This window comes from Pseudomonas sp. 910_21 (genome assembly GCF_052850735.1).
Map to the genome: position 1 here is coordinate 55,222 of NZ_VXCY01000010.1, position 229,150 is coordinate 284,371.

General features: G+C 61.1%; 210 protein-coding genes and 1 pseudogene (2 of these 211 running past the window's edge). 118 read left to right on the forward strand and 93 right to left on the reverse strand.

Annotated elements, in window-relative coordinates; genetic code table 11:
- The 3 genes from FW796_RS27085 to FW796_RS27095 form a co-directional block, all read right to left on the reverse strand.
- Positions 1–47, reverse strand: partial view of a UbiA family prenyltransferase gene (locus tag FW796_RS27085; protein ID WP_346635601.1) — the start only. It extends 838 nt beyond the left edge of the window; the window shows 47 of its 885 coding nt (coding positions 1–47); the start codon lies at positions 45–47; its stop codon lies beyond the left edge, outside the window.
- Positions 44–1,927 carry a 3-dehydroquinate synthase gene (locus FW796_RS27090; protein ID WP_404937770.1) on the reverse strand — a complete coding sequence of 628 codons (1,884 nt, stop codon included), beginning with the start codon at positions 1,925–1,927 and terminating at the stop codon, positions 44–46. The genes FW796_RS27085 and FW796_RS27090 overlap by 4 nt, the downstream gene beginning before the upstream one ends.
- A gap of 766 nt (positions 1,928–2,693) precedes the next feature.
- Complete coding sequence (locus FW796_RS27095) at positions 2,694–3,242, reverse strand: cysteine hydrolase family protein (protein ID WP_346635603.1); 549 nt, start codon at positions 3,240–3,242, stop codon at positions 2,694–2,696.
- Between the two features lie 159 nt (positions 3,243–3,401).
- Between FW796_RS27095 and FW796_RS27100 the strand changes: the two genes are divergently transcribed.
- Both FW796_RS27100 and FW796_RS27105 read left to right on the forward strand, forming a co-directional pair.
- Positions 3,402–4,343 (forward strand): GlxA family transcriptional regulator, encoded by a 942-nt coding sequence (locus tag FW796_RS27100; protein WP_430962748.1) that lies wholly within the window; start codon positions 3,402–3,404, stop codon positions 4,341–4,343.
- Positions 4,344–4,504: 161 nt separating this feature from the next.
- Entirely contained in the window at positions 4,505–6,607 is a 2,103-nt protein-coding gene (locus FW796_RS27105; protein ID WP_446440378.1) for a mechanosensitive ion channel family protein, read from the forward strand.
- A 218-nt stretch (positions 6,608–6,825) separates the two neighbouring features.
- Here FW796_RS27105 and FW796_RS27110 read toward each other — a convergent pair whose 3' ends face one another.
- Entirely contained in the window at positions 6,826–11,112 is a 4,287-nt protein-coding gene (locus FW796_RS27110; protein WP_446440379.1) for a DEAD/DEAH box helicase, read from the reverse strand.
- Between the two features lie 190 nt (positions 11,113–11,302).
- Between FW796_RS27110 and FW796_RS27115 the strand changes: the two genes are divergently transcribed.
- Both FW796_RS27115 and FW796_RS27120 read left to right on the forward strand, forming a co-directional pair.
- On the forward strand, positions 11,303–12,187 hold the full coding sequence (locus FW796_RS27115; protein WP_346635608.1) for a sugar nucleotide-binding protein: 885 nt from the start codon (positions 11,303–11,305) through the stop codon (positions 12,185–12,187).
- Positions 12,180–13,109 (forward strand): NAD-dependent epimerase/dehydratase family protein, encoded by a 930-nt coding sequence (locus FW796_RS27120; RefSeq protein ID WP_404937766.1) that lies wholly within the window; start codon positions 12,180–12,182, stop codon positions 13,107–13,109. Before FW796_RS27115 ends, FW796_RS27120 begins: the two co-directional genes overlap by 8 nt.
- A 58-nt stretch (positions 13,110–13,167) precedes the next feature.
- Here the strand turns inward: FW796_RS27120 and FW796_RS27125 are convergent, their stop codons facing one another.
- The 5 genes from FW796_RS27125 to FW796_RS27145 form a co-directional block, all read right to left on the reverse strand.
- The gene (locus FW796_RS27125) at positions 13,168–13,866 is read right to left on the reverse strand and encodes an OmpW/AlkL family protein (RefSeq protein WP_346635610.1); all 699 of its coding nucleotides are present in this window, start codon (positions 13,864–13,866) and stop codon (positions 13,168–13,170) included.
- 197 nt (positions 13,867–14,063) lie between these two features.
- Positions 14,064–14,600 carry a DUF3299 domain-containing protein gene (locus tag FW796_RS27130; RefSeq protein ID WP_346635611.1) on the reverse strand — a complete coding sequence of 179 codons (537 nt, stop codon included), beginning with the start codon at positions 14,598–14,600 and terminating at the stop codon, positions 14,064–14,066.
- Between the two features lie 10 nt (positions 14,601–14,610).
- The gene (locus FW796_RS27135) at positions 14,611–15,876 is read right to left on the reverse strand and encodes an ABC transporter permease (RefSeq protein ID WP_346635612.1); all 1,266 of its coding nucleotides are present in this window, start codon (positions 15,874–15,876) and stop codon (positions 14,611–14,613) included.
- A gap of 1 nt (position 15,877) precedes the next feature.
- Positions 15,878–16,588: an ABC transporter ATP-binding protein gene (locus FW796_RS27140; protein WP_110596268.1), complete on the reverse strand. Its 711-nt coding sequence runs from the start codon at positions 16,586–16,588 to the stop codon at positions 15,878–15,880.
- Between the two features lie 64 nt (positions 16,589–16,652).
- Positions 16,653–17,246, reverse strand: coding sequence for a DUF2796 domain-containing protein (locus FW796_RS27145; protein ID WP_346635613.1), 594 nt, complete (start codon positions 17,244–17,246; stop codon positions 16,653–16,655).
- A gap of 134 nt (positions 17,247–17,380) precedes the next feature.
- On the opposite strand from FW796_RS27145, the gene FW796_RS27150 reads away from it, so the two are divergent.
- A complete protein-coding gene (locus tag FW796_RS27150) occupies positions 17,381–17,722 on the forward strand; it encodes a hypothetical protein (RefSeq protein WP_346635614.1) in 342 nt (113 codons plus the stop codon).
- Positions 17,723–17,814: 92 nt separating this feature from the next.
- Here FW796_RS27150 and trxA read toward each other — a convergent pair whose 3' ends face one another.
- From trxA to FW796_RS27165, 3 genes are read right to left on the reverse strand one after another with little or no spacing between them, the layout of a single operon-like run.
- Positions 17,815–18,687 carry a thioredoxin gene (gene trxA / locus FW796_RS27155; RefSeq protein WP_346635615.1) on the reverse strand — a complete coding sequence of 291 codons (873 nt, stop codon included), beginning with the start codon at positions 18,685–18,687 and terminating at the stop codon, positions 17,815–17,817.
- Between the two features lie 31 nt (positions 18,688–18,718).
- Positions 18,719–19,429 (reverse strand): class I SAM-dependent methyltransferase, encoded by a 711-nt coding sequence (locus FW796_RS27160; RefSeq protein WP_446440380.1) that lies wholly within the window; start codon positions 19,427–19,429, stop codon positions 18,719–18,721.
- Complete coding sequence (locus FW796_RS27165; protein ID WP_346635617.1) at positions 19,426–19,884, reverse strand: hypothetical protein; 459 nt, start codon at positions 19,882–19,884, stop codon at positions 19,426–19,428. The genes FW796_RS27160 and FW796_RS27165 overlap by 4 nt, the downstream gene beginning before the upstream one ends.
- Before the next feature lie 129 nt (positions 19,885–20,013).
- Between FW796_RS27165 and nrdR the strand changes: the two genes are divergently transcribed.
- The 12 genes from nrdR to FW796_RS27225 all read left to right on the forward strand — a co-directional run bounded on the left by nrdR (position 20,014) and on the right by FW796_RS27225 (position 28,691).
- Entirely contained in the window at positions 20,014–20,478 is a 465-nt protein-coding gene (gene nrdR, locus FW796_RS27170; protein ID WP_019095943.1) for a transcriptional regulator NrdR, read from the forward strand.
- Positions 20,475–21,608 (forward strand): bifunctional diaminohydroxyphosphoribosylaminopyrimidine deaminase/5-amino-6-(5-phosphoribosylamino)uracil reductase RibD, encoded by a 1,134-nt coding sequence (ribD, locus tag FW796_RS27175; RefSeq protein ID WP_041120022.1) that lies wholly within the window; start codon positions 20,475–20,477, stop codon positions 21,606–21,608. The genes nrdR and ribD overlap by 4 nt, the downstream gene beginning before the upstream one ends.
- A gap of 47 nt (positions 21,609–21,655) precedes the next feature.
- Positions 21,656–22,321, forward strand: coding sequence for a riboflavin synthase (locus tag FW796_RS27180; protein WP_041120021.1), 666 nt, complete (start codon positions 21,656–21,658; stop codon positions 22,319–22,321).
- A 16-nt stretch (positions 22,322–22,337) separates the two neighbouring features.
- On the forward strand, positions 22,338–23,429 hold the full coding sequence (gene ribBA, locus FW796_RS27185) for a bifunctional 3,4-dihydroxy-2-butanone-4-phosphate synthase/GTP cyclohydrolase II (RefSeq protein WP_123724330.1): 1,092 nt from the start codon (positions 22,338–22,340) through the stop codon (positions 23,427–23,429).
- 91 nt (positions 23,430–23,520) lie between these two features.
- Positions 23,521–23,997, forward strand: a complete 477-nt coding sequence (gene ribH / locus FW796_RS27190) for a 6,7-dimethyl-8-ribityllumazine synthase (protein WP_003228649.1) — start codon at positions 23,521–23,523, stop codon at positions 23,995–23,997.
- A complete protein-coding gene (gene nusB, locus FW796_RS27195) occupies positions 23,994–24,494 on the forward strand; it encodes a transcription antitermination factor NusB (protein ID WP_011063734.1) in 501 nt (166 codons plus the stop codon). Before ribH ends, nusB begins: the two co-directional genes overlap by 4 nt.
- Before the next feature lie 18 nt (positions 24,495–24,512).
- A complete protein-coding gene (thiL, locus tag FW796_RS27200) occupies positions 24,513–25,478 on the forward strand; it encodes a thiamine-phosphate kinase (protein ID WP_346635619.1) in 966 nt (321 codons plus the stop codon).
- Positions 25,475–25,978 (forward strand): phosphatidylglycerophosphatase A family protein, encoded by a 504-nt coding sequence (locus FW796_RS27205; RefSeq protein WP_123724332.1) that lies wholly within the window; start codon positions 25,475–25,477, stop codon positions 25,976–25,978. The genes thiL and FW796_RS27205 overlap by 4 nt, the downstream gene beginning before the upstream one ends.
- 10 nt (positions 25,979–25,988) lie before the next feature.
- The gene (locus FW796_RS27210; RefSeq protein ID WP_346635620.1) at positions 25,989–26,747 is read left to right on the forward strand and encodes an ABC transporter substrate-binding protein; all 759 of its coding nucleotides are present in this window, start codon (positions 25,989–25,991) and stop codon (positions 26,745–26,747) included.
- Positions 26,748–26,860: 113 nt separating this feature from the next.
- Positions 26,861–27,478 (forward strand): GTP cyclohydrolase II, encoded by a 618-nt coding sequence (gene ribA, locus FW796_RS27215; RefSeq protein ID WP_060841299.1) that lies wholly within the window; start codon positions 26,861–26,863, stop codon positions 27,476–27,478.
- Positions 27,475–27,894, forward strand: a complete 420-nt coding sequence (locus FW796_RS27220; RefSeq protein ID WP_123724334.1) for an MFS transporter — start codon at positions 27,475–27,477, stop codon at positions 27,892–27,894. Before ribA ends, FW796_RS27220 begins: the two co-directional genes overlap by 4 nt.
- Positions 27,894–28,691 carry a cobalamin-binding protein gene (locus tag FW796_RS27225; RefSeq protein WP_446440381.1) on the forward strand — a complete coding sequence of 266 codons (798 nt, stop codon included), beginning with the start codon at positions 27,894–27,896 and terminating at the stop codon, positions 28,689–28,691. The genes FW796_RS27220 and FW796_RS27225 overlap by 1 nt, the downstream gene beginning before the upstream one ends.
- 71 nt (positions 28,692–28,762) lie before the next feature.
- Here the strand turns inward: FW796_RS27225 and FW796_RS27230 are convergent, their stop codons facing one another.
- The 4 genes from FW796_RS27230 to FW796_RS27245 all read right to left on the reverse strand — a co-directional run bounded on the left by FW796_RS27230 (position 28,763) and on the right by FW796_RS27245 (position 33,915).
- Complete coding sequence (locus FW796_RS27230) at positions 28,763–30,655, reverse strand: TonB-dependent receptor plug domain-containing protein (protein WP_446440382.1); 1,893 nt, start codon at positions 30,653–30,655, stop codon at positions 28,763–28,765.
- Between the two features lie 119 nt (positions 30,656–30,774).
- Complete coding sequence (dxs, locus tag FW796_RS27235) at positions 30,775–32,676, reverse strand: 1-deoxy-D-xylulose-5-phosphate synthase (RefSeq protein WP_346635623.1); 1,902 nt, start codon at positions 32,674–32,676, stop codon at positions 30,775–30,777.
- A 112-nt stretch (positions 32,677–32,788) separates the two neighbouring features.
- A complete protein-coding gene (gene ispA, locus FW796_RS27240) occupies positions 32,789–33,676 on the reverse strand; it encodes a (2E,6E)-farnesyl diphosphate synthase (protein WP_346635624.1) in 888 nt (295 codons plus the stop codon).
- Positions 33,673–33,915 carry an exodeoxyribonuclease VII small subunit gene (locus tag FW796_RS27245; RefSeq protein WP_025129353.1) on the reverse strand — a complete coding sequence of 81 codons (243 nt, stop codon included), beginning with the start codon at positions 33,913–33,915 and terminating at the stop codon, positions 33,673–33,675. The genes ispA and FW796_RS27245 overlap by 4 nt, the downstream gene beginning before the upstream one ends.
- Positions 33,916–34,282: 367 nt before the next feature.
- Here FW796_RS27245 and FW796_RS27250 point away from each other — a divergent pair, with 367 nt between their 5' ends.
- From FW796_RS27250 to nirK, 7 genes are all read left to right on the forward strand, one after another.
- The gene (locus tag FW796_RS27250; protein ID WP_346635625.1) at positions 34,283–35,074 is read left to right on the forward strand and encodes a YfaP family protein; all 792 of its coding nucleotides are present in this window, start codon (positions 34,283–34,285) and stop codon (positions 35,072–35,074) included.
- Positions 35,075–35,111: 37 nt separating this feature from the next.
- Positions 35,112–36,824: a DUF2138 domain-containing protein gene (locus tag FW796_RS27255; RefSeq protein WP_346635626.1), complete on the forward strand. Its 1,713-nt coding sequence runs from the start codon at positions 35,112–35,114 to the stop codon at positions 36,822–36,824.
- Entirely contained in the window at positions 36,809–37,468 is a 660-nt protein-coding gene (locus FW796_RS27260) for a DUF1175 domain-containing protein (RefSeq protein ID WP_446440383.1), read from the forward strand. Before FW796_RS27255 ends, FW796_RS27260 begins: the two co-directional genes overlap by 16 nt.
- Positions 37,465–42,042 carry an alpha-2-macroglobulin family protein gene (locus FW796_RS27265; RefSeq protein WP_446440384.1) on the forward strand — a complete coding sequence of 1,526 codons (4,578 nt, stop codon included), beginning with the start codon at positions 37,465–37,467 and terminating at the stop codon, positions 42,040–42,042. The genes FW796_RS27260 and FW796_RS27265 overlap by 4 nt, the downstream gene beginning before the upstream one ends.
- 1 nt (position 42,043) lies before the next feature.
- On the forward strand, positions 42,044–43,687 hold the full coding sequence (locus FW796_RS27270; protein WP_446440385.1) for a DUF2300 domain-containing protein: 1,644 nt from the start codon (positions 42,044–42,046) through the stop codon (positions 43,685–43,687).
- Positions 43,688–43,690: 3 nt separating this feature from the next.
- Positions 43,691–44,509, forward strand: a complete 819-nt coding sequence (locus FW796_RS27275; protein ID WP_446440386.1) for a YfaP family protein — start codon at positions 43,691–43,693, stop codon at positions 44,507–44,509.
- Between the two features lie 113 nt (positions 44,510–44,622).
- On the forward strand, positions 44,623–45,711 hold the full coding sequence (gene nirK, locus FW796_RS27280; protein WP_346635632.1) for a copper-containing nitrite reductase: 1,089 nt from the start codon (positions 44,623–44,625) through the stop codon (positions 45,709–45,711).
- A 39-nt stretch (positions 45,712–45,750) separates the two neighbouring features.
- Here the strand turns inward: nirK and FW796_RS27285 are convergent, their stop codons facing one another.
- A complete protein-coding gene (locus FW796_RS27285; RefSeq protein WP_404937755.1) occupies positions 45,751–46,833 on the reverse strand; it encodes a dienelactone hydrolase family protein in 1,083 nt (360 codons plus the stop codon).
- A 1,074-nt stretch (positions 46,834–47,907) separates the two neighbouring features.
- Between FW796_RS27285 and FW796_RS27290 the strand changes: the two genes are divergently transcribed.
- From FW796_RS27290 to FW796_RS27345, 12 genes are all read left to right on the forward strand, one after another.
- Positions 47,908–48,819 carry a glycosyltransferase family 2 protein gene (locus FW796_RS27290; protein WP_346635634.1) on the forward strand — a complete coding sequence of 304 codons (912 nt, stop codon included), beginning with the start codon at positions 47,908–47,910 and terminating at the stop codon, positions 48,817–48,819.
- A 141-nt stretch (positions 48,820–48,960) separates the two neighbouring features.
- On the forward strand, positions 48,961–50,130 hold the full coding sequence (locus FW796_RS27295; RefSeq protein ID WP_346635635.1) for a nucleotide sugar dehydrogenase: 1,170 nt from the start codon (positions 48,961–48,963) through the stop codon (positions 50,128–50,130).
- Positions 50,127–51,122 (forward strand): NAD-dependent epimerase, encoded by a 996-nt coding sequence (locus FW796_RS27300; protein WP_346635636.1) that lies wholly within the window; start codon positions 50,127–50,129, stop codon positions 51,120–51,122. Before FW796_RS27295 ends, FW796_RS27300 begins: the two co-directional genes overlap by 4 nt.
- 1 nt (position 51,123) lies before the next feature.
- Positions 51,124–53,052, forward strand: a complete 1,929-nt coding sequence (asnB, locus tag FW796_RS27305) for an asparagine synthase (glutamine-hydrolyzing) (protein ID WP_346635637.1) — start codon at positions 51,124–51,126, stop codon at positions 53,050–53,052.
- Between the two features lie 16 nt (positions 53,053–53,068).
- Positions 53,069–54,001: a methyltransferase domain-containing protein gene (locus tag FW796_RS27310; protein ID WP_446440387.1), complete on the forward strand. Its 933-nt coding sequence runs from the start codon at positions 53,069–53,071 to the stop codon at positions 53,999–54,001.
- A complete protein-coding gene (locus tag FW796_RS27315) occupies positions 53,998–55,881 on the forward strand; it encodes a glycosyltransferase (RefSeq protein WP_446440388.1) in 1,884 nt (627 codons plus the stop codon). The genes FW796_RS27310 and FW796_RS27315 overlap by 4 nt, the downstream gene beginning before the upstream one ends.
- A gap of 4 nt (positions 55,882–55,885) precedes the next feature.
- Positions 55,886–56,695: an ABC transporter permease gene (locus FW796_RS27320; RefSeq protein ID WP_346635640.1), complete on the forward strand. Its 810-nt coding sequence runs from the start codon at positions 55,886–55,888 to the stop codon at positions 56,693–56,695.
- 13 nt (positions 56,696–56,708) lie between these two features.
- Complete coding sequence (locus FW796_RS27325; RefSeq protein ID WP_446440389.1) at positions 56,709–58,064, forward strand: ABC transporter ATP-binding protein; 1,356 nt, start codon at positions 56,709–56,711, stop codon at positions 58,062–58,064.
- On the forward strand, positions 58,057–58,803 hold the full coding sequence (locus FW796_RS27330; protein WP_346635642.1) for a TylF/MycF/NovP-related O-methyltransferase: 747 nt from the start codon (positions 58,057–58,059) through the stop codon (positions 58,801–58,803). Before FW796_RS27325 ends, FW796_RS27330 begins: the two co-directional genes overlap by 8 nt.
- Positions 58,804–58,813: 10 nt before the next feature.
- On the forward strand, positions 58,814–59,815 hold the full coding sequence (locus FW796_RS27335; protein ID WP_346635643.1) for a class I SAM-dependent methyltransferase: 1,002 nt from the start codon (positions 58,814–58,816) through the stop codon (positions 59,813–59,815).
- Positions 59,816–59,928: 113 nt separating this feature from the next.
- Positions 59,929–60,687 (forward strand): class I SAM-dependent methyltransferase, encoded by a 759-nt coding sequence (locus tag FW796_RS27340; protein ID WP_346635644.1) that lies wholly within the window; start codon positions 59,929–59,931, stop codon positions 60,685–60,687.
- Between the two features lie 46 nt (positions 60,688–60,733).
- A complete protein-coding gene (locus tag FW796_RS27345) occupies positions 60,734–62,038 on the forward strand; it encodes a glycosyltransferase family 4 protein (RefSeq protein ID WP_446440390.1) in 1,305 nt (434 codons plus the stop codon).
- A 189-nt stretch (positions 62,039–62,227) separates the two neighbouring features.
- On the opposite strand, the gene FW796_RS27350 is transcribed toward FW796_RS27345, so the two are convergent.
- From FW796_RS27350 to exaC, 14 genes are all read right to left on the reverse strand, one after another.
- Entirely contained in the window at positions 62,228–62,677 is a 450-nt protein-coding gene (locus FW796_RS27350; protein WP_346635647.1) for a DUF3828 domain-containing protein, read from the reverse strand.
- A gap of 10 nt (positions 62,678–62,687) precedes the next feature.
- Positions 62,688–63,059 (reverse strand): CHAP domain-containing protein, encoded by a 372-nt coding sequence (locus tag FW796_RS27355; RefSeq protein WP_346635648.1) that lies wholly within the window; start codon positions 63,057–63,059, stop codon positions 62,688–62,690.
- 167 nt (positions 63,060–63,226) lie between these two features.
- A complete protein-coding gene (locus FW796_RS27360) occupies positions 63,227–64,402 on the reverse strand; it encodes a diguanylate cyclase (protein ID WP_446440391.1) in 1,176 nt (391 codons plus the stop codon).
- 138 nt (positions 64,403–64,540) lie between these two features.
- The gene (locus FW796_RS27365; RefSeq protein ID WP_346635650.1) at positions 64,541–65,044 is read right to left on the reverse strand and encodes a hypothetical protein; all 504 of its coding nucleotides are present in this window, start codon (positions 65,042–65,044) and stop codon (positions 64,541–64,543) included.
- Between the two features lie 456 nt (positions 65,045–65,500).
- Complete coding sequence (ppa, locus tag FW796_RS27370) at positions 65,501–66,028, reverse strand: inorganic diphosphatase (RefSeq protein WP_011063696.1); 528 nt, start codon at positions 66,026–66,028, stop codon at positions 65,501–65,503.
- A 239-nt stretch (positions 66,029–66,267) separates the two neighbouring features.
- Positions 66,268–67,080 carry a M90 family metallopeptidase gene (locus tag FW796_RS27375; protein ID WP_346635652.1) on the reverse strand — a complete coding sequence of 271 codons (813 nt, stop codon included), beginning with the start codon at positions 67,078–67,080 and terminating at the stop codon, positions 66,268–66,270.
- Positions 67,081–67,085: 5 nt separating this feature from the next.
- A complete protein-coding gene (locus tag FW796_RS27380) occupies positions 67,086–67,742 on the reverse strand; it encodes a DedA family protein (RefSeq protein ID WP_346635654.1) in 657 nt (218 codons plus the stop codon).
- A 236-nt stretch (positions 67,743–67,978) separates the two neighbouring features.
- The gene (locus FW796_RS27385; RefSeq protein ID WP_346635655.1) at positions 67,979–68,437 is read right to left on the reverse strand and encodes a GNAT family N-acetyltransferase; all 459 of its coding nucleotides are present in this window, start codon (positions 68,435–68,437) and stop codon (positions 67,979–67,981) included.
- Positions 68,438–68,543: 106 nt separating this feature from the next.
- Positions 68,544–69,368: an ethanolamine ammonia-lyase subunit EutC gene (gene eutC / locus FW796_RS27390; RefSeq protein WP_123724370.1), complete on the reverse strand. Its 825-nt coding sequence runs from the start codon at positions 69,366–69,368 to the stop codon at positions 68,544–68,546.
- Positions 69,369–69,379: 11 nt separating this feature from the next.
- The gene (locus tag FW796_RS27395) at positions 69,380–70,774 is read right to left on the reverse strand and encodes an ethanolamine ammonia-lyase subunit EutB (RefSeq protein ID WP_102882345.1); all 1,395 of its coding nucleotides are present in this window, start codon (positions 70,772–70,774) and stop codon (positions 69,380–69,382) included.
- Between the two features lie 51 nt (positions 70,775–70,825).
- Positions 70,826–73,021, reverse strand: coding sequence for an ethanolamine ammonia-lyase (locus tag FW796_RS27400; RefSeq protein ID WP_404937746.1), 2,196 nt, complete (start codon positions 73,019–73,021; stop codon positions 70,826–70,828).
- 28 nt (positions 73,022–73,049) lie between these two features.
- Positions 73,050–74,486 (reverse strand): ethanolamine ammonia-lyase reactivating factor EutA, encoded by a 1,437-nt coding sequence (locus tag FW796_RS27405; protein ID WP_446440392.1) that lies wholly within the window; start codon positions 74,484–74,486, stop codon positions 73,050–73,052.
- Between the two features lie 25 nt (positions 74,487–74,511).
- On the reverse strand, positions 74,512–75,792 hold the full coding sequence (gene eutH / locus FW796_RS27410) for an ethanolamine utilization protein EutH (protein ID WP_103741402.1): 1,281 nt from the start codon (positions 75,790–75,792) through the stop codon (positions 74,512–74,514).
- 177 nt (positions 75,793–75,969) lie between these two features.
- Positions 75,970–77,490, reverse strand: a complete 1,521-nt coding sequence (gene exaC / locus FW796_RS27415) for an acetaldehyde dehydrogenase ExaC (RefSeq protein WP_011063687.1) — start codon at positions 77,488–77,490, stop codon at positions 75,970–75,972.
- Between the two features lie 385 nt (positions 77,491–77,875).
- Here exaC and FW796_RS27420 point away from each other — a divergent pair, with 385 nt between their 5' ends.
- From FW796_RS27420 to FW796_RS27435, 4 genes are all read left to right on the forward strand, one after another.
- Positions 77,876–79,795, forward strand: a complete 1,920-nt coding sequence (locus FW796_RS27420) for a sigma-54-dependent Fis family transcriptional regulator (protein ID WP_446440393.1) — start codon at positions 77,876–77,878, stop codon at positions 79,793–79,795.
- 136 nt (positions 79,796–79,931) lie between these two features.
- Positions 79,932–81,281, forward strand: coding sequence for a UDP-N-acetylmuramate:L-alanyl-gamma-D-glutamyl-meso-diaminopimelate ligase (mpl, locus tag FW796_RS27425; protein ID WP_123724375.1), 1,350 nt, complete (start codon positions 79,932–79,934; stop codon positions 81,279–81,281).
- Positions 81,278–81,910: a flavin prenyltransferase UbiX gene (gene ubiX, locus FW796_RS27430; protein WP_102865334.1), complete on the forward strand. Its 633-nt coding sequence runs from the start codon at positions 81,278–81,280 to the stop codon at positions 81,908–81,910. The genes mpl and ubiX overlap by 4 nt, the downstream gene beginning before the upstream one ends.
- A complete protein-coding gene (locus tag FW796_RS27435) occupies positions 81,903–82,190 on the forward strand; it encodes a YceK/YidQ family lipoprotein (RefSeq protein WP_404937741.1) in 288 nt (95 codons plus the stop codon). The genes ubiX and FW796_RS27435 overlap by 8 nt, the downstream gene beginning before the upstream one ends.
- 61 nt (positions 82,191–82,251) lie before the next feature.
- Here the strand turns inward: FW796_RS27435 and FW796_RS27440 are convergent, their stop codons facing one another.
- The 3 genes from FW796_RS27440 to FW796_RS27450 form a co-directional block, all read right to left on the reverse strand.
- Positions 82,252–82,893, reverse strand: a complete 642-nt coding sequence (locus tag FW796_RS27440) for an oxidoreductase (RefSeq protein WP_346635660.1) — start codon at positions 82,891–82,893, stop codon at positions 82,252–82,254.
- A gap of 28 nt (positions 82,894–82,921) precedes the next feature.
- Positions 82,922–84,640 (reverse strand): C13 family peptidase, encoded by a 1,719-nt coding sequence (locus FW796_RS27445; RefSeq protein ID WP_346635661.1) that lies wholly within the window; start codon positions 84,638–84,640, stop codon positions 82,922–82,924.
- A gap of 103 nt (positions 84,641–84,743) precedes the next feature.
- On the reverse strand, positions 84,744–85,199 hold the full coding sequence (locus FW796_RS27450; protein WP_346635662.1) for a MaoC family dehydratase: 456 nt from the start codon (positions 85,197–85,199) through the stop codon (positions 84,744–84,746).
- 179 nt (positions 85,200–85,378) lie between these two features.
- Between FW796_RS27450 and FW796_RS27455 the strand changes: the two genes are divergently transcribed.
- From FW796_RS27455 to FW796_RS27465, 3 genes are read left to right on the forward strand one after another with little or no spacing between them, the layout of a single operon-like run.
- Positions 85,379–85,741, forward strand: coding sequence for a CidA/LrgA family protein (locus tag FW796_RS27455; RefSeq protein WP_446440394.1), 363 nt, complete (start codon positions 85,379–85,381; stop codon positions 85,739–85,741).
- Entirely contained in the window at positions 85,738–86,454 is a 717-nt protein-coding gene (locus FW796_RS27460) for an LrgB family protein (protein WP_346635664.1), read from the forward strand. Before FW796_RS27455 ends, FW796_RS27460 begins: the two co-directional genes overlap by 4 nt.
- Before the next feature lie 10 nt (positions 86,455–86,464).
- Positions 86,465–87,055, forward strand: coding sequence for an LON peptidase substrate-binding domain-containing protein (locus FW796_RS27465; RefSeq protein WP_346635665.1), 591 nt, complete (start codon positions 86,465–86,467; stop codon positions 87,053–87,055).
- A 43-nt stretch (positions 87,056–87,098) separates the two neighbouring features.
- Here the strand turns inward: FW796_RS27465 and FW796_RS27470 are convergent, their stop codons facing one another.
- Positions 87,099–88,415, reverse strand: a complete 1,317-nt coding sequence (locus tag FW796_RS27470; RefSeq protein ID WP_446440395.1) for a bifunctional DedA family/phosphatase PAP2 family protein — start codon at positions 88,413–88,415, stop codon at positions 87,099–87,101.
- Positions 88,416–88,461: 46 nt separating this feature from the next.
- The gene (locus tag FW796_RS27475) at positions 88,462–89,148 is read right to left on the reverse strand and encodes a DNA-3-methyladenine glycosylase (protein ID WP_346635667.1); all 687 of its coding nucleotides are present in this window, start codon (positions 89,146–89,148) and stop codon (positions 88,462–88,464) included.
- 175 nt (positions 89,149–89,323) lie between these two features.
- Here FW796_RS27475 and FW796_RS27480 point away from each other — a divergent pair, with 175 nt between their 5' ends.
- The 13 genes from FW796_RS27480 (at position 89,324) to FW796_RS27540 (ending at position 101,738) form a co-directional block, all read left to right on the forward strand.
- Entirely contained in the window at positions 89,324–90,589 is a 1,266-nt protein-coding gene (locus tag FW796_RS27480; RefSeq protein WP_446440396.1) for a glutamate-5-semialdehyde dehydrogenase, read from the forward strand.
- Complete coding sequence (nadD, locus tag FW796_RS27485) at positions 90,589–91,233, forward strand: nicotinate-nucleotide adenylyltransferase (RefSeq protein WP_092309649.1); 645 nt, start codon at positions 90,589–90,591, stop codon at positions 91,231–91,233. Before FW796_RS27480 ends, nadD begins: the two co-directional genes overlap by 1 nt.
- Before the next feature lie 60 nt (positions 91,234–91,293).
- Positions 91,294–91,716: a ribosome silencing factor gene (gene rsfS, locus FW796_RS27490; protein ID WP_404937739.1), complete on the forward strand. Its 423-nt coding sequence runs from the start codon at positions 91,294–91,296 to the stop codon at positions 91,714–91,716.
- 9 nt (positions 91,717–91,725) lie between these two features.
- The gene (rlmH, locus tag FW796_RS27495; RefSeq protein WP_011063671.1) at positions 91,726–92,193 is read left to right on the forward strand and encodes a 23S rRNA (pseudouridine(1915)-N(3))-methyltransferase RlmH; all 468 of its coding nucleotides are present in this window, start codon (positions 91,726–91,728) and stop codon (positions 92,191–92,193) included.
- Positions 92,194–92,205: 12 nt separating this feature from the next.
- The gene (gene mrdA / locus FW796_RS27500) at positions 92,206–94,101 is read left to right on the forward strand and encodes a penicillin-binding protein 2 (RefSeq protein WP_346635669.1); all 1,896 of its coding nucleotides are present in this window, start codon (positions 92,206–92,208) and stop codon (positions 94,099–94,101) included.
- A gap of 31 nt (positions 94,102–94,132) precedes the next feature.
- A complete protein-coding gene (gene rodA, locus FW796_RS27505; RefSeq protein ID WP_015637169.1) occupies positions 94,133–95,236 on the forward strand; it encodes a rod shape-determining protein RodA in 1,104 nt (367 codons plus the stop codon).
- A gap of 5 nt (positions 95,237–95,241) precedes the next feature.
- Complete coding sequence (gene mltB / locus FW796_RS27510) at positions 95,242–96,264, forward strand: lytic murein transglycosylase B (RefSeq protein WP_185073441.1); 1,023 nt, start codon at positions 95,242–95,244, stop codon at positions 96,262–96,264.
- Positions 96,264–97,265 (forward strand): septal ring lytic transglycosylase RlpA family protein, encoded by a 1,002-nt coding sequence (locus FW796_RS27515; protein WP_346635670.1) that lies wholly within the window; start codon positions 96,264–96,266, stop codon positions 97,263–97,265. The genes mltB and FW796_RS27515 overlap by 1 nt, the downstream gene beginning before the upstream one ends.
- A 177-nt stretch (positions 97,266–97,442) precedes the next feature.
- Positions 97,443–98,600 carry a D-alanyl-D-alanine carboxypeptidase family protein gene (locus FW796_RS27520; protein WP_025129298.1) on the forward strand — a complete coding sequence of 386 codons (1,158 nt, stop codon included), beginning with the start codon at positions 97,443–97,445 and terminating at the stop codon, positions 98,598–98,600.
- A gap of 81 nt (positions 98,601–98,681) precedes the next feature.
- The gene (locus FW796_RS27525) at positions 98,682–98,957 is read left to right on the forward strand and encodes a DUF493 domain-containing protein (protein ID WP_025129297.1); all 276 of its coding nucleotides are present in this window, start codon (positions 98,682–98,684) and stop codon (positions 98,955–98,957) included.
- Positions 98,957–99,604, forward strand: coding sequence for a lipoyl(octanoyl) transferase LipB (gene lipB, locus FW796_RS27530; RefSeq protein WP_123724387.1), 648 nt, complete (start codon positions 98,957–98,959; stop codon positions 99,602–99,604). The genes FW796_RS27525 and lipB overlap by 1 nt, the downstream gene beginning before the upstream one ends.
- Before the next feature lies 1 nt (position 99,605).
- Positions 99,606–100,628: a lipoyl synthase gene (gene lipA, locus FW796_RS27535; protein WP_102865352.1), complete on the forward strand. Its 1,023-nt coding sequence runs from the start codon at positions 99,606–99,608 to the stop codon at positions 100,626–100,628.
- A gap of 162 nt (positions 100,629–100,790) precedes the next feature.
- Positions 100,791–101,738, forward strand: a complete 948-nt coding sequence (locus FW796_RS27540) for a S66 peptidase family protein (protein ID WP_346635671.1) — start codon at positions 100,791–100,793, stop codon at positions 101,736–101,738.
- A gap of 43 nt (positions 101,739–101,781) precedes the next feature.
- Here the strand turns inward: FW796_RS27540 and FW796_RS27545 are convergent, their stop codons facing one another.
- The 5 genes from FW796_RS27545 to leuS form a co-directional block, all read right to left on the reverse strand.
- On the reverse strand, positions 101,782–103,104 hold the full coding sequence (locus tag FW796_RS27545) for a lytic murein transglycosylase (RefSeq protein WP_446440397.1): 1,323 nt from the start codon (positions 103,102–103,104) through the stop codon (positions 101,782–101,784).
- Between the two features lie 63 nt (positions 103,105–103,167).
- On the reverse strand, positions 103,168–103,329 hold the full coding sequence (gene arfA / locus FW796_RS27550) for an alternative ribosome rescue factor ArfA (protein WP_007927093.1): 162 nt from the start codon (positions 103,327–103,329) through the stop codon (positions 103,168–103,170).
- 98 nt (positions 103,330–103,427) lie between these two features.
- Positions 103,428–104,465, reverse strand: coding sequence for a DNA polymerase III subunit delta (gene holA / locus FW796_RS27555; protein ID WP_115581007.1), 1,038 nt, complete (start codon positions 104,463–104,465; stop codon positions 103,428–103,430).
- 39 nt (positions 104,466–104,504) lie between these two features.
- Positions 104,505–105,110, reverse strand: coding sequence for an LPS-assembly lipoprotein LptE (locus FW796_RS27560; protein ID WP_346635673.1), 606 nt, complete (start codon positions 105,108–105,110; stop codon positions 104,505–104,507).
- Between the two features lie 89 nt (positions 105,111–105,199).
- Complete coding sequence (gene leuS, locus FW796_RS27565; RefSeq protein ID WP_446440398.1) at positions 105,200–107,806, reverse strand: leucine--tRNA ligase; 2,607 nt, start codon at positions 107,804–107,806, stop codon at positions 105,200–105,202.
- A 260-nt stretch (positions 107,807–108,066) separates the two neighbouring features.
- Between leuS and FW796_RS27570 the strand changes: the two genes are divergently transcribed.
- Positions 108,067–108,387: a hypothetical protein gene (locus FW796_RS27570; protein ID WP_346635675.1), complete on the forward strand. Its 321-nt coding sequence runs from the start codon at positions 108,067–108,069 to the stop codon at positions 108,385–108,387.
- Between the two features lie 125 nt (positions 108,388–108,512).
- Positions 108,513–109,274: a YdcF family protein gene (locus tag FW796_RS27575; RefSeq protein WP_346635676.1), complete on the forward strand. Its 762-nt coding sequence runs from the start codon at positions 108,513–108,515 to the stop codon at positions 109,272–109,274.
- 45 nt (positions 109,275–109,319) lie between these two features.
- Here the strand turns inward: FW796_RS27575 and lnt are convergent, their stop codons facing one another.
- The 5 genes from lnt to miaB all read right to left on the reverse strand — a co-directional run bounded on the left by lnt (position 109,320) and on the right by miaB (position 114,918).
- The gene (gene lnt, locus FW796_RS27580; protein WP_446440442.1) at positions 109,320–110,843 is read right to left on the reverse strand and encodes an apolipoprotein N-acyltransferase; all 1,524 of its coding nucleotides are present in this window, start codon (positions 110,841–110,843) and stop codon (positions 109,320–109,322) included.
- 190 nt (positions 110,844–111,033) lie between these two features.
- Positions 111,034–111,873: an HlyC/CorC family transporter gene (locus FW796_RS27585; protein WP_011063653.1), complete on the reverse strand. Its 840-nt coding sequence runs from the start codon at positions 111,871–111,873 to the stop codon at positions 111,034–111,036.
- A gap of 45 nt (positions 111,874–111,918) precedes the next feature.
- Positions 111,919–112,377 (reverse strand): rRNA maturation RNase YbeY, encoded by a 459-nt coding sequence (ybeY, locus tag FW796_RS27590; protein WP_446440399.1) that lies wholly within the window; start codon positions 112,375–112,377, stop codon positions 111,919–111,921.
- Positions 112,370–113,389 (reverse strand): PhoH family protein, encoded by a 1,020-nt coding sequence (locus FW796_RS27595; protein ID WP_346635677.1) that lies wholly within the window; start codon positions 113,387–113,389, stop codon positions 112,370–112,372. Before FW796_RS27595 ends, ybeY begins: the two co-directional genes overlap by 8 nt.
- A gap of 200 nt (positions 113,390–113,589) precedes the next feature.
- Positions 113,590–114,918 carry a tRNA (N6-isopentenyl adenosine(37)-C2)-methylthiotransferase MiaB gene (gene miaB, locus FW796_RS27600; RefSeq protein ID WP_221810687.1) on the reverse strand — a complete coding sequence of 443 codons (1,329 nt, stop codon included), beginning with the start codon at positions 114,916–114,918 and terminating at the stop codon, positions 113,590–113,592.
- A gap of 134 nt (positions 114,919–115,052) precedes the next feature.
- Between miaB and FW796_RS27605 the strand changes: the two genes are divergently transcribed.
- Positions 115,053–115,379: a DUF1820 family protein gene (locus FW796_RS27605; RefSeq protein ID WP_007927079.1), complete on the forward strand. Its 327-nt coding sequence runs from the start codon at positions 115,053–115,055 to the stop codon at positions 115,377–115,379.
- A gap of 47 nt (positions 115,380–115,426) precedes the next feature.
- Here the strand turns inward: FW796_RS27605 and FW796_RS27610 are convergent, their stop codons facing one another.
- The 4 genes from FW796_RS27610 to FW796_RS27625 form a co-directional block, all read right to left on the reverse strand.
- The gene (locus tag FW796_RS27610; RefSeq protein ID WP_253127814.1) at positions 115,427–115,981 is read right to left on the reverse strand and encodes a tetratricopeptide repeat protein; all 555 of its coding nucleotides are present in this window, start codon (positions 115,979–115,981) and stop codon (positions 115,427–115,429) included.
- Positions 115,982–116,201: 220 nt separating this feature from the next.
- Positions 116,202–117,485 carry a glutamate-1-semialdehyde 2,1-aminomutase gene (gene hemL, locus FW796_RS27615; RefSeq protein ID WP_446440400.1) on the reverse strand — a complete coding sequence of 428 codons (1,284 nt, stop codon included), beginning with the start codon at positions 117,483–117,485 and terminating at the stop codon, positions 116,202–116,204.
- 32 nt (positions 117,486–117,517) lie between these two features.
- Positions 117,518–118,141 carry a thiamine phosphate synthase gene (thiE, locus tag FW796_RS27620; protein ID WP_346635679.1) on the reverse strand — a complete coding sequence of 208 codons (624 nt, stop codon included), beginning with the start codon at positions 118,139–118,141 and terminating at the stop codon, positions 117,518–117,520.
- Positions 118,142–118,159: 18 nt separating this feature from the next.
- A complete protein-coding gene (locus FW796_RS27625) occupies positions 118,160–118,957 on the reverse strand; it encodes a hydroxymethylpyrimidine/phosphomethylpyrimidine kinase (protein ID WP_042941299.1) in 798 nt (265 codons plus the stop codon).
- Between the two features lie 290 nt (positions 118,958–119,247).
- Between FW796_RS27625 and FW796_RS27630 the strand changes: the two genes are divergently transcribed.
- The 4 genes from FW796_RS27630 (at position 119,248) to FW796_RS27645 (ending at position 125,661) form a co-directional block, all read left to right on the forward strand.
- Positions 119,248–121,614: a hybrid sensor histidine kinase/response regulator gene (locus FW796_RS27630; RefSeq protein WP_346635695.1), complete on the forward strand. Its 2,367-nt coding sequence runs from the start codon at positions 119,248–119,250 to the stop codon at positions 121,612–121,614.
- 74 nt (positions 121,615–121,688) lie between these two features.
- On the forward strand, positions 121,689–123,341 hold the full coding sequence (locus FW796_RS27635; RefSeq protein ID WP_446440401.1) for an acyl-CoA dehydrogenase family protein: 1,653 nt from the start codon (positions 121,689–121,691) through the stop codon (positions 123,339–123,341).
- Positions 123,342–123,475: 134 nt separating this feature from the next.
- A complete protein-coding gene (gene amn, locus FW796_RS27640; protein WP_346635681.1) occupies positions 123,476–124,948 on the forward strand; it encodes an AMP nucleosidase in 1,473 nt (490 codons plus the stop codon).
- 146 nt (positions 124,949–125,094) lie between these two features.
- Complete coding sequence (locus FW796_RS27645; RefSeq protein ID WP_346635696.1) at positions 125,095–125,661, forward strand: pseudouridine synthase; 567 nt, start codon at positions 125,095–125,097, stop codon at positions 125,659–125,661.
- Here FW796_RS27645 and FW796_RS27650 read toward each other — a convergent pair.
- Together FW796_RS27650 and FW796_RS27655 are read right to left on the reverse strand one after the other, a co-directional pair.
- A complete protein-coding gene (locus FW796_RS27650; RefSeq protein ID WP_003228500.1) occupies positions 125,656–125,865 on the reverse strand; it encodes a DUF2788 domain-containing protein in 210 nt (69 codons plus the stop codon). The two genes, FW796_RS27645 and FW796_RS27650, sit on opposite strands and share 6 nt — an antisense overlap.
- Before the next feature lie 104 nt (positions 125,866–125,969).
- Positions 125,970–126,449, reverse strand: a complete 480-nt coding sequence (locus FW796_RS27655; protein ID WP_102865370.1) for an Lrp/AsnC family transcriptional regulator — start codon at positions 126,447–126,449, stop codon at positions 125,970–125,972.
- A 413-nt stretch (positions 126,450–126,862) separates the two neighbouring features.
- On the opposite strand from FW796_RS27655, the gene FW796_RS27660 reads away from it, so the two are divergent.
- On the forward strand, positions 126,863–127,939 hold the full coding sequence (locus FW796_RS27660; protein WP_446440402.1) for a DUF6515 family protein: 1,077 nt from the start codon (positions 126,863–126,865) through the stop codon (positions 127,937–127,939).
- On the opposite strand, the gene FW796_RS27665 is transcribed toward FW796_RS27660, so the two are convergent.
- Together FW796_RS27665 and FW796_RS27670 are read right to left on the reverse strand one after the other, a co-directional pair.
- A complete protein-coding gene (locus tag FW796_RS27665; RefSeq protein ID WP_446440403.1) occupies positions 127,933–128,829 on the reverse strand; it encodes a cation diffusion facilitator family transporter in 897 nt (298 codons plus the stop codon). The genes FW796_RS27660 and FW796_RS27665 overlap by 7 nt on opposite strands.
- Positions 128,830–128,856: 27 nt before the next feature.
- Entirely contained in the window at positions 128,857–129,276 is a 420-nt protein-coding gene (locus tag FW796_RS27670) for a polyribonucleotide nucleotidyltransferase (RefSeq protein WP_102865373.1), read from the reverse strand.
- 130 nt (positions 129,277–129,406) lie between these two features.
- Between FW796_RS27670 and hrpB the strand changes: the two genes are divergently transcribed.
- Positions 129,407–131,926 (forward strand): ATP-dependent helicase HrpB, encoded by a 2,520-nt coding sequence (gene hrpB, locus FW796_RS27675; protein ID WP_446440404.1) that lies wholly within the window; start codon positions 129,407–129,409, stop codon positions 131,924–131,926.
- Positions 131,927–131,933: 7 nt separating this feature from the next.
- Here hrpB and FW796_RS27680 read toward each other — a convergent pair whose 3' ends face one another.
- Entirely contained in the window at positions 131,934–133,010 is a 1,077-nt protein-coding gene (locus FW796_RS27680) for an endonuclease/exonuclease/phosphatase family protein (RefSeq protein WP_404937732.1), read from the reverse strand.
- Between the two features lie 87 nt (positions 133,011–133,097).
- A complete protein-coding gene (locus tag FW796_RS27685) occupies positions 133,098–133,760 on the reverse strand; it encodes a YciC family protein (RefSeq protein WP_446440405.1) in 663 nt (220 codons plus the stop codon).
- A gap of 180 nt (positions 133,761–133,940) precedes the next feature.
- On the opposite strand from FW796_RS27685, the gene FW796_RS27690 reads away from it, so the two are divergent.
- From FW796_RS27690 to FW796_RS27700, 3 genes are all read left to right on the forward strand, one after another.
- Positions 133,941–134,714, forward strand: a complete 774-nt coding sequence (locus FW796_RS27690) for a DUF2076 domain-containing protein (RefSeq protein ID WP_446440406.1) — start codon at positions 133,941–133,943, stop codon at positions 134,712–134,714.
- Positions 134,715–134,851: 137 nt separating this feature from the next.
- The gene (locus FW796_RS27695) at positions 134,852–135,331 is read left to right on the forward strand and encodes a LabA-like NYN domain-containing protein (protein ID WP_102882313.1); all 480 of its coding nucleotides are present in this window, start codon (positions 134,852–134,854) and stop codon (positions 135,329–135,331) included.
- 27 nt (positions 135,332–135,358) lie between these two features.
- Positions 135,359–135,970: a 3'-5' exonuclease gene (locus FW796_RS27700; RefSeq protein WP_110596235.1), complete on the forward strand. Its 612-nt coding sequence runs from the start codon at positions 135,359–135,361 to the stop codon at positions 135,968–135,970.
- A gap of 14 nt (positions 135,971–135,984) precedes the next feature.
- Here FW796_RS27700 and FW796_RS27705 read toward each other — a convergent pair whose 3' ends face one another.
- Positions 135,985–136,437: an Lrp/AsnC family transcriptional regulator gene (locus FW796_RS27705; RefSeq protein ID WP_346635688.1), complete on the reverse strand. Its 453-nt coding sequence runs from the start codon at positions 136,435–136,437 to the stop codon at positions 135,985–135,987.
- 161 nt (positions 136,438–136,598) lie between these two features.
- Between FW796_RS27705 and yedA the strand changes: the two genes are divergently transcribed.
- Positions 136,599–137,507: a drug/metabolite exporter YedA gene (gene yedA / locus FW796_RS27710; RefSeq protein WP_346635689.1), complete on the forward strand. Its 909-nt coding sequence runs from the start codon at positions 136,599–136,601 to the stop codon at positions 137,505–137,507.
- Here the strand turns inward: yedA and FW796_RS27715 are convergent, their stop codons facing one another.
- The 3 genes from FW796_RS27715 to FW796_RS27725 all read right to left on the reverse strand — a co-directional run bounded on the left by FW796_RS27715 (position 137,508) and on the right by FW796_RS27725 (position 142,757).
- On the reverse strand, positions 137,508–138,563 hold the full coding sequence (locus FW796_RS27715) for an alpha/beta hydrolase family protein (protein WP_346635690.1): 1,056 nt from the start codon (positions 138,561–138,563) through the stop codon (positions 137,508–137,510). It lies immediately after the preceding gene.
- 177 nt (positions 138,564–138,740) lie between these two features.
- The gene (locus tag FW796_RS27720; protein WP_446440407.1) at positions 138,741–141,887 is read right to left on the reverse strand and encodes a discoidin domain-containing protein; all 3,147 of its coding nucleotides are present in this window, start codon (positions 141,885–141,887) and stop codon (positions 138,741–138,743) included.
- A gap of 411 nt (positions 141,888–142,298) precedes the next feature.
- A complete protein-coding gene (locus FW796_RS27725) occupies positions 142,299–142,757 on the reverse strand; it encodes a hypothetical protein (protein ID WP_404937727.1) in 459 nt (152 codons plus the stop codon).
- A gap of 218 nt (positions 142,758–142,975) precedes the next feature.
- Between FW796_RS27725 and FW796_RS27730 the strand changes: the two genes are divergently transcribed.
- On the forward strand, positions 142,976–144,310 hold the full coding sequence (locus FW796_RS27730; protein WP_346635693.1) for a DEAD/DEAH box helicase: 1,335 nt from the start codon (positions 142,976–142,978) through the stop codon (positions 144,308–144,310).
- Between the two features lie 78 nt (positions 144,311–144,388).
- Here the strand turns inward: FW796_RS27730 and FW796_RS27735 are convergent, their stop codons facing one another.
- The 4 genes and pseudogenes from FW796_RS27735 to FW796_RS27750 form a co-directional block, all read right to left on the reverse strand.
- Complete coding sequence (locus FW796_RS27735) at positions 144,389–145,621, reverse strand: TIGR03862 family flavoprotein (RefSeq protein WP_446440408.1); 1,233 nt, start codon at positions 145,619–145,621, stop codon at positions 144,389–144,391.
- 98 nt (positions 145,622–145,719) lie between these two features.
- Positions 145,720–146,733 carry a UDP-glucose 4-epimerase GalE gene (gene galE, locus FW796_RS27740; protein ID WP_346635933.1) on the reverse strand — a complete coding sequence of 338 codons (1,014 nt, stop codon included), beginning with the start codon at positions 146,731–146,733 and terminating at the stop codon, positions 145,720–145,722.
- Positions 146,734–146,809: 76 nt separating this feature from the next.
- A pseudogene (locus FW796_RS27745) lies at positions 146,810–147,114 on the reverse strand (hypothetical protein); the annotation flags it as partial.
- Between the two features lie 305 nt (positions 147,115–147,419).
- Positions 147,420–148,340, reverse strand: a complete 921-nt coding sequence (locus FW796_RS27750) for a histone deacetylase family protein (protein WP_446440409.1) — start codon at positions 148,338–148,340, stop codon at positions 147,420–147,422.
- A gap of 75 nt (positions 148,341–148,415) precedes the next feature.
- Between FW796_RS27750 and FW796_RS27755 the strand changes: the two genes are divergently transcribed.
- The 3 genes from FW796_RS27755 to FW796_RS27765 all read left to right on the forward strand — a co-directional run bounded on the left by FW796_RS27755 (position 148,416) and on the right by FW796_RS27765 (position 150,548).
- Positions 148,416–148,985, forward strand: coding sequence for a GNAT family N-acetyltransferase (locus tag FW796_RS27755; RefSeq protein WP_346635935.1), 570 nt, complete (start codon positions 148,416–148,418; stop codon positions 148,983–148,985).
- 103 nt (positions 148,986–149,088) lie between these two features.
- Positions 149,089–149,958 carry an acyl-CoA thioesterase II gene (tesB, locus tag FW796_RS27760; RefSeq protein WP_015637141.1) on the forward strand — a complete coding sequence of 290 codons (870 nt, stop codon included), beginning with the start codon at positions 149,089–149,091 and terminating at the stop codon, positions 149,956–149,958.
- Positions 149,955–150,548 carry an HAD family hydrolase gene (locus tag FW796_RS27765; protein ID WP_446440410.1) on the forward strand — a complete coding sequence of 198 codons (594 nt, stop codon included), beginning with the start codon at positions 149,955–149,957 and terminating at the stop codon, positions 150,546–150,548. Before tesB ends, FW796_RS27765 begins: the two co-directional genes overlap by 4 nt.
- A 24-nt stretch (positions 150,549–150,572) precedes the next feature.
- On the opposite strand, the gene FW796_RS27770 is transcribed toward FW796_RS27765, so the two are convergent.
- Together FW796_RS27770 and ypfJ are read right to left on the reverse strand one after the other, a co-directional pair.
- A complete protein-coding gene (locus FW796_RS27770) occupies positions 150,573–151,544 on the reverse strand; it encodes an alpha/beta hydrolase (protein WP_446440411.1) in 972 nt (323 codons plus the stop codon).
- On the reverse strand, positions 151,545–152,438 hold the full coding sequence (ypfJ, locus tag FW796_RS27775) for a KPN_02809 family neutral zinc metallopeptidase (RefSeq protein ID WP_346635938.1): 894 nt from the start codon (positions 152,436–152,438) through the stop codon (positions 151,545–151,547).
- 139 nt (positions 152,439–152,577) lie between these two features.
- Here ypfJ and pcaQ point away from each other — a divergent pair, with 139 nt between their 5' ends.
- The 3 genes from pcaQ to pcaG all read left to right on the forward strand — a co-directional run bounded on the left by pcaQ (position 152,578) and on the right by pcaG (position 154,946).
- Positions 152,578–153,507, forward strand: a complete 930-nt coding sequence (gene pcaQ, locus FW796_RS27780) for a pca operon transcription factor PcaQ (RefSeq protein ID WP_346635939.1) — start codon at positions 152,578–152,580, stop codon at positions 153,505–153,507.
- Between the two features lie 103 nt (positions 153,508–153,610).
- Positions 153,611–154,330 carry a protocatechuate 3,4-dioxygenase subunit beta gene (pcaH, locus tag FW796_RS27785; RefSeq protein ID WP_404937725.1) on the forward strand — a complete coding sequence of 240 codons (720 nt, stop codon included), beginning with the start codon at positions 153,611–153,613 and terminating at the stop codon, positions 154,328–154,330.
- Positions 154,331–154,340: 10 nt separating this feature from the next.
- Positions 154,341–154,946 (forward strand): protocatechuate 3,4-dioxygenase subunit alpha, encoded by a 606-nt coding sequence (pcaG, locus tag FW796_RS27790; RefSeq protein WP_446440412.1) that lies wholly within the window; start codon positions 154,341–154,343, stop codon positions 154,944–154,946.
- A 56-nt stretch (positions 154,947–155,002) separates the two neighbouring features.
- Here the strand turns inward: pcaG and FW796_RS27795 are convergent, their stop codons facing one another.
- Positions 155,003–155,851, reverse strand: a complete 849-nt coding sequence (locus tag FW796_RS27795) for an aldo/keto reductase (RefSeq protein ID WP_446440413.1) — start codon at positions 155,849–155,851, stop codon at positions 155,003–155,005.
- A gap of 306 nt (positions 155,852–156,157) precedes the next feature.
- Here FW796_RS27795 and FW796_RS27800 point away from each other — a divergent pair, with 306 nt between their 5' ends.
- The 4 genes from FW796_RS27800 (at position 156,158) to FW796_RS27815 (ending at position 159,987) form a co-directional block, all read left to right on the forward strand.
- Positions 156,158–156,934 (forward strand): IclR family transcriptional regulator, encoded by a 777-nt coding sequence (locus FW796_RS27800; protein WP_446440414.1) that lies wholly within the window; start codon positions 156,158–156,160, stop codon positions 156,932–156,934.
- Between the two features lie 196 nt (positions 156,935–157,130).
- Positions 157,131–158,183, forward strand: coding sequence for a Gfo/Idh/MocA family protein (locus FW796_RS27805; protein ID WP_346635944.1), 1,053 nt, complete (start codon positions 157,131–157,133; stop codon positions 158,181–158,183).
- 7 nt (positions 158,184–158,190) lie between these two features.
- Positions 158,191–159,006 carry a sugar phosphate isomerase/epimerase family protein gene (locus FW796_RS27810; protein WP_446440415.1) on the forward strand — a complete coding sequence of 272 codons (816 nt, stop codon included), beginning with the start codon at positions 158,191–158,193 and terminating at the stop codon, positions 159,004–159,006.
- Positions 159,007–159,108: 102 nt separating this feature from the next.
- Entirely contained in the window at positions 159,109–159,987 is an 879-nt protein-coding gene (locus FW796_RS27815; protein WP_346635946.1) for a DMT family transporter, read from the forward strand.
- Positions 159,988–159,993: 6 nt separating this feature from the next.
- Here FW796_RS27815 and FW796_RS27820 read toward each other — a convergent pair whose 3' ends face one another.
- Positions 159,994–161,616, reverse strand: a complete 1,623-nt coding sequence (locus tag FW796_RS27820) for a methyl-accepting chemotaxis protein (RefSeq protein ID WP_446440416.1) — start codon at positions 161,614–161,616, stop codon at positions 159,994–159,996.
- A gap of 90 nt (positions 161,617–161,706) precedes the next feature.
- On the reverse strand, positions 161,707–163,041 hold the full coding sequence (locus tag FW796_RS27825; RefSeq protein ID WP_102882294.1) for an MFS transporter: 1,335 nt from the start codon (positions 163,039–163,041) through the stop codon (positions 161,707–161,709).
- 527 nt (positions 163,042–163,568) lie between these two features.
- Between FW796_RS27825 and quiC the strand changes: the two genes are divergently transcribed.
- The 3 genes from quiC (at position 163,569) to FW796_RS27840 (ending at position 166,582) form a co-directional block, all read left to right on the forward strand.
- Entirely contained in the window at positions 163,569–165,479 is a 1,911-nt protein-coding gene (gene quiC / locus FW796_RS27830) for a 3-dehydroshikimate dehydratase QuiC (RefSeq protein ID WP_446440417.1), read from the forward strand.
- Between the two features lie 104 nt (positions 165,480–165,583).
- Positions 165,584–166,261 (forward strand): TetR/AcrR family transcriptional regulator, encoded by a 678-nt coding sequence (locus FW796_RS27835; RefSeq protein ID WP_346635949.1) that lies wholly within the window; start codon positions 165,584–165,586, stop codon positions 166,259–166,261.
- A 96-nt stretch (positions 166,262–166,357) separates the two neighbouring features.
- A complete protein-coding gene (locus FW796_RS27840) occupies positions 166,358–166,582 on the forward strand; it encodes a hypothetical protein (RefSeq protein WP_123724434.1) in 225 nt (74 codons plus the stop codon).
- A gap of 51 nt (positions 166,583–166,633) precedes the next feature.
- On the opposite strand, the gene FW796_RS27845 is transcribed toward FW796_RS27840, so the two are convergent.
- Positions 166,634–167,488, reverse strand: coding sequence for a shikimate dehydrogenase (locus FW796_RS27845; RefSeq protein WP_404937721.1), 855 nt, complete (start codon positions 167,486–167,488; stop codon positions 166,634–166,636).
- On the reverse strand, positions 167,485–167,934 hold the full coding sequence (aroQ, locus tag FW796_RS27850) for a type II 3-dehydroquinate dehydratase (RefSeq protein ID WP_446440418.1): 450 nt from the start codon (positions 167,932–167,934) through the stop codon (positions 167,485–167,487). Before aroQ ends, FW796_RS27845 begins: the two co-directional genes overlap by 4 nt.
- A gap of 341 nt (positions 167,935–168,275) precedes the next feature.
- On the opposite strand from aroQ, the gene FW796_RS27855 reads away from it, so the two are divergent.
- The 9 genes from FW796_RS27855 to FW796_RS27895 all read left to right on the forward strand — a co-directional run bounded on the left by FW796_RS27855 (position 168,276) and on the right by FW796_RS27895 (position 179,083).
- A complete protein-coding gene (locus tag FW796_RS27855; protein WP_404937720.1) occupies positions 168,276–168,698 on the forward strand; it encodes a DUF4160 domain-containing protein in 423 nt (140 codons plus the stop codon).
- Positions 168,695–169,141, forward strand: a complete 447-nt coding sequence (locus FW796_RS27860; protein ID WP_346635953.1) for a DUF2442 domain-containing protein — start codon at positions 168,695–168,697, stop codon at positions 169,139–169,141. The genes FW796_RS27855 and FW796_RS27860 overlap by 4 nt, the downstream gene beginning before the upstream one ends.
- A gap of 122 nt (positions 169,142–169,263) precedes the next feature.
- A complete protein-coding gene (locus FW796_RS27865) occupies positions 169,264–169,785 on the forward strand; it encodes an RNA polymerase sigma factor (protein WP_346635954.1) in 522 nt (173 codons plus the stop codon).
- Positions 169,786–169,848: 63 nt separating this feature from the next.
- Entirely contained in the window at positions 169,849–170,862 is a 1,014-nt protein-coding gene (locus FW796_RS27870) for a FecR family protein (protein WP_446440419.1), read from the forward strand.
- 131 nt (positions 170,863–170,993) lie between these two features.
- On the forward strand, positions 170,994–173,699 hold the full coding sequence (locus FW796_RS27875; protein WP_446440420.1) for a TonB-dependent hemoglobin/transferrin/lactoferrin family receptor: 2,706 nt from the start codon (positions 170,994–170,996) through the stop codon (positions 173,697–173,699).
- A gap of 83 nt (positions 173,700–173,782) precedes the next feature.
- Positions 173,783–174,400 carry a heme acquisition protein HasA gene (locus FW796_RS27880; RefSeq protein ID WP_346635957.1) on the forward strand — a complete coding sequence of 206 codons (618 nt, stop codon included), beginning with the start codon at positions 173,783–173,785 and terminating at the stop codon, positions 174,398–174,400.
- Positions 174,401–174,618: 218 nt separating this feature from the next.
- On the forward strand, positions 174,619–176,403 hold the full coding sequence (locus tag FW796_RS27885) for a type I secretion system permease/ATPase (protein WP_446440421.1): 1,785 nt from the start codon (positions 174,619–174,621) through the stop codon (positions 176,401–176,403).
- Complete coding sequence (locus FW796_RS27890) at positions 176,400–177,749, forward strand: HlyD family type I secretion periplasmic adaptor subunit (RefSeq protein ID WP_446440422.1); 1,350 nt, start codon at positions 176,400–176,402, stop codon at positions 177,747–177,749. Before FW796_RS27885 ends, FW796_RS27890 begins: the two co-directional genes overlap by 4 nt.
- On the forward strand, positions 177,746–179,083 hold the full coding sequence (locus tag FW796_RS27895; RefSeq protein ID WP_346635960.1) for a TolC family outer membrane protein: 1,338 nt from the start codon (positions 177,746–177,748) through the stop codon (positions 179,081–179,083). Before FW796_RS27890 ends, FW796_RS27895 begins: the two co-directional genes overlap by 4 nt.
- A gap of 284 nt (positions 179,084–179,367) precedes the next feature.
- Here FW796_RS27895 and trmA read toward each other — a convergent pair whose 3' ends face one another.
- Positions 179,368–180,447: a tRNA (uridine(54)-C5)-methyltransferase TrmA gene (gene trmA / locus FW796_RS27900; RefSeq protein ID WP_346635961.1), complete on the reverse strand. Its 1,080-nt coding sequence runs from the start codon at positions 180,445–180,447 to the stop codon at positions 179,368–179,370.
- Positions 180,444–181,739, reverse strand: a complete 1,296-nt coding sequence (locus tag FW796_RS27905) for an NCS2 family permease (RefSeq protein ID WP_346635962.1) — start codon at positions 181,737–181,739, stop codon at positions 180,444–180,446. The genes trmA and FW796_RS27905 overlap by 4 nt, the downstream gene beginning before the upstream one ends.
- 207 nt (positions 181,740–181,946) lie before the next feature.
- Here FW796_RS27905 and FW796_RS27910 point away from each other — a divergent pair, with 207 nt between their 5' ends.
- Together FW796_RS27910 and FW796_RS27915 are read left to right on the forward strand one after the other, a co-directional pair.
- Positions 181,947–182,396, forward strand: coding sequence for a DUF4879 domain-containing protein (locus FW796_RS27910; protein ID WP_346635963.1), 450 nt, complete (start codon positions 181,947–181,949; stop codon positions 182,394–182,396).
- A gap of 62 nt (positions 182,397–182,458) precedes the next feature.
- Positions 182,459–183,010 carry a DJ-1 family glyoxalase III gene (locus FW796_RS27915; protein ID WP_346635964.1) on the forward strand — a complete coding sequence of 184 codons (552 nt, stop codon included), beginning with the start codon at positions 182,459–182,461 and terminating at the stop codon, positions 183,008–183,010.
- A gap of 3 nt (positions 183,011–183,013) precedes the next feature.
- Here the strand turns inward: FW796_RS27915 and FW796_RS27920 are convergent, their stop codons facing one another.
- The 3 genes from FW796_RS27920 to FW796_RS27930 all read right to left on the reverse strand — a co-directional run bounded on the left by FW796_RS27920 (position 183,014) and on the right by FW796_RS27930 (position 184,934).
- Positions 183,014–183,304, reverse strand: a complete 291-nt coding sequence (locus FW796_RS27920) for a HigA family addiction module antitoxin (protein ID WP_016966170.1) — start codon at positions 183,302–183,304, stop codon at positions 183,014–183,016.
- A gap of 15 nt (positions 183,305–183,319) precedes the next feature.
- Positions 183,320–183,598, reverse strand: coding sequence for a type II toxin-antitoxin system RelE/ParE family toxin (locus FW796_RS27925; protein WP_404937712.1), 279 nt, complete (start codon positions 183,596–183,598; stop codon positions 183,320–183,322).
- A 97-nt stretch (positions 183,599–183,695) separates the two neighbouring features.
- A complete protein-coding gene (locus tag FW796_RS27930; RefSeq protein ID WP_346635966.1) occupies positions 183,696–184,934 on the reverse strand; it encodes an MFS transporter in 1,239 nt (412 codons plus the stop codon).
- 474 nt (positions 184,935–185,408) lie between these two features.
- Between FW796_RS27930 and FW796_RS27935 the strand changes: the two genes are divergently transcribed.
- The 3 genes from FW796_RS27935 to FW796_RS27945 all read left to right on the forward strand — a co-directional run bounded on the left by FW796_RS27935 (position 185,409) and on the right by FW796_RS27945 (position 188,139).
- Positions 185,409–186,848 carry a cytochrome ubiquinol oxidase subunit I gene (locus FW796_RS27935; protein ID WP_346635967.1) on the forward strand — a complete coding sequence of 480 codons (1,440 nt, stop codon included), beginning with the start codon at positions 185,409–185,411 and terminating at the stop codon, positions 186,846–186,848.
- 3 nt (positions 186,849–186,851) lie between these two features.
- Positions 186,852–187,859, forward strand: a complete 1,008-nt coding sequence (gene cydB / locus FW796_RS27940; protein WP_346635968.1) for a cytochrome d ubiquinol oxidase subunit II — start codon at positions 186,852–186,854, stop codon at positions 187,857–187,859.
- 112 nt (positions 187,860–187,971) lie between these two features.
- Complete coding sequence (locus FW796_RS27945) at positions 187,972–188,139, forward strand: DUF2474 domain-containing protein (RefSeq protein WP_011063586.1); 168 nt, start codon at positions 187,972–187,974, stop codon at positions 188,137–188,139.
- A 65-nt stretch (positions 188,140–188,204) separates the two neighbouring features.
- Here the strand turns inward: FW796_RS27945 and FW796_RS27950 are convergent, their stop codons facing one another.
- A complete protein-coding gene (locus FW796_RS27950; protein ID WP_446440423.1) occupies positions 188,205–189,329 on the reverse strand; it encodes a methyltransferase in 1,125 nt (374 codons plus the stop codon).
- 224 nt (positions 189,330–189,553) lie between these two features.
- Here FW796_RS27950 and FW796_RS27955 point away from each other — a divergent pair, with 224 nt between their 5' ends.
- Positions 189,554–190,330, forward strand: coding sequence for a ferredoxin--NADP reductase (locus FW796_RS27955; RefSeq protein WP_346635970.1), 777 nt, complete (start codon positions 189,554–189,556; stop codon positions 190,328–190,330).
- Positions 190,331–190,378: 48 nt separating this feature from the next.
- On the opposite strand, the gene mscL is transcribed toward FW796_RS27955, so the two are convergent.
- On the reverse strand, positions 190,379–190,792 hold the full coding sequence (gene mscL / locus FW796_RS27960; protein WP_253127875.1) for a large-conductance mechanosensitive channel protein MscL: 414 nt from the start codon (positions 190,790–190,792) through the stop codon (positions 190,379–190,381).
- A gap of 287 nt (positions 190,793–191,079) precedes the next feature.
- On the opposite strand from mscL, the gene katB reads away from it, so the two are divergent.
- The 4 genes from katB (at position 191,080) to FW796_RS27980 (ending at position 195,451) form a co-directional block, all read left to right on the forward strand.
- Positions 191,080–192,621: a catalase KatB gene (gene katB / locus FW796_RS27965; protein WP_446440424.1), complete on the forward strand. Its 1,542-nt coding sequence runs from the start codon at positions 191,080–191,082 to the stop codon at positions 192,619–192,621.
- 115 nt (positions 192,622–192,736) lie between these two features.
- Entirely contained in the window at positions 192,737–193,276 is a 540-nt protein-coding gene (locus tag FW796_RS27970; RefSeq protein ID WP_346635972.1) for an ankyrin repeat domain-containing protein, read from the forward strand.
- 45 nt (positions 193,277–193,321) lie between these two features.
- Positions 193,322–194,689, forward strand: coding sequence for a DNA repair protein RadA (gene radA / locus FW796_RS27975; protein WP_346635973.1), 1,368 nt, complete (start codon positions 193,322–193,324; stop codon positions 194,687–194,689).
- A 33-nt stretch (positions 194,690–194,722) separates the two neighbouring features.
- Entirely contained in the window at positions 194,723–195,451 is a 729-nt protein-coding gene (locus tag FW796_RS27980; RefSeq protein ID WP_404937706.1) for a hypothetical protein, read from the forward strand.
- Between the two features lie 16 nt (positions 195,452–195,467).
- Here the strand turns inward: FW796_RS27980 and FW796_RS27985 are convergent, their stop codons facing one another.
- Positions 195,468–195,836 (reverse strand): PilZ domain-containing protein, encoded by a 369-nt coding sequence (locus FW796_RS27985; RefSeq protein WP_346635975.1) that lies wholly within the window; start codon positions 195,834–195,836, stop codon positions 195,468–195,470.
- A gap of 289 nt (positions 195,837–196,125) precedes the next feature.
- Between FW796_RS27985 and FW796_RS27990 the strand changes: the two genes are divergently transcribed.
- From FW796_RS27990 to yjiA, 3 genes are all read left to right on the forward strand, one after another.
- Positions 196,126–198,192, forward strand: a complete 2,067-nt coding sequence (locus FW796_RS27990) for a carbon starvation CstA family protein (protein ID WP_446440425.1) — start codon at positions 196,126–196,128, stop codon at positions 198,190–198,192.
- 16 nt (positions 198,193–198,208) lie between these two features.
- The gene (locus tag FW796_RS27995) at positions 198,209–198,406 is read left to right on the forward strand and encodes a YbdD/YjiX family protein (RefSeq protein ID WP_007937254.1); all 198 of its coding nucleotides are present in this window, start codon (positions 198,209–198,211) and stop codon (positions 198,404–198,406) included.
- 114 nt (positions 198,407–198,520) lie between these two features.
- The gene (gene yjiA / locus FW796_RS28000) at positions 198,521–199,492 is read left to right on the forward strand and encodes a GTPase (protein WP_346635977.1); all 972 of its coding nucleotides are present in this window, start codon (positions 198,521–198,523) and stop codon (positions 199,490–199,492) included.
- A 23-nt stretch (positions 199,493–199,515) separates the two neighbouring features.
- On the opposite strand, the gene FW796_RS28005 is transcribed toward yjiA, so the two are convergent.
- The 5 genes from FW796_RS28005 to FW796_RS28025 form a co-directional block, all read right to left on the reverse strand.
- Positions 199,516–200,223: a GntR family transcriptional regulator gene (locus tag FW796_RS28005; RefSeq protein WP_446440426.1), complete on the reverse strand. Its 708-nt coding sequence runs from the start codon at positions 200,221–200,223 to the stop codon at positions 199,516–199,518.
- A 37-nt stretch (positions 200,224–200,260) separates the two neighbouring features.
- Positions 200,261–200,974 carry a FadR/GntR family transcriptional regulator gene (locus FW796_RS28010; protein ID WP_402893575.1) on the reverse strand — a complete coding sequence of 238 codons (714 nt, stop codon included), beginning with the start codon at positions 200,972–200,974 and terminating at the stop codon, positions 200,261–200,263.
- Between the two features lie 79 nt (positions 200,975–201,053).
- Positions 201,054–202,367: a C4-dicarboxylate transporter DctA gene (locus FW796_RS28015; RefSeq protein ID WP_092309874.1), complete on the reverse strand. Its 1,314-nt coding sequence runs from the start codon at positions 202,365–202,367 to the stop codon at positions 201,054–201,056.
- A gap of 323 nt (positions 202,368–202,690) precedes the next feature.
- On the reverse strand, positions 202,691–203,944 hold the full coding sequence (glyA, locus tag FW796_RS28020) for a serine hydroxymethyltransferase (RefSeq protein WP_123724460.1): 1,254 nt from the start codon (positions 203,942–203,944) through the stop codon (positions 202,691–202,693).
- Between the two features lie 195 nt (positions 203,945–204,139).
- Positions 204,140–207,988 carry a sensor domain-containing protein gene (locus FW796_RS28025; RefSeq protein ID WP_404937702.1) on the reverse strand — a complete coding sequence of 1,283 codons (3,849 nt, stop codon included), beginning with the start codon at positions 207,986–207,988 and terminating at the stop codon, positions 204,140–204,142.
- A 282-nt stretch (positions 207,989–208,270) separates the two neighbouring features.
- Here FW796_RS28025 and ettA point away from each other — a divergent pair, with 282 nt between their 5' ends.
- Entirely contained in the window at positions 208,271–209,935 is a 1,665-nt protein-coding gene (gene ettA, locus FW796_RS28030) for an energy-dependent translational throttle protein EttA (RefSeq protein ID WP_011063569.1), read from the forward strand.
- A gap of 324 nt (positions 209,936–210,259) precedes the next feature.
- On the forward strand, positions 210,260–211,597 hold the full coding sequence (gene gdhA, locus FW796_RS28035) for an NADP-specific glutamate dehydrogenase (RefSeq protein WP_346635980.1): 1,338 nt from the start codon (positions 210,260–210,262) through the stop codon (positions 211,595–211,597).
- A gap of 6 nt (positions 211,598–211,603) precedes the next feature.
- Here the strand turns inward: gdhA and FW796_RS28040 are convergent, their stop codons facing one another.
- The 4 genes from FW796_RS28040 to FW796_RS28055 all read right to left on the reverse strand — a co-directional run bounded on the left by FW796_RS28040 (position 211,604) and on the right by FW796_RS28055 (position 215,059).
- A complete protein-coding gene (locus FW796_RS28040; protein WP_346635981.1) occupies positions 211,604–212,095 on the reverse strand; it encodes a GreA/GreB family elongation factor in 492 nt (163 codons plus the stop codon).
- Between the two features lie 72 nt (positions 212,096–212,167).
- A complete protein-coding gene (locus tag FW796_RS28045; protein WP_446440427.1) occupies positions 212,168–212,524 on the reverse strand; it encodes a hypothetical protein in 357 nt (118 codons plus the stop codon).
- Positions 212,525–212,623: 99 nt separating this feature from the next.
- Positions 212,624–214,477: an Lnb N-terminal periplasmic domain-containing protein gene (locus FW796_RS28050; protein ID WP_346635983.1), complete on the reverse strand. Its 1,854-nt coding sequence runs from the start codon at positions 214,475–214,477 to the stop codon at positions 212,624–212,626.
- Between the two features lie 93 nt (positions 214,478–214,570).
- Positions 214,571–215,059, reverse strand: a complete 489-nt coding sequence (locus FW796_RS28055; RefSeq protein WP_011063564.1) for a DUF3015 domain-containing protein — start codon at positions 215,057–215,059, stop codon at positions 214,571–214,573.
- A gap of 277 nt (positions 215,060–215,336) precedes the next feature.
- Here FW796_RS28055 and FW796_RS28060 point away from each other — a divergent pair, with 277 nt between their 5' ends.
- The gene (locus FW796_RS28060; RefSeq protein ID WP_346635984.1) at positions 215,337–217,775 is read left to right on the forward strand and encodes a Lon protease family protein; all 2,439 of its coding nucleotides are present in this window, start codon (positions 215,337–215,339) and stop codon (positions 217,773–217,775) included.
- A 213-nt stretch (positions 217,776–217,988) separates the two neighbouring features.
- Complete coding sequence (locus FW796_RS28065; RefSeq protein ID WP_123724465.1) at positions 217,989–218,330, forward strand: PA4575 family protein; 342 nt, start codon at positions 217,989–217,991, stop codon at positions 218,328–218,330.
- 3 nt (positions 218,331–218,333) lie between these two features.
- Here FW796_RS28065 and FW796_RS28070 read toward each other — a convergent pair whose 3' ends face one another.
- Positions 218,334–220,163 (reverse strand): hypothetical protein, encoded by a 1,830-nt coding sequence (locus FW796_RS28070; protein WP_446440428.1) that lies wholly within the window; start codon positions 220,161–220,163, stop codon positions 218,334–218,336.
- A 161-nt stretch (positions 220,164–220,324) separates the two neighbouring features.
- On the opposite strand from FW796_RS28070, the gene FW796_RS28075 reads away from it, so the two are divergent.
- The 3 genes from FW796_RS28075 to FW796_RS28085 all read left to right on the forward strand — a co-directional run bounded on the left by FW796_RS28075 (position 220,325) and on the right by FW796_RS28085 (position 221,998).
- Positions 220,325–220,813 (forward strand): TIGR00645 family protein, encoded by a 489-nt coding sequence (locus tag FW796_RS28075; RefSeq protein WP_015637095.1) that lies wholly within the window; start codon positions 220,325–220,327, stop codon positions 220,811–220,813.
- A 133-nt stretch (positions 220,814–220,946) separates the two neighbouring features.
- On the forward strand, positions 220,947–221,252 hold the full coding sequence (locus FW796_RS28080) for a DUF6482 family protein (protein ID WP_446440429.1): 306 nt from the start codon (positions 220,947–220,949) through the stop codon (positions 221,250–221,252).
- A gap of 128 nt (positions 221,253–221,380) precedes the next feature.
- Complete coding sequence (locus tag FW796_RS28085; RefSeq protein WP_346635987.1) at positions 221,381–221,998, forward strand: FKBP-type peptidyl-prolyl cis-trans isomerase; 618 nt, start codon at positions 221,381–221,383, stop codon at positions 221,996–221,998.
- 89 nt (positions 221,999–222,087) lie between these two features.
- Here FW796_RS28085 and FW796_RS28090 read toward each other — a convergent pair whose 3' ends face one another.
- The 3 genes from FW796_RS28090 to FW796_RS28100 form a co-directional block, all read right to left on the reverse strand.
- Entirely contained in the window at positions 222,088–222,357 is a 270-nt protein-coding gene (locus FW796_RS28090) for a PA4570 family protein (protein ID WP_123724468.1), read from the reverse strand.
- 203 nt (positions 222,358–222,560) lie between these two features.
- Complete coding sequence (locus FW796_RS28095) at positions 222,561–222,902, reverse strand: zinc ribbon domain-containing protein YjdM (protein WP_016967028.1); 342 nt, start codon at positions 222,900–222,902, stop codon at positions 222,561–222,563.
- A gap of 122 nt (positions 222,903–223,024) precedes the next feature.
- Positions 223,025–223,993: a polyprenyl synthetase family protein gene (locus tag FW796_RS28100; protein WP_123724469.1), complete on the reverse strand. Its 969-nt coding sequence runs from the start codon at positions 223,991–223,993 to the stop codon at positions 223,025–223,027.
- A gap of 263 nt (positions 223,994–224,256) precedes the next feature.
- On the opposite strand from FW796_RS28100, the gene rplU reads away from it, so the two are divergent.
- The 5 genes from rplU to FW796_RS28125 all read left to right on the forward strand — a co-directional run bounded on the left by rplU (position 224,257) and on the right by FW796_RS28125 (position 228,063).
- A complete protein-coding gene (gene rplU / locus FW796_RS28105; protein WP_007924746.1) occupies positions 224,257–224,568 on the forward strand; it encodes a 50S ribosomal protein L21 in 312 nt (103 codons plus the stop codon).
- Between the two features lie 35 nt (positions 224,569–224,603).
- On the forward strand, positions 224,604–224,861 hold the full coding sequence (gene rpmA / locus FW796_RS28110; protein ID WP_003228360.1) for a 50S ribosomal protein L27: 258 nt from the start codon (positions 224,604–224,606) through the stop codon (positions 224,859–224,861).
- 194 nt (positions 224,862–225,055) lie between these two features.
- Positions 225,056–226,279: an Obg family GTPase CgtA gene (cgtA, locus tag FW796_RS28115; RefSeq protein ID WP_123724470.1), complete on the forward strand. Its 1,224-nt coding sequence runs from the start codon at positions 225,056–225,058 to the stop codon at positions 226,277–226,279.
- 184 nt (positions 226,280–226,463) lie between these two features.
- Positions 226,464–227,582 carry a glutamate 5-kinase gene (gene proB / locus FW796_RS28120; protein WP_446440430.1) on the forward strand — a complete coding sequence of 373 codons (1,119 nt, stop codon included), beginning with the start codon at positions 226,464–226,466 and terminating at the stop codon, positions 227,580–227,582.
- A gap of 19 nt (positions 227,583–227,601) precedes the next feature.
- A complete protein-coding gene (locus FW796_RS28125; RefSeq protein ID WP_346635988.1) occupies positions 227,602–228,063 on the forward strand; it encodes a CreA family protein in 462 nt (153 codons plus the stop codon).
- A gap of 112 nt (positions 228,064–228,175) precedes the next feature.
- Here FW796_RS28125 and rpsT read toward each other — a convergent pair whose 3' ends face one another.
- The gene (gene rpsT, locus FW796_RS28130) at positions 228,176–228,454 is read right to left on the reverse strand and encodes a 30S ribosomal protein S20 (RefSeq protein ID WP_016967023.1); all 279 of its coding nucleotides are present in this window, start codon (positions 228,452–228,454) and stop codon (positions 228,176–228,178) included.
- Positions 228,455–228,705: 251 nt separating this feature from the next.
- On the opposite strand from rpsT, the gene murJ reads away from it, so the two are divergent.
- On the forward strand, positions 228,706–229,150 hold the start of the coding sequence (gene murJ / locus FW796_RS28135) for a murein biosynthesis integral membrane protein MurJ (RefSeq protein ID WP_346635989.1). It continues 1,094 nt past the right edge of the window; 445 of the gene's 1,539 nt are visible here — the first part of the coding sequence; the start codon lies at positions 228,706–228,708; its stop codon lies off the right edge, out of view.

Genomic DNA, 229,150 nt, shown 5'->3' on the forward strand with positions numbered 1-229,150 from the left:
GATACCCGGCCCAGGGTCAGCCAGGTGGTCAGGGAGGAGTGGCTCATTGGGCGCAGCCCTCGGTCCAGGCGAAGTCCGGCCCACCGAAGCTGCTCAGGCGCAGCAGGGCCTGCTCCATCACCGGCAGTTCGATGTGGTGCACATCGGTGGACTGGCCGAGGCGGTTGAGCATCGGGATCGACAACTGGCCCCCCAGGTGCTGGCGAAACTCCTCCAGCCCCAGCAGCACCAGGGAGCGGCCCTGGGCATCCTGCAACCGCAACTCCGGCGGGCACAGGTTGAAGCCGAGCTTGTCCAGCAGTTGCAACAGGCGCTGGGTTTCAGCATTGCTCAGCAAGCCGGTGGCATTGGCATAGAGCGCGTCCAGGGCCATGCCCACCGCCACCGCCTCACCATGGCGCAAACGATGCTGGCTGAGGTTCTCCAGCTTGTGGGCGGCCCAGTGTCCATAGTCCAGGGGGCGGCCATTGCCCCGTTCGAAGGGGTCGCCGGCCCCGGTGATATGGCCCAGATGCAATTGCGCGCAGCGGAAGATGGCGTAGCGGCTGGCGCTGTGTTCAAAGCTCGCCAGGGCCTCGGCCTGCTGCTCCATCCACTGGAAGAATGCAGCGTCCTTGATCACTGCCACTTTCACCGCTTCGGCCAGCCCGGCGATCTGGTCCCTGGGCGACAGGCTGAGCAGCAGCTGGAAGTCGTTAATCACCGCCGTGGCCGGGTAGAAGGCTCCCAACAGGTTCTTCTGGGCGAAAGCGTTGATGCCGTTCTTGACCCCGATGCCGGCGTCGTTCTGGGCCAGCACCGTGCTCGGGATGCGGATCAGCCGCATGCCCCGGTGGAAGGTGGCGCAGGCATAGCCGACGGCGTCCAGTACCGCGCCACCGCCCAAGGCCAGCACATAGCAGTGGCGGTCCAGGCCGTGCTCAAGCATGTGGGCATACAACTGCTGGAGGACGTCCGGGGTCTTGCTCAGTTCGCCCGCCGGTACCGGAATCGGTGCTGCCTGCAGATGCAGGTCGGCGGCGTGGGCGCTGAAATAGGCGTCGATCTGTTGCGGCAGTTGTGGGGAGCACTGCAGCAATTGTTCATCGATGAACACCAGCACGGTGGTCCGTCCCTGTTGCGCTTGGGCCAGTTGTCGGTGCAGGCAGGGATTGTCGGCCTGGAAAATGTGATCGGTGAACAGCACCGGGTAGTGGTAGCTCACCTCGAAGCGCCCTTCCAGAGGCTGGCTTTGCTCCATCGGCGATTGCGTAACACGAGGCTTGAGCAGGCTGCGGGCCCCTAGGACCAATCCCGGCAGCACCATGCTGGCGAGAATGGTCGCCAACAGCGCGTTCTGCTCCACCAGCAAACTGCCGATGGCGGCATAGGCCAGGGCCAGCCCGGCATTGGCCAGGGTGGTGACCAGCAGGAACTGGCGCAACGGATAGCGCTGCATGCCGGCGGCCAGTACCGAGGTCTCTGCCAGCACCGGGACGCCACGCAGGCAGATCAGCGACAGGGTGCTGAGGCGATAGGCCAGTTGTCCCGGCTGCCAGCTCCTGAGCCCCAGCCAGTTGGATAGCAGGCGAAAGTAGCCGGCCCCCAGCCAATAGCCCAGGCAGGCTCCCAGGCACAGGCCGATAAAGATCACTAAGTAGCCGCCGACGGCGCCCAGGACCGCGACGGCCAACAGCGCCACCAGGCTGGAAGGCACTGGCAAGAGCACATCGAGGGCCAGCAGGGTTACCAGCAGCAGAGCGAGGCTGGTGCGTTGCACGGGATCGGAAGGGAGGAAGCTGCCCAGGTGATTCAGCAACTGTTGGATCTGTTGTTCAAACAGCAGGAAGCTGGCGACCACCAGGATCGAGAACAGCACTAACGAGAGCCAGTAATTTTCGGCCGCACCCTTGAATGAAAAAACTCGAGGCAATGAACTGCGCTTCATCAAGCATCCCTCTTGATTAATATGACTAATTCCGTGTCAGTGTCAGCTGGGGCAGGCGGGGGCGTCCGGTTATTGAGTTCCTCGACAGTTTTTATTGGTTTTCTGGCGGCTGAAGAGCACTTCAGTGGCGAGTAGCTATCAACTTAGCCAAGGCCGCTGGATTTGCAAGTAAGGTGAGTGAAGTGGCTTGCAAGGCTCTTTTTTGGCCTGTTGGGAAAGTATCGAATTCGGCTATTGATACTGTTGAAAACAGCTTTCCGAGGGGCGTGTTGCAATCTCGTTGCTTGGCTTTCAGGGCAATGAAATCGGGGGCGTAATCCTGCGGGAGGGAGTTTTTAAGATTTTGCTATATGGGTTATTTTCTTTGGTTATATTGAATTAAAGGTAACCGTAAGAAGTAAGCGCTGGCCTTTATAAGTGTTGATGTTATTAGGCCGAATCGGCTCTTGGTAAAACTCAAGGCAGGATTTGAAATAATGGGGGGGTTAAATAATTTCCATTAGTCAGCTATTGAATGTCGTTTTTGTTAGTGGCGCCATTTATTTGACCGCGGCGAGTTGTTGGGTCGCGAGTTTGGTCGCAACTAACAGTTAGTTTGAATAACAAGAATCATTCGTATGTAACCCGGAAAGTTGTCTTGCTTGCGACAACACGCGGTGTGGCGTCCTTGCCCTGTGGATATCTGTCCGAGGGCATGGGGGCCAGCCCCGACACAAACGGCGGTGAGGCTGAGCTCACCGCGGTCATCGACGCAGAGTACGGGCTGTCAGGCCGCGAGGAACTCTTCGGTGGATAGGACATTGGCGTAGGCGAATGCCAGGGCCGACATCACCGTGCTTTGGACCTGCGCCGCCGGCACTCGCTGGCCATTGAACTCCAGGTCGAGGGTGGCGCAGGCGTCGTGTATCACCTGTACCGGATAGCCCAGGTCGGCAGCGGCTCGTGCGGTGCCCTCTACGCACATGTGGCTCATGTTGCCCACTATCACCAGTTCATTGATGCCTTGTTGCTGGAGGATCGCCTGTAGCTCGGTTTCCCGGAACGAGTTGACGAAGTGCTTGAGCACCACGGGTTCGTCGGCGCGGTTCAGCACCTTGGGGTGCAAGTGCGCACCCTCGGAGCCTGGGGTGAAGAAGGGTGCGCTGTCGGAGGTGAATTCGTGGCGGATGTGCACCACCGGTTGCGCCTTTTGGCGAAAGGCCTGGATCAGCCTTGCCGCGTTGTCCGCCGCCGCGTCGACTCCGACCAGGGGCCATTTGCCGTGGGCGAAGTAGTCGTTCTGGATATCGATTACGATGAGCGCCTGTTTGGCCATGGGTGTTGCCTCCAAGTGAGTGGATAACCTGGGGCCCAGTATCGGCGGCTCTTGTTCCCTGGAGGATTGGCCGCATCGACATTAACAGGGGGAAAACTGACAGTGGGCATTCAAGGCTCGGTCGCCGAACTGGGCGTACTGCTTTATCCCGGGGTGCAGATGGCGGCGGTGCATGGTCTGACCGATCTGTTCGAAGTGGCCAATCGAATTGCCAGTGAACAGTCACAGGCGCAACTGCCGCGGTTGCGGGTCAGCCATTGGCAAGCGCTTGAGGCGCAAGGCCCGAGGCGGGTCTACGACAGCCTGGAGGGAGAGAGCGCCCGCCTGCTGGCAGTGGTGATACCGCCTTCGCTGGCAGGTTTTTCCGCGAGCCAGTCGTCCTCGGCTCTGGTGAGCTGGTTGCGCCAGCAGCATGCGGCCGGCGCCACGCTTGGCGGTGTCTGTGTGGGCTCGATCCTGCTGGCCGAGAGTGGCCTGCTCGATGGCCGCAGCGCCACCACTCACTGGACGTCGGCCAAGACGTTCGCCGCCCGTTATCCACAGGTGCGCCTGGAGGCCGACCAACCCATAGTCGACGATGGCGACCTGATCACCACGGCTGGGTTGATGGCCTGGGCCGAACTGGGACTGCGCCTGGTGGACCGCCTGCTGGGCCCGAGCATTGCCAGTGCCACTGCGCGTTTTCTGGTGATGGAGCACAGCGACAGCGCCAGCCAGTGCGGTAGCAATTTCGCGCCGATCCTCAACCATGGCGATGGGGCGATCCTCAAGTTGCAGCACTGGCTGCAGGCCAATGGCGCGGTGGATGTGTCGCTGCCGACGATGGCGCAACAGGCGGGTCTTGAAGAGCGCACCTTGCTGCGACGTTTCCGTGCCGCCACCGGCCTCAAACCGACCCAGTACTGCCAGCATCTGCGGGTGGGCAAGGCGCGGGAAATGCTCGAGTTCACCAACGGCACCATCGATCACATCGCCTGGACCGTGGGTTACCAGGATCCGGCGACCTTTCGCAGCCTGTTCAAGAAAATCACCGGCCTGGCCCCCAGCGAATACCGCAACCGCTTCGGTGTTTCTCCCAGTGCCACCCATCGGGGGCAATAGGCCCGGCGCCGGTTAAGTCTGGTCCCCTAGCTGTTGCGCAGGCCGGGCAATGGGCAGGGATTGACGGGGCCGCCTTCGCCGGCAAGGGCGGAAGTTGCAGCGAACTTGCCGGGCATTTGCTGATCAGTTCCTTACAGACCCTGCTGAAGGAGCCCCGCGTTGTGTTGAATTTCAAGACCGCGATTTTGCTCGGGGTGCTGCTCGTCCTGGGCAGCCGCGAGCTGGATGCCGCCACTTTGTCCGTCCCCGCTGCGGCACCGGCGAAACCGGAACTGCTGGTGGAGGGGGGCCTGCTTGGGGCTATCAGTTCGAGCATCGATGAGGTTCAGGAAAAACTCGACCTCAATGAAAGCCTGATCGATGCCTGGCGCTTGCGGGCCGACCGTGCAGCGGACGAAGTGGGGCGTCTGGTCAATCAGCCCTCGGACCGCTCGGGCTGGAGCATCGCCGGGGATTTCCTCACCCTGTCCGGCACCTGGCTCGCCAGCTTTGCCTTGTTCACTCTGCTGGGCGGATGGCTGGCGCGGCGCCTGAGCCGGCAACCCTGGCTGCAGGCTCGGCCCCGTGGCCAGGGGCTGCTGGAGTACTTGCTGCCCTACACCGTGCCCGCGCTGATCTGCCTGCCGCTGACCCTGTATGTCAGCCATTCGCTGCCTGGCTCGGTGGGGCGGGCGCTGGCCCTGTGCCTGGCCTATGCCACCAGCAGCGGCATCGTCTCCACCTCGGTGCTGCTGTGCCTGATCGTGATGTTCAACCTCGGGCACAAGCGCCCGGCGGTACGCATCATCCGTGACTACTGCCCCAAACCGCTGTTCCTGATCGGCTTTCTCGCTGCCCTCAGCGATGCTCTGACCAGCCCGCAGATCGCCCGTCAACTGGGAGGCAACATCACCAGCAGTGTGGCGGTGCTTACCGGTCTGCTGGCCTCGGTGGTCTTCGCCGTGCTGGTAATCCGCCTGCGCCGGCCAGTGGCGCATCTGATCCGCAACCGTCCCCTGGCCCAGCGCCTCAAACAACCGGCGTTGCAGGAGTCGCTGCGGATCTTTTCCGGGCTTTGGAACTGGCCGATCCTGCTGATGGTGCTGGTCTCGGCGGTCAACCTGATCGGTGCCGGCGAGGACAGCCAGAAAGCCTTGCGCTGCGCCTTGCTGACCACCGTGCTGCTGATCGCCACGGTGTTCCTCAGCACGGTGCTGCAGCACCTGTTCAAGTCCCGTAGCCCCCAGTCGATCCAGCGCAGCAGTGCCTATAAGGAGCGTTTTCTCAGTCTGCTGCACGCCTTGCTGCGGATCGTCATGGCCATTGCCTTCATCGAGATCCTTGGCCGCATCTGGGGACTCTCGTTGCTGGAGTTCGCCCAGCGCAATACCGTGGGCCGGGCCATTAGCGACTCCCTGAGCAGCATCGGCCTGATCTTCCTGGTGACCTGGCTGCTCTGGGTAGTACTGGATACGGCGATCCAGGAGGCACTGAAACCGTCTCTCAGCAAACGCTCGGCGCGTCAGCCCAGCACCCGGGTCAAGACCATCCTGCCGCTGCTGCGCAACGCGATCAAAATCATCCTGGTGGTGATCTGCGCAATCACCACCATGGCCAACCTGGGGATCAACGTTGCGCCGCTGCTGGCCGGTGCCGGCGTGGTGGGACTGGCCATCGGCTTCGGCTCCCAGCAACTGGTGCAGGACGTGATCACCGGCCTGTTCATCATCATCGAAGACACGCTGTCCATTGGCGATTGGGTGGTGCTCGACTCCGGCCACGCTGGCACTGTCGAAGGCCTGACCATCCGCACCCTGCGCCTGCGGGACGGCAAGGGCTTCGTGCACTCGGTGCCGTTCGGCCAGATCAAGGCCGTCACCAACCAGTCGCGACAGTTCGCCTATGCCTTCTTCTCGGTGCAGTTCACCTACGACACAGACGTCGATCGAGCCATCGAGCTGATCCGCGAGACCGGGCGCTCCATCAGTGAAGACAGCTTCCTCAAGTACAACCTGCAAGGTGGCCTGGACGTCTTCGGGGTGGACAAGATGGACCTCAACGGCGTGGTCCTGACAGCGCAGTTCCGCACCGTTTCCGGTGGCCAGTACGCGGTGAGCCGAGCCTTCAACCAGCGTCTGAAGAAGCTTGTGGATAACTGCCCCTGGGTGCACTTCGCCCAGACTTATCCACAGCCGGTGGTGCTGCCGGAGCGACGTATGCACGAAGACGAGCCCGAGCAAGATGCTTCGGCCCTGCTGCTCCCCGAGTCCCCGCGCCCGCAGTGATTCTACTGAGCTGTAGGAGCTGGCTTGCCAGCGAAGGGGCCGATGGATCTGGTGCAATGGTCACCCCCTTCGCCGGCAAGCCGGCTCCTACGGGATTTGGTTGGTTTGCCAGGAAGGGGGGCCTGCTGCCTGTGTAGGAGCGGGCTTTCCAGCGAAGAGGCCGCCGGATCTGGTGCAGGGCTTTCGGGCCCTTTCGCCGGCAGGCCGGTTCCTACGGGTCAGTGCTGGATGAGTTTGTTGCGCAGGGCCTGGGCGGCCTGGGGCTCCAGTTCCAGCCACAGGTGCTGGGTGCCGGCGATGGCGGCAGCGGCTGGCAGGCCGTCGCGATACACCAGGCGGTTGCCGCTCAGGGCCGCCACCTTGGGCCCGGGCAGCAGGGTGCCGGCAAGGTTCAGCGGGTCCACGCCGCAGACGGCGATCAGGCTGCCGTCATGGGGCCGGCGGCGTACTTCCCGCAGCAGTGGGATGGCCTCCGGCAAGGCGAATTGCTCGCCGGCCAGGCCGCTGACAAAACGTCCGCCACGGATTTCTCCGCGGGCTTCCAGCCGATGGAAGGTGCGCAGCAGTTCGCGCCAGCTGGGCAGCCAGTCCGCCTCGCGTTCCAGCAGTCGCCAGAACACCACGCCGTAACGGCGTAACAAGGTCATGGCCACCTGTTCCAGGGTGGCCGTCGAGTCCTGAGTCGCTGAACGACGCAGCAAGGCCCAGCGTCCGGCATCGTCCATGCCGCCGACAAAGGCCCCGCGACCTCGTCGGCTGCTGCGGTTCTGGCGTTTGCTCGCTGGTGTGATCAGGGCGCGCAGCCCGGCGAAACTGTCGGCGTTCACCAGGCCGGCGCCCACCAGTTCCTGGAGCACGCTTTCCAGTTCGCTGCGCAGCAGGTGGGCTTCATGCAGCAGTTCATCGAAAAACAGTGCGCCTTGCTGGCTCAGTACGCTGTGGACTTTCTGTGCCCTGGGCGACAGTTCCTGGCTGTCGGCCGGGCTGGTCAATGCGCTCCAGAGTGCGGCCTGGGAGCGTGGCAGCAGTACGATCGGTGTGCTGCGCAGAGCGCTGCTGGCGGTCTTGCCCGTGCTGTTGATCCGGCTCCAGACCACCTTGCCGCTGCGGCACAGCTCATCCAGCCAACTGGGGGAGTAATCCTTGATCCGCGCCGGCAGCAGGTCGCTGTCCCAGGCTGAGGCCGCCGCCGGATAGCCTGCGAACTGACTGACTACCTCGGCGAGCATGGCGCTGCCCTGACCCTGAGTGCCTGGGGACAGGTGCTGCCAGTCGAACAGGAAACGCATGAAGTCCTGCAGGGCCACCGGTTCGATCTCCCTGCGCAGGCGCTTCACCGTGTAGCGATGAATCCGTGCCAGCAGGTGGCGTTCGCACCACTGTTCTTCGTGGCTGCCGGGGCTGAAGCGACCCCGCAGTACATAGCCTTCGCTTTCCAGCTGGACCAGGGCCTGGTTGATTTGCCTGGGAGGCAACCCCAGGGGGGCGGCGATCTGGGCCAGGGTCTGTGGGGCAAAACCGCTGAGGCGCGCGCGAATCAGCTCCACCCGCGCAAGCTCCGGGTCCCAGGCCTGATCGAAGCCGGGAATGGGGTTCAGGGTCGGCTGCAAGGGGGTGTGGGGATACAGGGCTTGCAGGCAGGTGATGCGCTCCAGTGCCAGCCACAGATGTTCACTGGGGCCCGCCGGCAAGCGGCAGGCGCGACCCTGGGCAGCCAGGGTTGCCAGCCATTGCGGCCATTGGGGGTTGGCTTGGGCTTCCGTCTCGCTGATGGCGGCGAGGCTCATCAGGGCTTCGTGCATTTCATCGGCCGTGGCCGGGTTTGGCCACGCCTCTTGAGCTACGGCGGTTATGGCGTCCGCATCCAGTGCGCCGAGGTCGTCGGTGGCTTGCGGGTCACTCCAGCGTCGCGCCAATACCGCCTGGGTGCGGCGTTCTTCAAGGGGCGCGTCATCGAGAAAGGTGTAGGGCTTGGCGCTGAGAATTTCCGCCGCCAGGGGGGAGGGCGCGGGCAGCTCGCGGCTCAGCAGGCGCACCTGGCCCTGTTCCATGCGCCGCAACAGCTGCAGCCAGCCTTCGCTGTCCATGGCGTCGTGCAGGCAGTCGTCGAGGGTTTGTTCCACCAGCGGGTGATCGGGAATTTCCCGTTCGCCGGCAAGGTTTTCCAGGCAGGCGATCTGATCGGGAAACACACTGGCGATCAAGTCTTCGCTTTTCATTCGCTGGATCTGCGGCGCCACTTTGCGTCCGCCGCTGTAGCGCGGCAGCGCCAGGGCCACCCCGGCGTTCCAGCGCCAGCGCACGCCGAACAGCGGGGCGTCCAGCAGCGCCTGGACCAGGATGTGTTCGGCGCTGTTGCTGTGCAGGTACCGCCAGACTTCATCCAGGGCGAAGCTGTGGCTGGTGGACAGCGAGAGGACAATGGCGTCCTCGCTGGCAGCAGCCTGCAGTTCGAAGTTGAAGGTGCGACAGAAGCGCTTGCGCAGGGCCAGGCCCCAGGCGCGGTTGATGCGGCTGCCGAAGGGGCTGTGGATCACCAGTTGGGTGCCGCCGGATTCGTCGAAGAAACGCTCCATGATCAGTGTGTCCTGGGACGGCAGGGCGCCCAGGGCCAGGCGCGCGGGTGCCAGGTAATCCACCAGTTGCTCGGCGCTGGCCAGGTTCAGGCCCAGTTCGCGGTGCAGCCAGTGGATGGCCGGTTGCAGTTGCCCGGGCGTGGCGCCGAGCAATTCGTCCAGCTGGGCCAACAGGCGCGCCACGGCGCTGGACAGCTCGGCGCTACGTCCTGGGGCTTCGCCAAGCCAGAAGGGAATGTTCGGCGGCTGGCCCTGGGCATCCTCGACCCGCACCTTGCCGGTTTCCACCCGCAGGATGCGATAGGACGTGTTGCCCAGCTGGAACACGTCGCCGGCAATGCTTTCCACGGCGAAGTCTTCGTTGACGCTGCCGATGTTCAGGCCCTGGGGTTCCAGCAGCACGCTGTAGTCGGCGTTGTCGGGAATGGTGCCGCCGCTGGTGACTGCCGTCAGCTTGGCCCCACGACGGCCGCGCAGGGTGCGGGTCAGGGCGTCGCGATGCAGATAGGCGCTGCGCAGGCCCTGGCGCCCGTTGAAGCCTTCGGCAAGCATCTGTAGCAGGGCCTGGTAGTGGGCCTGATCCAGGTCGGCGTAAGGCGTGGCCCGGCGCAGCAGGACCAGCAAGGCCTCTTCCGACCATTCTTGGCAGCTGACTTCGGCAACGATCTGCTGGGCCAGCACGTCGAGCGGTGCATGGGGGATCAGCAAGCTGTCCAGCTCGCCCCGGCGCACGCAGTCCAGCAGGGCGGTGCATTCGATCAGGTCGTCCCGGGTCAGGGCAAACAACCGGCCCTTCGGGGTGCCGCCTATTTGGTGGCCGGAGCGCCCGACTCGTTGCAGGAAGGCCGAGATAGAACGGGGTGAGCCGATCTGGCACACCAGGTCGACATCGCCGATATCGATGCCCAGCTCCAGGGAGGCGGTGGCGATCAACACTTGCAGGTCCCCGGCCTTGAGCCGCTGCTCGGCCTCCAGGCGCTGCTCCTTGGCCAGGCTGCCGTGGTGCGCAGCCACCGCCTGTTTGCCCAGGCGTTCGCTCAGGTGCCGGGCCAGCCGCTCGGCCAGACGTCGGGTGTTGACGAAAATCAGCGTGGTGCGGTGTTCCCGGGCCAGGGCGGCGAGGCGTTCGTACACCAGCTCCCAGACGTCATTGGCCATGACCGCCGACAGCGGCACCGGCGGCACTTCGATGTCCAGGTCCCGGGGGCGGGCATGGCCGATGTCGACGATTTCGCAGGGGCGCTCATGCCCCACCAGAAAACGCGAAACGGCCTCGATGGGTTTCTGCGTGGCGGACAGACCGATGCGCAGCAGGGGCTCGCTGCACAGGGCTTGCAAGCGCTCCAGGCTCAGGCTCAGGTGGCTGCCGCGCTTGCTGCCGGCCAGGGCGTGGATCTCGTCGACGATCACGCTGCGGGTACTGGCCAGCATCTTGCGTCCGGAGTTCGAACCCAGCAGCACGTAGAGGGATTCCGGAGTGGTGACGAGGATCTGCGGCGCGCTCTTGCGCATGGCGTTGCGTTCTTTTTGCGGGGTGTCGCCGGTGCGCACCGCGGTGCTGATCGACAGTTCCGGCAAGCCCATCCGGCGTAACTGCTCGGTGATGCCGGCCAGCGGCTCCTGCAGATTGATCTGGATATCGTTGCTCAGGGCCTTGAGCGGCGAGATATACACCACCAGGGTGGCGTCCGGCAGTTGGCCGCCGGCCGCAAGCCCCTGGCGCACCAGGTCATCGATCACCGCGAGAAAAGCGGTCAAGGTCTTGCCTGAACCGGTGGGCGCGGCGATCAGGGTCGAGCGGCGCTGGGCGATCAACGGCCAGGCGCAGGCCTGGGCCGTGGTCACGGCGGCGAAGGTACGCTTGAACCAGGCGCTGACGGCGGGATGGAAGTCGTCCAGCACCGAGTTCACGGATTGGGCAAGGTTCATGGATGGATTTATGCGGCCGCCTCCGGCAACTTGCAAGCACCGTTGATTCCACTGCCGCTTCGACACTTTCTCAGTGACGCTTGCGCCACAAACCCGCAAAATGCAACGATTCCGGCAATTCTCGACGGTCGAACCCACGGGATTGGCCGATCCAAACCATCGTTCTGAACAGACTGGGCCTGCTGACTCTATGCGAATGCGCCTTATGTTACTGGGCGGCGGAAATGCCCTTGGGCAGGCGCTGATTCGCCTGGGTGCGGAGGAGGACATCGGTTTCCTCGCCCCCCGTCCGCCGCAAGAGGGCTGGGATGCCGCGAGCCTTACGCAACTGCTCGACGACACCCGCCCGGATGCCTTGATCAACCTGGCTTACTACTTCGACTGGTTTCAGGCGGAGACGGTGAGCGAGGCGCGCCTGAGCGGTCAGGAACGCTCGGTCGAACGGCTGGCGGAGCTTTGCCAGCATCACAACATCATTCTTGTGCAGCCTTCGAGCTATCGAGTGTTCGACGGTTCCCGGGCCACTGCCTACAGCGAGAAAGACGAGCCGGTGCCCCTGGGGCTGCGCGGTCAGGCGCTGTGGCGGATCGAGCAGAGCGTTCGCGCCACCTGTCCGCAGCACGTGTTGCTGCGTTTCGGCTGGTTGCTGGATGACAGCGCCGACGGCATTCTCGGGCGTTTCCTGGCCCGGGCCGAGTCCCCGGAAGAGCTGTTGATGGCGGACGACCGTCGGGGCAATCCGACCCCGGTGGACGACGCCGCACGGGTGATCATCTCGGTGCTCAAACAACTCGATTGTGCCGCGCCGCTGTGGGGCACCTATCACTATGCCGGTCAGGAAGCGACCACGCCCCTGGCCCTGGGCCAGGCGGTGCTGACGGAAGCACGGCAACTGCACCCACTGGCCATCGAGGCGCCCACTGCCCAGGCCCATGCCGCCTGTGCCGATGCTGCCGAAGAACCGCAGCACGCGGTGCTGGCCTGCAAGAAGATTCTTCATACCTTCGGGATCAAGCCGCGTGCCTGGCGTGCGGCGCTCCCAGCTTTACTGGATAGGTTTTATCGTCATGGCTGATGGCCCTGTATTGATCACCGGCGGTGCCGGTTTCATTGGTTCGCACTTGACCGATGCCTTGCTCGCCAAGGGCTACTCGGTGCGGGTGCTGGACGATTTGTCCACCGGCAAACCGAGCAACCTGCCGCTGGACAACCCGCGGGTGGAGCTGATCGAGGGCGACGTTGCCGACGCGGGTCTGGTGAGCCGTGCCATGCAAGGCTGCTGCGCCGTGGCGCATCTGGCAGCGGTGGCCTCGGTGCAGGCCTCGGTGGACGATCCAGTGCAGACTCACCAGAGCAATTTCATCGGCACCCTGAATGTTTGCGAGGCCATGCGCCAGTGCGGCGTCAAGCGGGTGTTGTTCGCCTCTAGCGCGGCGGTTTATGGCAACAACGGCGAAGGCCAGTCCATCGACGAGGACACGGCCAAGGCGCCGTTGACCCCTTATGCGTCCGACAAGCTGGCCAGCGAGCATTATTTTGATTTCTATCGGCGCCAGCATGGCCTGGAACCGGCGATCTTTCGTTTCTTCAATATCTTCGGCCCGCGCCAGGATCCGTCCTCGCCCTATTCCGGGGTCATCAGCATATTCAGCGAGCGGGCCCAACAGGGGCTGCCCATTACCGTGTTCGGCGATGGCGAGCAGACTCGGGACTTTGTTTACGTCGGTGATCTAGTGGAGGTGCTGGTGCAGGCCATCGAGGCGCCGCAGCTGGAAGTGGGGGCGGTCAACGTTGGCTTGAATCAGGCCACGACCCTCAAGCAGATGCTTGCGGCCCTGGCCGAGGTGGTCGGTGAGTTGCCTGCCATCAGCTACGGTCCTGCCCGTGCCGGGGACATCCGTCACTCCCGGGCCGGCAATCAGCGACTGCTGCAGCGCTTTAGCTTCCCCAAGCCTACGCCGATGAGTGTCGGTCTGGCCCGCTTGATGGGCCGCTGAACGAAATTGCAGACATGAAAAAGGCGCCTTGCAGGCGCCTTTTTCATGTCTGGCGGGCTTAGAACTTGTAGCCCAGGCCAACCATGTAGACCATCGGGTCGACGTCGACATTGACCTTGGCACGGGTGCCTGGAGCCACGCCGTTGTTGTCCACATAGGCGCGGGTGTCGATATCGATGTAACGCACTTGGGCGTTGATCATGATGTTGTCGGTCAGCATGTAGTCAGCACCGACCTGCCAAGCCAGACCCCAGGAGTTCTTGGCGCGGAAGTTGTCGAAACCGGCGGCTTGGGCGCGGCTGCCGACGTGCTCGTCGTAGATCCAGGTGTAGTTGATACCGGCACCGACATAGGGCTGGAACGCCGATTTGTTGTCCAGCGGGTAGTACACCACGCTCAGGGTTGGCGGCAGGTGCTTGAGGGTACCCAGCTTGCCGTTGGCCGGAGCCAGGGCGGTGTTCTTGATCTTCACATCGTGTTCGAACGGGGTTGCGGCCAGCAGTTCGATACCGATGTTGTTGGTCAGCATGTAGGCGAAGTTCAAGCCCAGCTGAGTGTCGCTGCTCATGGTCGCCTTGCCGCCGAGGTTGGTGCCGGCCAGAGGGCCGCGATCGACTTTGACGTCGGAGCTGTTGGCTTTTGGATTGACGGTAATCGCACCGGCACGAACGATGATGTCACCGGCTTCGTGGGCGTTGGCAATCGGGGCGGCGAGTGCGAGCGCGATCAGGGAGGCGCTAAGCAGAGACTTGTGCATGGGAGCTCCAAAGGACGATTCAAATTGGCTATGTCCAATGGTAAGGATCGTCAAGTTGACTGCCTTGACTCAGCTCAATGAAATGACGAACCCCGGTGGCAGGGCTGAACTATTCTTTTGTTCTGCACTCTTTTGGCCCTCGCCCCCATGGCTCTGTAGGAGCCGGCTTGCCGGTGAAGCAGGCACCACGACCTGCCTTACTCCTGCAATTCGTAGACGTAGATCTTCTGCGCTGCCATCTGATATCCGGCATCCGCCAGCTCACTGGTGGACGCCTTGACCTGCATGGCGCCCTCGATCCAGTAGGGCTGGTACAGCTCATCGAGTTTCACCCCGACTTCGCTGGTGACGTGGACGATCTGGTTCGACGGCGGTGGCGGCACGTGGATACAGGCGCCGAAGTAGGGCACCAGGAGAAACTCCGTAGTGCGTCCTTCCTCGCTCACTTCCAGGGGCACGATGTAGCCGGGCAGGCGCACCGACTGGCCATCGAGGCTCTTGACCACCGGCGCATTGGGCAGATCCTGCTTGGCGGCGGGCGCCGATTCGGCGGACAGTGCATCGCTCATCTGCGACAGGTCGTGCAAGGGCTTCATGTTCGGCACTTCCGGCGGTGCATCCGCCGGGATCATTTCCGACCAGGTCAGGTCCCGCGGTGCTCCAGCCGCCCACAACGGCGAGGCGATCAGAAGCGACAGGGCAAGCAGGGGGCGCAGCAGGCGTTGGGCTTTCATAAACCGGTGCTCATAAACGAATCGACAGGCCATCGGCCAGGGATTGCCGGTAGGCGCGCCAGGCCGGCACGCTGCCCATCAGCAGCGCGGCGATCAGGATACCGCCCAGCAACGTCCACTCATACTGGCTGGGCCAGGACAGTGGCAGGTACAGGCCGTAGTTCGATTGCACGTAGCCCTGGGCCAGGGCGATGCCCAGGTACAGCAGGCCTAGCCCGGCCAGGACCCCGAACAGTGCCAGGGCAAAGGCTTCCAGCACCAGCAGGGTTGCGATGTGCCAGGGACGGGCGCCTACCGAGCGCAGGATAGCCATCTCCCGGCGACGTTCATTGAGGCTGGTGAGGATTGCCGTGAGCATGCCGATCAGGCCGGTGAGGACCACGAACAAGGACACCACGAACAAGGCTTTCTCGGCGGTGCCCATCAGGCTCCAGAGCTCCTGCAAGGCCACGCCGGGGAGGATCGCCAGCATCGGCTCGCCACGGAACTCGTTGATCTCCCGTTGCAGGGCGAAGGTCGAAATCTTGCTGTTGAGGCCCAGCATGAAGGCGGTGATCGCCTGGGGTGTCAGGTCCATGTTGCGCGCCTGCTCGGCACTGATGCGCCCCTCGCCTCGGGCCGGAACGCCGTTGTGCCAATCGATGTGGATCGCCTCCATACCGCCCAGGCTGATGTGCAGCGTGCGGTCTACCGGCGTGCCGGTGCGCTTGAGGACGCCCACCACGGTGAAGGGCTTGTCGTCATGTTTGACCAGACTGATGGCTGCCACGCCATGGGCCAGCACCAGCTTGTCGCCAAGTTTGTAGTGCAGGGCATCGGCGACTTCGGCCCCCAGTACCACCTCAAAAGGATCACTGGCGAAGGCCCGGCCCACCGCCAGTTGCAGGTTCTGTTGATGACCGTACTGGTAATGCTGGAAGTAGGCGTCGGTGGTGCCCATGACCCGGTAGCCGCGATGGGAGTCACCGAGGGAAATCGGGATCGCCCATTTCACCTTAGGGTTGTTGGCGAAGTGCTCGAAGCTGTCCCAGCGGATGTTGTTGGTGGCATTGCCAATGCGGAACACCGAGTACAGCAGCAGGTTCACCGAGCCGGAGCGGGCGCCGACGATCAGGTCGGTGCCGCTGATGGTGCTGGCGAAACTGGCCCGGGCTTCGGTACGTACCCGTTCCACCGCCAGTAGCAGGCAGACCGAAAGGGCAATGGCGAAGGCGGTGAGGATCGCGGTGAAGCGGCGGTTAGCCAAGCTGGCCATGGCTAGACGGAACAGATACATCTCAGACCTCTGCGGGCGTGGCGGCGCGATTGAGTTCGGCCAACGACAGGTTGCGATCGAACAGCGGCGCCAGGCTCTGGTCATGGCTGACGAACAGCAGGCTGGCTCCAGCCTCGCGGCACTCGGCGAAGAGCAGTTGGATGAAGGCTTCCCGGGCGTCGTAGTCCAGCGCCGAGGTGGGTTCGTCGGCGATCACCAGCTCCGGCTGGCCGATCAATGCCCTGGCGGCGGCGACCCGTTGCTGCTGGCCGATGGACAGCGAGTCGGCCCGACGGCCGAGCAGGTCGGGGTCTTTCAGACCCAGATGGGCCAGCAAGGTGGCGGCCGCTTGATCGACGCTGCCGTGGCGCTGGATGGCGCGGCTGGCCCGCAGTTTGGAGAAGTGGCAGGGCAGCTCGACGTTTTCGCGCACCGAGAGAAACGGCAGCAGGTTGAACTGCTGGAAGATGTAACCGGTGTGATCGACGCGAAAGCGATCACGGGCCCCGGCGGCCAGCTCGGTCAGCTCCTGGCCCAGCAGGCGGATGCTGCCCTGGTTGGGTTTCTGCACCCCGCCCAGCAAGCCCAGCAGCGTGGTCTTGCCGCTGCCGCTGGGGCCCTTGAGGAACAGTGTTTCACCGGCTTCCAGGCGGAAGCTCGGGATATCCAGCAACTGTGGGTGACCGGGCCAGCTGAAGCCCAGGTCGGACAGTTCGATAAGTGCTTGGGTCATGTTGGGCCGATCATGCAGAGAGTGGTGTAGCCGCTGCCTGAGGCCGCGGCTACAGGCGCAGCGCTTAGAACTTCAGGGTGGCAGCCTTGGCTGTGGCCTCGACACCTTGCTGGCCACTTGGCGAAATGAGTTGTACCTGAATTTTCTGGGTGGCGGGGAAGGTCTTGAAGATTTGCCCCAGGTCGAGGTTCTTCAGGGCGTCCGGCTTGGCGCAGGTGAACTGGTAGTGAGCGTGGATCTCGCTGTGTTCGTGGTGATGTTCATGACCCGCGGCGTCCTTGTCGTCGTCATCGTGGTCATCGGCATCGGGCTTGTCGCCGAACAGCGGGCTTTCCAGTTCCTGCTTGGCCACCGTGCAAGCGGCGGCCTTGGGCAGGCTGAACAGCACCAGTGGTTGTTCCAGTTGGGTACGGGCAGCTGCGACCTTGGCCTTGTCGGCGTCGGTGCTGGGCACGTGTTCGAAACCCACCAGATTCATGGCCGGGCTTTCCAGTTCCAGCTCCAGGGCCTGGCCGTCGAGCACCGCATTCAAGCGGGCGACGCCATGTTCGTGGGCGCCGAGGCTGCCGTGTTCATGCTCGTGATCATGGGCTTGCGCGGCCTGGGCAACGGCCAGCGGCAACAGGGCGAAGGGCAGGGCGAGTAGCAGACGGCGCATAGCAAGTCTCCAGGGCGAAGATGAAATAAATGTTATGTGATCTTATAACAATTGACTGCAGAGTTTGACCGCCCGCTTGGCGTTGCGCAAGACGCGTGGGAGCATGCTCGTCAGAAATATTCGGGAGCACAGCGATGTTGCGGATTCGTGGAAGCATCGGCGATTGGCCGGTGGATTTGACCCTGGAGCTGGACGAGGGCGACTGGGCGCAACTGGGCGCGCAGTTGCAGGCGGCCAAGCCGGAAAGTGGTGCGGTAACAGCCCGGCCGGTGAACCAGGACGATGCCTTGTGGCAGACCGCCAAGGATCTGTTGCGTAAGGCGGGCCAGATTAGCGGGCCCGAGTTGCTGGAACAGTTGGAGGGGCTGACCGGCAGCGCCGCAGCGGGCAAGCGTTTGCTGGTGCGCTTGCGCCACTGCACCGAGGTCAAGGTGATCAGCGGCGCCGATACGCCGATCTACAGCTGGGTGCAATGATCCTGTAGGAGCCAGCTTGCTGGCCAAAGGGTTCTGTCTGTCAGAACCCTTTCGCTGGCAAGCCAGCTCCTACACAAGACGGCAGATCAGTCTCAGTACAGCGCGGCGAACAGTTTGCGGCGATACGCGGTCACCAATGGGTGATCGTTGCCCAACAGGTCGAAGACTTGCAGCAGGGTCTTGTGGGCAATGCCTTCGTTGTAGCTGCGGTTGCGCATGAAGAGTTTGAGCAAGGCCTCCAGCGCCGCTTCGTATTGCTGACGGGCCAGTTGCTGGATCGACAGCTGGTACGCCGCCTCATCATCCAGCGGGTCCTTGGCCAGGCGCGCTTTGAGGTCGGCGGCATCCGGCAGGTCCGCCGCCTGCTTGAGGAAGGTGATCTGCGCCTTGGCTCCGGCCAGGGCGGCTTTGTGCTCATCGCTCTTGACCGCGTCGAGCACGGTCTGGGCTTCGCCCAGTTCGCCGCGCTCGGCCAGGCAGCGGGCATAAAGGATGAGCGCCTTGGCGTTGCTGTTGTCTTCCCCCAGCAACACTTTGAGGATGGCCTCGGCGTCGCCGATACGACCGTCGTTGAACAAGGCTTCGGCCTGCTCCAGCGGGTCGGCGGCAGGGGGAGGCGGCATCTGCACATGGGGTTCGAGCATGGCTCGTACTGCGGATTCCGGTTGTGCGCCGGCAAAGCCGTCTACCGGCTGGCCGTCCTTGAACAGCACCACGGTCGGCAGGCTGCGGATGCCGAAGCGGGCGACGATGTCCTGCTCGACATCGCAGTTGACCTTGGCCAGCAGCAGCTCGCCCTGATAGCTCTCGGCAATCTGTTGCAGCATCGGCATCAGCGCTTTGCAGGGCGCACACCATTCTGCCCAGAAGTCCACCAGGACCGGTTTGTGGAAGGAGTTCTCGATTACCGACTGGTCGAAATCAGCGGTGCGGGCGTCGAAGATATACGGCGTGTCCTGACTCATGGGGTATCTCGAATAAGCGGGAATGGAACCACTATAAAGTTGCGCGGGGTAGATCGCTATCGCCCGTGGCAGCCGGCTCGCCGGCAAATGGCCGCTGCGCGTGATACAGGCTCACGTTGCGAAACTCCCAAGGTTCGGCCAGGTCCGGCATGGTCAGGGCGTTGAGCATTTCCAAGCGCTGATACAGCGGGTGCTGGAAGTCCCTGACCCGGGAATCCGCCACCAAGGCTTCACGGCCGCGGCTGAGGAATTCATCCAGCAGCGGCAGGTTGGCTCGGTCATAGAGTACGTCTGCCACCAGGATCAGGTCGAAGCGATCGGCCTCGGCGAAAAAATCCGTGGAATAGTTCAGCGCGACGTCGTTGAGTTCGGCGTTGGCCCGGCAGGCGGCAATGGCCAACGGGTCGAGGTCGCAGGCCACCACTTCCAGGGCGCCGGCCTTGGCCGCGGCAATCGCCGCCACACCGGAACCGGCGCCGAAATCCAGCACCCGCTTGCCTTGTACCCAGTGCGGGTGTTCGGCCAGGTAACGGGCCAGGGCCAGGCCGCTGGCCCAGCAGAAACTCCAGTAAGGCGGCTCGTGGAGAATGCGCCGGGTTTCTTCCGGGGTGAAGGCGCGGTCCATGTTCTGGGCGTCGATGAGCCAGAGTTTCAGGCGAGTGTCGGGCAGCTCGCAGGCCACCAATTGCGCGTCTCCCAGCAGCTCGCTGAGGGCGTCTTGCAGGTCGAGCGGTACATTCATGGGGCTTTGACGAACTGCAGTTGTCCCAGGGCCTGGGTGGTGGGTTGGTCGATACGTTGTGCCGGCAGGTGCAGGATCAACTGGCCGGACTGGCTGGCGCGGCCGCGCAGTTCGACCCGGGCGCCAGCGGGGAAGGCCTCGGGAGCGAAACGCAGGCGAAATGGCAGGGCCTGGTTGGTACCGGTCAGGTTGTTGCTGGCCAGCAAGCGTTGCGGACGGCCGCGCTCATCGATCACCAGCAGCGCCAGCTCGACGTCGGCGCCGGCCGGCACCCCGTCGAGGGTGCCGCTCAGTTCGCGCTGGTAGGCCGGCAAGGGCCCAAGATCGGCAGGCTGCTGATTTTTTTTCGTGGTCTGTTGCTGTGAAGAAGAGGGTGCCGCAGGTTTCGGGGCATCGCTGCTGCAAGCGACCAGCAGGCTGACAAGACTGAGCAAAACGAGCGGTCTGAGCGGCATCTGAAGCTCCAACAAGGCGAATGTCCATGTGCGAAACATAATAGTCGGTCTGTATACCGTAAAGGCTATGGCTTGTCTTGCCAGTGGGATGCGCTACCATGGCCCTCCCTTTTTTTGTTGCCTGCCACCATGCACTGTCCCTTCTGCGGTGCCAACGACACCAAGGTCATCGACTCGCGTCTGGTCGCCGAGGGCGAACAGGTGCGCCGCCGGCGTGAATGCCTGGCCTGTGGTGAACGTTTCACCACCTTCGAAACTGCCGAACTGGTGATGCCGCGCCTGATCAAGACTGACGGCAGCCGTCAGCCCTTCGACGAAGAAAAACTGCGCGCCGGTATGCAGCGCGCCCTGGAAAAGCGCCCGGTGAGTGTCGAGCGTCTGGAGGCGGCGCTGGTGCATATCAAGCACAAGCTGCGGGCCACCGGCGAGCGCGAAGTCAAATCCCTGGTCGTGGGTGAACTGGTGATGACCGAGCTGCAGAAGCTCGATGAAGTCGCCTATATCCGTTTCGCTTCGGTCTATCGACGTTTCCAGGACCTCAACGAATTCCGCGAAGAGATCGACCGTCTCGCCCGCGAGCCGGCCAAGCAATGAGCCTGTCCCCGGAGCAAGCGGTACTTGACGCCCACTACATGGCCCGTGCCCTGGAACTGGCGCGCAAGGGCCGGTATTCCACTCATCCCAACCCCCGCGTCGGCTGCGTCGTCGTTCGCGATGGCCAGGTGGTCGGCGAAGGCTGGCATGTGCGGGCCGGTGAACCCCACGCCGAAGTCCATGCCCTGCGTGCCGCCGGGGAGCTGGCCCGTGGCGCCACTGCCTATGTGACGCTTGAGCCTTGCAGCCATCACGGCCGCACACCGCCTTGCGCCGATGCCCTGGTCAATGCCGGGGTGGCGCGGGTGGTCGCGGCGATGCAGGACCCGAATCCGGAAGTGGCCGGTCGCGGCTTGCAGCGTCTGGCCCAGGCCGGCATCGACACCTACAGCGGTGTGCTGGAAGCCGAGGCCCGGTCGATCAACAAGGGCTTCCTGAAGCGCATGGAGCACGGCCTGCCTTATGTGCGGGTCAAGCTGGCCATGAGTCTCGATGGCCGCACCGCCATGGCCAGTGGCGAGAGCCAATGGATTACCGGGCCTGCCGCCCGCTCCGCGGTGCAGCGCTTGCGGGCCGAATCTTCGGTGGTGCTGACCGGTGCCGACACGGTACTGGCCGATGACGCCCGGCTGACCGTACGCGCCGCCGAACTGGGCCTGGACCCCGAGCAGACTGCCCTGGCCATGAGCCGTCCACCGCTGCGGGTGTTGATCGATGGGCGCCTGCGAGTGCCTCTGGATGCGCCGTTCTTCAAGGCCGGCCCGGCGTTGGTTGCCACTTGCGCAGCGGTTGAAGAACAGTACGCCAACGGTCCGGAGTGCCTGATCGTTCCCGGCCCCGATGGCCAGGTCGACCTGCGCCGCCTGCTGTTGGAACTGGCCGCCCGTGGCGTCAACGAGGTGCTGGTGGAAGCCGGCCCGCGGCTGGCGGGAGCCTTTGCCCAACAGGGCTTGGTGGACGAGTACCAGATATTCGTCGCCGGCAAGTTCCTCGGCTCCTCCGCCCGGCCGTTGCTGGACTGGCCGCTGGCGCACATGCACGAGGCGCCATTGCTCAAGATCATTGAAATGCGTGCGGTGGGCGATGACTGGCGAGTCACTGCCATCCCGGCCCCGCCAGCGAGCGTATAATTCCCGACTTTCGCCTACCCGGCGGCCCTGTTCTCGAGGAGGACTCCATGTTCACCGGCATCATCGAATCCATCGGCAGCATTCGCGCATTGACCCCAAAAGGCGGAGATGTGCGGGTCTATGTAGAAACCGGCAAGCTTGATCTGGCCGACGTCAAACTGGGCGACAGCATTGCGGTGAACGGCGTCTGCCTGACCGCAGTCGAGTTGCCGGGCGATGGTTTCTGGGCCGATGTCAGCCGCGAGACCCTCGATTGCACCGCTTTTCACCAATTGAAAGCCGGTAGCCGGGTCAACCTGGAGAAAGCCCTGACCCCGACCACCCGCCTGGGTGGTCATCTGGTCAGCGGCCATGTCGACGGTGTCGGCGAAGTGGTGGCGCGGGAGGAAAATGCTCGGGCCATCCAGTTCCGTATCCGCGCACCGAAAGAACTGGCCAAGTACATCGCCCATAAAGGCTCGATCACCGTCGATGGCACCAGCCTGACGGTCAACGCGGTGAATGGCGCCGAGTTCGAGCTGACCATCGTGCCCCACACCTTGGCGGAAACCATCATGGCCGACTACCGGCCGGGTCGGCAGGTCAATCTCGAGGTCGACCTGCTGGCGCGCTACCTGGAGCGCCTGCTGTTGGGTGACAAGGCGGCGCAAGCCACCACCGGCGGCACCATTACCGAAAGTTTTCTGGCCGCTAACGGCTATCTCAAATCCTGACTCAAGGGGGTGCCGCGTGGCGCTCAACAGCATCGAAGAACTGGTTGAAGACATCCGCCAAGGCAAGATGGTCATCCTCATGGATGACGAAGACCGCGAGAACGAAGGCGACCTGATCATGGCCGCCGAGTGCTGCAAGGCCGAACACATCAACTTCATGGCCAAGCACGCCCGTGGCCTGATCTGCATGCCCATGAGCCGCGAGCGCTGCGAGCTGCTCAAGCTGCCGCTGATGGCACCGCGCAACGGTTCTGGCTTCGGCACCAAGTTCACCGTCTCCATCGAGGCCACCGAAGGCGTGACCACCGGCATCTCTGCCGCTGACCGTGCGCGTACCGTACAAGCGGCAGCGGCCAAGGATGCCAAGGCCGAGGACATCGTCAGCCCGGGTCACATCTTCCCGCTGATGGCCCAGCCCGGCGGTACCCTGGCCCGTGCCGGCCACACCGAAGCCGCCTGCGACCTGGCGCGCATGGCCGGGTTCGAGCCAAGCGGGGTGATCTGCGAAGTGATGAACGACGACGGCACCATGTCCCGTCGCACCGAACTGGAAGCTTTCGCCGCCGAACACAACATCAAGATCGGCACCATTGCCGACCTGATTCACTATCGGATGATCCACGAACGTACCGTTCAGCGGATTGCCGAGCAGCCCCTGGACAGCGAACTGGGCCAGTTCAACCTGGTGACCTATCGTGATTCGGTTGAAGGCGATGTGCACATGGCCCTGACTCTGGGCGAGATCTGCGCTGAAGAGCCGACCCTGGTGCGAGTGCACAACATGGACCCACTGCGGGACCTGCTGATGGTCAAGCAACCGGGTCGCTGGAGCCTGCGGGCGGCCATGGCCACCGTGGCCGAGGCCGGCAGCGGCGTGGTGCTGTTGCTCGGTCACCCGCTGGATGGCGACGTGCTGCTGGCACACATTCGTGAAACGGCCGATCACCAGCCGGTGAAGAAACCGACCACCTACAGCATCGTCGGTGCCGGTTCGCAGATCCTCCGGGACCTGGGCGTACGCAAAATGCGTCTGATGAGTGCGCCGATGAAGTTTAATGCGATATCCGGTTTCGACCTGGAAGTTGTAGAATACGTGCCCTCCGAATAAAAGCCGGTCGTTTCTGGCTTGAAATTCGCGGTTCAAATATCACTGAAGAGCGTGTGCTAGACACGCTCTGGCTCTTTAAGAGATTTGTCGAATGACCCTGAAGACCATCGAAGGTACCTTCATCGCCCCTAAAGGCCGCTATGCCCTGGTGGTCGGCCGTTTCAACAGCTTCGTCGTCGAAAGCCTGGTCAGCGGCGCGGTTGACGCGCTGGTTCGCCATGGCGTGAGCGAAAGCGACATCACCATCATCCGTGCTCCTGGCGCCTTCGAAATTCCGTTGGTTGCACAGAAAGTCGCACAGAAAGGTGAGTTCGCGGCGATCATCGCCCTGGGCGCGGTCATTCGTGGCGGTACTCCGCACTTCGAATACGTGGCCGGCGAGTGCACCAAGGGCCTGGCCCAGGTGTCCATGGAGTTCGGCGTGCCAGTGGCCTTCGGCGTACTGACCGTTGACTCGATCGAGCAAGCCATCGAACGTTCCGGCACCAAGGCCGGTAACAAAGGGGCCGAAGCTGCCTTGTCCGCCCTGGAAATGGTCAGCCTGCTGGCGCAGTTGGAGGCCAAGTGATTAGCGACGATAGCGATCGTTTCAACCCGCGCGATCCCAAGCCTGCAAACGCCGGCAAGCCATCCAAGAGCGCCAAGCGTCGCGAAGCCCGTCAGCTCGCGACCCAGGCGCTGTACCAGTGGCACATGGCCAAGCATTCGCTGAACGAGATCGAAGCGCAGTTTCGGGTCGACAACGATTTCACTGACATCGACGGCGCCTACTTCCGTGAAATCCTGCACGGGGTTCCGGCCAACAAGAACGAGATCGACACCGCGCTCGTGCCTTGCCTGGACCTGGCCATCGATGAGCTGGACCCGGTTGAACTGGCGGTCCTGCGGCTGTCCACCTGGGAGCTGCTCAAGCGCGTCGACGTGCCGTACCGCGTTGTGATCAACGAGGGTATCGAACTGGCCAAGGTCTTCGGTTCCACCGACGGCCACAAGTTCGTCAACGGTGTTCTCGACAAGCTGGCCCCGCGCCTGCGTGAAGCTGAAGTGAAGGCGTTCAAGCGCTGAACCGCGCTTGCAGCTGCCATGGGCGAGTTTGAGCTGATCCGTAACTTCTTCGCTGCCGCGCCTTGTGCGCAAGGCGGCGAAGGTGTTGCCCTGGGGATCGGCGACGACTGCGCCTTGCTGGCGGTTGCTCCTGGCGAGCAGTTGGCGATTTCCACCGACACCCTGGTGGCCGGTGTGCATTTCGCCGATCCCTGCGACCCCTATCTTTTAGGCCAACGCTCACTGGCGGTGGCTGTCAGCGATCTGGCTGCCATGGGCGCCACCCCGCTGGCCTTTACCCTTGCCCTGACCCTGCCGACGGTAAGCACCGATTGGCTGCAGGCCTATGCCTGCGGTCTGAACGCCATGGCCCAGAATTGCGGCGTGCGCCTGATTGGTGGTGACACCACTCGCGGCCCGCTGACCTTGACCCTGACGGTATTCGGGCGGGTGCCTGCCGGTCTTGCCCTGACCCGCAGTGGTGCCCGAGCCGGCGATTTGCTGTGTGTCGGCGGTGAGTTGGGCAATGCCGCCGGGGCCTTGCCACTGGTACTGGGCCAGCGCAGTGCTGATGCGACCATCGCCACCCCCTTGTTGGCCCACTACTGGTCACCGCAGCCGCAATTGGCTCTGGGCCAGGCACTGCGGGGCAAGGCCACTTCGGCCCTGGATATCTCCGATGGCCTGCTGGCCGATTGCGGGCATATCGCGACCGCTTCGAAGGTCGCCTTGCAGGTGGAGGTGGAGAAACTGCCACTGTCCCCGGCATTGTTGAGCTTTCTTGGCGAACAGGGTGCCCGCGCGGCGGCCTTGAGTGGCGGCGACGACTATGTACTGGCCTTTACCTTGCCGCCTGCCGAACTAGCGCCGCTGTTGGCGGCCGGTTGGTCGGTGCAGGTGGTGGGGCGAGTGGTGGCCGGGCAGGGTGTGACCCTGCTGGACGCCGGCGGCCAGGACATCACCCCCGGCACCCGGGGTTATCAACACTTTCCGGAGACACCGTGACAGATCATCCCAAGCAGGTCCCGGCGGAGTTCGTGCCGCCGTCGGTCTGGCGTAATCCCTGGCATTTCCTGGCCTTCGGTTTTGGCTCCGGCACTTTGCCCAAGGCGCCGGGCACCTGGGGCTCGCTGGTTGCGCTACCCTTTATCCCGCTGTGGCAGATGTTGCCGGACTGGGGCTACTGGCTGATGCTCGGCGTCACCATGCTGTTTGGCTTCTGGCTGTGCGGCAAGGTCGCCGACGATCTGCGGGTCCATGACCACGAAGGCATCGTCTGGGACGAGATGGTCGGCATGTGGATCACCCTGTGGCTGGTGCCCGAGGGTTGGTACTGGCTGTTGGCGGGGTTCCTGGTATTTCGCTTCTTCGACATTCTCAAACCGTGGCCGATTCGCTGGGTCGACCGGCATGTCCATGGCGGTGTCGGCATCATGCTCGATGATGTGCTGGCCGGGGTGTTTGCCTGGTTGGCGATGCAAGGGCTGGTGTGGTGTTTCAGCTGAGGGGTTAGGCATGGGGTTCTGCCGCGCGCTGCTGGTGTTGCTGGTGGTCTGGAGCTGCTCTGGCGTTCGGGCCGGCGAGTTGCAGGCGCAGCCCCAACAAGTGCGCATCGCCAGCGAGGAATGGAACGACTACACCGAAGCCGATGGCAAGGGCTTGGCCTGGGACATCCTGCGGGAGGTATTCGAACCCCAGGGCATCCTCGTCGAACGCAGCAGCGTGCCCTACACCCGTTCAGTGGGGCTGGTGCAGCGCGGTGAAGTGGATGCGCAGGTAGGAGCCTATCGTGGTGAATCCGCGGGTGTGCTGTATCCGCGCTGGAACTACGACACCGACCATATCTACGCCTTGGGCCTGGCCAGCAATCCCGAGCTGACCCTGGCGAACCTGGGCAGCTATCGGTTGGTCTGGGTTCGTGGTTACAAGTACCAGGACTACCTGCCCAATGTTCGCCGCTACAACGAAATTCGTCGCCGCATCGGCATCCTGCCGATGTTGCTGTACAGCCGTGCCGACTATTACATCGATGCCCAGACCGAGATCGACTACGTACTCGGACAAGCTGCGGAGCCGAGCCGGTTCAAGCGTACCCACCTCGCCGAGCTGCCGCTGTACCTGGGTTTTGCCGACAATCCTCGTGGCCGGGCCCTGCTTTCCTTGTACGACCGGCGCATGGAGCAATTGGTGAAAGACGGTGTCCTGCGGCCGATCTTCCTGCGCTGGAAGCAGCCTTATCCCTTTGATAGTGGGCTGCAACCGGCGGTCCGTTGATCAAACTTATCGATCTTTATCTCCGATAATTCAGCCTAAGCGTGCAGTGGAGGCTGCTGTTACAATGCCGCCTCTGCGAATCTCCAGTCCTCATACAGATCAGGAGCACAACAGTGCCCGTCGTTTTTGTTGCCGCTTCCAAGCTGCCTACGCCTTTTGCGCAATTCACCATGCATGGTTTTCTCGATGAAGCCACCGGTCGCGAGCACGTCGTGCTCAGCCTGGGGGACATCGCCGATGGCGCGCCGGTTCTCGGTCGCCTGCACTCCGAATGCCTGACCGGCGACGCCCTGTTCAGCCAGCGTTGCGACTGCGGTTCGCAACTGGAAGCTGCCCTGCGGGCCATCGCCCGGGAAGGTCGCGGGGTGCTGCTGTACCTGCGCCAGGAAGGTCGCGGTATTGGCTTGCTGAACAAGATCCGTGCCTATGAGCTGCAAGATGGTGGCGCCGATACTGTGGAAGCCAATGAGCGCCTGGGGTTCGCTGCGGATCAGCGTGACTACGCCATGTGCCTGCCGATGCTCGAGCATCTGGGGGTCAAGTCCCTGCGGCTGATGACCAACAACCCGCGCAAGGTCAAGGCACTGACCGACATGGGGATCCAGGTCGCCGAGCGGGTTCCGCTGCACACGGGCCACAACCCCCATAACAAACTGTACCTGGCGACCAAGGCCAGCAAGCTTGACCACATGATGGGCAATGAGCATCAGGGCGAGGTCGACCGCGCGTGACTCGGGGTCAAGTCAAGCGGCGTCTGACCGTAAGCTGGTGGCAGTACCTGGCCCTGGGCCTGGTGCCGTTGTTTGTGATCAACGCGCTGTTCGGCCAGGGCGAACCCATCCTGCCGGTGCTGGCGATGCCGTTCTTCATTGCCGGGGTGGCGTCGATGTTCGTCAGCCTGCGTTTCTTCGGCGGCTACAAGCACGCGCTGATTGCTACTCAGAAAGCCCTGGATACGCCTGAGGAACCGGCAGCCTGGATTCACTTGGCGGCCAGCCGGCGGGTGGCCTTTCTGGCGGCTTCGCTGCCGGCCTGGGTCGGTGCCCTGGCGGTATTCGTCGGCCTTGAAGCGGTGCCCTTGATGCTCCTGGCTTTGTCCACTGCGGTGCTGTTCTACCTCTACCGTATTCCGCGTCAACTGGGCTGATGCTGCGCTGGCTGGCGGTCTTCTGCCTGTTGGCCAGCGCTCCGGTGCAGGCTGCGCAGCGAGTGGTCAGCCTGGCGCCGTCGCTCTCGGAAATCGTCGTGGAGCTGGGGGCTGCCGAGTTGCTGGTGGGCGTACTGGACGCTGGTGAACGGCCAGCGTCGCTCAAGGACCTGCCTTCGGTGGGGCGTTACGGCCAACTGGATATCGAGCGCTTACTGAGCCTCAAACCTGACCTGCTGTTGCTCTGGCCGGGCAGTGTTGGTCCGGCTCAGCGCGACCAACTGGCGCGCCTGGGAATCCCTACCTTTGTCGCCGAACCTCATGACTTTCAGCAGCTGACCGCGCAGATCGCCGAGATCGGCGAGCGTCTGGGTCGCCCGGTGGCTGGCCGCGAACTGGCCGCCGAGTTGAACCGGCAACTGGCCGGATTACGCGCCCGCTATCACCGTGAACCGCCGTTGCCGGTGTTCCATCAGGTCTGGGACTCGCCGCTGTACACCGTGGGCGGTGGGCAGATCATCAGCGAAGCCTTGAGCGTCTGCGGGGCGCGCAATGTGTTTGCCGACCAGCCGCTGCCGGCGCCCCAGGTCAGTATCGAGTCGGTGTTGCAGCGCAATCCGCAGGCGATCCTGGCCACCGTCCAGGGGCAGCTGGATGCCTGGATGGCCTGGCCGCAGATCACGGCGGTGCAGCAGGGGCGGTTGTTGCTGGTGCGGGACAAGGGCCTGGAGCGGCCCAGTGGGCAGATGATTGCAGCGACTGCCAAGCTCTGTGCCTTGATCGCGCCCGAGCGCTGAGCCCCTTCGCCGGCGAGCCGGCTCCTACGGGGTCGGTGTAGGAGCTGGCTTGCCAGCGAAGGCGGCGGACCTTACAGCTCAGGCGTCCAGGTCACGCCGAGCATCCAGGTGCGGCCTTCTTCGCGGTAGCCGTAACCGTTGCCGTTGTATTCGTAGAGCTCGCGGGTATAGGACTTGTTGAAGACATTGTCGAGTTTCAGGTCCAGCTTTAGCTCCCGTTTGAGTGCCCAGCTGCTGCGCAGACCGAACAGGCCGTAGCCGCCCACAGGCACCTGCTTTTTTACGCTCAGGTCTTCATAACTCTTGCTTACCAGTTGCCAGCTGGCACCGAACGCCAATGGGTCGAACTGTCGGTCCAGGTCCAGGCTCAAGGTGCGGCGGGCACGGCGCGGCAGTTGATGGCCATTCTTGCGGTTGCGTGGATCGATGATTGCGGTACCGATGCTGGTTTGCCAGCCGAGCAGCTCCTGTTTCAGGGCCGCCTCGAAACCATTGATCCTTGCTGCGCCAACGTTTTCCGGGCGCTGCGCAACACGGTCATAAATAATCGCGTCTTTGATATCGGTTCGGTAGATCGAGGCTTCCAGGCGGCTGCTTTGCGTCAGCTGGCTACGCCATTGCAGTTCATAGCTCTTGGAGTGCTCAGGCTTGAGATCGGGATTGCTGAAACCGGGGTAATACAGGTCGCTGAAATTGGGCGCCCGGAAGCCTTCGCTGTAGGACAGCAGCAGGTCATTGTCCGGGTTAAGCGGCAGGGTGAAGGTGCCGCTCCAAGTGTTCTGGCTGCCATATTGCTGGTTTTGGTCACGGCGCAAACCCAGTTCGGTGGAGAAGCTTTCACTGTGAAAACGATGCTGGATGAAGGCTGCCCGGTTCCAGCGGCTGTCTTCGGCAAATTGTGCCGGGCTGGTATTGAGCCGGTCTTCGTACCAGTCTGCGCCGAGGATCAGACTGTTGTCCTCGTCCAGGCGCATATCGTTCTGCCAGTTCAGCGAGTCCCGGTAGGTATTGAATACGCTACGTTCGTCGCTGAGCTTGTCGCGTTTGAGGTCGCGGTTTTCGCTATGTCCGAGCTCTAGCCGCGATTTCCAGTAGTCATTGAGGTTCGCGTCGAGATAGCCGCTGACGCTGCTGACACTGAAGTCGGTGTAAGGATCCTGGGCGAAGACGTTGTAGCTTGAGTCGTAGCGTCCGAAAGGGTTGTCGTAGCGAGCGCGGCCGCGGTTATCCAGCAGGTTGAAGCCTACCTCCAAATCATCGTTCAGCGCGTGGCTGAGGGTGAAGCTCAACGACTTGTTGCGGTAGCCGTCATGGTCGGTATCGCTGGGGAACGACTCATGGGTCCAGTCGATCCCCGCCGTTTCATCCAGGCTGGCGCCGAGGCTGAAGCGGGTACGCTCATCGCCGCCGGAAAGGCCGAGGCTGCGTTCCCAGGTCTGGTTGCTGCCGAATCCCACATGCATGCGTCCTTGCAGACCTTGCTGGGCGCCACGCCGGGTGAAGATCTGGATCACTCCACCAATCGCGTCGCTGCCATAGATCACTGAGCGTGAGCCGCGCAGCACTTCCACTCGTTCGATCTGCTGGACATTCAGGTACTGCAGATTGCTGTCGCCGGAAGATGAGCTGCTGATGCGCTGGCCATCCACCAGCACCAGGCTCTGGGCCGATCCGGTGCCGCGCAGATAGATGCCCGGCAGGCTGCCGCGACCACCGCTGCGCGCGACCTGCACACCGGGCACCCGTTGCAGCAGGTCGGTCAGGCTACTGGGCTGCAGGCGGTCGATGTCTTCCCGGGTGAACACGGTGTTGGCGGCGCTGCTGTCGTTGCGCGCCTCCACCTGGCGGTTGGCGCTGATCAGCATCTCGGGCAGTTTCAGCGCTTGATCGCGGTCGGGGGTGTCGGCAAAGAGTTCGGCACAGGGCAGCAGGAAAAGCGGCAGGGCCAGGCGAGAAAGTTTCATGGCTATTCCGTTAGCGCGGCTCGGCCTTCGCCGCAGTGTGTGAAGCCGGATAAGGAAGGGAGCAAAAGCGCCGCCCGCATGGCGGGCGTGCAGCAGCGGCTACAGGTAGCCGCTGTGGATCAAGCCAGGCCCAGCAGTTCCAGGCGCTGGCGTACCGAAGCTTCGATGCCGGCTTCGTCGAGGCCGCATTCGGCGAGCATCTGCGCCGGTTTGGCGTGCTCGACGTAGGCATCCGGCAGGCCCAGGTGCAGGATCGGCTTGAGGATGTTCTCACGAGCCAGGAACTCGCTGACTGCACCACCGGCGCCGCCCATGATGGCGTTCTCTTCGATGGTCACCAGCAGTTCGTGACTGCCGGAAATTTCGCGGACCAGGGCTTCGTCCAAGGGTTTGACGAAGCGCATGTCGATCACGCTGGCATCGAGCTTCTCGGCCACTTGCAGGGCTTCGGCCAGTTGTACGCCAAACACCAGCAGCGCAACCTGTTTGCCTTGGCGACGGATTACACCCTTGCCGATCTCGATCGGTTCCAGGTCCTTGTCGATCGGCGCATTGGGGCCGCTGCCCCGTGGATAACGCACCGCTGCCGGGCCGTTGTACAGGTGGCCGGTGCTGAGCATCTTGCGCAGCTCGTTCTCGTCGCTTGGGGTCATCACCAACATGCCGGGGATGCAGCGCAGGTAGGACAGGTCGAAGCTGCCGGCGTGAGTCGGGCCGTCTTCGCCCACCAGGCCGGCGCGGTCGATGGCGAACAGCACATCGAGGTTCTGTACCGCCACGTCATGGATCAGTTGGTCATAACCGCGCTGGAGGAAGGTCGAATAGATCGCCACCACCGGCTTGGCGCCTTCGCAGGCCATGCCGGCCGCCAGGGTCACCGCGTGCTGCTCGGCAATCGCCACGTCGAAGTAGCGCAGTGGGAATCGCTCGCTGAAGGCTACCAGGTCGGAACCTTCCTTCATCGCCGGGGTGATGCCCACCAGGCGTGGGTCGGCAGCGGCCATGTCGCACAGCCATTCGCCGAATACAGCGGAATACTTGGGCCCGCCGGTCTTCTTCGGCGCAGCGGCCGGAGCGTCCAGCGGCTCCAGCTTGGTGATGGCGTGGTAGCCGATGGGATCGACTTCCGCCGGGGCGAAGCCCTTGCCCTTCTTGGTCACCACATGCAGGAACTGCGGACCCTTGAGGTCACGCATGTTGCGCAGGGTGGCGATCAGGGTCGGCAGGTCGTGGCCATCGATAGGGCCGATGTAGTTCCAGCCCAGCTCTTCGAACAGGGTGCCGGGAACCAGCATGCCCTTGGCATATTCTTCGGTGCGGCGAGCGATTTCCCAGGCACCGGGCAGGCGCGACAGCACTTTCTTGCTGCCTTCGCGCATGCTGGCGTAGGTGCGGCTGGAGAGGATCTTGGCCAGGTAGTTGGACAGCCCGCCGACATTGCGCGAGATCGACATGTCGTTGTCGTTGAGGATCACCAGCATATTGGCGTCCACTTCCGGCGCGTGGTTCAGGGCCTCGAAGGCCATGCCCGCAGTCAGGGCGCCGTCGCCGATCACCGCAATGGCCTTGCGCTCGCTGTTCTGCAGGCGGGCGGCGATGGCCATGCCCAGGGCAGCGCTGATGGAGGTGCTGGAGTGGCCGACGCCGAAGGTGTCGTACTCGCTCTCGGAGCGCCGGGGGAAAGCGGCCAGGCCGTCTTTCTGGCGCAGGCTGGCCATCTGCTCGCGGCGCCCGGTGAGGATCTTGTGCGGATACGCCTGGTGACCCACGTCCCACACCAGCCGGTCGTCCGGGGTGTCGAACACGTAATGCAACGCGATGGTCAGCTCGATGACCCCAAGACCGGCACCGAAATGCCCGCCGGTCTGGCCGACCGTGTAGAGCAATTCCAGGCGCAACTCATCGGCCAGGGTTTCCAGCTCGGCTTCACCTAACCGGCGCAGGCCGTCCGGCGTCTGGGCACGGTCGAGCAGCGGCGTGGTCGGGCGTTTGCGGGGAATCTCATGAAACGTCGTGGGCATCAGGCGAATCGTTATAGGTATAGAAAGAGGCGGCAGTTTACCTTATGCATCGCAAGCTGCCCACGCAGAGCGCCGAACTTGGCCGATATGCGGTCCGGCTATCGGGGGCCGATCAGCTGCGGCGCTCGACGATATACCGCGCCAGCTCGCGCAAAGGCTCGGCCGCTGCGTCAAACGGACGCAGCGCGTGTAGCGCCTGGTCCCGCAATTCCAGGGCGTACTCCTTGGCTGCGGCCAGGCCCAGCAGTGCCGGGTAGGTCGGTTTGTCCCGAGCGATGTCGGCGCCCTGGCGTTTGCCCAGGGTCGCGGTATCACTTTCGACGTCGAGGATGTCGTCCTGCACCTGGAATGCCAGGCCGATGGCCTGGGCGTAGGTCTGCAAGGATTTCAGTTCGTCTTTCTCGGCCCGGCCACTGGCCAGTGCGCCGAGGATGACACTGGCCTCGATCAGCGCGCCGGTCTTGTGCCGGTGCATGTATTCCAGGGCTTGCTGGTCGAGCTTGAGTCCTACCGAGCCCAGGTCGATGGCCTGGCCGCCCACCATGCCCGCCGGGCCCGCCGCCTGGGCCAGGGTGGTGACCATGCGCAGGCGGATCTCGGCGCTGGCGTCGCTCAGGCCCGGGTCCAGCAGGGCGCTGAAGGCCAGACTTTGCAGGCCGTCACCGGCGAGGATCGCGCAGGCTTCATCGAAGGCCTTGTGGGTGGTGGGCTGGCCGCGACGCAGATCGTCATCGTCCATGGCCGGCAGGTCGTCGTGGACCAGGGAGTAGGCATGAATCAGTTCCACCGCGCAGGCGGCGCCGTTGGCTTGCTCGGGCTGGCCGCCCAGGGCCTCGCAGGCGGCATAGGCCAGCAGCGGGCGCACACGCTTGCCGCCATTCATCACGCTGTAGCGCATGGCTTCATAAAGGCGGGCAAGTTCGGGGCTTGGGGCGGTGAACAGGGTATGCATTGCAGCGTCGACGCGGGCCTGACTGCTGGCCTGATAGGCGGTAATCATTCTGCTTGTTCCGCATCGAAGGGTTGTTCCGCCAGTTCGCCGTCGCGCTCGAGGAGGATCTGTACCTTCTGCTCGGCCTGGGCCAGGGCAGCCTGGCAGTCACGGGTCAGGCCAATGCCTTGTTCAAAGGCGGTCAACGAGTCTTCCAGCGACAGCTCGCCGTTCTCCAGACGCTCGACCAGGGTTTGCAGGTCGGCGAGGGATTGTTCGAAATCTAAGGCAGCTTTTTTGCGGGCCATGGCGGCTATCCCGGTTGACGTTAAACCGGCGCGACACTAGCAGACACCGGGGTTTCGGGCAAATGAGAAGCGCTCGCTGGCGTGCTGTTGACGGGGGCTGCGCAAGGATGGATTGAGGGGCGCCGGCAAGACTTGCAGCTCACAGGACTGAGCACGGTGATGTCGCCGTAATGGCACTTGTGGCGCGGGTTTCAGGGCATTGCCAATTCCCTCGCAAAATCCCTTTTCGCCAATTGTGCAACAGGCGCCAAGTCGCTAATCTGCGGCCTTTCCAACGCCCTTTGTCGCCGGGCATTCTTTCTGAATATTTGCAGCCGCGCCGAGGATCTGGCGCCAGGGTTTTCCCATGCATGGCAGGACGCACTACATGCGCGTTTTATCCTCCCTTCTGCTGACCTTGCTGGTGGCCGGGGCGGCGTTCGCCGGACCTTCCGCCGAACTTCAGGAACCCCTGGGCGGCTGGCGCTATTCCGGACTGCTGGACCGTACCGAGCAGGACCGAGTGGCCTATCCGACTCCGCCCATCGACCGCGGCATTCAACGCAATCGCACCCTGATCGAGGGCCAGCTCAAGGCCATAGGTCATCTGCGCCAGCCCCACAGTCTGTCGGTCAACGGCAATCCGCTGAACCTCTACACCGACGAACAGGGCCGCTTCGCTCGCCCTTATGCCTTTGGCGCCGGCTCCAACAGCGTCGAAGTGCGCAGCTCCGAGGGCAAGTCCCTCAAGCGCGTGCAGTTCTATGAGGCCAATCAGAACAAGACGCCCCCGCGCATTCGCGTGGTGTTGGGCTGGGACGATCCCAAGGCCGAGCTGGACATGCACATCATCACCCCGGACGGTCAGCACGCGTTCTTCGGTCATCCCGGCCTGACCAACGGCGGCGGCCTGGACCCGGATGGGGTCGACGGGCCGGGCCCGGAAATGTTCACCATGACCGCGCCGCTGCGGGGCACCTATCTGATCTACGTCAACTACTGGGGCAACTTCGGCAGTGGCGGGTACAACTTCGACGAAGGCAGCAATCAGAACGAGGTGATCACCTCGCAGATCAACCTGATCCTTAACGAAAACACCGTCGATGAGAAACGCGAGACCTTTATCGTGCCCATGCGGGCCATCGGCGACCTGTTGCTGGTCAAGTCTTTCAACTATTGAACATCCCGCACCACGGATGAATTGGGCTTTGTGAATCATGAGCGAAAACACAGCATCCCCGGCGGCCGGCGTCCCCGGTACTGAACAACCCGGCAGCAAGCGGCGCTGGCCGGCCCTGGTCGTGGGCCTGTGCCTGGTGGCGGCCGCCATCACGGGGGTGGGCTGCAAGCCCAAGACTCCGGTGGCTGAGCTGGCCGGCGACAAGCTGGGCCTGAGCCGCCCCGACGGGCTGCTGGAGACCCACTCCCTGACCCAATTGCCCAAGGACCTGCTGGCGGTGCCTTTCCTCAAGGAAACACTGACCGAGGACTTCGTCTTCTATTACCAGGCCCACGTCGATCGCCTGGGCCTGATCGGCAGCCTGCGCCGGATCATCTACGAGCATGACCTGAAATTGCAGGACAACCTGATCGAGCAACTCTTCGATCAGCCGGCGGATGTGGCGCTGTGGCGTGGCGCCGACGGGCGCCTCAAGGACTTTTTGCTGGTGATGGACCGTGGCGGCCTGGCCAAGCTGCTGGAGCCTTTGGCCAAGGTCGCCCTGGATGACACCCAACTGAGCAAGCTGGCGGACCTCAAGGTCGGCGGCGATGCGGTGGCCCTCTATCAGTTGAATTACAACGCCGGCAAATCTCTGGCGTTCGCTTCCCATGGCGACAAGCTGGTGGTGCTGTCCAACGCGGCCAAGCTGTATGACCTCGGCACCGGTGCCAATGATGAACACGGCGCGGTCTCCACCGCGGCCCTGGAGGCTCTGCTCAACGGTGACAAGCTGTTCCCCGAGGCTTTTGGTCTGGAGGCGCGCAAGCCTGAAGTGCAGCAGCGGCTGGCGGTCAACGCCAGTGTCCTGGCCATGGGGTATCAGCGTTTCATCCCCAACTTCGCCGGCTTGCGCTTCGATATGGACGCCAAGGGCTGGCACAGTTACCTGGCCATGGAGGAGCAGGACAACCAGCCGGACTTCGACTTCAAACCGATCTGGCAGGCCATGCCCATGGGCGCCAGCGCCTGTGTGGCGCTGCCTTTGGCGGCGGAGCAGCAGAAGCCGCTACTGGTCAAGCTGGGCGCCGAAGAGTCGGTGGCCCAGGCCCTGACCGAGCACATGGCCGGCACCGCAGGCCTGTGCTGGTACGCCGATTCGCGGCTGTATACGCCGCTGCTGGTGGCCAGACTCAAGGATCAGGACAGCGCCAAACTCGATGCCGACCTGGGCAAGCTGTTCGGCTCCATGGTCGGTTCCCGGGAGAGCAAGGTGGCCGAGCGGATCTTCCCGGTGGAGGAGCAACAGAGCGGTGACATGCACCTGTGGCAGCGCCAGGTCAGCTCCAACTTCGGCCAGTACCCGGCCAAGGACGCCAAGGCCCCGCAAACCATCACCGGCCGCGCCTTCATGCAGGTCAGCCTGGCCCGCCATGGCTCGACCCTGGTGTTCTCGCTGGATGACAAACTGGTGAACAAGGCCCTCGGCACCCTGGACAAGCGCTTCCCGCCCTTGGCCGACGTGGTGCCTGCGGACGCGCTGATGCCGGTCTACCTGGGCCCGCAATCCCTGGCACAGCTGATCCAGCAGGAAACCTTCGACAGCCTGCCCCAGGACATGGAACCAGTGTTCAACAACGCCGCGCAAACCTACCTGGTGCCCAAGCTTCGCACCCTGGGCGGTTATGGCAAATACGCCCTGACCCTGCCCGAAGGCAGCGAGCCCAACGGTCACTGGCAATGGCTGCCCCTGCAATGGCGCGCGCTGTGAGTGCATGGCGCAAAAGCCTGGGCAGCCTCGGCCTGTTGGCCCTGTTGCTGAGCAATGCCGTGGGCGCGACCCAGGCTCCGCCGCTGGACGTGCAGCAGTCCCAGGTGTTTCGCGCCTGGTTCGTGCGCATCGCCCAGGAGCAACTGAGTCAGGGGCCGAGTCCGCGCTGGTACCAGCAGGATTGCGCCGGACTGGTGCGCTTTGCCGCCAACGAAGCGCTCAAGGCCCACGACAACAAATGGCTGCGGGCCAACGGCATGTCCAATCGCTATCTGCCACCGGAGCTGCAACTGAGCGAAGGCCAGCGCGGTCTGGCCCAGCAGTGGCAGCAGGGCGGTGGTCAGACTGGGCCATACGTCAACGCCATCAAGCTGATCCAGTTCAACAGTCACCTGGTCAGCCGTGACCTGGGTCAGGCGCGTCCCGGCGACCTGCTGTTCTTCGATCAGGGCGACGACCAGCATCTGATGATCTGGATGGGCCGCAACATCGCCTATCACACCGGCACCACCACTCCCACCGACAACGGCATGCGCTCGGCTAGCGTGCAGCAACTGATGACATGGAAGGACACCCGATGGATACCCGACCCCGCCAACCCCAACTTCATCGGCATCTATCGACTGAACTTCCTCACCCAATGAGCGAATCGCGTATGTCCCGTTTTCTGTTTCGCCTGACCCTGGCCTTGACCCTGCTGGCCCCCGTGGCCCTGGTCAACGCCGAAGATTCGGTGCCGTCCAGCGATTACGCGGCGGTCTCCGGCGAGAGTTTCTTCCTTCTGGCCGACAGCAGCTTCGCCAGCGATGAACAGGCCATGGTGCGCCTCGAAGCCCCAGGGCGTGACTACCGGCGCTTCCGCATGGAGCCCTACGGCGGCGCGGACATCCGGGTGTACCGGATCGACCAGCCGCTGGACTTTCTCAAGCGCCAGAAAAACCTGCACCGGGTCGTCAGTGACGGTCAGTTCAAGGGCGAGGGGCTGTCCAACACCCTGGCCTACCTGTGGGACAACTGGTATCGCAAATCCCGTCGAGTCATGCAGCGCGCGTTCTCCTACGAGTCGCGCAAGCAGGTCATCGAAGAGGTGCCGGAACTGAGGATGGGCAACTCGATGCTGGCGCCGACGCCGTACGAGGCCCAGCCGCAGTTCGCCCTGATCCCGGGGCTGCCGCTGGTGACCCAGTTCCGCTATCCGCTGTGGCAGGCCAAGCCGATCCAGCCGCCGGCAGGGGTTGATCTGTCCGGTTCCTCCAGCCAGTTCATCAACGTTGCTCCGGGCAACGTCTATATCCCGTTGGGGCAGCTCAAACCGGGCCTGTACCTGGTGGAAGCCCTGGTGGGCAAGTACCGCGCCACCACCATGGTCTTCGTCTCCAACACTGTGGCGGTGAGCAAGATTGCCGGCGACGAGCTGCTGGTCTGGGCTGCGGGCAAACACGAAGGCAACTCTGTGCCCAAGGTCAACGTGCTGTGGACCGATGGCCTCGGTGTGATGAACAGCGGCGCCACCGACGAGCAGGGCCTGGTGCGCCTGAAACACGTCAGTCCCGAGCGTTCTTACGTGATTGGCGAGGACCAGGAGGGCGGGGTATTCGTCTCCGAGAACTTCTATTACGACAGTGAGATCTACGACACCAAACTCTATGCGTTCACCGACCGGCCGCTGTATCGCCCGGGGGACTGGGTGTCGCTGAAAATCGTCGGCCGCGAGTTCAAGAATGCCCGGGATTCGGTGCAGCCAGGAGCCGGCACGGTGAATGTCAGCGTGCTGGATGCCGCAGGCACCGCGCTGCAGAACCTGACCCTGAACCTGGATTCCAAGTCCGGTACCCAGGGGCGCTTCCAACTGCCGGAAAACGCCGTGGCCGGTGGTTATGAGCTGCGTTTTGGCTACAAGGACCAGGTCTACAGCAGCGCCTTCCGCGTGGCTGAATACATCAAGCCGCACTTCGAGATTGCCCTGAGCCTGGCCAAGCCGGACTTCAAGACTGGCGAGCCGGTGAAGGGCAACCTGGTGCTGCTGTATCCGGACGGCAAGCCGGTGGCCAATGCGCGCCTGCAACTGAGCCTGCGGGCCCAGCAGCTGTCCATGGTGGACAACGAGCTGCAATACATGGGGCAGTTCCCGGTGGAACTGACCAGTGCCGAGCTGACCACTGACTCCAAGGGCAGTGCCACCCTCGATCTGCCGGCGGCCAGCAAGCCGAGCCGCTACATGCTCACCGTGTTCGCCAGCGACGGTGCGGCGTACCGGGTCAAGACCACCAAGGAAATCCTCATCGAGCGTGGCGCCGCGAGCTTCAGTCTCAGCGCCCCGCAGCGTTTCAGTGCGGCCGGCGACAAGGTGCAGTTCAGCTACGCCAACCAGAACACCAGCGAGCAAAGCAAGAACCTCAAGCCCAGCGGCTACAGCTGGGTGCGTCTGGAGGACCAGTCCACCGGCAATGGCAAGCTGGCCGCCGCCGACAACGGCTTCGCCCTGGCCTTCGAGCGTCCCGGCACTTACAACCTGACGCTGAAGGACGAGCACGACCGAGTGTTGGGCGGCACCAGCCATGCGGTCACCGGTGAAGGCGTGAAGGCCGTGCCGGGTACGGTGGAAATCGTCCTCGACAAGCCCGAATACAAGACCGGTGACGAAGCTCTGGCACTGATTACCTTCCCTGAGCCGGTCAACGACGCGCTGCTGTCCCTGGAGCGCGACAAGGTTGAGGCCACCGCGCTGCTGTCCAAGGGCGGCGACTGGTTGAAAGTGGAAAAACTCAGCCCGACCCAATACCGCGCCCGGGTGCCGGTCAAGGACAACTTCGCGCCGAACCTGACCTTCTCGGTGCTCTACACCAAGGGCGGCGAGTACAGCTTCCAGAATGCCGGGATCAAGGTGCTGACGCCGCAGATCGATGTGGCCATCCACACCGACAAGGAAAAGTACCAGCCGGGCGACATGGTCACCGTGGACCTGTCCACGCAGTTCGCTGGCAAGCCGGTACCGGCGCACCTGACCGTCAGCGTGGTGGACGAGATGGTCTATGCGCTGCAGCCGGAAGTGGCGCCGAGCATCGATCAGTTCTTCTACCACCCACGGCGCAATAACGTGCGTACCAGCGCCAGCCTGTCGTTCATCAGCTACGACGTGGCGCTGCCGGGTAGCCCGACGGCCCCGGGCAAGGCCAATCGCAGCGAGCGTGGGGTCAAGGTGCTGGAGCGACCACGTCGTGAAGACGTCGACACCGCCGCCTGGCAGCCGGAGCTGGTGACCGATGGCAGCGGCAAGGCGCGTTTCACCTTCCGCATGCCGGATTCCCTGACCCGCTGGCGCATTACCGCTCGGGCCATCGCCGATGACGGCCAAGTGGGGCAGAAGAAACAGTTCGTCCGTTCCGACAAGGCCCTGTACCTGAAGTGGAGTGGCCCGACCCGCTTCCGCAGTGGCGACAAGCCGGATCTTGGGGTGTTTGCCTTCAGCCAGTCCGAGCAACCGGCCAAGGCCGAGCTGGTTATCCATTACGCCGGTGAGTCCCTGCGCTTGCCGCTGACCCTCAACAGCGGCATCAACTATGTGGCGCTGCCGGCCATTGCCCCGGGCAACGGCGAGTGGAGTGCCGAGCTGGTGCAGGGCGGCAAGACCGTGGATGCCCTGGCCGTGCGCCTGGTGAGCAGTGCGGCCGGCTGGCAGACGGTGCAAACCCAGAGCCTGGACGTGGTCAGCACCAGCACGCCGTTGGGTCTGCCGGCCGATGCCGCAGAGATCCGCCTGCACCTGGACGACAGCCCGCAAGCGCTGTTCCGTTCGGCCCTGGATAGCTTGCTGGAGTACCCCTATGGCGGCGTCGAGCAGACTGCCAGCCAGTTGCTGCCGTTGAGCGTTGCCTACCCGGCGCTGGCCAGCAACCCGCAGATCCGTGATCGGTTGCGCCTGATCATGCAGAACAGCCGCCTGCGCCTAGTGCACATGGCCGGGCCGGAAGCGGCATTCACCTGGTGGGGCGAAGAGGCCGATGCAGACGCCTTCCTCACCGCCTACGCCTACTACGCCGATTGGCATGCCAGCAAGGTCATGGACCTGAACCTGCCACCGGAGCACTGGCAGCGGGTGCTGGAGGTCTACGCCAAACAGGCCGGCAACACGCCTTTGCTGCAACGGGCGCTGATCCTGTCCTTCGCCCGTGAGATGAACCTGCCGATCAACACCTTGGTCCGGGGGCTGATGGACGACCTGGCCAAGGTGGGCACCGGCCCGGCCGCCAGCATGGATGACGACAGCAGCGACAGCCTGGTGATGGTGGACCCGGATTCGGCCCTCGGCCTGGCCAGCGCCCGGGTGCTGACAGCCGCCCTGGCGCGGGACGCCAAGGTCACGCCGCCACCCGCTTTCGTGGCGCAGCTGGAGGCTGCACAGCAGCAGGTCGACATCAGTTCGCAGCCTTTCGCTCAGGCAATCAATCTGTCCTTGAAGCCTTTCGATCAAGCGACGGCGCGCGCATTGCTGCAACGTCTGCTGCCATCGCAACCGACCCTGGACCGTGCCCTGGCCCTGACCTGGCTGCAACGCAGCGTGGCCCAGGCGGCACCGGCCGTGGCCCTGAATCCGGGGCAGGGCTGGCAACAGCAGCAGGGCGCCAGCGGCGAAAACTACTGGCAGTGGCAAGGGCCGCAGGTGCCTGCCGTGCTGACCCTGGACAAGGTGCCGGAGCGTCCGCTGCGGGCCTCGGTCAGCTACCTGAGCAAGCTGGACATGGGCGCGCCGTCGCCGGTGAACATTACCCGTCGCCTGTTGCGCCTGGTTCCGGGCGACGAGGCCTTCACCTTCAAGCTGGAGCCGGTGGGCAACAAGCCGATCGCCAGTGACGGCCTGTACCTGGACGAAGTGATCATCGCCAACGAGGGCAACCGGCCGCTGCTGTACGGCATGCTGGAAGTACCGTTGCCGCCGGGCGCCGATGTCGAGCGCACCACCTGGGGTATCAAGCTGGCCGGTCCTGCGGGCACTGAAGCGGCGTCTCTGGAAAAAGCTCGTTTCGAACCCGGGCAGATGAGTTACGCGGTGCCGCTGGATGCGTTGAACGACAGCAGCGAAGTGCGTCTGCGGCATTTGATCCGCTTCTCCCAGAAGGGCCAGTTCAACTTGCCTGCGGCACGTTTCTACCAGGTGTATGCGCCAGAGCATCAGGCTCAGGAACGTACGCCGGCACTGGGTCAGGTCACGGTCAAATAACATGACGCGGTGTTGGGCCTGGTTGTGCCTGTGTCTACTCCCTGGGTTGGTGACAGCCCAGGATGAGCCTCTGCGTCTGGCCTGGAAAACCGCCCCGGACAGCGAGCTGGTGAGCTTGAGCAAGACTCAGGTGCTGGCTCGCGAGCCGTTGCCGCAGGATCTGCAAGCGCCCCTGGGCAGTGTCTGGAAACTCTTTGTCTACGCCTGGCTGGTGGATACCGGTGCGCAAGAACCGGCCTATGCCTGCCAGGGCAAATCCAGGGACGAGGTCTATTGCTGCACGGCAGGCGGCAGCATTGCCCGGGATCAGGCCCTGATTCGCTCCTGTGGTCTGTACTTCGAACCTCAGCGCTTGCAACTGTCCAGCGCTGACTGGCGCGCCTATTGGCAAGAGCGCAATGCTCCGAGCTGGCTGCAGGACCTGGACCAGTTGCAACCCCAGACCCGGGTGCCGGTGGCGCAGCTGTTGCAGGTGCTGGCGCTGCTGCCGGCCCAGGATACGGCGCGACGCGTGCTGCTGGATGTGGTGCTCAATGCCGGTGACGGTACTGTGGTGGGGGATGTCGGTGGGCGCCTGCGGGTCAAGACCTGGAGCTGGCTCGCGGATCAGGACCCGCAGTCGCGCCAGGGCGGCTTTGCCGGTTGGCTGGTGGATGGCACGCCGCTGTGGGTGGGCGGGCGCGGAACCAGCCAGCGGGTGTTGAAGGACTATGCCCAGGCCCTGAATCAGGTGCTGCCGGACAATCTGCCTGTGGATAAAGGCCGCTGTGTCGAAGTCAGTCTGTTTTCCCGCTACCCGCTGAAAAGCGTCAGCCAGAAGGGTCAGCTAGCCAGGCCGGGCGCTCTGCAAGGGGATTACCGGGTGGAATTTGCCAACGGCAACCGGCTGGACATCCACAGCGCCGGCGAATTGTTCCTGCAGCAAGACCCGGCGGCCCAGCGACTGGTAGCGCGCCTGGACCGTGAAGAATATGTGGCCCGTGTGCTGCAGCGCGAAGCCAGCAGTGAGCCGGTGGAAGCCGCCAAGGCCCTGGCCGTGGCAATCCGCACCTACCTGTTGCAGAACGCCGGGCGCAGCGGCGAATGCCTGAGTATCGATGACAGCAGCAATCGCCAGCGGGTCGCGCCGCGCCCGGCGACAGCCGAGGCCCGGGCCATTGCCGCCTGGACCAGCGATCTGGTGCTGGCCGGCACGCAAGTCACCTACCACTCGGACCTGATTGCGCCGGACAAACTGTCTTGGCAGCAGGCCGTGGAGCAGGCGCGCTCCGGCCAGCGCTATGACGCCATTCTGCTGCATGCCTACCCCAGGGCCAGCCTCAGCCGCTGGGACAACCCGGTAGCGTCCTGCGAGCCCTTGCCGGCAGCTCAGGAGTGGCTGTTGAACCAGCGTCGACGCTGGCGCCAGCCGCTGGAGCAAGAGATCGGCTACAACGAAATCAGTCAGTTCGCCGTGTGCCGTCTGAGTTTCGGCCGGCCCTACGTTGACCGCGAACGGCAACGCATCTACGTCCGTGGCGTGCTCTCGCTGCAAGACCGCCTCGACCTGACTCACGAATACCTGCACCTGGCCTTTGAAGCTCATCCCAACGGCCAGGATGAAACCTACATCGAAGGGCTCGCCCGTCATCTTTTATTGGAATAGGCCATGAAACTTCCTGCTCCCCCGGTCCTCCTGTTCCTTTGTGGAATGTTCAGCCTGCCCATGGCCCTGGCCGACAGCGGCATCCAGCTCGACACCCCCAAAGGCGGCTGGCGTACCCGCGCCGTCGATGGCGAGCAATACATTCAGGAGGTCAACTACCCGGCCTCCTCGGTGAACACGCCCCAGGGCCAGGCCAATACCGCGCGTATCAGCGGGCAGATCAAAGGCGCGCCCAAGGCGAACAAAGAGCCCGGCAAGCTGATCGTCAATGGCGTCAGCATGCCGCTCAAGCTCGATGAACAAGGCGGTTTCGATCGGCCGTATTCCTTCCCCAATGGCAGCAACAGCGTCGAAGTGCGCAGCCCGGACGGCCAGCAGCGCAAGCGCGTGCAGTTCCTCAATACTGGTGGTGGCGTGACTCCGCCCAAGTTGCGGGTGCTGCTGTCCTGGGACAGCGACAACACCGACCTTGATCTGCATCTGGTGACCCCCGACGGCGCGCACATCTGGTACGGCGACCGCGTGGCTCCCAACGGCGCCGCCCTGGATGTGGACGTGACCACCGGCTACGGTCCGGAGATCTTCTCCATGCCGGCGCCGCTCAAGGGCCAGTACCTGGTTTATGTGAACTACTACGGCGGCGGTTATCGCAGTGATGACGATGAAGACGGCGGCCAGGAAAACGCCGTGCAGCCGCTGACCACGGCCCAGGTCACGGTGATCACCGAGGAAGGCACGCCGGATGAGAAGAGCGAGTCCTTCATCGTGCCGATGCGGGCCCCCGGGGAGCTGACCCTGGTACGTAGTTTCAGCTATCCATGATCGAGCTCAATCTATCCGCTTGCCCGGGCATTCGTTCATTGCGCTGAGACAATACGATTGCCCGGCGTTTGCCTTGCAATGAATCACCATTCATTGGCAGGGAAATGCAGAGCATGGGTAGGTTTCAATCGTGGTTGAAGTGCTGTGTAGTGGCCGGAAGCTGTGCCTCCGGCCTGGTGTTGGCCGCCGGTGCCGACGGGTTGCAGCGGGTCAAGGTTGACTTGGTGGCTCCGCCCCAGGTGCATGCCCATGAGCAGGCCGTCAACGGGCCGCCGAAGGTCGTGCAGTTCCGCATGAATGTGGAAGAGAAAAAGATGCAGGTGGATGACCAGGGCACCACCTTGCAGGCCATGACCTTCAACGGCTCCATGCCTGGCCCGACTCTGGTGGTGCATGAGGGCGACTACGTCGAGTTGACCTTGAGCAATCCGGCCAGCAACAGCATGCCCCACAACATCGACTTCCATGCAGCCACCGGCGCCTTGGGCGGCGCGGCCCTGACCCAGGTACTGCCGGGGCAGGAAGTGGTGCTGCGCTTCAAGGCTGACCGCAGCGGCACCTTTGTCTACCACTGTGCGCCGCCGGGCATGGTGCCCTGGCACGTGGTCTCGGGCATGAGCGGGACCCTGATGGTGCTGCCTCGAGAGGGTTTGAAAGACCCCGCCGGCAACCCCCTGCGCTATGACCGTGCCTACACCATCGGCGAGTTCGACCTGTATATCCCCAAGGACAAGGACGGGCATTACAAGAGCTACCCGGACCTGGCCTCCAGCTATCAGGACACCCGTGAAGTGATGCGTACGCTGACGCCGAGCCATGTGGTGTTCAACGGTCGGGTTGGCGCTCTGACCGGGGCCAACGCGCTGACTGCCAAGGTTGGCGAAAGCGTGCTGTTCATCCATTCCCAGGCCAACCGCGACAGCCGTCCGCACCTGATCGGCGGTCATGGCGATTGGGTCTGGACCACCGGCAAGTTCGCCAACGCTGCGCAACGCAACCTGGAGACCTGGTTCATTCCTGGCGGTTCGGCGCTGGCGGCGCTCTACACCTTCAAGCAGCCGGGCACCTACGTGTACCTCAATCACAACCTGATCGAGGCTATGGAGCTGGGGGCCCTGGCTCAGGTCAAGGTCGAGGGCCAGTGGGATGACGACCTGATGACCCAGGTAAAGGCCCCCGGGCCCATTACTCCGGCCAAGTGATAGCGGCCGGGGCTCAGGCCCCGGCGCCATTGCCTGGCATCAGAGGTTCAGGGCGAACTTCAGGTAGCCCGGATACACCTGGCGCCAGTCGTCCTGGAAGGTATGGCCTTCGGCATGTTCATGGCTCTGGACCTGGTTGCCGGGCTCCAGGGCCTGTTGCGTGGTGGTGGTGAGCTTCTGGTTGCTCTCGTGTTCCTTGGCGCCATGAACGATGACGATGCGCTTGTCCCGGGCCTTGGTTTCGCCGAACGGAATCCGGTAGCCGCCGGGGGACAGCAGCAACGCACCGCTGTATTGCTGCGGGTACTCGGCGATCAGGTGCGAGGCGTGCTCGGCACCCTGGGAGAAGCCCATCAGGGCAATGCGCGAGCGATCGATGCGAGTCTGTTTTTCCAGCTTCTTCAGGGCGGCGTTGACCGCCTCCTGGGTGGTGTCCACCGAATGCTGCTGCCACATGAACTGATGCTCGTCGCGCTTGAGGGTGCCGTTGATGCCCACCAGCACGGCCTGCTCGCCCACAAGGTCGGTGCGCATATCGACGCCGTCGCTGCCCTCGGTGCCGAATCCCGATAGCCAGACCACCACCGGCCAGCCGTCGGCCGGGGCCTTGCCCTGGGGAATACTGAAGGCCGCAAGGCCGGCATCCTTGGCCTTGGCCGGGTAGTTCTTTTCCGCGGCTTGCAGCAGCTTCTTGTAGGCCGGGGTCTGCTGCAGGGATTGCAGTTCGTTGTCCTCCTTGAGGATCACCAACTGCCAGAAGCCACGCTCGCGGGCCTGATCGAGGAACTCGGCGGCGCGCTTGTTCTTGTCCATGGCGGCCAGGCTACCGGCGGCCTGGTAAGAGGCGTAGGCATTCTTCGGGTCGAGACGGGCGGCGGTCAGGTAGTAGGCGAGAGCACCAGCGTAGTTGTCATGCTGGCTCTTTTCGTTGTCCCCAGCCTCGATGAAATCTGCTGGCGTGGCCTCGTCCAGGTACAGGTTGGCCATACCGGCCAGGCCTTGCCAGCGCCCTTTGGCGACGTCCTGTTGCGCATCGGCATGGACCCAGGAACTGCTGAGGCTCAGAGCGCTGAACAAAGAGAGGGATAACAGGGACAGGCGTACTGCAGCCGGCAACGACATGACTGAACGTCCTTTTTCAGTGAAGAAAGTCCCGGGCTGCTGCCCGAAACGGCGCCGCAGCTTAGCATGGCGGGGCATTTGATCTGGCTGCCGTTGCACTTGCTGTGAGGAAGATCGTTCTGCCGAACGCTAGTCTTGTGGAGATGGATTGGTCTGATCGTTTCTATTCGAATTGTGGCGTCGGTTTTTACAAGCTCTTTGCAAGTGACATGGCGCTTTTAATGCATGATTTTTATTTTCCGGTTGTAATTCGGTTGCCATGTTAAGACGTTATCCCCTTGGGAGGAGGACCTATCCTTGTTTGAGTACGGATCTGTCTTGTGGTGCGTTTTATGGATGGATGCTAGATTTCTTTATTCGCTTGGCCTTCGGTTGGCCGGGAGAATAATAGGTACGGCATTTGGCTTGGTTTCTGGATGTCGCATTTTTATAGGTTGATTTGTTGATGGATTGAATTGGTCGTTAAGTAGTGTGTATTAATAATGGTTAACTATCTTTTGCGAGTAGGGCGTTTTATTTCAGCTCAGAGGGGAATCGTACATTGGGTCTTATCAAACTGGCGGAGTTCTATCTGATTCGAAGTTTTTCGTGGTAGTTGGCTTGTGATGTGCCTCGTGGTTTGCAGGGGTGCGAGCTTCTCTTTCGATATCGTTGGCTGGGCTGACTGGGATTTACCGAGCAAGAGCGGGTTCACTGAGTCTGATCAGCTACGAATGGGGTTTAACCTTGCTGTGTTGCTGTTCTTCATATGTTTGGGGCCATGGGGGCTGCGTTTCGGGAGGGGGAAGATGTTTTGTTGTGCGATCGTAAGAGGGGGTGATATGGTTGCGAGGGCACTCGATTTTGATAGATGTTGAAAATTGGGTTGCAGCCTGCAGGGTTAAGACTTTTATTTGATGTTTTTGTATATGGCTTTCGTGCTTTTTTGAGAAGTACTGTCTAAGGTTGTATTGGTTTTTGCAGTTTCAAGAATGGCGTCTTTGAATTTTACTTGAGGTTTTTGAATTGGATGGATGTGTAGAGAAGCTGGTAGCTCCTACATCCGATACGGAGGTAGTCAAGAAGCTTCAGCACGTGGCTATTTTGATGGCTACCTATAATGGCGCTTGTTTCTTAGGTGAGCAACTGAATTCTATTGCGCGACAACAGTATGGGCAATGGACTTTATTTGTTTCTGATGATGGTTCGCAAGATGATACTCTGGCTATAGTGAGCGAAGCACAGAATAGTTGGGGAGGGGGGCGCGTTAAATGGGTGCATGGTCCGGGGCGAGGGTTCGTTGCGAACTTCTTGTCGCTGGCGTGTAATTCTGAAATTAATGCAAATTTCTATGCCTGGTCTGATCAAGATGACATATGGTGTGTCGATAAGCTTGAGGTCGCAATAGCTTGGTTGAATACAATACCTGAACATATACCAGCGCTTTATTGTGGCCGGACTGAGTTGATCTGTGAATCTGGCTCGTATGCTGGAAACTCCCCCCTCTTCTCCCGTGCACCACACTTCGCTAATGCCTTGGTACAAAATATTGGCGGTGGAAACACCATGGTTTTTAACCAGGCTGCAAGGGCGCTACTCAAGGAGGCGGGCGGTGATGTAGATGTCCCTTCGCATGATTGGTGGGCCTATCAATTAATTTCCGGCGCAGGTGGAGTTGTTTACTATGATCCTTGCCCAAAGGTTCTGTATCGCCAGCATGGAGGTAATTTGGTCGGAACTAACACAGGTTGGGCCGCCCGATGGAGTCGTATGCGCATGGTCTTCCGTGGGCGATTTGCTGAATGGAATCAGCGTACAATTATTGCGCTTGAGTCGATGCACCACAGGCTGAGTCCAGAGCATAAAATTACGTTAGAGCGTTTTAAAGGTGCTCGAAATCAGACGTTGCTTTTTCGGGCGATAAACATATTGCGTGCTGGTATATATAGGCAGACCTTGCTTGGGAATCTTGGGCTGGTTGTTGCAGTTGTCCTGAAAAAGATCTGAGTATCTGGGTTTTTAGTGGTCGATTATACTGTTTTCGATGTGTTATGTAGTCGGTCAGCTTTACGTTGAATGGGGGGTCGATTTCAATGATTCGTCCATTAGGAAGTTGGTGATCAAAATACATATTATTGGGACTTTTTTATGAAAATTGCCGTTGTAGGTACTGGCTATGTTGGTCTTGCCAATGCCATTCTTCTGGCACAGCATAACGAAGTCGTTGCGCTCGACATCGTTCCGGAAAAAGTGGCGATGCTTCGCCGTAAGGAATCCCCAATTGAAGATAGCGAAATTGAAGACTATCTAAAAAATAGGTCTCTCAATTTTTGCGCTACTCTTGACAAGAATGAGGCTTATTTAGGAGCTGATTTTGTCATTATTGCAACACCTACCGATTATGATCCGGAAACCAATCACTTCAATACCGAGTCAATTGAAGCGGTGGTGCGTGAGGTTATAGCAATTCAGCCTGATGCTGTGATGGTAATAAAATCCACGGTGCCAGTAGGTTATACATCAAGGATTAAGGCGGAGATCGGTACAGAAAATCTTATTTTTTCTCCTGAGTTCCTTAGGGAGGGGAGAGCTCTTCACGATAGTCTCTATCCCTCGCGTATCGTTATTGGTGAGCGCTCAGCGCGGGCAGATGTCTTCGCCAATCTGCTGAAGCAGGGGGCATTAAAGCAAGACGTTTCCATTCTGTTTACTGACTCTACCGAAGCAGAGGCCATCAAGCTTTTCGCTAATACGTATTTGGCAATGCGTGTCGCTTTTTTTAATGAACTGGATACCTATGGAGCCACACATGGGCTCGATTCGCGTCAAGTAATTGATGGTGTCTGTCTAGATCCACGCATTGGAACGCACTACAACAATCCCAGTTTTGGATACGGAGGATACTGCCTGCCTAAGGATACTAAGCAGCTTCTCGCTAATTATCGTGATGTGCCACAGAATCTAATCCATGCCATTGTTGAGTCGAATACGACGAGAAAGGACTTCATTGCGGACAGTATCGTTCGTCAAGCACCCAAGGTAGTGGGAATCTATCGACTCATCATGAAGGCAGGATCAGATAATTTTCGAGCATCCAGTATTCAAGGCATCATGAAGCGCATCAAGGCCAAAGGTATTCAGGTGATTGTGTACGAGCCAACCTTTAAGGGGGATGAGTTCTATAACTCACGCGTGGTGACGGATTTAGCTGCTTTTAAGCGGGAATCGGACATCATTATCGCCAATCGTCGCACTGAAGCTTTGGTCGACGTTGATGCTAAAGTTTTCAGTCGGGATCTGTTTGGGGATGATTTATGACGGTTCTGGTGACCGGTGCGGCGGGATTTATAGGGATGAGTGTGTGTCAGCGACTGCTCGCTCGCGGTGAAGATGTCTTGGGCGTCGATAACCTCAACAATTATTACGACGTGTCTTTGAAGGAGGCTCGGCTGGCTCAGCTCAGGTCTCATGCACGCTTTCGTTTTGCTCGCATTGATATTGCTGATCGAGTTGCAGTGGCAGATTTGTTTGAGGAAGAACGCTTTGAGCGCGTTGTACACCTTGCTGCTCAAGCAGGTGTTCGATATTCGCTGACGAACCCCCATGCGTATGCGGACAGTAACCTGATTGGATTTGTGAATATCCTTGAGGGCTGTCGTAGTTCAAAGATTAAACACCTAGTTTACGCTTCGAGTTCCAGTGTTTATGGCAGCCTTACTAAGGCACCGTTCTCTGAAAATGATAATGTCGATCAGCCGGTCAGTCTTTATGCAGCAACTAAAAAAGCCAACGAGTTGATGGCGCACGCCTATAGTCATCTCTATGACTTCCCTGCAACAGGCCTTCGTTTTTTCACGGTTTATGGCCCTTGGGGAAGGCCGGACATGGCTTATTTTAGCTTTACTAAAGCTATTCTCGAGGGGCGCCCGATTGATGTGTTCAATCACGGTCGACTGCAGCGTGACTTTACGTATATTGACGATATTGTTGAAGGTGTTATTCGTATTTTAGATAAGCCTGTTGCACGAGGGGATAAACCCCCGCATTGTATATTCAATATTGGTAATCATGAGCCAATAGAACTTTTGCAATTTATTGAAACCCTGGAAAAGGCGCTGGGGCGTGAAGCAATAAAAAACTTTATTCCTATGCAGCCGGGTGATGTTCACTCCACTCATGCTGACACGACGAAACTTAAAGAGTGGGTGGGTTTTACACCAAGTACGCCATTGCAAGAGGGTATCGAAAAGTTTGTGGCTTGGTATCGCTCCAGGTACGAACCTACCATTTTGAATAAGCGAGTCGGTTAATATGTGTGGAATAGCGGGCATATTTTCTACTAGAGCATCGACGTCGACGAATGTTGCGGTCACGATTGGCAAGATGGTACGGGCCATAGAGCATCGTGGGCCGGATGATCAAGGTACTTGGGTAGGTTCAGGTGTTGCGTTGGGGCATGCGCGACTGTCAATCATCGACCTAAGCGCTGCAGGACATCAACCCATGTCCAGTGAAGATGGTTGTATTCAAATAGCCTTCAATGGAGAGGTTTACAATTTTTTAGAGTTGCGCTCTGAGCTCGAAGAATTGGGTTACAGATTTAAAAGTAACACTGATACTGAAGTTGTATTGAATGGGTATCATTGCTGGGGTGAAAAAATATTCCAACGATTGCGAGGAATGTTTGCCATTGCATTGTGGGACCAGCGCAGTGAAAGTTTGATCATTGCTCGAGATCGAGTTGGGAAGAAGCCTTTATATTATGCCTGGCACAATGATGTGTTTTTATTTGGATCAGAAATTAAAGCCATTCTTGCTTGGCCTGGATTCAAACGAGAGCCCAATTATGAGGCTATTCATCACTATTTGACATTGCAATACATCCCGGCGCCGTGGTCAGCTTTTAAAGGTGTGAAGAAACTCCCGCAAGCCTGTTATATGATCATTAGCCGCGATGGAAAGGCTGATATCCAAAAATATTGGGCCCTCCCCGAGCCGTCACAAACACGCAGTCGTCCGCTGATAGAGTTGAAGGAAGAGCTTATCAGTTTGCTTGACGAAACTGTACGAATACGAATGATTTCCGATGTTCCGCTCGGCGCATTTCTTTCGGGAGGCGTCGATTCATCAGCCATAGTAGCCATGATGGCGCGACACTCCAGTGGGCGGGTCAAAACGTTTTGCATTGGTTTTGATGAAGCTAACTACGATGAGCGTGCATATGCGCGTATGGTCGCAGAGCGTTACGATACGGATCATCATGAGTTGGTTATCCGTCCCAACGCTACAGCAATTCTACCGCTACTTGCATGGCATTATAACGAGCCATTTGCTGACCCATCAGCTATCCCGACTTATTATGTTGCACAGATTGCACGGCAACATGTCACTGTTGCGCTAAATGGTGATGGGGGAGACGAAAGTTTTCTGGGATACAGTCGCTATTCACAATGTTTGCAGACCGAGTGGATTGGCAGTTTGCCACGGTCATTGCGGCAATTGGCCTCACGTATAGTTCAATCTATTCCGCCACATGTAGATCGTTATCGGGCCTTACGGGTGGCGCGTCGATGGTTATCTTACGTCAGTGAAAAAGACTCTCGCCGTTATGCTCCATCCATGGCGTATTTTTACGAGCATGACAAGATCGCCAGTTATGACGATCAGCTTCGACCATTTCTCGGGGGGTCGACGCTCGATTTGCTCGAGCCGTATTTTCAGCAATCCAAGTCTTATGTCGGCGGCGCAGCTTGGGCTGATATTCACACTTATCTACCGGACGACCTTCTGGTAAAGGTCGATGTTGCCAGCATGGCGCATGGTCTAGAGGCTAGGTCACCGTTGTTAGATCATAAACTCATGGAGTGGGCTGCGCGTATCCCTCCTGCACAAAAGATGAAAGGGGGGGTGACTAAATCCATTCTTAAGTCAGCATTGGAACCCTTTCTACCTAACGAGATACTCTATCGTCCCAAAATGGGTTTTGGCGTACCGATTGATGAGTGGCTTAAAGGCGAACTGAAGGAGTTCGCTTATGACACATTACTGAGTACGCGAGCCCGCCAGAGAGGTCTGATCTCAACAGCGTATGTCGAAACTATGCTAAATGAGCACTGTACTGGCAAGCGTCTGCATCACACTCGTCTATGGGCACTACTAATGTTAGAACTTTGGTTTCAGATGTGGATTGACCCTGCCATAGTTCCGTTATCGCCGCCCACTACACCAACATTAATGTGAACGCAAATATATCAATATGACAACTTCTGTCTGGCGCCACATTCTGCGCGGAATTAAATCATCAATTATTGCTCCGCCTGTCGGTACAGGAGGGACTGTTTCAGCCGAGTATTGCTACTCAGTCTATCTGCGCCACATGGTAATTGCAGATCAGCATGGTCTAGCAACGAGCCCTAAGACCATTGTTGAGCTTGGCCCAGGCGACTCCCTCGGGATTGGTCTTATGGGTATGCTCACGGGAGCGGAACAATATTACGCCCTTGATGCAGTTCGTCATGCAAAAAGAGAGGAAAATATTCGAGTTTTTGATGAGCTAGTGAAGCTGCTTAAAAGTCGATCGCCGATTCCATCGGGTGGTGAGTTTGCAGAAGTGTTACCGACTCTGGACGACTATAGTTTCCCAAATAAAATACTCAACGAATTCAAACTTGCACAAACACTTGCTCCCGAGCGTTTGAGCAGACTTCGCCTGGCCCTGGAAAGCGAGCTAACCGAAGGACCTATTCGCTACCTGGCACCAATGGGGCGAACAAATGAACTTCGGGATAACAGTGTGGATATGATCATCTCGCAAGCTGTAATGGAGCATGTTGATCAACTCCAAGATACTTATTCCGAATGCTTTCGTTGCTTGAAACACAGTGGGTTCATGTCGCACCAGATAGACCTCCGTTGTCACGATACTGCACCTGAATGGAATGGCCATTGGAAGTATTCCGATCTTACGTGGCGTTTGATGCGTGGCGGTCGGCCTTGGTTCATTAACCGGCAACCGTGCTCGGCTCACCTTGGTCTGGTTAAGCAGACAGGATTTAGCCTGCGTGCAGAAATAAAACAACCCGGAAATTTTGGTATTGCCCGTGAGCAGTTAGCAAGTCGTTTTCGGCTTATTTCCGAGAGTGACTTTCAAACAGCCGGCATTTTTGTCTTGGCGAGTAAGCCTGCATGAATAAGAAAGTAGTAGAGGCTCTTGAGTATATTAAGGAGCTTGAGCCGAACGGTGCAATATTTGCGATACCATTTACTATCGAGAGTAAAGATGTACTTGCGTTGTGCGATCATCCACTGTGTAAAGGGGTGGTCCTACGCACACCTTTGCCGGAAATAACAGCAGGCGTTACTAGCGAAAAGTTGGGTTTTTTTGAAAATAACAGTTGGCAGTTACCTACTGTGCGGGCGCCAGTTATTTTTATCGGTTCTCAGCTTATGCTGACTCGGCAGATGGCAATGCAAATTGTTAAGAGTCACAGAGTAAGCATTATATGCAAAAATAGTGGTGTGTATCATAGGCTATCTATTTGCCGATTTTTTATATGGCGCGCTGGAGAAAAACTTATTCTGAGTATTAATAAGAGCTCAGAAAATAATATATTGAGAAAGATTGTAGCCGTCGCGAAAAAAATTCCCGGGCTTCGAACGGTTTGGCGAAGAACGTTCAAGCGTGAAGACTTACTGTTGACAAAGTCGGGTAATGAGCAATCGAATAATAGTGGCCTTACTTCAGATGTGCTTTATCAGGAGTTGCTACAACGCGCTGTTGAGTCCGTTTCTCGTATGGATTACACCGCCATTCCACGGCGGGTAATTCTCGTTAATGCCGGGCTGGCTGCTGGAGGAGCCGAGCGTCAGATTGTAAATACGCTAATTGGTCTAAAGGCTTCAGGGCAATGTGAATCGATTGCGTTGCTCGCCGAATATATTGAATATGCACCAAACCTTGATTTCTTCTTGCATGAGTTACAAATAGCGAAAATTGAAGTGAGTCAGGTACGACATGCCATATCATTAAGTGACGATGGCCTCTCCTCAGTAACCCCAGAGGTGGCCGAGCTACTAGCAGATATTGCACCTGCATTGATCGAAGAAATACTGAATCTCGTCGAAGAGTTTCGCTCTAGACGACCAGAAGTTGTCCATGCTTGGCAAGACTCGAGCAGTATCAAGGCAGGTATTGCCGCAGTCATTGCTGGTGTACCGCGTATTATTTTGGCCAGTCGAAATATAACGCCAGTAAATTTTAGTTACTATCAAGATTACATGCATCCAGCATATCGGGCTCTGGCCTCACTGGAGTGTGTAACGTTTCTAAATAATAGTGAGGCCGGTGCAGTCGACTATACGAAATGGCTTGAGCTTCCTAAAGATCGATTTGTAGTTGTTCGTAACGGCGTGGATCTTGGTTACTTAAAGAAATCGGAAGCAGAAGCAGTTCAGGAGTATCGACAATCTCTTGGTATTCCTGAAAGTGCTCTAGTAGTGGGTTCTATTTTTCGGTTTTGGGCGGAAAAGCGACCGATGCTCTGGTTGCAAGCGGCAGCGTTACTAGCAGGACGTTATCCCGATGTGCATTTCTTAGTTATCGGAGAAGGTCCGATGCGTCAAGAAATGGAGTCATACATCAATAGCAATGGATTACGTGGCCGTGTACACCTTCCGGGAGCTCGTCCGGAGGTCTCGACCCCGCTGTCCGCCATGAACTTTTTTGTCTTGGCATCGGAGTTCGAAGGAACCCCTAATGTAGTTCTTGAGGCTCAGTGGTTGGGACTTCCGATTGTTTCAACTGATGCAGGTGGCGCTCGTGAATCATTTGAACATGGTGTGACTGGATTATTAGCTACTAACGCAACAGCAGAGGATATTGCAGCATTGGTCGCAAAGTATCTAACAAGCCCGATTATGCGAGCCGACTCAAAAAAACAAGGACCGATCTTTGTTGAGCGAAAGTTTGGTGTCGCGCGGATGATTGAAGAAACTATCAAGCTCTATGGCTTTCTACCAAGCGAGCTGGTATTGAACTCGGTGACAGGGTCACCTGCAGAAAAAAGGTGATTACTTGAGTAGGTACAGCATTACTTCAGCTATTAAAGGCCTCTATACAAACCGTAGCTTGCTTCACTCACTCGTTACTCGCGATGTCGCATCGCGATATCGCGGTACGATGCTTGGTTTCCTGTGGGCTGTGGTTTATCCACTGATGATGCTTGCTGTCTACACCTTTGTTTTTGGTGGAGTATTTAATGCACGATGGGCAAGCGGTGGGGGCATGAAGGATTTTGTGCTGATGTTGTACTGCGGCTTAATCATACATGCTGTGTTTTCCGAAACCCTAACGCGGTCGCCTTCAGCAATTGTCGCCAATCCTAGTTATGTTAAGAAGGTGGTTTTCCCTCTTGAATTATTACCTGTCTGCCATCTAGCATCGGCGGCGTTCAATGCGTTGATTGGTATTGGATTGCTAGGCGTGTTCTTGCTTATCGAGCATAAAACGATTTCGCTAACGGCTTTATATGTGCCGTTGGTGTTTCTTCCTTTGTTGTTACTCACGGCGGGTCTCGCCTGGTTTCTCGCCGCGATAGGTGTCTTTTTTCGTGATGTTGGGCAAATGATTGGAGTGATGATGTCGGTACTTTTATTTCTAAGTCCGGTGTTTTATGCATCCTCTGCCGCACCACCGTTGGCACAAAAAATAATCTATCTTAATCCACTGACTTTTCCGATCGAGCAATTTCGAGCAGTGTTGATTTTGGGAGAGCAACCAGACTGGATTTCTTGGGTGGCGTATTCTTCTGTTTCTGTTTTAGTGGCTATAGCCGGTCTTTGGGTGTTTCAGAAAGTTCGCCCTGTATTTGCGGATGTAATTTGATATGAGCACATCAATGGAACGGCCGATTCAACTTGACTCTATCAGTAAATGTTATCGAATTTATAAGAATCCGAAAGACAGACTTAAACAAGCTTTGCTCGATCGATTTCAGAGGGGGCTAGGTAGAAAGAACCCATCTTATCTTTATCGTGAGCACTGGGCATTACGCGATGTTAGTTTTGAGCTTCAAGCGGGAGAGGCTGTTGGTATTCTTGGTCGTAATGGTGCAGGTAAGAGCACTCTGTTACAGATCATAGCAGGGACCTTGGAGCCTACCTCGGGTGTGGTGCAGTCGAGGGGACGGATAACTGCTTTGTTGGAATTGGGTAGTGGCTTCAATCCTGAGTTTACGGGGCGAGAGAATGTCTTTCTTAATGCGCAAATCTTGGGTATGTCGAATGAAGACGTTGTTACTCGCTTTGATGATATAGCCAGCTTCGCAGACATAGGCAGTTTTATTGAGCAGCCGGTAAAGACGTATAGTTCCGGAATGATGATGCGGCTTGCTTTTGCTGTCCAGACAGTTTTGGATCCAGATGTTTTAATTGTCGATGAGGCCTTATCTGTTGGCGACGTAAAGTTTCAGGAAAAGTGTTTTCGTAAGCTCAGAAGCCTTAGAGATGATGGTACGAGTATTCTTTTTGTTTCCCATGACATTAACGCGGTAACCAGTTTTTGTGACCGTGCTCTACTATTCGAGTCTGGACGATTGATTAGTTCTGGCAAGCCTGTCGACGTTTCAAAGGCTTTTATCGAAACCTTATACAGCGACTCTCCAGCCAACCGTGTAGATGAGGTGAGTGAAAACCTATCCGTCGAGAATACTCTGGATTTCGAATCATCTGATCAAACTGCTATTGAAGATGAGGATGGGAAAATAAAGCAACCGGATGATTACCGTTTCGGGAATCGTAAGGTTGAAATACTAAAAATTGCTATTTTTGATCAGGATGGCAATCAGACTGAAGTCCTTGTTTCTGGTGCTCGTTATACAATTACTCAAACAATCATAGCTCATGCTCCCATTGTTGATCTGTCTTCCGGTTTTATAATCAGAAACAAAAGAGGGATTGATATTTTTGGAGTGACCAATAAAACAGCGGGTGTGGATTTTTCCCCAATAGAAACCGGTCAGACTTTACTGGTCAGCATTGAGATTGATACATGGTTGGCTGCGGGTGATTATTTCTTGCAGGCGGCAAATGCTGGCGATGACGGAGTTCAATATGACTGTAGGATCGACGCTCTGCATTTTGTAGTCATTAATACACCTGTATTGTTTACCACATCAATTGTTAACCTGAACCCGAAGTTTCGGTTTGATCTGGTCCGCACGATACCAAATATAGCGAGCTCTAAAAATGGATAATCTTATAACTTTTCAGCAGCTTGGCATAGCTGATGAGATGACTAATCCGGCTGTAAAGAAAATTCTCGATGCTGTTTCTCCCTATAGCATGGTTCATGAGACAGGTATCGTATTTAGTATGGGTGCTGTCGTCTATGCAATAAAGAATAAGCTCCCAGGAGCGATTCTAGAATGCGGAACTTGGAGGGGAGGATGTTCGGTTGCTATGTTGTTGATTCAGCGTGAACTGTTCGGGAAAGTAGTAAAGCCTGTCTACATGTTGGACAGTTTCGAAGGTTTGCCTAGTGTTGATCATAGAGATGGTCCTCTCGCGGCGGAATGGCAAGCAGGTGCAGATAAGGAAAAATTCTTCGATAATTGTAAAGCAGCACAGAATGATCTTGAAAGCTTATTGCAATTGCATAATTTTTCTTCTGCTGATTATAAGGTGGTTAGAGGCTGGTTTGATAATACTATTCCAGTTGTTGCATCGGAGCTTTCAGCTCAAGGTCTTGCTGTTCTTAGGCTTGATGGAGATTGGTATTCCTCCACAGATGTTGCATTGAGATATCTTTGCCCTATTACAGTTGAGCAGGGTGTTGTCGTTGTTGATGATTATTATGCTTGGGATGGATGCGCGCGGGCCACACACGACTATCTATCAAGTAATGATCTACCTTATCGAATAAAATCGCTACCCTACAATTTTGGAGCCTATTTCATCAAGCGAGCATGCAGAACCAGTTTCAACGAATTTTGAGGAGGTGGGTATGGTTAAAAGAATTCACTGGACTCCCCAATTAGTCAGCACATTTTGGGATGGGGTGGCGCAAACAGAACTTGATAACCTGTCTTTCGGTAAAGTTGCAGGACCAGACTTTATTGAGCTCATTAGTAAGTTTCTTGTTCCAGGCGGTCGTCACCTGGATTTTGGGGCAGGTAGTGGTCATGTACTTCAAATTCTTTTGGATCGTGGGCTAAATGCCGCTGGATTTGATCCATCACCAGATCGTCAAGCACTGTTGTTAGATAAAATAGGTGGGCACCAGAACTTTTTGGGTGTTCAAGGTGCCGACTCTAACGAGCAATATGATGTCGTTCTCTTGATGGAAGTTATTGAGCATATATTGGACGATGACTTTCAACAGGTGCTAGAGCGAGTTGCAATGTTTGTCAAGCCAGGAGGGAGTTTAATTGTATCAACTCCTAATAATGAAAATTTAGAGACTGCAAGTGTCTATTGCCCTGTCTCAGATACTTTTTTTCATCCTTGGCAACATGTTCGTAGTTTTACTCCGGATAAACTTTCTGGATGCCTCGCTGGTTTTGGGTTTACCTCGGAGTTTATTGCTTTGGCAGATTTTTCAGCTGACGCAGAAGCTTTAAAATTACAAAAGGCTGGCGTGGTATCCAAGGCGCAATTAGCGCAATTGAATGAGGCTGTTAAATTAGCTGTTAAAGAGTGCGACCTACAACGGCAAGAGCTTGATAAGATTGATGATTTCTTGGGCAGTCGTGTCAATCTAAGTGTTTGGCAGAAAATAAAAATTCGTATAAAGCTATTGTTTCAGTTTCGAAAAAAAGTTTCCGAATTACATTCAATCGCACACGCCATGTCCTATCGTCTTAATGAAGTATCTACAGATACACTTAGAGTGCTCGGGACGGTACTGGAGAACAATGACGAATCTCCATTGGTTGATGCGCCAGACGGTATCAATTTGCGTATTGGGCGAGAGACGACCATTGTTTATGTAGGTCGAAAAATATGAGAATCGGGCTTTTCAGTGTTTTCAAGTCGTCGCCTTGGTTGGGCTCTGGTATTGGTGTATATGCTGAGGTAGCAGTACATACTGCTGAACTATAACTTAAAGGCTGTTAGCTAATGTTTAGCATTGAATTTTTACATGTAATACGCGAATACGAGTATAACAAGATTGTCGCCCGACTCCCTCCGGGGAGTCGAGTGCTCGAGATTGGCGGGGGTACGGGATATCAGGCAAAACGTTTGGCTGAGGATGGCTTTATCGTTGACTCAATTGATATACCTGACTCGAACTATGCGGGCCAAGGTGAGTTTCCGGTTCAGCCTTACGATGGTCGGAATATTCCTTTTCCAGAGAATAACTTTGATGTGGTGTTCTCTTCAAATGTTCTAGAGCATGTTCTTGATTTGCCATATCTCCAAGCAGAGATTAAGAGGGTTTTGAAGCCTAATGGTATTTGTGTGCATCTCATGCCAACGGGCGCATGGCGTTTTTGGACTAATATTGCACACTACATAGAGCTTTTTCAGCGGCTATGCTGTTTGGCTCCTCGTTTGTTTCCCAGAGGCCTTTCAAAGCGTGCACTTTCTGATGCAATGAGTGTGGCACGATTGATGGCCGGGACAGTGAAACACTATGCAATCGTTCCGCGTCACGGTGAGACCGGTAATGCTGTTAGCGAAATAGTAACTTTTAGTTCAAGTCACTGGGTTAAGCATTTCCTGAGCCAAGGTTTCTCAATTCAAGAGGCTACTTCTGCGGGACTTTTCTATACTGGGCATATGGTGTTAGGGACAAAGCTATCATTAAGCCTGCGGCAAGTGCTTTCCAAATTTCTTGGTAGCGCCTGTGTGATTTATGTAGTTCACCCTAAATAGGCGTTTTGAGGTATTGCGCTTGAGCGAGTCACGGATAGTTCGGTTAATGCTGCGTTTGATTTCCGCTGATGTAACTTGGTTGATTCATCGTTTAAAGTTGTCGCTAGGGTGGCGTGGAGTAGTCCCTCGCCCCAGTATGTTAGTGACGAAGGTTCGGCCAGTTAGCCAGCGATATAGTAGGTTTTCGGGTCAAAACGTACCAATAAAAGTCATAGTGTTTTCTCATAATCTTTGCTATGAGGGAGCGTCAATAAGTTTAAAGGAACTTGTTATTGGTTTGTTTCATTGCCAAGAAATCATTCCAGAGGTTTTTGCCTTCGAGGACGGCCCGCTGCGTGCTGAATATATTTCGCACGGGATTAAGGTAACAGTGCTTCCAGGAATACTGCATAAAATTTCAACGTTTAAAAAGTTGAACGTTGAAGTCGAGCGCCTAGCTTTACTTATCAGTGAGCGCGAGACTGACTTGGTTTTTGTAAATACTCTTTTAAACTTTCCGGCGATTCTGGCCGCAGAACATGCTGGCGTACCTTCAGTATGGAACCCTCGCGAGAGTGAACCTTGGAACAGTTATTTCCGCTTTTTGCCTGACCCGGTTGCGCAGCGTGCGATTGCTGCGATCGGACTGCCTAGACGCGTCGTATTTGTTGCGCATGCCACGCGAAAGGTCTGGTCGGATTTTGATGAGCAGAATAGTTTTACAGTCATTCATAATGGAATAAATCCCAATCGTTTTGATCGTTGCAGGGATCTTGCTGAGAAAGCGCGTTGCCGTGATGCTTTAGGTTTGAGTGCCAACTCTATAGTGATTTTGTGTGTGGGCACATTGTGCGAAAGGAAGGGCCAGATGGATTTGGTCGAGGCTCTTTCCCAGTTATCAGATACAGTTTCTAACCGGGTTAAGATAGTGTTAGTCGGAGATGATCGTGGTGGCTATGCCGATGCTATTAAAAGCGCTTGCAATGCACTTCCCAGCGGACTTCGTAGTTGTATTCTGACTATTCCTGCGACTGAGTCGATAGACTCTTTCTACGCGGCGGCTGATATTTTTGTTCTTAGTTCAAGGGTTGAAAGTTTTCCTCGTGTGGTGCTTGAAGCCATGCTTTTTGGGTTGCCAATTATCACTACCCCCGTATTCGGGGTGTTGGAACAAGTAGTTGAGGGCCTAAATGCGCTGTTCTATTCACCGGGCGATACGAGTTTGTTGGCAAAGCAAATCGAACTGTTAGTAGATGATGACAAGCAACGTTTGCGAATGGCCGAAAACTCCTTGCAGATCATATCGCAGATGACAACTTTTAATGAGATGGTGGCTGCTTATGCCAGTGTTTTCAGGGACGCTACACACTGAGATGCTATGAGCTGGCCAAGGGGGTTGGTGTTCTGAGCATTTATTTTGTAAGTGATACTGAGTAGCCCATTAACCCTGATAATTGAGTTGCTCGGTGGAGTGATAGATGGATGATGACTAGCTGCCTGAAGCACTCGCCCGTTTAGGATACCAGGCCGTGAAATTCCACGGCCTGTACGTTCACCAGAATCAGTCGCTCTGGTCAGTCGTGGAAATCACTTCATCAATCTTCCAGCAACCCTTGTCCTTGATCATCCGTACATCGACGATCTGGGTGGTATCCGGGGTACTGCCCAGCGTTACCTGCTCCTTGGCGCTGGAGCCCTGGATCTGCGGTTCGCTGACCTTGATCTGGGTCAGCCACTCGTCCATGTAGTCCTGGGCCTTGAGGAAGTAGTCCTCTTCCAGGCCGTCGGGGCTGGCCATCTGTTTCTTGATCTTGGCGATCAGCGAGTCAGAGACGTACTTCTTCATTTCTGGGACGTTGTCGGTCAGAGGGTCCTTGTCTTCGCTGAAGGTTTGCAGGTACCAGCTGTAGAACGCCTGAGTGGCGGGTTTTGGCGAGCTGGCGCAGTCGGCCAGGGCGACCGACTGATGCATGGCGACCGCTGCCAGCAGCGAGCAGAACAGCATTCTCATGGGGAACCCCTTACGGATGGCGATAGATTTTGTAGGCAGGCTTGTGCACCCGATAGGAATGTCCCGGGTAAAAACCGTGCAGTTGCTTGAAGTCTGACACCCAGAGCTTGCCGTTGAACATCGCCATGTGGCCGTGGGGATGCCCGGCAATGGGCTGGATGATGACCACGTCGCCTGCTGCAGGCGTCTGGCCGGCCGGTTGCTCGATAAACCCGGCGGAGGTCAATGATGAGCCGAAATCCTTGGCCGAGTGCTTCCTGTGCAAAATCACCCCACCGCCACCGGCTTCGATCGCCTGGCGGGTGTAGGCCGCGCAGCGTCCGGTACTGCCGGCGTGAGCGTGCGCGTTCAAGTGACTGATAGCGGCTTGTTTATTCCACATTCCTTGTCATCCGAGAGTCCTGGAGAGCGGCGAGTTTATGCTTGCGCAGGGATGCCGGGAATACTGGCTAAGTGCCTTATTTTCGGGCTTTGGGGGGCGCATCACAGTTATCGTTCTGACCGGTAAAACCGCGCTGAGTCAAAGCCGGCAAAGGAGGCCTCAACCCTTCAGCCGGGCTGTAACTCAAGGGCGCTGCGCGATGCCGTTTGCACCCGGTTGCGCCCTCGGTCTTTGGCGCCATACAGCGCTTCATCGGCCAGGGATAGCAAGCGCGGCAGGTCGTAGCCCTGGGTTTCGCTGGTCACCACGCCGATGCTGACACTGAGCAGCCCTGGCTTCAGCAGAGGCAATCGTGCAAATGCTTGGCGAATCCGTTCGGCCACCAGCACGGCGGACTGCTCATCGGTCGACTCCAGGAGGCAAGCGAACTCTTCACCGCCGATGCGGGCAAACACGTCTTTCTCGCGCAGGGTTTCTGAGAGCACCCGGCTGAAGGCGATCAGCGCCTGGTCCCCGGTCTGATGGCCGAAGGCGTCGTTCAGGCGCTTGAAATGATCAAGGTCGCACAGCAACAGGGCCATTGGCGCGCCTCGGCGCTGGCATTCGAGCAGCATCTGCTCGCCATGGACCATGAACGCCCGGCGGTTACCAATGCCCGTCAGGGCGTCGCTGAAGGCCGCCGCCTTGAAGCGCAACTCCACCCGCTCCTTGACCATGCACAGGGTGACGTAGGCAATGCCGATCACATACAGCATCGACTCGAACAACATGAACGAGAACAGTGGCACTCCGGCGCCGTAGCCTTTCAGCGCCTGATCCATCGCCAGGCCCTGGTCAATGACGGCACGCACGCTGTAGAACGTGGTGTGCAGCAGGGTCAGGGCCAGGGCAGGCATATAGGCGACTTCCAACTGCCGGCGGCTGCGCCAGAACTCCAGCATGGTCAGCAGGCCATAACCGGCCGTCAGCAGCGAATACACCGACACCCGAACCGTCATCGACTGATAGAACGCAGGCACCATGCACAGGACCAGCCAGATGCCGGCCCCGGCGAGCATGCCCGGAGCATGGGGCGAACGCCCGGCGAACACTCGCATCGCCGTCCAGTTGAGACCGGCGCTCAGCAGCAGGACCACGTTGCCGAGCACTTTCGGTACGCAGTCCATGCCCATGTCGCGCAGGCTCACCAGCACCATCCCCGCCGCGGCCAGCAGCATCATGCCGCCGAGGTAGGCCAGCGGGCGCTCGCGGGGTTCCTGCCGCCAGGCGTGGAAGGTCAGCAGGCTCATGAGGAAGAAAATGAACACCGAGACGACCAGCAGGGTGGGGATATGCAGGGCCATGTCCGGGGTTCTCGTGATGTCGCGTTCAAGGGCGGGGAAGCAAAGCCGCGGCCGGAAGCGGGCGAATTGCCATCAGTGGGCGCGATTGTAGCGAGAACTTCCGGGCCTTGGTGGATGTTGCTGCAGGAAGTGCCCGGTCTAGCGAAATACGCCGCAGACCGCGTTGCCCTGGTAGCCGTGCGCGATCGGTCCGAGAAACATGAACGGACCACAAGCGTAGAAATCCGAACTGATTTTCCGATTTGTGTACAGCAGCGGCACTTCGACGCCATTGATATCGTCGCCATAGGCGGTGGCGCTGTAGGACTCGCAGACTGGCAGCTTGAGTGGAATTGGCAGGATCACGACCAAGAGGGTGGTGCCACACCACTGGCGTTCGGGCGTGCTCTTTTCCGTGTGGGTGACAACCGGCTTCATGGAGTTGCCGATGAGCCTTTGGTGAGCCTCGGTTTTCGAAACTTGCATGTAGGGCATATCCACCCAGGCGCCCACGCAGCCGCTGAGGCCAAGGGCTGCAAACGTGGCAACCATTGCGCTTTTCATGGTCCGCCGCACGGGCTGCTGGAGGACCAGGCTGGGGTTCATGGCCGGTGCTTCGGGCTTGGATTCCAGGGGGGCGGCAAAGCTGCGTAGGTCGTGCATCCTGCACCTGTTGTCGAAGTGGCCGAGCCTTCCCGTCCCCGGGTTTCAGGCATTAAAAAGCCGGCTTGTGGCCGGCTTCTCGGGGACTGGCTTGGTTCATTTTTGGTAAACCGCACCAGCCTTCAAAACGTACACCCAGCTCTTGCGGCTGGCTGTGGGACTGGGCAGGAAAGTCATCCGCTTCGTCGGGCGATCTGACCGCCTGAGGGGTCGATGCGCAAATGTGGGGCGCAGCATACGCATATTCGTCGGCAATTCCCAGTGCGAAGCGCTATCCAGAGGCCTTGAGGCGGTAAAAAGTGTGGGGAATGTGTTGCTGGATGCGTGGTTGCCGGAAGAGGCTTTTCACCGGCAAGCCGGCTCCTGCAGGCGATGCTGCGGTGTGCGGGCATAAAAAAACCCCGGATAACCGGGGTTCTTTCTTGAGGCGTGTTGCTCGAAGCTTGCAGCGGCTTCTTAGCCCTTATAGGCGGCAACCGACTTCAGGATCTCGGCGCGGGCTGCATCGGCATTGCCCCAACCGTCGATCTTCACCCACTTGCCTTTTTCGAGGTCTTTGTAGTTCTCGAAGAAGTGCTTGATCTGTTCCAGCAGCAGGGCTGGCAGGTCGGTGTATTCCTTCACGTCGACGTACAGCTGGGACAGCTTGTCGTGTGGTACTGCGATGACCTTGGCGTCGCCGCCGCCGTCGTCGGTCATGTTCAGGATGCCCACTGGACGGGCACGGATCACCGAGCCTGGCGCTACTGGGTACGGGGTCACGACCAGCACGTCGAGGGGGTCGCCGTCGTCAGCCAGGGTGTTGGGGATGAAGCCGTAGTTGGCCGGGTAGAACATTGGGGTGGCCATGAAACGGTCAACGAACAGGCAGTCGCTGTCTTTGTCGATTTCGTACTTGATCGGCGCATGGTTGGCCGGGATTTCGATCGCGACGTAGATGTCGTTCGGCAGGTCTTTGCCCGCCGGAATCTTGCTGTAGCTCATTGGGCGTTGCCCCCGTTAGTTGACCAAATGACTTGGCCGGATTGACCAAAAAGTGGCGGCGATTATAGACACACTCCGCAACCGTTGCTACGTGCCAAGGGTCGTAGAACCTTGGTTGTACTGTCTCGCAGACGTGTTCGGACGGGCCGTGCGACCGGCGGTTTTGCCATCGGTCGGCAGGCATGGCAGTGGTCTTTCAACTGGCCTTCAGATGAACAACGTATCAGCGCGACAGGACATTAGTGGTGCGTTTGATAGACCGGATCTTCAGCTTGAAGTTGCTGCAGCCGGGCCAATGGATTCTGCCGATAAAACAACTGCAACTGTTCATAGACTTTCGGATAGGCCGCCACGAGCAAATCCGGGGCGCTGAAGAAGTATTCGCTGGTGACGGCGAAGAACTCCGCAGGGTTTTCCGCCGCGTAGGGATCGATGGCGGTTTCTGTGTCTGGGTCATGGTCGAGCTGACGGTTGAGATCGTCGTAGGCACTTTGCATCACCTGCGCCCAGTCGCTGACTCGCATGTCGCTGTGCAGCGGCGGCAGGCCATTGGCGTCGCCGTTGAGCATGTCCAGCTTGTGGGCGAGTTCGTGGATCACCAGGTTGTAGGCTTCCCAACCGCCACTGGCCAGCACCCCGGGCCAGGCGAGGATGATCGGGCCCTGCTGCCAGGCTTCGCCGCTGTGCTCGCCGTCCCATTCATGTTCGATACCGCTGGCATCGCGGTGGCGCTGGGGGCTGAGGAAATCGTCGGGATAAAGAATGATTTCATGGAAGCCCTGGTACCAGTTCAGGTCGCCCAGGTGCAGCAGCGGCAGTTGCGCCTGGGCCGCCAGCAGCAGGCGTTGCTCCTGATGCAGCTCCACGCCGGGCAGGGCGGTAAGGTGCTTGTCGTCGAGAAACAGCACACTGGCTTCCCGTAGCCACTGGTCCTCGGCGACGCTGATGCCGTCGAGGAAGGGCAGGTGCTGGCGCACCCGCTGCCAGGTTTCATCGCTGACCGGGTGCTTGGCCAGCCGGCGCTTGCGGCGCCAGGCGCTGAGGGACCACATGCTGGTTAGCGGGTTTCGGCTTTTTCAGCGCTGCGGCTGAAGCGGCTGCGCAGCAGGCCAATGATCATCGGCACCAGGGACAGGAGGATGATGGCCACCACCAGCAACGACAGGTTCTTCTTGATGAACGGCACGTTGCCGAAGAAGTAGCCCAGGGTCACCAGGCCGCCGACCCAGAGGATGGTGCCGGCCACGCTGAAGGCGAAAAAGCGCGGGTAGGGCATGCGGGCCACGCCGGCGACGAAAGGCGCGAAGGTGCGGATGATCGGCAGGAAGCGCGCCAGGGTTACGGTCTTGCCACCGTGCTTTTCATAGAAATCGTGGGTTTTTTGCAGGTAGTCGCGGCGGAAGATCTTCGAATTGGGGTTGCTGAACAGCCGTTCTCCCGCTGTTCGCCCGATCACGTAGTTGGTGCTGTCACCGAGGATCGCCGCCAGCATCAGCAGGCCGCCCAGCAGCACCGGGTCCATGCCGCCGCCTGCGGCCACTGCGCCGGCGATGAACAGCAGGGAGTCACCGGGCAGGAACGGGGTCACCACCAGGCCGGTTTCACAGAAAATCACCAGAAACAGGATGGCGTAGATCCAGGGCCCGTAGTTGGTCACCAGCATGTCGAGATAAACGTCGAGATGAAGGATTAGGTCGATCGGGTTGAAATCCATTGGGGCACCTGTGGTGACAGCCTGGCTCGGCAGGCCTGTGCGATGACTCGGAGAAAGGGACTACAAGGATGTGTAGATTTTCTTACGACTCGAAAAGGTCGGCATTATAAAGGCTGATAGGTGAAATGCGTGTTCAGATTGTAGCGGGGCGTTTCGGTGTGCTCAGCGTGGCAGGCTGCCTGGGATATTCCCTGGCCTGAGGGGATAAGGCGGCCCTTGGGCCGCCGTCAGTGAGATCAGCTATCGCTGAGGGGCAGGATGTAGTTCTTGAACTCGCTGTCTTCGCGAAAGCCCATGGACTCGTAGGTTTTCTGCGCCACGGCGTTGTTGCTACTGGTGGACACTCGCAGGCGAACAGCGTTGGTTTCCTTGGCCATCTTCTTCGCGGTACGCATCAGGTTGTCGGCCACCAGCTGACGCCGAGCATCTTCAGCGACGTAGATGTCGTTGAGAATCCATACACGCTTCAGAGACAGGGAAGAAAAGCTCGGGTACAGCTGGCAAAAACCCAGCAATTTGCTGCTGTCATCATCGGCCAGGGCCAGGTAGATCACCGATTCCTTGCGTCGCAGGCGCTTTTCCAGAAAGGCCCGGGACGAGTCCGGGTAAGGCAGGGCGCCATAGAATTCGCGGTACTTGACGAATAACGGGGTCAACAGATCCAGGTGCTCGAGGGTTGCTTGAGTAATCCGCATGGTGGCTCTCAACTTCAAGTGGATGTGACGGCACAGGTTGGATGACTCGGGCAGCCGTGTTCCGATGCTGCCCAAAGCGGCGAAAAAGCGCAATCGTCTTGCAAAATCACGCTTGGGGTGGTCCCAGAAGGAAGTTGCCCTTCATGTCTGCCGTTGAGTCGCTGTCCAGGGTCTGCACTTGCGCTTCGTCTTTGAGGTTCACCCCCGACAATTGCCGGCGGCAGGCTTCACGCATCAAGTACAGCAGGCGGTGGGCGGCCATGCCATAACTCAGGCCTTCCAGGCGCACGTTGGAGATGCAGTTGCGATAGGCGTCGGTGAGCCCGACTTTCGGCTGGTAGGTGAAGTACAGCCCCAGGCTGTCGGGAGAACTGAGCCCAGGACGCTCACCGATCAGGATCACGGTCATTTTCGCCCCCAGCAGCTCGCCAATCTCGTCGGCTACCGCTACGCGACCCTGTTCCACCAGGATTACCGGCGACAGCGACCAGCCTTCGGCTGCGGTCTGTTCTTCCATGCGCGCCAGAAAGGGCAGGGTGTGGCGATGCACCGCCAGGGCCGACAGGCCATCGGCCACCACCACCGCCAGGTCGACTCCGCCGGGATGAGCGCTGGCATAGTCCCGCAGGGCCTGGGCCGAGTCATCGCTGAGCCGACGTCCCAGGTCGGGCCGTTGCAGGTAGCTGTGGCGATCGGTGGCGGCGCTGTGGACCAGCAGGCTGTCACGTCCACGCTCGGCCAACTGGGTGCTCAGGCCGGCGTGGTCGAAGGGCAGGTGCACGGCATCCCGGGCCTGAGCGTGGGCGAACTGGAAGTCCAGCTGGGCGCCGGTCGGCAGGCTGGTGCCGGTGCGGCCCAGGGCAATGCGCGCGGGGGTCAGGCGACGCAATTCCAGCCAGGGGTTTTGCGAGTCGGTCGGATGTTTTTGCATGAGCCTGTTCCTTATCCCAACTGGGCCAGTGCCTGGCGGAAAGCCGGTGGCAGGTTGTTGCCGAAATGCACCTTGCCGTCGGCCTGGGTGAAGATGCCGGTCCTGGCCAGCCATTGCTCGAACTCGGGTGCAGGTTTCAGGCCCAGGGTCTGGCGAGCATAGAGCGCGTCGTGGAAGGACGTGGTCTGGTAGTTGAGCATGATGTCGTCGGAGCCGGGGATGCCCATGATGAAGTTGATTCCGGCCACGCCCAGCAGGGTCAGCAGGTTATCCATGTCGTCCTGATCGGCTTCGGCGTGGTTGGTGTAGCAGATGTCGCAACCCATGGGCACGCCCAGCAACTTGCCGCAGAAGTGGTCCTCAAGGCCGGCGCGGATGATCTGCTTGCCGTTGTACAGGTACTCGGGACCGATGAACCCCACCACGGTATTCACCAGGAACGGCTTGAAGTGCCGGGCCACGGCATAGGCGCGGGTTTCACAGGTCTGCTGGTCGATGCCGAAGTGGGCGTTGGCCGACAAGGCGCTGCCCTGGCCGGTCTCGAAGTACATCAGGTTCTGCCCGAGGGTGCCGCGGTTCAGGCTCAGGCCTGCCTCATAGCCCTCCTGGAGCACGTTGAGGTTGATACCGAAGCTGGCGTTGGCGGCTTCGGTGCCGGCAATCGACTGGAACACCAGATCCAGGGGGACACCGCGATTGATCGCTTCGATGGAGGTGGTGACGTGGGTCAGCACGCAGGCCTGGGTTGGGATCTCGTAGCGCTGGATGATGGCGTCGAGCATTTCCAGCATGGCGCAGATCGAGGCGATGCTGTCGGTGGCCGGGTTGATGCCGATCATCGCATCGCCGTTGCCGTACAGCAGGCCGTCGAGAATGCTCGCGGCGATGCCGGCCGGCTCGTCGGTGGGGTGGTTGGGTTGCAGGCGGGTGGACAGTCGCCCGCGCAGGCCCAGGGTGCCGCGAAACTTTGTCACCACGCGAATCTTCTGCGCCACCAGGATCAGGTCCTGCACGCGCATGATCTTCGACACCGCGGCGGCCATTTCCGGGGTCAGGCCCGGCGCCAGTGCCCGCAGGCTCTGCTCGTCGGCGGCGTCACTGAGCAGCCAGTCGCGAAAACCGCCAACGGTGAGGTGGCTGACGGTGGCGAAAGCCTGCTTGTCATGGCTGTCGATGATCAGTCGGGTGACTTCGTCGGACTCATAGGGAATCAGCACTTCTTCGAGAAAGTGCTTGAGGGGGATATCCGCCAGGGTCATCTGGGCAGCGACCCGTTCGCCGTCGTTGAGGGCGGCGACCCCGGCCAGAAAATCTCCGGAACGGGCCGGGCTGGCCTTGGCCATGACTTCCTTGAGGCTGTCGAAGCGATAGGTCTGAGAACCTACGCTGTGGGAAAATTGGGCCATCTCAGTCTCCGTTTCAACGATGTAGGGGCGTTGCCGAGTGCTGGCGGATCATCAGGATGCCACCTTCTTCAGCAGGTTTTCCAGACGGTTTCCGGCAGCCCGGTGGTGGAGGATGGCAAAGGCCTTTTCCGCCACCAGACTGCCGCCTTCCAGCGGTGGCAGGCCACCGCTGTAGATGTTCGAGATCACGGTGTATTCATAGCGAATGTCCGGGTTGCCGCTGAACTGGGCGGCGGCGCGGCGGGCCTGGTCGTCCGGCAGGCGGTAGCCCAGGTAGGCGGACATGCTGCGCGAGGCCAGGGCATCGCCGCCGGGACGCTCGCCGATCAGCACGATGATCAGTTGCGGTTGCAGGGCTTCGCCCACCGACTCCGCCAGCTTGACCCGGCCATAGGGCGCGAGGATCGGCTGGCCGATGCGCAGTTCGCGACTCTGCAGGCCGTCCATCAGCACCGGCAGCAACTCGGGAATGTTGTGGTGGATGGCCTCGGCACTGAGGCCGTCGGAAATCACGATCTGCACGTCGTTGTATTCCGGTTTAAGGCGCCGCAGCACTTCCTCGGTCAGTCGCGCGCCCAGCTCCGGGTCTTGCAGGTGAGCCAGCTTGTCCGGGGCAGCGGTACGCAGCTCGCGCAGGGCAATGGCGCCGATTTCGCTGGGGCGCAGGTCGACGTAGATCGCCTCTCGGGCCACCGCGAGGTTGGCGCGCACGGTCCGCGACACCGTGTTGGCCGGGCGTGGGCCGGCATTGTCGAAGCCGTAGGTGGCCGGGGTGGATTCCAGCAGGCGCTGGAAGTCGATGTCCGATGCGCAGAAGATCCGCGGATTGCCCCAGTTCGGCCCGCGCTCCACGTTGCCGTGGGCGTCCTCCTGGAAAATCCCCTTGCCCAGGGCCCAGCGCAAGTATTCCGGGGCCGGCGCCAGGTCGTGGACTTCTCGCAGGGTCTGGTTGTCGTGGGCGCTGGTGTCGAAGTAGGCGAGCATGCGGTCGGTGCTCAGGTACACGTCCATGAAGAAGTTGGCGCCTGCGGCAGTCAGCAATTCAGTGGCCATCTGCTGGCCTTCCAGGGTCACCTGGGAATGCAGGGTGTAGCAGGGCGCCATGCCCATGGGCAGGCCCAGCAGCTTGCCCATGAACTGGTCCTGCAGGCAGGAATAGGTCATCTCGAAGTTGTCGAGGTGGGTTTCCGGGCCGATGAAACCGGTGACGTTATTCACCATGTATGGCCGATAGCGCCGGGCCAGCCCGTAGCACAGGGCTTCGCACGTGGTCATGTCGATGCCTTCGTGCTTGCCGTAGGTCAGCTCGCTGCCCTGGCCGGTCTCGAAGTACATGAAGTTTTCCGCAACATCGCGCAGCGGGCCACGTTCGGTCATGGTCTGCCAGGCCTGATCCAGCAGCTGCACGGTGACGTCGAACTCGTCGGTCAGGGTGCGCTCGGTCCCGGCCAGGCTCTGGAACATGATTTCCACCGGGGCGCCCTGGTCGAGGCAGGCCAACTGGGTCTTGATGTGGGAGAGCACGCAGATCTGCGTCGGTGCTCCGGTTTCCCGGCGTAACTTGTCCAGGTGGTGCAGGGTGGCGCTGATGTTGTCCACGGTGTCGATGGCCGGGTTGAGGCCGATCAACGCGTCCCCCGAGCCCATGCTCAGGCCGGTGTAGACCAGTAGGGTGATGCCGCTGAGGTTGTCGGTGGGATGGTTGGGCTGCAGCCGCGACGACAGAGTACCGGGCAGGCCCACCAGGGTCCTGGCCTTGGCCGCCGCGCCGCTCTTGAGCTTTTTCGACAGCAGGATCAGTTCGTGGACATCCAGCAGCTTGGCCAGGGCAGCCACCATGACCCCGGTCAGGGCCGTGCCGATGCGGCGTATTTCGGTGCCATGGCTGCGCAACAGGCGATCTTTCAGGGCGCCCAGGGTCAGGTCGGCGATCTCGCCAAAGACGCTGGGGTCGATGTCGTAGTTGACCTGCATGACACTGTCGATGCGGCCGTGGCGGTCTGTCAGCGGATGCTGGAAATAGTGATCCAGGGTCAGCTCGGAGAGCACCTTGCGCGCCGCCTCGCGGGTGATTTCATCTGCAGCCGCGAGCCCCGCCACCCGGTCCCCGGCCTTGCTGATGTCGGCGGCGCCGAGCACCGCCTTGAGGCTGGCGAAGCCTATTTCGCGGTCCAGCACCCGGGTGCTGTAGGCCTGTTCGGCAAGCACTTCGGGAAGGCGGATGTGCTGCAGTGCGGTGAGTGACATGGCAAGACTCTCCTTGGCCGGCATCGGCTCAGTGCACGCCGTAGAAGGCGACGGGCACGATGTGCTGGTGGGGTTTTCCCAGGTTGATGAAGTGTGCCGAACGCTCGCGTACTTCATCGATGACGATCAGGTTGCAAGAACTGCGCCCCCAATCCGTGGCGTAGTTGCCCAGGACCTTGCCGACGTTGCTTTCCAGCAGCAGCACCAGCGGCCACTGCGGGGCGGGGCGCGCCTGGTCCAGGGCCCGGGCCAGGCGTGCGCCCAGCTGGCGGAGGTCTTCCAGTCGTGGCGCCTGGCCGTTGTCGAGCAATTGCAGGCAAGCGCCGTCGCAGCTGCTCAGTGCCAGGGCCAGGGCGTCGTCCAGTTGCTGCTGGGTGGCACCCATGGGCAACCGGGCGACGATGGGCAGGTCCTTGAGGGGCAGCACCTCGGGCTGGGGCAGAAACAGGGTGCTGCCGGAAATCTCGGTGTTGTGCAGGGTCAGGCCGTAGACCGTGGCTCGGCCGCGGTTTTCCGGCACCAGCCGGGTGGCCGCCCGCACCAGTCGCGGGTGGCGGGCAATGGCCAGGGCCAGATCGATGCCCAGATCGCCGTAGTAGGTGGTGCCGGGCATGGGTTCGCCTTGCAGGTGGCGATAGAGCAGTTCGCCCACGCCACCGGAAAAAGTCAGGGCCGGGTCGGCATTGTGGTGAGGGAGGATCAGCGGCAGTTGCTCGGTCAGTTGGCCCAGCCGGCTGGCAAAGAAGTTGCGATCACCTTCGGCAATGGCGACCAGGGCATCGATGTACCAATTGACCACCGCGTCCAGCTCGGAACGGTCGAGGACCTGTCCGGAACTCTTGCGGATTGCCAGGTGATCGAACAGTGCCTGGCCGAACTCCGATACGCCGCTGAGACGATAACTGCCCGGTTCGAACTGAACGTGCCGGGCACCGATGAAATGGCAGCCGCTGGCCAGGACATTGCCATCCAGGCCCCAGGCGGCGTTGGTGGTGCCCCCGCCGATATCCAGGTTGAGTATCGGTTGCCGAGCGTGGAAGCGGCTCAGCGCCGAACAACTGCCCATGAACGCCAGCCAGGACTCCAGTCCACCGTCGTCGGCGCGAGTGATCAGGGCGTTACCGATCAATTGGCCGACCAGTTGCGCCAGGGCCTGGGCGTTGTGCCGCCGCGCCGCCAGGCCGGTGATGATCACGCCACCGGAGAACAGCTGTTCCGGGTTCACCCCGGCCTGTTCGAGCCAGGTTTGGATCAGGGTCCGGATCGCGGCTTCATCGATGACCTGGTCCTTGAACGGGGTGAACACCGGTTCGCCACGAAACAGCACCCGGGGCTCGTTGAGGGCCATGCGCCCAGTGATGCAGTGGCTGCTCAGGCTGGCCTGGGCGATCAGCGCGCTGCTGGTGGTGGACCCGAAGTCCAGCCCCAGCAACAGTACCGATGCGCCGCCCGTGATGGCTTGCATGCAGGCGTTCCTCGCCGCGCCGGGGTCAGGCGGTGGCCTTCTGGCCTGCAGGTTCCGGAGTGTCCAGCGCGGTGCCGCCCAGGTACTCGCCCGGGGCGATGATCCCCGCTGCCCGATCCTGGGCTTCCAGTTGCAGCGCCTTGGGCACCGACAGCCAGTAGGCCAGGCCGACGGCGACGAAGCCGGCGCTGATCTTGCCGATCAGTACCGGCAGGATGATGGTGGGCTGGAAGTTGGCGGTGAAGGACAGGTGATCCCCCAGCAGGAACGCGGCGCAGACACCAAAGGCGATATTGACCACTTTGTCCTTGGGCGGCATGAGGCGTACCAGGCGGAACATGGCGAGGATGTTGGCGATGGTTGCCAGCATGCCGGCGCTGCCTACCGCACTCAGGCCGATCTTGCCGCCGAGGTTTTCCAGAGGCTTGCCCAGGTATTTGCGCAGCAGATAGACCATGGGGAAGGCGCCGGCCAGCATGATGCCGATGTAGCCGGCGGTTTCCAGGGCGCGGGTCTGGTCCTGGGCGTCGGCGATGATCGGGTGGAAGCCCCAGCCGCCAAATACCGCGGAGAAGACCCCGGTGAAGTATTCGACGATGGAGAACACCAGCACCAGTTTGATGGCTGCGTCCATGGCGCGGCCGAAGATGATGAAGCCCTTGATCATCATGTCCGGCAAAAAGCGCAGGCCCAGGGCCAGGGCCACGACGAAGATCAGGATCGGCAGCAGGTTGGCGAAGATGCTGCCCAGGCCCAGGGCCAGTTGGTAGCTGGCTTCACCGTTGGTGCTGACCAGTTCGCGTACCACCGGGTTGCTGAAAGCCAGGATCAGGCTGGCGATCATCACCCCGACGGGGATGGTCAGGATGCCGGACATGATCCCCAGGGCCATGTACTTGTGGTCGCGCTTGTCGAGCATTGCCAGGCCCATGGGAATCGAGAAGACGATGGTCGCACCGCCCATGAAGCCGGTGATCAGGGCCATCACCAGGGCTTCCTTGCTGGCGGCCAGGGCCGAGGCCAGCTGATAGCCGCCCATGTCCGAGGCAATGATCATGGTCGCCGCCAGGGCCGGGTCGGCTCCGAGGGAGTTGAAGAACGGGCCGAAGACCGTCTCGATGACCACGGTCAGGTAGGGGATGGAAGCCATGATCCCCGCGGCCGGCACGAAGATGTAACCGGTGGCATGGATGCCTTCCATGAATTCTTTGCCCAATCCTCGCTCGCTGTCATAGATGGCGGCGAAGGCACCGAGTACGGCGCAGAGCATGATGAGGTAGAGCACGTAGTTGCCGATCTGATCCATTGCGTTTGTCCCTTGTTATTGTTTTTCAAGCAGGGTCTGTGCACGACTGGTTTGGCGCAGAACTTCCGACAGCAGTGTCCCGTCCGGCAAGCCTTCGGCACCGGATCAGAGCAGGTGAACGGGCGCGGCGAGGCCGCGAAAAGGTCTCCCGGCGACCTGGGTCGCCGGGAGGGTCGATCAGAAGAAGCCCAGAGGGTTGATGTCGTAGCTCACCAGCAGGTTCTTGGTCTGCTGGTAGTGGTCGAGCATCATCTTGTGGGTCTCGCGGCCGACGCCGGATTTCTTGTAGCCACCGAACGCGGCGTGAGCCGGGTACAGGTGGTAGCAGTTGGTCCAGACGCGGCCGGCCTTGATCCCGCGGCCCATGCGATAGGCGCGGTTGATGTCGCGGGTCCAGACCCCGGCACCCAGGCCGAACTCGGTGTCGTTGGCGATGGCCAGGGCTTCGGCTTCGTCCTTGAAGGTGGTGACGCTGACCACCGGGCCAAAGATTTCTTCCTGGAACACGCGCATCTTGTTGGTGCCCTTGAGCAGGGTCGGCTGGATGTAGTAGCCGCTGGACAGGTCGCCTTCGAGTTTCTCCACCTTGCCGCCGGTGAGCAGCTGCGCGCCTTCGTTCTTGGCGATGTCGAGGTAGGAGAGGATCTTGTCGAACTGCTGCTCGGAAGCCTGGGCGCCGACCATGGTGTCGGTGTCCAGTGGGTCGCCGCGCTTGATCTGCTCGATCTTCTTCATCACGACTTGCATGAATTCGTCGTAGATCGATTCCTGTACCAGGGCTCGGGATGGGCAGGTGCAGACCTCACCCTGGTTGAAGAACGCCAGCACCAGGCCTTCGGCGGCCTTTTCGATGAATTTTGGCTCGGCCTGCATGATGTCTTCGAAGAAGATGTTCGGCGACTTGCCGCCCAGTTCCACGGTGGACGGAATGATGTTCTCGGCGGCGCATTTCATGATGTGCGAGCCCACCGGGGTCGAGCCGGTGAAGGCGATCTTGGCGATGCGCTTGCTGGTGGCCAGGGCTTCGCCGGCTTCGCGGCCGAAACCTTGCACCACGTTGAGCACGCCCGGTGGCAGCAGGTCGCCGATCACTTCCATGAGCACGGTGATGCCCAGCGGGGTCTGCTCGGCCGGCTTGAGTACCACGCAGTTGCCAGCGGCCAGGGCTGGGGCGAGTTTCCAGGCGGCCATCAGGATCGGGAAGTTCCACGGGATGATCTGCCCGACCACGCCCAGGGGTTCATGGATGTGGTAGGCCACGGTGTTGCCGTCGATTTCCGCGGCGCTGCCTTCCTGGGCCCGCAGGCAACCGGCGAAGTAGCGGAAGTGGTCGGCGGCCAGGGGAATGTCGGCGTTCAGGGTTTCGCGAACGGCCTTGCCGTTGTCCCAGGTTTCGGTGATGGCCAGCAGTTCGAGGTTCTGTTCGATGCGGTCGGCGATCTTCAGCAGGATCAGCGAACGGGCCTGCACCGAGGTGGCGCCCCAGGCGTCGGCGGCGGCATGGGCAGCGTCCAGCGCCTTGTCGATGTCTTCGGCGGTGGAGCGGGGGAATTCTGCAATAGGCTGGCCGTTGACCGGCGAGGTGTTGGTGAAGTACTGGCCTTTGACTGGCGCAACGAATTCGCCGCCGATGTAGTTACCGTACTTGCTCTTGAACGAAACGATAGCGCCTTCAGTACCGGGGTGTGCGTAACGCATGGTGGGTATCTCCTGGCTTTTATGCTTATGGGGGAGGACGCGCTATAGCGCATACCAAGCGTAGAGCAAAGGTCGGGCCAGTGGGGTGCGGGGCATATGAATCAAGGGTTTGAGGATGTTGCGACGCGGAACTGACGGCAGGGTGTGACGAATCTGGTACGACGCCGAGTGACAGTTTGTAACCTGGATGGCACAGGCTGTGACTCATGGGTCAAGCCGGCATTGCAATGAAACTGCGGCTGGAGGATGCTGGTTCGCGTGTCGAATTTTGTCGGACAGATCTGATGGCCTGTCCTTCTTTACATGCTTTACATGGCCGATTGCAGCCGGCAGCGGCGCCAGTGTTCCGTCTGAGCGTGACAGCGCATCAGGAGAATAATAAGAAATGCACAGTAGTAATCATTTGAGTCGACATGCCCAGCAGGTGCTGACGGTGGCCCAGGGTAAAGCCCATTTGCAGGGGCCCGGCAGCGATCCTTCCATCGCTCGCTCCTGGCTGCGTTGCCTTGAGGACTATCATCTGGATCCGGCCCAGGCCATGGCCCCCACAGTGCTGGAGCATGGTCGTCTGCTGGAAAGCCGCGAGCGCCTGCAGGATGTGCTGCAAATAGCCGGCACCGAGATGGCCAACCTGCATCAGCAATTGTCCGGCGCGGGTCATGCCGTGCTGCTGACCGATGCCCGGGGGGTGATCCTCAACTGCATCACCGCCCCCAGCGAGCGCAAGATTTTCGAGCATGCGGGTCTGTGGCTGGGCGCCGACTGGAGCGAGGCTCGGGAAGGCACCAACGGCATCGGCACCTGCCTGGTGGAGCGCCAGTCGCTGACCATTCACCAGGGCGAGCACTTCCGTGGCCGGCACACCGGCCTGACCTGCTCGGCGAGCCCGGTGTTCGATCCCCATGGCGAATTGCTGGCGGTGCTGGATGTGTCCTCGGCGCGTCAGGACGTTTCCCGGCAGAGTCAGTTCCACACCATGGCTTTGGTCAATCTCTCGGCGAAAATGATCGAGAGCTGCTATTTCCTGCGTTATTTCGAGAACCAGTGGCTGCTGCGCTTTCATCTGCAGGCGGAGTCTGTGGGGCTGTTCAGTGAGGGGTTGCTGGCGTTTGACGGCGAGGGGCGGATCTGTGCGGTGAACCAGAGTGCCCTGAATCTGCTGGGGCATATACGCGGTGGCTTGCTGGGCAAGCCGGTGGAAAGCTTTTTCGACTGTTCCCTGGATGAATTGCTCAGTCGCGCCAGCATCAATGCCAGCGCCAGTTGGCCCTTGCGCACCCGGGATGGGCGTCGCCTGTTCGCCTTGTTGCGCGGCCAGCCCCATCCGGTATCGCAACCAGCACCGCGTGTTCCTGCTGGTATTGCGCTGCCGCGCACTTCAAGCATCTGCCTTGGGGACGAAGGGCTGCAGAATGATTTTCGCCGGGCTTCTCGGGTGTTCGAGCGTGATGTGCCGCTGCTGATCAATGGCGAGACCGGCTCCGGCAAGGAGGCTTTTGCCAAGGCTGTGCACCAGGGCAGTGCCCGCTCGGATAAAACCTTTGTCGCCCTCAATTGCGCGGCGATCCCGGAGAGCCTGATCGAGAGCGAACTCTTCGGTTATCGCGGCGGCAGCTTTACCGGGGCACGCAAGGAGGGGATGCGCGGCAAGTTGCAACAGGCCGATGGCGGCACCTTGTTCCTCGATGAAATCGGCGATATGCCCCTGGCCCTGCAGACGCGTTTGCTGCGGGTGCTGGAGGATCGCCTGGTGGTGCCGATTGGCGGTGAGCCGCAATCGGTCAACGTGCGGATCATCAGTGCGACCCACCGGGATCTGATGGAACGGGTACGCGACGGCAGTTTTCGCGAGGACTTGTACTACCGGCTCAATGGTCTGGAGATCGCGCTGCCGGCCCTGCGCGATCGCAGCGACAAATCCCAGTTGCTGGACTTTCTCCTGGCCGAAGAAGCGGGTGGGCAACCGGTGGTGCTGGACGAAGCGGTGCGTCAAAGCCTGTTGAGTTATTCCTGGCCGGGTAACGTGCGGCAATTGCGCAATGTGCTGCGGACCCTGGCGGCCTTGTGTGAAAACGGTCGCATTGGTCTGGAAGATCTGCCGCCGTTGATCCGCAATAACCGCCCGGCGCCGGTTAGCGAGCCCGTTGCCGAGGCGCCGGAGCGCCCCCTGGAGGACGCCGAGCGGGTTGCGCTACTGGCAGCCCTGGAGCAACAGCGCTGGCACATGACCCATACCGCCGAACAGTTGGGCGTCAGCCGCAACACCCTCTATAGAAAGCTGCGCAAACACGGTATCGCGCGTTAAGCCGCCTCTGTAGTCGCTGGTGCAGGGCCACGCGCCTGGTGCCAGCGGTGGCAAACGCAACAGCCTCCCGGTCAGCTAATGGGTGCGATTTGCAGCCCTCTAGGCTAACCTGCGCCGATGTTTTATGAGGTCGACTATGCACATCCATATTCTCGGTATCTGCGGCACTTTCATGGGCTCGATGGCGGTTCTGGCTAAAGAACTGGGCCATCACGTCACCGGCTCCGACGCTAACGTCTATCCCCCCATGAGCACCCAGCTGCAAGCCCAGGGCATCGAGCTGACCCAAGGCTACGACCCGGCCCAGTTGGACCCGGCTCCGGATCTGGTGGTGATCGGCAATGCCATGTCCCGGGGCAATCCGGCCGTGGAGTATGTGCTGAACAAAGGCCTGCCCTATGTTTCCGGCCCGCAGTGGCTGGCGGACCATGTACTGCAAGGGCGCTGGGTCCTGGCGGTAGCCGGCACCCACGGCAAGACCACCACCAGCAGCATGCTGGCCTGGGTGCTGGAGCATGCGGGTATGAGCCCGGGCTTCCTGATCGGTGGGGTGCCGCAGAATTTCGCCGTCTCCGCGCGCCTGGGCGGCACCCCGTTCTTCGTGATCGAGGCCGATGAGTACGACAGTGCGTTCTTCGACAAGCGTTCGAAGTTCGTCCATTACCGCCCACGGACGGCGATCCTCAATAACCTTGAGTTCGATCATGCGGATATCTTCCCTGACCTGGCAGCCATCGAGCGGCAGTTCCACCACCTGGTGCGGACCATCCCCAGTGAAGGCCTGGTGATTCATCCCACCACCGAGCCCGCCTTGCAGCGGGTCATCGAGATGGGCTGCTGGACGCCGGTGCAGACCACCGGTGCCGGTGGCCAGTGGCAGGTCAAGTTGCTCAGTGCCGACGGTTCGGCTTTTGAAGTGATGTTCGAGGGTGTGAGCCAGGGCGTGGTGGAGTGGGAGCTGACCGGGCAGCACAACGTGGCCAATGCCCTGGCGACTCTGGCTGCTGCTCGTCATGTCGGCGTGGTGCCGTCCATGGGCATTGCCGGCCTGAGTGCGTTCAAGAGCGTGAAGCGCCGCATGGAGAAGGTCGCCGAAGTGCATGGCGTGACCATCTACGATGACTTCGCCCACCACCCAACGGCCATTGCCACCACCCTGGACGGTCTGCGCAAGCGGGTCGGCGACGCACCGGTGATCGCCATCATCGAGCCGCGCTCCAATTCCATGAAGCTTGGCGCCCACCGTGATGGGCTGCCGGAAAGCGTCAATCAGGCCGATCAGGTGATCTGGTATGCACCGGCCAACCTGGGCTGGGACCTGGCGGCCACGGCAGCCTTGTGTACGGTGCCGTCGATTGTCAGCGACTCCCTTGAGGGCATCATCGAACGGGTGAAAAGCCAGGCCAAGCCCGGTACCCAGGTGGTGATCATGAGCAACGGCGGCTTCGGCGGCCTGCACGGCAAACTGGCCGAGGCACTGCAATGAGCAACGGCCCGGAACGCATCACCCTGGCCATGACCGGTGCCTCGGGCGCCCAGTACGGTTTGCGCCTGCTGGATTGCCTGGTGCGTGAGGATCGGGAAGTGCACTTCCTGATCTCCAAGGCCGCGCAGTTGGTCATGGCCACGGAAACCGATGTGACCCTGCCGCCCAAACCGCAGATGATGCAGGCCTTCCTCACCGAGTACACCGGCGCGGCGGCGGGGCAGATCCGTGTCTATGGCAAGGAAGACTGGATGTCGCCGGTGGCCTCGGGTTCCGGCTCGCCGGCGGCGATGGTGGTGGTGCCGTGTTCCACTGGCACCTTGTCGGCCATCGCCACCGGTGCCTGCAACAACCTGATCGAGCGGGCGGCGGACGTAACCCTCAAGGAGCGCCGGCAGTTGATTCTGGTGCCTCGCGAGGCACCCTATTCCAGCATTCATCTGGAACACATGCTCAAGTTGTCGAATATGGGCGTGACTATCCTGCCGGCGTCGCCGGGCTTCTATCATCAGCCGCAAACCATCGATGACCTGGTGGATTTCGTCGTGGCGCGGATTCTCAATCTGTTGAATATCCCGCAGGACATGTTGCCGCGCTGGGGCGAGCACCATTTGAGCAGCGATGAATAAGCTGCTGCTGATTATGCTGGCCGCCCTGCAACTGGGCGGCTGCGCCACGGTCCGCACCTTGAATGCCGCCCAGCCCGGGGCTCCGGTGGTGTATTCGGGAACGCGCCTGGACTTGTATGCGATGCAGGGTGGGTGCTGCGCCATGGACCGCTTTGGCGCCGAGGCACCGAGCTACCCAGGGGTGGATCTGCCGGCCAGTGCCCTGCTCGATACCCTGCTGCTGCCGTTGTCGGTGCTGACGGTATTGGGTGTGGGGTTTCAGGCTACGGGTGGGTTGTAGCACTTCGCCGGCAAGCCGGCTCCTGCAGGTGTATGCAAGAACCGGCTTGTTGGCGAATTTTTCATTTACCCAGTTTGCGTAGTTCGTCGGACTCGACGACCCGGGTGCCGCTTTGCTCTTCCAGGGCCAGCCGCCACATTGCACGAGCCAACTGGCAGGCTTCGATACCGTGGTACTTGCCCGGGATCAGTCGCGACAACGGGCCGGCCAGTTGTTCGGTCAGACGCGGTTCGATCCGATCTCCCAGCAGCAGTGACGGCCGGCAAATGGTCAACTGTGGCCAGCCCTGCTGTTTCAGGGCCTCTTCCATTTCACCTTTGACCCGGTTGTAGAAAATCGACGACTTGGGATCAGCGCCCAGGGCGCTGATCACTATCAGGTGCCGCGCGCCCATTTCCAGGGCACGTTTGCCGAAGGCCACCACCATGTCCAGGTCCACGGCGCGAAAGGCCGCTTCGGAGCCGGCCTGTTTGATCGTGGTGCCCAGGCAGCAGAAGGCGATCTCCACCTTGCCGCTCAGTTGCGGCAGGAACACCGCTGGATCGCCGACGGGGTTTTCCAGGCGTGGGTGCTTGCTGAGCGGGCGTCTGCTGGGTGCCAGAACACGAATGATGGTGGGCTCGTTGAGCAGGCGATCGAGCAGTTGCTCTCCGGTCAGTCCGGAGGCGCCGGCGAGCAGGATGTGCTGAGGCGTCAAGTACATAGTCATTCCCCCTTGATACTGTTTCAGCTTAGTTGCTCTGTGCTTCCTTGCTGCCTATAGAGACACTTTGCAGCGCTTTTCGTGCCTGCTGTTTGCGCAATTGTTGCCAATGCGCGATGACGCCTTTGGGGGCCCAGATCTGTGGTTCTGAGGCTTCGAAGCCATCTGCCTGTTCACGCTCGGCCACCGTGGCCCTGGCCAGTTTGAAGGCATGTTCCAGGTCGTCGGTCTGGTTCAGTGCCTGGGCGAACAAAGCATCGCCGAAGTAGGTGAAGTCGGCCTCTTCGGAGCAGCCGAAAGACACCCGGTCGGCTTGGGAGGCGGTCATGATCAGGGTTCGTTCGTCCTTGAGCGCAGGGATGAAACCACCCGAGTAGCAGGACGAGATAACGATGATCTTGTCGCGGTTTTTCAAGGGCGCCAAGGCGATGGCCAGTTCATCGGCCGGCAGGTCGGCCAACTCCAGGCGCGGCTGATCCAGCACCAGTTCGTGCTCGCTGGTGCCATGGCTGGTGAGGTAGATGAACACCAGGTCCTCGGGGCCGCTGCGTTCGGCCAGGGTCTGTGCGGCGCGGCGCAGGTTTTCCCGGGTGGCCATCGGCCGATTCATCAGGTGGTCGCGGTGGTTGACCAGACGGATCTGACCGTAGGCGCCGAAGCGGCTCGCGAGCATGTTGCTGACGTAGTCGGCTTCGCGCAGGAAGACGCTCTGCTTGCCGTCGCCGGCCAGGGTCAGGCTATAGAGTTCGATGGTCGGAGTGGAGACAGGCACCGCATCGAGGGCCTCCTTGAGCAGGCGGCCCTGGACCAGCAGGGCAGTCTCCAATGGGTCCGGCAGTAGTTTGCCGTCGGCGTCGCGAACCCGCATGCCATTGTTCCAGACACCGCTTTGCACACTGCCATCGCGCAGCACCAGCACACCGTGGCCCTGGTAGTTGTCGCTGTCGAAGCCGCCGATGTAGAAGCTGCCGTCACTGAGGTTCAGTCGTCCTTCGCCGCTGAAGCGCCAGTCGCTGAAGGTGCCGACATAATGGCTGCCATCGGCGCCGATCAGCTCGCCCTTGCCACCCAGGGCACCTTCCTTGAACTGGCCGATCCAGACGTCGCCGTCGGAGTTTTCGTAGCGGCCCTTGCCATTGAGCTGGTTGTGTTTGAAACCACCGACATAGATGTCGCCTTCGGCGCTGTTGAAGGTGCCGTTGCCTTCCAGTTGGCCGTTGACGAAGTTACCGCTGAACTGGTTGCCGCTGCCATCGCTGCGCTGGCCTTCGCCATTGGGCTTGCCCTTGGCGAATTGCCCCTGATACTGGCTGCCGTCCTCCAGTTCCAGGCGGCCCAGACCCGAGTACAGGTCGGCCTTGAACTCGCCGCGATAGGTCATGCCGTCTTCTTTGAGGGTGCCTTCGCCGTCCCGGCGCCCGAGTTTGAAGCCGCCGCTGTAGCTGCTGTCCTTGGTGGTCAGGATGCCTTGGCCATGGAACAGCCCTTGCTGGAACTCGCCGCGGTAGACCTCGCCATTGCTGCCGTGCCATTCGCCCTGGCCATGCCATTGGCCCTTGTCGAACTGGCCGGCGTACCAGCTGCCGTTGGGGTAATCGATGCGCCCCTGTCCCTGGAGCAGGCCATTGACCAGATCACCGCGATAGCGCCCGCCGTCGGGCAGTCGGGCATCGGGCGGCAACAGCGATTCGCCGTCTCCGCAAGCGCTGAGCAAGAGGGTCAAGACCAGGGGTACAAGTGGGCGCATAACGGGTTCCGGATAATTAGGGGACCGAGTATGCCGCAGCGGTGTGACTTATATATAGAGAGGTTGAGCGAAACAGCGTGAGCTGTTTCGCATCAGGGGCATTTCAGACGAAGCAGAGCGACAGCGGTTCAGCGATATAGGCAGGTTTTTCCTCGCCGTCGATCTCCAGGGTGGCAGTGGCCTTGAGCAGCCACTGGCCGGGTTTCTTCTCGGTGACGTCGGTCAGCTCGACCTTGAGACGCACCTTGGAGTCGACTTTCACCGGCTGGATGAAGCGCACGCTGTCCAGGCCATAGTTGACCACCATCTTCAGGCCTTCGGGCAGCACGAGGATGTCTTCCATCAGTTTGGGGATCAGCGAAAGGGTCAGGAACCCGTGGGCGATGGTGGTGCCGAACGGGGTTTTCGCGGCCTTGGCCGGGTCCACGTGAATGAACTGGAAGTCGCCAGTGGCTTCGGCAAACAGGTTGATACGCTCCTGGTCAATGGTGAGCCACGCGGAACGTCCGAGTTCCTTCCCGACATAATCTTTGAGCTCTGCAACAGGAACATAGGGCATTGAGACTCTCCTTGGTTCAACGATTTTTTTAGTGTTAGACCCAGTGCTTTGTGGTCTGAAGTATCCACTTTAGATCATCATGGCGATCCTTCCCGGTAAACATCCATGCTTTTGGCGAATGCCGGTTCATAGCGCCTGCGTGCTTATAATGCGCCACGGGATCTGGCTGGAGAGGCGGTATGTTGTTACGCGGTTTGACATGGTTGGTGCTGTTCCAATTGCTCGGCACGGCGCTCAATCATCTGCTGTTACCCGTACTGCCAGGGCCGATCATCGGCCTGTTGCTGCTGCTGGTTTTTCTGGTGGTGCATGGCGAAGTGGGCGAGCCGCTGAACCTGGCGGCCAGCAGTCTGTTGCGTTACCTGCCACTGCTGTTGGTGCCGCCTGCCGTCGGGGTGATGGTCTATGCCCGGGATATCGCCGCGGACTTCTGGGCAATCACCGGAGCGCTGGTGCTGTCGCTGGTGATCTCCATGGCTTTTGTCGGCGTGCTGATGCAGCGCCTGGTCAAGCGCCAGTCCCGCCGGGAGGACAGCCAATGAATGTCGATTGGCAGGGCGCCTGGGCGGCGGTGATTCACCATCCGCTGTTCGGTATCGGCATCACCCTGGGTGCCTATCAACTGGTGTTGGCAGCTTTTGAGAAAACTCGCTGGATGTTCCTGCAGCCGGTACTGGTGTCCATGCTGCTGGTGATTGGTGTGTTGCTTGGCTGTGGCTTGAGTTATGCCGAGTATCGCAAGAGCACCGAGATTCTGAGCATTCTGCTGGGCCCGGCCACTGTGGCCCTGGCAGTGCCCTTGTACCTCAACCTGCGGCGCATCCGCCAATTGTTCTGGCCGATATTGACTACGCTGGTGGTGGGCGGGGTGCTGGCCACCAGTCTGGGGGTGCTGTTGGGATGGTGGTTCGGTGCTGAGCACATGATCCTCATGACCATGGCGCCCAAGTCGGTGACCTCGCCGATCGCCATGCTGGTGGCCGAGCAGATTGGTGGCGTCGCGGCCCTGGCTGCGGTGTTCGTGCTGATTACCGGAGTGATCGGGGCGATTTTCGGCCCGAGCATCCTCAACCGCCTGGGCGTTCATGGGCCTGAGGCGCGAGGCATGGCCTTGGGCATGACCGCTCATGCGGTGGGCACTTCGGTGGCCTTGCAGGAGAGTGAGGAGTGCGGCGCCTTCGCGGCGCTGGCCATGAGTCTGATGGGCGTGGCCACGGCGGTACTGCTGCCGTTGGCGGTGTCTTTGCTGGTTTAAGGATTGATGTATGAGCCTAGCGCTGTTTCCCCTGAATACCGTGCTGTTCCCTGACTGCATCCTCGATCTGCAGATTTTCGAGGCGCGCTACCTGGACATGATTGGCCGCTGCATGAAGCAGGGCTGCGGCTTCGGGGTGGTGTGCATCCTGGAGGGGGAGGAGGTCGGTAGTGCCGCGTCGGGCTATGCCCTGGTGGGCTGCGAGGCACTGATTACCGACTTCCACCAGCAGGACAATGGGCTCCTGGGAATCAGGGTCAAGGGTGGTCGGCGTTTCCGCGTGCTCGAGAGCGAAGTTCAGAAAGACCAACTGACGGTGGCCCAGGTCCAGTGGCTGCCGGAGGCTGCGGAGCAACCACTGCAGGATGAGGACGCAGACCTGATCGCGCTGCTCAAGGCCCTGGCCGAGCATCCGATGGTGGAGGCCCTGGACATGGGCAGCGAGGCGGCGGGGCAGTTGTCCCTGGCCAATCAACTGGCCTACCTGCTGCCTTTTTCCGAACAGGACAAGATCGACCTGCTGCAACTGGATGACCCGCAGCAGCGTCTCGATGCCATCCAGCAACTGCTGGATGAGCTGCAAGGCGAACTCTTCGCCTGAGCCCTGAACCTCTAGCGGCGGCTACAGCTTGCCGCTTGCACTCTTAATAGGCATATCGCAGCAGGGCGTGAGGCAGATGCCGTGTCGCCATGAACCCGCACATCAACAGCATGACCGGCAGTAGCAGCCACCAGACCTTGGCCGACATCGGCTTGAGCGGGCCTTGCCATTGAATCAGGGTCAGGCTGGCGGCACAGACACAGGTTGCGAGCATGGCGCCGGCGAGAATGTCGGTTGGCCAATGGGCACCCAGGTAGACCCGGGACAAGGCAATGGACGCCGCCGGCAGGCAGCCCAGCAACAGCCAGGTCAGGCGCATTCGTGGTGGCTGGCCACGGCCTGCCAGTACCGCCAGGGTCAGGAACAGGGCGAAGGAGCCAGAAGAGTGGCCGCTAGGCATACTGAAACTGGTGAGGGGCTCGGTCAGAACCTCGGGACGTACCCGTGCGAAAAACCATTTGCTGCCGGTGTTGGCCAGTGCAGTGCACATCAGGGTCGCGCCGGCGAATACGGCTTGGCGCCATTGGCGCAGGGCCAGGAGTAGCAGGGTCAGTACCGCGCTGATGATGAACATGGCGCGAAATTCGCCGATCTGGGTGACCATCACCATGATCTTGTCCAGGGTCGGGTTCCGGTGTTCCTGTACCAGGGCGATCAGGCCCTGGTCGAACTGCGTGAGATAGGGGTAGCCGATGAACAGCCCTGCCAGGATCAACAGGCTCAGGCCGGACATCAGCAGGGTCGCCCGGCGATGACGACGCAGGCTGCTGGCGACGCTCAAGCCGATCAGTACCGCGAGGCTGCCGACTACGACACCGGCTTGTGGCCAGAAGCCTTCGGGCAGCGGCAGGCGAATCGCCGCGCCAGTGGCCCAGCCTGGCAGCAGGTAAGCCACTGACCAGCCTGCTGCAGCCAAGAGGCTGACGGCGAAAAATCGTGCAAATGGCATGTCGAACATGCCGGCAACCATTGGCAGCATCGGCCGCAACGGGCCGATGAAGCGCCCTACCAACAGACTGGCGATGCCGTAACGCTGGAAATAGGCTTCGGCGCCGTTGATCCATTCCGGATGATGGCGCAGTCCTGGCAGGCGACGGATGCTCTGGTGAAAGTGTCGCCCCAGCAGGTAGGACGCCACGTCCCCGAGCAAACCGCCGAACAACCCCAGGAGCAGGGTTTCTCCCAGTGACAGCGCGCCGTTGCCGGCCAGCACGGCAATCGCGAACAGCAGCACCGTTCCCGGAACGATCAGGCCGGCAATGGCCAGGCACTCCACGCAGGCCACAATAAATACGGCGGCGGCCAGCCATTGCGGGTTGCTGGTCAGCCAGGCGGTCACGCTGTCGAGCCATGGGCCCATAAATTCAACTCCATTGTCAGTGTCTGGCGGGTACGGGCTGCGGTAATCAGTCGAGGATCAGGTAGTCGCGACCTTCGACTTGGCCACGGCGCAGCGGGTTCCTTGTGCAGTGGGGTGCATAGGCGGCATCGACGAAGCGGTACATCAGGTGTTCGTCACGACCGTGGGGGATGCCCAGGCGCGTGGTCTGGATGATGTGCGGCACGGCGCTGCCGACGTCCTCGACGAAGAGGGTTTCGTGATCGAAGCGTTTTGCATCCCAGATCGGGACTTTCAAGCCCATGGCCTTGCACAGCAGGGTCTGGCCAGCGCAGAGCTTCTGCGAGGGGCGCGGGCGGCCACGGGCGTCCGGGTTGTTCAGCAGCATTTGCGCCAGGCTGGCCGGGCCGGAGACGGCGTCGACCCAGGGATAGGCGGACTTGATCAGTACCGCATTGCCAGGGCCCTGGGCGCTGAAGTTAAGCGAGTCGCCGCCGCGGGCGTAGTACATATAGATGTGCCCGCCATCGAGAAACAAAGCCTTACGTTTTTCTGTGTAGCCGAGGGAGGCGTGGCTGCCTTTTTCCTCGCAGTAATAGGCTTCGGTTTCGATAATGCGCGCGGACAACCACAGCTCGCCGACTTTATGGCGAATGACTTTGCCCAGCAGCTCACGGGCCAAGAGCTGAGCGTCACGGTCGAAAAAGCCGTCAGGCAAGGCTTTGGGCAGGTTCGCAGAGGTCAGGATGGACATGGTGGCGAGGGTTATGGCGGAAAAAGTGACGTAATGGTAACAACTCCAGGCTTAATTCAGGCTGAAGCACGAGTATTTACACTCCATTTCGACCATCCGCCTGTGACCGCTGTCCGTGAACGGGCGCGACAGCTATAATCAGCCGCTTTCCTCTTTGCCAAGACCACACCAGACCATGACTGAGTCCGTTCTTGACTACATGACCCGTTTGGGTCGCGCTGCCCGCCAAGCTTCCCGGGTGATCGCCCGTGCCACCACTGCGCAGAAGAACCGTGCGCTGCTGGCGGCTGCCGATGCCCTGGACGCTGCGCGACCGGAACTGACCGCAGCCAACGAGCAGGACCTGGCAAACGGCCGGGCCAATGGTCTGGAACCCGCTCTGCTGGATCGTCTGGCGCTGACTCCCGCACGCATCGACGAAATGATCGAAGGCCTGCGTCAGGTGGCCAAACTGCCTGACCCCATCGGTGAAATCCGCGATATGCGCTACCTGCCTTCGGGCATTCAGGTGGGCAAGATGCGCGTGCCCCTGGGCGTGATCGGCATCATCTACGAGTCCCGTCCGAACGTGACCATCGATGCTGCCAGCCTGTGCCTGAAGTCCGGCAACGCCACTATCCTGCGGGGCGGTTCCGAGGCCATTCATTCCAACCGTGCCATTGCCACCTGCATTCAGCAGGGATTGGCGGCTGCCGATCTGCCGCCTCATGTGGTGCAAGTGGTGGAAACCACCGATCGTGCTGCGGTGGGCGCGCTGATCACCATGCCCGAGTTTGTCGACGTGATCGTGCCTCGTGGCGGCAAGAGCCTGATCGAGCGGGTCAGCCGCGATGCCAAAGTGCCGGTGATCAAGCACCTGGACGGCGTCTGTCATGTGTTCATCGACGTGGCGGCGGACCTGGACAAGGCGATTCGTATTGCCGATAACGCCAAGACCCAGCGCTACGCGCCGTGCAACACCATGGAAACCCTGCTGGTTCATGCCGCCATCGCTGACCGTGTGCTGCCGCCATTGGCTGCGATCTATCGCGACAAGGGCGTCGAGCTGCGTGGCTGCGAGCAAACCCGAGGAATTCTCGGCGCCGATGTGCTGCAAGCGACTGAAGAAGACTGGCGCACCGAGTACACCGCGCCGATCCTCTCGATCCGGGTGCTGGACAGCCTGGAGCAGGCGATCGAGCACATCAATACCTACGGTTCGCACCACACCGACTCCATCGTCACCGAGAACTTCAGTGACGCTCGGCGCTTCCTCAACGAAGTGGATTCCAGTTCGGTCATGGTCAACGCCTCTACGCGCTTTGCCGACGGTTTTGAATATGGCCTGGGGGCGGAGATCGGCATTTCCACCGACAAGCTGCACGCCCGTGGCCCGGTTGGGCTGGAAGGCTTGACCAGCGAGAAGTATGTGGTTTTCGGCGACGGTCACGTGCGCACTTGATGGGCAAACGTATCGGTCTGCTGGGCGGCACCTTCGATCCAGTGCATATCGGCCACTTGCGTGGTGCGCTGGAGGTGGCGGAATCCATGCAACTCGATGAGTTGCGCCTGACACCCAGTGCCAGGCCGCCTCATCGGGATACACCGCAAGTGTCGGCGCTTGATCGCCTGGCAATGGTCGAATGTGCGGTGGCGGGCGTTTCCCCCCTGGTGGTGGACGACCGTGAGCTGAAGCGGGACAAGCCGTCCTACACCATCGACACCCTGGAACAGATGCGGGCCGAGCTGGCCGCGGATGACCAGTTGTTTCTGTTACTGGGCTGGGACGCGTTTTGCGGCCTGCCCACCTGGCATCGTTGGGAAGAATTACTCCAGCATTGCCACATCCTGGTGCTGCAACGCCCGGATGCCGACAGCGAGCCACCGGATGCCTTGCGCAACCTGTTGGCGGCGCGCTCGGTGAGCGACCCACTGGCCCTGCAAGGGCCGGGGGGACACATTGCATTCGTCTGGCAGACGCCGCTTGCGGTGTCCGCCACCCAGATCCGTCAACTGCTGGCCAGCGGTAAGTCGGTACGTTTCCTGGTGCCTGACGCGGTCCTGGCCTATATCGATGCTCACGGACTTTACCGTGCGCCGAACTGAAGGAACGCTGCCGGCCTGTGCTGAGCGGCGCTCCAAACATACGAGCTGAACGAGTTTTATATGACTAACCAAGTAATGAAAGGCGAAGATCTGGTCAAGGTGGCTGTTGCCGCGCTGGAAGACGTCAAAGCCCAGGACATCCTGGTGATCGATGTTCGCGACAAGCAGAGCATCACTGACTACATGATCATCGCCACCGGTACCTCCAATCGCCAGATCAGCGCGATGCTGGAAAAGGTCCGCGAAATGGTCAAGGCCCAGGGCGTGCGCCCGTTGGGTGAAGAAGGCAAGGGCGACAGCGACTGGGTGCTGCTGGACCTGGACGACGTGATCGTGCACATGATGACCGCCTCGGCCCGCCAGTTCTACGACCTGGAGCGTCTGTGGCAGGGCGCCGAGCAGAGCCGCGCGGCTGACGGCAAGCACCACAGCCCGGAGCATGGTCACGAGCACTTCACCAAGCTCAACAAAGACCAGCAATAAGGGACGGCTGTGCGCCTGCGTCTGATCGCTGTCGGTTCACGCATGCCCAAGTGGGTGGAAGAGGGTTGGCACGAATATGCCAAGCGTCTGCCATCCGAGCTGGCGCTGGAACTGGTGGAAATTCCGCTCAATACCCGAGGCAAGAACGCCGACGTGGCTCGCTTCATCCGTCAGGAAGGCGAAGCCATGCTGGCCAAGGTCGGGCATAACGAGCGCATCGTCACTCTTGAGGTGCACGGCAAACCCTGGAGCACCGAGCAGTTGGCGGTGGAACTGGATCGCTGGCGCCTCGATTCGCGCACCGTGAATTTCATGGTCGGCGGCCCGGAAGGGCTGGCGCCGGAAGTCTGCGCGCGAGCGGATCAGCGCTGGTCGCTGTCGCCGCTGACCTTGCCGCACCCGCTGGTGCGGATTCTCATCGGTGAACAGCTGTATCGCGCCTGGACCGTGTTGTCCGGGCACCCTTACCACAAGTAGCCCGCGCCCCTAATGTCCCAGCCGATCCGTATCAAGGACCACGAAAAAGACGCCCGTCTGGTGCGTGGCCGGGTCGTGTTCGGCGCCATCATGGTGGTCTGCCTGATTGGCGTGCTGATTGCCCGGCTGTATTACCTGCAGGTGATCCAGTACGACTATCACTCCACGCTGTCGGAGAACAATCGGGTGCATGTGCAGCCGATTCCCCCGACTCGCGGACTTATTTTCGACCGTAATGGCGTGGTAGTGGCTGATAACCGGCCCAGCTTCAGCCTGAGCATGACCCGCGAACGTTCCGGTGACTGGCAGCAGGTCCTCGATGTGATTGTCGAGGTGCTGGAACTGACCCCTGAAGACCGGGTGCTGTTCGAAAAGCGCATGAAGCAGGGGCGGCGTCCCTTCGAGCCGGTGCCGATCCTCTTCGAGTTGACGGAAGAGCAGATTGCCCGCATTGCGGTGAACCAGTTCCGTTTGCCCGGGGTGGAGGTGGTTGCTCAACTGGTCCGGCATTACCCTCAGGGAGCGCATTTTGCGCACTCCGTGGGCTATATGGGACGGATCAACGAGAAAGAGCTGAAGTCCCTTGATCCGGTGAACTACAGCGGTACCCACCATATCGGCAAGACTGGCATCGAACGCTTCTATGAGCCGGAACTGCATGGGCAGGTGGGTTACGAAGAAGTTGAAACCAACGCACGTGGTCGAGTGCTGCGGGTGCTCAAGCGCACCGACCCGATTCCCGGCAAGGACATTGTCCTGAGCCTGGATATCAAGTTGCAGGAGGCCGCGGAGCTGGCTCTGGGCGGCCGCCGCGGTGCGGTGGTGGCGCTGGACCCGAGCACCGGTGAAGTCCTGGCGATGGTCAGCCAGCCGAGTTTCGATCCGAACCTGTTCGTCACCGGTATCAGCTTCAAGGCTTACGCCGAATTGCGTGATTCCATTGATCGGCCGCTGTTCAACCGGGTGCTGCGCGGCCTGTATCCGCCGGGTTCGACCATCAAGCCGGCGGTGGCGATTGCCGGGTTGGACGCCGGGGTGGTGACGGCCTCGTCTCGCGTCTACGACCCGGGCTACTACCAACTGCCCAACTACGATCACAAGTACCGCAACTGGAACCGTACCGGTGACGGTTATGTCGACCTGGACACCGCGATCATGCGGTCCAACGACACCTATTTCTATGACCTGGCCCACAAGCTGGGGATCGATCGGCTCTCGGCCTACATGACCAAGTTCGGCATCGGCCAGAAGGTCTCACTGGACATGTTCGAGGAGTCCCCCGGGTTGATGCCGACCCGCGAGTGGAAGCGCGCCACCCGGCGTCAGGCCTGGTTCCCTGGAGAAACCCTGATTCTCGGGATCGGCCAGGGTTACATGCAGTCGACGCCGTTGCAGCTGGCCCAGGCTACCGCCCTGGTTGCCAGTAAAGGTAAGTGGAACCGGCCGCACTTGGCCAAGAGCATCGAAGGCGAGAAACCGGTGGATCACAACCCGATGCCGGACATCGTCCTGCGCGACCCGTCGGACTGGATGAAGGTCAATCACGGCATGCAGCAGGTGATGCACGGCGCCCGAGGCACTGCGCGCAAGGCCGCGGTCGGTTCGCAGTACCGGATCGCCGGCAAGAGCGGTACCGCCCAGGTGGTGGCGATCAAGCAGGGCGAGAAATACGACCGCTCCAAGGTTCAAGAGCGGCATCGCGACCACGCCCTGTTTGTCGGCTTCGCCCCGGCGGAAAATCCGAAGATCGTGGTCTCGGTCATGGTCGAGAACGGTGAGTCGGGCTCCGGTGTCGCGGCTCCCGTGGTGCGTCAGGTGATGGATGCCTGGCTTCTCGGCCAGGACGGCCAGCTCAAGCCTGAGTTCGCCAGCCCTATCAGCGCGGAGGCTACGGCCCGTGAAGAGTAATTTTGACCGCATCCTCTCCAGTGAGGATGTGATGCGCCGTCGCGCGACGCTGTTGCAGCGCCTGCATATCGACGGCCCGCTATTGGTGCTATTGCTGACCCTGGCCGCCGGCAGCCTGTTCGTGCTGTATTCGGCCAGTGGCAAGAGTTGGGACCTGCTGGCCAAGCAGGCCACGTCCTTCGGCATCGGCTTGGTGTCGATGATTGTCATCGCTCAATTCGAACCGCGTTTCATGGCGCGCTGGGTGCCCCTGGGCTACGTGTTCGGTGTGGTGTTGCTGGTGGTGGTGGACGTCATGGGTCACAACGCCATGGGCGCGACCCGCTGGATCAACATTCCTGGGGTGATTCGCTTCCAGCCGTCGGAGTTCATGAAGATCATCATGCCGGCGACCATCGCCTGGTACCTGTCCAAGCGCACCTTGCCGCCCCATCTCAAGCATGTGGGGATCAGCCTGGTATTGATCGGTATTCCATTCATCCTGATCGTACGCCAGCCGGACCTGGGCACCGCTCTGCTGATCCTGGCCGGTGGCACCTTCGTGCTGTTCATGGGCGGGTTGCGCTGGCGCTGGATTCTGAGTGTGCTGGCAGCCGCAGTACCGGTGGCGATCGCCATGTGGTTCTTCATCATGCATGACTACCAGAAACAGCGAATCCTGACTTTTCTCGACCCCGAGAGCGATCCTCTGGGCACGGGCTGGAACATTATCCAGTCCAAGGCGGCCATCGGTTCCGGCGGGGTTTTCGGCAAGGGCTGGCTGCTGGGTACGCAGTCGCACCTGGACTTTTTGCCGGAGAGCCACACTGACTTCATTATTGCGGTCATGGGCGAGGAGTTCGGTCTGGTGGGCATCTGCGCGCTGTTGCTGATCTACCTGCTGCTGATCGGGCGCGGGTTGGTGATCACTGCCCAGGCGCAGACCTTGTTCGGCAAGTTGCTCGCCGGCAGCCTGACCATGACGTTTTTTGTTTACGTTTTCGTCAACATCGGTATGGTCAGTGGCTTGTTGCCGGTAGTGGGGGTTCCGTTGCCGTTCATTAGCTACGGAGGAACTTCGCTGGTGACGCTACTGTCAGCGTTTGGGGTTTTGATGTCGATCCATACCCATCGCAAGTGGATCGCGCAGGTTTGATTAAGGTGAAGAATTCAATGCAAGTAATGCGTGGCTGGGCTGCTCGGCATGCGCCGTGGGTCGGTCTGGTAAGCATCCTTGGTGCAGCGCAACCCGCGTTCGCCGGTGATTACGAAGGTTCGCCGCAAGTGGCCGAATTCGTTGGCGAAATGACTCGGGACTATGGTTTCGCCGGGGAACAGCTGATGGGCGTGTTCCGCGAGGCCGAGCGCAAGCAATCGATTCTTGATGCCATCTCCCGGCCTGCCGAGCGGGTCAAGCAGTGGAAAGAATACCGGCCGATGTTCATTACCGACGCGCGCATTGCTCGCGGTGTGGATTTCTGGCGCCAGCATGAAGCGGTTCTGGCTCGCGCCGAGCAGGAATATGGCGTGCCGGCCCAGGTCATCGTGTCGATTATCGGCGTTGAGACCTTTTTTGGGCGTAATACCGGTAATTACCGGGTGATCGATGCTTTATCTACCCTGGGTTTCGATTATCCGCCCCGTGCCGAATTCTTCCGCAAGGAGCTGCGCGAGTTCCTGCTGCTGGCCCGTGAAGAGCAGCTCGATCCGCTGAGCCTCAAGGGCTCCTACGCAGGAGCCATGGGCCTGCCGCAGTTCATGCCGAGCAGTTTCCGCGCCTATGCGGTGGATTTCGACGGTGATGGCCACATCAATATCTGGACCAATCCGGACGATGCCATTGGCAGTGTCGCCAGTTACTTCAAGCGTCATGGCTGGGTGGCCGGTGAACCGGTGGTGAGTCGTGCCGATGTGCGTGGCGATCGCGTGGACGAAGGATTGACCACAGGGATCGAGCCGACCAAGACGGTCGGGGAGTTGCGGGCCCTGGGTTGGTCGAGTCATGATGCGCTGCGCGATGATATGCCGGTCACCGCTTTCCGTCTGGAAGGTGACAGTGGCCCGGAATACTGGATGGGCCTGAAGAACTTTTATGCGATCACTCGCTATAACCGCAGCGTGATGTATGCCATGGCCGTACATCAGTTGTCTGAACAGCTGGTCCAAGCACGGGGCGTCAAGTAATGCTGGCAATGCCAATCCGCAAACCCCTGAAGCTGGTGGCTTTTGCCGCGTTGTCCTTGTTGTTGGTCAGTTGCTCGACGAGTCGCTCGCCGCAACAGAAGTCCTCGAGTGGCGTGCGTTCCATGCCTGGCCTGGACGTCAATCGCGCCCACAAGGATGGCGCACCCTGGTGGGACGTCGACGTCTCGCGCATTCCCGATGCGACCCCGACCCTGCACACCGGCCCGTACAAGGCCAATCCCTATACGGTGCTGGGCAAGACCTATTTCCCCATCCAGGAATCCAAGAACTACGTGGCCTCTGGCACGGCGTCTTGGTACGGCACCAAGTTCCATGGTCAGAATACCGCCAATGGCGAGGTCTATGACCTTTACGGCATGAGCGCTGCACACAAGACCCTGCCGTTGCCCAGTTACGTGAAGGTCACCAACCTGGACAACAATCGTAGCGTGATCCTGCGGGTCAACGATCGCGGTCCGTTCTACTCTGACCGCATCATCGACCTGTCCTACGCTGCGGCAAAGAAGCTCGGCTACGCCGAGACAGGCACCGCTCGGGTCAAGGTCGAAGGCATCGATCCGCAGCAATGGTGGGCCCAGCGTGGCCGTCCGGCGCCGTTGATGCTCAATGAGCCGCAAGTGGCGCAGAATAGCGCGCCGGTGATCACGGCTTCGGCCGGTACTGTCGAACAATGGACGCCGCCGCCCCAGCAACACGCTGCCGCAGTGGTTCCCGTACAAGTGAAAAACACTGCTGCAGCGGCCTCTGGCCAGTATCTGCAGGTGGGCGCTTTCGCCAACCCGGACGCTGCCGAGTTGCTGCGGTCGAAATTGAGCGGAATGGTGAGCGCCCCGGTGTTCATCAGCTCGATCGTACGTAATCAGCAGACGCTGCATCGAGTGCGACTGGGGCCATTCGGCACGCCGGGTGAGGCTCAGCAAGCGCAGAACAGTGTGCGGCTGGCTAACCTTGGCCAGCCCAGCGTGGTCACTGCCGAGTAAGAAGATTGAAGGTCCGCTTGCGGTTTTGGGGGGCGGACCCTGGTTGTTGGCTCGTCGAACAACAAAAGCCCGGCAAGGGTCAGTGAGTGAACAACTGAATACGCGACAGCCCTTTAGAAGGCTGTCTGAATTAGTTTTGCCCTCGGGCAAGTTTCCATTAGCAACTTCGAGAGACGGATGAACATCACCACCTTTGCCAAACGCCTGTGCCTGCTTGTCCCGCTGATCATCACGCCCGCCGCCTGGGCGGTCGAAGCGATGCCGTCGCCACCGCAACTGGCCGCCAAATCCTATGTGCTCATGGACGCCAGCAGCGGTAACGTGCTGGTGGAGAACAATGGTGACCAGCGCCTGCCGCCGGCCAGTCTGACCAAGCTGATGACAGCCTACATCGCGACCCTGGAAATCCGTCGCGGCCAGATCGGCGAGAACGATCCGGTGACCGTCAGCGAGAACGCCTGGCGTACCGGCGGGTCGCGGATGTTCATCAAGGTGGGTTCGCAAGTCACCGTCAGCGACTTGCTGCACGGCATCATCATTCAGTCCGGTAACGACGCCAGCGTTGCGGTTTCCGAGCACATTGCCGGCAGCGAAGACGCGTTTGCCGACATGATGAACAAGACGGCTACCGATCTGGGCATGAGCAACAGCCACTTCATGAACCCGACCGGTCTGCCGAACCCTGAGCACTACTCGTCGGCCCACGACATGGCCGTGCTGGCTCGCGCGATCATCCACGAAGACCCTGCCCACTATGCGATCTACTCGCAGAAGGAGTTCTTCTGGAACGGCATCAAGCAACCTAACCGTAACCTGCTGCTGTGGCGCGACAAGACTGTCGATGGTCTGAAAACCGGTCACACCGATGAAGCCGGCTATTGCATGGTGTCTTCGGCAGTACGTGATGGCATGCGTCTGATCGCCGTGGTGTTCGGCACCAACAGCGAACAGGCTCGTGCCGCCGAAACCCAGAAGCTGCTGACCTACGGTTTCCGTTTCTTCGAAACCCAGACCTTCTACCAGAAAGGCACCGAGCTGGCTCAGGCGCCGGTGTGGAAGGGCACCACTCATCAGGTCAAGGCCGGTCTGGCTGAAGATCTGACCATGACCATGCCTAAAGGCCAGTTGAAAAAGCTCGCCGCCAGCATGACCATGAACCCGCAACTGGTTGCGCCGATCGCCAAGGGCGACGTGATTGGTAAAGTCGAAGTGAAACTGGACGACAAGGTGGTGCACAGCGCTGACCTGATCGCCCTGGAAGCGGTCGACGAAGGTGGTATCTTCCGCCGCATGTGGGATAGCATCCGTCTATTCTTCTACGGCTTGTTCAACTGATATTGTCGACCCGCGTGGCCCTCGCTCTTAAGTAGAGTGGGGGTCATGTCCGTCGCCACGGCTTACGAGGCCGTTACTGCCATGACAGACACTGACGTTAAGTCGCACAAGATTGAATTCCCCGTCGATGACTATCCGATCAAGGTGATCGGTGACACGGTTGTCGGCTTCAAGGACACCGTGATCGAGATCCTTGCCAAGTACGCCACCCTGGACATCAAGTCCCTGGCCGAGCGTCAGAGTAGCAACGGCAAGTACACCACGGTACAACTGCACATCACCGCCACCGGTGAAGACCAACTGCGTGATATCAATAGTGCCCTGCGTGCTACCGGTGTCGTCCACATGGTGCTGTGATGCCGCAAACGCTGGGCTTTCGTGAGCTTGGCCTGATGGCTTACGAGCCGGTCTGGCATGCCATGCAGCGTTTTACCAATGAACGCGGCACCAGTGCACCGGACGAGGTCTGGCTGGTGCAGCATCCACAGGTATTCACTCAGGGCCAGGCGGGCAAGGCCGAGCACCTTTTGCTTCCGGGGGATATCCCGGTGGTGCAGGTGGATCGTGGCGGTCAGGTGACCTATCACGGGCCGGGCCAATTGGTCGCCTATCTGTTGCTGGACGTGCGCAGGCTGGGATTCGGTGTACGAGATCTGGTCAGTCGCATGGAACAGTGCCTGGTGGAGCTGCTGGCCAGTTATGGCGTAGCGGCAGCGGCCAAGCCCGATGCACCGGGTGTCTACGTCAATGGGGCGAAAATCGCTTCCCTGGGCCTGCGTATCCGTCACGGATGCTCCTTTCACGGTCTGGCCTTGAACGTGGATATGGATTTGCAGCCGTTTCGACGGATTAACCCCTGTGGTTATGCCGGGTTGGCGATGACCCAGCTAAGCGACCATGCAGGGCCGATTGAATTTGCCGAGGTAAGTGCCCGGCTGCGTGCGCAGCTCGTCAAACACCTCGACTATGCTGAGCAGACGACCCTAACGGGCGGAATCGACTGATATGACTACTGCGCAAGACGCTGTTCAAACCCTGATCCCGACGGTGGATGTCTCCGAGCGGGCGCCACGTCCGAAAGTTGAAGCCGGCGTCAAATTGCGCGGTGCGGAAAAGGTTGCGCGCATTCCGGTGAAGATCATTCCGACCACCGAACTGCCGAAGAAACCGGACTGGATCCGGGTGCGGATTCCGGTATCCCCGGAAGTCGACCGGATCAAGCAACTGCTGCGCAAGCACAAACTGCACAGCGTCTGCGAAGAAGCATCCTGCCCGAACCTGGGCGAATGTTTCTCCGGCGGTACCGCGACCTTCATGATCATGGGCGACATCTGCACCCGTCGCTGCCCGTTCTGTGACGTTGGCCACGGCCGTCCGAAACCTCTGGATGTTGACGAGCCGATGAATCTGGCAGTGGCCATCGCCGACCTGCGCCTGAAGTATGTGGTGATCACTTCGGTGGACCGCGACGACCTGCGTGACGGCGGTGCTCAGCACTTTGCCGACTGCATTCGCGAGATCCGCAAGCTGTCGCCGAACGTACAGTTGGAAACCCTGGTGCCCGACTACCGCGGTCGCATGGATGTAGCCCTGGAAATCACCGCTGCCACGCCTCCGGATGTGTTCAACCACAACCTGGAAACCGTGCCGCGCCTGTACAAGGCTGCGCGTCCGGGCTCGGACTACCAGTGGTCGCTGACTTTGCTGCAGAAGTTCAAGCAACTGGTGCCCCATGTACCGACCAAGTCTGGCTTGATGCTGGGCCTGGGCGAAACCGACGACGAAGTCATCGAAGTCATGAAGCGCATGCGTGAGCACGACATCGATATGCTGACCCTTGGCCAGTACCTGCAGCCGTCCCGCAACCACTTGCCGGTTCAGCGCTTCGTGCACCCGGATACCTTCGCCTGGTTCGCCGAGGAAGGCTACAAGATGGGCTTCAAGAATGTCGCTTCGGGCCCGCTGGTACGTTCCTCGTATCACGCCGACGAACAAGCGAAACTGGCCCGAGAAGGCCTGGTTTCCTGATTTGCTGCCCGCAAGGCTTGGGTCTTGCGGGCAGTTTCCCGGCTCTTTCGAGCACCTCTTCCGTCTCAGTTGTTTTTTCGTCCACCCGGTCGCCTCCTCCTCTTCTGTTTAACGAGATTCATGGCTACTGTGCTTGAGTGAACTCACACAGGGAGAATCTGCATGCCCATCCAACCGACTGCTGCCCTTCATGCTCACCTGCCGGTGCCGGCACTGGCTGCGGAAGGCGTCATCGGCCTTATCGCCCCTGCCGGTCCCGCAGCGCTGGATACCGAAAAAGCCTTTCAATGGATGCGTTCCCGGGGTTATACGCTGCGGATTTTTCCCGGTGTAGGGCAGCAAGAGGGATACCTGGCCGGCAGCGACGAGGTGCGTCTCGATGACTTGCACAGCGCGTTTGCCGATAGCGACATCGATGCCATTCTGTGCCTGCGCGGGGGTTACGGCAGCCCGCGTTTGCTGGACAAAATCGACTTTGAGTTGCTGCGGCGCAATCCAAAACCCTTTGTCGGCTACAGCGATATCACTGCCCTGCACCTGGCGATCAACCGCTATGCAGGATTTGTGAGCTTTCACGGGCCGATGCTCAATGCCGACCTGCTAGGTGACAAGCAACCGCCAACCGAGGCGTGCTTTTTCAATCTGCTCCGGGGCCAGGTGAAGGCGGGCAGTCTGCTGCCCCATCCGGTGGCGTTCCCTTTGACCACCATCGAGCCGGGTATCGCCTTAGGCTCTTTGCTGGGCGGGAACCTGTCGATGATCGCCAGTACCCTCGGCACCCCGTATGAGATCAATACCGACGGCATCATCCTGTTCATTGAGGACGTCAACGAACCGCTGTATCGCATAGATCGCCTGCTCAATCACCTGCGGCTGGCCGGCAAGTTGGACAGCCTGCGTGGCGTCTTGGTCGGGGATGTGGCCGGTGTGGACTTCAGCGCCTTGTGCCGCCTGCTCAAGCAGACTTTCGAGCCGCTGCGGATTCCGGTGCTGGCGGGATGGCGCAGTGGCCATTGTGACCCCAACCTGACTTTGCCCATGGGCGCTCTGGTCAGGTTGGATGCAGGGGCCAGGGAGCTGACCCTGGCGCAGGACGTGGTGTTCAAGTAGGGCTGGTCCTGGCGAAGGAAGACCCACTTCGCCAGTTCTGGGCTTAGCGGTTGCGCAGGCTGTCCAGCAACTTGTGAGTCGGGTAGCCGTCTGCGGGCCAGCCCAGTGCTTGCTGGGCGCTACGAATGGCTTTGCGGGTGTTGGCTCCGATGATGCCGTCGGGGTTGCCGGCGTCGTAGTTGTTGGTGCTGAGCAGGGTCTGCAGTTCGATGCGCTCGGAGCGGCTCAGAGGCAGGTCGTCCTTGGGCCAGTTGCCACTGATCAGACCGGCGCCGCCGAAGCGTTCGGACAGCAGGTTGACTGCCAGGGCGTAGGACGATGAGTTGTTGTACTTGAGCACCGCTCGGAAGTTATCCAGGATCAGGAACGCCGGCCCCCGATAACCCGCAGGCAGCAGTAAGGATGCGGACAATTGCTCAGAGCCGTAAGGCAGCGCCTTGCCATTGGCGGTTGTCATCCCCAGGCGCATCCACTCGGTCACGGTCTTGCGAGTGGAAGCATCGGCCAGGGCATAGTCGAAGCCGCTGTTGAGCTGGACTTCAACACCCCAGGGCTGGCCTTTTTGCCATCCTGAGCTCTGCAGATAGTGAGCGGTGGAAGCCAGGGCGTCAGCCGGGCTGTTCCAGATGTCGCGACGACCATCGCCGTCGAAGTCCACGGCGTGAGTGTTGTAGGTGGTCGGAATGAACTGGGTCTGGCCCATGGCGCCGGCCCAGGAGCCCAGCATCTTCTCTGGCTGGATGTCGCCGTGTTGAATGATCTGCAAGGCAGCAATCAGCTGACTGTTGGCAAAGGCCGGGCGTCGTCCTTCATACGCCAGAGTGGCCAGGGAGCGGATCACCGACTTGTTGCCCTGGAAGTCGCCGAAATTACTCTCCATGCCCCAGACGGCCACCAAGGCCTGGCGATCAACGCCATAGCGCTGTTCGATTCGTTGCAGGATGTCGCTGTATTGGACCAGCAGTGCCTGGCCCTTGCGTACCCGTACCGGCGACAGTGCGCCATCCAGGTATTCCCAGACGGGGCGGGTGAACTCCGGCTGGCTGCGGTCGGCCTTGATCACGCTCATGTCCGGGGTGACCCCAGCGAAGGCGCGGTCGAATACATCCGCGCGGACTCCGGCGCCCAAGGCTTCGGCGCGGAAGGCGTTCAACCATTCATCGAAGGTCTGAGTGGGCTGGATGTCCAGATTGTCGATGGCGAGTGGCGCGACAGTAGCAGGTGCGGCAAGGGGGGCTGCCTGGAGGTTGGGTAGCGGCTGGGCGTCGGCGGCAGTGGGTTTCTCCGCGCAGGCGACTAGCAGAACAAGGCTGGAGGCAGCGATCAGTTGGCGCATGTGCCAACGACGAAAAAGACAAAAGGGCATGCACAGGTCCAGAGAGAATAACAATCAGGTGCAGACCTTATCATGCCAACGGGGTTCAGGGCTTCAGGCGGCCAGAAAGTAAGAAGCCTCCCAGCTTTTAGACTGGAAGGCTTCGCGGCGGTAGCTGCCTTTGCCCTTGGCCGGGCGTTCCTGACGGCTGCGGAACAGTGGCTGGGCGATGATGGACTTGGCCTTGTTGGGGCCATGCTTGGATGGCTTGCTCATGGTGAATGCTCGCTTTTTCAGGAGGAAAAGTGTTGCGGCGCGAATCATCGGCCAGAGTGGCTCTGCTGTCTAGTGCAAGCAAAAGATTAGTGGCGCGATTATTCGGCAGGCAATGCCAGGCGTTGGCCGGCCATCAGCAGCGACAGACGGCTCAGGCTGCTCCAGGGCGAGCCGCTGGCTTGGCCCTTGATCTGTGCATCGATACGCTGGGCATCCAGGAGCAATTGGCCCCAACGTTGCGCCGAATAGCGCTGCAAGGCTTTGCTCATCAAGGGTTTGCGCTTGTCCCAGACAGGAGGGCGAGCCTGACTGAAGACCTTGTCCAGCGGTACGCCCTGACTGAATTGCAGTGCCAGGTTGGCCAGCAGTCGCAGTTCCCGGGACAGGGCCCAGAGAATGACCGGTGGTTCGACGCCTTCGCCTCGCAGTCCTTCAAGCATGCGTAAAGCATGAGCGGCCTCGCCGTTGAGAATCGCATCCACCAGCCCAAACACGTCGAAGCGAGCACTATCGGCCACGGCGGCCTGTACCGTTTCGACGGTGATCTGCCCGCCTTCGGCCATCAGCTTGAGCTTTTCGATTTCCTGGGCGGCCGCCAGCAGGTTGCCTTCTACCCGGGCGGCGATCAGTTCCACGGCGTCCTGGCTGGCGGACAGGCCGGCCTGGGACAGGCGCTGGCGAATCCACTGTGGAAGCTGGTTGGCGTCCACTGGCCAGATCTGCACGAACTGAGTCTGGGCACCTTCGACCAGGGCCTTGCCCCACTTGGTCTTCTGCGCGCTGCCATCGAGCTTGGGCAGGCTGATCAACAGCACCGTGTCTTCGGCCGGACGCGAGCAGTATTCGATCAGTGCTGCCGCGCCCTTGTCCCCAGGCTTGCCCGAAGGCAAGCGCAACTCCAGCAGGCGCTTTTCTGCGAACAGCGACATGCTGGCCCCTGCTTGCAGCAGGGTGCCCCAGTCGAAGCTGGCATCGGCGCTGAAGACCTGGCGCTCGTCGAACCCCTGCTGGCGTACGGCAGAGCGAATGGCGTCGGCGGCTTCCTGGCACAGCAAGGGATCGTCGCCGCTGATCACGTAGACCGGCGCTAGAGTGCCTTGCAGGTGTTTGCCGAGTTGGGCGGGAGCGAGTTTCATAGGCGGGGGCCAGAGGGGCGCCTGAGCGCCCCGCAAGGCTTACTGGTTCGGCAGTTCCAAGGGAGACTGTTGCGGAGTTTCCGCCTCAGCCTTGCGTGCAGCTTCCAGGGCCTCGGCTTCTGCCTTGGCTTTGGCCTCGGCGGTAGCCTGCAGTTGAGCAAGCTGTTCCGGGGTCAGCAGTTGCAGACGGATCAGCATCCGCTGAATCAGGTCGCGACGCATTTCCTTGCGGGTTTCAGACGATTCCTGATCCGAGCCAGTGATGTTGTTGCCGTCGTGCAGGAAGACTTTCTGCACTTCCAGCTTGTCATTGAGCAGGCGCAGGTTGTCATGAGTCAGGATCTCGTACCTGAGCGTTGTGCTGATCTCGTATTCGGCCGAGCTGCCACCGCCGGTGTAGCTGAGCGTGCGCTGGGAGTTTTCCTCATTCAGCAGCACCAGCTTGTAGGGCGCGCCGGCATGGACCCGTACGCCACTGTTTTCCAGTTGCTGCTGGAGCATTTTCACGGTGGTGCCGTAGGCGTCACGAGCACTCAGGTCGAGCTCCTTGATGGTCAGCTCCTGGGTTCCCGTGCCGCGCAACTGGAAGCCACAGGCGCTCAGCAGTACAGCCAGGCCCATCACCAGCAGGTTACGTTTGATCATGTATTGCTCCCCTTGAAACCATATGGGCCAACCTTGTGGCCCTGAAGGTTTTGTTCGGCGCCCGGTCCCGGACCGGGCGCCTGATCCAATTAGCTGGCGACGATGTTGACCAGTTTGCCAGGCACCACGATGACCTTGCGGATGGTCAGACCTTCGGTGAAGCGCAGCACGTTCTCGTTGCTGCGCGCCGCGGCCTCGACTTCTTCACGGCTGGCGCTGGCCGGCATGTCGATCTGGCCGCGCAGCTTGCCGTTGACCTGGATGACCAGTTGCAGGCTGTCCTGAACCAGTGCGCTTTCGTCCAATACCGGCCAGCCGGCGTCGATCACCGGGTCGGCGTGACCCAGGCGATTCCACAGTTCGTGGCTGATGTGCGGAGTGATCGGCGCCAGCAGCAAGGTCACGGTTTCCAGACCTTCCTGAACCAGTGCGCGATCCTGCTCGGTACCTTGTGGGGCTTTTTCCAACACGTTCATCAGCGTCATCACCTGGGCGATGGCGGTGTTGAATTTGTGGTTCTGGCCCACGTCGTGGCTGGCCTGCTTGATGGCTTGGTGGATCGAGCGGCGAATGGCTTTCTGCTCGTCGTTCAGGCTGGCGATATCCAGTGTGCCCGGCAGGCCCTGGGTGACGTGGGCTTGAGCCAGACGCCAGACGCGCTTGAGGAAACGGTGCGAGCCTTCAACGCCGGAGTCCGACCATTCGGCACTCATGTCAGGTGGCGAAGCGAACATCATGAACAGGCGGCAGGTGTCTGCGCCGAACTGGTCAATCATCGACTGTGGGTCGACGCCGTTGTTCTTCGACTTGGCCATCTTCTCGGTGCCGCCGATTTCCACCGGCAGGCCGTCCGCGATCAGCTTGGCGCTGATGACCTTGGCCTTGCTGTCGCGTTCGAGTTCGACGTCCGCCGGGTTGAACCAGGTGTAGGCACCGTTGGCTTCGCGACGGTAGTAGGTCTCGGCGATCACCATGCCTTGGGTCAGCAGGTTCTTGAATGGCTCGTTGGAGCTCACCAGGCCTTCGTCACGCATCAGTTTGTGGAAGAAGCGCGCGTAGAGCAGGTGCAGGATGGCGTGTTCGATACCGCCGATGTACTGGTCCACTGGCAGCCAATGGTCGGCAGCTGATTTTTCCACCAGGCCGCCTTCATAGTGCGGCGAGGCGTAGCGGGCGTAGTACCACGACGATTCGACGAAGGTGTCCATGGTGTCGGTTTCACGCTTGGCCGGTGCGCCGCATTTCGGGCAACTGCACTCGTAGAACTCGGGCATGCGTGCCAGGGGCGAACCGGCGCCGTCCGGCACCACATCTTCCGGCAACACGACCGGCAATTGGTCTTCCGGCACCGGCACATCGCCGCAGCTGTTGCAGTGGATGATCGGGATCGGGCAGCCCCAGTAACGCTGACGGCTGATGCCCCAGTCCCGCAGGCGGAACTGGGTGCGCGATTGGCCGAGGTTCTTCTTCAACAGGGCCACTTCGATTGCGTCGAACGCGCCAGGGAAGTCCAGGCCGTTGAATTCGCCGGAATTGATCAGTTCACCGTGTTCGCCGTAAGCATCCTGCCATGGAGCAGGGGTCTCATCGCCGGCACTGGTGCGCACCACGGCCTTGATCGGCAGGCTGTACTTGCTGGCGAATTCGAAGTCGCGCTCATCGTGGGCCGGCACCGCCATTACTGCGCCATCGCCATAGTGCATCAGCACGTAGTTGGCGACCCAGACCGGGAGCTTCTCGCCAGTCAGTGGGTGCTCGACGAACAGCGAGGTCGGCAGACCTTTTTTCTCCTGGGTCGCCATGTCGGCTTCGGCAACGCTGCCGCCTTTGCATTCGGCAATGAATGCTTGCAGCTCGGGGTTGTTCCGGGCGGCCAGGGTGGCCAGCGGGTGTTCGGCCGCGACGGCGACGTAAGTCGCGCCCATCAGGGTGTCCGGACGGGTGGTAAAGACTTTCAGGGTGCCGGTTTCACCGATCGACGCCTGGTCGTAGGGGAACTGCACTTCCATGCCACGGGACTTGCCGATCCAGTTGCGTTGCATGGTCTTGACCTGCTCGGGCCAGCCCGGCAGCTCGTCGAGACTCTCCAGCAGCTCATCCGCGTAAGCAGTGATCTTGAAGTAGTACATCGGAATTTCGCGCTTCTCGATCAGCGCGCCGGAGCGCCAGCCGCGGCCATCGATTACCTGTTCGTTGGCCAGGACGGTCTGGTCGACCGGGTCCCAGTTCACGGTGCCGTTCTTACGGTAGATCACGCCTTTTTCGAACAGGCGGGTGAACAGCCACTGTTCCCAGCGGTAGTAGTCCGGCTTGCAGGTGGTGACCTCACGAGACCAATCCACCGCCAGGCCCAGGCTGCGCAGCTGGGTCTTCATGTAGGCGATGTTTTCGTAGGTCCATTTGGCTGGTGCGACGTTGTTCTTCATCGCAGCGTTTTCCGCCGGCATGCCGAAGGCGTCCCAACCCATGGGTTGCAGGACGTTCTTGCCTTGCATGCGCTGGTAGCGGGAAATCACGTCGCCGATGGTGTAGTTGCGCACGTGCCCCATGTGTAGCTTGCCGCTGGGGTAAGGGAACATCGATAGGCAGTAGTAAGTTTCCTTGCCTGGCTGTTCACTGACTTCAAAGGACTTTTGCTCATCCCAGAACGACTGGGCGGCGGCTTCGATTTCACGGGGCTGATAGTGTTCGTGCATGGCTACTTTTGTACTGAATAGGGGTGGCCTAATCCTCTTCAACGCAACCTCGGGTGGTGATGGCGCCCAATACGGCGTTTTTCAGTGCCCGGTGGAGCTGGAAGTGGAGTTACAGGAAGCGCCGTAGCATACATGACCGCACTCTGCGGAGGGAAACCCTGATTGTTCGCGCGGGCCGTTGGTCGCGGCGGCGCGTCGCTTTCAGCTGTCCGACTAAGCTCAAAAAGGGGAGTGATTCTTATCTTCGATGAGGTGAACGGATGCTTGAATCGCAGCGAAAAGTAACAGAACCGCAGGTGTATGAAAGGCTGCTGAATCGACTGGCTCTGGCCCTGGATGCGGCAAAAACTGCGGATCGATTGCGCAATGAACGGCCGGCCGAGTTGGAGTTGCGGGGGTTGAGCCCTGCTGAGTTCGAATTGATCAGGGTCTACCTGGCCCGCAGTCAGCATGAAATGCAGGTCAATGTATCGAGCAGTCTGCAACATCAGGAAATGCCCCGTTCGGCCAAGGTCATTTGGTTGAAGGATCAGGCGCCCCACAGGGATTCGGTAAACGTCCGGTCCCAGCAGTTCAAGTAGGTCCCGAGCCCTTTATTGGGTTGAGCGAGGTCGTGTCCGAGGACCTCGAAAGCAAAAGTGCCTGGCAGCGGTTGTTGCCGCATGGGTATCCCCATTAGGCTTCGAGCATCTTTTGGAGATGCTCGATGCCTTTTCGCTATTTCATCAAACAGTTACTGCTGCCGCCCGGCATTCTCTTGCTGTTGCTTCTGCTCGCCTGGAGCCTGCGTCGTTCCAGGCCTCGATTGGCGCGAGGGTGCTTTGTTCTGGGGTTGGGTGGCTTCTGGTTGATGAGCCTGCCGGTAATGGTGGAGTGGGGAGCTCGTGGGCTTGAACGGTTACCGCCCTTGCCACAGAGTCAATGGGCCAGCCTGGCAGAGCAGGCGGATGCGATCGTAGTCCTGGGTTCCGGCCGTGAGCGGGGTGACCCGGCTTGGGGTTCTGACCAGCCCACCGGCGTGGGTTTGGAGCGCGAGCGTTATGCTGCTCGGCTGGCCAAGGCTTCCGGATTGCCCCTGTTGACCAGTGGCGGCCTGCATTACGGCACGCCGCCCACCGAGGCTGCACTGATGGCCGAATCACTGCTCAATGACTTTGGTGTGCACGTGCGTTGGCAGGAAGGTCGCAGCCGCACCACATGGGAAAACGCCCAGTTCAGCGCCGAAGTCTTGCAGCCATTGGGTATCAAGCGCGTGGTGGTAGTGACCCAGGCCTGGCACATGCCCCGTTCCGTCTGGAGTTTTGAGCGCGCAGGATTTGTCGTAGTGCCGGCACCGGTAGGTTTTCTGGGGGTGGACAACGCCCGCCCGTTGGGAGGCTGGATGCCGGAGTTCAAGTCGATCTGGCAGAGCGGCCAGTTGCTGAACGAGGCGGTGGGCCAGTTAGGCTATCGCCTCTTTTATCGCTGATCACCGCGCCGACTCCAACAGGAGCCGGCTTGCGGGCGACGGTTTCTAGACGGTCTTGGCAATACGGCTGGCCAGCAAGGCCCAGCCAAACAGCAGGGCGCAGAGCACTGCCAGCGGCCATGAGCGCCACTGCAAGTACGGCGTCAGGTTGTGCATGGGCACCACTTCGCCATAGAGAATGCCACGCTCGAACTGTGGAATCTGCACGGTGATCTTGCCGAACGGATCGATCAGCCCGGTGACTCCGTTATTGGTGGCGCGGATCATCCAGCGCCCGGCTTCCAGGGCGCGCATCTGAGCCATCTGCAAATGCTGCAGAGGGCCGATGGAGGTGCCGAACCAGGTGTCGTTGCTGATGGTCAGCAGTAGGTCGCTGCGGGCCGAGAGGCCGGCGGCGAACTCAGGGTAGACCACTTCGTAGCAAATGAACGGCGCAATCCGATACCCCTTGGCTTGCAGCAGTGGCTGGTCGGCCGGACCGCGGGCAAAGTCCGACATCGGCAGGTTGAAGAAGTCGATCAGGCCGCGCAGCAGCTCTTGCAGGGGCACGTACTCGCCAAAGGGCACCAGTTTCTGTTTCAGGTAGGTGCCGTCGCCTTCGCCGGTTACGGTGATGCCGTTGAAGTAGCGTTTTTCATGGTGCACCAACTGGCGCACCGGAACTCCGGTAATCAGCGCTGAATGACGATCGGCGGCAAAGTTGCCCATCATCGTCAGGTAGCCCTCGGCTGACTCCTTGAGCAACGGGACGGCGGTTTCCGGCCAGACCAGCAAGTCCACGCGCTTGCTGCTGAAACTCATGTCGCGGTACAGGGCCAACTGGGCATTGAGCTCGGCCGGGTCCCATTTCATGCTTTGTTCGATATTGCCCTGGATGGCGGCGACCGAAAGCGGATCACCCGAAGGGCTGGTCCAGGCGTGACCTTTGAGTGCCAGGCCAACTACCCAGGGCGCAGCCAGCAGCAACAGGCCGGCGACGATAAACCCCTTGCGTCCGGCCTTGATCAGGCGCGGCAGGTTGTAGAGCAACGCAGCGGTCAACGCCAGGGAGAAGGAAATCAGCCAGATGCCGCCCACAGGTGCGAGTCCTGCCAGGGGACCGTCGAGCTGGCTGTAGCCGGAGTAGAGCCAGGGGAAGCCGGTGAGGAACCAGCCGCGAAACGCTTCCTGTCCCAGCCACAGGGCGGCGAATGCCAGAGCGTCCGCCAGAGGGGCTTCGTTGCGCCGTAGCCAGCGGGCCCAAAGCCAGGCGGGCAGGGCGAAAAACCAGGCAATGGCGGCGATGAAGGCCAGCATCAGCAGGCCGGCAAGCAGCGCGGACGCACCGCCGTAGGTGTGGATGCTGACGTAGATCCAGCTGGTGCCGGCGCCGAACAGGCCGAAACCGAAGCACCAGCCACGGCCCAGAGCCTGGCGGGGCGTGAGCTCCCGCAGACCGGCATAGAACAGTCCCACTGCCAGCAGCGCCAGGGGCCAGATGTCGTAGGGCGCCAAGGCCAGGGTGGTGATGGCGCCGGCTGCAACGGCCAGCAGGTTGCCGGGCCAGCCGGGTCGGGTTGAGCGCTGCAAGAGGCGTTTCATCAGCTCTTTCCTGTTTCGCACCGGGCGGGGCGCGAGGAGATGGGGTGGGTGGATTCAGATGAGTGGCGAACCCTGCGGCGCTGTTTGACAGTCCGCCCCCGAGATCTGTCGTCCCGGGGCCTGGTGGTTGGCCTTGGGACGATGATTCTGTGCGGGGGAGGGCTGATGACCCTTGTCCCTAGCGGGAGATGGGGGTCAGGCGCAGCAGATGAATCCGCCGGCTGTCGGCGTTGAGCACGCGGAAGCGATAGGCGCCGATTTCAGTGATTTCGTTGCGTTTTGGCAAGTGGCCGAAAGCACTCATCACCAGGCCGCCGACGGTATCGAATTCGTCATCGGAGAAGTCGCTGTCGAAAAACTCGTTGAAGTTCTCGATCGGCGTCAGCGCCTTGATCAGGAAGTCGCCGCTGGGAAGCGGTTTGATGTAACTGTCTTCCTCGACGTCGTGCTCGTCCTCGATGTCGCCGACGATCTGTTCCAGCACGTCTTCGATGGTCACCAGGCCTGCCACTCCGCCGTATTCGTCGATGACGATGGCCATGTGGTTGTGGTTGGCGCGGAACTCGCGCAGCAGCACGTTCAGGCGCTTGGACTCGGGGACGAAGGTCGCCGGGCGCAGCAGATCCTTGATGTTGAAGCTGTCGCCGTTCTCCTTGAGGATCAGCGGCAGCAGGTCCTTGGCCAGCAGGACGCCCATCACGTCGTCATGGCTTTCACCGATCACCGGGTAGCGCGAGTGCGCCGAATCGATGACCGCAGGCAGGAACTCCCGTGGTGTCTGGGTCGCCTTGATGCTGATCATCTGCGAGCGCGGAACCATGATGTCCCGGACTTGCAGGTCAGCTACCTGGATGGCGCCTTCGACGATGGCCAGCGCTTCGCTGTCCAGCAATTTGTTCTGATGGGCTTCGCGCAGCAGCTCCAGCAGCTCCTGGCGGTTTTTCGGCTCATGGGCAAAAGCCTGGGTCAGTTTGCCCAGCCATGACTTTTGCCCGTTGCTCGATCGATCTTCGCTCATAGCGATTGCTCTGAATCCTTGGTTATTACAGGTGGATGTTGTTGATCAGCTTTCGTCGTCTGCATAAGGGTCGGGATGACCCAGTTCAGCAAGCAACGTTCGTTCCAGCGCTTCCATTTCTTCGGCTTCGTCATCATCTATATGGTCGTAACCCAACAGATGCAAGCAGCCGTGAATGACCAGATGGGCCCAATGGGCCTTAAGTTCCTTGCCTTGTTCGGCGGCCTCGCGTTCGACCACCGAAATGCAGATCACTAAATCCCCCAGCAAAGGGATATCCAGCAGCTCATCTGGCACGTCGGCAGGAAATGACAACACATTGGTTGCGTAATCTTTGTGACGCCAGGTGTGATTCAGCTCACGGCCTTCGTCTTCGTCCACCAGGCGGATGGTCAGTTCCGAGTCGGCCGTGCGCTGGCGCAGAGCCAGCTCGCACCACTGGCGGAACTCTTCATCGCTGGGGGCCGGCTGCTGGCTGGCGCGTTGCAGGTCAAGCTCAAGCATCGCGGCGGTTGCCCCTGTCGGCGGAAGCCTTGGCGGCCTCATCGTCGGCTCGCAGCTCGAAGCGCTCATAGGCTTCGACAATGCGTTGCACCAGTGGATGGCGCACCACGTCCTTGGGCATGAAGTGAGTGAAGCTGATGCCGGGTACATCCTTGAGCACGTTGATCACTTGGGCCAAGCCCGATTTGGTGCCCTTGGGCAGGTCGACCTGGGTGATGTCGCCGGTGATCACTGCGGTGGAGCCGAAACCGATCCGGGTGAGGAACATTTTCATCTGTTCCACGGTGGTGTTCTGACTTTCGTCGAGGATGATGAAACTGTTGTTCAGGGTCCGGCCGCGCATGTAGGCCAGGGGCGCGATCTCGATGACCTGGCGCTCGATCAACTTGGCCACTTGTTCGAAACCGAGCATTTCATACAGCGCGTCATATAGCGGGCGCAGGTACGGGTCGATTTTTTGTGCCAGATCGCCGGGCAGGAAGCCGAGCTTCTCGCCCGCTTCCACGGCTGGCCGCACCAACAGGATGCGCCTCACTTGCTCACGCTCCAGGGCATCTACGGCGCAGGCCACGGCGAGGTAGGTCTTGCCGGTACCGGCCGGGCCAATGCCGAAGTTGATGTCATTGCCGAGAATTTCTTTCACATAGCGCTGCTGATTCAGGCCGCGAGGGCGAATCATGCCCTTCTTGGTGCGCAGGGCTACGGCGGCATCGGCCACCGATGGGTTGTCCAACTCTTCCACGGCGGATTCCTGGAGGAACAGGTGCACCAGGTCCGGCGATAGCTCGGTGCCCTTGGTTTCCCGGTAGAGACGGCGCAGAAGATTTTCCGCGGAGGTGGTGTGCTTGGGTTCGCCGATCAGTTCGAACTGATTGCCGCGGTTGCGGATCTCGATCGTCAGGCGCTGCTCGATCAAGCGCAAATGCTCGTCGAATTGCCCGCACAGATTGGCGAAGCGGCGAGCCTCGAAGGGCTCGAGGATGAAACGATGAGGTTCTATGGGTGCGTTCAAGGTCGTTTTTTAGCCGCCCAACGGCAATTAAGATGAATTCAAGGATAACGCCAGCGGCCTGGGTGCGAAAGCTCTTATACGGAGCAATGGCCGGTGGTGCTTTCTTCGTGGGAGCCGACTTGTCGGCGAAGGTGCTCTTGAGGGGCTCTTCGCTGGCAAGCCGGCTCCTACACAAGCCAGTGCCTACACAAGTTCAGTTCTTACGATAACAGCGAGCCGCGCAGCGAATGGGGCTGCGCCGAGTCAATGTGCACGTCGGCGAACTGGCCGATCAGTGTGGGATTGTCGCAACGGAAGTTGACGATCCGGTTGTTCTCGGTACGGCCCTGCAATTCGCCAGGGTCTTTCTTGGAGTAATCGGTGACCAGAATACGTTGGGTCGAGCCGACCATTTGTCGGCTGATCTCGAACCCTTGCTGGTTCAGGCGATGCTGCAGCGCATTCAGGCGCTCCTTCTTCAGCGCTTCCGGTGTGTCGTCGGCCAGGTCGGCGGCGGGGGTGCCTGGGCGCTGGCTGTAGACAAAGGAGTAGGAGAAGTCGAAACCTACGTCCTCGATCAGCTTCATGGTCTGCTGGAAGTCTTTCTCTGTCTCGCCCGGGAAGCCGACGATGAAGTCCGAACTGATGCAGATGCCCGGAACTGCCGCCCGTAGCTTGCGCAGTTTGGATTTGTATTCCAGAGCCGTGTGGTTGCGTTTCATCGCCGCCAGAATGCGGTCCGAGCCCGATTGCACCGGCAGGTGCAGGTGTTTCACCAGCTCTGGTACTTCGGCATGAGCCTGGATCAGGCTGTCGGAGAATTCCAGAGGGTGCGATGTGGTGTAGCGAATTCGTTCGATACCATCGACCGCGGCGACTACGCGGATCAGCTCGGCCAGGTCCGCCATACGTCCGTCGTGGGTCTGACCCCGGTAGCCGTTGACGTTCTGGCCCAGCAAGGTGACTTCACGAACACCGTTTTCCGCCAGGTGGATGATCTCGGCGATCACGTCGTCAAATGGGCGGCTGACTTCTTCGCCGCGGGTATAGGGCACCACGCAGAAGGTGCAGTACTTGCTGCAGCCTTCCATCACCGAAACATAGGCGCTGGGGCCGTCGATGCGCGGCTCGGGCAGGTGGTCGAATTTTTCGATTTCCGGGAACGAGACATCCACTTGCGGCAGCTTGGTGGCGCGGGCGACGTCGATCATTTCTGGCAGGCGGTGCAGCGTCTGCGGGCCGAAGACCACGTCCACATAGGGCGCCCGATCACGGATGGCCGCGCCTTCCTGACTGGCCACGCAACCCCCGACGGCGATCACCATGTCCGGGTTGGCCAGCTTAAGCTCGCGCCAGCGCCCCAGTTGGGAGTACACCCGGTCCTGGGCGCGTTCACGAATGGAGCAGGTATTGAGCAGGATGACGTCAGCGTCTTCGGCACGAGCGGTGACTTCCAGGGCCTGATGTTCACCCAGCAGATCCACCATGCGCGAGCTGTCGTACTCGTTCATCTGGCAGCCGTGGGTTTCGATGTAAAGCTTCTTGGCCATGGACCTCGGTCTCACGTGATTCAAAGAACCGCGCATTATAGGGTCCATGCCCACAGGTTCCTAGCGTTGCGCATCGGGTAGCTATGCTATAGTTCGCGCCCTATTTTTGTCCCCCGATGTGTTGCCCGCCCACCATGACCAAACGTGAAGCCCCAATCTATAAGGTGATTTTCCTCAACCAGGGCCAGGTGTTCGAAATGTACGCCAAGCAGATCTATCAAAGTGATCTGTGGGGTTTCCTGGAAGTGGAAGAGTTCGTCTTTGGCGAGCGCACGCAAGTGGTCGTCGATCCGAGTGAAGAAAAGCTCAAGGCTCAGTTCGAAGGCGTTGTGCGCAGTTTTGTGCCGATGCATTCGATTGTGCGTATCGACGAAGTGGAGCGCCTGGGCACGCCGAAGATCAGCGAAGCCCGTGGCGTGAGCAACGTCATGCCGTTCCCAATGCCAATGCCCGAAAAATAAGCCTGGTTTGCGTAGGAGCCGGCTTGCCGGCGAATGGCACGAAGGTGTTACGGCAGTGGCGAGAAAGGCGAACGCCCATCGGCGCTCTGCAGTTCCATCAGGTACTTGCGGAAAATCTGTCCCAGCACCTGGGTCGCGACTTCCAGTTCGTCACGCTGCATGTGCTCGGCGACTTCGTCGGCGGTGTCCAGGGCGTCTTCGGCACCGTTGACCGCAGCCATCTTCAGCACGATGTAGGCTTGAACGTTGTTGGCCGGCACGCCTTCGCCGTGGAAGAACATGGTGCCGAGCTTGAACTGCGCCTGAGCGTGGCCTTGCAAGGAGGCCTTTTCGAAATAGCTCAGGGCTTGATTGAGGTCTCGCGGCGCGCCTTTGCCCTCGTAGTAGAACTCACCCAACTCGTATTGCGCCTGTGCATCCCCTTCATCGGCGGCTTTCTGGCACGCGGCTAGCGCCTCGGCCTGTTCCTGTGCCTGGGGATCGAGGGTGCAGCGACCCATCGCTGGGATCAACAACGAGTTGCCGCCTGCTTGTGCGTGCGCGAGCAGGGGCTGAAGGAGCAACAGGCAGCCCAATGTCAGGGCGCGGCCGGTGCGGTTCATGGGAATCGACTTACCTCTGAGGGGCGCGCGGACCCGGCGAGGGGTCCAATAAGCGCGCATTATGAAATAAGCAGGGCCAACCTTACAAAGTCTTTACTCGTTTTTCTGCTGCGTGGCCGCGATATCCGCCGGTTTGCTGAGTATTTCCCCCTTTGCCAAGGGAAAGTTCGAGTAAAGCACGAAGCTGGCATGGTTGATCACCACGCCAGCCTTACAGCGCTTACTTCAAGGCGGCAAATGCGCGTTCTGCTGCATCCAAAGTCAGTTGCAGCTCGGCCTCGCCGTGGGCGATCGAGGTGAAACCGGCTTCGAAGGCACTTGGCGCCAGGTAAACACCGCCTTCCAGCATCAGGTGGAAGAAGCGCTTGAACAGGTTGGCATCGCTGGCCATCACGTCGTCGAAGGTGACGATGTCGTCGGCGCCACTGAAGTACAGGCCGAACATGCCGCCGGCCTGAGTGGTGACGAACGGAATGCCCGCGGCATCGGCGCGTTGCTGCAAGCCTTCGAGCAAGCGGCTGGTGTAGTCGCTCAGTTCGGCGTGGAAGCCCGGGCGGCTGATCAGACGCAGGGTGGTCAGGCCGGCAGCCATGGCCAGCGGGTTGCCGGACAGGGTGCCTGCCTGGTAGACCGGACCCAGGGGCGCGATATGTTCCATGATCTTGCGCTTGCCGCCGAAGCAGCCCACCGGCATGCCGCCGCCGATGATCTTGCCGAAGGTGGACAAGTCTGGAGTCACACCGTAATGGGCCTGGGCGCCGCCGAGAGCGACACGGAACCCCGTCATCACTTCGTCGAAGATCAGCACTACGCCGTGTTGGTCGCAGAGGGTGCGCAGCCCCTCGAGGAAGCCTGGCGCCGGTGGCACACAGTTCATGTTGCCGGCCACTGGCTCGACGATAATGCAGGCCACTTCCTGGCCTACTTCAGCCAGCATCTTTTGCACTGCTGCGATGTCGTTGAAGGGCAGGGTCAGGGTGTGTTTGGCGAAAGCCGCAGGTACACCGGCAGAGCTGGGGACGCCTTGAGTCAGAGCGCCGGAACCGGCCTTGACCAGCAGGCTGTCGGAGTGGCCGTGGTAGCAGCCTTCGAACTTGATGATGCTATCGCGGCCGGTAAAGCCCCGGGCCAGGCGAATTGCGCTCATGGTGGCTTCGGTGCCGGAGCTGACCATGCGCACCATTTCCATGGAGGGAACGATGGAGCACACCAGATCGGCCATTTCGGTTTCCATGGCGGTGGGGGCGCCGTAGGACAGGCCATGCTCCAGTTGCTTACGTACCGCGTCCAGCACGTCCGGGTGACTGTGGCCGAGAATCATCGGGCCCCAGGAGCCGACATAGTCGACATAGCGCTTGTCGTCTTCGTCAGTGACGTAGGCACCTTCGGCGTGCTTGAAGAACAGCGGGGTGCCGCCCACGCTCTTGAAGGCGCGGACCGGCGAGTTGACGCCACCAGGGATGTGTTTCTGGGCGTTGGCAAACAGGGTTTCGGAACGGGACATGATCGGGCTCTCAAAAATCGGCAGTGGGCTATTCAAAGATTAAACAGGGCGTTAAAGGCGCGGGCGCGGCGTGTCACTTCTGCAGCGCTCTCGGCGCCGAACAGGCCGTGGACCACCGCCAGCAGATCAGCGCCGTGGCTCACCAGGGGGGCGGCGTTTTCCAGGGTGATGCCGCCAATCACGCAAATCGGCAGATGCAGGCTGGCCCGGGCCTGATCCAGCAACTCCAGGCTGGCAGTGGGCGCGCCGGGTTTGGTGGTTGAGTTGAAGAAGCGGCCGAAGGCGACATAACTGGCGCCTTCCTTGGCCGCTTGCTCGGCCAGCGGCAACTGGTCATGGCAGGTGGAGCCGATGATTGCCTGGCGCCCCAGCAGGGCGCGGGCCGGCGTCAGGGGGCCGTCGGTCTGGCCCAGGTGCACGCCGGCACCGATGCGTGCCGCCAGCTCGGCGTCATCGTTGATGATCAGGCGGGTCTTGTAGCGTTCGCACAGGGTCAGCAGGGTTTCAGCTTCCCGCAGGCGGCGGGCCTGGTCGTCGCTTTTATCGCGGTACTGCAACAGGGTGACGCCGCCTTCCAGCGCCGCCTCCACGTACTTCAGGAACTTGCCGGCCAACAGCTGGCTGTCGGTGATGGCGTACAGACCACGTAGTTTCATTGAGCGGGCCTCATGACATTACGAGCAGAAATCCAACGGCAAGCGGCGCGGCACGAACTGGCCACGGCCCAGTTGCTCGGCGTCGCGCAGGGTGCGCCAGGTGTAATCCAGGGCAGACTTCACCGCACTGGCCAAGTGTTCGCCTTGTGCCAGGCGCCCGGCCAGGGCACTGGCCAGGGTACAACCGGAGCCGTGGTAGCTGCCGGGCAGGCGCTGGCAGGTGTACGTCTCGCGCAGGCCGTCGCGGCTGTACAGACGATTGTGCACTTCGTGTTCATCGCCATGGCCGCCGGTAATCAGCAGGTGCTTGACGAACGGCAGGAGTTTTTCGGCGCATTGGTCGGCGCTGCCTTCGGGCAGTTCCGCAAGAATTCGGGCTTCGGGAAGGTTGGGAGTGGCAATGGTGGCCAGGGGCAGTAGGCGTTCGCGCATGGCGTAGCCCACTTCATCCTTGCCCAGTCGGCCGCCGCCGCCGGCGCGCAGCACCGGATCGCACACCAGGGGCAGGTGCGGGTGCGCCTGGAGCAGTTCGACCACGGTGTCGACCATCTCCAGGGAGCCCAGCATGCCCAGCTTGACCGCGGCGACAGTGGAGTCGTTGAGCACGGCATTGGCTTGGGCCAATACCCACTCGCGATCCAGAACGCGGAAATCGCTGACGTTGACCGTGTCTTGCACGGTCAGGGCGGTGACAGCCGGAGCTGCGTGACAACCCTGAGCCAGCAGGGCTTCGATATCTGCCTGCAAGCCGGCGCCACCACTAGGGTCGTGGCCGGAGAGACAGAGGACAACGGGGCGAGAGCTGTAGATATTCATGGGCGGCGAGCTTACCACCAAACGCTTTTTTTCGCGGCGGCTGGCGCGCAATGCAAGTTGTCGCTTTGCCGTGTTCGATCTTCTTGACCGATGCAACAGCTCTAGCTCGCTGGATTGCGCTGAAAGGCCCGTTCTAGAGCCTTTAGACTAAAATTTTCAATGGTGTTCATTGGCCATCAGCGGCTATGCTAGAGTGCATTCAAACCAATAACAGGTCATGCCGGTCTTGCGTCTGCTCAAGGGAAATGGGGGACTTCCTGACACCACCGGACAAGCCACGCTGGGGCTTTATGCGCTATTTGCTGATGTTGCTGTTGAGCTTGCCGATGCTGGCTGGCGCCGTCGAGTTCGACGAGTTCACTCAACGCCTGCCCTTGGGCCGAGTGATGCAAGTACTCGAAGACGTGGGTGGCGAAGCGACAATTGCCGATGTCAGTTCGGGGCCTCTGGCTGAGCACTTCAAACCCCACGATAAAGATACCCTCAATGCCGGCTATTCACGTTCGGCCTTCTGGCTGAAGATCGACCTCCAATATCACCCCGGCAATCCCACGGCGCAGCGCAACTGGTTGCTGGAGCTGGCCTATCCGCCCCTGGACCACCTGGACCTGTACGTCCCCGATGAAACCGGTGGTTTTCGTCTGGCGGAGCGCACCGGCGATGCCTTGCCGTTCGACAGTCGGCAGATCCGCCAGAACAACTACCTGTTCAACCTGAGTTTCTCCCCCCATGAACACAAGACCCTGTATCTGCGCCTGGCCAGTGAAGGTTCGATCCAGGCACCGCTGAGCCTCTGGTCCAACACGGCCTACCTCGAGGCGCAGCCAGTGCGCCTCTACGTGCTGGGGCTGATCTACGGGGTGTTGCTGGGCATGCTGGTGTACAACCTGTTCATCTACCTCAGCGTGCGCGACACCAGCTACCTCTACTACATCGTCTACATCGCTTCGTTCGGTCTCTATCAACTGTCGGTCAACGGTGCCGCAGTGGAGTACTTCTGGCCCAACAGTCCATGGTGGGCCAATGCGGCGACACCCTTCTTCATCGGCGCCGCAGGACTGTTCGGCAGTCAGTTTGCTCGCAGTTTCCTGCAGACCTCCCGGCACAGTCCCTGGGTTGATCGCGTGTTGCTGGCGCTGATGGCTTTTGGGGCGCTGGTCATGGCCTTGTCACTGATGACCAGCTACGCCCTGGCCTTGCGCCTGGCCACCACTCTGGCGCTGCTGTTTACCGTGGTGATCTATGTGGCGGGGATCGTCGCCTGGTGTCGCGGATTGCGGGTGGCGCGTTACTTCATCATTGCCTGGTCGGCTTTTTTGTTTGGAGGGGTGATCAACACGTTGATGGTGCTGGGTTACCTGCCGAACGTATTCCTGACCATGTACGCCAGCCAGATCGGCTCGGCGATCGAGGTGGCGCTGCTGTCCCTGGCTCTGGCCGACCGGATCAATTCGATGCGCGAGCAACAGGCCCAGACTCTGCTTGAGGCCGGGCAGAAGCTTGAAGTGCTGAACCAGCAATTGGCTCACAGCAACCGTCTCAAGGACGAGTTCCTGGCCACCTTGACCCACGAGCTGCGCACGCCGATGAACGGTGTCATTGGCTCGCTTGAACTGATGCAGACCCTGGAACTGGACCCAGAGATGGAGCAGTACCAGCAGACCGCCGCTGGCTCGGCGCGGGACATGATGCGCATGGTCAACGGCATCCTCACCCTGACCGAACTGCAAGCCGGCAAGCTCAGCGCCCAGCGCCAGCCGTTCAGCCTGCGTTCGTTGCTGAGTGCACTGCAAACCCAGTTCGGCGCCAGCGCTGCGGCCAAGTCCCTGTCCTTTCAGGTCGACCTCAGCGCCGGGTTGCCCGACCGCTTGCAGGGGGATCGCTGCAAGCTCAGCCATTGCCTGGAGTGCCTGCTGGAAAACGCCGTCAAGTTCACCCATTCCGGTGGCGTGGTGTTACGGGTGGTCACCCGGTCTGTTTCGACCGAGCGGGTGAGTCTGAGCTTTGAGGTGATCGACAGCGGGATAGGTTTCGTCAATCTGGACGAGGCAACGCTGTATCAGCGTTTCTTCCAGCTTGACGGCTCCATGACGCGTGAATACGGCGGATTGGGCATCGGCCTGGCGATCTGCCGGCAATTGGTGGACTTGCTGGGCGGGCAGTTGACCCATGAGTCCACGCCTGGCCAGGGCAGTTGTTTCCGCTTGCTGGTGGAGTTCGATGCCCAGGAGCCGATTCCTCGGGCGCCGGTAACCCTTCATCGGCGTGCGCCCCAGGACTGTACCGTGCTGTTGATGGACGATAACGACGTTGATCAACTTGTGGTACGAGGCATGCTGCTCAAGCTGGGATACCGAGTGCGCACCGTTGGCAGCCCCACGGATGCGCTGCAACTGCTGGGGCGTGAACTCGTCAGCGCGGTGCTGATCGATGGCCAGATCACTGCAGCGCAACTGGGGGCATTTCGTCTTCAGGCCCAGGCAATGCCAGGATACGCCCACCTGCCCATCTTGCTGGCCTGCGTTCCTGGTACTGAAGGTTGTGCGGCGACAGCAGGGGCCGACTGTCTTGGCAAACCGGTGAAATTCGAGGCACTGCAAGCGGCGCTGTTGAAGTGGGTACTTTGTGTTGAGCAGGGCGAAAGTGCCGACATTTAGGCGGATATGCCACTTTGTTCGGGGTGGAGCGGGTGCTTAACTGGGGTCTTGGCACACCCTGAAGGAGTCCTGCAATGAACCTCCACCAGTTCGCTGAAACCCACGAAGTCACCAACCAGCCGCCCGCCCTGGACGGCGCCAACCTCTATCGGATCGACCTGCCGCTGCAGCAATGGATGCGGCGCTTCGATGCCGGCTGGGCCGAATCCCGGGTCGACGCCTATGGCGCCCTGGCGGGTGGTCCGTTGATGGAGGCGGGGTTCCTGGCCAATCAGAACAAGCCGGTATTTTCCAGTCACGACCGCTTTGGTCACCGGATCGATCTGGTGGAGTTTCACCCGGCGTATCACCAGTTGATGCAGGCGGCCATCGAGGGCGGGCTGACCTCGCTGCCCTGGACCGAAGCACAAGCGGGCGCTCATGTAGCCCGCGCCGCCATGACCTATCTGCACAGTCAGGCCGAGGCTGGCAGCGGTTGCCCGTTGACCATGACGTTTGCCTGCGTGCCGGCGCTGAAACTGCAGCCGGACATCGCCGAGCAGTGGCTGCCGAAGATCCTCGCCACCCAGTACGACCCGCGTAATGTTGGCATGCAGCACAAGACCGGGCTGACGATTGGCATGGCCATGACCGAGAAGCAGGGCGGGACCGACGTTCGCGCCAACACCACCCGAGCCTATCCGGTGGGGGCTCCGGGGCCGGGGCAGGCTTATGAACTGGTGGGACACAAGTGGTTCTGCTCGGCGCCAATGTGCGATGCCTTCCTGACCCTGGCTCAGACCGACAAGGGCCTGACCTGTTTCCTCCTGCCCCGTCATCGCCCGGATGACAGCCGCAACCAGTTCTATATCCAGCGCTTGAAGAACAAGCTGGGCAACCACTCCAATGCTTCCAGCGAAGTGGAGTTCCGTGGCGCTCTGGCCTGGATGATCGGTGAAGAAGGGCGCGGCGTACCCACCATTATCGAAATGGTCGCCATGACGCGCTTCGACTGCATGGTCGGCTCCAGTTCGCTGATGCGCCAGGCCTTGACCCAAGCCAGCCATCATTGTGCCCATCGCAGCGTCGGCGGGCGGGTGCTTAGTGAGCAGCCGCTGATGCAGAACGTGCTGGCCGACCTGGCCTTGGAAAGTGAAGCGGCCCTGGCCTTGAGCATGCGCATGGGACGAGCCTTGGATCATCAGGACGATGCCCAGGAAGCGAAGTTCTCTCGGCTAGTGACGGCAGTGGGCAAGTATTGGATCTGCAAGCGCGCCCCGGCCATGATCAACGAGGCCGCCGAATGCATGGGTGGCGCCGGATATGTCGAAGACAGCATCCTGCCGCGGCTGTACCGCGAGGCGCCGGTGAACTCCACCTGGGAGGGCTCCGGTAACGTGCAATGTCTGGATGTGTTGCGAGCCCTGTCGAAAGAACCCGGGGTGCTGGATGTGTTGTTTGCCGAGCTGGGGGATGGGCATGGCGAGCGGCGTCTGGCGGCGCATATTGCGGCGCTCAAGGACAGCTTCAAGGACACCGGCGACATCCAGTACCGGGCCCGCCAACTGACCGAGGACATTGCCCTGGGTCTGCAGGCCAAGCTGTTGCTGGAGGCTGGTAACGAGGTGGTCAGCGACGCCTTTATCGCCAGCCGTCTTGGGGGGCAGAGCGGTCGGGTCTACGGTACCTTGCCTCGCGGGTTGGACGTGGCCGCCATTGTTGCCCGCTCCACGCCTCAAGGCTTCTGACCTTTTGTAGGAGCCGGCTTGCCGGCGAAGAGGCCTTGCCGCCGCGATCGTCGGCACGCCGGCTCCTACAACTCCGCTGTTCCCGTGGGACGGTGTTGCAGGCAAGATGAACGCCTGCAAGATCAGAACACAGGATGCTTATCGTGACCGAAGCTTTTATTGTCGTTCAAACCGCCGAGCAAGCCGTGGATCGGCTTGCCGCTTTGCATGAGCGGGCCACCACGGCGCTGAGCCAGGCGCTCAAGCGTTACCTCAAGGACCGGGTCGAGCCGGATGCCGCGCAAAGAGCGCTGTTTCGCTACCCCGAACTGCGCCTGACCTACCAGTGCCACGGCGAAGTCCCGCAGACCACCCGAGCCTATGCCAAGGTTCAGCTGCCGGGCACCTACAGTATTACCGTCACTCATCCCGCCGCCTTCCGTAACTACCTGCTCGAGCAGTTGGTCCCCCTGATGCACGACTTCACCGTCACGGTGGAAGTGGGCGTCAGCGAACAGAACATCCCCTATCCCTACGTGGTGGAGCAAGGCGACGAGCTGGCCGGTTCCGGTGTGACGGCTGCGGCGCTGGCCCGGGTGTTCCCCAGCACCGACCTGTCGGCTGCCACCGACGGTATCGCCGATGGCCTCTACGACTGGGAAAACACTCACCCGCTGCCGTTGGCGCTGTTCGATGCGGCGCGGGTCGATTTCTCTCTGCGGCGCCTGGTGCATTACACCGGCAGCGACTGGCGTCATGTGCAGCCGTGGATCCTGTTGACCAACTATCACCGTTATGTCGACCAGTTCATCGTCCATGGCCTGGAGCAACTGCGCAGCGATCCGCGTTTTGTGCGCATGGTCCTGCCGGGCAACGTGATCATTGAAAAGAGCATGGATCACGGCGAGGCTTCGGCAATCGCCGCCGGTGTGGTCTGGCATCGTTACCAGATGCCGGCGTATCACCTGCAGGCCAGCGATGGCCACGGTGTGACCCTGGTGAATATCGGCGTCGGCCCGTCCAATGCGAAGAACATCACCGACCACTTGGCGGTGCTGCGCCCTCATTGCTGGCTGATGATTGGCCACTGCGGCGGGCTGCGACAGTCCCAGACCATCGGCGATTACGTCCTTGCTCACGCCTACATGCGTCGCGACGGCATTCTTGATCGCGTAGTGCCGCCGAACATTCCGATCCCGGCCCTGGCCGAGGTCCAGCTGGCGTTGCAGCAAGCGGCGGCCAATGTCACCGGGGAGAAGGGCGAGCAACTGAAGAAGCGCCTGCGCACCGGCACGGTCCTGACTTACGACGATCGCAACTGGGAGTTGCGCTGGGCCGAGGAGCGTCCGTTGATCAACCTGTCCCGGGCCGTGGCGGTGGACATGGAAAGCGGCACTATCGCGGCCCAGGGTTATCGCCTGCGGGTGCCCTACGGCACCTTGCTGTGTGTCTCGGACAAACCCCTGCACAGCGAGATCAAGTTGCCGGGGGCGGCCAATGCCTTCTACGAGCGGGCGGTCAGCCAGCATTTGAAGATCGGTATCGAAGCCGTGGACCTGATGCGCAGTGAGCTCAACTCCCTGCACTCGCGCAAACTGCGCAGCTTCGACGAGCCGCCTTTCCGCTAAGCGTTTAATCCATGGCCATTTGGCGATCAGGCCACTAGCATTGTCGGTCCTGATCGCTGAATGTTCCTGATCCCATGTCCCGTCCGTCCCGTCCTGCTTCCCGTCGCCCTGGCGCGAAGCCGTTTTCCGTTTCCCCCTCCAAGCGCGTGGCCAAGGCGCCACCGGCCGAGCCGAAGCTGATCCTGTTCAACAAGCCTTTCGACGTGCTGACCCAGTTCAGTGATGGCGAGGGACGAGCGACGCTCAAGGATTTCATCGCCATTCCCGGGGTCTACCCGGCCGGGCGCCTGGACCGCGATAGCGAAGGGTTGCTGCTGTTGACCAATGACGGGCAGTTGCAGGCGCGAATCGCCGATCCCAAGCACAAGTTGGCCAAGACGTATTGGGTGCAGGTTGAAGGCGAACCCTGCGCTGAGCAGTTACAGCGCCTGCGTGACGGGGTGGAGTTGAACGACGGCATGACCCTGCCGGCCGAGGCACGGCAGCTGGAAGAACCAGAGCTGTGGCCGCGCAATCCGCCAGTGCGCTTTCGCAAGAGCGTGCCCACCAGTTGGCTGGAGTTGGTGATTCGAGAAGGGCGCAATCGCCAGGTGCGGCGCATGACCGCGGCCGTCGGCCTGCCGACCTTGCGGCTGGTGCGGGTCAGGATTGGCGACTGGACCCTGGATGGCCTGGATCAGGGCCAGTGGAAGGAGGTGCCGGCGCGCTTATAGAGCGCCGGACTCGATCAGGCCGATCACCACACTCTTGATGATGAAGGCGGCTACGCCCAGGCCCAGCACGAAGAACAGGATAAAGGAGCCGAAGCGTCCGGCTTTGGACTTCTTGGCCAGGTCCCAGACGATGAAACCCATGAATATGATCAGGATGCTGACCAGACCGGTCATCATCCACTCTTCGAATACTGCTGGGTCCATCGATCATCTCCATTGCAGACAGGGCAAAAAATGCCGGGCGAGTATACGCCAAGGGATACTGGCCGAGCATTGATCTGCCTGCGTTACGTCGCCACAGCCGCTTTTCAGCTGCGCAGATGGGTCAGGGGCAGTTCGGTGCTGTTGAGCACCTGATTGAGCACGAAACTGGAGCGCACACTGGTCACGCCGTCGATGCGGGTCAGGTGGCCAAGTAGCAGCTTCTGGTAGTGATCCATGTCCGGCACCACCACCTTGAGCTGGTAGTCGGCGTCCACGCCGGTCACCAGGCTGCACTCCAGTACCTGGGGCAGGCTGCGGATGGCCGCTTCGAAATTCTCGAAGCGTTCCGGTGTGTGCCGGTCCATGCCGATCAGTACGTAGGCGGTGAGGCTCAGGCCGAGCATCTTGCGGTCCAGCAGGGCGACCTGGCGGGAAATATAACCGTCGTCTTCCAGTTGCTTGACCCGGCGCGAGCAGGGCGAGGGCGACAGTCCGATGCGCTCGGCCAGTTCCTGGTTGGAGATGCGGGCATCGCGTTGCAATTCGGCCAAAATACTCAGGTCATAGCGGTCGAGTTTGCTCATCAATCAGGCCTTTGTCATAAGTATTGCGTTTAATTATCTATCTTGAGTTAAAAATTGCGCAAGAGGTGTTTTTGCAAGCAATCTTCGCAATCCTCTGTCGCCGGCCCAGGCCTATTCTTATCACCAGAATCACTGCCCGGACATAGAGTCCACTGCGGCCCGCCGAATCAGGCCTGCCGCGGCCGCCAACCCCACAGGGTTGATCCGGCCCCCGGGCTACACCCTGTCCAGAAGACGGAGTGAGGTGAGCCGGCGCCAAAAGCGTCGAGCACGGACAAAATCTCAAAGGGTGGCCGACGGGCCGCCCTTTTTTATTGCCTGCGAAATAAGTCTCGTGACTGATAATCTGCTGCAGAACCGCTCCAGGCTTTTTCAGTCTGATGTACAGGCCCCAATCCGCAGTGAGGAATAGCATGAAGTCGCGCATCTGGCGTTTGGCAGGTGTTGGTGTGTTGTGCGTGAGCGTCAGCGCGCAAGTGCTCGCCGATGAGCGAGACGAGAGACGCCCACCCCAGCAGGGAGCGCCTTCGGGCGGGCAGCGTGAGCATGCCCCCGAAGGGCGTGGCGAGGGTAATCAGGGCCGTCCGGCGAACTCGCCCGAACGTGCGCAACCTGCCCCGCAGCAGCCGCGTGGGCAGAATGAAATCATTCGTGGCGATAACAGCCGGCAGTTCGAACACAACGGCCAGAATCCGGGTGGGCAGTGGCAAAACCGCCCCCAGCATGATCCCAATCAGCAGGGGCGACCGGCTCCTCAGCAGCCTGCCCCAGGACTGCCCATCCAGAGCCGGCCCGATACCGTGCGCCAGACCCAGGAGCCCCAGCGCGGCTATTACCAGGACATTCCCCGGCGCAACGATTACAACCAGCATTGGCAGGCCGGTGGTCCAGGCTCGCGCCCCGACAATGGTCGCCCCAACGACTATCGCTGGCCGGGTCGTCCCGACGGGCATGGCAACGGCTGGGGGCCTGGTCCGCAATATCGCCCAGGCTACGTGATTGATCGTTTCCCCGAGCGCAACTACCGGGTGCCATACCGTGGTCAGGATTACTTTTTCTCGGGGGGCTACTGGTATCGCCCACAAGGTCCGCGGTATGTGGTGGTGCGCCCGCCTTATGGGATTCGAGTGGCCTATCTGCCCGACTATGCCCGGGAAGTGTGGATCGGCAGCGCGCTATTCTTCCTCGCCGCCGGGGCCTATTACACCTATGAAGCCAACACCCAGCAGTATGTCGTGGTGGAGCCGCCGGTAGCGGCGCCGCCCAGTCAGCCCAGTGGCAATGGCTATGATGTGCTGGCGTACCCGGTCAACGGCCAGTCGCCGCAGCAGATCGATCAGGATCGCTACGACTGCTATCGCTGGGCGGTGCAGCAGAGTGGTTTCGATCCGGCCAGCGCGACCTATCAGCCGGCCCCGGAAGTGGTGCAGACCTACCGGCAGGCCCAGGGCAACTGCCTGAGCTCGCGGGGCTACCAGGTCACTTACTGAGCCCTGGCGGCCTCGACCACTTCCTGTGGGTCGGCGTGTACCAGCACTTCGGCCCGCGGGTACGCCTGCTGGATCGCCTCGGCAGCCTGATCGCTGATGCCATGGGCTACCGAGAGGGTCAGGTCGCCAGGCAGTTCCAGATGCAGTTGGACGAACCAGTGGCTGCCGGAAATTCGCGTGCGCAGGTCGTGGGCACCCAGCACGCCGGGCACACTGCAGGCCAGTTCCAGCATGTGCTGGCTGACATCGGCGGGCAGTTCCTCGTCCATCAGCACCGAGAAGCTTTCCCGGGCGATCTGGATCGCGCTCCAGAGAATGTAGACAGCGATCCCCAGGCCGAACCAGGCGTCCACCTGATGCCAGCCGAGGGCCGCCAATACCAGGGCCAGGAGGATGCTGCCGTTGAGCAACAGGTCGGAGCGGTAGTGCAGTGAATCGGCCCGTACCGCGTTGGAACCGGTTTCGCGGATCACCCGATGCTGCAGGCTCAGCAGCGCCACGGTCAGCACCAATGACAACCCGATCACCCCGATGCTCAGCCAGGGCGCGCCCACAGGTTCAGGGTTCTGCAGCCGCTCGAATGCCTGAAACGCAATCAGCACCGCACTGCCGGCGATGAACAGCGCCTGGGCCATGCCCGCGAGAGACTCCGCCTTGCCGTGGCCGTAGCGGTGATCGTCATCGGCCGGGCGCAGGGCGTAGTGCACCGCCAGCAGGTTGAGCAGCGAGGTGAAGCCGTCGAGCACGGAGTCGGTCAGCCCCGCCAGCATGCTCACCGAGCCGCTGAGCCACCAGGCGATGGCCTTGGTCACAATCAGGATGCCTGCCACCGTGACCGAGGCGCGGGTGGCCAGGCGCAGGAGGCGAGCGTGTTCCGGGTTGCCAATCATCGACGGCGGGTTCCTTGAGTGTGGGGATCAGGCCGCAGGTTGCAGGCCGTACAAGGCCAATTGCTGCACGCTGCCCTTGTGCTGGATCAGGCGCGGGTCATCCAGAGGGAAGCTGCCCCCCAGTTCGCTTTCCAGAATGGCCTGCAGTTTGCGGTTGTCGACTTTACCGTCGGCGCCAATGGCCTGCTGGAGTTTTTCCGGCGCGATTTGTGCGGTCTTGCCCGGCTCCAGGTAAATCGCCCCGGTGGCGAAGTCGACGCCAAAGGCGATCAGCCCAGGGATCACATAGAACAGCAGGCCCACGGCATCGAGCACCACCACCACTGGATCGATCTTGCCGTCGATCTGGCCGCGGCGGTCGGGAAAGAAGATCGAGCCGCAGGCGGTGAGTTGGGTCAGCAGGGTGGTCACCAGAACGCCGCCAATGACTCGGTGGGGAATACGCATGGATATCTCCTGGTAAATATGCAGACAAAGCGAAATGGAGCGGGGCATTGAGTCTTGTCGATCAGCACTCAGACCATGATTAACCCCAGGCAGTTCGCCGTTATACTCGCGCCTCTGTTTTGGAGCCAGCATGAATTCTTTGCCAATTGATGAAGTTTTGCCTGCACTGCGCGAAGCCTTGGCGGCGCGCCATGAAGCGGTGCTCGAAGCCCCGCCCGGTGCCGGCAAGACCACCCGCGTGCCTCTGGCGCTTCTGGATCAGGACTGGCTGGCCGGACAGACCATCCTCATGCTCGAGCCCCGGCGCTTGGCGGCCCGGGCTGCGGCAGAGCGCCTGGCCAGCGAACTGGGGGAGAAAGTCGGTGAAACCGTGGGTTACCGCATCCGCCTGGACAGTAAGGTCGGCCCGCGTACCCGTATCGAAGTGGTCACCGAAGGCATCCTCACCCGACGCCTGCAGGACGACCCAGCCCTGGAAGGGGTTGGCCTGCTGATATTCGACGAGTTTCACGAGCGCAGCCTGGATGCCGATCTGGCCCTGGCCCTGAGCCTCAATGGCCGGGAACTGTTTCGTGACGAACAGCCCCTGAAGATTCTGTTGATGTCGGCGACCCTGGAGGGCGAGCGCTTGTCCGCGTTGCTGGACGACGCGCCGATCCTGCGCAGTGAGGGGCGCATGTTCCCGGTGACCCAGCGCTGGGGCCGGCCTTTCCAGCCCGGTGAGTTCATCGAGCCGCGGGTGGTACAGACCATTCTTGAAGCCATCAACGATGAAAGCGGCAGCCTGCTGGTGTTCCTCCCTGGGCAGGCCGAGATTCGTCGAGTGCATCAGCAGTTGGCCGAGTCCTTGGGGCAACGCAGCGAGATCCTGCTCTGCCCACTGCACGGCGAGCTGGACCTGGCCGCTCAGCGCGCCGCCATCGACCCGGCACCGGCGGGCCAGCGCAAAGTGGTGCTGGCCACCAACATTGCCGAAACCAGCCTGACCATCAATGGCGTGCGGGTGGTGGTGGACGCCGGGCTGGCCAGAGTGCCGCGCTTCGATCCCGGCAGCGGCATGACCCGTCTCGACACTCAGCGCATTTCCCGGGCCAGTGCCACCCAGCGCGCCGGGCGGGCAGGGCGCCTGGAGCCCGGCGTGTGCTATCGCTTGTGGTCGGCGGATCAGCAGGAACAACTGGCCGCCTATGCCGGCGCGGAGATCCTTCAGGCTGACCTGGCCGGCCTGGCCCTGCAACTGGCGCGCTGGGGCGTGACCCCGAATCAGCTGGCCTGGCTGGACCCGCCTCCCAGCGCCGCTTATGCACAGGCTCAGGACCTGTTACTGCGCCTGGGAGCGCTCAACGACGACGGCACGCTGACCCGCCATGGCCAGGCCATGGCCGAGTTGCCGGCCCATCCGCGCATTGCCCACTTGCTGTTGCGCGGCCAGTCCCTGGGGCTGGCGCAGATGGCCTGCGACGTCGCGGCCCTGCTGGGGGAACGGGATATTTTGCGCGGGGCCGGCGCCGACCTGCACAGCCGCCTGGTGCTGCTTTCCGGGGAGGAGCGCGCAGCCCGTGGTGCACAGGGTGGCGTCCAGCGTGCGCGGCAACTGGCGCGGCAGTACCGTGGCTACCTGCGAGGGCAGTCCGAGGCAGCCGTCGCCGATCCCGAGCATCCGCGCTGGCTGGGTGCCTTGCTGGCCCTGGCCTATCCCGACCGGGTAGCCCAGCAGCGCCGTCCCGGTGGCGCCGAGTACCGACTGGCCAACGGTCGTGCGGCGCTGTTCAGCGAAACCGACAACCTGATGAAACAGCCCTGGCTGGTGATCGCCGACCTGGGCAGCCGCCAGGGCCAGCGTGAGGAGCGCATCTACCTGGCAGCGGATTTTGATCCGAGCCTGTTCGATACGGTGCTGGCAGAGCAGGTGCGCAACGTCGACCAGCTGGATTGGGACGAGCGCGAAGGCGTGCTGCGGGCCGAGCGTCAACGCAAGGTCGGCGAGCTGGTACTCAGCCGTGAACCGCTCACCGGCCTGGACGAGTCGGCCCGTAGCCGGGCCCTGGTCAACCTGGTGCGGCGCAAGGGCCTGGAACTGCTGCCCTGGACCCCGGAGCTGCGCCAGTGGCAGGCTCGGGTGACCCTGCTGCGGCAGCTGGATCTGGCGGACAAGGGCGAGAGCCAATGGCCGGATGTCAGCGATGGCGCCTTGCTCGCAGGGCTGGAGCAGTGGCTACAGCCCTACTTGGGCAAGGTGTCGCGACTCAGCCACTTTGCCAACCTGGAGCTGGCCGGCATCGTCCACAACCTGTTGCCCTGGCCGCTGCCCCAGCGTCTGGACGAGCTGGCTCCGCATCATCTGACAGTGCCCTCGGGTTCCTCGATCCGACTGGACTACAGCGAGCAGCCGCCGATTCTGGCGGTGCGCCTGCAGGAGCTGTTTGGTCTGTCGGACACCCCGCGGATTGCCGGTGGCCGCCAAGCGGTCAAGCTGCACTTGCTGTCGCCGGCGCGGCGTCCGGTGCAGGTCACCCAGGATCTGGCGAACTTCTGGCGCAGCACTTACGCCGAGGTGAAGAAGGATCTCAAGGGCCGCTACCCCAAGCATTACTGGCCGGACGATCCGCTGATCGCCGAGGCCACGGCGCGGATCAAACCCCGCAAGTAGAGCGGGGTTACAACGCCGGCAACAGGAAGCGTGCAAGCACCGGCAGGTGGTCGGAGATGCGTTGGGTGTCGTCTTGACGTACTCGGGATTCAACCCGTTTCAGCCGTGGGCTGTAGAACAGGTAGTCCACCGTGCGATCCGGGCCGTCGAGGCTCGGGTCGTTGGGGTAGTGGGTCAGCCAGCGAGCACGATCGACGCCACTGGCCTGTGTGTTGCTGGGGATCATCGGGTACTTGTCCCACAGCAGGTGCAGTGGGCTGTCAGCGTTGTAGGGCGCGCGCTGTTCTTCGCTCAGGCGTTGGTACTGGCCCAGGGGCAGCAGGTTGAAATCGCCGCCAATCAGCCACGGGGTGCCGCGGCTCTCCAGTTTGTCCAGCACCTTGGCAATGGCCACCATCTGCTTCTGCTGAGTGTCATCGGCGCGCTGCGCACGTTCCAGATGGGTGTTCAGCACCACCAACTGGCCGCCATCGCTCAGGGGCAGGTAGCTCAGCAGCAGAGCGTCCTTGGGCTGGAACTGCCGGCTGATGAGCGGGCGCGGGGCAACCGGCAGTTGCAAGCGTTCGGCGTGATCGATGCGGTAGCGGCTGAGGGTCACCAGTTGCCGGCCGACGCTGCCGAAGATGTGCAGGGAGGGCACGAAATCCGCCTTCCAGTCGTAAGCCTGGGTGCTGCAGGGGTAGAGATCGGCGACCCGCTCCTGCAGCAGTTTGAGTTGATCCTGGTAGGCGCTGGCCTTGGCGCCATTGTCCACTTCCTGCAGCAGCACCAGATCCGGCTGTTCGTCGCGGATGACTCGGGCCACTTCGTCGAGGCTGAAGGCCATGTCTTCCAGGGTCGGACGTTCGTCTTCGCCCCGGGCCTGGTCGTTCCAGAACACGTAACGCTTGCCCGCCAGGTACTGCAGGTTCCAGGTCATGACCTTGAGTGCCTGGCCCGGCACCAGCGGCGTAGCCTGGGCACTGCAACTGACCGTCAGGGTTTCCTTGGGCTGTGGGCGCCAGGTCAGGCTGTAGATCAGGCCGGTCAGCACCAGGCCGATCAGTAGCAGGCTCAACAGGGTGATGCGCAGTAGACGGGTCATCGGCTCGGCTTATGGCGTTGCAGGATGGGCCGGAGCATAACCGAGTGCGCGGCCGTCACCCAAGGGGTAGAGCGGCCGCAAGGTGAATCAGCGTTTGTCCGGCTGCTCGCTGATCAGCATGAACAGGCGGAACAGCACCACGCTGGTGAACAGCTGCAGGAAGCTGTAGGCGCTGTCGATGGCCAGGGACAGGATCGGGTTGTGCGGTTCGGGATACGCGGCTTCGCTCGCCCCCTTGAGCAGCCACAAAGGTGCCATGACCGCCAGGATGCACAACAGGATGCGCAGGAAGTGTCCGCGGCTCAGGCGCAGGCTTTCCTTGATGGCCGCCAGGGGCGCCTGGCCTTTGAGCACCAGCAGGTATTCGGCGAATGCCAGCACCACCATCAGCCACAGCCCAGGCAGGAAATACAGCGACAGCCCCAGCAGAATCAACAGCGTGCTGACCGCGGTCAGCAGGGCGAAGCGCGGCCACAGGCTCAGGGCAATGGCCCAAAGATCACGGTTGCGGGGCGATTCCCCCCGGGTGCGGGCGTCGAGAAACAGGATCAGTGCGCCGGTATACAACGGATACAGCAACAGTCCCACCACCACGCTGGAGCCAGGAAAGGCATTCTCGCCCAGGGCGCTGCTGACGCCCTGTTGCAGCAGCGCTTCGAGAATCACCAGGGGCAGGCACAGCTGTGCGATCCGGCCGAGGTTGCGCTGGAAGAAATACAGGGAGTCGCGGAGAACATCTAACGGATTCATCGATGGGGATCGCAGTTGACGAAGCGGTTGAACACTTTAACCGAAGCAGGCCCCCCGGGAGCAAACGTAAACCTTGAGTAAAGACCATTGAAACTCGTCGCCCCAGCCCCATAACTGGTGCGTACCGCGGCCCTATGGGGGCACGGACCAGATTTTTACCGGCAATCTAAAGAGGTCGCCATGAACAGCGAAGAGCAAACCCTGATCGATGGACTGTTTTCACGGTTGCAACAAGCCGAGACGGACTCAGCTCCACGTGACGCCCAGGCCGAAGCGCGGATCAAGGAACATCTGATCCGCCAGCCTGCGGCCGGGTATTTCATGACCCAGGCGATCCTGGTGCAGGAGGCTGCCCTCAAGAGCCTCGACGAGCAGAACAAACAACTGAGCCAGCAAGTGCAGCAGTTGCAGGCCGAACTGCAACAGGCCCGTTCCCAGGCCGCCGCTGCGGCTACAGCTCCGGCGGCGAGTGGCGGCTTCCTGTCGAGCATCTTCGGGGGGGCCCGCGAGCCGCAACCGGCTCCCGCGCAGGCCCCGAGTGTGGCGCCGTCCTCGGGCGGTGGCTGGCGTGAGCCATCCCGCTCGTCCTTCGGCGCGCCCCCGCAGCAGAATTTCGGCGCCCCGCAGCAGAACTATGCGCCGCAACGGGCACCGGCGGCGGCCGGCAGCAGCTTCCTCGGTGGGGCCTTGAAAACCGCAGCCGGCGTGGCGGGCGGGGTGATGCTGGCCCAGGGCATCAGCAGCCTGTTCCACAGCAACCAGCAGCCTCAGGAAGTCGTCGAAGTCATCAAGGAAGAACCGGCGCCGGCGAGCGACAACAGCGGCTGGGGCAATGACGATCAGCGGATGGCCAACAACGACTCCTGGGGCAACAACGACCAGGGCGGCTTCAGCAACGCCGACTACGACAACGACGACAGCTCGTTCTTCTCCGACGACGATTCCTTCGTCTGACGCTCCGTCGGTCCGGGGCAGGCGCCTGCCCCGGACCGATTATTCGCGGAACATTCCTTGTGACTGGCATACTGGGCGACTTTTCGGGTCTTGAGCCCCGTTCCAGCCCTTGCGCTGCTGCGCCATGAGGATTAGCGGTGAAGAAAATCGCTGTGTTCGCCGACGTCCAGAACCTCTATTACACCGTCCGCCAAGCCTATGGTTGTCACTTCAACTACGCGGCGCTGTGGGCGGATATCAGTAAGGAGGGGCAGATCGTCGAAGCCTATGCCTATGCCATCGATCGCGGTGACAGCAAGCAGCAGCAGTTTCAGCAGATCCTGCGCAACCTGGGCTTCACGGTAAAACTCAAACCCTACATTCAGCGCAGCGACGGCTCGGCCAAGGGCGACTGGGACGTGGGCATCACCATCGACATCATGGATGCCGCCGCCCAGGTCGACGAAGTGGTGCTGGCCTCCGGCGACGGCGACTTCGACCTGCTGCTCGAGCGCATCATCCACAAGCACGGGGTCAGCGCGGTGGCCTATGGCGTGCCGGGCCTGACTGCCAATTCGCTGATTCGCGCGGCCACGCGCTATGTGCCGATCGAAGGCGCCTTGCTGCTGAAAAGCTGATCAATTTTTATACGGAGCTGCACAGGTTTGGAACGTATTGCCGTCATCGACTTTGAAACCACCGGGATCTCCCCGAGCAGCAGTTGCCGGGCCACGGAAATCGCCGTGGTGATCCTAGAACAGGGGCGCATCGTCGAGCGTTACCAGAGCCTGATGAACGCTGGCGTGCGGGTGCCGGGCTTTATCGAACAACTGACGGGCATCAGCAATGCCATGCTGCGCAGCGCCCCGCCGGCGGAGCAGGTGATGAACGAGGTCAACGAGTTCGTCGGCACCACGCCGTTGCTGGCGCACAACGCGGCGTTCGACCAGAAGTTCTGGGATTTTGAGCTAGGGCGGATCAAGCGTACCCGTCTGCAGAATTTTGCCTGTTCCTTGTTGCTGGCCCGGCGCCTGATGCCCGCGGCTCCGAACCACAAGCTGGGCACCCTGACCTCGTTTGCCGGCTTGCCCCACACCGGTCAGGCTCACCGAGCCATGGCCGATGCGGAAATGGCCGCCAACCTGGTGGCGCACCTGGCCGGCGAGCTACGCCACAAGCATGGCTTGCGTGAACTGTCCCACGACTTCCTCTGCAAGTTGCAGAAGGTCCCAGCCGCCAAGATTCCCGAGCACCTCAAGCGCCAGCGCGGTTTCTGAGGGGCCGGTCCGGCTCACTTGCCATTGTTTTCCAGTTGCCCCAGGGGGACACGCCGTTCGATGGCGCTGGAAAGCACGATGGAGGTCTTGCTGAAACCGAACTGGGCCACGCGGTTGATCAGTTCCTCCAGCTCCGGCATCGAGCCCACGGCAGCTTGCATGATCACGCAAGGGTCCCCCGTCACCCGATGACACTCGGTGAGCTGGGGGATCTTGATCAGTTCGTCATAGTTCTTCTGGTTGCCGTGCTGGGCCAGACGCAACTCGATCACGCACTGGATCGGTAGCCCCACCTTGGCCATGTCGACCTTGGCCTGATAGCCGGTAATCACCCCGCTGGCTTCGAGCTTGGCCACGCGCTCGGCCACCGCCGGCGCCGATAGGTTGACCTTGCGCGCCAGATCGGCATAACTCGCTCGGCCGTTTTCCAGCAAGCTGGCCAGGAGCATACGATCATATTTGTCCATGGAAGGCCTCTGTTAGGTACGACTTTCGAAAGCACGGCATATAGCCCTGAACTCCATGTTTTGGAAAGTGTACTGCCGTTATAAACAGGTTTTGTAACTTAAATTCCCTGCAGCGGCTTTTTAGAATAGTGCTCCCCCTGCCTGTCTCCGAGCTGCCTCCCATGCCTGGCCAAAGCCGTTTTCCGTTGCCGTTGATCGCCGCCTTTTTTGCTCTGTACGTGATCTGGGGTTCGACCTATCTGGTGATCCGTATCGGCGTCGAATACTGGCCACCGCTGATGCTCGGCGGTGTGCGTTTCATCATCGCCGGCAGCCTGATGTATGCCTTCCTGCGCTGGCGCGGCGTCCCGGCACCGACCTGGGCGCAGTGGAAGGCCGCGGGGATTATCGGCGTGTTGCTGCTGAGCTGCGGCAACGGTGCGGTAACGCTGGCCGAACATTCCGGGGTGACCTCCGGAGTGGCGGCGCTAGCGGTGGCCACGGTGCCTTTGTTCACCTTGCTCTGCGGCTATTTCTGGGGCGCACGCAACACGCGTCTGGAGTGGGCCGGGATCATCCTCGGGATGATCGGTATCGGCATGCTCAACCTCGGTTCCAACCTGCAATCGAGTCCGCTGGGCGCCGCCTTGCTGCTGTTCGCCGCCGCAGCCTGGGCCTTCGGTTCGGTGTTGAGCAGGCACCTCCCGCTGCCTCAGGGGGCCATGGCCAGCGCTGCAGAAATGCTCGTCGGTGGCGTGGTGTTGATGATCGGCAGTGTCTTGAGCGGCGAGCATCTGGACGCCATGCCGCCGCTGGAAGGCTGGCTGGCCCTGGCCTACCTGGCTGGTTTCGGTTCGATCATCGCCTTCAACGCCTACATGTACCTGCTCAAGCACGTACGCCCGGCAGCGGCCACCAGCTACGCCTATGTCAACCCGGCGGTAGCGGTGCTGCTGGGCATTGTCTTCGTGGGTGAAACCATCGGCATCGAGGAAGCCATGGCCATGCTGGTGATCATCAGCGCCGTGGTGCTGATCGGCTTGCCGCAATGGCGCAAGCCCAAGGCCGTGTCCCAGGAAGAGACGGCCTGATCACTGTTCAAGCGACTGGCCGGCAAGACTCCGATCGAGAAAACCGCCGATGACCTGGGTCACTTGCTGGTGAATCGCTTCGCGGCTGCGGCCGTTGCCGTCCCGGCAGATAATTTCATCCTCGGGGGCGTGCTCCTTGAGCAGAGCCGTGGCGCCTGGCTTGCAGATCTGCATGAAGCTGAAGTGGCTGGCATCGTCGATCACCAGCAGGCTTGAAGTGGCTGGCGCCCGGTTGGCCTGCAGATAGCCCGATTCCAGCGCCACCGGCATTCCAGCAATATCGACCCCGGCCCCCAGGATCAGGGTCGGCGTTTGCACCGCTGACAGGCTTTCGGGGGTAAACCCGCGGACCAGCCCCGGGTCCAGGGAAACGACCGCCTTGACTCGCGGGTCGCGCAGATCGGCGCCCAGGGGGCCTTGATTCTGCGGGGTAATTCCCAGTTCCGGTGCCAGCCCGCACAGGCGCGGGTTGGGATGCAGCCGACATTCTTCAAGGTAGCGTTGCGCGCTATAGCGGGAGCCGGCCAGCGCGGTGACTGTCCAGCCGCCCAGGGAATGGCCGATGGCGGCAATGCGTTGCGGGTCGACGGTGCCGGCCAAGGTGTTGTCGCTGGTGAGCCGGTCGATGACCCGGCTCAAGTCGTGCGGGCGTTCCCAGAGTTTGGCGGCTTCTGCGGGGCGCTGGTCGAAAGAGGTGGTGCCCGGATGATCGGGGGCCGCGACTATATAGCCCTGGTCGACCAGGCTGGATACCAGCCAACTCAGATTGCGCCAATTGCCGCGATAGCCATGGGATAGCACCACCAACGGATGTGCGGAGCCGGTAGGAGCGGCATCCTTGATGCTCGTCAGGCCCTGGAAGACCGGGTTGTCAGCAGATGTCAGCAGCGGGGCGGTGTTGGCGGTGGGGTACCAGAGGGCGACATGCAGGGGGCGCTGCTGGCTTGCGTCCGCCAGCGTCACTTCACGAAAACCGATGAGTTCGGCGGCCTGCGCCTGGGGCAGGGAAAGTGCAAGGCCCGCTAGCATCCATGCGGACAGGACAAGGTTGCGCATCAACGTCTCCATAGGCAAAGCATCGGTGTTCTGCCAGTGGGGGCGCGCGCAATGGGGGAGCAAGCGGCGATCAGCGGCAGAGAGTTGGCGACGACTGATGGCCGCCGCCGACTCTTTTACCTGAGAATGCCGGGTAAAGTCGACCGGATCGCAGCGCTACCGGTCAACCTTGTTGCCTCAGTTGCAGGTGCCGGCGTCACGCCAGACCTTGCCGCTGCCTTCTCCGCCGACAGTGGCGGCGCTAGGTTCATTGCCGCTGGTCCACCAGCGGGCGATATAGAAACGCCCCTTGTGACTGACCTTGTCATTGGCCCAGTAGGTGCCTTTGGGACTCCAGGCGCCCTGGCAGCCGGTTGGGGTTTCAACCTTGTCCGCCTGCACTGTCACGCTGTGGTCGCGGCTGACGGTATGGCTGCCGTTGCCCAGGTCCAGGGTGAAACGGTAGCTGACGTCCTTATCGCTATTGGGGGCGACAAAGGTCAGTTTCGACCCTGAGGCCTGGAAGGCCACGCTGGGCGTCACGCTCCACTTGTAGCTCAGGGCGAGGCCGGCCGGATCACTGGAGCCTGCGGCGTCGAGGGTGACCGACTCGCCGGCTTTGGCCTGGGCGGCACCGGCGATGTGGGCCACCGGCGGCTTGACCACTGCCGGAGTCTCGGCCAAGACCTTGACCTGATGCTCACGGGTTGCACTGTGCTTGCCGTTGTTCACTGTCAGGCTGACGTTGTAGATGACGTCCTGATCGGCTTTGGGGGCGACGAACTTCATCAGCGTGCCTGCTGCGTCGAAACCGACGCTGGGGCTGATTGTCCAGCTGTAGCTCAACTTGAGGCCGGCCGGGTCACTGGACGCCGTGGCATTGAGGTAAACCATCTCACCCGGCTTGGCCTCAGAGGCACCGCCGATGATGGCGACCGGCGGCTTGATCTCCTCCACTGGCGGTTCGGTCGGTTTCTCGCCACCGCTCTGGCAGGGGCCGAGGTCACGCCAGACTTTGCCAGCGCCATCAGGCCCTGTGAAGGACGGATTGCCCGGCTCGCTGCCCGATGTCCACCAACGAGCCTGGTACTGACGACCTTTCCACTGCACTACATCATTGGTGACGTAGGTGTTGCCGACTTTCCACTCCGGCTTGCAACTGGTGGTGACGGCCTTGCCCTTGATCAGCACTTCGTGGATCCGGGTGCTGCTCTGTTTGCCGTTGCTCAAGGTCAGGGTGAAGTAGTAACGGGTGTCCTCCTGCAGTTCTGGAGCGGTAAAGCTGATACGAGCACCGTCGAAGCTGAAATCCAGCTTGGGCGAGGCTTGCCAGGCGAAACTCAAGGCATTGCCTTGCGGATCGCTGGACTCTGAAGCATCCAGCACGATCGTGTCTCCGGCATTGGCTTCGGCCTTGCCGCTGATCACCGGCACTGGGGCTTTACCCGGATCCAAAGACTTCAGGGACGCTGCCTTGACTTGGTTGTCGGCACTGAACTCGCCATCGGCGAGCAAGCTCCAGACGCCGCTTGGACTGTTGCTGCCATACACCTGGTAGCCCTTGATGTTACCGGCCTGGCCGCCATCCTGGCGGGGCAGGTAATGCAGTTGCGAGAAGCGGCTGTCCGCGCCCAGGTCAATGACGATCTCATGGGGGTAACGCGCACCGGCGGCGGAGTTCCAGTAGGACTTGGGGTTGCCGTCGATGGCGTGAGCCCCGGAGCCGGCCACGGCACTGCTGGTTGACAGGACACGCCAACTGCTGCGTGGCAGTGATTGGCCCTTGGCATCGGCCAGCAGCAATTCGGCCACGCTGGCGCCGTCCTTGCCGTCCACCGCGGAGGTGGCCACCAGCTTCAGGTAGCGAGCCTGGACGCTTTCATTCCGGTTGGCGTAGCTGAATCCATCGAGCACCAGATCGGAGACGGCCTTGCTCTTGTTGCCACGCACGGCCAGGTACCAACGGCCGGCTTGCGGGTTGTTCACCCCCAGCGATGGCCCGGCACTTTCCAGGGAGCGATAGTCGTAATCGCTGAGGCTTGGTTGGGCGCCGCGCTTGATCAGCAACTGGGTGGCCGCGGGGTGTTCGGTACGCTCACCGCTGGTGATCATGAACACCAGGCGCTCTGTACCGGGGGCCACGTCAATGGGGAGGTAGCGCCATTGATTCTTGTCCAGGTTGATCCGCTCTTCGAGGACCCGGCTTGCTTGCTCCTCGGCCAGGGGCACCACGGCGGGGGCGAAAGCGGACATTCTTGCCGCGTTTTCACGCCACACCCGAGCCATGTTGGCGGTGCGTGCATCCCCTATCGGTACTCCGCGGATGTCTTTCACGTCGGGGTTGGAGAAGTAGCCGATGTTGTTGCCACACATGATGCTGCCGACCGAGCCGTTGTTATGACCGAACTTGTAGCTGGAACCATCGGAGCAGTGGTGGCCGCCGGCGTTGTGACCGATTTCATGACGGAAGACTGCGGCCGAGCCAATGTAGTTGAGGGTGTAGCGGCCACCGACATAACCCCAGCCCGCGGCGGTGTCCTCGCCGGGGGTGCCTTTGACGAATGCCGCCACCATGTCAGGGCTGTATTGCTTCATGCCTTCGGCGAACAGGGTGCTCACCTTGCCCAGGGTACCGGTGCTGGCAGAGGCGGTAATCGGATAGTCACCGGGGATCACCTGGGTGCCCACCAGGCGCAGGCGCACGCCCTGGACCAGGGACTGTTTCAGTGCGCGGTTGACGGCGGCGATCTGGCCCACGGCATACGCTTCGTGGTCGCCGATGTAGTCGGCCGCTACCTGGGAGAAACCGGCCAGCACGTCGATGACGGTTTCGCCCTGGGCGTTGCGGTTGAGTTGCAGGCTGCGCTGGCCACTGAGTGTTTCCAGCACCTGGGAGGACTCGACGACATCGCTTTCCACGTAGTCGATGCTGTTCCGTGTCTGCGCCGGATTGGCCTCAAGACGGATCATCGACTGTTCACCATTGGCGTTGCCGCGAATGATCGCGCCAACGTCGGGCAGCAGGGCGATAAAGCTGCCGTCGTCACGGGCAACCAGGGTCATCTCCCCGGGTGCGCTCAGCGAACGGGCGCGGCCTTCCAACTGACCGGTCATGACCTTGAGGTCCTTGAACGTCTCGTTCTGCTGCGGGATCAGGCTGCGGATGCGCATCCCGGTTTCCTGCAACAGCAGGTCGGTCCCGGCTTCGACAGCACTGCGCTGCATCGGATTGGCGGTCAGCGCCTGGAGATTGATGAAGTGACCGCTGATGACTTGCTCGCCAAGCGGCTGTGCAGGTGTGGCAGGTGCTTGTGCAGCAAGGGCCAAGCCACTCAGTGGCAACATTACGGCAGTCCCGAGACTGGCGACCCAAAGACGGGTGGCACGGGACAGGGCGTTTAATCTGAAGCTCGACATAACCATTCCTGGAAAGTCACAGCGCGGCGCAAAACCTGGCGAACAGGACCGCTAAAGCGTCCGCGCTGATGATGTGGATAAGGAGTTGTGCCGGCGGTCGGCATCATAGGCAGGGGAACCGTCGCCGTATATCGAGAGGGAGGCTTTTAGTACCGGTCCTAGGGAGTTTGCCGGCCCTGGGGCAAGGCCCGTTGCGCAATGGTTGTTGGCCCAATGTTGGGGGCTGTTGGGGGGCAGAGGAGAAGGACCGGCGAGTCGGCCACAACGGCCCAGGGAGCAGCGCGGTCGCAATAAACAACGCCGGGCAATGCCCGGCGTTATGGTTTCAGTATCAAAGGCTCACTCGAACCCGATCAGCAGCACCAGTGTGAAGACCACTGCTGCCATGGCCAGGCAAAACAGCAGGCTGATTCCTGCCACTCGCCATAGCGAAACAAAGCGCCCGTTGCTGGCCTTGTGTTCCACCACCTGCGGACCAAAGAGTTGGCGTGCGTAGGCATTCATCCCGTAGATCGGCGGCAGGATGAAGACCACGGCGGGAATGCTCTCCGGAAGGAAAAAGCCTGCCAGGCTCATGGCGATGAAGAGGCCGATGCCCATGGCCCAGACTTTGTTCACTTCACTTTCGCGCCCCAGTGCCTTGAGGTTCTGGCTGATGAAATAGGCGCCCGCCACCGAGGTGCCGATAAAGGTGCTCAGACCAATGGCGGCGATGCTGTAGAGGCTCAGGTTCTGATCGGCTGGCTTGTTGGCGAGAAGTTCGGCAGTGGGGGCCTGGAAAGGGTTTTGGTTATCCATGCGAGGTGGGGCTCCTGAGGGGTAAAACAAAGGGAACAGGTAGGTGCCAGGTGGGCTGTCCCGTCGTTCTGTCTGGCAACCCGTGGCAATCAGTGCGGCGAGGATACACTCACCGGGGCGTGCTGCGCAGGCCTGGGACGGCTCAGGAGCATGTCCCGGAATTAGGGTAAACTGCCGCCCATTGCCTCTCTGTGCTGACTTTTTCCTACGGTACCCCCATGACATTCGCCACTCTTGGCCTGATCGAACCCTTGCTGCGCGCCCTTGAAACCCTCGGCTACCAGACCCCGACCCCGGTGCAGGCGCAAGCCATTCCGGCGGTGTTGGCCGGTCGTGACCTGATGGCCGCTGCTCAGACCGGCACGGGCAAGACCGCCGGTTTCGCCTTGCCGCTGCTGCAGTTGCTGACCATGGAAGGGCCGAAGGTGGACAGCAACTCGGTGCGCGCGCTGATCCTGGTGCCGACCCGGGAGCTGGCCGAGCAGGTCCACGAAAGCGTGCGCCAGTACGCCGAGCACCTGCCGCTGCGCACCTATGCGGTGTACGGCGGGGTCAGCATCAACCCGCAGATGATGAAGCTGCGCAAAGGCGTGGACTTGCTGGTGGCCACCCCGGGGCGTCTGCTGGACCTGTTCCGCCAGAACGCGGTGAAGTTCAGCCAGTTGCAGACCCTGGTGCTGGATGAGGCCGACCGTATGCTTGACCTGGGCTTCTCCGAAGAGCTCAAGAGCATCTATGCCGCGCTGCCGAAGAAGCGCCAGACCCTGCTGTTCTCCGCCACTTTCTCCGACGCCATCCGTGAGTTGGCCGGGCAAATGCTCAACGACCCGCTGAGCATCGAAGTCAGCCCGCGCAACGTGGCCGCCAATACGGTCAAGCAGTGGGTGGTGCCGGTGGACAAGAAGCGCAAGCCGGAGTTGTTCAGTCACCTGCTGCGCAAGAACCGCTGGAAGCAGGTGCTGGTGTTTGCCAAGACCCGCAACGGTGTGGACGCCCTGGTGGAAAAACTCCAGGGCCAGGGCGTGAATGCCGACGGTATCCATGGCGACAAACCCCAGGCCACGCGCCAACGCGCCCTGGACCGTTTCAAGGCCAGCGAGATCCAGATCCTGGTGGCTACCGATGTAGCGGCCCGAGGCCTGGACATCGAAGATCTGCCGCTGGTGGTCAACTTCGACCTGCCGATCGTGGCCGAGGACTATATCCACCGCATTGGTCGCACCGGGCGTGCCGGTTCTACCGGTGAGGCGATTTCCCTGGTGTGTGCCGACGAGGTCAACCTGCTGTCGGCGATCGAGATGCTGACTCGCCAGACCTTGAAACGTCATGAAGAACAGGATTTCGAGCCCGAGCACCGGGTGCCGGAAACCGACGCCAGTGGTCAGGTGGTGAAGAAGCCGAAGAAGCCCAAGAAACCGAAAACTTCTGGCGGTGGCGGCAAGCGCAACCTGGGCAAGTGGGTAGACAGTGGTGAAGTGGCCGAAGCGCCGGCGGTGAAACCTGTACGCAAGGTCCCGGCGTTCAACACTGGGCCGCGCAAGCGCAAGCCTTGATCTGAATTGCGCTGATCTCTTCGCCGGCAAGCCGGCTCCTGCACCCCCCCGTAGGAGCCGGCTTGCCGGCGAAGCTGTTTACGGCCTGTGCTGCAGCCACTCCAGCATTCCCAGCCCGGCCCGACGGCCGCTGGCAAAGCAGGCGGTCAGCAGGTAACCACCGGTGGGCGCCTCCCAGTCGAGCATTTCCCCGGCGCAGAACACTCCAGGCAATGGCTCCAGCATCAGCCGCTCATCCAGGGCTTCGAAGACTACGCCGCCGGCGCTACTGATGGCCTCGTCCAATGGGCGGGTCTTCACCAGCGTCAAGGGCAGTGCCTTGATTGCTGCCGCCAGGAGCGCTGGCTCATTGAACGCCTCGGCGGGTGTCAGCTCCCGTAGCAACGCCGCTTTCACGCCTTCGATCCCCAGTTGGCTCTGCAAGTGCTTGGCCATGGAGCGCGAACCGCGAGGCTTGGTCAGGGCAGTCTGGATCTTGTCCAGGGGCTTGCCCGGTAGCAGATCGATATGAAGGGTTGCCCGGCCGCCTTGATTGATCGCTTCGCGAATCGATGCCGACAGCGCATAGATCAGGCTGCCCTCGATGCCGCTGGCGGTGATCACGCATTCCCCCAGGCGTGGGCGGTCGTCATTGAGGCCGATGGCGACGTTCTTCAACGGGGCGCCGGCGAATTTGTCGCGCAGCAACTCGCTCCAGGCACTGACCTCAAAACCGCAATTGCTTGGTTGCAACGGCGCAACCTGCACACCACGCTGCTCCAGCAGGGGTAGCCACGCACCATCGGAACCCAGTCGCGACCAACTGCCACCGCCCAATGCCAGGAGGACGGCATCCGCCTTTACCGCGCTTTCGCCTTCGGGGTGCTGGATGCGCAGGCTGCCGTCAGCATTCCAGCCCAGCCAGCGGTGCCGGGTGTGGATAACCACCCCGGCGTCGCGCAGGCGCTTGAGCCAGGCGCGCAGCAGCGGCGCGGCTTTCATGTCGGTGGGGAACACCCGTCCCGAGCTGCCGACAAAGGTTTCGATGCCTAGGCCATGAATCCACTGGCACAGTGCTTCGGCGCCGAACTCCCGCAGCAGCGGGGCGACGTGTGGCGCCCGTTCGGCGTAGCGGGAGAGAAAGGCCGGATAGGCTTCGGAGTGGGTGATGTTCATGCCACCCACCCCGGCCAGGAGGAATTTTCGGCCCACCGATGGCATGCCGTCGTACAGGTCGACCCGAACTCCGGCCTGGCTCAGTACCTCGGCGGCCATCAGGCCGGCGGGACCGCCACCGATAATCGCGACGTGGGAAGTAGGGGAGGGGGACATCAAAAAACCTAGAAAATGGGAGGGGTGGTTATTGTAAGCAAGGCTCGGGAACAGCACCTATTGGATGAGTTGCCGGCCAGTGCAGTCTTCATTTAAAACTACCGGTACCCATCTGGGTTATTCGACTGCCAACGCCAGGTATCCTCCATCATCTCCTTCAACCCGAGTTCTGCCTTCCAGCCCAGATCGTGAAGTGCCTTGGACGGGTCTGACCAGCATTGCGCAATGTCGCCCTGGCGACGTGGGGAGAGAGTGTGGGGAATGCTGCAGCCAGAGGCGTCCTCGAATGCCCGGATCATCTCCAGTACCGAGTAACCCACCCCCGTTCCGAGGTTCCAGGCATTTATACCGCTGTGCTGGCAAATGTAGTCCACGGCCGCTACGTGCCCTTTGGCAAGATCAACTACATGAATGTAGTCGCGAACGCCGGTGCCATCGGGGGTCGGATAGTCGTTGCCATAGATGGAAAGTTTTTCGAGTTTTCCCACTGCGACACGGCTTATGTAGGGCAATAGATTTTCCGGCAGGCCGTTGGGGTCTTCGCCCAGCAGTCCACTCTGATGTGCACCCACCGGATTGAAGTAGCGCAGCAGGGCAACTGACCAGCGTGGATCGGCAGTTGCCATATCCTGCAGCATCTTCTCTACCATTAACTTGGAGGTGCCATAGGGGTTGGTAGGTGTTCCCAGTGGGCAGCTCTCGACAATCGGCATCTGCACCGGGTCGCCGTACACTGTGGCGGAGGAGCTGAACACCAGACGGTAGACGCCTGCGGTGGCCATGGCCTGGCACAAGGTGATGCTGCCACTCACGTTGTTCTGATAGTAGGACAAGGGTTGTTTTACGCTCTCTCCGACGGCTTTCAGGCCAGCGAAGTGCAATACCACATCAATCTCGTACTGGGTAAAAATACGGTCAAGGACGGCGCGGTCGCAAACATCACCTTGCACAAATACAGGGGTGCTGCCGGTTATTTGTTGCACGCGCTGTAGTGAGCGCATGGAACTATTGCACAGGTTATCCAGAACCACCGCCTCGTGGCCTGCCTGAAGCAATTCCAGCAATGTGTGTGAACCGATATACCCTGCACCGCCAGTGATTAAGAACCGCATAGTAATGAGCCTGTTTCAAGTGAGTGCTGACAGTCCGGCCGCAATATTATCTGGATCTGATGGTGGATTTTTAAAAATAGTTATCGGCGATCAAATGCGGTTGGAGTTGCCTGGGTGTTTCTCGATTGATCTTCTTGAGAAACTCCAGTCACTGCTGATGCCGATGTTTATATCCAATACTCCTGGTCGAATGCCCCTGAAGTTAGTTCAGGGCCATCAACAGCGTGGCGGTGCCATGACGCACATAATCGTGCGACCGCATCATGCTTCGGCAGCTCCATCGAGGTTTACCGGTGCGCAGTTGAGTGACTTGCGCAAGGACGCGACGCGCAGCTTCAAAGGGCAGAAAAGGTTTACGGCTCCACCTGGCTTATCGAGCAAGTCGTTATCTGGCAACGAGTGTGGGCGTCGAAAACCCCAGGGAGGTGTGTCGCCACCCTGATCAAAAAACAGACACCGCTCTGCAAGCCTTGCAGCGCAAGGGATCTAGCGCCTTTCACTCAGGTTATCCACAGGCAGCTCCACAGGTATTGGGGGTAAGCGATCCACAACAACATGACCGTCTGGTGACATTGATCAAAAAACAGACGATAGCCTTGAGGCCGCGTGGAGCAAGGGCTGTAGAGGCTTTCTCCCAGGTTATCCACAAGCGGCTCCACAGCGGATGTGGGTAAGGGCGCAAGGGCTCAGTAGCAGCCTGACGATTCCCAGACTCGTTGTGCGCTGTGGTGGAGGATGCCGTGGCGACGGGCCAGGGCCTGACGATCCTTGCTGTAGCCACCGCCGATCACGCCGACCACGGGGATATCCCGGCCCAGGCAATGGCGCATGACCCGCTCGTCACGCTCGGCCAGGCCGGTATCGGTGAGCTTGAGGTAGCCCAGGGCATCGTCCTGGTGCACGTCGACCCCGGCGTCGTAGAGCACCAGATCAGGCTGATACAGGGGCAGCAGGTAGTTGAGGGTATCGTCCACCACGTTGAGGTAGTCGGCGTCGCCCATGCCCATGGGCAGCGGGATGTCCCAGTCGCTCTGGGCCTTGCGTGCGGGGAAGTTCTTTTCACAGTGCAACGAGACGGTCACCGCATCGCAAGTATGTTGCAGGATCCGTGCGGTGCCATCGCCCTGATGCACATCACAGTCGAAGATCAATACCCGTCCCACGCGCCCGCTTTCCAGCAGGTAATGGCTGATCACCGCCAGGTCGTTGAAGATGCAGAACCCCGCCGGATAGTCGTAGTGGGCGTGGTGGGTGCCGCCCGCCAGATGGCACGCCAGGCCATGCTTCAGTGCCTGTTCGGCGGCCAGCAAGGAGCCGCCGACGGCGCGTACCGTGCGCCGGGCCAGGGCTTCGCTCCAGGGCAGCCCGAGGCGCCGCTGGTCTTCCCGGGACAACTCGCCACTCATGTAGCGTTCGATATAGCCAGGATCGTGGGCCAGGGCCAGGACCTCCGCGGGGCACAGTTGTGGGCGCAGCAGGTCGGCGTCCCGGGTCAGGCCACTGTCCACCAGGTGATCGCGCAGCAGGCGGAACTTGTCCATGGGGAAGCGGTGCTCCGCCGGGAACTCGGGGCTGTAATCGTCGTGATAGATCAGTGGCAATGACATGGCATTTTCTTAGAGGAACCCGTGAAGGATCCTACCAGCGATGTAGACTTGCACCCATGAAAACGGAGGGCACCGATGGAGCCGATATTGCAACTCGAGAGCGCGCGCCTGTTGCTGCGCCAATGGCGCGACGACGATTTGCCGGCATTTGCGGCAATGTGTGCCGATCCACAGGTGATGCGCTACTTTCCCGCGCCCTTGAGTCGTCTGGAAAGTGCCGCGCTGATCGGGCGGATACGCGGGCATTTTGCCGAGCACGGCTTCGGGGTCTGGGCCCTGGAGCGTAAGGACACTGGTGCGTTCATCGGTTTTACCGGCCTGGGCGTCGTCGGTTTCGAGGCGTCGTTCACCCCGGCAGTGGAAATCGCCTGGCGCCTGGCTCGCGAGCACTGGGGCCTGGGTTATGCCAGCGAGGCGGCCTGGACTGCCTTGCGTTGCGGCTTCGACCGCCTGGCCCTGGACGAGGTAGTGGCCTTTACCACCCGGGCCAATCTGCCGTCGCAGAAGGTCATGCAAGCCATTGGCATGCATCACGCTGTCGAGGACGACTTCGAACATCCGAACCTCGCCGGCGATCACCCGCTGCGCGAGCATGTGCTGTACCGCATTACCCGCGAACAATGGCTGGAAACCTTGCATGGATAGCAGGCGCGCACGTTTAGAATGTGCCGATGAGATACCTGGCCCCAATTGATATCACCGCCGCAGCCGAGATTGCGCGGTGTTGCCCTGTGTGAGGAGAGTCTGAATGAGTCATGTGCTGGATGATCTGGTCGATCTGTTGACCCTGGAAGCCATTGAAGAAAACCTGTTTCGCGGTCGCAGCCAGGACCTCGGTTTTCGCCAACTGTTTGGCGGCCAGGTGCTTGGCCAGTCGTTGTCCGCAGCCAGCCAGACAGTCGAGGAGGCGCGCCACGTGCACTCCATGCACGGTTATTTCCTGCGTCCGGGGGACGCCGCCTTGCCAGTGGTCTACCAGGTGGATCGGGTGCGTGATGGCGGCAGTTTCAGCACCCGTCGGGTGACGGCGATTCAGAAGGGCAACCCGATCTTCACCTGCAGTGCTTCCTTCCAGTACGACGAAGAAGGCTTCGAGCACCAGAACAGCATGCCCCAGGTGGTCGGTCCGGAGAACCTGCCGTCGGAACTGGAAATCACCACCCAGCGTGCGCACCTGATTCCCGAGCATATGCGCGAGAAACTGCTGTGCCCCAAGCCCATCGAAGTGCGCCCGGTAACCGAGAAGGACCCCTACAACCCGCAGCCCATGGACCCGGTGAAGTACGTCTGGTTTCGCGCCGACGGCGCCCTGGCGGACAGCCCGGCGCTGCACAAGTACCTGCTGGCCTACGCCTCGGACTTCGGCCTGCTGACCACCTCGATGCTGCCCCACGGCAAGTCGGTATGGCAGAAGGACATGCAGGTGGCCAGCCTCGATCACGCCCTGTGGTTCCATGCCGACCTGCGGGCCGACGACTGGCTGCTGTACGCCATGGACAGCCCCTGGGCCGGTAACTCCCGTGGTTTCTCCCGGGGCAGCGTGTTCAACCGTGCCGGTCAACTGGTAGCCTCGGTGACTCAGGAAGGGTTGATCCGTCATCGCAAGGATTGGGCATGAGTCTTTCAGACATAAAACATTGGGTGTTCGACATGGACGGCACCCTGACCATCGCCGTGCATGATTTCGCGGCGATCCGCCAGGCGCTGTCGATTCCTCCGGAGGACGACATCCTTACTCACCTGGCGGCCTTGCCGGCGGCTGAATCCGCGGCCAAGCACGCCTGGCTGCTGGAGCACGAGCGCGACCTGGCCCTGGGTTCGCGCCCGGCGCCGGGTGCGGTGGAACTGGTGCGGGAATTGGCCGGGCGCGGTTATCGCCTGGGCATCCTCACGCGCAATGCCCGGGAGCTGGCTCACGTGACCCTGGAGGCCATCGGCTTGGCGGACTGCTTTGCCGAGGCGGATGTGCTGGGGCGCGACGAGGCCCCGCCCAAACCCCATCCCGGTGGTTTGCTGAAACTGGCCGAGGCCTGGGATGTGGCGCCGCAGCGCATGGTCATGGTCGGTGATTACCGCTTCGACCTGGACTGTGGGCGGGCAGCGGGGACGCGCACGGTGCTGGTGAACCTGCCGGACAACCCCTGGCCGGAGCTGACCGACTGGCATGCGCGCGATTGCGCACAGTTGCGCGAGTTGCTGTCGGCCTGAGGGCCTTCACCGGCAAGCCGGCTCCTACTGGAACAGCGCCGCCTGCCCCGCGGGCGAGGTGAACATCCGGTCGCCGTCATGCCCGACCCCGGGCACTTCCACCAGCCGTTGTGGCAAGCCTTGCGGATGACGCCGCATCAGGTAGTCGAAGTAGTTGTGCCCGCGAATCAGCCGGTAGGCACCCTGGGTCTCGGCCGCGCAGCTCTTGTCCAGGGCCGGGTGGTTGGGGTCTATGTCCTGCTGGCCCAGCAGGTAGGTGATGTGGCGCTGCACATAGCCCTGTTCCAGCTGCGCCGCAGATTTGCCGAGCGCATAGGCCGGCAGGTGCTGCAGGCCGTATTTCCAGTCATTGAAACCTGGGCAACTGGCCGGCTCGAAAGCCACCGGGCGCGTTGCATCGAAATAGGCGTAGGACGACGGATTGGCGATCACGTAGCGCAGGGCGATCCCGGCTTTTTCCAGCTCCGGATGGTTGCCGGTGGTCAGGGCATAGCGCTGCACCACCTGGGCGCCGCCGGAGTGGCCGGCAATCACTACTTCCTTGAGTGCAGGAAAGAACTGGCGGTCCTGCAGACGCTGGAGGATGGCATCCAGCACCGCATAGGAGCTGATGGCAACGGGACCGGTAGCGGGCTCGCCGGCCATCCAGTCATTACCTTTCCAACGCAGTAGCGCGTCCGGTAGCTGATGGCGGGCGATATCGCTCTGGTTGAGAAACTGGGGGGCGATCATCAGGGTTGCGGCGCTTTGCCCGGCCTGTCCTGCCGCACTTTCGCCGCTCTTCAGGTAAGTCTGGGCGTTGCGCAGCCGACCGTGAACGATGATCAGTGCGCGCTGTACGCCGGGCAGTGGCTGACGCCAATCCAGACTCAGACCCAGGGCCAGTTGCCCGCCCTCCAGGGGCAGGCGTTCAGGGCTGATGACCTTGACCCCGTGTTCCGCGGCCTGGGCGCACAGGCAGCCCAGGCACAGCAAAGTCGCCAGCAGTCGGCCCATCTACAGGCTCTTGGCGGCGAAGGTGTCGCACTGGCCAACCTGGCCCTGGTTGAAGCCGGTCTTGAACCAGCGCACCCGTTGCGCCGAAGTGCCGTGGGTGAAGGAGTCCGGTACGACCCGGCCCTGGCCCTGTTGCTGCAGACGGTCATCACCAATGGCATTGGCGGCGTTCAGTGCTTCTTCCACATCACCGGGCTCCAGCCAGTTCAGGCGCTTCTGCGCATGGTAGGCCCAGACTCCGGCCAGACAGTCGGCCTGCAGTTCCTGGCGCACCAGAAGACCGCCATCACCTTCCATTTGCCGGCCTTGCTGACGTGCGGCCTGCATTTTCGCCGAGACCCCCAGCAGGGTCTGGACGTGGTGCCCGACTTCGTGGGCAATCACGTAGGCCTGGGCGAAGTCGCCGGCAGCGGAAAAGCGCTGGGCCATCTCGCGGAAGAAGTCCATGTCCAAGTACACCTGCTGATCGGCAGGGCAATAGAAAGGGCCGCTGGCAGAGGTGGCGGCGCCGCAGGCGGAGTTGACCCGGCCACGGAACAGAATCAGCTTGGGCGCCTGATACTGGCGGCCGGCCTGCTGGAAGATCTGGCCCCAGGTGTCTTCGGTGTCGCCAAGGATGGCGCGGACGAACTCCGCCTGCTCGTCATTGGCCGGTGGATTCTTGCGCGCCTGGGTGGTGGCCGGGGCCGACGTCTGGCCGCTCTGGCCCACCAGCTGGCCGAGGATCTGCAACGGGTCCTGGCCGGTGGCCCAGCCGATACCGACGATCAGGATGATCGCCGTCAGGCTCAGCCCCTTGCCACCGCCAAAACGCAGGCCGCCACCGCCGCCGCCACTGCTGTCATCTCGCGCATCCACGACGTTGTCGCTACGCCGGCCTTTTTTCCAAAGCATGGGGGAGTCCTCGTTTTTTCTGCTGGTCAGTGTTGCTGCTGGCTTGAACCGGCGCCAGTCCGGTCGTCAGGGATTTTTGCGCACGCTACCATGGTCCGACTGCGGATCTCTCCGCTCCAGGCGCATTCGGGGCTCCCTATTGAACATCGATACCCGCATCAAATTCCGTCACTTGGTGTGTTTTCTTGAAATGGCCCGCCAAGGCAGCCTGGCTCGGGCCGCCGACGTACTGTCGGTGAGCCAGCCGGCAATGTCGAAAACCCTCAAGGAACTGGAGGAACTGCTGGAAACCCGGCTGTTTGTCAGGAGCAAGGCCGGGCTCAGCCTGACCGAAGCCGGGCGAGCCTTCCTGCGTTATGCCGGGCCTTCGGTGCAGGCCCTGCGCGAAGGCGTCAGCAGTTTGCGCGGTGGCGAATACGCTGCCGGGCTGGTGCGTATCGGCGTGTTGTCCACCGTGGAAAGCCTGCTGCTGCCGGAGGTGATGCGGCGCCTGCACCAGCGGCATTCGGCATTGACGGTCAGCGTGGTGACCGGGCCCAGCGCCTACCTGCTCTCGCAGTTGCGGGTCGGCGATCTGGACCTGGTGGTGGGGCGCATGACCGAGAGCCCAGAGATCCAGGGCCTGAGCTTCGAGCACCTGTACAGCGAATCCATGACCCTTGTGGCCCGCCCCGAGCATCCACTGGCGACCGGGCCCCTGGACCGCGACGCGGTCAGCGCCTATCCGCTGGTACTGCCTCTGGGCGGTACCAGTATCCGCAAGCATGCCGACAGCCTGTTCATTCAGTGTGGTATCGCCCAGTCGCAACAACGCCTGGAAACCCTGTCGGTGGCCCTGAGCCGGCGTTACACCCTGTCCAGCGATGCACTGTGGATCGCGCCGCTGGATGCGGTGCGCCTGGATCTGGCCAATGGCGAGTTGCAGGAGCTGGACCTGGGCCTGCGCGAGCCGGGCGGTTCGGTAGGGATCTCCAGTAATGCCAGCCTGCCGCTGTCTCTGGCGGCGCAGTGGGCGGTGGAGGTGCTCAGAGAAGTGGGGCTGGCCTATCGCGAGGGTAGTTATCCATAACTATTTGGTTATGGTTGAGTGGTGGCTTTTCAATTTTCCACCCTCCTGATTTGTTTGAAACTGCGTCGGCTGCGCTCCATAAATCAAACAACAGGAGATCGACATGTCTGATGCAGACAGCAGTCGCTTCGTGATTCGCGACCGTAATTGGCACCCCAAGGCCCTGACCCCCGACTACAAGACCTCCGTCGCCCGCTCGCCGCGCCAGGCACTGGTGAGCATTCCACAATCGGCCAGTGAAACCAGCGGCCCGGACTTTTCCCACCTGCGCACCGGGCGTTTCGATAACGACCTTTTGCTCAACTTCAACCACGGCGGCTTGCCGGTAGGTGAGCGGATCATCGTTTCCGGGCGAGTCTGCGATCAATACGGCAAGCCGATCCCCCACACCCTGGTGGAGATGTGGCAGGCCAACGCCGGTGGTCGCTACCGGCACAAGAACGACCGCTACCTGGCGCCCCTGGACCCGAACTTCGGCGGCGTCGGCCGAGCCCTCACCGACCGTGACGGCTACTACAGCTTCCGCACCATCAAGCCGGGGCCTTACCCATGGCGCAACGGTCCCAACGACTGGCGCCCGGCGCATATCCACTTCTCCATCAGCGGCCCGTCGATTGCCACTCGGCTGATCACCCAGCTGTACTTTGAAGGCGATCCGTTGATTCCGCTGTGCCCGATCGTCAAGTCCATTGCCAACCCGGAGGCGGTGCAGAGCCTGATCGCGCGCTTGGACATGGGCAGTGCCAATCCCATGGATTGCCTGGCCTACCGCTTCGACATCGTGCTGCGCGGCCAGCGCAAGACCCACTTCGAGAACTGCTGAGGAGCCTGCCATGCCTGTTCAATTGCTGCCTGAAACCCCCTCGCAAACGGCCGGCCCCTATGTGCATATCGGCCTGGCCCTGGCGGCGGCGGGAAACCCCACCCGTCCCGAGGAGATCTGGAACCAGATGGCCAAGCCCGATGCACCGGGCGAGCAGATCCTGTTGATCGGCCACGTCTACGATGGCAATGGCCACCTGGTGCGCGATTCCTTCCTGGAGTTCTGGCAGGCCGATTCTGCCGGGGTCTACGACCCGGTGTTCGATACGGAAAAACCCTTCAACTGCTTTGGCCGCACCGCCACCACCTTCGATGCCGGGGAGTGGACCCTCAATACCGTCAAGCCCGGGGTGGTGAACAACGCCGCCGGCGTGCCCATGGCGCCGCACATCAACCTGTCGCTGTTTGCCCGGGGGATCAATATCCACCTGCATACCCGGCTGTACTTCGCCGACGAGCTGGAGGCCAACGCCCAGTGTCCGGTGTTGAACCTGATTGAGCAGCCGCAACGTCGGGAAACCCTGCTGGCCCATCCTTGCGAGGTGAATGGCCAGCGCGCCTATCGCTTCGACATTCGCATCCAGGGTGAAGGCGAGACGGTGTTCTTCGACTTCTGAAAAAAGCCTGAGGCCATGCATGGCACCCGTTGTGGGTCACGCATGGCCGCGCTGGGTCAATGATCGAAATGATCCCAGACCGGGGCGAAGTCCGGGCTGACCTGACGCTGATCCTTGGGCAGGCCGGCGATCAGCGCCCGGTCTTCGTCGTCCAGTTGCAACCTGAGGGACTCCAGGTTGGCCAATTGGTTGGCCCGACTGCTGGCTTTGGGAATGGCCGCGACATTGTCCTGATCCAGCAACCACTTGAGCGCCACCTGGGTCGGTAGCACGCCGTGCTTGGCGGCGATCTGCCGGATCTCGGCCACCTCGGACACCTTGTTGCGTGCCAGCGGCGTATAGGCGGTCAGCACCATGTCGCGACTGCGGGCATAGTCCAGCAGGCCGCTTTGCCCCAGCAGCACGTGGTATTCCACCTGGATCGCCGACAGCGGTGCGCCCAGCCCTTCGATCACCCGACGCAGCAGCGCCAGGGGGAAATTGGCCACGCCAATGTGCTTCACCAGTCCCTGTTCCTTGAACGACACCAGGGTTTCGATGCTGCGTTCCAGTTCCCAGTCGCTGGTGGGCCAGTGGATATGAAACAGGTCCACATAGTCGCAACGCAGGGCTTTGAGGCTGCGCTCCAGGGAGTGGCGCATGGCGTCGGGGCGCAGTTGATCCCACCAGACCTTGGTGGTGACGTGGATCTGCTCCCGGGGCACCCCAGTGTTGATCAGGGCCTGGCCCACGGCGTCTTCGTTGTTGTAGGCCTGGGCGGTATCGATGTGCCGGTAACCCAGGTCCAGGGCCTGTTCCACGGCGCGGGTGCATTCGTCATCGAGCATCGGCCAAGTGCCGAGGCCAAGCTTGGGCATGTGCAGGCCGCTGTGGGTCAGGACTGGGCAATCTACGGAGTGAGGCATGGGCAATCTCCCTGTGGATAAAAGAACTCGGCCGTGGCGGTGGGGGTTGAAGAGGGTCGCTGGGGTTTGGACAGCGCAGCGGCTCAGAAAATGCCCGGCGAATCGAGTGTGGAGGCCCGTCGCGGCCATTGTGTTTATGGAAAGTGATTCCAAAAAATATACGAGCTCGGCTAACCTGCGCACAAGGCGTTGTGCCGGGTGCAAAGCCCGCTTTCGTCGATTCCGGGCGGTAATCGAACCACGCCCTGCAGTTCCCCAACCGGCCCGTTGTCACTAGAATCGGCCAAATTTTGTCGGGACCCGACCATGGCTGGCAGTCAAATCGAACGCGTCTTCAGCGTTCTCGAACGTCTTACCGGTGATCCCCGCGGCCTGCCGTTGCAGAGCCTGGCGGAGCAGCTGGAGATCCCCAAAAGTGCAACCCATCGCCTGTTGGCTGAGCTGATTCGCCTGGGCTATGTACGGCAGAACCCGGACAACCTGCGCTACCAGCTGTCCACCCGGTTGGTGGCCATGGGCTTTCGTTACCTGTCGGCCAGCGGCGCGGACATCGTCCAGCCGGTACTCGATCGCCTGGCCCAGGAGTCCGGCGAGCTGGTACGCCTGGGGGTGATCGAAGGCGAGCGCCAGACCTGGATCGCCAAGTCCCAGGGCGCCCGTTCCGGGCTGCGTTACGACCCGGACATGGGCCGCGAGGCGCCGCTGTTCTACACCGCTTCCGGGCATGCCTGGTTGGCCACTCTGAGTGACGCCGAGGCGTTGTCCCTGGTGGAACGCCAGGGTGTGGAGGCCCCGGCGGACCTGGGGCCCAATGCACCGCGCTCGAACATCGAGTTGCTGGAGCGCCTGCGCCTGGCCCGCGAGCAGGGCTACGCCTGGGTCGAGGAAAGCTCGGCGGTAGGCACCTCGGCGATTGCCGCAGTGGTGCGCCATCCCATCGATGGCCGGGTCGTGGGCGTGCTCAGCGTCGCCGGCCCCAGCGCGCGCCTGCCCCTGGCGCGGCTGCATGAACTGGCGCCATTGCTGCTGCAATTTGCCCAAGAGCTGTCGGCCGCCAGCCAGGCTTCCGAACTGTTCAACTGACGCCACGCGCTCTGCCCGTAGCCGTTGCTTGCCCTGACGGCTACGGACGGAGCATGAAGGCGCAGGGTTTGCGCGAATCCTTACAAAGCTGTTCGGTAATCGGACAGTATTTTTTATCGCTCTTGTGTGAAATTGGAACTGAGTTCTAAATAATTGAATGTCAGCGTCCTGATAACAATCACAAGAGGATTCGCCATTGAACCCGCCACTGCGCATTGCCCTGATCGGCGTCGGCAATATGGGGCAGCAGCACTATCAACATCTCAAGACTCTGGCCGAGGCCAGTCTGTGCGCCGTGGCCGATCCCGGGCCCCAGGCGCAAGTCATCGCCGGGCAATGGCAGGTGCCGCATTTCAGCGATCACCGGACCTTGCTCAAGGAAGTACGCCCGGATGCCGTGATCGTCGCCAACCCCAATAACCTTCACGTCAGTACTGCCCTGGATTGTCTGGCGGCGGGTGTCCCGGTGCTGCTGGAAAAACCCGTGGGTGTGCATCTGGATGAAGTGCGCGAGCTGGTGGCGGCGTCGCGCACTAGCGGCGTGCCGGTGCTGGTGGGGCACCATCGACGACACAATCCGCTGATCGCCCGTGCCCATGAACTGGTACATAGCGGCGCCCTGGGCCGGCTGACCACAGTCACCGCGCTCTGGCAGTTGCACAAGCCCGAGAGTTACTTCGATGTGCCCTGGCGCCGAGAGCCCGGCGCCGGCATGTTGCTGACCAACCTGATTCACGACCTCGATCTGCTGCGTCACCTGTGCGGAGAAGTGCAGCAGGTGCAGGCCATCACCAGCAATCACGTGCGTGGCTACGCCAATGAGGATTGTGCGGCGGTGCTACTGCAATTCGACAATGGCGCCCTGGGCAGCCTCACCGGGTCCGATGCGGTGGCCGCACCCTGGAGCTGGGAGCTGGATTCCGGGGAGAACCCGGTGTATCCGCGCCAGGCCGATCAGCCTTGTTACCTGCTGGCCGGCACTCAGGGGGCCTTGAGCATTCCCCAGCTCAAGCGCTGGCACTACGCCGAGGCGGGCGCCGGTTGGCACCAGCCCTTGTTGATGCAGCAGGAAAGCTTCGTGCCGGATGAGGCGCTGCGCTTGCAACTGCAGCATTTCGTCAAGGTCGCCCGGGGCGAAGTCGCGCCCCTGGTCAGCGCCGCCGATGCTGCGCGAACCCTGGCCCTGATCGAAGCGATTCGCCAGGCCGCCGCCACGGGTCGCGCCTGCACCCCAACCCCCATTGAGTGAACGACTGATGAGTGAGCGGATTTTTTCCCTGGCCAGCCTGACCGTGCTGGAGCTGTCTCCGCCCGAGATGGTGGAAGTGGCGGCCCGTGCCGGCTACAGCCATGTGGGCTTGCGGCTGGTGCCGGCGACCCCGGAGGAACATCATTTCCCGCTGGTGGCCGATGCCGGCTTGCGCCGGCAAACCCGGGATCGCCTGCACGATACCGGCGTTCGGGTGCTGGATGTGGAGATCCTGCGGCTCAAGCCGCAGACCCGGATCAGCGACTTCGAGGCGGTGCTGGCGGTGGGCGCCGAGTTTGCCGCCAGCGAATTGCTGGTGGCGGGCAATGATCCCGATGAGGCGCGCATGACCGACAACTTTGCTGCCTTGTGCGATCTGGCGCAGCAGTACGGACTGCATCCCCATCTGGAGTTCATGCCCTGGACCGATGCGCGCAACCTGGAACAGGCGGTGCGGGTGGTGGAAAACGCCGGCTGTGACAATGGCTGTGTGCTGGTGGATGCCTTCCACTTCGATCGCTCGGGATCGCGCCTGGAGGACCTGGCCAAGGTTGATCCGGCGCGCCTGCGTTATGCACAGTTGTGCGATGTCGCCGGGCCCTGTCCTGCCGATATGCAAGAGATCCTGCGCCAGGCCCGTAACGAGCGGCGCTTTCCGGGGGAGGGCGATTGTGATCTGGTGGGGCTGCTCAGGTGCCTGCCGGAGAACCTGCCCCTGAGTCTGGAAATTCCCACGGTGCAGTTGCTGGAGCAAGGTGTGAGTGCCTTGCAGCGAGCGCAGATGGCACTGGATAGAACCCGGGAGTTGCTGGCTCGGATCTGAAGCGGCGCTGGCCTTTTCGCCGGCAAGCCGGCTCCTACAAATATCCGCTGGGAGCCGGCTTGCCGGCGAAGCTGTGTCTTCAATCACCCCCAAGGAATGCCCATGACTCTCAGCACGCCCCTTTCCGGGACCAATCACCCCTTCAAGGGCATCCTGCTGATCGTCTTGGCGACCTTTCTGTTCGCCAGCCACGATGCCCTGTCCAAATACCTCTCGGGGTTCTTCCCGGTGATCATGGTGGTCTGGGCCCGTTACCTGATCCATACCTTGCTGATGGCCGGGATCTTCCTGCCGCAATCGGGCTTGCGCGTGCTGCGCAGCAAGCGCCCGCTACTGCAGTTGGCCCGGGCCTTGTGCCTGTTGAGCACCAGCCTGCTGTTCACCTCGGCGCTGCTGTTCATCCCCCTGGCCGAGGCCACGGCGGTCAACTTCCTGGCGCCGGTGCTGGTCACCGCGTTGTCGGTGCCCTTGCTGGGCGAGCAGGTGACGCGCGGCCAATGGCTGGCGGTGATCTGCGGTTTCATCGGGGTGCTGATCATCGTGCATCCGGGGGGCGAGCTTTTCACGCCGGCGGTGTTGCTGCCGTTCTGCTCGGCGCTGTTCTTCTGTTTCTATCAACTGTTGACCCGCAAGCTCGCCGAACATGACAGCCCCACCACTAGCAACTTCTTCGCCGGGCTGTGCAACACCCTGGTAATGAGCGCGCTGGTGCCGTTCTTCTGGCAGACTCCGGGCTTGGTCCATGGCCTGTTGATGCTGGCGCTGGGGGCTTGCGGCATGAGTGCCCACCTGTTCCTGACCCAGGCCTTTCGCCATGCGGCGCCGGCTCTGTTGGCGCCCTTTGGTTACTGCCAGATCGTCTTTGCCGGGCTGCTGGGCTGGCTGCTGTTCGGCCATACGCCGCCGCTGATCACCCAGTTGGGCATCGCCGTGATCTGCTTCAGCGGACTGGCGGCGGCCTGGCAGCAGCGCCGCCGCTGAGACGACTCAGAAACGGAAGCGCACCACCAGGTTCTGCAGGCCTGCCGCCAAGTGCGACAGCTCCTGGCTGGTGGCGTTGGTGCGGGTGGCGGCGTCGGCGCTTTCCAGGGACAGGTCGCGGATGTTCAGCAGGTTGCGGTCCACTTCCCGGGCTACCTGGGCCTGTTCTTCCGAGGCACTGGCGATCACCAGGTTGCGCTCGTGGATCTGCTCCATGGCCCGGGTGATTTGCCCCAGGGCCAGCCCGGCCTGTTCGGCGATGGACAGGGTCTGGGCCACCCGCTGACTGTTGCCGTGCATGGACTGCACCACGCTGTCGGTGTCGCCCTGGACCCGGCCGATCATCTGTTCGATTTCCTGGGTCGACTGCTGGGTGCTATGGGCCAGGGCCCGCACTTCATCGGCCACCACGGCAAAACCACGGCCGGCTTCCCCAGCCCGCGCGGCCTCGATGGCGGCGTTCAGGGCCAGCAGGTTGGTCTGTTCGGCAATGGCGCGGATCACGTCCAGCACCTTGCCGATTTCCCGTGACTGCTCGGCCAGGGTCTGCACTTGCTGCAGAGCGGTGCCGACATCGCTGCTCATGGCCTGGATCGAATCCAGGGTCTCGATCACCCGGGTCTGCCCCTGGGTGGCCTGGGCGGTGGACTGGCGGGTGGTGTCGGAGGTAGACACCGCGTTGCGCGCCACTTCCTCGACGGCCACGGTCATCTCGTTGACGGCTGTGGCTGCTTGCTCGATTTCGTTGTGTTGCTGCTGCAGGCGGCTGGAGTCCTGATGAGTGCTCTGGCTCATCTGTTGCGCGGCAGCGGCCAGTTGGGTCGAGGTGCTGCTGATCAGTTGCAGGGTTTCACGCAGGCTGGCTTGCATGCTGGCCAGGGCCTTGAGCAGGCGCGCGGTTTCATCGCTGCCCTCGCTGTGGATCGGCCGGCTGAGATCGCCGGCGGCCACTTGCTCGGCCACGCCCACGGCTTGGCGGATGGGCACGACGATGCTGCGAATCAACAGCCAGGCCAGGCACAGGGTCAGCAGGGCGACGGCCAGCAGGGCGCCGATTACCGTGACTTTGACCTGGGTGTACAGCGCGTCGGCATGCTGCGCCGACTGGCTGACTTCCTCGGCAGTCAGGTTCATCAGTTCGGCGAACTGATCGCCGGTCTGGGTCGAGTAATCCTGGATCTTGCCGTTGAGCAGGGCGGTCATCTCGGCGCTGCGGTTGTCCTGGGACAGGGCTTCATACTGGGCCAGGGCCTGTTGGTAGCTCTTTACCGTGGCGAGGAATGTCTCGTATTGCACTCGGTTGTGATCGCCCACCAGCGGCGCGAACTTGGCCAGGGCCTGGTCGAGCCAGGCTTGCACTTGGTGCAGGCGGGCGATGGTGCTTTCCAGCACTTTCGGTTCACGGTTGAGGGCCATGCGCAGGCTCAGCACGCGGATGCTCAACACATAGTCGCGCACTTCCCCCAGGTAGCGGGTGCTGGGCAGGGAAATGTTTTCGGTGTGCTGGCCGGTGGCGCGGACCTCGGCCACTTGCTTGAGGGCGAACAGCCCCTGCAGCAGAACCAGCAGGGCAATCACGCCGAAGCTGATCACGGCGCGTCTGGCGATGCTCAGGTTACCCAGCGTCATGGGACGATCTCCGAGTGTGGAAAAACCAAAGAGGGGAGGGGGAACAGATAAAAAAACGCAGGCCCGGAGCGGGCCTGCGTGAAAGGAGCATCAGTCTTCTACGTGCGGAATCTTGCGGGGGGCCATGAAGTACATCCAGGTCAGGGCGATGAAGTACATGGCCGGGATCAGGGTGAACAACAGGGTGTAGTTGTTGTTGGTGACGGTGAGTATGTGGCCGACGATCTGGGTCATGAACATGCCGCCGATGGCCGCGCACATCCCGCCAAAGCCGAACACGGTGCTCATCATGTGCTTGGGCGTGTAGTCCATCACCAGGCTCCAGATGTTGGCGGTCCAGGCCTGGTGGGCACCGATCCCCAGGGAGATGGCGAACACGGCCAGCCACAGGTTGGCGGTGCCGGCGGCCATGATCACGCCGATGATGCAGCAGGCGAACAGGAACATCGACAGCAGCCGCGCCTTGATCGGGTTCATGCCACGTCCGATCAGGAACGAGGAGAGGATGCCGCCACCGACGCTGCCGAAGTCGGCGGTCAGGTAGATGATGATCAGCGGGATGCCCATCTGGGTGACGTTGATCCCCAGGTTGTACTGCTGGTTGAGGAACGGTGGCAGCCAGTACAGGTAGAACCAGAACACCGGCGCGGTCAGCGAGTAGGCCAGGGCGAAGGCCCAGGTGCCGCGCATGCGCAGGATGCGGCTGAAGGGCACGCGGGTCGGCTCGGGCTCCACCTGTTGCTGGATGTAGGCCAGCTCCGAGGCTTTGACGCTGGGGTGATCTTCCGGGTTGAAGTACTTCAGGCCCCAGAACAGCAGCCACACACCGCCCAGTGCCGCCATGCACAGGAACGCCGCTTGCCAGCCCCAGGCGTGAAGGATCAAGGGCAGCAGCATGGGGGTGAACATCGCGCCGACGTTGGTCCCGGCGTTGAAGATGCCGGTGGCCACCGCGCGTTCGCCGGCCGGGAACCACAGGCGCGTGGTCTTCACGCAGGCCGGGTAGTTGGCGGCTTCAGTGAGCCCGAGAATGAAGCGGCAAACCATGAAGCCTGCCGCCGAAGTGGCCAGGCCATGGGCGCCGGTAGCCAGGCTCCACAGCAGCACGGCGAAGAAGAACACCCGTTTCACGCCGACTCGGTCGATCAGTCGCCCTTGCAGCACGAAGCCCACGGCATAACCGACCTGGAACCAGAAGTTGATGTTGGCGTAGTCCATCGCCGTCCAGTTCATTTCCTTGGCCAGGATCGGCTGCATCACGCCCAGTGCGGCGCGATCGATGTAGTTCAAGGTGGTGGCGAAGAACACCAGGGCAAGCATGCCCCAGCGGGTCTTGCCGACGGCCATGGCGCCGCGGATCTTGTCGCCGATGCCGCCGGCAACGCTGAGGCTCGGGGCGATGCGAGAGCTTTGGGAAGGAATCATGTAGGCCATCCGTTCAGTGACTGACGAGCCAGGGCTCGTTGGAACTCAAGGGCGCGTGATCAATCGTCAGCGAAGGCATGAGCGCCTGGGACTGGGTGATTGATCGGCTGGTTAGGTTCGTCGTGCCGTTGATGCCGGGCCGGCGAACACTACAGGTACGACGATCCGCTCAGGGTTGTAGCGGGTCGTGATCCAGGGTGCCGATTGAGGCCGTTCCAGGCGCGAGCCAAAGGGATGTGCAGCAGTGCGGGGCGTTGAGTGCAAGCATGAGGATGTACCCGATTTTTGAAATTTTTATGGTGTGTTCTGGGTCTGGGTGATTGAAGCCACGGTTTTTTGGGGCGGCTCAATGTGCTGTCGATGGTGCGCAGTGGCTGAAAAATCGTCAATTCGCCAAGCGGCTTTGTGTTCGATAATCGAACACAAAACTAACTGGTTCGTACACTTTAAATCACGCTGTGGAATAATCCGCAACATCGAATAAAAGGCTCGGGCGCAACCGGCCGTCATTCCCCGGGAGTTGAATCATGCAGCGTTCCATTGCCACCGTTTCCTTGAGCGGTACCCTGCCGGAAAAACTCGAAGCCATTGCCGCCGCCGGATTCGATGGGGTGGAGATTTTCGAGAACGACCTCCTCTACTACGACGGCAGCCCCCGGGAAATTAGACAGATGTGCGCCGACCTGGGGATTGCCATCACCCTGTTTCAGCCATTCCGGGACTTCGAGGGCTGCCGCCGCGAACGCCTGTCGCGCAACCTGGAACGTGCCGAGCGCAAGTTCGACCTGATGCAGGAACTGGGTACCGACCTGGTGCTGGTGTGCAGCAATGCCCAGGCGTACAGCCTGGGAGACCGGCAGATCCTCATCGACGATTTGCACCTGTTGGCCGAACGGGCTGCAGTACGCGGTTTGCGCATCGGCTATGAAGCCCTGGCCTGGGGCCGCCACGTGAACACTTATCAACAGGTCTGGGACATCGTGCGTAGCGCCGATCACCCAAGCCTCGGGGTGTTGCTGGACAGCTTCCATACCCTGTCGCTCAAGGGCGACCCGGCGGCGATTGCCGAGATTCCGGGGGACAAGATCTTCTTCGTGCAGATGGCCGACGCGCCGATCCTGGCCATGGATGTGCTGGAGTGGAGCCGGCATTTCCGCTGCTTCCCGGGCCAGGGCGAATTCGACCTGCCGGGCTTTTTGGCACCGATCATCAAGAGCGGCTACACCGGGCCGCTGTCCCTGGAAATCTTCAACGACGGCTTTCGCGCCGCTCCGCCGCGGGCCAATGCCGCTGACGGCCTGCGCTCCTTGCTGTACCTGGAGGAGATGACCCGCGAGCGCCTGCTGCAGGAGGCGCAGCCGGTGGCCAACCTCGACATCCTGTTTGCTCCGCCGGCGGTGGAAGCCTATGGCGGCACCGAATTCCTCGAGTTCGCCGTGGACGAAGCCCTGGGAGCCAAGCTGGGTAGCTGGCTGGAGCGCCTGGGGTTTGCCAAGGCCGGCCAGCACCGTTCCAAAAGTGTCAGCCTGATGCGCCAGGGGGATATCAACCTGATCCTCAACTCCGAGCCTTATTCCTTTGCCCACAGCTTCTTCGAGGCCCACGGCCCGTCGGTGTGCGCCACGGCCATCCGGGTCAAGGACAGCGCCAAGGCCCTGGAGCGGGCGGTGGCCTACAAGGGCCAGCCTTATCGCGGGCTTGTAGGCCCCAACGAGCTGGAACTGGCGGCGGTGCGTGAACCCGACGGTAGCCTGATCTATCTGGTGGACCAGCAGCAGGGCGGCCAGCACCTGTACGACACCGACTTCAACATGCGTGACGATGTGCAGGCCAAGGGTGGCCTCAAGCGGATCGACCACATGGCCATGGCCCTGCCGGCGGACAGCCTCGACAGTTGGGCGCTGTTCTACAAGAGCCTGCTGGACTTCGAGGCCGATGATGAGGTGGTGCTGCCCGATCCCTATGGCCTGGTGAAAAGCCGCGCCTTGCGCAGTCGTTGCAGTTCGATCCGCTTGCCGCTGAACATCTCGGAGAACCGCAACACTGCGATCTCCCATGCACTGTCCAGCTATCGTGGCTCGGGGGTGCATCACATCGCCTTCGACTGCGACGACATCTTCGCCGAGGTCAGTCGCGCCAAAGAGGCCGGGGTGCCGCTGCTGGATATCCCCCTCAACTACTACGACGACCTGGCGGCGCGTTTTGATTTCGATGATGAGTTCCTCAGCGAGCTGGCGTACTACAACGTTTTGTATGACCGCGACGTCCAGGGCGGCGAGCTGTTTCACGTCTACACCGAACCGTTCGAAGGGCGGTTCTTCTTCGAGATCATTCAGCGCAAGAACGGCTACGCCGGCTATGGTGCGGCCAACGTCGCGGTGCGCCTGGCGGCCATGGCCAAGTCGCGCAGTGGCGCGGTGCGTCAGGCCAAGTTGTAGCGGATTGGTAACCGGAGGCGGCAATCCACCGCCTCTGTACTTTCTTTCGCGACAGGACGCGGCCCATAATCGCCCGCGTGTGCAGTGATGGCCGTGAGCCCAGAATGACAATGACCAGTGAACGCTCGATTGCGCCCGATGAGCCAACTCTCGAACCGCGCAAGAGTCGCAAGAACAACCCGGAAAAGACCCGCGAGAACATCCTTCAAGAAGCCATTGTCGAGTTCGTCCAGCAGGGACTTTCCGGTGCGCGGGTGGATGCGATCGCCGAGCGCATCCATACCTCCAAGCGCATGATCTATTACTACTTCGGCAGCAAGGAGCAGCTGTACGTCGAAGTCCTGGAAAAACTCTACGGCGATATCCGCAGCACCGAGAGCCGCCTGCATCTTGCCGAGCTGGCGCCGCGGGAAGCGATTCGCCGGTTGGTGGAGTTCACCTTCGATCACCACGACCGCAATGTCGATTTCGTGCGCATCGTCAGCATCGAGAATATCCACAAGGCCGAGTACGTGAAGCAGTCCGGCGTGATCAAGGCGATGAACAACACCATCCTCCATGCCCTGGGCGAGATCCTTGAGCGTGGTGCACGTGAAGGTGTGTTCCGTAGCGGTCTGGACCCGCTGGATGTGCATTTGCTGATCAGCTCGTTCTGCTTCTATCGGGTGTCGAACCGCCACACCTTTGGCGAGATCTTCCAGATCGATCTGCCGGACGAAAGCATCAAGCAGCGGCACCGGGAAATGATCTGCGAGTCGGTGCTGCGCTACCTGCAGGCCTGACCCCCACTGTCGTAGGAGCTGGCTTGCCAGCGAAAGCGCCCGTAAGATCGCCACCAACCCCGTTCCTGATCCACCCCACACGACAAGGAAAGCACCATGGGTAACCCCGTCCCAACGCTTAAAATCATTCTGATTCTGATGATCGTCGTCGACACGTTCTGGTTCGGTGAGCGCCTGCTGTCCCTGACCGGGTTCAGCGTATTCGACTGGTTGCCGAGCTCGGTGATCAATCTGGTGGGCATCCTTGGCAGCCTGCTGATGATCCTCTTCAACGTGCTGCTGATTGGCTTGCTCTCACGCTTGCAGCTCAAGTCCGAATAAACGCAGTGCCTGTAGCCGCTGCCAGGGCGAGCGGCTACAGGCACTGGCGCGTCAGCCATTCATGTTCTGGAAATGCGCCAGCATGCGTTGCGGGTCGGCGCTGCGTCCGCTGAACAGCTCGAACGCCTTGACCGCCTGGAACACGGCCATGGTGCCGCCATCCAGGGTCCGGCAACCCAGGGCACGGGCATTGCGCAGCAGCTCGGTTTCCAGCGGGAAGTAGACGATTTCGGCCACCCACAGATCCGCTCGCAGCAGTTCCACTGGCACCGGCATGCCCGGCAACTTCGCCATGCCCATGGGCGTGGTGTTGACCAGGCCGTCGGCGCTCGCCAGGGTGCTGGGCAGGTCGCCCCCGGCCTTGGCCCGAGCAGCGCCGAAATGCTGGTTGAGGTTGTCCGCCAGGCTTTGCGCCCGCTGCTGCTCCACATCGAAAATACTCAGTTGTTCCACGCCTTCGCTGAGCAGGGCGTGGGCCACTGCCGCTCCGGCGCCGCCTGCCCCCATCTGCACCACGTGCCGCCTGGCCACACCTTGCAGGCCGCGCCGGAATCCTTCGGCAAACCCCAGGCAGTCGGTGTTGTGGCCGACCCGCTTGCCGTCCTTGAGTACTACCGTGTTGACCGCGCCAATGCCGCGAGCCTCGGGGGACAGTTCGTCCAGCAGCGGCAGAATGCTCTGCTTGCAGGGAAAGGTGATGTTCAGGCCGGTGAAGTTCATCCGCTCGGCGGCCTTGAGCAGATCGGGCAGGGCGCTGCTGTCGAGTCCCAGTTGATCCAGGTCGATCAGTCGATAGAGGTAGCGCAGGTTCTGCGCGTCGCCTTCGTGTTCATGCAGGGCCGGGGTGCGCGAAGCCTGGATGCCGGCGCCAATCAGCCCGGCCAGAACGCCAGTGTGGATGGTCATGCGCCTTGCTCCTTGAACCGCAGGCTGAAGTGTTGAAGGGCCAGGCGATAGCCGTGGCTGCCAAAGCCGCACATCACCGCCAGGGCAATACCCGAGACAAAGGAGTGATGGCGGAACGGTTCGCGGGCATGGACGTTGGACAGATGCACTTCGATCACCGGCAGTTCACTGGCCACCAGCGCATCGCGGATCGCCACCGACGTGTGGGTCCAGGCGGCGGGGTTGATCACGATGCCGGAGCAACGGCCGCGGGCGGCGTGAATCCAATCCAGCAATTCGCCTTCGTGGTTGGTCTGGCGAAACTCCACGGCCAGGCCGAATTCCTCGGCGGCACGGCCGCACAAGGCAGAGACATCAGCCAGGGTTTCGTGGCCATAAGTGGCGGGTTCACGGGTGCCGAGCAGGTTCAGGTTCGGGCCGTTAAGCACCAGAACGATAGGACGCATGGGGGTAGATCTCCGTTGTTATTGTCAGCCTCGGGAGAGGGTACGAGGCACTGGTGAGTTAAATTGTACTAACTGGTTAATTTGGTCAATTGATGGCTGAGAGGGGAGGCCGGGAAGGGTAATTAAGTGTTCGATAATCGAACGCTGTTATTGGCGATGGCCATGGCGAGGCTTTGCCCGGCAATAAATGCTGACGACTTTGCGGCCGCCCGGACGCCTTCCTGGCCTTCACCGTGACTAACCTCAAGTAGGTCAACTCACTGCTGCCCTTTCAGGCCGGTGGTCGGATTAATTATGGAAACACGAGTCTTTGGACTCAATAACCTAACGGATGGGTTAGTGTGAAAGTGTTCGTTTACAAGGGCTATGCGGTCGTCGTCATGTTGCGTGACGAACATTGCCCACCTCATGTGCATGTGGATGGTGGTCGTTGGAGTGCCCGTTTTCGATTCAGCTTCTGGCACAACGGCGTCGAGCTCTGGGATGTTGTCCCCCATGGTCGCCGTCCAGCCCTGGCAGTTCTTGAGGGACTGCGCCAGGCCTTGAAGCAACGGGTGCATCTGGCCCGGCGTATCTGGTGGAGCAAGTTGCATACCTTGTGCCTTGAGCATCAGTTGTGGGATTGGCAAGCGAATGCTGTGGTTGAACGTTCAAGCACCGGCTGCACGGTTTACCTGATTGAGTCGGCGCACTACGAGGAACAACGAAACCTGACTCGCCTGACCCTGCTGGGCGCGGCGCAAGGAGTGGAGATCGAACTATGAAAGTCGTCAAGGCAGCGGTGCCCGTCGATGTGCCCTTGACCCAGGCGTTGCTGGATCAAGCAATCGAACGCGGTGAGGCTCGTCATGAAGCGGGTTTGCAAGTCAGCACCTTGAGCTATGGGACCGGCTGCCTGTGCCTGGGCTTTGCCGATGGCAGCTCGATTCATTTGCCTGTGGAAAACTATCCGGAGCTGGCGGCGCTGAGCGATACCCAATTGCAGCAACTGCAGTTGGGCTTTTCCGCCACGGCGGTGTGCCATGAAGCCGTGGATCTGCAACTGTCGATTATCGGACTGCTGTCCGCCAGCAAGCCGCTGATGAAACTGGCGACCCAGTTGGTCACGTCCCGTAACGGTCGGCAAAGCAGCGCGGCCAAGGCTCGGGCGGCACGCCTGAACGGCAAGAAGGGCGGCCGGCCGCGCAAGGTCGAGGTGCCAGCCTAGGTCCTGGAGAGCGGCTCGCAACTGCCGTAACCGTTCGCTAATGAATACTGATATCAATTGAAAATCATTCTCGACTGACCGTAAGATGCCCGGCAATTTCCTTCATGTTCCAGGGAGTCGGTTTGTCGGACGTGGATCTCAAGGGACTGTTTCTCAAGCATGCCGCGACCTTGCGTGGGTACCTGGCGCGCAAGGTACGGGACCCGCAGTTGGCCGCAGATCTGGTGCAGGAGAGTTTTCTGCGGCTGGCCGAGCAAACGCGCGGTGAGCGAATCGACAACTCCCAGGGCTATCTCTACCGCACGGCGAACAACCTGCTGATCGACCATGTACGTCAGGAGGCGCGGCGCAAGACCGAGACCGTGCCCCATGAAGTGCTGGCCGACATCGAGGATGAGTCGGCCGGGTTGGAGGCTCAGGCGATGGCGCAACAACAGCGCAAGGCACTGAAACAGGCGATCATGGAACTGCCTGCGCGCACCCAGGAAATCTTTCGCCTGAACCGTATCGAAGGCATGACCCACGCCGAGGTGGCCCGGCACCTGAATATCTCCGACAGCTCGGTGCAAAAGCACCTGTCCCGGGCGCTGGCGTACGTGATGCAACGTCTGCAGGCTACCGACGGTCGGCCGGTCGACGAGTGAGTTACGGTAAAAGTCGGGGTCAGACGTCACTGCTTATATATAACGAGAAATCGAGATTCACACGTGAATAGCCAGGGTCCGCAAGAGCGCAGTATCACCGAGGCCGCCGCCGACTGGGCGGTGCGTTTGCAGGCGGGAACGCTGAACCCCGCCGAGCAGGCAGCACTTGCCCAGTGGCAGGCCGCCGACCCACGCCACCCCCAAGCCCTGGCGTTTGCCCGGCAGACCTGGGATGCCCTGGGAGAGCTGCGCCTGGACCCCGAGCTGGCGGCCACGGCCCCGCCACGGCGCCGGACGGGGCGACCCGTGCCTGCACTGCAGCGCCCGCGGCGTCGACGCGGACTGGTGCGGGCAGCCAGTGCGGCCATGCTGGTTCTGGCGGTTTTTCTGGGCTGGCTGCAAGGGCCGCAGGCACTGCTGTACCTGCAGGCCGACTACCTGACCGGCAAGGGCGAGGTGCGCACCGTGCAACTGGCCGATGGCAGCAAAGTGGAACTGGACTCGGGCAGCGCCATTCGCCTGGATTACAGCGGCGACAAGCGTCAGATCCAATTGCTGGCCGGCTCCGCGGTGTTTGATGTGGCGCCCATGGTCGGTGAGGAGAAGCGACCTTTTATCGTGCAGAGTGCCGGCGGCCAGACCCGAGCCCTGGGCACTCGTTTTGTGGTCGGGCGCGAGAGCGATCAACAAGCCTGGGTCGGTGTGTTGCAGCACAGTGTCGCGGTGAGCCTGGATGCCCCAGCGCAGCGTGGCACTTCCGAGCGGGTTGTGCAGGAGGGGCAGAGTGCACGCTATGACCCGCAGTCGGGGGTGGTGGCACTCGATGGGCTTGACCTGCAGCGGGCCACCAGTTGGCGGCGCGGAGTCCTGGTGTTCGACCGCCAGCCCCTGGGCGTGGTGGTGGAGCGCCTTAATCGCTATCGACCCGGGCGGGTGGTGCTGACTGACAGTGCCCTGGCCCAGCGTCAGGTCAGCGGCGTATTCCGCCTGGACATGCTCGACGCGGCCCTGGTCACCCTGACTCAGGAGTTGCAGGTGCGCCGTTTCGACCTGGCCGGCGTCAGCCTGATTTATTGAGGCCTGTGGGCCTTTTTTCCCCTTCGGTGAAAAATAATTGAAAAAACCTTACTGAGTTTTCCTGCCTGGCACGTCTAGCTAATTGAGATGCATTCGCATGCACAAAAGTAGCCAGCGCAGGAATACGGAACATGAGGGTAGGCAGTCGCACTGGAATTCACGCCGCAAGTCGTTTGGCCCTGGCCATTCACTTGGGCGTAGCAGGGCTGTTGGCGGGAGCCGGTTTGCTGCACGCGGCAGAGCCTGTGGGCACAGCCCCGCAGAGTGCTCAGCAGCAACGCGAACTGGATTTCGATATCCCTGCCCAGGCCCTCGGCAGTGCAGTGCTGGCTTTTGCCGAGCAGGCCGGAGTGCAGGTACTGTTCGACAGCCTGCGTCTGCATGGCTTGCACAGCTCACCGCTCAAGGGCCGCTACAGCGCCGAGGAAGGACTGGCCCGGCTGCTGGGCAATGCGCCAGTGGAATACCGCTTTACCGGCGAGCGCCAGGTGACCTTGAGCCGGGTGGAAACCGTTCGTGATGGCGCCCTGGCCTTGGCCCCCACCACGATTTCCGGCGGCCTCGAAGGCCGCCAGAGCGATTGGGTATACAACGCGCCGCGCTCGGTGAGCGTGGTCGGTCGCGAGCAGCTTGATCGCAATCCACCACGGCACGCAGCCGAGATGCTGGAGGAAACTTCCGGCGTGTATTCGGCGGTCAGCCAGCAGGACCCGGGCGTGTCGGTGAACATCCGCGGCATCCAGGACTATGGTCGGGTCAACATGTCGGTGGACGGCATGCGCCAGAACTATCAGCAGAGCGGCCACCAGCAGCGCAACGGAACGCTCTATGTCGATCCCGAGCTGCTCTCCGAAGTGGTGGTGGAGAAGGGCGCCACCTCGACCATGGGCGGGGCCGGAGTGATTGGCGGGATCGCCAACTTTCGCACCATCGAGGCCCGCGACCTGCTCAAGCCTGGCCAGGAGATTGGCGGCCGAATTCGCCTGACCACCGGCTTGGGCGGCCGCAGCAACGGCACTCACTTCATCGGCAGCTCCGCCTTCGCCATCGGCACAGAAGTCTGGGACATGCTGCTGGCCGCCAGTGAACGGCATCTGGGGGACTACAAACCGGGGACCAAGGGCGGCATCGGCGAATTGCGCACCGGCAGCTGGATGGACCCGTCGATCAATGATCGGGTGAAGAATTCCAAGGTGGCCTATTCCGCTTCGGTGATGCGCTCGCGCCTGGTCAAGCTGGGGCTCAACCTGCCCCAGGACCAGCGTCTGCAACTGAGCTACCTGACCACTGAGGTGTCCTACGACGACGCCAACATGATGAACGTCGAGAACAAGGAGCAGCTCTGGGAAAAGCTCGGCAGCAGCGATGTGCATTCGCAGAACTTCGGCCTCGACTACAGCTACACCCCGGACAACCCGCTGATCGACTTCAAGGCCAAGCTCTACTACGTCGACAACAGCAATGACCAGAGCACTCTGACGCGCCGCAGCAGCCCTGGCTACTCGATCACCTACCAGACCGATACCTATGGCGCCCAAGCGCAGAACACTTCGACCTTTGCCCTGGGCGAGCTGTCCGCGCTGAAGGCCAATTACGGCCTGGAGTTCTTCTACGACAAGGTTCGTCCCGACTCCAGCCAGCCGGTCCCCAAGGGCTCGGCGGTCAGCGCCTCGCCTGCGGCGAGCATGACCCCCGAGGGCGATCGAGCCCTGGGCAGCTTGTTCACGCGGCTGGATTTCGACTACGACGGTTGGCTGAATCTCAATGCCGGCTTGCGTTACGACCGCTACCGCCTGCGGGGCGAAACCGGAATCAACACCCGCACCTTCGTGATCGGCAAGACGCCCCAGCAGGTCTCGGTGCCGGTGGCCTATGACATCGATAACCAGGAAGGGCGCTTCTCGCCGACCTTCGGCCTGTCGGTCAAGCCCGGCGTCGAGTGGTTGCAGCTGTTCGCCAGCTATGGGAAGGGCTGGCGGCCACCGGCGGTGACCGAAACCATGATCACCGGTCGCCCCCATGGCGGAGGCTCGGAGAGCACGTTCCCCAATCCGTTTCTCAAGCCGGAGCGCTCCACCACCTGGGAAGCGGGGTTCAACATCTTCAAGGAAAACCTCTGGTTCAACGATGACCGCCTGGGGGTCAAGGTGGCCTATTTCGATACCCGGGTCGATGACTTCATCTATATGGCCATGGGGGTACAGCCTCCTGGCTACGGCTCGCCCGGCATCGGTAACAGCGCCTACGTCAACGACCTCAGCAGCACCCGTTTCAAGGGCGTCGAGTACCAGCTCGACTATGACGCCGGTCGCGCCTACGGCCAGTTGAATTACACCCACATGATCGGCGACAACGATTTCTGCATGAAGACCGCCTGGTTGGGAGGAGTGACCCAGCCGGTGAAGAACGGCACGGGGCGTGGCGCGATCGTCACCGGCATGCGTCCCGATGATGCGGCCAACAATGCCAGCCGCTGTAATGCCGCGATCCTCGGCTCGGCCGAACACATGCCCATGGACCGCGGCACCCTGACCCTGGGCGCGCGCTTTTTCGAACGCAAACTGGATATCGGTGCCAGGGCCCGCTACAGCGCCGGCTACTCGATCGCCGGCTCGGCGACCGGGACCGTGAGCCAAACGGGCGTCTACCCCGCCGACTGGAAGCCCTACACCGTCTATGACCTGTATGGCAGCTACCGCGCCACTGAAGAACTGACCCTGCGCCTGGCCATGGAAAACGTCACCGACCGCGCCTATCTGGTGCCCCTCGGGGATGTCCTGGCCTTCACCCTCGGCCGTGGCCGCACCTTGCAGGGCACCGTGGAATATCAGTTCTGACCGCTTTTGCCCACTGAAGGGCAAAACCGCAGCAGGCACTGGCGTGCTGTGGACATGACCCACCTAATGTATTGGAGTTTTGCATGAGCATTTCGATCTCTTACAGCGCTACCTACGGCGGTAACACTGTTGCGCAATACCTGACTGACTGGTCGGCCTACTTCGGCGATGTCAACCACCGCCCAGGCCAAGTGGTTGATGGCACCAATACCGGTGGTTTCAACCCGGGTCCGTTCGACGGCACCCAGTACGCCATCAAGAGCACCGCCAGCGACGCGGCCTTCGTGGCCGACGGCAACCTGCACTACACCCTGTTCAGCAACCCGAGCCATACCCTGTGGGGCTCGCTGGACAGCGTTTCCCTGGGCGACACCCTCGCCGGTGGTTCGGGCACCAACTACAACCTGGTCACTCAGGAAGTCAGCTTCACCAACCTGGGCCTCAACAGCCTGAAAGATGAAGGCCGTGCAGGTGAAGTGCACAAGGTGGTCTACGGCCTGATGAGCGGCGACAGCTCGGCACTGGCCGGCGAGATCGATGCCCTGCTCAAGGCGATCGACCCAAGCCTGTCGGTGAACTCCACTTTCGACGACCTGGCCGCCGCCGGTGTTGCCCACGTCACCCCAGCGGCCGCCGCTGCAGCCGATGTCGGCCTGGTGGGTGTGCAGGATGTGGCCCAGGACTGGGCACTGGCCGCCTGAGTGCCGGCTTGAGGCATAAAAAAGCGAATGCAGGATCGCTCCTCCATTCGCTGGCTTGACTCACCTCCGTCGCCCGAGTTTTCGAAGGCCAGGGCGGCGGCGGTGGCAAATTCTGGGGAGCGCCGTGGTGCCTGTCAACGCACGGGGCGCGCCTCTTGTCGTTCCGCTCTGCCTGAGCGGAAGACCCTGTATCCCTAAACTCTCCACAGGACACCTTGATGAGCAGGCCGAATCCACTTGCCGCTTCCGAGACGCTGGCGGCCCTGACGGCCTACAAGGGCGGCTTTTTCAACATTGGCCTGTTCTCGGCGGTGATCAATCTGCTGATGCTGGCCCCGGCCCTGTACATGCTGCAGGTCTACGACCGAGTGCTGGCCTCGGGCAACCAGATGACCCTGTTGATGCTGACGCTGATGATCCTCGGCCTGTTCGGTCTGATGGGGGCGTTGGAGTGGGTCCGCAGCCAGGTGGTGATCCACCTCGGCACCCAGATGGACATGCGCCTGAACCAGCGGGTGTATGACGCCGCCTTCGAGGCCCAGCTCAAGGGAAGCCCCCAGGCCGCCGGCCAGGCCTTGAATGACCTGACCGCGCTGCGCCAGTTCGCCACCGGCAATGCCTTGTTCGCGTTCTTCGATGCGCCCTGGTTCCCGGTCTACCTGCTGGTGATCTTCCTCTTTCACCCCTGGCTCGGCCTGCTGGCCCTGGCCGGTGCGGTGTTGCTGGTGGCGCTGGCCTGGATCAACCAGCATATCTGCCAGGCGCCGCTGGCCCAGGCCAGCCAGTTGTCGATCATCACCAGCCAGCAGGCCACAGCCAACCTGCGCAACGCCGACGCCATCGAAGCCATGGGTATGCTCGGCGCCCTGCGCGAGCGCTGGTTCGTCGGCCACCAGGGCTTTCTTGCCCAGCAGAACCTGGCCAGTGAAAAGACCGCCACCATCAGCGCCTGGTCCAAGGGCGTGCGCATGGCCTTGCAGTCCCTGGTGCTGGGCCTGGGCGCGTGGCTGGCGGTGCAGGGGCAGATCACTCCGGGGATGATGATCGCAGGCTCGATCCTGATGGGCCGGGTGCTCAGCCCCATCGACCAACTGATCGCGGTCTGGAAGCAATGGAGCTCGGCGCGTCTGGCCTACGAGCGCCTGTCGCAGCTGTTGCAGGCCAACCCGCCACGGCCGGCGCGCATGAGCCTGCCGACGCCCAAGGGCAAGTTGAGTGTCGAGCAGTTGAGTGCCTGTGCCCCCGGCAGCCGGCGCCCGGCCCTGAGCAACCTCGGTTTCACCCTGGAGGCCGGCCAGGTCCTGGGGGTGATCGGCCCTTCTGGTTGCGGCAAGTCGACCTTGGCCCGGTTGCTGGTGGGGGCTTGGACGCCCCTGGCCGGAAAGGTGCGCCTGGATGGCGCGGACCTGGCCCAGTGGGACAAGCAGCAATTGGGTCCGCATATCGGTTACCTGCCCCAGGACATCCAGCTGTTCGCCGGCAGCATTGCCGAGAACATCGCGCGTTTCGGCTCGCTAGACACGGATCAGGTTCTGCAGGCCGCGCAGATGGCCGGGGTGCATGAGCTGATCCTGCAACTGCCCCAGGGGTATGACACGCGCCTGGGTGAGGGCGGTGCCGGCCTGTCCGGTGGGCAGCGCCAGCGCATTGGCCTGGCGCGCGCGTTGTACGGCCTGCCGGCGCTGATCGTACTCGACGAACCCAATTCCAACCTCGATGAAGCCGGCGAACAGGCGCTGTTGCAGGCTATCAGCCAACTCAAGCAACGGCAGCGGACCCTGGTGCTGATCACCCACAAGCCCAACGTGCTGACCCTGACCGACCAACTGATGATCCTGCGCGAGGGCCAACTGCAAGCTTTCGGCCCTACGGCGCGGGTGCTGGAGGCGAACCAGAAGGCCAAGGCTGCGCCGCCACCCGCGGTCCCGGTAAGCAATCCGGTAACCAGCCTGAATATGAATTACCGCCTGGGCGTGGCCGGCGGCGAAGGGAAAAAAGCATGAAGGCGAGTGTATCCACAGGCTCGGTTACGTCGGTCGCTGGGCCAGCCGCCAGCAATGTACTGTCCCTGGACGACCGGAAGTATTCACGGCTCGGCTGGCTCCTGGTGCTGGGAGGCTTTGCCGGGTTCATCGGCTGGGCCGCCCTGGCGCCGCTGGACAAGGGCGTGGCGGTGTCGGGCAAGGTCATGGTCTCGGGCCATCGCAAGACGGTGCAGCACCAGAGCGGCGGTATCGTCGAGCGGATCGAGGTCAAGGAGGGCGACCGGGTCAGTGCCGGGCAGGTGCTGTTACGGCTCAACGAGACCCCCCTGCGCACCCAGATGCAGTCCTTGCGCAGCCAGTACCTGGGTTCCCTGGCCAGCGAAGCACGGCTCAATGCCGAGCGCGATGGTGCCAGCGATATCGTCTTCGATCCACAGCTCCAGGCCCTGGCGGGAGAGCCGGAAGTGGCTGCCAGCCTGGCCCTGCAACGGCAGTTATTCAGCAGCCGACGTCAGGCCCTGAGCATGGAGCAACAGGGGATTGCCGAAACCATTGCCGGGTCCGAAGCGCAGTTGCGCGGCACCCGGGATTCCCAGGCCAGCAAGCTGGCGCAGCGCAAAGCCTTGAACGAACAGTTGCAGGGGCTGCGGGAGCTGGCCCGGGACGGCTACATCCCACGCAATCGCCTGCTGGACAGTGAGCGCTTGTACGCGCAGATCGACGGCTCGATCGCCGAGGACTTCGGCCGCATCGGCCAGTTGCAGCGGCAGATCCTCGAACTGCGACTGCGCATCCGCCAGTCCACGGAGGACTTTCAGAAGGACCTGCGCAGCCAGTTGGCCGATACCCGGATTCGCACTGAAGACCTGCGCAATCGCCTGGCCTCCGCCGAATTCGAACTGGCCAACAGCCAGGTGCGCGCCCCGGCTGCGGGGGTGGTGGTGGGCCTGGAGGTGTACACCGAGGGCGGGGTGATCAAGCCGGGCCAGCCGCTGATGGACATCGTGCCCCAGGACGAACCCCTGCTGGTGGAGGCGCGGGTGCCGGTGCAACTGGTGGACAAGGTGCACCCGGGGCTGGCGGTGGAGTTGATGTTCTCGGCCTTTAACCAGAGCACCACGCCGAGGGTGCCGGGGGAGGTGACCCTGGTGTCCGCCGACCGGCAAGTGGATGAGCGCACCGAGGAGCCTTACTACACCCTGCGGGCCACGGTCAGCGCCCAGGGCATGCAGCAGTTGCAGGGCTTGCAGATACGTCCGGGGATGCCGGTGGAAGCCTTCGTCCGTACCGGCGAGCGTTCGATGCTCAATTACCTGTTCAAGCCCCTGCTGGACCGGACTCACATGGCGTTGGTGGAAGAATGAGTCGAGTCTGGTGGTACCTGCCTGTGTTGTGCCTGTTGTGCAGCCCTTCGGTTCAGGCCCTGGGTTTGCTCGATGCCTACGATCTGGCCTTGCGTAACGACCCGACTTTCCAGGCCGCGATCAAGGAGCGCGATGCCGGGGAAGAGAACCGTGTGATTGGTCGTGCCGGGCTGCTGCCGAATCTGTCCTGGAACTACAACAATTCGCGCAACCAGTCCGAAGTGACCCAAGAGACGGTCCGCGGTGATGTCACCAATGACCGGGACTACCGCAGCTACGCCTCGACCCTGACCCTGCAACAGCCGTTGCTCGACTACGAAGCCTATGCGCGCTACCGCCAGGGTTCAGCCCAGGCGCTGTTCGCCGATGAACGCTTTCGCGGCAAGAGCCAGGAACTGGCGGTGCGCTTGCTCGGTGCCTACAGCCAGGCGCTGCTGGCCCAGGAGCGCATCGAGCTGAGCCGGGCGCAGAAGCGTGCCTACGCCGAACGCTTGCAGCTCAACGAACGCCTGCTCAAAGGCGGCGAGGGCACCCGTACCGATGTGCTGGAGACCCAGGCGCGGCTGAGCCTGGCCCTGGCGCAGGAGATCGAGGCCCAGGACCAGCAGGATGCGGCCCTGCGCGAACTGCAAGCCATCGTTGGTGAGCCCTTGCAGATCGACGAGCTGGACCCGCTGACCCGGCAGTTCGAGATCCAGCCGCTGCTGCCCAACCGCTTCGACAGCTGGCGCGACCTGGCCATGGCCAACAACCCGGAGCTGGCGTCCCAGCAGCAAGCGCTGCGGGTGGCGGAGTATGAAGTGGAGCGCAAGCGCGCCGGGCACCTGCCCAAGGTGAGTTTGTACGCCAGCAGCCGCCAGACCAGCTCTGATTCGGAGAGCTCCTACAACCAGAAGTACGACACCAACACCGTGGGTATCCAGGTCAGCCTGCCGCTGTTTGCCGGTGGTTCGGTATCGGCCTCGACCCGCCAGGCGGCCAGTCAGCTGTCCCAGGCGCAGTTCGAACTGGACGCCAAGACCGCCACTACCCTCAACGAGCTGCGCAAGCAGTTCAACCTCAACACCAGTGCAGCGGCCAAGGTTCGCGCCTATGAAATGGCCGTCAGCTCGGCCGAGGCCCTGGTGACCGCGACCCAGAAAAGTGTGCATGGCGGCGAGCGGGTCAACCTCGACGTCCTGGATGCCGAACAACAGCTATTCACCGCCCGTCGCGACCTGGCGGATGCCCGGCATGCCTACCTGCTGGCGCGGATTCAGCTCAAGTATTACGCCGGCCTGCTCAATGAACAGGACCTTCAGCAACTGGCCGACTACTTCCGTCCCGTCGGCTGAAACCCCGCTGTCCACACCAAAATCCACCCTCGTAGGAGCTGGCTTGCCAGCGAAGGCGTTGGCCGGATTGGTGCCAGTCTCAAGGGCCCCTTCGCCGGCAAGCCGGCTCCTACGGAGGGGGCTTGGCGTCAGGCTTGGTCTCGTAGGAGCTGGCTTGCCAGCGAAGGCGTTGGCCGGATTGGTGCCAGTCTCAAGGGTCTCTTCGCCGGCGAGCCGGCTCCTACAGGGGGATGCAGAATGCCAACAGCCGTCACGAGGACGGCTGTTGGCGGGAGCGGGGTGTATCAGCGGCGGGTCAGCAGGACCCCGGATTCCATATGGTGGGTCCAGGGGAACTGGTCGAATAGAGCACAACGGGTGATGCGGTGGGTGTCGTGCAACTGGGCGATGTTGGCCGCCAGGGTTTCCGGGTTGCAGGAGATGTACAGGATGTTGTCGAAGCGCCGGGTCAGTTCGCAGGTGTCCGGGTCCATGCCGGCCCGGGGCGGGTCGACGAACACGCTGCCGAACTCGTAGCTCTTCAGATCCACGCCCTGCAGGCGGCGGAACGGGCGCACGTCGTTCAGGGCTTCAGTCAGTTCCTCAGCGGACAGACGCACCAGGGTGACGTTATCCACAGCGTTTTCGCTGAGGTTGCTCAAGGCGGCGTTGACCGAGGTCTTGCTGATCTCGGTGGCCAGCACCTTGCGCACTCGGGTGGCCAAGGGCAGGGTGAAGTTGCCGTTGCCGCAGTACAGTTCCAGCAGGTCGTCCTGGCGTTCGCCCAGGGCTTCATAGGCCCAGTTGAGCATCTTCTGGTTCACCGTGCCGTTGGGCTGGGTGAAGGCGCCTTCGGGTTGGCGGTAGCTGAAGGTACGCCCGCCGACTTCGAGCTTTTCCACCACATAGTCCTGGCCGATGACTTCGCGCTTGCCCTTGGAGCGACCGATCACGCTGACCTTGAGGTCGGCGGCCAATTGGCTCGCCGCCTTGTGCCAGTGCTCGTCCAGGGGACGGTGGTAGCACAGGGTGATCATCGCGTCGCCCGCCAGGGTGGTGAGGAACTCCACCTGGAACAGCTTGTGGCTCAGGGGCGCGCTGGCTTGCCAGGCGGCCTTGAGCTGGGGCATCAACTGGTTGATGCGCTGGCTGGCGATGGGGAACTCTTCAATGAGGATCGGCGTGCGCTTGTCGTCCTGGGAGAACATCGCGTAATGGCGTTCACCGGCTTCGCGCCACAGGCGGAACTCCGCCCGCAGACGGAAGTTCTGCAGGGGGGAGTCGAAGACCTGGGGCTCGGGGGCAGCGAAAGGCGCCAGCAGGTCACGCAGGCGCGTGACCTTGTCGTTCAATTGGGTGCTGTAGCTTGCGGCGTCAAAAGTCATGCGGCGAACCAACCCAGCTTGATCACGAACAATATCGACAGGATCACCAGCGGTGCGTTCAGCTCACGAGCGCGGCCCGACAGCAGCTTGATCGCGGTCCAGGCAATGAAGCCGAAGGCGATGCCGTTGGCGATCGAATAGGTGAACGGCATGGCCAGGGCAGTGACCACCACTGGAGCGGCGACGGTGATGTCGTCCCAGTCGATTTCCGCCAGGCCCGAGGTCATCAGCACGGCCACGAACAGCAGTGCAGGCGCGGTGGCGAACGGTGGCACGCTGGCCGCCAGCGGCGAGAAGAACAGTGCCAGCAGGAACAGGATCGCCACCACGATGGCGGTCAGGCCCGTGCGGCCACCGGCGCTCACGCCCGCAGCAGATTCGATGTAGCTGGTGGTGGTCGAGGTGCCCAGCAGGGAGCCGGCCATGGCGGCGGTGCTGTCAGCGATCAGCGCGCGGCCCATTTTCGGCATGTGGCCGTCCTTGCCCATCAGGCCGGCGCGCTTGGCGACGCCGATCAGGGTGCCGGAGTTGTCGAACAGATCAACGAACAGGAAGGCGAAGATCACGCTCACCAGACCAATGTCCAGGGCGCCCTTGATGTCCAGTTGCAGGAAAGTCGGGGCCAGGGACGGTGGCATCGAGGTCACGCCGGCGAACGGGGTGAAGCCCATGATGATCGAAGCAATGGTCACCGCGAGGATGCCGATCAGCACCGCACCGCGCACTTTCAGCGCTTCCAGGGCGACGATCAGGGCAAAGCCCAGGGTGGCGAGGATCGGCGCCGGTTTTTTCAGATCACCCAGGCCGACCATGGTGGCCTGGTTGCTGACCACGATGCCGGCGTTGTGCAGGGCGATCAGCGCCAGGAACAGGCCGATACCGGCAGCAATCGCCGAGCGCAGCGGCAGGGGGATGCTGTTGATGATCCATTCGCGGATCTTGAAGATCGACAGCAGGAAGAACAGCACCGCCGAAATGAACACCGCACCCAGCGCCACTTGCCAGGTGTGGCCCATGTGCAGGACCACGGTGTAGGTGAAGAAGGCGTTCAGGCCCATGCCCGGTGCCAGGGCGATCGGGTAGTTGGCGATCAGGCCCATGACCGTGGAGCCGATGGCGGCAGCCAGACAGGTGGCGACGAACACTGCGCCCTTGTCCATGCCCGTCTCGCCGAGAATGCTCGGGTTGACGAAAAGAATGTAGGCCATGGCCAGGAAGGTGGTAACGCCCGCAAGAATCTCGGTGCGCACGTTGGTGTTGTGTGCCTTGAGTTGAAACAGCCTTTCCAGCATGTCTGCTCCCCGTGGCGCCGCCGGGCGCCGTGAATGTATCGACTCCAACAGCAAAGCACAGACTTTATAAGGTGCCTGCGGATTTGCTCTGGGTCGGAAAAAGCCGCGCATCATACCAGCAGCGTGGGCCAATGGCTGCGATCGTCGGCGATGTTTTGCCCCGCTGGCAAGTAGCGCATACTGCGCCCTGCTTTTAAGGGGGGATTTATGCGCAGCACAGTGAAAATGACAGCATTGACGTTGCTGGGGGCAGCGGCCTGCTGGCTGGCGGCTCCGGCCCTGGCGCGTTCGGCGCCGCCGTTGAGTCAGGTGGAAATTCTCAAGGTGCTGTCGCCGTCCTGCGGGCTGGAAGATGTCTCCGATGGGCGTGAACGCACCCAGTGCGACCACAACGGCCCGAACATCAAGGTCTACGTGCTGGAGATCGGCTACGGCCGCGAGCCCCATGTGAACCTGGACGGTTTCGAGGTCGACGGCACTCGCTCACCGGTGTGCGAGGACGGCTCCGCCTATGTGCCCTGCGGCAACTCGGGAATCACCGTCGGCTACATCTATGTGTTCGATCTGGCGGGCAAACAGGAAGGCACCTTCAGTTTCAGCAACACCTCACTCAACGCACCGGGCAATACCCTGAGCGCGCAGATCTACATCAAGTAGCTTCGAACGGCGTTCGGTAAAGCTGACTAAGCTCTAAAGACCTTCCTTGTGGAGTCATCCCCATGACCTTCAGAGCCTTGGTCACCCTTGCCGAAGGCATCGATGACCTGCAGAGCGTGACCCTGATCGACGTATTGCGCCGCGCTGAAGTCGAAGTGCTGGCCGCCAGCGTCGAAGGCCGGCGCATGCTGACTTGCGCACGCGGCACCCGGCTGACCGCCGACGCCATGCTGGTGGATGTACTGGCCCAGAGCTTCGACCTGATCGTGCTGCCCGGCGGCGCGGTGGGGGCTCAGCATCTGGCGGGTCATCAACCTCTGATGCAGTTGGTCAAGGATCAGGCCGCGGCTGGGCGCTTGTTTGCCGGCATTGCCGAAGCTCCAGCCCTGGCCCTGCAGGCCTTCGGGGTGCTGCGCCAAAGGCGCATGACCTGCCTGCCCAGCGCCAGCCATCAACTGTTGGGCTGCAACTTTGTCGACCAGCCAGTAGTGGTGGATGGCAATTGCATCACGGCTCAAAGCTCAGGGGCCGCATTGGCGTTTGCCCTGACCCTGGTGGAGGCCCTGTGCGGCCGCGGCAAGCGTGCCCAGGTGGCTGGAGAGTTGCTGGTTTAGGGATCAGCCGACATGGGCCGCGATAGGCTCGATCACTGGTTGCAGTTCCTGCTCGGTGTGCCAGATGTCGTAATCGGCCTGCACCGCCAGCCAGACCTTGGCCTTGCCGATTCCGGCGCGTTCCAGCCGGACCGCCAGTTCCGCGCGGATCGGTGCATGACCGTTCAACACCTTGGACAGGTGCGGGCGGGCATAGCCGATATGCCGGGCCAGCTCCGTCACGCTGATGCCCAGTTCGGGCAAGACATCCAGGCGCAGGGTGTCACCGGGGTGGGGCGGGTTGTGGATGGGCATGATCCTGCCTCCTGTTCAGTGGTAGTCCAGATAATCCACCAGCTCGATATCCGAACCTACGAAACGAAAGATCACTCGCCAGTTGCCGGACACCATCAGGGACCAATAGCCGTGCAGGTCGCCCTTGAGCGGGTGCAGCCGCCAGCCCGGCAGGTTGAGGTCTGCCGGTTCGCTGGCGTGATCCATGAACGACAGCTGGCGGGCCAGCCGTCGTGCATGCTCAGCCCGTATTCCACGAGTCGATCCGGTTTCATAGAAGGCGCGTAGGCCTTTGTGCTGAAAGGACTTGATCATGGGGGACGAGTGTAAGGCGATACCTTACACTCTTCGTAGCGGTTTTGTATTGCAGAGAATGATCAACAACCTGTTACAGGGCCACCCTGGCGCGGATTCAGGCCTTGGCCTCTTCCACTCGCTCGATCATCCGGTCGCGCTTGGCCAGGGTCGGGAACAGCTTGATCCAGACTCCGGTCACCAGCAGCGTGCCGACCCCGCCCAGCACCACCGCCGGCACCGTGCCGAACCAGTGGGCGGTGACTCCGGATTCGAATTCCCCCAGCTGATTCGAGGCGCCGATGAACAGGCCGTTCACCGCGCTGACCCGGCCGCGCATTTCGTCCGGGGTCTCCAGTTGCACGAAGGACGCGCGGATCACCATGCTGATCATGTCCGCCGCCCCCAGTACCACCAGTACCGCCAGGGAAAACCAGAACGAGGTCGAGAGGCCGAAGGCGATAGTAGCCACGCCGAATACTCCGACGGCGGTGAACATCACCCGCCCGACCTTGCGCTCGACGCTAAAGCGCGCCAGCCAAAGCGACATCAGCAAAGCGCCCACCGCCGGTGCCGAGCGCAAGAGTCCCAGGCCCCAGGGGCCGGTGAGCAGAATGTCCTTGGCGAATACCGGCAGCAGTGCGGTGGCGCCCCCCAGCAGCACGGCGAACAGGTCCAGGGAAATGGCGCCGAGAATGTCCGGGCGGCTGCGGATGAAGCGAATCCCCGCCAGCAGCGAGTCCAGGGTGGCCTTGCCCTTGTTCAGTGGCGTCTGCCGGGCCGGCAGGTTGAGCATCAGCAGGCAGGCGATCACATAGAGGATCACGGTCGGGCCATAGACCCAGACGCTGCCGAAGGCGTACAGCAACCCGCCCAGGGCTGGCGCGACGATGGTTGCCGACTGTTGCGCCGATTGTGCGGCGGCCACCGCCCGGGGAAACAGGGCGCTGGGCACGATGCTCGGCAGCAGCGCCTGGGTGGTGGGCATCTCGAACGAGCGAGCGCCACCCAGGAGGAAGGCCAGGATGAAGATCATTTCCCGGGTCACGTTGTCAGTCAGGCTGCCGATGGCCAGGGCCAGGGCGATCAAGGCCTGCAGCGACTGGCAGATGGCTGCGACGCGGCGCCGGTCGTAACGGTCGGCCACATGCCCGGTGTGCAACATGAACAGCACCCGTGGAGCAAACTCCACCAGGCCTACCAGGCCCAGGTCGAGCACATTCCCGGTCAGTTGGTAGAGGTTCCAGCCGATGGCCACGGTGAGCATCTGGAAACCGCTGGCGGTGAAGATCCGGGCCAGCCAGAACGCGATGAACGGACGGTGGTGGCGGAGCAGCAGAGGGTCTTGGCTGGGCATCGGGCGGTCAATCTGAGCGGGGAGTGAAACGAGATTATCACCAAGATGTAACCAATGGTTGCGGCTGCCGGGAAATTCGTTAGCTGCGCATCTATCCCGGTTTTCCACTGTTTTTTTACACGGAGCCTCACAACAGCAGCCATGGCCGGTTGCGATAGGTTGCGCAGGGCGGCGGTGATAGTCCGCATTGCCGCGAACTCCCGGGAAAACCCCGGCCTTGAGAGGGTGAGGCAAGCTGCCACGCGGCAAATAACCACAGAGTTGCGCAGCAAATTTAGGACTACTCTTTCAACGTTGCTTGATCCAGATCAAAACCTTTTTTGCAAAGGCTGATGTGGCGGCCAAAGGGCCAGACTCCCTGCGTAGCGATGGTTTAAAAAAGAACGAATCCGAATTCGCCGCACTCCATATCCGTGGGGGCAGTGGGTGCAGGCCTCTGGCCGGCAGCCGGTATTACCTGATAGAGGAAAGCTTATGTTCGGTTTAGAGGCTCTTGATCTCGCCCGAATTCAGTTCGCGTTCACCATCTCGTTCCACATCCTGTTCCCGGCGATCACCATCGGCCTGGCGAGCTACCTGGCGGTACTCGAAGGCCTCTGGCTGAAGACCCGCGACGATACCTACCGCGATCTCTACCACTTCTGGTCGAAGATATTTGCCGTCAACTTCGGCATGGGCGTGGTCTCCGGCCTGGTGATGGCTTACCAGTTCGGCACCAACTGGAGCCGTTTCTCGGATTTTGCCGGCTCTGTCACCGGCCCCCTGCTCACCTATGAAGTGCTCACGGCCTTCTTCCTGGAGGCCGGTTTCCTCGGGGTGATGCTGTTCGGCTGGAACAAGGTCGGGCGCAAGCTGCACTTCTTTTCCACGGTGATGGTGGCCATCGGCACACTGATCTCGACCTTCTGGATCCTCTCGTCCAACAGCTGGATGCAGACGCCACAGGGCTATGAAATCGTCAATGGCCAGGTAATTCCGGTGGATTGGCTGGCGGTGATCTTCAATCCGTCGTTCCCCTACCGCCTGGCGCACATGGCCGTAGCCGCGTTCGTCGCCACGGCGTTCTTCGTCGGCTCGTCGGCAGCCTGGCACTTGCTGCGGGGACGGGACAACCCGGCCATTCGTCGCATGCTCTCCATGGCCATGTGGATGGCCCTGATCGTGGCGCCGGTGCAGGCGGTGATCGGTGACTTCCACGGGCTCAACACCCTCAAGCACCAGCCGGCGAAAATCGCCGCTATCGAAGGTCACTGGGAAAATGTCGGTAACGAGCCGACTCCGCTGATCCTCTTCGGCTGGCCGGACATGAAGGCTGAGAAAACCCGGTTCGCGGTGGAAATCCCCTACCTGGGCAGCCTGATCCTCACCCACTCCCTGGACAAGCAGGTACCGGCGCTCAAGGAGTTCCCGCCTGAGGATCGGCCCAACTCGACCATCGTCTTCTGGTCGTTCCGGATCATGGTCGGCCTGGGCATGCTGATGATCTTCACCGGTCTGTGGAGCGTCTGGCTGCGCAAACGTGACACCCTCTACACCTCGCGCCCGTTCCTTTACCTGGCGTTGTGGATGGGCCCATCCGGGCTGATCGCGATCCTGGCAGGCTGGTTCACCACCGAGATCGGTCGCCAGCCGTGGGTGGTCTACGGCCTGATGCGCACGGCGGACGCCTCTTCCGGGCACAGCTTCGTGCAGATGAGCATCACCCTGGCGTTGTTCGTGGTGGTGTACTTCTCGCTGTTCGGCGTGGGTATCGGCTACATGATGCGCCTGGTGCGCAAAGGCCCGGTCACCAATGAAGGTGCCGAAACCAGCCACGGTGGTCCCGGGCAGCAACGCACCCCGGCCCGTCCGCTGTCCGCAGCCGACGATGAGCACGACGCCGACCACGGCACCCGCCTGAACAAGGGGAACTGAGTCATGGGTATCGATCTTCCGCTGCTCTGGGCCGTGATTATTATCTTCGGCATCATGATGTACGTGGTCATGGACGGCTTCGACCTGGGGATCGGGATTCTCTTCCCGTTCATCAAGGACGACCGCGACCGTGACGTAATGATGAACACCGTCGCCCCGGTTTGGGACGGCAATGAGACCTGGCTGGTGCTGGGGGGCGCGGCCTTGTTCGGTGCCTTTCCGCTGGCTTACTCGGTGGTGCTCTCGGCGCTATACCTGCCGCTGATCCTGATGCTGGTGGGGCTGATCTTCCGTGGCGTGGCCTTCGAGTTCCGCTTCAAGGCCAAGGAAGACAAGCGCCACATCTGGGACAAGGCCTTCATTGGCGGTTCCGTGGCGGCAACCTTCTTCCAGGGCGTGGCGCTGGGGGCCTTCATTGACGGTTTGCCGGTGGTCAATCGGCAGTTTGCCGGCGGTTCACTGGACTGGCTGACGCCCTTCACCCTGTTCTGCGGCCTGGCGTTGGTGGTGGCCTATGCCTTGCTCGGCTGCACCTGGCTGATCATGAAGACCGAAGGCAAGCTGCAGCAGCAGATGCATGACATTGCTCGGCCCCTGGCCTATGTGGTGCTGGCGGTGATTGGTATCGTCAGTATCTGGACGCCCTTGGCCCATGCCGAGATCGCCGCTCGCTGGTTCACCCTGCCGAACCTGTTCTGGTTCCTGCCGGTGCCGATCCTGGTGCTGGTGACCATGTACGGCCTGCTGCGCGCCGTGGCCCGCAACGCCCACTACACACCGTTCCTGCTGACCCTGGTGCTGATCTTCCTCGGCTACAGCGGTCTAGGCATCAGCCTGTGGCCGAACATCGTGCCGCCGTCGATCTCCATCTGGGACGCCGCGGCGCCGCCACAAAGCCAGGGCTTCATGCTGGTGGGCACGCTGTTCATCATTCCGTTCATCCTGGGCTACACCTTCTGGAGCTACTACGTGTTCCGCGGCAAGGTCACCCACGAAGACGGTTACCACTAGGTAGGAGCCGGCTGGCCGGCGAACAGGCCCTTGAGCCATGTGCCCGGCTGGCTGGCGCTTTCGCTGGCCAGCCAGCTCCTACGAAGGTTTGGGTTAAGCAGGAGTTGCAGTTATGAGCGGTAAACACTCTTTGCAGGAAATCGAACAGGCGGAAAAGAAGCCGCTGTGGCAGCGCCTGGGTTGGCTGGTCATGATCTGGGGCGGCAGTGTCCTGGCCCTGTTCGTGGTCGCCAGCCTGATGCGCATGTTCATGAATGCCGCAGGCCTGACCACCCACTGATCATCCCATCCCGTGCCTTGCGGCACGGTTTCAACCCTCCGCCAGCGGAGGGTTTTTTTTGCCTGTTATTTACGTGCCTTGAGGATCACGAACTTGGGCGTCGCCGCCACTTGCTCGACGCCGCGGAACAGCCGCGCCAGCTTGCTGTGATAACCCAGGTGGCGGTTGCCGACGATATACAGGGCGCCGCCCACTACCAGAGCTTCCCGGGCCTGTTGGAACATGCGCCAGGCAAGGAAGTCGCCCACCACCTGCTGCTGGTGGAAGGGCGGGTTGCACAGCACCACGTCCAGGGACTGTGGCGCTTGCTCAGCCAGGCCGTCGCCGGCACGCATTTGGGCCTCACGCTCACCGAGCACGGCCTGCCAGTTTTCCCGGGCCGATTGCACCGCCATGAAAGATTCGTCCACCAGGGTGTAGTGGGCTTGCGGGTTGTCCAGGGCGCTGGCGATGGCCAGCACGCCGTTACCGCAGCCGAGGTCCGCGACCCGGGCGCTGCCCAGGTTCTGTGGCAGGTGCGGGAGGAAGGCGCGGGTGCCGATGTCCAGGCCTTCGCGGCAGAACACGTTGGCATGGTTGAGCAGCTCGATGGCCGGCTGTTCCAGGCGATAGCGGGTCGGGTAGGGCGACTGGGCCGGCTGTTTGGCTTCTGCAGTGGCCATCAGCAAGCGGGCCTTTTTCACGGCCAGGGATGCCTGCACCGGGCCGATGTAGCGCTCCAGCAAGTCACCGGCGGCGCGGGGCAGGTGCTTGACCATGGCCGCCGCCACCACCTGGGCGCCGGGGGCCAGTTGCCCTTGCAGACGGATCAATTGTTCCTCCAGCAGGGCCAGGGTCTTGGGTACGCGGATCAGCACCCGGTCGAACGGCCCGCTCAAGGTCTCGCTGGCCGGCACCACGCGCAGGGCATCGAAGGGCAGGCCGTTGCGCGCCAGGTTCTTTTCCAGGGCCAGGGCGCCCAGGTAGGAATCGCCGCTGCTGCTGACCTGGACCTTGCCCAGCAGGCTCGCAGCCAGGGCACCGAAGCTGTCGTTGAGGATCAGTACCCGGGTGTCACTGCTCGGCTGCTGCTCGGCCAGGTGATTGAGCAGGTACTCGTCCGCCGCGTCGAAAGCTTGCAGCGGCTCGTTCTGCTGTTCGGGCTGGCGGATCAGGTCGAGCTGGGCGAAGGGGCTTGCGAGCAGGGGCATGGGCGGACTCTAGGTAATCGGTGAATGTCCTGTCGCTGGGGAACATGGAGCGGACAGGAACCCTTGAACAGCCGCGGGGCGGGCCGCAGGAGGGCGATTCAAAATGGGGGTAAATGGTACGTTTTTTTGCCGGCGATTGCCCGCGATCTATGCCATTACAAACCGCCGGTGTTTCTACGCCTCGCTTTGCGGGACACTAGAGCATCGCTTTTGTGGAGTCCCTCATGACTGCCAGTGAAGAAAAGTACAGCCGCCAGACCCTGCTGGACGTCCAGCCGCTGACCCCGAGCCTGTTCACCTTGCGCACCACTCGGGATGCGGGTTTCCGCTTTCGGGCCGGGCAGTTTGCCCGCCTTGGCGTGACCAAGGCCGATGGCAGCACGGTGTGGCGCGCCTATTCCATGGTGTCGTCGCCGTTCGACGAGTTTCTCGAATTCTTTTCCATTGTGGTGCCCGGTGGCGAGTTCACCAGCGAGCTGAGCCGCCTGGAAGTGGGGGACAGCCTGCTGGTGGATCGTCAGGCGTTCGGTTACCTGACCCTGGATCGTTTCGTCGACGGTCGCGACCTCTGGCTGTTATCCACAGGCACCGGGATCGCGCCGTTCCTGTCGATCCTCCAGGACTTCGAAGTGTGGGAGAAATTCGAGCGCATCATCCTGGTCTACAGCGTGCGCGAGGCCAGGGAGCTGGCTTATCAGCAACTGCTTGCCGAGTTGCCGCAACGTGAGTACCTGGCGGAGTTCGCCCATAAGTTGCAGTTCATCAGTACCGTGACCCGCGAGCAGCACCCGGGCAGCCTCAACGGGCGTATCACCCACCTGATCGAGAACGGCGAGCTGGAACGCGCCGCGGGTGTGGAACTGACCCCCGAGCACTCTCGGGTGATGCTCTGCGGCAACCCGCAGATGATCGATGACACCCGGGCCCTGCTCAAGCAACGAGGCATGAACCTGAGCCTGAGTCGACGGCCGGGGCAGGTGGCGGTGGAGAACTACTGGTAACCAAAACGGCGCCTCGAGGGCGCCGTCTTTGTGTTACTGAAGCCTTTTTCAGGGCTTGTTGTTCTGTGCCTTGAGCAGATCGCGGATCTCCCCCAGCAGCTCTTCTTCCTTGGTCGGTACCGGTGGCAGGGTAGGGGCCACGGCTTCTTCGCGTTTCAGGCGGTTGATCACCTTGACGCCCATGAAGATGGCGAAAGCGATGATGATGAAGTCGATGATGCTCTGGATGAACTTGCCATAGGCCAGAACCACCGCGGGTGTGTCCCCCGCAGCCGCTTTCAGGGTGACCGCCAGGTCCCCGAAGTTCACCCCTCCGACCAATACGCCGATGGGTGGCATGACCACGTCACCCACAAAGGAAGAGACGATCTTGCCGAACGCGGCGCCGATGATGATACCCACGGCCATATCGACCACATTACCTTTGACCGCGAAGGCCTTGAATTCACTTAGCACGCCCATAGGTTATTCCCTGTTGCAGATGAGGTTGGTTACGGCAGTGTAATTCAGCAAAAAGCATTTTGCCGAAACAACTTTTTACAGCTTGCGGGGTTATCGACCGATAAAGAGGCAAATAGTTTATTCAAAGTGCCATCAAATCGCGCGCGATATACCCCGCATCTGACGAGATAACCAGAACATTCTGTCAATCGACGGGTTATGGCCTTTCTATTTATCTTTCAAATGTTTAGTCACTAGCCTCTAGCAGGCGCACCGAGATGCGCCTTATATAACTAGAGGAATTCAACATGACCGCTTCTCTTGGCCTTGGGAGTTTTTCCCAGCGATGCGTACTGGGCGTGCTTGCCGCCAGTATGCTTTCCCTTTCCGTACAGGCTGCCACGCTGACCCGCGACAATGGCGCGGCAGTGGGCGATAACCAGAACTCACAAACGGCAGGCGCTACCGGACCGGTGTTGCTGCAAGACGTGCAACTGATCCAGAAGCTCCAGCGTTTTGACCGTGAGCGCATTCCAGAGCGCGTGGTACACGCCCGCGGCACCGGTGCCCACGGTACGTTCACTGTCACCGACAATCTCAGCGACCTGACCCGTGCCAAGGTGTTTGCCGCCGGCGAAGTGACCCCGGTATTCGTGCGCTTCTCGGCCGTGGTGCATGGCAACCACTCCCCGGAAACCTTGCGCGATCCCCGGGGTTTCGCCACCAAGTTCTATACCGCAGACGGAAACTGGGACCTGGTAGGCAACAACTTCCCAACCTTTTTCATTCGTGACGCCATCAAGTTCCCGGATATGGTGCACGCGTTCAAACCTGACCCGCGCACCAACCTTGACGATGATTCGCGGCGTTTCGACTTCTTCTCCCATGTTCCCGAAGCCACTCGTACTTTGACCGAGTTGTATTCCAACTCCGGTACTCCGGCCAGTTACCGGGAAATGGACGGTAACGGCGTACACGCCTACAAGTTGATCAACGCCAAGGGCGAAGTGCACTACGTGAAGTTCCACTGGAAGAGTCTGCAAGGCCTGAAGAATCTCGATCCGAAACAAGTGGTCGAGGTACAAGGGCGTGATTACAGCCATATGACCAACGACTTGGTAACCCACATTAATAAAGGGGACTTTCCCAAGTGGGACTTGTATGTCCAGGTATTGAAACCCGAAGACTTGGCCAAGTTTGATTTCGATCCCCTGGACGCCACCAAGATCTGGCCCGATGTACCCGAGCGCAAAGTGGGACAAATGGTGTTGAACCGTAATCCGGCCAACGTTTTCCAGGAGACCGAGCAGGTGGCCATGGCCCCGGCCAATCTGGTACCGGGGATCGAACCGTCGGAAGACCGCCTGCTGCAAGGCCGGGTGTTCTCCTACGCCGATACCCAGATGTACCGCATCGGCGCCAACGCCCTGCAACTGCCGATCAACGCACCGAAGAATCCGGTGAACAACGGCAACCAGGACGGCGCGATGAACCTGGGGCACAGCAGCACCGGGGTCAACTATCAGCCGAGCCGCTTGATGCCTCGTGAAGAACCACAGACTGCTCGTTACAGTCACATGGCACTCTCGGGCAGCACCCAGCAGGCGAAGATCCAGCGTGAGCAGAACTTCAAGCAGGCCGGTGATCTGTACCGCTCCTTCAGCAAGAAAGAGCGCCAGGACCTGATCGACAGCTTCGGCGGCTCCTTGGCCACCACCGATGACGAGAGCAAGCACATCATGCTGTCGTTCCTTTATAAGGCCGACCCTGAATACGGCACCGGCGTGACCAACGTGGCCAAGGGCGACCTGGCCCGGGTCAAGGTCCTGGCGGCCAAACTGAGCGACTGATGCTTCACGCCTTGTAGGAGCTGGCTTGCCAGCGAACGGAACACCACACAGTACGGGGTAGTCCTTCGCCGGCAAGCCGGCTCCTGCGCTTCTCAGGTAAAAAAGGAGGTGTGTCATGCGCCTGTTCATTTCGCTGCTGACCCTGGCCTGGACCCTGGCTGCCCATGCGCAGCCAACCGACCCGGTGGCGGTCAAGGTCCAGCTGGAAAACTACTATTTCGATGCCGCCCGCCGGGGCGATGTGGAGATGCTCAACACCTTTATCGAGGCCGGTTATTCCCTCGATACCCAGGATGAAAAGGGTTACACGGCACTGATTCTGGCCGCCTATCACGGCCAGTATCCGGCAGTGGAGCGCCTGCTGGCCGCCGGTGCCAACGCCTGTACCCAGGACAAACGCGGTAACACGGCGTTGATGGGGGCAATCTTCAAGGGCGAGGTGCAGATCGCCCGACGCCTGCTGGCGACCGATTGCAGCCCCGATCAGCGTAATGGCGCCGGGCAGACCGCGGCCATGTACGCCGGATTGTTCAAGCGGGTCGAGTTGTTGGACGCCTTGGCCGCCAAGGGCGCCGACCTGAATGCCGAAGACCCGCTGGGCAATAGCGCCACGCGTCTGGCCAGCGGGCAGATACGCACCACGGCGCCGCGCTGATCGGCTCCAGCTGAGCTATCATCGCGGTTTTTGCCGGGGGTTCAGATGGCCAAGGCCAAGCGCATGTACGGCTGCACCGAGTGCGGCTCCACCTTTCCCAAATGGGCCGGGCAATGCGGCGAGTGCGGGGCCTGGAACACTCTGACCGAGACCATGATCGAAAGCGGCGGCGCCGCGGCGCCTGCCGGGCGTACCGGCTGGGCCGGGCAGCAGGCGCAGATCAAGACCCTGGCGCAAGTCAGCGTCGAGGAAATCCCGCGTTTCTCTACCGCGTCCGGCGAACTCGACCGGGTGCTGGGCGGTGGCCTGGTGGACGGTTCGGTGGTGCTGATCGGCGGTGATCCGGGAATCGGCAAGTCGACCATCCTGCTGCAGACCCTGTGCAACATCGCCACGCGCATGCCGGCGCTGTACGTCACCGGTGAGGAATCCCAGCAGCAGGTGGCGATGCGCGCCCGGCGCCTGGGCCTGCCCCAGGATCAGTTGCGGGTGATGACCGAGACCTGCATTGAAACCATCATCGCCACCGCTCGGGTGGAAAAACCCAAGGTCATGGTGATCGACTCGATCCAGACCATCTTCACCGAACAGCTGCAATCGGCTCCGGGCGGTGTGTCCCAGGTGCGCGAGAGCGCTGCCTTGCTGGTGCGTTACGCCAAGCAGAGCGGCACGGCGATCTTCCTGGTGGGCCACGTGACCAAGGAAGGCGCCCTGGCCGGACCGCGGGTGCTGGAGCACATGGTGGACACCGTGCTGTATTTCGAGGGCGAGTCCGACGGTCGCCTGCGGTTGTTGCGGGCGGTGAAGAACCGTTTTGGTGCGGTCAACGAGCTGGGTGTGTTCGGCATGACCGACCGTGGTCTGAAGGAGGTGTCCAACCCTTCGGCGATTTTCCTCACTCGGGCTCAAGAAGAAGTGCCCGGCAGCGTGGTAATGGCGACCTGGGAGGGGACCCGGCCGATGCTGGTGGAAGTCCAGGCGCTGGTGGATGACAGCCACCTGGCCAATCCGCGTCGGGTCACCCTGGGTCTGGATCAGAACCGCCTGGCCATGCTGCTGGCAGTGCTGCACCGCCACGGCGGGATTCCGACCCATGACCAGGATGTGTTCCTCAACGTGGTGGGCGGGGTCAAGGTGCTGGAAACCGCCTCCGACCTGGCGTTGATGGCGGCGGTGATGTCGAGTTTGCGCAACCGTCCGCTGCCCCATGACTTGCTGGTGTTCGGTGAAGTGGGCCTGTCCGGTGAAGTGCGTCCGGTACCCAGCGGCCAGGAGCGCTTGAAAGAGGCAGCCAAGCACGGCTTCAAACGGGCCATCGTGCCCAAGGGCAATGCGCCGAAAGAGTCGCCGCCGGGCTTGAAGATCATTGCCGTGACCCGCCTGGAACAGGCGTTGGATGCGCTCTTCGAATAAACACAGCTGGGCTCTCATGGAAGGAAGCAGGTAATGGGCATGACAAGGTTGAATGGCTGGTTACTGGGCATCAGCCTGCTGTGTGGCAGCGGCTTTGCCGTGGCGCAGCAGAGCGAGATGCCCGAGGGCTATCGTGTGGCCCAGCAGGTACTGGTGGGAGATGGCTCGCTTTTGGAGGTGCTGGAGGATGTGCGCATCACGCCGCAACTGCACGCTGACAGTTGGGGCAATGGCTTGGACGCCGACAGCTTTGCCCAGTCCGAGGACGATCACCCGGCCGCTCCCTTGGGCGCTCAGGCGCGCCTGGTTTCCGACAGCGGCGAGGTGCTGGCGCAGAAGTCCCTGGGCTATCCCCTGGCCACGGTGGAAAAGGCGCCGCTCAACGGCCTGCCATCGCCGGCGTTTTTCCTCACCGTCGACCAGACCGCACCCATGGGCAGCTACAGCGGTCCGGCCACCGAAGTGCTGACGCCGGAGCAGAGTCAGCTGGACCCGGTGCTCTACCTGGGTGAAGGAGGGGAAAGACAGCCGCTGGTGTTTGCCCAGACTGGCAAGGCGGCGTGGCAGATCGTGCCGTCCCGTGAAGGGGGCACCGAAAGCATCCAGCAGGTGTCATCGGCGTCGTCGATGGAGAACGAAGAGTTCATCACCACTTATCGCACCTTCCGTTATGTCGACGGCCAATGGACAGTCGCCTCACGGCAGCAAGCGGGTTACTGGGACATGGAAAGCGATTTTCCCGAACCCGCGCTGTTTCCCTGAATACCGGTGTCACTGATCAAATATTGATCAGTGCGCCCAGTTCCCGCTCCAACTCCTCGGGGTCTCCCAGGTTCAGCTCGATCAACCTCCTGAGGTGTTCGATGGACTCCAGGCCGATGTGCAGGCAGACGAAGCCCAACTGACCGTGATGGTCGTGGGCCAGTTGCACATCCATACGCACGTCGGCATCGAGGCCGAGGTGAATATCGGCTTCGAAGGGGCGATTGGGATCTCCAATCCAGGGATCGGGGCGTTCGATCAACAGTCCCTTGAGGGACAGGTCCAGCAGCCGCACCGGCCAGCGGTGAGTGCCCTGGCTCAGTTCGGTCGTGGCATCGAAGGCGATGCGTTTGAAGCGTCGGCGTTCGGCGTGTTGCTCGCTCATGGGCTGGCCCTCTGCGTGGTGCACTGACTATAGACCCCGGTTTATCACTGTCGCTACCACAGCCATCGGACCTCAAAAAACACGGATTGCCACCTTGCTCGCAGCTTGCCGGACGAAAGGCGGGCGGATTCAGGGTTTTGTGTCGGCGGCCTTGAGCTGAAAAGTTTCGAGAAAAGTGCGGCTCATAAGTTAAAAGAAGGCTCTAGACCAACGTGGGGGGTGGTCTTTGAGAACAGTAGCGCTACACTCGAAACGCTGTCTTTCTGTCCACCCTGGCTGGGATAAAAAAATGAAAAATAATAATAGCCTGCTGCGCCATGTCCCTTGGCTGCTGCTGGCAATCGTAGGAGCGTGCGCCCTCGGCGTAGTTGCATTGCGTCGCGGCGAGGCGATCAACGCCTTGTGGATTGTGGTGGCCGCGGTGGCCATCTATCTGGTGGCGTACCGGTATTACAGTCTGTTCATTGCCAATAATGTGATGCAGCTGGACCCACGTCGGGCCACTCCCGCTGTACTTAACAATGATGGTCTGGACTATGTGCCGACCAACAAACACATTCTCTTCGGTCACCACTTCGCGGCCATTGCCGGCGCAGGCCCCTTGGTGGGCCCGGTTCTGGCGGCGCAGATGGGCTACCTGCCCGGCACCCTGTGGCTGATTGCCGGGGTGGTCCTGGCCGGTGCGGTACAGGACTTCATGGTGCTGTTCCTGTCCACCCGGCGTAACGGTCGTTCCCTGGGCGACATGGTCCGTGAGGAAATGGGGCGTATCCCTGGCACCATCGCGCTGTTCGGCTGCTTCCTGATCATGATCATCATCCTCGCGGTGCTGGCGCTGATTGTGGTCAAGGCCCTGGCCGAGAGCCCGTGGGGCATTTTCACGGTGATGGCGACCATCCCGATCGCGGTGTTCATGGGCGTGTACATGCGCTACATCCGCCCGGGCCGCATCGGCGAAATTTCGTTGATCGGCGTGGTGTTGCTGCTCGGCTCCATCTGGCTGGGGGGCCAGGTGGCCGCCGATCCGGTCTGGGGCAAGATGTTTACCTTCACCGGCATCCAGATCACCTGGATGCTGATCGGCTACGGTTTTGTCGCTGCGGTGCTGCCGGTGTGGCTGATCCTGGCGCCCCGTGACTACCTGTCGACCTTCCTCAAGATCGGTACCATCATCGCCCTGGCGATTGGCATCCTGATCACCATGCCCGAGCTGAAAATGCCGGCCCTGACCCAGTTCACCGATGGCACTGGCCCGGTATGGAAGGGCGGCCTGTTCCCGTTCCTGTTCATCACCATCGCTTGTGGTGCGGTGTCCGGCTTCCACGCGCTGATCTCCTCGGGGACCACGCCGAAGCTGCTGGATAACGAAGCCAACGCTCGCTACATCGGCTATGGCGGCATGCTCATGGAGTCCTTCGTGGCGATCATGGCCATGGTCGCGGCCTCGGTGATCGAGCCCGGCGTTTACTTCGCCATGAACAGCCCGGCGGCCATTGTTGGCGGTGATGTGGTGGCTGTGGCCCAAACCGTCAGTAGCTGGGGTTTTGTCATCAGCCCGGAACAACTCCAGGCGGTGGCCAAGGACATCGGTGAAAACACCATCCTGGCCCGTGCCGGCGGTGCGCCGACGCTGGCGGTGGGTATCGCACAGATCCTCCACCATGTACTGCCGGGTGAAAACACCATGGCGTTCTGGTACCACTTCGCGATCCTGTTCGAAGCCCTGTTCATTCTTACCGCTGTGGATGCCGGTACCCGTGCCGGTCGTTTCATGCTCCAGGATCTGCTGGGGTCTTTCGTTCCCGCGCTGAAACGCACTGAATCCTGGACCGCCAACCTGATCGCCACGGCCGGCTGTGTCGCCCTCTGGGGTTACCTGCTGTACCAGGGCGTGATCGATCCGCTGGGTGGCATCAACACCTTGTGGCCGCTGTTCGGCATCTCCAACCAGATGCTGGCCGGTATCGCCCTGATGCTGGGCACCGTGGTCCTGATCAAGATGAAGCGTCAGCGCTACATCTGGGTCACCCTGCTGCCGGCTGTCTGGCTGCTGATCTGCACCACTACCGCAGGCTTCATCAAGCTGTTCGACGCCAACCCGGCGATCGGCTTCCTGTCGCTGGCGAAGAAATACAGCGATGCGATGGCCAATGGTCAGATCCTCGCTCCGGCCAAGGACATCACGCAGATGCAGCACGTGATCTTCAACGCCTACACCAACGCGACCCTGACGGCATTGTTCCTGCTGGTGGTGTTCAGCATCCTGTTCTACGCGCTCAAGGTCGGTATTGCGGCTTGGGGCACCAAGGAACGTACGGATAAAGAATCGCCCTTCCAGGCTGTGCCAGACGCGTAACCCGAGGATTGCAACGATGTTCAATGACCTGAGTCGCCTCGGTAAATACCTCGGTCAGGCCGCGCGCCTGATGGTCGGCATGCCCGACTACGACAACTACGTCGAGCATATGCAAACCAAGCACCCGGACAAGCCGGTGATGTCGTACGAGGCGTTCTTCCGTGAACGCCAGGAAGCCCGGTACGGCGGCAAGGGCGGTCCGAAGTGCTGTTGAAGTACAGCGTGTAAGTCACACCCATGTAGGAGCCGGCTTGCCGGCGATAGCGATTCTTCGGACGCCATCGCCGACCAGCCGGCTTCTACGTTTTCATGCGTGGGAGATCCTGTTTTGCAAAATCCTATTCCCGTCACCGTGCTCAGCGGTTTCCTCGGTGCCGGCAAGACCACCTTGTTGCGGCACCTGCTCAAGGCCGAGCATGGTTTGAAGATCGCCGTGATCGAGAATGAGTTCAGTGATGCCGGTATCGACACCCAACTGCTGGGGGACGAGCCGGTCCAGGTCATGACCCTGTCCAATGGCTGTGTCTGCTGCACCATCCACACCGACCTGACCAAGGCCCTGTACTTGCTGCTGGAACGCCTGGACAGTGGCGAGATCGCCTTTGATCGACTGGTGATCGAGTGCACCGGATTGGCCGATCCGGCGCCGGTGGCGCAGACCTTTTTCATTGATGAAGAGTTGCGCGAGCGCTACATCCTCGACGGCATCATCACCCTGGTGGATGCCAGGCACGCCGAGTTCCACCTGACCCAGACCATCGCCCAGGCGCAGATCGGCTTTGCCGACCGGCTGCTGGTGAGCAAGCGCGACCTGGTGGATGAACAGACCTTCGACGCCCTCAGCCAGCGCCTGACGCGGATCAACCGCCGGGCGCCGATTCGTCTGGTGGAGCACGGCCAGATCGATCTGGCGGAGCTGCTGGATGTACGGGGCTTCAACTTGAATGCTGATCTGGGCGGCGGCATCAGTCTGCGACCGGTGAGCCAGGCACCCTCGGTGGACCGGATTTCCAGTCTGGTACTGCGCACCGAGCAGGCCCTGGATCTGGATCGCCTCAGCGAGTTCATGAATGAGCTGCTGGAGGATCATGGCAAGCAATTGCTGCGTTACAAGGGCGTGCTGAATGTGATCGACGAGCCACGGCGCATGGTGTTCCAGGGCGTGCTCAAGCTTTATGGCTTTGACTGGGATACCCAATGGGCTGAGGGCGAGGCGCGGGAGAGTGTGATGGTGTTCATTGCCGACGATCTGCCGGAAGAGAAGATCCGGCAGGGCTTCGAGAAAATGCTGGGGGGCTGAGGTTTTCGCCGGCAAGCCGGCTCCTACAGGTCGGCGGGTGCTGTGCCTAGCAGGCGTTGTTGCAGATGATCCAGGTGTCGGTTCATCAGGGCTTCGGCCTTTTCGACGTCGGCCGCCTGTAGCGCGTCGATGATCGTCGCGTGCTCTTGCCAGGCGCAGCAGTGGCGGGCGCGGCCTTCAAACTGAGCGATGGCCAGGGAGGTCAGCGGCACCAGACTGCCGAGAAACTGCGCCAGTGGTGCATTGCCGGCCACTTCAGCCAGTTGCAGGTGGAACTCCCCGGACAGGCGAATGGCCGGGCCTCGTTGGTCGCGCTCGATGGCCTCTCGTTCCCGGGCGATCAGTTGCCGCAGGGACTGCAACTGGCGCCGGGGTTGCTGGCAGGCCAGGCGCACCAGGGTGATTTCCGTCAGGCGCCGGGCGTGCAGGATCTGCCGGGTCTGCTCCAGGTCAGGAGCCGCGACCTGGGGGCGGTAATTGGGCCGCAGGATCACCACTTGCTGGTGGGACAACCGCGCCAGGACCTGGCGGATGATGCTGCGGCTGACGCCGAAGGCCTGCCCGAGGCTGTCTTCGGTGAAGCGGCTGCCGGGGGCGATGCGCTGTTCGAGAATAGCGTCGAAGATCTGCGGATAGACATCATCGACCAGCAGTTTTTTTTCGCCGCACTGACGCCGAGGCAGGCTGGCCACCAGGGTGAAGGGGTTGTTTTTCAGGGCGTAGCTGACCATGGCCTGTCTCCAGTCCAGTTGCTGACTCGGGGGTTGATTACAGGGCGTTGGAGCCCAGGTGATCGTCCGGAATATTCAGTTCGATGCCCATGCGCTGGCCCTCCTGGAGGATGTGCCGACGCATCTCGGCGCTGGCCAGGGCGCTGTTCTTGTTACGGATCGCCCGCACTACCGCTTCATTCTCTTCCAGGCGCTCGGCCAGGTGCTCCGGCGAATTGCGCAGGATCTGCGCACTTTGCTTGAGGGCATTGCTGGTCTGTTGCACCACGTTCTGGAAGATCGGGTTGCTGGTCAGGGTGAACAGTTCCTCGTGGAAAGCGATGTAGGCATTGACCCCGGCTTCGCTGTCATTGGCCTCCAGGGCTTCGCGCATGTCCATCAGGGTCAGGCGCAGTTGGCCGACTTCCTTGCTGCTGATGGATTGCGCCACCAGCCCGACGATGAAGGGTTCCAGGGTGTAGCGCAGTTGCAGCACGTCCTCGAGGCTGGCGCCGGCCACACTGCTCTCGGCACCCTGGGCTTCGCCCAGGGGGGCGTCCAGCACCACCACGCCCTTGCCGGGCATGGAGCGCACCAGGCCCAGGGTCTCCAGGACGATCACTGCTTCACGCAGGCTGGGGCGGCTGATGCCCAGTTGCTCGGCCAATTCACGTTGCCCGGGCAGCATGTCGCCGGAGCGCCACTGGCCTCGGGCAAGGGCGGCCCGGAGCTTTTCTACCACTGAATTCACAACCGTTGACGAGCTGATCACTGTTGACTCCATGAGCTATCGGTAGCGCGCTGTTGCCGCGCTGATTGTTGTGCCTGCCGTCGGCAGGCACAAGGTCGGATCAAAATTCCTGCTGGTGGGCACCGGCCACCGGTTTTCGTGCCTGGAAGGTATAGCCCTGTTGACCACTGAGCACTTTGTTGGCCCGTTGCACGTCGATGTCCTTTTCCCAGCGGGCGATGGCCACGGTGGCCACGCAGTTGCCGATCAGGTTAGTCAGGGCGCGGCCGATGCCCATGAACCAGTCCACTGCCAGCACCAGCACCAGGCCCACCACCGGAATCGCCGGGATCGCGGTCAGCGTCGCTGCCAGAATCACCAGGGCCGAACCGGGAATACCGTGGGCGCCCTTGGAAGTGATCAGCGACACCAGGAGGATGGTCAAAAGGTCCGACATGGACAACGGCGTGCCGGTGGCATTGGCGATAAAGACGATGGCCAGGGTCAGGTAGATGGAGAAACCGTCCAGGTTGAAGGAGTAGCCGGTGGGAATCACCAGACCCACGGTGGAGCTGCCGATGCCCAGATGCTCCAGCTTGCGCATGATCTGCGGCAGGACAGCGTCGGAGGAGGCGGTGCCGAGGACGATCAGCAACTCTTCCCGCAGGTATTTGAGGAAGGGCAGCATGCGCAGGCCCGACAGCCGCATGACCAGGCCGAGGATCACCGCGACGAAGGCGAAGCAGGTCAGGTAAAACAGGCCCACCAGGCTGCCCAGGTGCTGTAGCGAATCCAGGCCGTATTTGCTGGTGGTGAAGGCGATGGCACCGAACACGCCGATGGGCGCCAGGCGCACGATCATGCCCATGATGCGGAAGATCACATGGCTCAGTTCATTGATCAGCCGGGAGATGCCGGAGGCGGCTTCGCCCACCAGGTTCAGGGCACTGCCGAACAGTACTGAGAACAGCAGCACCTGGAGGATATTGTTCTCGGCAAAGGCACCGATCACCGAGGTGGGGATCAGGTCCATGAGGAACTGGGTGGTGGTGTGCATGTGCTGGCCGCGCTGGGCGATATCGCCCATGTCGGCGGTGGACAGCTGCTCCAGGTGGATATTGGCGCCGCTGCCGATGCCGGTGCTGAAGGCCATGACCAGGCCGATCACCAGGGCGATGGTGGTGAGTATTTCGAAGTAGATCACTGATTTGAGGCCGATGCGGCCGACCTTCTTCAGGTCGCCGGCGCCGGATATGCCGCTAACCACCACGCAGAACACGATCAGGCCGATGAGCATCTTGATCAGCTTGATGAAGCCGTCGCCCAGTGGTTTGAGTTGTGAGGAGTATTCGGGGAGGGTGAGTCCGCAGACGATGCCGAGCATCAGTCCGAGCACAACCTGGAGGAAAATCGAACGCGAGCACCATCTGAGCATGGGGAGGAATCCTGGTCGGTGTCCTGTCTGCCGTGCGCCGGGAGCGCAGCGGATGGAGGACTTAATTATTGTGGTCTTACCGGTATGTCCAGTGCAGGCGCAGTCTACGCTCGGCTTTCAGAGGTTTACAAGAGGGGTGGCGCAAATTGGCATGACCGGTCTGACCAGTGGTTTTGCTCTATGGATCATGCGTTGCGAACGCTGCTGGTCGCCGCTTGTGGCACGGCCTGCAAGAGGCGCTTGGGTAGGCTCGCTGGTATTTCACCGGCATAAAAAAGCCCGGCACTGAGGCCGGGCTTCCTGTACTGCAGTCTGCGGGCTGATTAAGCGCCGTATACCGGCAGCTTCTTGCAGATGGCCTTGACCTTCTCACGTACGGCGTCGATCACCGCTTCGTTGGAAAGGTCCGCCAGGATGTCGCAGATCCAGCCGGCCAGTTCCTTGCACTCGGCTTCCTTGAAGCCGCGGGTGGTCACAGCCGGAGTACCGAAGCGCAGGCCGGAGGTGACGAACGGAGAGCGTGGATCGTTTGGCACGGAGTTCTTGTTCACGGTGATGAACGCTTTGCCCAGAGCGGCGTCGGCGTCTTTACCGGAGATGTCCTGCTTGATCAGCGACAGCAGGAACAGGTGGTTCTTGGTACCGCCGGAAACCACGTCGAAACCGCGTGCGATGAACACTTCGGCCATGGCCTGGGCGTTCTTCACCACTTGTTCCTGGTAGGCCTTGAACTCAGGCTGCAGCGCTTCCTTGAAGCAGATCGCTTTAGCGGCGATCACGTGCTCCAGCGGGCCACCTTGGGCGCCCGGGAATACCGCGGAGTTCAGCTTCTTCTCGATGTCGGCGTTGGCGCGAGCCAGGATCAGGCCGCCACGTGGACCGCGCAGGGTCTTGTGGGTCGTGGTGGTGACCACGTCGGCGAATGGCACTGGGTTCGGGTAGACGCCAGCGGCGACCAGACCGGCCACGTGGGCCATGTCGACGAACAGGTAGGCACCGACCTTGTCGGCGATTTCGCGGAAGCGCGGGAAGTCGAGGATCTGCGAGTAGGCGGAGAAACCGGCCACGATCATTTTTGGCTTGTGCTCAACGGCCAGGCGCTCGACTTCGTCGTAGTCGATCAGGCCGTTGGCGTCGATGCCGTACTGAACAGCGTTGTACAGCTTGCCGGAGGAGGATACCGCGGCACCGTGGGTCAGGTGACCACCGTGGGCCAGGCTCATGCCCAGGATAGTGTCGCCGCCTTGCAGCAGGGCCAGGTAGACCGCAGCGTTGGCTTGGGAGCCGGCGTGTGGCTGGACGTTGGCGTAGTCGGCGCCGAACAGCTCCTTGGCTCTGTCAATTGCAAGCTGTTCAACCACGTCGACGTACTCGCAGCCGCCGTAGTAGCGCTTGCCTGGGTAACCTTCGGCGTATTTGTTGGTCAATACCGAGCCTTGAGCTTCCATCACCGCTGGGCTGGTGTAGTTTTCCGAAGCGATCAGCTCAATGTGCTCTTCCTGGCGCTGAGCTTCTTGCTCCATGGCGGCAAAGAGATCGGCGTCGTACTTGGCAATAGTCAAATCACGGCTGAACATGGCGGTCCTCAAGGATCGGGGGCAGAAAAGGGAGGCATTCTAACCCAATGGGTTTTAGATGGCATATGAAAGGACATCATGTCGCAGACAAGTGGCCTTCACGTCGTAAGTGATCTCTCGTAGGAGCTGGCTTGCCAGCGAAGAGGCCCCTGAATCGCCTTCGCCGGCAAGCCGGCTCCTACGCATAGGAGAGATTTAGTCGAACATGAACAGGGCGTCGTTGCTGAATTGCGCTTCGAAGCGGTTGGCCGGCATCGGTCGGCCGAACAGGTAGCCCTGGACTTCATCGCAGCCGTGCTCACGCAGGAAGTCCAGCTGCTCATGAGTTTCCACGCCCTCGGCGATCACCGCCAGGTTCAGGCTGTGGGCCATGGCGATAATGGCTCGGGCGATCTGCGCGTCCTGCTCGCCGGACGGCAGGCCGTCGACGAAGGTGCGGTCGATCTTCAGCACGTCGATGGGGAACTGCTTGAGGTAGTTCAGCGATGAATAGCCTGTGCCGAAGTCGTCCACCGCGATGCTCAGGCCAAGGTTTTTCAGGCCGTCGAGGATCTGCATCGCCTCGCTGACTTCGCGCATCAGGATACTTTCGGTGAGCTCCAGTTCCAGGCACGCCGGTGGCAGCCCCGTGTCCTTGAGGATGGTGGCGATGCGCATGCCCAACTGGCCGTCGGAGAACTGCCGTGCGGAAATGTTCACCGAGACCTTCGGTACCCGCACCTTGGCCTGGTGCCAGGACTTGAGCTGGCGGCAGGCTTCGCTGATCACCCAGTCGCCGACATCCACCACCAGGCCCAGTTCTTCCAGGACCGGAATGAAGTCGCCCGGCGGCACCAGCCCGCGGCGCGGATGACGCCAGCGCAGCAGCGCCTCGGCACCGGTCAGGCGTTTGCCGTCGCCGCTGAACTGTGGCTGGTAATAAAGCACGAACTCTTCCTGTTCCAGGGCGTGGCGCAGGTCGCTTTCCAGCTCCAGGCGCTCCAGGGCACTGGCGTTCATGTCGGCCTGGTAGAACTGGAAGTTGTTCTTGCCGCGCTCCTTGGCGTGGTACATCGCGGTGTCGGCGTTCTTCATCAACTGGCTCAGTTCGTTGCCGTCCTGAGGGCTCAGGGCGATGCCGATACTGGCGGTGACAAAGAATTCCCGGCCTTCCAGGACGAAGGGCTTGACCAGGCTGGCGAGGATCTTCTCGGCCACATTGATGGCCCGGTTCAGGGCAATCTCGCGGCTGGAGCGGGGTTGCAAGAGCAGGGTGAATTCGTCACCACCCATGCGCGCCACGGTGTCGTCATCGTCGACGCAACCCAGCAGGCGGGTGGCCATTTCCTTGAGCATGCGATCGCCCGCGGCGTGGCCCAGGGAGTCGTTGATCGGCTTGAAGCGGTCCAGATCGAGGAACATCAGCACCACCCAGGACTTCTGCCGCTCTGCCGATTGCAGCGCAGTGTGCAGACGGTCCTGGAACAGGGTGCGGTTGGGCAAGTGGGTCAGGGCGTCGTAGTAGGCCAGGCGGTGAATCCGCTGTTCGCTGGCCTTGCGCTCGCTGATGTCGCTGAAGAAGCACACGTAGCTGGCCAGGTCGCCTTCATCGTCGAGCACCGCAGTGATGCCGACCCAGGCCGGGTAGTGCTCGCCATTGCGGCGCTTGAGCCAGACTTCGCCTTCCCAGGTGCTGTGCTGGTTCAACTGCTTGAGCACATAACGCAGGTGGGCTTCTTGCTGGTCGTCGACGGTGAGCATGTTCGGCAACTGATCGAGCACCTGGGACACCGCGTAGCCGCTGACCCGGCTGAAGGCTTCGTTGGCCTGGACGATGTAGCCGGCGGGGTCGGTGATCAGGATCGCCGAGGTCGAGTGTTCGAATACCGTGGCCGCCATGCGCAGGTCTTTTTCCGCGCGGCGCTGCTGGCTGATATCGCGGCCGACCCCGAGTACGCCCTCAAAGGCGCCATGCTCGTCCCACACCAATACCAGGCGCAGTTCGATGGGAATCTTGCGCCCATCGGCCCGCAGGCAGTCGAACAGAAACAGCTGGGTCTGCACCTGGCTGCGCAATTGCGCCAGTTGCTCGGGTTTGTCCAGAGCTTTGCTGACCCGGTCCATCAGGGTGTAGATGCCGGCCAGTTGCTGTGGATTGGCGATGGTGGACTGCCAGCCATTCTGGAAAATCCACTCCACGTCGTAGCCGAGCACCGCATGCACCGAGGGGCTGACGTAGTTCAGCGACAGCTTGTTGTCAGTGGAGAAGATCACGTCGCTGATGCTTTCGGCGAGCATGCGGTAGCGCTGTTCGCTGTCGCGCAGGGATTCGCTGGCCTCAATCTGGTCGGTGATGTCCTTGGCCACGCCAATGATTCGCGTCACCTGGTCGTAGCGATCCCGGGCCAGGGCCTGCTCGCGGATCTCGAAGCGCCGCCACTGGCCGCTGCGGTGGCGGAAGCGCAGTTGGCATTGCAGGAGTTGGGCATAGGCCGAATGACGCTGTTCCTGGCGCAGGCGGTGATAGAGGTCGGCGTCTTCCGGGTGCAGGAGGATTTCCCAGAAATATTCGCCCATCTGGTGCAGCTCGGTCTTGTTGTAGCCGAGGGTCTGGCCCAGGTGGTGGTTGCTGAAGATCATCCGTTGGCTGATCACGTCCTGCACATACAGGTGATCGGGCACGGTGCGCACTACGTCCGACCAGAAACCTTCGCGCTCCAGCAGCGACAGCTCGATCAGCTTGCGACTGGTGATGTCGCTGATGCTGAGGATCACTGCGCTGTAGTCTTCTGTCGCTTCCGGCAGGCGCAGCACCAGCCATAGATGCTGGTCATTGCCCTGGGCGTCGCTGAGCTTGATCTCCAGTTCCAGCTGTTTCTGCTGGTTGACCACGGCTTCCAGTAACTGGCCGCCGATGGCGTTGCCGTTCTTCGGGCAGCCTTCGATCAGCAGTTGCCAGGCCTGGTCGCTGGATTCGACGTTGAGCAGGCGCAGCGCCACCTGATTGACTTCGGTGATGCGCAATTCTTCCAGCAACTGGCGACGGTGGTCCGGGTGGCTGGTCTGCCAGCGCTTGAGCTGGTCGCTGTTGTGTAAATGGTATTTGCCGAGCAGGTCCGGGAGCCCGGAGATATCCATAACGCAGAGGGCCACCCCTGTGCCCTCGAAAATATCCTGATAGCGTCGCCGGCCCTCGTGGAGCTGGCGTTGGCGCCGACGCATGTTGAGCAGGGCAATCACCGGCAGCAGGGAGAACGCCAGGCCCAGCAGGCACTTGCCGATAAAGGCCGGCAGCAGCTCCTCGATCACCGCACGCTGGTCGAACAGCCCGCGCAGTTGCCAGTCGCTATTGTTCAATGGCACCAGCAGCACACTGCTGGCCATCTCGTCGGGGTCCAGCATGCCCGGGGTCGGCGTGCTGCGTTCGTCGCGCTTGATCACCTGGCGGCTCAGGCGGTTCTCGATCACCCAGGTCGGTTTGAAACCTTCCTCGCTTTGCCGCACCAGGGTCTGCAGGAAGCTGGGGGCCATGCGCAGTATCCAGAAACTGCGGGTCGAGCCGCTGGCCTGGTGTAGCAAGACATGCACCACTGAACCGTCGGCAGGATTGCTGTAGTAATAGCGCTGGGAACGGCTGCGCTGGACCAGTTCGGTGAGCCAGAGAGTGTCCTGGCTGTCGCTGGCGCTGTCGCTGAGGATCTGCCCCTGGCTGTCCAGCAGGGCGAAACTGCGTACGTCCGGCAGGGAGCGCTGGAGCTTTTGCAGCAATTGCTGTTGCTGCTGGCGGTCTTGGGGGGCTTCGACGATCGGTAGCAGATTGAGGGCGATCTGGGCATTGAGCGCCAGGTTCAGGCTCAGGTGGTCGGCCAGGTCGGCGCTGTAGTCGATGGCGTGCTGGCGCTGGTCCTTGCGGGTTTGCTGCAGTTGATCGAGCAGCTGCCAGAACAACAGGGCCAGGAGTAATAGCACCAGGGTAGCCAGTGCGCCTTTGAGTGTGCCCCGCAAAGGATAGGCCGACGCGGAGGCTTTAGCGCGCGCGGGCTGTGGCGAAATGACGTTGGACAAGCTGTGATCCTGCGGTTTGGCTGGGCTGGCGCGACGTGCACTATAAGCCGGACGCCCGAAGGGCGGCTAGCATGCCTTGAGTTGTGGCAAAGTGCCAGTCCCGCCTGGCTGGACCTGGATCGTGCATTGAGGTAGTTTTGCCGGTTACGCGGGAGCGTTCCAGCTCCAGACAATCAGGCTTTTTCCGCCCGCCGGTATTGATCATGGTCAATGCCGGTGCAGCGCATGGCCTGGCCCGGGCCCGGCCCGTTCTATTCATCTGTCACTGACGCTAGGTTCACCATGGCTCAATACGTCTTCACCATGCATCGGCTGGGCAAAGTTGTTCCACCGAAGCGGGAAATCCTGAAAAACATCTCTCTGTCTTTTTTCCCCGGCGCCAAGATTGGCGTATTGGGCCTCAACGGTTCGGGTAAGTCCACGCTGCTGAAAATCATGGCCGGCGTCGATACCGAGTTCGAAGGCGAAGCCCGTCCGATGCCGGACCTGAACATCGGCTACCTGCCTCAGGAACCCCAGCTCGATCCAGCCAAGACCGTGCGTGAAGTGGTCGAGGAAGCGGTCAGCGTGATCAAGGATGCCCAGGCTCGCCTGGACGAGGTCTACGCGGCCTACGCCGAGCCGGATGCCGATTTCGACAAGCTGGCCGCCGAGCAAGCCAAGCTCGAAGCCATCCTGCAAGCCAGCGACGGCCATAACCTGGAGCGCCAGCTGGAAGTGGCCGCCGACGCCCTGCGCCTGCCGGCCTGGGACGCCAAGGTCGAGCACCTGTCCGGTGGTGAAAAGCGTCGTGTGGCCCTGTGCCGCCTGCTGCTGTCCGCTCCGGACATGCTGCTGCTCGACGAGCCAACCAACCACTTGGACGCCGACTCCGTGGCCTGGCTGGAGCATTTCCTCCACGACTTCCCGGGCACCGTGGTCGCGATCACGCACGACCGTTACTTCCTGGACAACGTCGCCGGCTGGATTCTCGAACTCGACCGCGGCGCCGGTATTCCTTACGAGGGCAACTATTCGGGTTGGCTGGAAGCCAAGTCCGATCGTCTGGCCCAGGAATCCAAGCAGCAGTCGGCCCATGAAAAGGCCATGAAGGAAGAGCTGGAGTGGGTGCGCAAAGGCGCCAAGGCCCGCCAGTCGAAATCCAAGGCTCGTCTGCAACGCTTCGAGGAAATGCAGTCCCAGGAATTCCAGAAGCGCAGCGAAACCAACGAGATTTACATCCCGGCCGGTCCGCGCCTGGGTGACAAGGTCATCGAGTTCAAGAACGTCACCAAGGGCTATGGCGATCGCGTGCTGATCGACAACCTGTCGTTCTCCATGCCTAAAGGCGCCATCGTCGGCGTGATCGGCGGTAACGGTGCTGGTAAATCCACCCTGTTCCGCATGCTCATGGGCAAGGAAACCCCGGATTCGGGCAGCATCGAAATCGGTGAAACCGTGCAGCTTGCCTGCGTGGATCAGAGCCGTGAGGACCTGGACGGCAGCAAGACCGTGTTCCAGCAGATTTCCGACGGTTCCGACCAGATCCGCATCGGCAACTATGAGATTCCGTCGCGCACTTACGTCGGTCGTTTCAACTTCAAGGGCGGCGATCAGCAGAAGTTCGTCAAGGATCTGTCCGGTGGTGAGCGCGGCCGTCTGCATCTGGCCCTGACCCTGAAAGAGGGCGGCAACGTCCTGCTGCTCGACGAACCGTCCAACGACCTCGACGTTGAAACCCTGCGTTCCCTGGAAGAAGCCCTGCTGGACTTCCCGGGCGCCGCCATTGTGATCTCTCACGATCGGTGGTTCCTGGACCGGGTGGCCACTCACATCCTGGCGTATGAAGACGACTCACAAGCAGTGTTCTTCGAAGGCAACTACACCGAGTACGAAGCCGATCGCAAGAAACGCCTGGGCGAAGCGGCTGCGCAACCGCACCGTGTGCGGCACAAGAAGCTGGCCTGACCGGGTCGCTGCTTGAAAACGAAACGGAGCCCTCGGGCTCCGTTTTTTTTGTTCGTCGGCGCGCCGATTCCTGCAAAAACAGCACCGTTCCTGTAGAAGCCGGCTTGCCGGCGAAGAGTTTTCTGCTGCTCCCCAAAAACGTGCAAACCCTGAATTTTTTTCCACCAAACCGGTGCACAAAACCCCTGCAAATCGTCGCCATTTATATTTATTGCACCATTTAAATTCAGATCTGCGACATTTTGCGCTGTCGCGGTGCGATTTGAATTGATAAAGTCCGGGGCAAATCTCCCCTTAACGACAATAAATTTGCCGAGACTTCCCATGATCGAATCCGTCGAAGATTTCCTCGCCCGCCTGAAAAAGCGCGATCCGGACCAACCTGAGTTTCATCAGGCGGTGGAAGAGGTTCTGCGCAGCCTCTGGCCATTTCTCGAGGCCAATCCGCACTATCTGAGCTCCGGTATTCTCGAGCGAATCTGCGAACCGGAGCGCACAGTGGTGTTTCGCGTGTCCTGGGTCGACGATCAGGGCAAGGTCCGGGTCAATCGCGGCTTCCGCATCCAGATGAACAGCGCCATCGGTCCCTACAAGGGCGGCTTGCGGTTCCATCCATCGGTCAACATGGGCGTGCTGAAATTCCTCGCCTTCGAGCAGACCTTCAAGAATTCCCTGACGTCCCTGCCCATGGGCGGCGGCAAGGGTGGCTCGGACTTCAACCCCAAAGGCAAGAGCGACGCCGAGGTGATGCGCTTCTGCCAGGCCTTCATGACCGAGCTGTATCGGCATATCGGTGCCGACGTGGACGTGCCGGCGGGAGACATTGGTGTGGGGGCCCGGGAAATCGGTTTCCTCTTCGGTCAGTACAAGCGCCTGAGCAACCAGTTCACTTCGGTGCTGACCGGCAAGGGCATCAGCTATGGCGGCAGCCTGATCCGCCCGGAGGCCACAGGTTTCGGTTGCGTGTACTTCGCCGAGGAGATGCTCAAACGTCGTGGCGACCGGGTCGAGGGCAAGCGCGTGGCGATCTCCGGCTCCGGCAATGTGGCGCAATATGCGGCGCGCAAGGTCATGGATCTGGGGGGCAAGGTGATTTCCCTGTCCGATTCCGAGGGCACCTTGTACTGCGAGTCAGGCTTGAGCGAAGAACAATGGCTGGCGGTGCTGGAGCTGAAGAACGTCACCCGGGGGCGGATCAGCGAGCTGGCAAGCCGCTTCGGCCTGGAGTTCCGTGCCGGTAAGACGCCGTGGGACCTGGCCTGCGACATCGCCCTGCCGTGCGCCACACAGAACGAACTGGATGCCGATGCCGCCCGCAGCTTGCTGCGCAACGGCTGCATCTGTGTTGCCGAAGGCGCCAACATGCCCACCACCCTGGAAGCTGTGGATATCTTTATCGACGCCGGCATCCTGTTTGCTCCGGGCAAGGCATCCAATGCCGGCGGAGTGGCGGTGAGCGGGCTGGAGATGTCGCAGAACGCCATGCGCCTGCTATGGACTGCCGGTGAGGTGGACAGCAAGCTGCACGCCATCATGCAGTCGATCCACCATGCCTGCGTGCATTACGGCGAAGAGAACGGTCGGATCAACTACGTCAAAGGGGCGAACATCGCCGGCTTCGTCAAGGTTGCCGATGCCATGCTGGCCCAGGGCGTGGTCTGAGTCGTCTCAGGCCAGTTCGATCCGGATGATTTCGATCAACTGATCCCCTGCCGGCCGTTGCCACAGGACTTCGTCACCGGGTTGCGCCCCCAACAGGGCACGGCCCAGGGGCGAGGCCCAATTGATCAGCCCCCTGGCTGCATCGGCTTGATCCTCACCGACCAGCTGCACGCTCTGCTGTTGATCCTGTTCATCAGCGAAGGTCACCCGACTGCCGATCTGCACCTTGTCGCAGGTGCTCGCATTGACCACCTGGGCGCTGTGCAGGCGCGACGAAAAATAGCGCAGGTCCCGTTCCAGCTCCGCCACCTGCTGCTGATCTGCGGCGTCACCCAAGTCGGTTTGTGTCGAATGCTGGCTGTGCAGTTCTGCCACCTTGGCCTGCAATTCGGCAAGACCCAGGGGGGTGACGTAGTTGGGCAGGGTGCTAATCTGACGTTCCACGGGTTGCTCGACCTGGGCAGCGGCCAGATCTTCATTGACGAAAGCGCGGCTCATGGTTGTTCTCCTTCAAGGGAGGGATGGACCATGGTTGCAGGCTTTTGACCCGGGCGGTTAGCTGAAAACGACTTATTGCGAGCGATAGGCTCGACCCGCGTCACGGTCCTTCTCCTGCTGCCAGGCGCGCTCCCGTTCGTCCCAGTGACGTTCCCGGTACTCATTGCGGTCCTGGTTCTCCAGCATGCCCTGGCACTGGCGGAAACCATCGTTCCAGCCCTCGGCATACTGCGGGTCCTTGAGGTAGCGCGGAACGTCCTTGCGATACTCCCCGCTCATCGATCCTGCCGCTTGACGGCCGCTGACGCAGCCAGCGTCGAACCCGTCGACAAAGGCCGGCGGATAGCCTTGCTTGAGCAAATACTCGTGGTTTGACTCACAACCACCGATGAGTGCCAGTGCCAGCACTGCCCAACCATAACGCCACATCGAGTAACTCCCAGGTTTCACCTGAGTGAAGTCTAGAAGGACGAGTGTCAGCGACGCGTGAAAACCTTGTCGCTAGCAGCTTGAAGCTCCCAGCAGCCCTTAATAGTGATACCACTTGAGTTCGAGCATGACTTCGTTGACGGGGGTAGCCAGCTGGCTGAACTCGCGCTGTGCGCTCAGGCGCAGGCCCAGGTTGCGGGACAGTTCCCATTGCTGGTTGAGGCTCAGGCTGCGGCGGACTTCGCCGTTGGTGAAGTAGTCGCCCTTGGCTTCGAGGCTGAAGTTGCCCAGGGGGTTCTTCCACAGCAGCCCTGAGTTGAAGCCCGCCGCCGGAGCGATGAACCCGGCGAAATCGGCGTTGTGTTCTACCCGAACGGTGCCCAGGACAAACCCCAGGGTGTCCTCGCCCAACTGCCAGGTACCGCCAGCGCCGCCATTGACGTGGCTGACCAGGGTTTCATCGTCATGCTTGCCAGGCACCCGCTCCAGGCCGCCAGTGACTTGCCAGGACCAGGGTTGCAGCAGTTCGTTGCGTGGAGTCAGGGAGCGGATGGTCGCCAGGTCCAGTTGCTGCAACTGCCAGTGGTTGCCTTCGTACTGGCGCAGCTTCATCTGCAGGATTTCGATCTGCGCCCCCAGTGGGAAGCCCTCGGCGTTGTCGTTGAGGTCGTGGTACGCCATGCGCAGGCCGTATTCGGCAAAGGCCTTGTCGTCCCGGGTCCCTAGCCCCAGTTGCCAGGTACGGGACTGGTGACCGTCTTCCGGCAGGCCGGGGCGTTCGATCTGCAGTTCCGGCGCGGGGTTCTGGTTGATCGCCCGCAACAGTTCGAAGCTGCGCTGGGAGCGCTCGGTATCGCGCTCCAGCCCGTTGGCCCGGTAACGCTCAAGACGGTAGGCAGCGTCGACGATCAAGGCCTGGCGAGCCCGAGGCAGGGCCTTGAACTCGGCGCCCTGCAGTTGTTTCTGATCGGCGCTGACCTTGAGTACCCATTGCTGTTCGTCGTGGCTCAGGGGCTGGGCGCGGCTGAGCAGCTCCCGCTCCCGGGAAGGGCGATAGTCGATGCGCTCCACCAGCCCGGCGTCCTTGACCGCCTTCACCGTATCGGTGGGAATGGCGGTCAAGGGGAATTGTCCGGTCAGGCGCAGGCTGGGCCTGGCGACCTGTAGCAACTCCAGCAGGCGGTAGGAGCAGTTCTCGTCGAAGAAGAAGTAGTCGAACTTGATCTGCTTGAGTTCCCAGACGTGCTCCACCATGCGCTCGGTTTCAACTTGCGTCAGGTTCAGGCGGTACTCCCACAGGTCGCGGTTTTCCAGGCTGCGGTACTCCGACAGCTTCTCCTGGTAGGGCACCAGGGCGAACAGTCCGGGGTAGCCGCCCATCAGGCCTTTCCAGGCGTAGAGGATGCTGTTGTCCGAACCTTCGATATAGGCACCGAAGTTGATCGCGTAGCTGAGCAGGGCCGTGTTGTTGCTTTGCACGTCGGCCTGGTCGATGCGTAGCAGGGTATGGCCGAACATCGAGGATGGGCTGTTGAGGTAGGCCGCGGGGAAAATCATCACGGTGCTGTGGGGCGAGACATCCTTGAACCATTGTTTGAATTCGGTGCATTGAACCTGGGGCAAGTCGTTCAGCCCCAGTTGCGTCTTGAGCCAGCGGGTGCGGGACGGATAGACGCACTGCGCATGCCGGTCACCGGCATCGGGGGCAGCGTACAGGGCGTTCAGAGTCGCGCTCAGCTCTGCATCGGGATGGTGGGCGCCATCGGCTGCGAGAAAGAACTTCGGATCACTGACATAACTGCGCCAGCCGCCCAGTTTGGAGGTTTCATAGTGTCCGATGGAAATCCAGAACGGGTCATTGGCCAGTTGCTGCAAACGCTGGGGATCGATGTGGGGCGCGGCATACAGCGGGGCGCAGACAAAGAGCGCCAGGTAGGCAAGGCGTTTGAGCATGGTGGGCAACTTAAGTCGGAAATACAAAGACCCAAGATGGGCAAGGTCCAGAAGACAAAACCCGCTCCCCGGGGGGGAGCGGGCGGGTCGAGCTTAAGCCGGAGTGGCGTATTTCGCCAGGCGCGCATCGTTCTTCAACACGGCCAGGGTATTGGTGTGCACATCTTCCGCGGTCACGTCAGCCTTGCTGAAGATCTGTTGGAAGTGTTCGTGGGTGACCGCAGCAAAGTGCGCACGGTCTTCAGGAGCGACACCGAGTACCACGGCGTAGGTGGTCAAGGCTTCGCCTTGCCCCTTGGCCATGTCTTCGGAGAGCTCGTTCATCATGCCGTTCATGGCGAACCAGGATTTACCACCGTAAGTCAGTGACGCATTGGTGGAGCAGCCGTTGGTGCCGGAAGTCATGCCGAAGGTCGCGTTGCCGGAGGTGCCGTTGGTGGTGGACGCCAGGAAGTGCGCTGGAGTGCCACGCTGACCTTCGAACAGCATGTTGCCCCAACCGCAATCCGGACCGCCGGGTGCTTGTGCCATGGCGTTGAGGGATACAGCGGTGAAAAGAGTACCGAGAAGAATCCGTTTCATAGCGTTGTTCTCTTTGTGTGCATACCAATGGACGGGGGAGACTGGCCCTTAGGGGCGCCAGTGGGCCGGTTATCTATCCAGCCGCGCAGTTTGGAGTTTAGGCATGTTCCATGGGTTCCGTAGAATTTTACAAAACAATGCCTGAAACAGCTGGTTTTACATGGGACGGGTAGCTGCATCCGCCTTGTCTATGCTTTCCCCTGAGGCGCGCCTTGCCAGCCGGGCATACCCGGCGCCAGAATGCCGCCATCTGCCCCGCCTGATGTAAGGAAGCCCGATGCCTGATCCTGTTGCTGCCAGCCTGCGTCTTGCGCCTGAAGCGCTGACCCGCCCTTTTTCTGCTGAACAGTTCAGCTTCTCGACCACCAATGATTTGGAGCCCTTTCGCGGTGTGCTTGGCCAGGAACGTGCGGTCGAAGCCTTGCAGTTCGGCGTCGCCATGCCACGCCCCGGTTACAACGTGTTTGTCATGGGTGAACCGGGCACGGGACGCTTCTCTTTCGTAAAGCGCTATCTGAAGGCTGAAGGCAAGCGCCTGCAGACCCCGTCTGACTGGGTCTATGTCAACAATTTCGACGAGCCCCGGGAGCCTCGGGCGCTGGAACTGCCGGCCGGTGCCGCGGGCAGTTTCATCAGCGACATCAACGGTTTGATCGATAACCTGCTGGCGACGTTCCCGGCAGTCTTCGAGCATCCGTCCTATCAGCAGAAGAAGAGCGCCATCGACCGCGCCTTCAACCAGCGTTATGACCGCGCGCTGGACGTGATCGAGCGCCTGGCCCTGGAAAAGGATGTGGCGCTGTACCGCGACAGCAGCAATATCGCCTTTACCCCGATGCTCGATGGCAAGGCCCTGGACGAAGCCGAGTTCGCCCAACTGCCGGAGGCTGATCGCGAGCGTTTTCACGAGGATATTTCCGCTCTGGAAGAGCGCCTTAATGAAGAGCTGGCGAGCTTGCCGCAGTGGAAGCGCGAGTCGAGCAACCAACTGCGTCAGCTCAATGAAGAAACCATCACCCTGGCTCTGCAGCCGTTGCTGGCGCCACTGTCCGAGAAGTACGCCGAGAACGCTGCGGTCTGCGGTTACTTGCAAGCCATGCAGGTCTATCTGCTGAAGACTGTGGTCGAGCAACTGGTTGACGACAGCAAGACCGATGCGGTGGCACGCAAGTTGTTGGAAGAGCAGTACTGCCCAAGCCTGGTGGTGGGCCACCCGGCCAGTGGCGGCGCTCCGGTGGTGTTCGAGCCTCATCCGACCTACGACAACCTGTTCGGCCGGATCGAGTACAGCACCGACCAGGGCGCGCTCTACACCACGTACCGGCAGTTGCGTCCCGGTGCACTGCATCGAGCCAATGGCGGCTTCCTGATCCTGGAAGCCGAGAAGATGCTCAGCGAACCCTTTGTCTGGGACGCCCTCAAGCGCGCCTTGCAGTCGCGTAAGCTGAAGATGGAGTCGCCCCTGGGCGAGATGGGTCGTCTGGCCACCGTGACCCTGACGCCGCAGATGATTCCGCTGCAGGTCAAGGTCATCATCATTGGTGCTCGCCAGCTGTATTACACGCTGCAGGACCTGGATCCGGACTTCCAGGAAATGTTTCGGGTGCTGGTGGACTTCGACGAAGACATCCCGATGGTGGATGAAAGCCTGGAGCAATTTGCCCAGTTGCTGAAAACCCGCACCTCGGAGGAGGGCATGGCCCCGCTGACCGCTGATGCGGTAGCGCGCCTGGCCACTTACAGTGCGCGTCTTGCAGAGCACCAGGGGCGTCTGTCGGCGCGGATCGGCGACCTGTTCCAATTGGTCAGCGAGGCCGACTTCATCCGCCACCTGGCTTCCGACGAGATGACTGACGCCGGGCATATCGAAAGGGCGCTGAAGGCCAAGGCCACTCGTACCGGTCGGGTATCGGCGCGGATTCTCGATGACATGCTGGCCGGCATCATTCTCATCGACACCGATGGTGCCGCCGTGGGCAAGTGCAACGGCCTGACTGTACTGGAAGTGGGGGATTCGGCGTTCGGCGTGCCGGCGCGGATTTCCGCCACGGTTTACCCCGGTGGCAGTGGCATCGTCGACATCGAGCGTGAGGTCAATCTTGGCCAGCCCATCCACTCCAAGGGGGTGATGATCCTGACCGGTTACCTGGGCAGTCGCTATGCCCAGGAGTTCCCCCTGGCGATTTCCGCGAGCATTGCCCTTGAGCAGTCCTACGGTTATGTGGACGGCGACAGCGCTTCCCTGGGGGAGGCCTGCACGTTGATTTCGGCGCTGTCGAAAACTCCGCTCAAACAGTGTTTCGCCATCACCGGCTCGATCAACCAGTTCGGTGAGGTGCAGGCCGTGGGCGGGGTCAACGAGAAGATCGAAGGCTTCTTCCGCCTGTGCGAAGCCCGCGGCTTGACGGGAGAGCAGGGCGCGATCATTCCCCAGGCCAACGTCGCCACTCTGATGCTCGACGAGAAGGTGCTGCAGGCAGTACGTGCCGGAAAGTTCCACGTGTACGCGGTGCGTCAGGCTGATGAGGCCCTGAGTCTGCTGGTGGGCGAGCCGGCGGGTGAACCGGATGCCGAAGGGCAGTTCCCCGAAGGCAGCGTCAACGCGCGGGTGGTGGAGCGCCTGCGGGTCATTGCCGAGATGATCAGCGAAGAAGACCTGAAAGAAGCGGAAAAGGAACTGGCGCAAGAGGCTCTGACAGAGACCAAGCCGGCGTGACGGTGGCTGCTGGCGAGGGCACTGATCCTCGCCAGTGGCGTCAGGGGGCTGACGCCAATTTCTCAAAATAGACCATTCGGCGCCTGTTGGATCGGTCAACTTTGTTTATCAGGCTTTTCTTCTATTCTCAGGGCAAGGAGAACGACAGTCGTCGCTGGATCGAAACAGCCCTCTACTGAAGGCTGAACAGTGGTTCTACCGAGGGTCGCCGCCATGTCGCGCAACCTTTGCCTCACCCGCCAATGCCTTGGCCTGGTCACCCGTATCGAATGCAGCGTCCGCCCACTGGCGGGGGACAACGGTATGTGGACCCTTCTCTTCGCCGCCGGAATGGCGGGTGAACAACCCTCAGCGATCAAATCCCAGGGCCCGTTCTGTGGGCCTGTGGTGGCGGAGTCGATCCTTGATTCGATTGTTGAAAGCCTGACCACCCACGGCTATCAGCTGGCCGATGATCCACAGATCTGGTGCCTGCATCTGCAGGCCCAGTTACGTCAGATCAATGGTGAGCGGGGACGCAATGCCGGTGATTTCCAGTTCCATCCCGAACACTGATCCCTAGGGGGCCGGAGGCGCCGACTCGGCTTTTTCGAGTTTGACCTCGAAGCCGTATTCCACAGTGTCGAGCTCGCTGCGGGTGTAGCTTTCCAATTGGCTGGGCTGGCCGTAGAAGTAGTGCACATCGAACAAGGCCGGACCGTCGGCCGAGGCGCTGTGGCTGCTTGCAAGAATCTCCTTCAAGTATTGGCCGCTGGCGTCCTTGGCATAGAAGCGCCAGGCGTCAGCGGGAAAGAGTTTCTGATCGACGATCAAGGCGTTGCCCTTGAGTTCGAGGCCTTTGGGCAGCTGTTGAGCGTTGATGCTGCTCTTCTCGATGGTGGCCAGGAACAGAGGAATGGAGCCCACGGCGTAGGCGGGGGTTTCCGGAAAAAGGTTGAGGTCGTAGGTGATGACGCTCCGCAATGGATCGATGTCGAAGGCTTCGTCCGGCAGTTCGATCGGTTCGCCCCTCTGGCCCTTCTCGTTCTGGGTGAAGAAGGTCAGCGGGGTATTGCTGGTGCTGAACTCCGAGCCCAGCAACTCGTCATTGAAGGTTCGTGGATGGCTGAACTCGATACGCGCCGCGCTGGCATCTTCCACCGACTGGCTGATGGTCACGGATTTTTTCAGTGACTCTTCGTCCAGCTGTGCGCCCTTGAGGTAGTGGGTGGCTTGATCGTCATAGACCACCACCGGCATTGGCAGCGGTTGAATATTCCTGTCGGTGGTATTGCGGTCGAAACGATGTACCGGCAGGTCAAGGTCCTTGCGCGTCATACTGGCCTGGGAGAAATCCAGTACTGCGACCTCCAGCCGATCCACCAGGCCATTGAAATACACCTTGGCGTAATGATTGGTGTGTTGTTGGTCGAAGACCTGTTGCTCGTCCTCCAGTTGTTTTTCGAATGCCTCGCTCCACCCCTTCTGCTTTTGCATCTCGGCCAACTGCTGTCTGTAGAAGGCAATCTGCTGGGCACTTTCGTTGATCGAGCCGGCGCGGGAAAGAATCTGTCCACTGCTGTCGCGGGCCTGGGTCAGCAAGGGATTGAGGGAAGCATCGTTGGCTTCTTCGGGAAGGGGGGCGCTATTGCTCAGCTCGATCTCGGCGACGTTCCTGTCCAGTGTCAACAGGGTCAGGCGGATATTGCCGTCCTGGCGCGGTTTGCCGATGTCGGCCCTGGTCAGTTCAAAATCGAGTACCCGACCTGGGGCTATCACCTCCAGCTTGCCTTGCAGGGAAACCGGCTGCGGTTGGTTCTTGTTGTCCACCTCCAGGCCCTCGATGAAGGGGTAGGTGATGGTCAAGTCATCCGGATTGGTCAGGTTGGAGCTGGAAGGGCTTAGCTGGATACCCGGATCGGTCTCTGACCATTCGGGTTGGAAGGGGATGACTTTTTTGTTGCTGAGGGTCACCGACTGCCATTCCAGGCCGTGGGGAAACGGGAACTGTGCGGGCATGTTGAAGCTGAAGGGGAAGACTGGCTGCAGATCGGTCAAATAGTCGGAGCTGGAGGATTTGCGCAGTACGAACAGACCGTTGACGTAGGTGTCCACCAGAGCTTGGGCGGTGGGGTAGTGCTTGAGCAGGGCCAGGCTGTCGTCGCCGTATTCGGTTTCCAGTGGCTTGCTGTCGAGCTTGAGCTGTGCCCGTTCCAGCAGCAGAAGGGAGCCGCCAAGATCGGCGATGGCGTCCTTGAGCTTAGGGTCCTGGATGGCATCCAGCGACTGTTCAAACTGTGCGGTTTTCTCTTCGAGGCTCGCCTGTTTCTTTTCGTCGCTGGGGGAACAGCCGCTGATCAGCAGCGCCAGACCAAGGCCGACACTGGCCAAAGGCAATCGCACATCCATTTCCAGTCTTCCTGTCCAATGTCGGTGAGCGTTAGCAATGGCTTCGACACTAGCAGAAAAAAACACCGGAAAAACCCGTGGGTCAGGTGATTGTCTGTGGTTTATGGGGTTTTCGGGCGCTGATATACTCGCCGCCGTTTTTACACCGGGTGCGAGATTCAATGGAACGTTTTATCGAAAATGCAATGTATGCCTCACGCTGGCTGCTGGCGCCGATCTACTTCGGTTTGTCCCTGGGCCTGCTGGCACTGGCATTGAAGTTCTTCCAGGAAGTCTTCCACGTCATTCCCAATGTGTTTTCCATGGCTGAGTCCGACCTGATCCTGGTGCTGTTGTCGTTGATCGACATGGCGCTGGTGGGTGGCCTGCTGGTGATGGTGATGATCTCCGGTTATGAGAACTTCGTGTCGCAACTGGACATCGACGAAGACAAGGAGAAGCTCAGTTGGCTGGGCAAGATGGACTCGTCGTCGTTGAAGATGAAGGTGGCCGCGTCCATCGTGGCGATTTCGTCGATCCACCTGTTGCGAGTGTTCATGGACGCCAAGAACACCCCCACCGAATACCTGTTGTGGTACGTGGTGATTCACATGACGTTCGTGATTTCGGCGTTTGCCATGGGTTACCTGGACAAGCTGACCAAGCACTGACAGGTCCCGCTGCTTGATTGAATGCCGCCCGGCCGTTGCGAAACGGACGGGCGGCGTTGTTTGTGGCTTGTGCTTTTCCTGGCTGGGGCATATGCCTGTAGCTGTCAGGGCTGTAAAAGCACGAGGTGCGCTCATGAACCTGCAGGAAATGAATGCCTACGCTATTGCCGGAAAGGTCGACGAATTGAACCTGATCTCCCTGGAGGGCGGGATCTATCTGCTTGAGGCGCGCATGCATGGGGCGGCTTATCCTCTGAGTGATGCCCAGGGCCAGATGTTTCATCTGCGCTCTGTGGAGCATGCCCGTGAAGTCCTGCAGTCCTTTCCCAGGTTGCCGTTCAACCTGATTCACACCTCAGTGCATGACGAGATGTGTGGTTTGTCCGCGGGTGTCGAGGAAAGCCTGAAAGTGCCCATCACCTTGCACTCGGGGGGGTAAGGCCCTGTACGGCGATGATCCGTGCCGGGCTTCTGTGCTAGTCTGCTCGCCCTTTTGATTCCGGGCGCTCCGGGAGGCGCTGTGTTCCTGCGGCCTTTCCCGAGCCGTCCGCACAGCGGAGCAGTGTCATGTCCGAAGTAAATCTGTCCACCGACGAAACCCGCGTCAGCTACGGCATTGGCCGTCAGTTGGGCGACCAACTGCGCGACAACCCTCCACCGGGCGTGAGCCTGGACGCGATCCTCGCGGGTCTGACTGATGCTTTCGCCGGTGAGCCAAGCCGTGTGGGTCAGGAAGAGATGTCCGCGAGCTTCAAGGTCATCCGCGAAATCATGCAGGCTGAAGCCGCTGCCAAAGCCGAAGCTGCTGCAGGTGCCGGTCTGGCCTTCCTGGCAGAAAACGCCAAGCGTGAAGGCATCACCACTCTGGCTTCCGGCCTGCAATTCGAAGTGCTGACCCAGGGCGATGGCGCCAAGCCATCTCGTGAAGATAGCGTGCGTACTCACTACCACGGCACCCTGATCGACGGCACTGTATTCGACAGCTCCTACGAGCGCGGCCAACCTGCTGAATTCCCGGTAGGCGGCGTGATCGCTGGCTGGACCGAAGCGCTGCAACTGATGAACGCCGGTAGCAAGTGGCGTCTGTACGTGCCGAGCGAACTGGCTTACGGCGCACAAGGCGTGGGCAGCATCCCGCCGCACAGCGTTCTGGTGTTCGACGTCGAGCTGCTGGACGTTCTGTAACCTGTGTAGGAGCCAGCCAGCTGGCGATGACGGTAGCGCATTGCACTTTGTTCATCGCCAGTTAGCTTGCCCCTTCATCGGCTTGGGTTTCATAGACGGATCTTTGCGCTCAGGCTGTGGCCATCGGTTCCGGTCGGCCGCAAGGCTCTGGCGTAGCAGAACAAAAACAGGTTGCGCACCAATTCCTTGAGTACCAGCGGTTCGCTGGAGCTCAAGCCGTTCAGGTCCAGATCTCCCTGGTCCTGCAGCTCGCTCAGGGCTTCCTCTTCCAGTACCGCACAGACTTCCCCGGTTTCCCGATGCAGGATTCGCAGGTAAGGGTGTGGGCGGTCCAGCCAGGCATCAATCAAATAAGTCATGGTCGTTATCTCCTTGAATGGGGTTCAATGAGAATAATTCTTATTCAATGAATAGCAAGTGCCTATTGGCGGTTTCTGTCTTTTTCTGTGTAGAAATTGTTTTCGATCAAATCGACTGGCTTTGTGCTAGCAAGTGCTTGGATCAAGTGGGGCGGGGGGATTGGGGGGGACCCTCTCGCGGCGGGCGCGAGAGGGGGTAGGCATCACACTTTGCGGACGAACTCGGATTTGAGCTTCATCGGGCCGATGCCATCGATCTTGCAGTCGATGTCGTGGTCGCCATCGCACAGGCGGATGTTCTTGACCTTGGTGCCGACCTTGACCACCAGGGACGTGCCCTTGACCTTGAGGTCCTTGATGACGGTGATGGTGTCGCCGTCTTGCAGCACATTGCCCACTGAATCTTTTTTCACGGCTTCATCGGATGCGGCCTCGGCTTCGCCACTGGCGGACCACTCGTGGGCGCACTCAGGGCAGATCAGCTGGGTGCCGTCCTCGTAGGTGTATTCGGAATTGCATTTTGGGCAGGGTGGCAAAGTGCTCACTTAAGCTCCTCAAAGTCAGGATGGCTAAAAAGCGCACATTGTATAGGGTTTTGTTGGCGAGGGGGGGCGTGGGGAGTTTCGTCGGTGGCCCGGCTCCTACGGGTCAGTAGGAGCCGAGGCTGTCAGTGGGTGCGGGCGACCGCAAATTCACTGAGCTCCACCAGGGCATCGCGATATTCGCTGGGAGGCAGGGCTTCCAGGCAAGTGATGGCACGAGCGACATAGTCGCGGGCCAGCTGTGCGGTGTAGTCCAGGGAGCCCGAGGCTTCAACGGCTGCACGGATGCTTTCCAGGTCTTCGATACCGCCTTTCTGAATGGCCTGGCGAACCAGAGCTGCTTGCTCTGGGGTGCCTTCGCGCATGGTGTAGATCAGCGGCAGGGTGGGTTTGCCTTCCGCCAGATCGTCACCCACGTTCTTGCCCAGGGTTTCGGCGTCGCCACGGTAGTCCAGCAGGTCGTCCACCAGTTGGAAGGCTACGCCCAGGTGATCGCCGAAGGTGCGCAGGGCTTCAGCCTGTTCCGCTGTGGCACCGGCCAGGGCGGCAGCGCTGTGGGTTGAGGCTTCGAAGAGCATCGCGGTCTTGCCGCGGATGACTTCCATATAGGTTTCTTCGGTGGTGCTGGCGTCGCGTACCTTGGACAGTTGCAGGACTTCGCCTTCGGCGATGATCCGCGTGGCCTGGGACAGGATGCGCATGACTGGCATCGAGCCGAGTTCGACCATCATTTCGAACGAGCGAGAGTACAGGAAGTCTCCCACCAGCACGCTGGGCGCATTGCCCCACATGGCGTTGGCGGTCGAGCGGCCACGGCGCATGCCGGACATGTCGACTACGTCGTCATGCAGCAGGGTGGCGGTGTGCAGGAACTCGATGGTGGCAGCCAGCAGGCGCAAATCGTCGCCTTCGCGCCCCAGTGCCTTGCCACACAGCAGCACTAATAAAGGACGCAGGCGCTTGCCTCCGGCCGAAGTGATGTAGTCGCCGATTTTTGAAACCAGCGGCACTCGGGAAGTCAGCTGTTTCTTGATGATGCCGTCGACGGCGCTAAAATCGTCCGCCACCGCGCGGTAGAAAGCTTGGGGTTGCATCAGCGACAGGTGCTCCAGAAGGGTTGCGCGGCATGCTAGGACCCGCGTCCGCAGGTGTCAAGGCGCGGTCCTGGCGGGACTCCGCGCCGCCTGAACGGCACTTGCATCGCTATTGTGCCTTGCGTACAATCGCGCACCCTGAACTTCCTGGGCAGCACCTGCCTTACGCAATTGCACTTGGGCCGTTCCAGCCCCATGCAGCCATGCCAGCCAATACCTCTTCTTATAAAGAGCTGGGTGAGCAGGATTATCGGAGAAATACCATGTACGCAGTAATCGTTACCGGCGGTAAGCAATACAAGGTCGCTGAAGGTGAATACCTGAAGATCGAAAAACTGGAAATCGCCACTGGCGAATCCGTGACTTTTGACCGCGTTCTGTTGGTTGCCAATGGCGACGACGTGAACATCGGTGCACCTGTTGTTGCTGGCGCAACCGTCAAGGCTGAAGTGATCTCCCAAGGTCGTCACGATAAAGTCCGCATCATCAAGTTCCGTCGCCGTAAGCACCACATGAAGCGTATGGGCCACCGCCAGTGGTTCACCGAGATCAAAATCACCGGTATTCAGGCTTAATTTCAGCCTAATTCCTCACTAGGAGAATTGAACTCATGGCACACAAAAAAGCTGGTGGTAGTACTCGTAACGGTCGCGACTCAGAAGCCAAACGCCTTGGCGTGAAGATGTATGGCGGCCAGGTCATCAAGGCCGGCAACATCATCGTGCGTCAGCGCGGCACCCAATTCCACGCTGGCTACGGCGTTGGCATGGGTAAAGATCACACCCTGTTCGCGAAAATCGAAGGCGTGATCAAGTTTGAAGTAAAAGGCGCCTTCGGTCGTCGTTACGTGAGCGTCGTCGCAGCTTAATTGCGCGATCGCTGGAAAAGCCCTGTCTCGCGACGGGGCTTTTTCGTTTGTGGGATGAGTCTCTTGCAAAACTGTTTGTACGAGCTGCCAGCGTTGGATGTTTCGGTCGTTGATTGAGGTCGCTGCGCTCATTTTTGCAAGAGTCTTATGTCTTGGTTTCTTCAGCTCGCCCGTGCGGCGAGAGGCGTTTGATCATGAAGTTTGTTGATGAAGTTTCGATTCGAGTAAAAGCTGGCGACGGCGGCAATGGCTGCATGAGTTTCCGTCGGGAAAAATTCATCGAGAACGGTGGCCCCAACGGCGGTGATGGTGGTGACGGTGGCTCGATCTACATGGTTGCCGACGAAAACCTCAACACCCTGGTGGACTACCGTTATACCCGGCACTTCGATGCCGAGCGCGGCTCCAACGGTGGCAGCACCGACTGCACCGGCAAGAAGGGTGAGGATCTGGAGCTGCGAGTTCCGGTTGGTACCACCATCATTGATGCCGGTACTCAGGAAGTCATCGGCGACCTGACCAAGGCTGGTCAGCGTCTGATGGTGGTGCAGGGTGGCTGGCACGGCCTGGGTAACACCCGGTTCAAGTCCAGTACCAACCGTGCGCCACGACAGACCACGCCGGGCAAACCGGGTGAGCAGCGTGATCTCAAGCTGGAATTGAAGGTGTTGGCGGACGTCGGTCTGCTGGGTTTACCGAATGCCGGTAAAAGTACCTTCATTCGCTCGGTTTCCGCCGCCAAGCCGAAAGTGGCCGACTACCCGTTCACCACGCTGGTGCCAAACCTGGGCGTGGTCAGTGTCGACCGCTGGAAGAGTTTCGTGATCGCCGATATTCCTGGTCTGATCGAAGGGGCTTCCGATGGTGCTGGCCTGGGGATTCGCTTCCTCAAGCACTTGGCGCGTACACGCATCCTGCTGCACCTGGTGGACATGGCGCCGCTGGATGAAAGCAGTCCGGCGGATGCGGCTGAAGTGATTGTCAATGAATTGGTCAAGTTCAGTCCGTCTCTGGCTGAGCGTGAGCGCTGGCTGGTGCTGAACAAGAGCGACCAGATCCTTGAGGAGGAGCACGAGGAGCGCGTCAAGGAGATCGTTGATCGCCTGGAGTGGACTGGCCCGGTGTATGTGATTTCCGCCATCTCCAAGGATGGTACCGAGCGTCTGAGTCGCGACATCATGCGTTATCTGGAAGATCGTGCTGATCGCCTGGCAGCTGACCCGGCCTACGCCGATGAGTTGGCTGAGCTGGATCAGCGCATCGAAGATGAGGCGCGTGCCCAGTTGCAAGCGCTGGATGATCAGCGTGCCCTGCGCCGCAGCGGCGTCAAGAGTGTCCACGACATCGGCGACGATGATTGGGATGAAGAAGATGTGGATGACGAGGACGGCCCGGAAATCATCTACGTCCGCGACTGATCCTGTGGGTGCGGGCTCGCCCGCGAACACGGTTTATCTGGGCGGGCGCGGTGTTATCATCGCTGCCAGCCAGCTCCCAAGGCGCCGCTCATTCGAGCGGCGTTTTGGTATCTGCAAGGCTTAAATACGAATAACCCCATGAGTGGCGCTCGGTCGCGCCGCTCGCTGGCAAAGGTTGAATAAGATGCGGAGCAAGGTGACGGGTGCGCAGCGCTGGGTCGTTAAGATCGGCAGTGCACTGCTGACGGCGGACGGCAAAGGGCTGGATCGCGCGGCAATGGGCGTGTGGGTCGAGCAGATGGTGGCCTTGCATGAGGCCGGTGTCGAATTGGTACTGGTCTCTTCGGGCGCCGTGGCGGCCGGAATGAGTCGCCTTGGCTGGACCGCACGACCGAGTGCGATGCATGAGCTGCAGGCGGCTGCGGCTATCGGCCAGATGGGTCTGGTGCAGGCCTGGGAGTCGAGCTTTGCCGAGCATGGTCGGCATACGGCGCAAATTCTCCTGACCCATGACGACCTGTCGGACCGTAAGCGTTACCTCAATGCTCGCAGTACCCTGCGGGCGCTGGTGGAGCTCAAGGTGATTCCGGTGATCAATGAAAATGACACCGTGGTGACCGATGAAATCCGCTTCGGCGATAACGACACCCTGGCGGCGCTGGTGGCCAATCTAGTGGAGGCTGACCTGCTGGTAATCCTCACGGATCGCGATGGTATGTTCGATGCTGATCCGCGCAACAATCCCGGTGCGCGGCTGATTTACGAGGCGCGGGCCGATGATCCGGCGCTGGACGCCGTGGCTGGTGGTACCGGTGGGGCGTTGGGGCGTGGCGGTATGCAAACCAAGCTGCGAGCGGCGCGGCTGGCGGCGCGCTCCGGGGCGCACACCATTATTGTTGGTGGGCGTCTGGAGCGGGTACTGGATCGCCTGAAGGCGGGGGAGCGCATTGGTACCCTGCTGTCGCCGGAGCGTGGCATGTTGGCGGCGCGCAAGCAGTGGCTTGCCGGGCATCTGCAAACCCGCGGTACCCTGGTGCTGGATGAGGGGGCTGTGTCGGCCCTGTCTCAGGGCAACAAGAGTCTGTTGCCGGTGGGGGTCAAGCAGGTCCAGGGTGGTTTCCGTCGCGGCGAAATGGTGGTGTGCGTGGCGCCTGATGGGCGTGAAATTGCCCGTGGCCTGGCCAACTACAGTGCGCTTGAGGCGCAGAAAATCATCGGTCAGCCCTCTGATGCGATTGTCGGTGTCCTGGGTTATATGGCTGAGCCGGAATTGGTTCACCGCGATAACCTGATTCTGGTGTAAGTGACCTAAGGAAAAGCGAATGCGCATAGCAAAAGGATTGTTGGGTCTGCTCTTGGCGATGCCGCTCATGGTGTCGGCCGAGGAAATTGGTCAGGTGTCCACGGTGTTCAAATTTGTCGGGCCGAACGACCGGATCGTGGTCGAGGCTTTCGATGATCCCAAGGTGGATGGTGTGACTTGTTATCTGTCGCGAGCCAAGACGGGTGGTCTCAAGGGTGGGCTGGGCTTGGCGGAGGATCGTGCCGAGGCGTCCATTGCCTGTCGTCAGGTGGGGCCGATCGCGTTCAAGGGTGAGCTCAAGGATGGTGATGAGGTCTTCAAGGAGCGCACCTCGCTAGTGTTCAAGACCATGCAGGTGGTGCGCTTCCTCGATAAGAAGCGCAACACCCTGGTGTATCTGGTTTATAGCGATCGTGTGATCGAGGGTAGTCCGCAGAATGCGGTAACGGCGATCCCGATTCTGCCTTGGCCTCATCAGTGATCTGTTGAGCGCTGGCGAGCCGGCTCCTGTTGGGGGCTGGCTTGTTGTGGTGGGGTAAATTGCAGGCAATAAAAAACCGACCCTTGGGTCGGTTTTTTAACAAGCGTGTCGCTTAGGCTGCAGCAGCAAGGTTCAGAGCCTTGATGTGGCCATTCAGACGACCTTTATGGCGAGCAGCTTTGTTCTTGTGGATGATGCCTTTATCGGCCATACGGTCGATAACTGGCACTGCCAGAACATAAGCAGCTTGCGCTTTAGCAGCGTCTTTGGCGTCGATGGCCTTAACTACGTTCTTGATGTAGGTACGAACCATGGAACGCAGGCTGGCGTTGTGGCTGCGACGCTTCTCAGCCTGTTTTGCACGTTTTTTGGCGGAAGGTGTGTTGGCCACCGTCGAGCTCCTCGAAAGACTTTTTGGGAAATAGCAAACAAAATAGGCCGCGAATCATGCCGATGAGTTGAAGTCTTGTCAAGGGCAGCTGATGCGTTCCGCTGAGTGGTCGATCTGAAGAGGCGGGATATTTATTTCCGGCGCTTGACCTGTAAACTCGCGAGCTTTGGCTCTGTGCTGTTGCGGCGCGGAGTATCGCATAAGTGGGCGTCTTTTCGCCTGCTGTTTATCTACAGGCAAACAACCTTTTCATGAACCTGCTCAAGTCATTGGCCGCGGTCAGCTCTATCACGATGCTTTCCAGGGTACTGGGGTTTGTCCGCGATACCATCATCGCGCGCACGTTCGGCGCCGGGATGGCTACGGATGCCTTCTTCATTGCCTTCAAGTTGCCCAACCTGTTGCGGCGAATCTTTGCCGAGGGGGCCTTTTCCCAAGCCTTCGTGCCGATTCTGGCGGAGTACAAGAGTCAGCAGGGGGAGGAGGCGACTCGAACCTTCATTGCCTATGTCTCGGGCTTACTGACCCTGGTCCTGGCCCTGGTCACTGCCCTGGGCATCATCGCTGCACCCTGGGTGATCTGGGCGACGGCGCCGGGTTTTGTCGACTCCCCGGAAAAATTTGCCCTGACCTCCGATCTGCTCCGGGTGACCTTTCCTTATATATTGCTGATCTCGCTGTCTTCCCTGGCTGGGG

Coding starts and splice junctions, on each gene's coding strand:
- FW796_RS27090 (WP_404937770.1), bottom strand. CDS start 1,927: ATGAAGCGCAGTTCATTGCCTCGAGTTTTTTCATTCAAGGGTGCGGCC.
- FW796_RS27095 (WP_346635603.1), bottom strand. CDS start 3,242: ATGGCCAAACAGGCGCTCATCGTAATCGATATCCAGAACGACTACTTC.
- FW796_RS27100 (WP_430962748.1), top strand. CDS start 3,402: ATGGCGGCGGTGCATGGTCTGACCGATCTGTTCGAAGTGGCCAATCGA.
- FW796_RS27110 (WP_446440379.1), bottom strand. CDS start 11,112: ATGAACCTTGCCCAATCCGTGAACTCGGTGCTGGACGACTTCCATCCC.
- FW796_RS27115 (WP_346635608.1), top strand. CDS start 11,303: ATGCGAATGCGCCTTATGTTACTGGGCGGCGGAAATGCCCTTGGGCAG.
- FW796_RS27120 (WP_404937766.1), top strand. CDS start 12,180: ATGGCTGATGGCCCTGTATTGATCACCGGCGGTGCCGGTTTCATTGGT.
- FW796_RS27125 (WP_346635610.1), bottom strand. CDS start 13,866: ATGCACAAGTCTCTGCTTAGCGCCTCCCTGATCGCGCTCGCACTCGCC.
- FW796_RS27130 (WP_346635611.1), bottom strand. CDS start 14,600: ATGAAAGCCCAACGCCTGCTGCGCCCCCTGCTTGCCCTGTCGCTTCTG.
- FW796_RS27135 (WP_346635612.1), bottom strand. CDS start 15,876: ATGTATCTGTTCCGTCTAGCCATGGCCAGCTTGGCTAACCGCCGCTTC.
- FW796_RS27140 (WP_110596268.1), bottom strand. CDS start 16,588: ATGACCCAAGCACTTATCGAACTGTCCGACCTGGGCTTCAGCTGGCCC.
- FW796_RS27145 (WP_346635613.1), bottom strand. CDS start 17,246: ATGCGCCGTCTGCTACTCGCCCTGCCCTTCGCCCTGTTGCCGCTGGCC.
- FW796_RS27150 (WP_346635614.1), top strand. CDS start 17,381: ATGTTGCGGATTCGTGGAAGCATCGGCGATTGGCCGGTGGATTTGACC.
- trxA (WP_346635615.1), bottom strand. CDS start 18,687: ATGAGTCAGGACACGCCGTATATCTTCGACGCCCGCACCGCTGATTTC.
- FW796_RS27160 (WP_446440380.1), bottom strand. CDS start 19,429: ATGAATGTACCGCTCGACCTGCAAGACGCCCTCAGCGAGCTGCTGGGA.
- FW796_RS27165 (WP_346635617.1), bottom strand. CDS start 19,884: ATGCCGCTCAGACCGCTCGTTTTGCTCAGTCTTGTCAGCCTGCTGGTC.
- nrdR (WP_019095943.1), top strand. CDS start 20,014: ATGCACTGTCCCTTCTGCGGTGCCAACGACACCAAGGTCATCGACTCG.
- ribD (WP_041120022.1), top strand. CDS start 20,475: ATGAGCCTGTCCCCGGAGCAAGCGGTACTTGACGCCCACTACATGGCC.
- FW796_RS27180 (WP_041120021.1), top strand. CDS start 21,656: ATGTTCACCGGCATCATCGAATCCATCGGCAGCATTCGCGCATTGACC.
- ribH (WP_003228649.1), top strand. CDS start 23,521: ATGACCCTGAAGACCATCGAAGGTACCTTCATCGCCCCTAAAGGCCGC.
- thiL (WP_346635619.1), top strand. CDS start 24,513: ATGGGCGAGTTTGAGCTGATCCGTAACTTCTTCGCTGCCGCGCCTTGT.
- FW796_RS27210 (WP_346635620.1), top strand. CDS start 25,989: ATGGGGTTCTGCCGCGCGCTGCTGGTGTTGCTGGTGGTCTGGAGCTGC.
- FW796_RS27225 (WP_446440381.1), top strand. CDS start 27,894: ATGCTGCGCTGGCTGGCGGTCTTCTGCCTGTTGGCCAGCGCTCCGGTG.
- FW796_RS27230 (WP_446440382.1), bottom strand. CDS start 30,655: ATGAAACTTTCTCGCCTGGCCCTGCCGCTTTTCCTGCTGCCCTGTGCC.
- dxs (WP_346635623.1), bottom strand. CDS start 32,676: ATGCCCACGACGTTTCATGAGATTCCCCGCAAACGCCCGACCACGCCG.
- ispA (WP_346635624.1), bottom strand. CDS start 33,676: ATGATTACCGCCTATCAGGCCAGCAGTCAGGCCCGCGTCGACGCTGCA.
- FW796_RS27245 (WP_025129353.1), bottom strand. CDS start 33,915: ATGGCCCGCAAAAAAGCTGCCTTAGATTTCGAACAATCCCTCGCCGAC.
- FW796_RS27250 (WP_346635625.1), top strand. CDS start 34,283: ATGCGCGTTTTATCCTCCCTTCTGCTGACCTTGCTGGTGGCCGGGGCG.
- FW796_RS27255 (WP_346635626.1), top strand. CDS start 35,112: ATGAGCGAAAACACAGCATCCCCGGCGGCCGGCGTCCCCGGTACTGAA.
- FW796_RS27260 (WP_446440383.1), top strand. CDS start 36,809: ATGGCGCGCGCTGTGAGTGCATGGCGCAAAAGCCTGGGCAGCCTCGGC.
- FW796_RS27265 (WP_446440384.1), top strand. CDS start 37,465: ATGAGCGAATCGCGTATGTCCCGTTTTCTGTTTCGCCTGACCCTGGCC.
- FW796_RS27270 (WP_446440385.1), top strand. CDS start 42,044: ATGACGCGGTGTTGGGCCTGGTTGTGCCTGTGTCTACTCCCTGGGTTG.
- FW796_RS27275 (WP_446440386.1), top strand. CDS start 43,691: ATGAAACTTCCTGCTCCCCCGGTCCTCCTGTTCCTTTGTGGAATGTTC.
- nirK (WP_346635632.1), top strand. CDS start 44,623: ATGGGTAGGTTTCAATCGTGGTTGAAGTGCTGTGTAGTGGCCGGAAGC.
- FW796_RS27285 (WP_404937755.1), bottom strand. CDS start 46,833: ATGTCGTTGCCGGCTGCAGTACGCCTGTCCCTGTTATCCCTCTCTTTG.
- FW796_RS27295 (WP_346635635.1), top strand. CDS start 48,961: ATGAAAATTGCCGTTGTAGGTACTGGCTATGTTGGTCTTGCCAATGCC.
- FW796_RS27300 (WP_346635636.1), top strand. CDS start 50,127: ATGACGGTTCTGGTGACCGGTGCGGCGGGATTTATAGGGATGAGTGTG.
- asnB (WP_346635637.1), top strand. CDS start 51,124: ATGTGTGGAATAGCGGGCATATTTTCTACTAGAGCATCGACGTCGACG.
- FW796_RS27310 (WP_446440387.1), top strand. CDS start 53,069: ATGACAACTTCTGTCTGGCGCCACATTCTGCGCGGAATTAAATCATCA.
- FW796_RS27315 (WP_446440388.1), top strand. CDS start 53,998: ATGAATAAGAAAGTAGTAGAGGCTCTTGAGTATATTAAGGAGCTTGAG.
- FW796_RS27325 (WP_446440389.1), top strand. CDS start 56,709: ATGGAACGGCCGATTCAACTTGACTCTATCAGTAAATGTTATCGAATT.
- FW796_RS27330 (WP_346635642.1), top strand. CDS start 58,057: ATGGATAATCTTATAACTTTTCAGCAGCTTGGCATAGCTGATGAGATG.
- FW796_RS27335 (WP_346635643.1), top strand. CDS start 58,814: ATGGTTAAAAGAATTCACTGGACTCCCCAATTAGTCAGCACATTTTGG.
- FW796_RS27340 (WP_346635644.1), top strand. CDS start 59,929: ATGTTTAGCATTGAATTTTTACATGTAATACGCGAATACGAGTATAAC.
- FW796_RS27345 (WP_446440390.1), top strand. CDS start 60,734: ATGCTGCGTTTGATTTCCGCTGATGTAACTTGGTTGATTCATCGTTTA.
- FW796_RS27350 (WP_346635647.1), bottom strand. CDS start 62,677: ATGAGAATGCTGTTCTGCTCGCTGCTGGCAGCGGTCGCCATGCATCAG.
- FW796_RS27355 (WP_346635648.1), bottom strand. CDS start 63,059: ATGTGGAATAAACAAGCCGCTATCAGTCACTTGAACGCGCACGCTCAC.
- FW796_RS27360 (WP_446440391.1), bottom strand. CDS start 64,402: ATGGCCCTGCATATCCCCACCCTGCTGGTCGTCTCGGTGTTCATTTTC.
- FW796_RS27365 (WP_346635650.1), bottom strand. CDS start 65,044: ATGCACGACCTACGCAGCTTTGCCGCCCCCCTGGAATCCAAGCCCGAA.
- ppa (WP_011063696.1), bottom strand. CDS start 66,028: ATGAGCTACAGCAAGATTCCGGCGGGCAAAGACCTGCCGAACGACATC.
- FW796_RS27375 (WP_346635652.1), bottom strand. CDS start 67,080: ATGTGGTCCCTCAGCGCCTGGCGCCGCAAGCGCCGGCTGGCCAAGCAC.
- FW796_RS27380 (WP_346635654.1), bottom strand. CDS start 67,742: ATGGATTTCAACCCGATCGACCTAATCCTTCATCTCGACGTTTATCTC.
- FW796_RS27385 (WP_346635655.1), bottom strand. CDS start 68,437: ATGCGGATTACTCAAGCAACCCTCGAGCACCTGGATCTGTTGACCCCG.
- eutC (WP_123724370.1), bottom strand. CDS start 69,368: ATGCAAAAACATCCGACCGACTCGCAAAACCCCTGGCTGGAATTGCGT.
- FW796_RS27395 (WP_102882345.1), bottom strand. CDS start 70,774: ATGGCCCAATTTTCCCACAGCGTAGGTTCTCAGACCTATCGCTTCGAC.
- FW796_RS27400 (WP_404937746.1), bottom strand. CDS start 73,021: ATGTCACTCACCGCACTGCAGCACATCCGCCTTCCCGAAGTGCTTGCC.
- FW796_RS27405 (WP_446440392.1), bottom strand. CDS start 74,486: ATGCAAGCCATCACGGGCGGCGCATCGGTACTGTTGCTGGGGCTGGAC.
- eutH (WP_103741402.1), bottom strand. CDS start 75,792: ATGGATCAGATCGGCAACTACGTGCTCTACCTCATCATGCTCTGCGCC.
- exaC (WP_011063687.1), bottom strand. CDS start 77,490: ATGCGTTACGCACACCCCGGTACTGAAGGCGCTATCGTTTCGTTCAAG.
- FW796_RS27420 (WP_446440393.1), top strand. CDS start 77,876: ATGCACAGTAGTAATCATTTGAGTCGACATGCCCAGCAGGTGCTGACG.
- mpl (WP_123724375.1), top strand. CDS start 79,932: ATGCACATCCATATTCTCGGTATCTGCGGCACTTTCATGGGCTCGATG.
- ubiX (WP_102865334.1), top strand. CDS start 81,278: ATGAGCAACGGCCCGGAACGCATCACCCTGGCCATGACCGGTGCCTCG.
- FW796_RS27435 (WP_404937741.1), top strand. CDS start 81,903: ATGAATAAGCTGCTGCTGATTATGCTGGCCGCCCTGCAACTGGGCGGC.
- FW796_RS27440 (WP_346635660.1), bottom strand. CDS start 82,893: ATGTACTTGACGCCTCAGCACATCCTGCTCGCCGGCGCCTCCGGACTG.
- FW796_RS27445 (WP_346635661.1), bottom strand. CDS start 84,640: ATGCGCCCACTTGTACCCCTGGTCTTGACCCTCTTGCTCAGCGCTTGC.
- FW796_RS27450 (WP_346635662.1), bottom strand. CDS start 85,199: ATGCCCTATGTTCCTGTTGCAGAGCTCAAAGATTATGTCGGGAAGGAA.
- FW796_RS27455 (WP_446440394.1), top strand. CDS start 85,379: ATGTTGTTACGCGGTTTGACATGGTTGGTGCTGTTCCAATTGCTCGGC.
- FW796_RS27460 (WP_346635664.1), top strand. CDS start 85,738: ATGAATGTCGATTGGCAGGGCGCCTGGGCGGCGGTGATTCACCATCCG.
- FW796_RS27465 (WP_346635665.1), top strand. CDS start 86,465: ATGAGCCTAGCGCTGTTTCCCCTGAATACCGTGCTGTTCCCTGACTGC.
- FW796_RS27470 (WP_446440395.1), bottom strand. CDS start 88,415: ATGGGCCCATGGCTCGACAGCGTGACCGCCTGGCTGACCAGCAACCCG.
- FW796_RS27475 (WP_346635667.1), bottom strand. CDS start 89,148: ATGTCCATCCTGACCTCTGCGAACCTGCCCAAAGCCTTGCCTGACGGC.
- FW796_RS27480 (WP_446440396.1), top strand. CDS start 89,324: ATGACTGAGTCCGTTCTTGACTACATGACCCGTTTGGGTCGCGCTGCC.
- nadD (WP_092309649.1), top strand. CDS start 90,589: ATGGGCAAACGTATCGGTCTGCTGGGCGGCACCTTCGATCCAGTGCAT.
- rsfS (WP_404937739.1), top strand. CDS start 91,294: ATGACTAACCAAGTAATGAAAGGCGAAGATCTGGTCAAGGTGGCTGTT.
- mrdA (WP_346635669.1), top strand. CDS start 92,206: ATGTCCCAGCCGATCCGTATCAAGGACCACGAAAAAGACGCCCGTCTG.
- rodA (WP_015637169.1), top strand. CDS start 94,133: ATGCGCCGTCGCGCGACGCTGTTGCAGCGCCTGCATATCGACGGCCCG.
- FW796_RS27515 (WP_346635670.1), top strand. CDS start 96,264: ATGCTGGCAATGCCAATCCGCAAACCCCTGAAGCTGGTGGCTTTTGCC.
- FW796_RS27520 (WP_025129298.1), top strand. CDS start 97,443: ATGAACATCACCACCTTTGCCAAACGCCTGTGCCTGCTTGTCCCGCTG.
- FW796_RS27525 (WP_025129297.1), top strand. CDS start 98,682: ATGACAGACACTGACGTTAAGTCGCACAAGATTGAATTCCCCGTCGAT.
- lipB (WP_123724387.1), top strand. CDS start 98,957: ATGCCGCAAACGCTGGGCTTTCGTGAGCTTGGCCTGATGGCTTACGAG.
- lipA (WP_102865352.1), top strand. CDS start 99,606: ATGACTACTGCGCAAGACGCTGTTCAAACCCTGATCCCGACGGTGGAT.
- FW796_RS27540 (WP_346635671.1), top strand. CDS start 100,791: ATGCCCATCCAACCGACTGCTGCCCTTCATGCTCACCTGCCGGTGCCG.
- FW796_RS27545 (WP_446440397.1), bottom strand. CDS start 103,104: ATGCCCTTTTGTCTTTTTCGTCGTTGGCACATGCGCCAACTGATCGCT.
- arfA (WP_007927093.1), bottom strand. CDS start 103,329: ATGAGCAAGCCATCCAAGCATGGCCCCAACAAGGCCAAGTCCATCATC.
- holA (WP_115581007.1), bottom strand. CDS start 104,465: ATGAAACTCGCTCCCGCCCAACTCGGCAAACACCTGCAAGGCACTCTA.
- FW796_RS27560 (WP_346635673.1), bottom strand. CDS start 105,110: ATGATCAAACGTAACCTGCTGGTGATGGGCCTGGCTGTACTGCTGAGC.
- leuS (WP_446440398.1), bottom strand. CDS start 107,806: ATGCACGAACACTATCAGCCCCGTGAAATCGAAGCCGCCGCCCAGTCG.
- FW796_RS27570 (WP_346635675.1), top strand. CDS start 108,067: ATGCTTGAATCGCAGCGAAAAGTAACAGAACCGCAGGTGTATGAAAGG.
- FW796_RS27575 (WP_346635676.1), top strand. CDS start 108,513: ATGCCTTTTCGCTATTTCATCAAACAGTTACTGCTGCCGCCCGGCATT.
- FW796_RS27585 (WP_011063653.1), bottom strand. CDS start 111,873: ATGAGCGAAGATCGATCGAGCAACGGGCAAAAGTCATGGCTGGGCAAA.
- ybeY (WP_446440399.1), bottom strand. CDS start 112,377: ATGCTTGAGCTTGACCTGCAACGCGCCAGCCAGCAGCCGGCCCCCAGC.
- miaB (WP_221810687.1), bottom strand. CDS start 114,918: ATGGCCAAGAAGCTTTACATCGAAACCCACGGCTGCCAGATGAACGAG.
- FW796_RS27605 (WP_007927079.1), top strand. CDS start 115,053: ATGACCAAACGTGAAGCCCCAATCTATAAGGTGATTTTCCTCAACCAG.
- FW796_RS27610 (WP_253127814.1), bottom strand. CDS start 115,981: ATGAACCGCACCGGCCGCGCCCTGACATTGGGCTGCCTGTTGCTCCTT.
- hemL (WP_446440400.1), bottom strand. CDS start 117,485: ATGTCCCGTTCCGAAACCCTGTTTGCCAACGCCCAGAAACACATCCCT.
- thiE (WP_346635679.1), bottom strand. CDS start 118,141: ATGAAACTACGTGGTCTGTACGCCATCACCGACAGCCAGCTGTTGGCC.
- FW796_RS27625 (WP_042941299.1), bottom strand. CDS start 118,957: ATGAATATCTACAGCTCTCGCCCCGTTGTCCTCTGTCTCTCCGGCCAC.
- FW796_RS27630 (WP_346635695.1), top strand. CDS start 119,248: ATGCGCTATTTGCTGATGTTGCTGTTGAGCTTGCCGATGCTGGCTGGC.
- FW796_RS27635 (WP_446440401.1), top strand. CDS start 121,689: ATGAACCTCCACCAGTTCGCTGAAACCCACGAAGTCACCAACCAGCCG.
- amn (WP_346635681.1), top strand. CDS start 123,476: ATGCTTATCGTGACCGAAGCTTTTATTGTCGTTCAAACCGCCGAGCAA.
- FW796_RS27650 (WP_003228500.1), bottom strand. CDS start 125,865: ATGGACCCAGCAGTATTCGAAGAGTGGATGATGACCGGTCTGGTCAGC.
- FW796_RS27655 (WP_102865370.1), bottom strand. CDS start 126,449: ATGAGCAAACTCGACCGCTATGACCTGAGTATTTTGGCCGAATTGCAA.
- FW796_RS27660 (WP_446440402.1), top strand. CDS start 126,863: ATGAAGTCGCGCATCTGGCGTTTGGCAGGTGTTGGTGTGTTGTGCGTG.
- FW796_RS27665 (WP_446440403.1), bottom strand. CDS start 128,829: ATGATTGGCAACCCGGAACACGCTCGCCTCCTGCGCCTGGCCACCCGC.
- FW796_RS27670 (WP_102865373.1), bottom strand. CDS start 129,276: ATGCGTATTCCCCACCGAGTCATTGGCGGCGTTCTGGTGACCACCCTG.
- hrpB (WP_446440404.1), top strand. CDS start 129,407: ATGAATTCTTTGCCAATTGATGAAGTTTTGCCTGCACTGCGCGAAGCC.
- FW796_RS27680 (WP_404937732.1), bottom strand. CDS start 133,010: ATGACCCGTCTACTGCGCATCACCCTGTTGAGCCTGCTACTGATCGGC.
- FW796_RS27685 (WP_446440405.1), bottom strand. CDS start 133,760: ATGAATCCGTTAGATGTTCTCCGCGACTCCCTGTATTTCTTCCAGCGC.
- FW796_RS27690 (WP_446440406.1), top strand. CDS start 133,941: ATGAACAGCGAAGAGCAAACCCTGATCGATGGACTGTTTTCACGGTTG.
- FW796_RS27705 (WP_346635688.1), bottom strand. CDS start 136,437: ATGGACAAATATGATCGTATGCTCCTGGCCAGCTTGCTGGAAAACGGC.
- yedA (WP_346635689.1), top strand. CDS start 136,599: ATGCCTGGCCAAAGCCGTTTTCCGTTGCCGTTGATCGCCGCCTTTTTT.
- FW796_RS27715 (WP_346635690.1), bottom strand. CDS start 138,563: ATGCGCAACCTTGTCCTGTCCGCATGGATGCTAGCGGGCCTTGCACTT.
- FW796_RS27720 (WP_446440407.1), bottom strand. CDS start 141,887: ATGTTGCCACTGAGTGGCTTGGCCCTTGCTGCACAAGCACCTGCCACA.
- FW796_RS27725 (WP_404937727.1), bottom strand. CDS start 142,757: ATGGATAACCAAAACCCTTTCCAGGCCCCCACTGCCGAACTTCTCGCC.
- FW796_RS27730 (WP_346635693.1), top strand. CDS start 142,976: ATGACATTCGCCACTCTTGGCCTGATCGAACCCTTGCTGCGCGCCCTT.
- FW796_RS27735 (WP_446440408.1), bottom strand. CDS start 145,621: ATGTCCCCCTCCCCTACTTCCCACGTCGCGATTATCGGTGGCGGTCCC.
- galE (WP_346635933.1), bottom strand. CDS start 146,733: ATGCGGTTCTTAATCACTGGCGGTGCAGGGTATATCGGTTCACACACA.
- FW796_RS27750 (WP_446440409.1), bottom strand. CDS start 148,340: ATGTCATTGCCACTGATCTATCACGACGATTACAGCCCCGAGTTCCCG.
- FW796_RS27755 (WP_346635935.1), top strand. CDS start 148,416: ATGGAGCCGATATTGCAACTCGAGAGCGCGCGCCTGTTGCTGCGCCAA.
- tesB (WP_015637141.1), top strand. CDS start 149,089: ATGAGTCATGTGCTGGATGATCTGGTCGATCTGTTGACCCTGGAAGCC.
- FW796_RS27765 (WP_446440410.1), top strand. CDS start 149,955: ATGAGTCTTTCAGACATAAAACATTGGGTGTTCGACATGGACGGCACC.
- FW796_RS27770 (WP_446440411.1), bottom strand. CDS start 151,544: ATGGGCCGACTGCTGGCGACTTTGCTGTGCCTGGGCTGCCTGTGCGCC.
- ypfJ (WP_346635938.1), bottom strand. CDS start 152,438: ATGCTTTGGAAAAAAGGCCGGCGTAGCGACAACGTCGTGGATGCGCGA.
- pcaH (WP_404937725.1), top strand. CDS start 153,611: ATGTCTGATGCAGACAGCAGTCGCTTCGTGATTCGCGACCGTAATTGG.
- pcaG (WP_446440412.1), top strand. CDS start 154,341: ATGCCTGTTCAATTGCTGCCTGAAACCCCCTCGCAAACGGCCGGCCCC.
- FW796_RS27795 (WP_446440413.1), bottom strand. CDS start 155,851: ATGCCTCACTCCGTAGATTGCCCAGTCCTGACCCACAGCGGCCTGCAC.
- FW796_RS27800 (WP_446440414.1), top strand. CDS start 156,158: ATGGCTGGCAGTCAAATCGAACGCGTCTTCAGCGTTCTCGAACGTCTT.
- FW796_RS27810 (WP_446440415.1), top strand. CDS start 158,191: ATGAGTGAGCGGATTTTTTCCCTGGCCAGCCTGACCGTGCTGGAGCTG.
- FW796_RS27815 (WP_346635946.1), top strand. CDS start 159,109: ATGACTCTCAGCACGCCCCTTTCCGGGACCAATCACCCCTTCAAGGGC.
- FW796_RS27820 (WP_446440416.1), bottom strand. CDS start 161,616: ATGACGCTGGGTAACCTGAGCATCGCCAGACGCGCCGTGATCAGCTTC.
- FW796_RS27825 (WP_102882294.1), bottom strand. CDS start 163,041: ATGATTCCTTCCCAAAGCTCTCGCATCGCCCCGAGCCTCAGCGTTGCC.
- quiC (WP_446440417.1), top strand. CDS start 163,569: ATGCAGCGTTCCATTGCCACCGTTTCCTTGAGCGGTACCCTGCCGGAA.
- FW796_RS27835 (WP_346635949.1), top strand. CDS start 165,584: ATGACAATGACCAGTGAACGCTCGATTGCGCCCGATGAGCCAACTCTC.
- FW796_RS27840 (WP_123724434.1), top strand. CDS start 166,358: ATGGGTAACCCCGTCCCAACGCTTAAAATCATTCTGATTCTGATGATC.
- FW796_RS27845 (WP_404937721.1), bottom strand. CDS start 167,488: ATGACCATCCACACTGGCGTTCTGGCCGGGCTGATTGGCGCCGGCATC.
- aroQ (WP_446440418.1), bottom strand. CDS start 167,934: ATGCGTCCTATCGTTCTGGTGCTTAACGGCCCGAACCTGAACCTGCTC.
- FW796_RS27860 (WP_346635953.1), top strand. CDS start 168,695: ATGAAAGTCGTCAAGGCAGCGGTGCCCGTCGATGTGCCCTTGACCCAG.
- FW796_RS27875 (WP_446440420.1), top strand. CDS start 170,994: ATGAGGGTAGGCAGTCGCACTGGAATTCACGCCGCAAGTCGTTTGGCC.
- FW796_RS27880 (WP_346635957.1), top strand. CDS start 173,783: ATGAGCATTTCGATCTCTTACAGCGCTACCTACGGCGGTAACACTGTT.
- FW796_RS27885 (WP_446440421.1), top strand. CDS start 174,619: ATGAGCAGGCCGAATCCACTTGCCGCTTCCGAGACGCTGGCGGCCCTG.
- FW796_RS27890 (WP_446440422.1), top strand. CDS start 176,400: ATGAAGGCGAGTGTATCCACAGGCTCGGTTACGTCGGTCGCTGGGCCA.
- FW796_RS27895 (WP_346635960.1), top strand. CDS start 177,746: ATGAGTCGAGTCTGGTGGTACCTGCCTGTGTTGTGCCTGTTGTGCAGC.
- trmA (WP_346635961.1), bottom strand. CDS start 180,447: ATGACTTTTGACGCCGCAAGCTACAGCACCCAATTGAACGACAAGGTC.
- FW796_RS27905 (WP_346635962.1), bottom strand. CDS start 181,739: ATGCTGGAAAGGCTGTTTCAACTCAAGGCACACAACACCAACGTGCGC.
- FW796_RS27910 (WP_346635963.1), top strand. CDS start 181,947: ATGCGCAGCACAGTGAAAATGACAGCATTGACGTTGCTGGGGGCAGCG.
- FW796_RS27915 (WP_346635964.1), top strand. CDS start 182,459: ATGACCTTCAGAGCCTTGGTCACCCTTGCCGAAGGCATCGATGACCTG.
- FW796_RS27920 (WP_016966170.1), bottom strand. CDS start 183,304: ATGCCCATCCACAACCCGCCCCACCCCGGTGACACCCTGCGCCTGGAT.
- FW796_RS27925 (WP_404937712.1), bottom strand. CDS start 183,598: ATGATCAAGTCCTTTCAGCACAAAGGCCTACGCGCCTTCTATGAAACC.
- FW796_RS27930 (WP_346635966.1), bottom strand. CDS start 184,934: ATGCCCAGCCAAGACCCTCTGCTGCTCCGCCACCACCGTCCGTTCATC.
- FW796_RS27935 (WP_346635967.1), top strand. CDS start 185,409: ATGTTCGGTTTAGAGGCTCTTGATCTCGCCCGAATTCAGTTCGCGTTC.
- cydB (WP_346635968.1), top strand. CDS start 186,852: ATGGGTATCGATCTTCCGCTGCTCTGGGCCGTGATTATTATCTTCGGC.
- FW796_RS27945 (WP_011063586.1), top strand. CDS start 187,972: ATGAGCGGTAAACACTCTTTGCAGGAAATCGAACAGGCGGAAAAGAAG.
- FW796_RS27950 (WP_446440423.1), bottom strand. CDS start 189,329: ATGCCCCTGCTCGCAAGCCCCTTCGCCCAGCTCGACCTGATCCGCCAG.
- FW796_RS27955 (WP_346635970.1), top strand. CDS start 189,554: ATGACTGCCAGTGAAGAAAAGTACAGCCGCCAGACCCTGCTGGACGTC.
- mscL (WP_253127875.1), bottom strand. CDS start 190,792: ATGGGCGTGCTAAGTGAATTCAAGGCCTTCGCGGTCAAAGGTAATGTG.
- katB (WP_446440424.1), top strand. CDS start 191,080: ATGACCGCTTCTCTTGGCCTTGGGAGTTTTTCCCAGCGATGCGTACTG.
- FW796_RS27970 (WP_346635972.1), top strand. CDS start 192,737: ATGCGCCTGTTCATTTCGCTGCTGACCCTGGCCTGGACCCTGGCTGCC.
- radA (WP_346635973.1), top strand. CDS start 193,322: ATGGCCAAGGCCAAGCGCATGTACGGCTGCACCGAGTGCGGCTCCACC.
- FW796_RS27980 (WP_404937706.1), top strand. CDS start 194,723: ATGGGCATGACAAGGTTGAATGGCTGGTTACTGGGCATCAGCCTGCTG.
- FW796_RS27985 (WP_346635975.1), bottom strand. CDS start 195,836: ATGAGCGAGCAACACGCCGAACGCCGACGCTTCAAACGCATCGCCTTC.
- FW796_RS27990 (WP_446440425.1), top strand. CDS start 196,126: ATGAAAAATAATAATAGCCTGCTGCGCCATGTCCCTTGGCTGCTGCTG.
- FW796_RS27995 (WP_007937254.1), top strand. CDS start 198,209: ATGTTCAATGACCTGAGTCGCCTCGGTAAATACCTCGGTCAGGCCGCG.
- FW796_RS28005 (WP_446440426.1), bottom strand. CDS start 200,223: ATGGTCAGCTACGCCCTGAAAAACAACCCCTTCACCCTGGTGGCCAGC.
- FW796_RS28015 (WP_092309874.1), bottom strand. CDS start 202,367: ATGCTCAGATGGTGCTCGCGTTCGATTTTCCTCCAGGTTGTGCTCGGA.
- glyA (WP_123724460.1), bottom strand. CDS start 203,944: ATGTTCAGCCGTGATTTGACTATTGCCAAGTACGACGCCGATCTCTTT.
- ettA (WP_011063569.1), top strand. CDS start 208,271: ATGGCTCAATACGTCTTCACCATGCATCGGCTGGGCAAAGTTGTTCCA.
- gdhA (WP_346635980.1), top strand. CDS start 210,260: ATGATCGAATCCGTCGAAGATTTCCTCGCCCGCCTGAAAAAGCGCGAT.
- FW796_RS28040 (WP_346635981.1), bottom strand. CDS start 212,095: ATGAGCCGCGCTTTCGTCAATGAAGATCTGGCCGCTGCCCAGGTCGAG.
- FW796_RS28045 (WP_446440427.1), bottom strand. CDS start 212,524: ATGTGGCGTTATGGTTGGGCAGTGCTGGCACTGGCACTCATCGGTGGT.
- FW796_RS28050 (WP_346635983.1), bottom strand. CDS start 214,477: ATGCTCAAACGCCTTGCCTACCTGGCGCTCTTTGTCTGCGCCCCGCTG.
- FW796_RS28055 (WP_011063564.1), bottom strand. CDS start 215,059: ATGAAACGGATTCTTCTCGGTACTCTTTTCACCGCTGTATCCCTCAAC.
- FW796_RS28060 (WP_346635984.1), top strand. CDS start 215,337: ATGCCTGATCCTGTTGCTGCCAGCCTGCGTCTTGCGCCTGAAGCGCTG.
- FW796_RS28065 (WP_123724465.1), top strand. CDS start 217,989: ATGTCGCGCAACCTTTGCCTCACCCGCCAATGCCTTGGCCTGGTCACC.
- FW796_RS28070 (WP_446440428.1), bottom strand. CDS start 220,163: ATGGATGTGCGATTGCCTTTGGCCAGTGTCGGCCTTGGTCTGGCGCTG.
- FW796_RS28075 (WP_015637095.1), top strand. CDS start 220,325: ATGGAACGTTTTATCGAAAATGCAATGTATGCCTCACGCTGGCTGCTG.
- FW796_RS28080 (WP_446440429.1), top strand. CDS start 220,947: ATGAACCTGCAGGAAATGAATGCCTACGCTATTGCCGGAAAGGTCGAC.
- FW796_RS28085 (WP_346635987.1), top strand. CDS start 221,381: ATGTCCGAAGTAAATCTGTCCACCGACGAAACCCGCGTCAGCTACGGC.
- FW796_RS28090 (WP_123724468.1), bottom strand. CDS start 222,357: ATGACTTATTTGATTGATGCCTGGCTGGACCGCCCACACCCTTACCTG.
- FW796_RS28100 (WP_123724469.1), bottom strand. CDS start 223,993: ATGCAACCCCAAGCTTTCTACCGCGCGGTGGCGGACGATTTTAGCGCC.
- rplU (WP_007924746.1), top strand. CDS start 224,257: ATGTACGCAGTAATCGTTACCGGCGGTAAGCAATACAAGGTCGCTGAA.
- rpmA (WP_003228360.1), top strand. CDS start 224,604: ATGGCACACAAAAAAGCTGGTGGTAGTACTCGTAACGGTCGCGACTCA.
- cgtA (WP_123724470.1), top strand. CDS start 225,056: ATGAAGTTTGTTGATGAAGTTTCGATTCGAGTAAAAGCTGGCGACGGC.
- proB (WP_446440430.1), top strand. CDS start 226,464: ATGCGGAGCAAGGTGACGGGTGCGCAGCGCTGGGTCGTTAAGATCGGC.
- FW796_RS28125 (WP_346635988.1), top strand. CDS start 227,602: ATGCGCATAGCAAAAGGATTGTTGGGTCTGCTCTTGGCGATGCCGCTC.